The sequence below is a fragment of the Krasilnikovia cinnamomea genome, from assembly GCF_004217545.1.
Taxonomy (GTDB): Bacteria; Actinomycetota; Actinomycetes; order Mycobacteriales; family Micromonosporaceae; genus Actinoplanes; species Actinoplanes cinnamomeus.
Genome location: NZ_SHKY01000001.1, coordinates 6,775,844 through 7,006,529, shown reverse-complemented (window position 1 = coordinate 7,006,529; position 230,686 = coordinate 6,775,844). Strand labels below are relative to the sequence as shown.

Genomic DNA, 230,686 nt, shown 5'->3' with positions numbered 1-230,686 from the left:
GCGTGGACCATCGCATACGCCCGGCACCTCACTCGGGCCGTCATGACCCGCACCGGGATCACGCCCGACGACCGCGACGCCGTCGAAACCACCCGGGCGTACAGCCTACCCACCGACGCCGACCGCGAAGGCGCCATCAACAGCCTCATCACCGACCGCTGACCAGCGGATCCACCGTCCTATTGCCGGTCTCCGCCGTATTCCGGTCGCCCCCATGCAGTTCGTCGACCGCCCGGACACCGCCGGTGCGGCCGGGCCGGCGGTGTCCGGGGCGCGCTCTGCCGGCTGGGGCCCGACGGCTACTCACCGGGCGCGTGCGGCGGCCTGGACGCACCGGCGGTGCGGCGGGACGCCGACCCGCCGCACCGCTCAGGCGCCCACGTACGCCGCCAGGTGCTGACCGGTCAGCGTGGCCCGCTCGGCGATCAGGTCGGCGGGCGCGCCTTCGAAGACGACCCGGCCTCCGTCGTGGCCCGCGCCCGGCCCCAAGTCGATGATCCAGTCGGCGTGCGCCATGACGGCCTGGTGGTGCTCGATGACGATGACCGACTTGCCGGAGTCGACGAGGCGGTCGAGCAGTCCGAGTAGTTGTTCCACGTCGGCGAGGTGCAGGCCGGTGGTGGGCTCGTCGAGGACGTACACGCCGCCGCTCTCCCCCATGTGGGTGGCCAGCTTGAGGCGCTGGCGCTCGCCGCCGGACAGCGTGGTGAGCGGCTGGCCGAGGCTGAGGTAGCCGAGCCCGACGTCGGCGAGCCGGTCGAGGATCTTGTGCGCGGCGGGGATGCGTGCCTCCCCCGCGCCGAAGAATTCGACGGCCTCGGTTACCGGCATTGCCAGGACCTCGGTGATGTCCTTGCCGCCCAGGGTGTATGCCAGGACCGAGGCCTGGAACCGCTTGCCTTCGCATTCCTCGCAGGTGGACTCGACGGTGGCCATGACGCCGAGGTCGGTGTAGATGACGCCGGCACCGTTGCAGGCGGGGCAGGCGCCTTCGGAGTTGGAGCTGAACAGGGCCGGCTTGACGCCGTTGGCCTTGGCGAAGGCCTTGCGGATCGGTTCGAGCAGTCCGGTGTAGGTGGCGGGGTTGCTGCGGCGCGAGCCGCGTATGGCGCCCTGGTCGACGACCACCACGCCGTCGCGTCCGGCGACGGAGCCGTGGATGAGGGAGCTTTTGCCGGAGCCGGCGACGCCGGTGACGACGACGAGGACACCGAGCGGGATGTCGACCTTGACGTTGCGCAGGTTGTTGGTGGTGGCGCCGCGGACCTGCAGGGTGCCGGCGGGTGGCCGTACCTTTTCTTTGATGGTGGCGCGGTCGTCGAGGTGGCGGCCGGTGATGGTGTCGCTGTCGCGCAGGTCGTCGACGGTGCCTTCGAAGCAGATGGTGCCGCCGTGGGTGCCGGCGCCGGGGCCGAGGTCGACGACGTGGTCGGCGATGGCGATGGTTTCGGGTTTGTGTTCGACGACGAGCACGGTGTTGCCTTTGTCGCGTAGTTGCAGCAGGAGCTGGTTCATGCGTTCGATGTCGTGGGGGTGTAGGCCGATGGTGGGTTCGTCGAAGACGTAGGTGACGTCGGTGAGTGAGGATCCGAGGTGGCGGATCATTTTGGTGCGTTGGGCCTCTCCCCCGGACAGGGTGCCGGCGGGGCGGTCGAGGGCGAGGTAGCCGAGGCCGATCTGGTCGAACGAGTCGAGTAGGTGTTGCAGGCCTTTGAGGAGTGGGGCGACGGAGGGTTCGTTGAGGGCGCGGACCCAGTCGGCGAGGTCGCTGATCTGCATGGCGCAGACGTCGGCGATGCTCTTGCCTTTGATCTTGGAGGAGCGGGCTTCCTTGCTCAGGCGGGTGCCTTCGCAGTCCGGGCAGGTCGTGAAGGTCACGGCGCGGTCGACGAAGGCGCGGACGTGGGGTTGCAGGGCGTCGACGTCCTTGGCGAGGAAGGACTTCTGGATTTTGGGGATGAGTCCTTCGTACGTGAGGTTGATGCCCTCGATTTTGATCTTGGTGGGTTCTTTGTAGAGCAGGTCGTGCTGTTCGCGCTTGGTGTATTTGCGGATCGGCTTGTCGGGGTCGAAGAAGCCGCAGCCTCGGTAGATGCGGCCGTACCAGCCGTCCATGCTGTAGCCGGGGATGGTGAGGGCGCCCTGGTTGAGCGACAGGTTGTCGTCGTAGAGGGCGGTCAGGTCGAAGTCGGTGACGGCACCCATGCCCTCGCAGCGGGGGCACATGCCGCCGAGGCGGTTGAAGGTGGCCTTCTCGGTCTTGGTTTTGCCTTCGCCGCGTTCGACGGTGATGGCGCCGCTGGCGCGCACGGTGGGGACGTTGAACGAGTACGCCTGGGGTGAGCCGATGTGGGGTTTGCCGAGGCGGCTGAAGAGGATGCGCAGCATGGCGTTGGCGTCGGTGGCGGTGCCGACGGTGGAGCGGGGGTTGGCGCCCATGCGTTCCTGGTCGACGATGATGGCGGTGGTGAGGCCGTCGAGGACGTCGACGTCGGGCCGGGCGAGGGTGGGCATGAAGCCCTGCACGAAGGCGCTGTAGGTTTCGTTGATCAGTCGTTGGGATTCGGCGGCGATGGTGCCGAAGACCAGGGAGCTCTTGCCGGAGCCGGAGACGCCGGTGAACGCGGTGAGGCGGCGTTTCGGTATCTCGATGCTGACGTCCTTGAGGTTGTTCACGCGTGCGCCGTGGACGCGGATCAGGTCGTGGCTGTCGGCGGCGTGCGGCGTGGCCTGCGGCTTGGCTGTCCTGGTGGCCCTGCTCATCGTGTCTCCATCTGTCAGGCGGGCCGCCTGTGGGCGGTCTCCGTCGGTGTCGCCTGGCTTGATCTGATCAGCTTCGCGCCGCGCTCGGCGCGGAAATCGTCGCTGCCGCGTTCCTGCTGCCGCGCGCGGTGGGGTCAGCCCAGTTGCTGGATGCGGATCAGGTTGCCGGCGGCGTCGCGCACGGCGCAGTCGCGTACCCCGTAGGGCTGGTCGGTGGGTTCCTGGACGATGTCGGCGTCGCTGGCCTGGAGCCGTTCGAAGGTGGTGTCGAGGTCCTTGGTGGCCAGCAGGATGCCGGCGTAGGTGCCCTTGGCCATCATCTCGGTGATGGTGCGGCGTTCGTCGTCGGTGATGCCGGGGTCGACGGCGGGTGGGTGCAGGACGATGGAGATGCCGGGTTGGTCGGCGGGGCCGACGGTGATCCAGCGCAGGTCGCCGCGGCCGACGTCGTTGCGGACCTCGAAGCCGAGGGTGTCGCGGTAGAAGGCGAGGGCGGCGTCGGGGTCGTCGTGGGGCAGGAAGCTGGCGTGAATGGTGATGTCCATGCCGGTCACGCTAGTTGCGGCTCGGTGGCCCGTGCTTCTCGATTCCTGATCGGTCTGGTGACTTGTTTGGCGACGCAGGCGGGCAGGCCGGCGCCCGGGTGGGCGGCCTGGGTGCGGTAGGCGCTGGGTGGCATGCCGACCAGTTCGGTGAAGCGGGTGCTGAAGGTGCCCAGGGAGGCGCAGCCGACGGCGAAGCACACTTCGGTGACGCTGAGGTCGCCGCGGCGTAGCAGGGCCATGGCGCGTTCGATGCGGCGGGTCATGAGGTAGGAGTAGGGGGATTCGCCGTAGGCGCGGCGGAATTCGCGGCTGAGGTGTCCGGCGGACATGTGGGCGCCGCGGGCGAGGGCTTCGACGTCGAGGGGTTGGGCGTATTCGCGGTCGATGCGGTCGCGGACGCGGCGCAGCCGGGCGAGGTCGCGCAGGCGTTGCGCCTGCGGTGTGCTGGTCACGTGGCCGAGCGTGCCATGTCGGGGCGGTGGTTGCCCAGTACCGGCCCCGGGTCGGGTGCGTGGCGCGCGGGTGGGGTGCGTGGTTCTGTCGGGGTGGGCTGGTAGAAACGACGGCATTCAAACATGCGTACGAATGGTGGGGGTTGGCGATGGTGGCGGCTGCGGTGAGCGGGTTGAGTGAGCAGGATCTGCGGGTGATCCGGGAGGCGGTGGCGGCGGGCCGGCGGCCGCGGGTGGTGTTCACCGAGGCGGCGGGTCAGATGGCGGGTCAGCTGGGGCAGGTGGTGCGGCTGACCGATCCGGCGGAGTCGGAGGATTGGCTGGTGGTGCGGTTCGGCCGCGACGAGTTGCCGTTCTCCCCCGGTGATCTGCGGGTGGCGCCTCGGGGCGCGGGTCGTCGGGTGCCCGTCGCGCCGCCGGAGCCGCCGACGCCGGCGGAGCCGGAGTTTGTGATCGACAAGCCGGTGCGCTCCTCCCCTGCCCCGCAGGCGCCTGTCCCCGCGCCGGTGGTGCCGGCCGCGCGTAAGGGGGCGGGCAAGGCGGCCCGGCCCAAGGCCCCGGCGGGGTTGACGGTGACGTTGGCGTACGCCGAGGGCGAGTGGACGGTGGCGGCGCAGCAGGGCGCGAAGGCGCTGGCCAGGCCGTATGTGGTGCGTCCGGCGGAGGCGTTGCGGATGGTGGCGCTGGTGGATGTGCCGGGGGTGCGGGAGGCGGTGGAGCAGATCCTGGCGGCGGAGCGGGCCGAGGCGGAGCGGCAGGCGCTGCGGTTGCGGGAGCAGTTGGCCGAGGTGGAGGCGCGGCTGGCGGAGTTGCGGGACGCGGGGTGAGGTGCGCCCGGCGGCGTCATGCGATCATGGCGCTCTGATGGAGACGTCGTGGCGGGCGCCGTGGTTGTGGCGGGTGCTGTTGTGGGTGTCGCGTCCGCTGGCGGCGCTGGTGTGCCGGCTGCGGGTGTCCGGTGAGGTGCCGCCCGGGTTGCGGGGTGGCCCGCTGATCCTGGCGGCCAATCATGTGAGTCCGGTGGATCCGGTCGTGTTGGCGGCGGCGTGTCAGGTGGTGGGGCTGGCGCCGCGGATCATGGCGACGGGTGGGATCTTCCAGGCGCCGGTGGTGGGTGCGGTGATGCGCCGCTGCGGGCACATTCGGGTGGATCGGCGTACGGCGCGGGTGGCGCAGGCGCTGCCGGACGCGGCGGCGGCGCTGGCGGCGAATTCGACGGTGCTGGTGTATCCGGAGGGTCGCATCGGGCTGGATCCGTGGATGTGGCCGGAGCGCGGTAAGACGGGGGTGGCGCGGATGGCGGCGATGTCGGGGGCGCCGGTGGTGCCGGTGGCGCAGTGGGGGGCGCATGCGGTGCTGCCGTACACGTCGCCGACGGGGATCGTGGGTTCGGTGCTGCGGGCGATGTGGCGCCGGCCGGTGGTGTGGGTCCGGTTCGGGGAGCCGGTGGACCTGTCGGGGTTGACGGGGTCGGCGGGTGCGCGGGCGATGCGGGCCACGGATCGGATCATGGAGGGGATCACGGTGACGTTGGCGCCGTTGCGGGCCGATGAGCCGCGGGCGCCGCGGTTCGTGGATCCGACGCGGCCGGTGGATGTGTCGCGGGTGCGCCGGCGCGCCGACCGGCCGGGGTGAGTGGGGGCGGCGGCGCAATTCGGTGTACCGGTGGGGTTGCCGGCCGTAGGGTCGTGGATTCGTGACCGGAATTGTGGAGTCGTTCGTGCCGGCCCGGTTGGGTGCCGGCTTCCGGTGGCTGCTGGCGTCGGCGTGGGTGACGAACCTGGGTGACGGTGTGGCGGCCGCGGCGGGACCGTTGCTGGTGGCGTCGTTGACCCAGGACGCGTTCCTGGTGTCGTTGGCGGCGTTGCTGCGGTGGGCGCCGCCGCTGCTGTTCGGCCTGTGGGCGGGGGTGCTGTCGGATCGGCTGGACCGCCGGCGGATCGTGATGGTGGCCGACGGGGTGCGCGCGGTGGTGCTGGCCGTGCTGGTCGCGGCGTTGGCGGCCGGGGTGCTGTCGGTGGCGGGTGCGCTGGTGGGGTTGGGTCTGCTGGCCACCGCGGAGGTGTTCGCGGACAACACGGTGGCGACGCTGACGCCGACGCTGGTCGGCCGCGACGACCTGGTGGTGGCCAACGCCCGGCTGCAGACGGGTTTCATCACGCTGAACCAGTTGGTGGGTCCGCCGGTCGGGGCGGCGTTGTTCGCGGCGGGCCGGGTGTGGCCGTTCGTGGCGGAGACCGTGCTGGTGGTGGCGGGTGTGCTGCTGGTGTGGCGGATCGTGCTGCCGGCGCCGGGCCGGGTGGCGCGTTCCGGTGGGGTGGGCCGCGACATCGTGGAGGGTTTCCGCTGGACGGTGCGGCATGCGGCGGTGCGGACGCTGGCGTTGACGATCCTGGTGTTCAACGTGACGTTCGGGGCGGCGTGGTCGGTGCTGGTGTTGTACGCGGCGCGGCAGCTGGGGTTGGGCGCCGTGGGTTTCGGTCTGCTCACGACGGTGTCGGCGCTGGGCGGTCTGGTGGGCACGGGCATGTACGGGTGGCTGACCCGGCGGGTCAGTCTGGGCAATGTGATGCGGGCCGGTCTGGTGATCGAGACGTTGACCCATCTGGTGTTGGCGGTGACCCGGTCGGCGTGGGTGGCCTCGGCGGTGTTCTTCGTGTTCGGCGCGCACGCGTTCATCTGGGGTACGACGTCGGTCACGGTGCGGCAGCGGGCGGTGCCGGAGCATCTGCAGGGCCGGGTGGGCAGCGTGAACACGGTCTGCACGTTCGGTGGTCTGGTGGCGGGTTCGGTGCTGGGTGGTGTGCTGGCGGACCGGTTCGGGGTGGCGGCGCCGTTCTGGTTCGCGTTCGTGGGTTCGGCGGTGTTCGTCGTGGTGTTGTGGCGGGAGCTGACCCGCATCGCGCACGCCGACGAGGCGCTGGCCGCGGGTTAGCCGGTGTCGTCGCGGCGCTGGCGCAGGTAGGCGAGGACGGCTTCGCGGGTGGTGCGTACCCCGAACATCGCCCGCGCCTCGGCGATGCGCCGGTTCGCGGTGCGCAGGGACAGGTATTCGGCGGCGGCCGCGGCGGCGATGGTCTCCCCCGCGGCGAGCCGGTCGAGCAGGGCGCGCTGTTCGGGGACGAGTTCGGCGACGGTGCTGTCGGCGCCGGTGCCGTGCTGCAGGGGGCCGAGGCGGGCGAGGTCGTCGACCAGGGCCCGGCCGACCGGGCTGTCGGTGTCGCTGACCGCGACGATGCCGGCGCCGCGCGCGGCGGCCAGCACGGCCAGTTGCAGGGTGTCGTTGTCGGTGATGCGGCCGTGCAGCACCAGCCGGGCGGCGGTGACGTCCCAGGCGGGGTCGGGCAGCGCGAAACCCGGCCGGGCGGTCCAGCCGGCGCGGGTGAGGCGGCGCAGGACGGCGTCGGCGTCGGCGGCGGTGGCGACGATGTGCCGGGGGGCGTCTGGTTGTCGGGTCACCGGCGGTCCTCCCGCGGGGGTTGGGCGTCGGGGTGGGCGAAGGCGAGCGCCGCCGCTTCGGTCCGGGTGCGCGCGCCCAGTTTGCGCATGGCGGCGCGGATGTGGGTGTCGACGGTTTCGGCGGAGATGCCGAGTTGCCCGGCGATGCGGCGGGTGGGTTCGCCGGCCGCGACCAGCCGCAGCACGTCGGTTTCGCGGCCGGTGAGCTGGGTGCCGGAGCGGGGGCCGCGGGTGTCGCGGTGGACGTGGTGGCGGCGCAGGCCGCGGCGGGCCCGGCCGGCCAGCACGGTGAGCCCGGCGGTGTCGGCGAGTTGTTCGGCGGCCAGCAGGGCAGCCACGGCCCGGCCCGGGTCGGGTTCGTGGGCGCCGGCGGCCAGCAGGCAGCGGACCTGTTCGCGTACGGCGGTGCCGGCCCAGGTGTCGGCGGCGGCGGTGAAGCCGGTGCCGGTGGCCCACGCGGTGAGGGTGCGCCGGGCGGGGCCGGGCAGGCCGCGCGGGATGCCGGTGGGTGGGGCGGCGCCCCGGTCGTGGGCGGCCCACCGGGCGGTGATGTGGTCCAGGCCGGTGAGCAGTCCCCTGCCCTCGGCGGGTGGCTGCGCGGCGCGGTCGGGTTGCCCGTCGAGCCAGGCGGCTTCGCGGGCGACCCACGCGGCGGCGGGATGCTCGGTGTGTTCGGCGAGGCGGGCGCGGGCGGCGGCGAGCAGGCCGGTGTCGGCTTCGACGAGGGCGGTGGCGGCGGTGGCGTAGCCGCGCGCGTCGGGCGGCAGGCTCCGGTCGGTGAGGTCGGCGGCGCGGCGGTGGATGACGTCGGCCGGGTCGGCGCCCTCGGCGGTGCCCGGGTCCGCGCCGGCCGGGAACGCGAACGGGTCGGGTTCCTCGCCGAGCCCGGCCGGTGCCGGGGTGCCGCCGGGCACGGTCGGCGGGGCGGTGCCGCCGGGCACGGCCGCTGAGGCGGTGGCGCCGGGCACGGCCGGCGAGGCGGCGGCGCCGGCGAGCGCGTCGGCGAAGTCGGCGGCCGCCGCGAAGCGGGTCTGCCAGCTGTAGGCGAGCTCGGTGGCGCAGGCGGCCGCGGCGTCGCGGGCCACCGCCGCGGCGTCGGCGAGGCGGGCGTCGGCGGTGAGGTGTTCGACCAGTTGCCAGGCGCTCCACCGGGCGGTCAGCGGGTCACCGCCGGCGGCGTTGGACGCGAGGTCGTGCTCCCAGCCGGGGGTGCGGTGCGCGGCGCGGACCGCGGCAAGGGCGGCGGCGAGGCCGGGCGGCGGGTGCGGATGCCGGGCGGTGATCTTGTCGGCGGTGTCGGTGGCCAGGCCGGGGTCGGTGGCGAGGTCGGCCAGCAGCAGGATCCGGTCGCGGGCCGCGACCACGGACGCGGCGGCGGCATCGGGTACGGGCCGCGCGGCGCGCCGCGCGGCGGCGGGGTCACCGGCCTGCAGCAGGGCTTCGGCGCGCAGCACGTCCGCTTCGACGCCCAGCGGCGCGCCGGTGTCCAGGACGCGGGCGGCGGCGTGGGGGCGCCCGGCGGCCAGGGCGGCGTCGGCGGCGGCCAGCCGGACCCGGGGGTCGACGATGATGCCGGGCAGGTCGCAGGCGAACAGCAGCAGCGCGGCCCGTTCGGCGCCGGTGGCGCGGTCGGCGGCCTGCAGGGCGCGGCGGTGCGCGGCGGGCAGGTCACCGGCGGCGGCGAGGTGCTGGGCGGCTTCGGCGGGCGCGGTCAGTTCGGCCAGCCGCCGGTGCAGTTCGGTGCGGGCGGCGCCGTCGAGCAGCCCGGCGGCGGTCTCGGCGACGTACCCGGAGGTGGGTTGCAGCCCGGCCGCGGTGTCGGCGGCCAGCCCGGCGGCCAGCAGGTCCGCGGCGCCCGGGCCGAGCAGGGCGGCGGGGGCGGGCCGGCCGAGCAGGCCGAGCGCGGCCAGCGCGGTACGGGCGGGGCGGGGCAGGTCGGCCAGGGCCGCCGCGATCGCGTACGCGACCTGGTCGATGTCGGCGCCGGGGGCGCCGCGGCCGGTGCCCGCCTGGCGGGCCAGCGCGACGATGGCCAACGGGTTGCCGCCGGCGCGGGCCACGACCGCGTCGAGGGTGCCGGGGTCCAGGGTGGCGGTGCGCCGGGCCAGGTCGGCGGCGGCGGCGGGCTCCAGCGGCGGCACCGTCAGCCACGCCGCGGCGGCGGCGCGCAGGGCGGCGTCGGCGTCGGAGGTCAGCCGGTGCGGGGTACGCAGGCCCACCGCGACCCGGCAGTGCGCGGCCAGCAACGGCAGCGCGGCGAGGGTGGCCGCGTCGGCGTACTGCAGGTCGTCGAGGATCAGCAGGCCGCCGCGGACGCGGGAGCGGACCGCCTCGGCCAGCAGGGGGATGTCGTGGGCGGGCAGCCGGGCCCGCACCGCCCGTGACAGGGCCAGCGCGGGCACGGCGGTGAGCATCGCCAGCCCTCCCCCGGTGTGCACGGCACCCGGGGTGGCCTCGGCGAGGCGGCGCAGCACGGTGCTGCGTCCGGCGCCGGGTGGCCCGGCGACCACGACCAGGCCCGGGCGGCGCAGGTGGCCGGCGGCCACGGCGGCCAGGTCTTGCGGCACCGCGTCCTCCCCGATGCGTGGCCGGTGCCCGTGCCGGGGCTGGCACGAACACGGGATCCACGCTGTGCGTCCCGATCCGTAGTGTGGGTGCTGCGGCAGGCGTCCCGTCCTGCCCGGGCGGGAAGGACTTACCGGATCATGGTGGTGGACGACGGTCGCGGCCAGGACATTGTCGCTGACGGCCGGCTGCGCTGACGAGTCGTCATGACCGGTCCGCTCTGCACCAGAATGGCGGCACTGTGTGACGACATCGTCGCACGGGTCGGCCCGGACGTCGGTGGCCAGGTACAACAGATCCACGTCCGGCTCGGTGAGCCGCTGCGGGTGGCCATCGCGGGCCGCCTGAAAGCCGGAAAGTCGACACTCGTCAACGCGCTGATCGGCCGGCGGGTCGCGCCGACCGCGGCGGGCGAGTGCACCCGGGTGGTGACCCGGTTCCGGTACGGGCCCGCCGACCGCGTCGACGTGGTGACCCGCGACGGCAGCCGGCACACCCTGCCCCTGTCCGACACCGGGATGATCCCCCCACGGCTCGGCGTGAACGCCGACCGGATCGCGTACCTCGACGTGGCCCTGACCAGTGAGCGGCTGCGGGAACTGACCGTCGTCGACACGCCCGGCCTGGCGTCGGCCGACAGCCGGCTGCGCGAACGCGCCGAGTCCGTGGTGGCGGCCCCGTTCGACGACGGCATCGACGCGGGCAGCAGCGGCGAGGTCGCCGCCGCCGAGGCGGTCGTGTACGTGTTCACCCAGGCGGTCCGCGCCGACGACGTGCAGGCCCTCGACGCGTTCCGGGCGGCGACGGCGCGGCTGGCCAGCAGCCCGATCAACGCGCTGGGCGTGTTCGCGAAGGTCGACACGTTGACCGGCGGGGCCGCCGACCCGTGGCCGCTCGCGCAGCCGCTGGCCCGCCAGCAGGCGACGCTGCTGGCCCGTACCGTCGCCGACGTCGTCCCGGTGGTGGGGTTGCTGGCCGAGACCGCGCAGGCGGGCCGGCTCACCACCGCCGACTGCGCCGCCCTACGCGAACTCGCCGCCGTGCCGGCCGGGGAGCTGGCGGTGCTGCTGGCCTCGGTGGACCTGTTCCGTACCCGGCCCGGCCCGCTGGACGCGCCCCGCCGGGAACGGCTGCTGGGCCTGCTCGACCTGTACGGCATCGGGTACGCGGTGGCCCAGTTCGCGGCGCAGCCGCACCTGAGCACCGGCGAGCTGGTACGCCGCCTCGCCCAGATCTCCGGCTTCGCGCACCTGCAGAGCACTGTGGACCAGACCCTGCGCTGGCGCTCCGACGCGATCAAGGCGGGCTGGGCGCTGAGCCGGCTGGACCGCCTCGCCGGGCGCGCCGCCACCCGGGTCGAGCGCGACGCGCTGCGCGACGCCGTGGAGGTGCTGCTGCGCGACCCCGCCTACCACCGGTTGCGGCTGCTGGCCGCGGCGCAGCGCGTCGCGTCCGGGGTGGTGGCGCTGCCCCCGCCGTGGGAGCAGGAACTGATCGCCCTGGCCACCTCCGAGGACCCGCGGGTGATCCTGGGGCTGCCCGGCGCGGCCCCCGGCGAACTGGCCGACGCGGCGGTCCGCGCCGCGCACCGGTGGCGCACGTACGCGGTCGCCGGTGCGGGCCCCGCCCAGGCGCGGGTGGCGCAGGTCGCGCACCGCGGCTTCCACCTGCTCGCCCAGGCCGTGCAGGGGGCGGCCCGGTGACCGGGCGGGCGCTGGCCGCCGCGCTGGACACCGCGGTCCGCGACACCCTCGCCTTCGTGCGCGCCGCCGACCCGGACGCGGGCGCGGAGCTGGCCGAGCTGCACCGTACCCAGCTGACCCGCCCCGCCGTCGTGGTGGTCGGCGAGACGAAACGGGGCAAGAGTTCGCTGGTGAACGCGCTGCTCGGGGTGCCCGGCCTGTCGCCGGTGGACGCGGGCGTGGCGACCAGCGCCTACCTGCACATCGGGCCCGGCCCGTACGCGGCGCGGGCGTGGCCCGCCGGCGCGAGCGAACCGGTCGACGTGGACCCGGCGAACCTGACCGCGTGGGCGAGCGGTGACGGGCAGGCCCGCCGCGTCGAACTCACCCACCCCGCCCCGCTGCTGCAGTACCTGAGCCTGGTCGACACGCCGGGCGTCGGCGGCCTCGACCCCGCACACGCGACGGTCGCGCTCGACGCGGTGCAGCGGGCCACCGCGCTGCTGTTCGCCGCGGACGCGTCCGCCCCGCTGTCGCAGCCGGAACTCGCGTTCCTCGCCGAGGCCAGCGCCCGCGTCGACGCCGTCGTGTTCACCCTCACCAAGATCGACGCGTTCGCGGGGTGGCGGCGGGTCCTCGCGGACAACCGGGCGTTGCTGCGCACCCACGCCCCCCGCTTCGCCGACGCCGGCTGGTATCCGGTGTCGGCGCGGCTGGCCGAGGCGGCACTGGCCACCCCGGACGCGGCCGCCGCCCTGGTGGAGGCGTCCCGCATCGCCGAACTGCAGCACGCCCTCATCGACCTGGCCGGGCGCGGGCAGCACCTGCAGCAGGCCAACGTGCTGCGCGCCGCCCGCGGCGAACTCGCCCGCCTCGACCACGCCGCGCGGGACCGGTTGCAGGCCACCGAGGCCGACCCGGCGCAGCTGGCCGCCGTCCGCGCGCAACGCGCCGCGCTGGCCGCCCGCAAACGCACCGAGTCCCGGCAGTGGGCGCTGCTGCTGAACACCGAGACGCAGCGGGCCCGCATTGAGGTCGTCGGGTCGCTGCGCACCCAGATCGCCGACGTGCAGCAGCGGCTCGGCGAACGCGTCGACCGGCTCGGCCGCGATGGGCTGGCCGCGCTGCCGCAGACCGTCGACACCGAACTGCAGGCCGTCGCCGTACGGCTGTCGCAGGACCTGCACGACACGTTCCGGCAGGTCGGCGCGGTCGTGCTGGCGCAGGTGTTCGACGACGGGGAACTCGAACAGGTGCTGGCCCGGCTCAACGCCACCCTGCGACACACCCTGTCCGCCGGCCCGCCCCGCGAGGGCTCCGGCGACAACCTGCTCATCGCCCTGTCCGCCGGCGGGATCGCGTTCATGGCCGGGCGCGGCGCCATCCTGGGTGCCAGCGTGCTCGGCGCCGGCACCCTCGCCTCGGGCGGGCTGCTCATCCCGGTCGCCGGGATCGGGCTGGGCCTGGCCGCCGGCGGGTACGTGCTGTACCGGCGGCGGGTGCAGACCGACCGCCAGCAGGCCCGGGCGTGGCTGCGCGACGTGCTGACCGAGGCCCGCGCGGCGCTCACCGACGAGATCTCGTTCCGCTTCACCGACCTGCAGTACGCCCTCAGCGTCGCCGTCGACGAGGCGGTCGAACGGCGGCTGCGGGAACTGGACGCGCACATCGCGGACATCGACGCCGCCGCCGCGACCGACGCCGCGGGGCGGGCCCGCCGCCGCGCGGGCGCGCAGGCCGACCACGACGCGATCCGGGCCCGGCTGGCCGCGGTCGACGACGTGCTGGCCCGCGCCCGGGCCCTGACCCCCGCCCCGGCCGAGGCAGAGGAGACGACGCGCGCATGAGCGAGCGCACGCCAACCAAGGCACAGCAGGAAAGGGTGCACCGAGCGCCCGCGGACGGGAGCGCCTCATGAGTGACCACCTGTGGCCCGACTTCCCCGATGACCCCGGCCATTCCGACCCGGGTCCGCTGGGCGGCCACGACGACGACCTCGGCCTGCCGGACGTGTTCGACCCCGGCTTCGGCCACGACCACGGCTGGGACCCCGACGCGGCGCACGACGACCTGAGCCACGACGACCTGGGCCACGACGACCCCGGATACCACCACGACGCCGGCGGCCACGACCTGGGACACGACCCGGGACACGAACCTGGCGCGGGACACGCCGAAGACCCCCACCCCGACGTGCTGGGCCACGTCGGCGCCGACCCCGACGCGTGGGACGACACCGGCCACGAGGCGGTCAGCGTGTTCCCGCCCGTCCTCGACGTGGGGCCGCTACCCGAACCCGTCGACGGGTTCCCGTGGATCGACACCGGCAGCCTCGGCCTGGTCGACCCGGCCGCCGTGCACCTGCCCACCGAACAGCCCGACCCGGCGGAGCTCGCCGCGTACGCCGCCACCGACCTGCCGCCCGGCGCCGACCCGTGGGCGGCGCTGGCCGACTCCGACGACCCGGCCACCAGCGCCCTGGCGAAATGGTGGCGTCACGACACGTGAGAACCGGCGCCCCAGATGACATCATGAGCGCTCACCACCGCCCGCAGGAGCTGGAGCGCACGTCATGGCCGTCATCGACACCGCCGCGGCCCCGGCCGCCGGGCGCCGGGAACGCACCGGCTGGTACCTCTACGACTGGGCCAACTCGGCGTTCTCCACCACCGTCATCACGGTGTTCCTCGGGCCGTTCCTGACCACCGTCACCGAACAGGCGGCCGGCTGCCCGCTGGGCGCCGACGAATGCCACGGCCGGGTCCACCCCCTGGGCATCACGGTCGCCGCCGGCTCCTACTTCCCGTACCTGGTGTCGCTGTCGGTGCTGCTCACCGTCGTCGTCCTGCCGATCATGGGCGCGGTCGCCGACCGCAGCGCCCGCAAGAAGCCGCTGCTGGCCGCCGCCGCGTTCACCGGCGCCACCGCCACCGCCGGGTTCGCGTTCGTCACCGGAGAGCGCTACCTGCTCGGCGGCCTGCTGTTCCTGATCGCCAACATCGCCTTCGGCGCGTCCGTCGTGGTGTACAACTCGTTCCTGCCGCAACTGGCCGGCCCCGACGAACGCGACCGGGTGTCCAGCCGCGGCTGGGCCATCGGCTACCTCGGCGGTGGCCTGCTGCTGCTGGCCAACCTCGTCGTGGTGCAACTGTTCAGCCGCGACGGCGACCACCAGCGCACCCTCGACCTCGCCCGCTGGTGCATCGTGTCCGCCGGACTGTGGTGGGGCCTGTTCACCCTGCTGCCGCTGCGCTGGCTGCGCGAACATCCCCCCGCCGCGGCCCGCACCGCGCGCGGCAACGTCCTGCTGGACGGATTCCGCCAGCTCGGGCGCACCCTGCGCGGGCTGCGCGCGTACCCGCTGACACTGTTCTTCCTGCTGGCCTACCTCATCTACAACGACGGCATCCAGACCGTCATCGCCCTGGCCAGCCAGTACGGCACCGAGGAACTGCGGCTGCAGCAAGGCGACCTGATCATCACGATCCTGCTCGTGCAGTTCCTGGCGTTCGGCGGCGCCCTGCTGCTGGGCGCGCTGGCCGAACGCATCGGCGCCCGCAAGACCATCCTGATCAGCCTCGCGCTGTGGCTGGCGGTGATGCTGGCCGCGTACTGGCTGCCGGCCGGTGAGCCGGTGCCGTTCATGCTGCTGGGCGTCGCGATCGGGCTGGTGCTGGGCGGCAGCCAGGCGCTGAGCCGGTCACTGTTCAGCCAGCTCATCCCGGCGGGACGCGAAGGCGAGTACTACGGCTTCTACGAGATCAGTGACAAGGGCACCAGCTGGCTCGGCCCGCTGGCGTTCGGGGTGGTGTATCAGCTCACCAACAGCTACCGCATTGGCATCGTGTCGCTGATCGTCTTCTTCGTCGTCGGTGGGATCCTGCTGGCGATGGTGCCGATGCGCCGCGCCATCCAGGCCGCGGGCAACGTCGCGCCCCGGCTGATCTGAACACACCCGAGGGACGCGCCCATGGACATCGCCATCGACACGGCGTCACCGGTGCCACCGTACGAGCAGGTACGGACCCGCATCGCCGCGCTGGCCGCCGCCGGTGACCTGCCCGCCGGGACGCGCCTGCCCCCGGTACGGCAACTCGCCGCCGACCTGGGGCTGGCCACCAACACGGTGGCCCGCGCGTACCGGGAGCTGGAACAGGCCGGACTCGTGCAGACCCGGGGCCGGCTCGGCACCCTGGTCACGGCCCGCGCCGCCGGCGTACCCGAACAGGCGCACCGGCTCGCGCAACGCTACGCGGCGGACACCGCCGCGCTGGGGGTGGCGCCGCAGACCGCCCTGGACCTGGCCCGCGCCGCCCTGAACCTGCCGGCCTGAACCGCCACCGGGGCGCACATCCCGGACACCTGCACCCCCGCCGACCGGCGGACGGCGCGCCTCTTTACGCCAGCGGGGTCTAGGTTGAAGGTCATGGCGACGATAGTGCTGCGTGTCCGGCTCACCGGCGGTGAACGTATGGACATCACGTTCGAGGACGCCGACGCCGTCGACGACGACGATCTTGTTGAGCGTGCTGTCTCGACGCTGGCCCGGGATTCCGGAGTGCTTCGCTGCCGGCACGGTGATCGACTCGTGGTGCTGTTCGGCAGGGGGGTCGCCGCCATGGAGGTGGCGCCGCGCGGAGCGGTCCTGTAGCGCCCTGCGGATACTCCCCGGTGCAGGTCGCCGGCTCTGACCTGCGCGAACAGCCGGTGGTAACCGCTCGCTCCGCCCTGGGCGCTGCCTCCTCGGCGGCGCAGGCCCGCAGCGGCCCCCTTCCGGCCGGCGGAAAGTGGTACCCCGGGAAACCGTTTCGCAGCACCGAACAGGCGTACGGTGGGGTTATTCCGGAACCGACGACATCCCACCTTTGAGGTGACCGCCACACCGGCTCAATCACCAGGGGGACGCCGTGTTCAGTGATCTTCGCCGCGTGCGGACCGCTCCGACGGACACCGCCGCGGCCGCGCCGACCGGGAGGGCGAGCGCCAACCGGCTGCCTGCGACCCGTACGGGTGCCGCCTGTACCGCCACCCACGCCTGCGACGGCCGCCGCCCGTGGCATTTGTCGGGCACTCCTTGACCACCGCTCCCCCAACCCTGACCCGTCGCCGGAGTCGACTGCAGACACCGGCGACGGGCGGGAAGGACTCGCCATGCCCACGACCCCGTACGCCCGTAACCGCATGACGATCGTCTCGCTGTCAGCGCCATCGAATCCCCGACTGCGGATGGAACCCACCGGCTCGCCCCGTACCCTGCTGGACGGCGGCTGGTGGCCGCGCTCGACCGACCCCGTCGCCGAGCTGCCCGGTCTCGTCCTGGCCATCGACACCGTCCGGGGACCGATCACCCGACTGGTGCTGAGCGCGGCCGGCTGGGACACCCACCCCAGACGCCTCGGCGTAGCCGGACGAGTACTGCGCCTGGGCTACTTCGCCAGCCAACCCGCCAACCTGCTCACCGCGCTCTGCGCCAACGGCGACCGCGTCGACCTGCTGATCGTCCCCTCACACACCGCCGACGGCGCCGCGGACGCCGCGATGATCCTCGCCGCCACCACCGACAACCTCGTGCACGCCCAGCACATCCCGCGGACCGTCAGCACCCCGAACCCCCAGACAGCCGAGCACACCCGGGACGACGAGGGCGAGCTCGCGCCGCCCCGGCGGCAGGCCATCCGATGACCCCGGACACGCTGCGCCCGGCGCGTCCGGTGAGCTCAAGGATCTTGACCGAAGCCCTGTACCGTGCCGCCGTCGCCGCCGGACACGCGCCCTCGGCCCACAACACGCAACCGTGGCGATGGCGCCTGACCAGTGACGGCATGGACCTGTTCCTGGACCCCGCGCGCATGATCGGCGTAAACGACCCCACCGGGCACCTCGCGATGATCAGCTGCGGCGCCGCCCTGCACCACGCCCGCCTCACCCTGGCCGCCCGCGGCTGGCGGGTCACCGTCCACCGCCAACCTGAATCCGCACCCCCGGAACACGTGGCGCACCTGCACATCGACGAGTCCGCCCCGGTAAGCCCCGGCACCGCCCGGCTGGCACGGACCATCCGGCAGCGGCACACCGACCTGCGCCCGGTCACCGGCGACCCGATCGAGCCATCGGACCTGCGGACCATCAGCCAGGCATTTACCTCGCATGACATCAGCCTGCACACTATGCGCCCGGACGAGATTCTCGGGCTCGCGGTGGCGGCCGCCCACGCAGAGCACGTCGAACCCGCCGAGGCGCAATGGCACGAACAACTCGCACTGTGGACCGGCGATGGCCGGATCGCGGGCGCCGCCGACCAGATGCGCCTGCCCACCCGGCACGGAGAACACGACCGGGCGGCCACCTTCGCCGTACTGCACGGCCGCGGCGATCACGACATCGACTGGCTGCGCGCCGGCGAGGCGCTCTCCGCGGGCTGGCTGGTCGCCACCCAGCTCAGCGTGTCGGTACTGCCGTTCAGCGCACCGATCGAGCAGACCCGAGCCCGCGAGACCCTACGCCACGCCATGCCGGACCTCAACCACCCATACCTGATGATCCGCCTGGGCCGCCACACGGTCCACGGCCACCGCACCCCACCCCACGGCTGACCGCCGCCGAGATCATCGGGTCACTTCGCCTCGATCGCGCCCGTCGCCAACAGCACCATCAGCAGCGCCCCCAGCACCAGCCGGTACGCGATGAAAATGCTGTACGAATGCTTCGAGATGAACTTCAGCAGCCACGCCACCGCCGCGTAACCCACCACGAAACTCGTGAGAGTCGCGACGATCGTGGGCCCCCAGCCCACCCCGGCGGAGATGTTCCCCGCCTCCTTCACCGTCTGCAGCACCGTCGCCCCCAGCAACGCCGGAATCGACAGGAAGAACGACAACTTCGTCACCGTCACCCGGTCGAAGTCGCGCAGCAGACCCGCGCACATCGTCGCCCCCGACCGCGACACCCCCGGAACCAGCGCCAGACACTGCGTCACCCCGATGATCAGCGTGTCCTTCCAGGTCACGTCGTCCTCGTGGCGCACCTGCGTCGCCGCGCGATCCGCGAACGCCATCACCGCGCTGAACAGGATCAGTGACGCCGCCACGAACCACAGGCTGCGCAACGTCGTCTCGATCGTGTCCTTGAACGCGAAACCCACCAGGATGATCGGGATCGACCCCAGGATCACCGCCCACCCGAACCGGTAGTCCGCGTCGTCACGCCGATCCTTACTGAACACACCCCGAAACCACGCCGGCACGATCCGTGCGATGTCACGCCGCAGGAAGATCGTCGTCGCCAGCACCGCACCCGACTGGATGATCGCCGTGAACGCCACGATGTCCGGATCGTCCAGCTGGTAACCCAGCAACTTCTCCACGATCGTCAGGTGGCCCGTACTCGAGATGGGCAGGAACTCGGTGATGCCCTCGATCGCACCGAGCAGCACCGCTTCGAAGATGTTCAACCCAACCCCGTCCCCTGAACCGACCGGCAACCGGTCGAGAATAGGGGGTCGGTCAAAGCCCGGCGCGGCGGACCCGCGCGGCCGCCAACGTGTACGCCGGGTCCCGGTCCAGGTTGTGGCGGTCCCGGTCATACCGACGGGTGGTCCGCGGATCCGCGTGTCCCAGCGCGTCCTGCACATCCTCCAACGGCACCCCCTCCGCGCGCGCCGAGGTCGCGAACGCGTGCCGCAGCGAATGCGGCGACAACCGCTCCCACCCGTCCACACCCGCCGCCCGGGCCAGCCGCCGCACCAGCCGGAACACCGCATGCCGATCCACCCGCGCACCCGAGGCCGTCACGAACAGCGGCCCCTGCGCACCCGCCGGCCGCACGGCCAGATACGCGTCCAGCGCCGCCGCCGCACCCGGCGTCAACACCCGCCGCCGCGGCCGCCCACCCTTGCCGACGAACCGCACGGTGCGATGCCCCCGCTCGGCACCCACATCCCCCACGTCCAGGCCGACCAGCTCACCCACCCGCAGCCCCAGCTCCGCCAGCACCGTCACCATCGCCCGGTGCCGCACCGCCGCCGCGCCCTGCTCCGCCTCAGCCGCCGCCAGCACCGCGTCCACCTGCTCGGCCGACAACCCCACCGTCGCCGAATGGTCCCGCGACACGTACGGGCGATCCGCTCCCCCGACCGGGTTCGCCTGCACCGCCCCCACCTTCACCAGAAAGTCGTACCAGCTCGACACGCCGGACAACTTGCGGGCCACCGTGGCCGCCGACAACCGCCGCCCCGAACGCGGATCCACCCGCGACTCCACCTCCCGGGCGTACGCGTTCACCTCCAGAAAGGACGCCCGCAGCGGATCCAACTCCCGGGCCGCACACCACCCCAGCCACCCCGCCACATCCCGCCGGTACGCCGCCCGCGTGTGCTCCGACAACCGCCGGTTCGCCAGCCACGCCTCCGTGACCTGCTCCGCGCCGCCCCCCCGCGCGAGCCCACCCGCCTGCCGCGGTACCAGAGACATGCGCCCATGCTGCCAAAGCACCCGCCACCCGCCACCGCGGGACACGCCGGGCGCCCGCACCCGGAAACGACGGCGGCCGCCGCGCCCCCACCCCGGGACGCGACGGCCGCTACCGCCGAACTAACCGCCTCAGGCGGCCACCGCCACCTTCATGCCCTGCGCGTCGGTCACCGCCAGACGCGTCGCCATCGTGCTGCGCCCCGCGATCTGCGCCGCGTACGCCGCCCGGCGCCGCGCCACGCAACCGTCCTTGGCCGCCGCCACCTCCTGCTGCTCCATGTGCGTGGTCAGCCCGTCGCGCAGCAGCGCCAGCGCCTCGGTCCGCAGCTGCGAGACCCGCGACTCCGTCACGCCCAGCTCCGCGGCGACCTCCGACAGCGGCCGCTCCTGCAGGAACGACGACTCCACCACGAAACGCAGCCGCTCCGGCAGCACCGACACCGCGTCGTGCAGGTAACCCAGCCGCTCACGGTGCAGCAGCATCTCCTCCGGGGTCATCGCCGCGTCGGTCACCATGTCCTCGGCCGTACCCGCCGCGAACCCCTGCAGCGACAGCACCGCCGCCCGCTGCACGTCGTCCTCGATGTGCGCCAGCTCGTTCACGCCCACGCCCAGCAGCTCGGCCAGCTCCGTCGCGCTCGGCATACGGCCCAGCTGCGTCGTCAGCTCCTGCCGCGCCACGTCCGCGCGGCGCGCCCGCGCCCGCACCGACCGGCTCGCCCAGTCCATGCTCCGCAGCTCGTCCAGCAGCGCCCCCCGGACCCGCACCGCCGCGAACCGGCCGAACGGGATGCCGCGGCTCGCGTCGAAGGCCTGCGCGGCGGTGACCAGTGCCGCGTACCCGGCCGACGCCAGGTCGTCACGGTGTACGTGGGCCGGAACCTTGAAGAGCATCTCGCGGACCATGTGGCCGACCAGCGGCATGTTCTCGCGGATCAGGAGCTCCTGCTCGCGGGTGACGGTCTTCGTCGTGGAAGCTGCGGTCATCATGTTTCCCCTCAGGTCCGTCGCCGTGACGGCTCAGCGGCTGACAGGGGAGACTTTTCGGGACGCTGGGTGCAGCATCCGGTCGCTGTCGGTTGCGGCCCGGTTGCACAGGTCAAGCACAGCTCAAGCAAGCTCAAGCGCGGCTCAAGCGAGCCGATCGCGAGCCCTCCGCGCGGCCATCCCGCGCCGCACATCACCACGGTCGGCCCGCGCGCGCCGCCCATGAGGGTTCGGGACCGGACAACGTCCTCCCGACCATGTGGCGCGCGCCACATCCGGCGGAAACCAGCGCCCCCACGGCCCGTTCGCGCTATGCCACTGCCCCGTGCGAAACCAAGCCAGGAGGGGTGGTCGGCGCTTCCTTTTAAGGGTTTTGGTGTGCGCCGGGCGCTGTGGGCGGGCGTACACCCTGTAGAGCATCCTAGGAAATTCCCGAGGAGTGGACACCGGCCGGTGAACCTTCAGGGGCCGCCCGGCCCGGGTCGATCGACCGGTAACTCGCCGGACCCGGCGGGACGCGCCGACGCGAAAGGGCTCAGCTCCATGTCGTCCCCATCCCGCCACCGGGCACTGCGGCAAGCCACCATCAACAAGGCCGCCATCGGCACCCTGGCCGGGTTCACCGGCCTGCTGGTCCTCGCCGTCACGCTGGTCACCTCGGCCGTCGGCGCCGAGAAGCGGGCATTCGAGCGGCAGGCCCGGTTCAAGGCGCTCGGCCTGCAACTGCAGGCCGCCTCCGACTACCTCACCAACGAGGCCCGCCTGTACGCGGCCACCGGCGACCGCACCCACCTGAACAAGTACTGGACCGAGATCACGGTCACCAAGACCCGCGACAACGTCCTGGCGCAGCTCAAGGAGCTCGGCGCCACCAGCCAGGAGTTCGCCCTCATCGACCAGGCCAAGGCCAACTCCGACGCGCTGGTCAAGACCGAGTCCCGCTCCCAGCGGCTGGTCCTGGAGGCCGCCGGGACGGCCACGGCCGACATGCCGCCCGCGATCGCCGAGACCACCCTCAGCCCCGCCGACGCGGCCCTGAGCCCGGCCGCCCAGCGCGACACCGCCCGTACGATCATGTTCGACGCCACCTACGCCGCCAACAAGGCGGTCATCACCGGGCCGATCGAGCAGTTCCAGAAGATCCTCAACGAGCGGTCGGCGCGGGCCGTCGACGGGGCCACCACCAAGACCGGCCTGTCGGTCGGGCTGCTGATCGCCCTCGCCGTGCTGCTGCCCCTGGCCATGGGGGCCGTGCTGTACCTGCTGCAGTCCAAGGTCGGCCGCGTCATCGTCGCCTACACCGACGCGCTGCGCGCCCGCGACGCCGACGACCTGACCTTCCGGCTCACCCCGGCGGGGACCAGGGAACTGTCGGCCCTGGCCGAGACGCTCAACGACGAACTGGCCAGCAAGCTGGTACTCGTACAGGCGGTCGCCGACAGCGTCGACGCGCTGGCCTCCGCCTCCCAGGAGCTGTCGGCCACCGGCGAGCTGGTGGCCGACAACGCCGAGCAGGCCAGCGCCCAGGTCGGGGTGGTCAACCACGCCGCCGACGACGTGGCCGGTCACGTGCAGAGCGTCGCCGCCGCCTCGGAGCAGATGGGCATGTCCATCCGGGAGATCGCCGAGAACGCCAACGAGGCCGCCCAGGTCGGCACCAACGCGGTGCAACTGGCCGAGTCCACCAACCACAGCATCAGCCGGCTCGGCGAGTCGTCGCAGGAGATCGGCAACGTCATCAAGGTGATCACCTCGATCGCCGAACAGACCAACCTGCTGGCGCTGAACGCCACCATCGAGGCCGCCCGCGCCGGTGACGCCGGCAAGGGCTTCGCCGTGGTCGCCGGCGAGGTCAAGGACCTCGCCCAGGAGACCGCCAAGGCCACCGAGGACATCTCCGTGCGCATCACCGCCATCCAGAACGACACCCAGGGCGCGGTCTCGGCCATCGCGGAGATCACCCAGGTCATCGACAAGATCAACGAGTACCAGACGATCATCGCCAGCGCGGTCGAGGAGCAGACCGCCACCACCAGCGAGATCAACCGCAGCGTGTCCGACGCGGCGACCGGATCGGGCGAGATCGCCGCCAACCTCGCCGGGGTGTCGCAGGCCGCCCAGGGCGTCGCCGACGGCATCGCCGAGGCCAAACGCGCCACCGCGGACCTGGCCCGGATGGGCTCCGACCTGCAGGCAATGATCAAGCACTACCGGTACTGACCCCGCGCCCAGGGGTGCGCCGCGCGCGGCGCACCCCTGCCGGGAGAATGGGCGCGTGCCCCAGCCGACGAACCGGCCCACCGCCGACCCGGCGCGCACCCGCGACTCGCTCACCGCGCTGCGCCCCGACCTGCTCACCGCCTACGACGCGGCGCTGCCCGCCGCCCGCGCCGCCGTCCTGGCCCGGCTCGTCGGCGCCCTGCACCGCGAAACCCTGCCCGGCGTACGGCCCGCGCCCACCGGCGGCGGGGACCTGCGGTGGCACCTCGACGACGGTCGCGAGGTACGCGCCGCCGCCGCGCACGCGGCCCCGTTCGCCGAGGCGCCGGCCGGGCTCACCGTCCACGTCGGCCCCGAAGCCCACACCGACCCCGGTGACCTGCTGCGCACCCTGGACCTGCCCGGCGGCGACCGGCTCGCCGCCGAACTCGACGACAGCGTCGCCAACCTCGCCCTGGCCCGCGCCGACCAGCCCGCCCCGCACGGCGGCACCCCGGCGCTCAAGGCCGCCGCCGGCGACCCCGACGGGCTCGGCCGCCTCGAACAGTCCGTCACCGACGGGCACCCCCTGCACCCGTGCTGCCGCACCCGGGCCGGGCTGAGCACCGCCGAGGTCCTCGCGTACGCGCCGGAACACCGGCCGGTGGTGCGGCTGCGCCGCCTGCGGGTACCGCCCGACCGGTGGCACGGCAACGCCCCACCGATCCTGTACGCCCACCCGTGGCAGGCGCGGCGGCTGCTGACCGAACACCCGTGGCTGGCCGACGACGGCGACACCGCCCCCACCCGACCACTGATGTCGCTGCGCACCCTCGCCCCGATCGGCGGCGGCGACCACGTCAAGACCGCCGTCGACGTACAGATGACCTCCGCGGTCCGCACCGTCTCCCCCGCCGCCGTGCGCAACGGCCCGCCGCTGTCCACGCTGCTGGCGCAGCTCACCCGGGACCTGCCGCTGACCGTGCTGGCCGAAACCGCCGCCGGTGCCGCACTCGTCGACGGCGCACCGGACCGGCGCCTGAGCTACCTGCGCCGCCGCGCCCCGCACGTCGCGCCCGGCGAGACGGTCCTGCCGCTGGCCGCGCTGTCCGCGGCCTCACCCGCCGACGGCCGGCCACTGTTCACCGAGGCGGTCCGCGACCACGGCGCCGGCCCGTACGCGTGGCTGGCCGACCTGGCCGGCGTGCTCGTGGCGCCCCTGCTGACGGTGCTGCACCGCGGCGTCGCGCTGGAGGCGCACGGGCAGAACACCCTCGTCGTGCTGCACGCCGGGCGCCCGGCGCGGATCGTCTACCGCGACCTGGGCGGGATCCGGGTCAGCCCGCGCCGGGTCCGGGCCGCCGGGCACGACTGCCCGCCCCTGCACGGCGACCTGGGCACCGACGACGACGGCGTGCTGCGCACCAAGCTGGCCGCCGCGCTCGGCACGGCCCTCGGGGAACTGGTCGCGGGCCTGGCCCGCCACCACGGCGCCGAACCCGCCCGGCTGTGGGCGGTGCTGGGCGCCGCGTTCCGCGCCGCCGGCACCCCCGACGCCGCCCGGCTGCTGCAGGACCCGCTGCCGGTCAAGGCCACCACCGCGATGCGGCTGGCCACCGACCCGCTGACCGACCTGTGGGCCCACCTGCCGAACCCGCTGGCGGCCAGCGCATGACCCGCAGTCTGGCCGGGGCGCCGCTGGCGGCCGCGGCCGCGCACGCCGAGGCGGCCCTGGCCGTGCACGCCCCCGACCTGGTCGACGCGTTCCTCGCGGCGCTGCCCGGGGCCGCCGACACGGTCGGGCGGCGGCTGCGCGGCGCCCTCGTCCGCGAAGGGCTCGCCGCCGACGCGGGCGGCGGGCGCCACCACGCGTTCGGCCGCGTCGAGTACGACCGGGCGGGCGCCGCCGACCCGGCCGAACTGCTCCCCGCCGGGCTGCCCGGCAACGCCACCGGTTTCGCCGCCGAACTGCGCAACGCCGTCGTCAACCTCGCCATCGCGCAGGCCCGCGCCGCAACACACCCGGTGACCGGCGACGACCCGGACGCCGACGCGCTGCGCCTGGAACGGCTCGCCGTGGCGGGACACAACCTGCACCCGTGCGGCCGGACCCGGCTGGGCTGGGACACCACCGACGTGCTCGCCCACGACCTGGAGGCCGGGCACACCACGATCGGGTTCGTGGCCGTACGCGCCGACGCGCACTCCGGCGACGACCTCGGCGCCGCGCTCGCGGCCGCCTACCCCGAACTGCCGGCCGCGCCGCCGGGCTACCGGCTGCAGCCGGTGCACCCGTGGCAACGCGACACCGTGCTGCCCGAACGCCACGGCGACCTGCTGCGGGCGGGGACCGTACGCATCCTCGACGCGCGGCTGCCCGCGGCGCCCACCGCGGCGCTGCGCACCCTGCTGCTGCCGCCCGCCGCCGACGGGCGCCGCCACTACGCCAAGGTGTCGCTGGACATCCAGGTCACCTCGACACGGCGCAGCATCAGCGTCGCCAGCACCCGCAACGGGCCGGCCGTCGCCCGGCTGCTGGCCGCGATGCTGGCCGACGACCCGGACGGCCACCGGCTGCTGCTGATGGCCGAGACCGCGGGCGCGGCCGTACCGGCCGGCACCGGCCGCGACATGTCGGCGATCCTGCGCGACGGGCTCACCGGCCGGCTGCACCCGGGGGAACGGGCCGTGCCCGGCAGCGCCCTGCCCGAGCTGGCCGCCGGGCTGGTCACCGCGTCGGGGCTGGGGCCGCGCGGGTGGCTGTCGGCGTACGCGCGGCTGCTGCTGCCGCCGCTGCTGCGCCTGACCGCCCGCGGCGCCGCCCTGGAGGCGCACCTGCAGAACTGCCTGCCCACCTTCGTGGACGGTCGCCCGCACCGGCTGGCCGTACGGGACTTCGCCGGGTTGCGGCTGCACCCCGGGCGGCTCGCGGCGGCCGGGCACACCGTCGCCCTGTGGCCGGGCTCGGTGGTGGCCACCGGCGACGCCGACGTGCTGCGCGCCAAACTCGGCTACACCGCGCTGCAGGCCCACCTCGGCGAGCTGATCATCCGGCTGGGCGCGGCGCACGGCCTGGACGAGGCCGCCGCCTGGCGGGAGGTCCGCGCCGCCGTCGACGACACCTACGCCGGGCTCGACGACACCTACGCCGGTCTGGGCGGGGCGGCCCGCGCCGACCACGCCGCGTTCACCGCCCCCACGATGGCCCACAAGGCCCTGGTCCGGATGCGGCTGCACGGCGACGGCGACGCGTACGTGCCCGTACCGAATCCGCTGCATGCGCGCGCCTGAGCGGGTCGCCGCCGCGCTGCGGGCCCTGCCCCGGCCGGTGTGCGCGTACGTCTACGACACGGCGGCGGCGCGCGGGCGGGCCGCCGAGGTCCGCGCCGCCCTGCCCCCGACCGCGACCCTGCTGTACGCGGTGAAGGCCAACGGCCATCCCGCGCTCGTGCAGGCCCTGGCCACGGCCTGCGACGGCCTGGAGGTGGCCAGCGGCGGCGAACTCGCCCTGGCGGTGGCCGCGGGCGCCCGCCGGATCGTGTTCGGTGGCCCGGCCAAGACCGACGCCGAACTCGCCGCCGCCCTCGCGGCGGGCGCGCTGGTCAACGTCGAGAGCGGGCACGAACTGCGCCGCCTCGACGCGGCGGCGCGGGCCGCGGGCCGGGTCGCCGACATCACGGTACGGGTCAACCGGGCGGGCGCCGCGCTGCCGGGCAGCCACGCCATGACCGGCACGGCCACCCCGTTCGGCGTCGACGAACGCGACCTGCCGGACGTGCTCGCGCTGGCCGCCGCCCTGCCCGCGATCCGGGTCCACGGCTTCGGCCTGCACGCGGTCTCCAACAACCTGGACGCGGCCGCGCACGCCACCTTCGTCGCCGAGGCGCTGGACTGGTCCCGCGCCCGCGCCGCCGCGCACCGCGTCGACCTGCGCGTCGTCAACGTCGGCGGGGGGCTCGGAGTCGACTACACCGGTGCGGCCGTGATGGACCTCGCCGTTCTGCGCGCCGGGCTCGCCGGGCTCGACCTCACCGGCCTGGACCTGATCGTCGAACCGGGCCGGATCCTGGCCGCCGACGCGGGCTGGTACGCCGCCGAGGTGCTCGACCTCAAACACACCCACGGCCGGTGGTTCGCGGTGCTGCGCGGCGGCACCCACCACTTCCGGCTGCCCGCCGCGTGGGGCTACAGCCACCCGTTCACGGTGCTGCCCGTCGACGACTGGCCGTACGACTGGGCCCGCCCGCAGGTCAGCGGGGTCGCCGTGGACGCGGTCGGTGAACTGTGCACCCCCCGCGACGTGCTGGCCCGCGCCCACCCGGTGTCCCGGCTGCGGGTCGGCGACGTGCTGGTGTTCGCCCGCACCGGCGCGTACGGCTGGGACATCTCCCACCACGACTTCCTGCGCCACCCGCACCCGCGGATCGTCGTGCTCTGACCAGGGCGAGGGCCCGGGGTGGGGCTCAGGCGGGGGCCCCTGGCGGCCGATGGTGTCGCCGACCCCATTTGGTCGACGGGAAAGGGGAACCCGCCGTGATTCGCCGTTTTGTGCCGCTCTGCGCCGTTGTTCCGTTCGCGCTGGGCGGATGCGCTCAAGGCACGCCCAACGACGCCGGGCCGTCCCCGGCGGCCATGCCCACCGGGCAGAGCTGGATCGTCGTGGCGACCGGGGCCACACCAGCGGCGTCCCGGACCCCGACGGCGTCACCGACACCCACCGCGTCCCGCTCCCCCGCCCGGGCGACCTCCAGCTCCGCGTCCCCGACGGCCGCCGTGCAACCCGCGGCCTCACCCTGCGTCGGGGCACACCGGCCGGGCGTGATCTCCCTAGCCAACGTCCGGCCGGGCACCGCCACCGCGGTCGTCAGCTGGCACCACCCCGGCGACGACTCCGTCGTCGACTACCGGGTCACGGCGATCTCCCAGGACCTGCTGGACGGGCCCCAGCCGCAGGTGCCGTGGAGCATGGTCACGCCCGGGCGCGGCTGCCACACCGCCACCGCCACCGTCACCGGGCTGCGGCCGCGCACCCGGTACATCTTCCACGTCAACGCGGACCGGGTGCTGCACACCCAGGAGGGCACCCAGAGCCTCACCGTCGCCCGCTCCCACGTCGTCAGCACCACCTAGCGGCGGGCCGGAAACGTACGCCGCAGTTCACGCAGGGCCTGGCGGCGGGTGTCACCGGTCAGCGTGTCCAGATACAGCCGCCCGTCGAGGTGGTCGGTCTCGTGCTGCAGTGCCCGCGCCAGCAGGCCCGTACCGTGGATCGTCACCGGCTCGCCGTGCCGGTCGACGCCGCGCGCGGTCACCGTGGCCGCCCGGCGGGTCGCGAAGCCCAGCCCGGGCAGCGACAGGCAGCCCTCCTCCTCCTCGCTGACCCCGGACAGCTCCGACAGCACCGGGTTCACCAGGTGCCCCACCCGGCCCGCGACGTGGAACGAGAACACCCGCAGGCTCACCCCGATCTGCGGCGCGGCCACCCCGGCCCGGCCCGGCTCGCGCACCGTGTCCTCCAGGTCGGTGACCAGGGCGTCCAGCTCCCGGTCGAACACCGTCACCGGTGGCGCGGCCACCCGCAGCACCGGGTCGCCGTAGCGGCGGATGGGACGTACCGTCATGCGTCGCTCCTCGATGTTCCGGCCAGAGCCGCGCGGATCGGGGCGGCCTTCGCGGCGGCCTCGTCCACCTCGGCCACCGGGTCACTGCCCCAGGTGATGCCGCCCCCGGCCCAGGCGTGCACCCGCGCGCCGTCGACCGCCACCGTACGGATGCTCAGCCCCAGGTCCACGTGGCCGGGGCCGACCCAGCCGAGCGCGCCCATGCTCACGCCCCGCCCCACGGGCTCCCACCGGGCGATCTGCGCCAGCGCGGCCAGCTTCGGCGCCCCGGTCACCGAACCGCCCGGGCACACCGCCCGCAACAGCTGCGCCAGGCCGAGCTCACCGGTCAGCGGCGCCGACACCACGGACTCCGCCTGCCACAGCCCGCACCAGCGGCGCACCGCGAACAACTCGTCCACCCGCACCGGGCCGACGCCGGGCAGCCGGGCCAGGTCGTTGCGTTCCAGGTCGACGATCATCACGTGTTCGGCGCGTTCCTTCGCCGACGCCAGCAGCTCGCGCCGCCCCGCCGGGGTCGCCGGCCGGGTGCCCTTGATCGGGCGGGTGGTGACCCGGCCGTCGCGCACCTGCACCAGCGTCTCCGGCGACGCGCACGCGATCGCCCAGCCGTCACCCGCCAGCACCCCGCCGTAGCGGGCGCCCGGCAGCGCGGCCACCCGGGCCAGGGCCGCCGCCGGATCCCCCGTGTACGGGGCGCTGGCGTGCCCGACGACGTTCACCTGGTACACGTCGCCGCGGGCGATCGCCTCGCGTACGCCGGTCACGGCCGCGGCGTGGTCCGCCCGCGACCAGCTCTGCGCCCAGGCGCCCAGGGCGAACCCCGGGTCGGCGGGCGGCGGCGGGTCGGCGGCGCCGTGCGTGTACAGCACCGCGACCACGTCGGGAATGCCGGGAACCGGGGTGGGTGCCCCGGTCGGTCCCCCGGCCATCGCCGCGCCCGCGGCGGCGGACACGTACACGGCCGCGCCGCATGGGGTGCCCGTTGCGTCCGGATGCGCACTCCGCGCGGGCGCGTGAACGTCTCGCACGGGCAGTCCGTTATCCACCAGGAAGCCGGTAAGAAGCTCGGCAGGGTCACCACCGTCACCGAGAAACCACGCGAAAGAATGTGACGGACGGTGACAGCCCCGGCAACGCGCCGGAGCGCCCGGCGGCGACCAGACCGGAGGTGTCGGAAAGTGGTCGGGAAACTCACTTTCGCGGACCATGGGTACCGAGGACTCTGTCAATGAGACGCCGTCACTTCCTCGATCCGCCCTCGTTCGGATTGAGGTAATCTTCCTCACCGTCCTTGTGAATCATCACACAGCAGCGACCGGAGAACACTCGATGTGCCAGCACCAACCCCCCTGCCCGTCCGCTGACGCCGTCGATCGCGACGCCGCCCGGATCGTCGCCACCTTCTGCGAGCAAGGCTGGAGCCTGCTCTGCAACGGCGTGATCCTGTTCGAGGACACCGGCGAGATCCTGCCCGACGGCACCATGATCGAACCGCACCGGGGACCCGCCCGGCACGCCCTCGCCGCCTGACCGCGGCGACCCCCCGGCGCGCACCCGCGCCGTCACATTAAGTAATCGCCGAAACGGTTTCGGCGACCAACCCCGGGACGTGGCTACCACGCACCCCCGCGCCGACCACACGGCCACCGACCCCCCGCGAGCGCACCACCGACCCGCGCGGGGCCGGCGAGCCGACGGCCCGCCGCCCCCGGTCGGCCCTCAGTCCTCGAACGCCTCCGGCGGCGGACACGCGCACACCAGATTCCGGTCCCCGTACGCGCCGTCGATGCGCCGCACCGGCGACCAGTACTTCGCGGTGCGGTCCACCCCGTCCGGGTACGCCGCCACCGACCGCGGATACGCGTGCGACCACTCGTCCGCCGCCACCGACGACGCCGTGTGCGGCGCGTTCACCAGCGGATTGTCGTCGCGCGGCCACCGGCCCGCCGCCACCGCGTCGATCTCGGACCGGATCGCGATCATCGCCGCGCAGAACCGGTCCAGCTCCGCCAGATCCTCGCTCTCCGTCGGCTCCACCATCAACGTCCCCGCCACCGGGAACGACATCGTCGGCGCGTGGAACCCGTAGTCGATCAACCGCTTCGCCACATCGTCGACGCTGATGCCGGTCGCCTTCGTCAACGGCCGAAGATCCAGGATGCACTCGTGCGCCACCAGGCCGTCGTTGCCCGCGTACAGCACCGGGTAGTGCTCCCGCAGCCGCGCCGCCACATAGTTCGCCGACAACACCGCCACCGACGTCGCCGCGGCCAGCCCCTCCGGGCCCATCATCCGCAGATACGCCCACGAGATCGGCAGGATCCCCGCCGAACCGTGCGCCGCCGCCGACACCGCGTGCTCCCCCGACGCCGACAACGGATCCCCCGGCAGGAACTCCGCCAGATGCGCGCGCACCGCCACCGGACCCACCCCGGGACCGCCACCACCGTGCGGAATGCAGAACGTCTTGTGCAGATTCAGATGCGACACGTCCGCCCCGAACCGGCCCGGCTTGGCGAACCCGACGAGCGCGTTCAGGTTCGCCCCGTCCACATACACCTGACCACCCGCGTCGTGCACCTTCGCGCACAGATCCGCGATGCCGGTCTCGTACACCCCGTGCGTCGACGGGTACGTCACCATGATCGCCGCCAGGTCGTCGCGGTGCGCCTCGATCTTGCGGTCCAGGTCCGCGGCGTCCACATTGCCGTCCGCGTCACACGCCACCACCGCGACCCGCATGCCCGCCATCACCGCGCTCGCCGCGTTCGTGCCGTGCGCACTCGACGGGATCAGGCACACGTCCCGGTGCGCCTGCCCCCGCGCCCGGTGGTAGCCGCGGATCGCCAGCAACCCCGCCAACTCACCCTGCGAACCCGCGTTCGGCTGCACGCTCACCGCGTCGTAACCGGTCAGCTCCGCCAGCCAGGCCTCCAACTGCGCGACCAGCGCCTCATACCCCGCGGTCTGCGACGCGGGCGCGAACGGGTGAATGTCCGCGAACTCCGGCCACGTCACCGGCTCCATCTCGGTCGTCGCGTTCAGCTTCATCGTGCACGACCCCAGCGGGATCATGCCCCGGTCCAGCGCGTAGTCGCGGTCCGACAACCGGCGCAGATAACGCAGCATGCCCGTCTCCGAGTGATGCGTACGGAACACCGGATGCGTCAGGAAGTCACTCTCACGCCGCAACGACGCCGGAATCGCCGAGACCACCGACGCCACCGGCGCCACCCCGAACGCGGACAGCACCGCCGCCACGTGCGCCTCGGTCGTGGTCTCGTCACACGCCACCGACACCCGGTCCGCGTCCACCCGCCACAGATCCACACCCGCCGCCGCGGCCGCCGCCACCACCGCGTCCGCGCGGCCCGGCACCACCGCGGTCACCGTGTCGAAGAACTCCGCGTGCGCCACCCGCACCCCGGCCGCGTCCAGCCCGGCCGCGATCGCCGCCGCCCGCTCATGGGTACGCCGCGCGATCGCCCGCAACCCCTCCGGCCCGTGGTACACCGCGTACATGCTGGCCATCACCGCCAGCAGCACCTGCGCCGTACAGATGTTGCTGGTCGCCTTCTCCCGCCGGATGTGCTGCTCGCGGGTCTGCAACGCCAGCCGGTACGCGGGCGCGCCGTCCGCGTCCTTCGACACCCCGACCAGCCGGCCCGGCAGCGAGCGCTCCAGACCGGAACGCACCGCCAGATAACCCGCGTGCGGACCACCGAAGGCCAGCGGCACCCCGAAGCGCTGCGTCGTGCCCGCCGCGATGTCCGCACCGATCTCCCCCGGCGCCCGCAGCAGCGTCAACGCCAGCAGATCCGCCGCCACCGTCACCAGCGCGCCGCCCGCGTGCGCCGCCGCCACCAGCGCGGAATGGTCGCGCACCGCACCCGACGCACCCGGGTACTGCAGGTGCAGCCCGAAGAACTCCTCCGGCAGCGCCTGCCCGGCGTCCAGATCCACCAGCCGCACCTCGATACCCAGCGGCTCCGCCCGGGTCCGCAGCACCGACAGCGTCTGCGGCAACGTGTCCGCGTCCACCACGTACACCGAGCTCTTGCTCTTCGAGGCGCGCCGGGCCAGCGTCATCGCCTCCGCGGCCGCGGTGCCCTCGTCCAGCATCGACGCGTTCGCCGTGGTCAGCCCGGTCAGATCCGTGACCATCGTCTGGAAGTTCAGCAGCGCCTCCAACCGGCCCTGACTGATCTCCGGCTGATACGGCGTGTACGCCGTGTACCAGGCCGGGTTCTCCAGCACGTTGCGGCGGATCACCGCCGGGGTGAAGGTGCCGTAGTAACCCAGGCCGATCATCGAGGTGGCCACCGTGTTGCGGGCCGCGATCGCACGCAGCTCGGCGATCGTCTCCTCCTCGGACGCCGCCTCCGGCAGATCCAGCCGCCCGTGCCAGCGGATCACCTCGGGGATCGCGGCGTCCATCAGCTGCTCCATCGAGCCGTACCCGATGAGTTTGAGCATCTGGTCCTGCTCGTCCGGATCCGGACCGATGTGGCGGGCTGCGAACGTCATGGCGGGCTCCTGCTGCAGAGAAGGTCGACGAAGCAACCTCCCCCTCTGTCGCACCCATGGGGCACTCCAGAGCGCCTGCCCCCGCGGTCCTTTTGCCTGAGAGGTTCCGGGGAGGATTTGCCCCTTCGGCGCCGCTGGGACCGCGTGAACGGGCCCGGCGGTCTCTCCCGCGTGGGTGGTGCCGGCTGCGCACCAAACTACCAGCGCCGAGCGCGCCCGTGCCGTACCCGGGGGCGGGTGTGACCCAGCCGTCCAAGGCCCGGCTGAAGAACAGCTGAAGAACGGCTCAAAAACAGGTCAAGATCCGCACCCCCGCACCGATCAGTTCCGGAACCGAACCGGATCCGCCGGTTCCCACCCGGGGAGCACCATGCCGCGACGCGCGACCACACCGACCCGCATCCTGACCGGAGCCGCCGCCGGCCTGCTCGCCGCCGCGCTGCTGCCCGCCCTGCCGGCCGCCGCCGAACAGGCCTGGCCGGCCGACGCGTGGCCGGTGTGCGCCGACGACGCCGCCACCTACTGCATCGCCGCCGCCACCCTCACCCCCGTCGGTGGCCAACCGGCGCCGCTCGACGAATTCGGACTGACTGCCACCACCGAGACGGTCGGCGAAAGCCTGCGCTGGGCGGTGGACGGCTGGGCCGGCCAGCCCGACAACGTCACCGGCGGGCACCTCGCCCTCGTTCTGCGCACCGGGTCGTGGGTACCCCGATTCACCAACGCAGCCGCCGAGGACCTGCGCGTCACCACCACCACCGACGAGCAGGGCGACAACACGCTGCACATCACCGGCCGCGCGACCCACGTCGACTGGGCCAGCGGCGACGTCACGGGTGACCCCGACGAGATGGCCGACCCGGACGCCAGCGGACCACGGTTCTCCGGCACCACCTCCGACACAGACGCGCTCGCCAACGGCGGATACGTCGGCGACGGCGCATACCTCACCACCGACGCGCAGACCGCCCCGATGGGGTTCGAGTTCGCGGACTGGAGCGAGGTGCCCCATCTGGGATTCCACGGCTTCATGCGGAACCCGCACCTCGACGCCGACGGCCACCCCGTCCGGGGCTCGCTCACGGTGTGGCTGCCCGAGAGCTGGTTCACCACGCGCGACACCACCGCCCAGGAGGCCGTCGAGACCGGCTTCGACCTGGTCGACACCAACACCCAGACCAGCCTGCCGATCACCGTGACACCCCGCGACGGCGGCGTCGAGCTCAGCACGGACGCCCTCGACTACGGCTCGCCGTACCTGCGGATCTACCTGCAGCCCAGCGGCGCCGACGGGCAGAGCGCGCCGGAAGCCCCGCAGGACGTGCACGCCACCACCGGACCCGGCACGATCACCGCGTCCTGGACCGAGCCCGACGATGACGGCGGCTCCCCGCTGACCGGCTACACCGTGCGGGCCTTCACCGAACCGGAGGGCGGCACCGTCGCGGGGCGCTGCGCGGTCGTACCGGCCGACGACGACCCTGAGGGCAGCGACCCTGAGGGCGGCGACCCCGAGGGCGGCGACCCCGAGGGCGGCGACCCCGAGGGCGGCGACGCGAGCGAGGACGGCGACGACACCTCGTGCGCCATCGAAGGACTCACCGAGGACCAGACCTACTACCTCGCCGTCAGCGCCAGCAACGCCCTCGGTGAGAGCCCGGCCCAGGACGAACGGTACGAGGTCACCGCGTCGGCACCCACCGCACCGTCGGCACCGACCAACGTCCGCGTCGGCGCGGGCAAGGGCAGCCTGACCGCCGCCTGGAACGAGCCCGAGTCGGACCACGGCGCCCCGGTCACCGGCTACACCGCCCGCGCCTACCGGGCCGCGTCCGGCGGCGAGCCCGTCTCCACCTGCACGGCCGGGCCCGAGGCGCGCGCCTGCGTGCTGAAGAACCTGGCCAAGGGGGTGCCGTACTTCGTCGGCGTCGCCGCGACCAACAGCGCCGGGCAGGGCCCCGCGAACGCGGTCCGGGTCAAGGGCACGCCGTGGACGACACCGGGAACGCCCCGCAACGTCGGCGTCACACCGGGCCGGAAGAAGGTGCAGGTCAGCTGGGCGGTGTCGGCGTCCAGCGGCGGCACGCCGGTGACCGGCTACCGGGTGCGGGTGTACACCGCCCGCAGCGGCGGCTCGGTGGCGGAGCAGTGCACGACGAAGGCCACCGTACGCACCTGCACCCTGGCCGGGCTGGCGGGTGGCCGCAGCTACTGGGTGAGCACGGCGGCGCTCAACGCCGTCGGGCCCTCCACGGAAACCGCCCGGATCAAGGTGACGATCCGGCGCTGAGTGTCCGCCGTCCGGCGCCCGCCTCTCCCCCGGGGTGGCGCGCCGGACGGCGGCGCCCCTTCGGGACGAACCGTGAGCCCGCGCGCACCCTCTAAGGTGTCCTAGGATTCTAGGAATTGTCCTGCGGGCCGGGAGACGGTCTACCCTGGCCACATGCCCGCCGCCGCGCGCGATGCCCCCGTCGCCCATCTGGCCCGGCCCCACCGCCCGGTCCTCGTGGCCGGTACCCTGCGCGAACTCACCGGGCCCGAACACGGCCTGGTCGAACTGCCCCTGCGGCTGTGGTGGAACCCGCACCGCACCTTCGACCTCGACCAGCCCACCATGCGGCTGTGGCTGTACGAGAACGTGCTGCGCGAGGCCGTCCGCGTCGACGAGCTGCGCGCCCACCTGCACGGCCCCACCCTGGTGCGGCTGTGGCCCGAGCTCAACCTGCCCCGCGGCGTACGCGCCGCCTGGGAGGCCCGCCACCCGGTGCTGCGCCGCGCCGCCGCCCGCTGACGTGCCGGTCGACGGCTTCTACGCCCACGTCGCGCGGGTCGCGCTGGCGGTCGCGGACAAACACGGCTTCGTCCTCGGCGGCGGGGTGGCGTGGCTGCTCACCGGTCTGGTGCAGCGCCCCACCGAGGACATCGACCTGTTCACCGACACCGACGGCGGGGTCGCCGCCGCCGCCGGCGAGGTCACCGCCGCGCTCACCGCCGCCGGGTACACCGTGCACCGCGAGGCGACCGACGAACTGTTCGCCGGCATGGACGCCGACCTGCGCGAGTTCACGGTCACCGGGCGCGGCGGGGCGCTGCGGCTGACCCTGTGCCGGCTCGACCGCCGGTACGCCCCCGTGGTCATGGATCTCGGACCGGTCATGCACCTCGACGACCTCGTCGCCACCAAGGTCGCCGCGCTGGTCAACCGCCGCGAGGTACGCGACTACATCGACGTCGCCGCCGCCCTGGGCCGCTACCCGCTGGACCGGGTTCTCGCCCTGGCCCACGCCGCCGACCCGGCACTCGAACACCCCGACATCGCCGCCGCCGGCCGCTACCTCGACCGCCTCGACGACGCCCGGTTCGCCGTGTACGGGCTGACCCCGGACGACGTACGCACCGTACGGAACCGCCTCGCCGACTGGCCGCGATAGCGCGGTGTAATCGCCCGGTCGCGAAGGGTGGATGTTGACGGCGGCCCGGGGCCGGATCTGAGGCCTGCAACCGTTCCGCTGGGGTCTGCAACCGTTCCGCACCCGAGGCCGCACCGGTCCGCAACCCACCGCACCGAATCTGAAACCACAGCAAGGTCCCCCCGACACCCAAGGAGCTCCCCCCATGCGCGTGCGGATCGCGTCCACCCTCGCCGTCGTCGCGGCGACGATCGGCTTGGCGGCCACCGCCGCTGGCCCGGTCATCGCCGCGTTCGACAGCAAGCCCTCGTCCTCCTCCACCGAGACCGTCGAAGCCGGCCGCGGCCGGATCATGCGGGACACGCCGCCGTCGGCCACCCCGAGCCCGGCCGCGACCACGCCGGCCCCCGCGGCCACGACGCAGCCGGCCAAGGGCAAGAACGGGAAGTGACCCCTGCCGCTGTGGCCGGGACCGTCGGGTCCCGGCCACAGCGCTGTCCGGGTCGCTTCGCTCAGCCCGGTCCAGGTCAATGGGTCCCGGGCCGACCTCGATAGGCTGAGGCAATCATGACGCTGACCGACCGCCTGCCCGGCACCGCCGATCCCGACTCCGTCTTCACCGCCTTCGGCGACTGGGTGAACGGGCAGGGCCTGACGCTCTACCCGCATCAGGAGGAGGCGCTCATCGAGATCGCCACCGGCGCCAACGTCATCCTCAACACCCCCACCGGATCCGGCAAGAGCCTGGTCGCCACCGGCGCCCACTTCGCCGCGCTGGCCGACGGCCGCACCACCTTCTACACCGCGCCGATCAAGGCGCTGGTCAGCGAGAAGTTCTTCGCCCTCTGCGCGATCTTCGGCGCCAAGCACGTCGGCATGCTCACCGGCGACGCCAGCGTCAACGCCGACGCGCCGATCATCTGCTGCACCGCCGAGGTGCTGGCCAACCTGGCGCTGCGTGAGGGCTCCGGCGCCGACGTCGGCCAGGTCGTCATGGACGAGTTCCACTTCTACGCCGAGCCGGACCGTGGCTGGGCGTGGCAGGTGCCGCTCATCGAACTGCCGCAGGCCCAGTTCCTGCTGATGTCCGCCACCCTCGGCGACGTCACCCGCTTCGTCGACGACCTGACCCGGCGCACCGGCCGCGCCACCGCCGTGGTCAGCAACGCCGAGCGGCCGGTGCCGCTGCTGTTCTCGTACGCGATGACCCCGATGCACGAGACCATCGAGGAGCTGCTGAGCACCCGCCAGTCGCCCGTGTACATCGTGCACTTCACCCAGGCCGCCGCGCTGGAACGGGCCCAGTCCCTGATGAGCATCAACATGTGCACCCGCGCCGAGAAGGACGCCATCGCGGCGGCCATCGGCAACTTCCGGTTCACCGCCGGGTTCGGGCGTACGCTCAGCCGGCTCGTGCGCCACGGCATCGGCGTGCACCACGCCGGCATGCTGCCCAAGTACCGGCGGCTGGTGGAAACCCTCGCCCAGGCCGGACTACTCAAGGTCATCTGCGGCACGGACACCCTCGGCGTCGGCATCAACGTGCCCATCCGTACGGTGCTGTTCACCGGTCTGTCCAAATACGACGGGGTGAAGACGCGGCTGCTCAAGGCACGCGAGTTCCACCAGATCGCGGGGCGCGCCGGGCGGGCCGGGTTCGACACCGTCGGCACCGTGATCGTGCAGGCCCCCGAGCACGTCATCGACAACGAACGGGCCCTCGCCAAGGCCGGCGACGACCCGAAGAAGCGGCGCAAGGTGGTCCGCAAGAAGCCGCCCGAGGGCACCATCGGCTGGGGACAGCCCACCTTCGACCGGCTGGTCACCGCCGACCCGGAGCCGCTGACCTCGTCGTTCCACGTCAGCCACGCGATGCTGCTCAACGTGCTGGCGCGCGGCGGGGACCCGTTCGCGGCCATGCGGCACCTGCTCACGGACAACCACGAGGAGCCCGCCGCGCAGCGCCGCCACATCCGGCGCGCCGTCGCGATCGCCCGGGCCCTGCTGGCCGGTGGCGTCATCGAACGCGCCGACGGCACGTTCCGGCTCGTCGACGACCTGCAACTGGACTTCGCGCTCAACCAGGCGCTGTCGCCGTTCGCCCTGGCCAGCCTCGAACTGCTGGACCGCGAGTCGCCGGACTACCCGCTGGACGTGGTCAGCGTCATCGAGTCCACCCTGGAGGACCCCCGCCAGGTGATCTCCGCGCAGCGGCAGCGGGCCCGCGGCGAGGCCGTCAACGCGATGAAGGCCGACGGGATCGAGTACGAGCAGCGCATGGAACTGCTCGAGGAGGTCACCCACCCGCAGCCGCTGCGCGAACTGCTGGAGGCGGCGTACGAGACGTACCGGCGCGGGCACCCGTGGGTGGCCGACCACGAGCTGCGCCCCAAGAGCGTCGTGCGCGACATGTACGAGCGGGCCATGACCTTCACCGAGTACGTCGGCTTCTACGGGCTGTCCCGCTCCGAGGGCCTCGTGCTGCGCTACCTGGCCGACGCGTACCGGGCGCTGCGGCAGACCGTGCCCGAGGACGCCCGTACCGAGGAACTCACCGACCTCATCGAGTGGCTCGGCGAACTGGTCCGCCAGGTCGACTCCAGCCTGCTCGACGAGTGGGAGCGGCTGCGCAACCCCGGCGCCGAGCCGGTCGAGGCGCGGCTCGACGACAAGCCCCCCGCGGTCACCCGCAACACCCGCGCGTTCCGGGTGCTGGTGCGCAACGCCCTGTTCCGAAGGGTCGAGCTGGCCGCGCTGCGCCGCCACGCCGAGCTGGGCGAACTCGACGGGGAGGCGGGCTGGAGCGCGGAACGGTGGGCCGAGGCCCTCGACGACTACTTCGCCGAGTACGACGAGATCGGCACCGGACCGGCCGCGCGCGGCCCGGCGCTGCTGCACATCGACGCCGGGCCGCAGACCTGGCGCGTCCGGCAGGTCTTCGACGACCCCGACGGCGACCACGACTGGGGCATCGACGCCGAGGTGGACCTGGAGGCCAGCGACGCCGCCGGTGCCGCGGCCGTACGGGTCAGCGCCGTCGGCCCCCACTGACCACCCCGACGGTCAGGTCACACCCGGGCGAACGGTTCCGCGTACGCGAACGCCCCCCGCACTCCCGGGTCGTACGCGCTCAGCGTGCGCACCTGGAAGTACGGCCGCCAGTCGGCGACCGGCGGTTCGATGCCGTGCTCGGCGGCGGGTACGAACCCGAACCGCCCGTAGTACGCGGGGTCACCGAGCAGGACGACCAGCGGCTCGTCCAGGGCGTCCGCGGCGCCCAGTGCCGCGTGCATCAGTGCGCTGCCGACGCCGCGCCGCTGGTGGTCGGGGTGCACGCTCAGCGGGCCCAGACCCAGCGCCGGTGCCGGCCCCACGTGGGCGCGGGTCGCCACGACGTGCCCGACCACAACGCCGCCCGCGTCGACGGCGACCAGCGACAGGGCCGGCAGCCACGCCGGATCGCCCCGCAACTCGTCGAGCAGGACCGTCTCGACCGGGACCGGCCGGTCCGGCCGGGCGAACGCGCGGGACGTCACCTCGCGCACCGTTGCCGCGTCAGCGGGTGTTTCGCGTCGAATCAGCACGTCAGCACTATCGGCGACCCGGCCGCGTACCGGCAACCGGAATAGCGCGCTGGCCCTGGCCAGGCTCCGCCGCGACATCGACACCCCCCTCCGGTACGCGGGTGACGAGTACACCGTCCTCGCCGCCGGCACGAACCTGAACCGGGCCAAGCGCGCCGGGCGCGACCGCGTGGCGGCGTGACCGGCGAAGTAATCCGTGGAGGGTGATTTCCAGGCATCCGTCCGGGTCTAGCGTTGGCCGCACCAGCGAGGTGACCACGGGAAGGTGAGACAGTCATGCCGGATCAGGCCGCCATCGGGCCGATCGATTTCGTGCTGTTGGAGTTTCCCGGCGACGCCGACACCACGGCGTGTGCCGAGGCTCTGATGGACCTCATCGAACGGGACATCATCCATCTGTACGACCTCACGGTGATCCGCAAGGGACTCGACGGCTCGTACTCCGGGGTGGATCTGACGGATGTGACCTCGGCCGGCGCCGCGGGCTTCACCGCGTTCGCGGGCGCCCAGTCGGGCCTCATCGGCGACGACGACCTGGCGCAGGCGGTCGCGGTGATGCAGCCCGGCACGACGGCCGCGATGATCGTGTTCGAGAACACCTGGGCCGCCCCGTTCGTCAGCGCCGCGCTGGACGCCGGCGGCGAGGTGGTCGCCAGCCAGCGGATCCCCGCGACGGCCGTGGTGGATGCGCTCGAACAGCTGGAAGCTATCCGCTGACCCTGACGAGCACGGAGGAAACCATGCCAGGACTGTTGCGAGGGATCGCCCGCACGGCGGTGGTGGCCGGTACGGCCAGCGCGGTCGCCGGCCGGGTCCAGCGCCACCAGGCCGAGAAGTTCGCCGAGCGGGACGCCGGGATCTACGCCGACCGCACGGCGGCGTACCAACAGCAGATGGCGGCCCAACAGCCGTACCAGCAGCAGTACCAGCAGCAGGCCCCGCCGCCCGCGGCGAGCCCGCAGGTCGACGTGATCGAGCAGCTCAAGCAGCTGGGCCAGCTGCGGGATCAGGGTGTGCTCACCGAGGACGAGTTCAACGCCCAGAAGGCGAAGCTGCTCGGCTGAGGGCCATGTCGCGCGCCGGCGCGCCGCTCAGGTCAGCGGCGTGTCGGCGCGCAGCAGTGCGGGGGTGAGCGTCGCGGCGGCGAGTTCGCGGCTGCGTACGGCGGTCGCGCCGGCTCGTGACGCCTGGCGCAGGCACTCGGCCAGCGGCGCGCCGCCGAGGTGGGCGGCGAGGAATCCAGCGAAGAACGCGTCGCCGGCGCCGTTGGTGTCGACCACGTCGCCGGCCGGGGTGGCGGGCACCCGGACGATCGACCCGTCCCGCGTGCAGGCGATCGCGCCGTCGGCGCCCTGGGTGCAGACGACCACGGTCGCGCCGGCGGCGGCGCGGGCGCGCAGAAACGCCTCCGGGTCGTCCAGGCGTTCCCCGCTGAGGAACAGGTAGTCGGCGGCGTCGCGGAACTCGCGGTGGAACTCGCTGGTGCCGTCGTAGTCGTGCAGGTCGCACCAGATCGGCTTGCCCGCGCGGCGGGCCGCCCGCAGCACGGGACGGGCGTGGTCGGCGAGGTCGGCGACGACCGCGTCGGCGTCCTCGATCAGGCCGGGCGCCACCGTGACCTCGTGGGCGGGCCCGGGCAGGGTCAGGTACACCGAGAGCCGCCGGCCCAGCCGGTCCATCAGGTTGACGTGCCGCTCGGAGCCGTTGCCGCTCGGGACGGCCCGGACGTCGATGCCGTGTCCGCTCAGCTCGGCGGTGATGCGCCGGCCCTCGTCGTCGGCGCCGACGAGGGTCTGCAGGGTGACGTGCACCCCCAGCCGGGCGAGGTTGAGGGCCTTGCCGGCCGAGGTGCCGCCGAGCGTGTCGTGGTGCCACTCGGCGAACAGGGTGTGCGGCTGCGGGGCCGGCAGGTCCGCCACGTGGATGAGTACGTTCCACGAGGCCGGGCCCGCGACGAGGACGCGATGCATGGCGCCATCCTGCCGCACCGGCGAGGCATCCAACCGTCTCTGCAAGAAGTTTCATGGCCGGCGGTGATTAGTCACACAACCGCCGAGTCGCTGGTGGCTGGGGTTATCCGGCCCCACCTGCGGATGGATGGTTTACCTGGGCGGCCACGTCCATTGCATGGGATTGACCGGCATTGCAAGAACTTGCAGGCTGATGTCGTACCGAACGCTGTCGATCCGGAGAGGCCCGCCATGCCATCCACGTCCAGCCCCACCACCCGTCCGAGCCGGACCCGTACCCGCGCGGGCGTCAGCCTGCTGGCCGTGGCCGCGACGGTGCTGGTGCCCGCCGCGCCGGCGGCCGCCGCCCCGGACGGCCCCGTGGCCGCGACCGTCACCGCGCCGCTGGTCCGGTTCCTTCCCGACTGGATCACCACGGTCGAGGGCGCCATCGTCGCGAACAGCACCGTGCTGGTGGACTACGACCCGGCCCGCCTGCCCACCTGCCGCGCCCAGTACGCGGGCGGCGACGCGTGGAGCATCAACGTGGAGTACCGGGTCGACGGCGGAACGGTGCAGCGCCAGCCGGTCACCCAGCTCGACAGCAACCGCAAGCAGGCCAAGGTCCTGGCGTCCGTCCCGCTGGCCGCCGACGCGCACGAGGTCGAGCTGTGGTTCGTCTCCGGTGACCGCGCGGGCTGCCGGGAGTACGACTCCCGGTACGGCGCGAACTACCGGTTCCCGGTCGCGCGGTAATCCGCCGATGACACCGCTGCGCACCGTCGTGCGTACCCTGCTGGTCCTGGTCGTCGCCGCCGGCATCGGCGCGGTGGCCGGACCGGCCGCCGCCTCCCCGCCGCCGCCGCGCGAGCTCGGCGCTCCCGACCTGGGCGGCTACTGCCGCTCGCTGGGCTACGCCGACGCCATCGCCCTCGGCCGCTCCGCCTACGACTGGCACTGCCGCACCGCCGACCAGCGCTACGCCGACCTGACCCTGGACGGCGCCTGCCGCTGGACCTACGGCATCGGCGAGGCCGTGGACCGCATCGGCGACTTCTGGCGTGCGGGCAGCGTGCGGTGCTGGCGGGTCCGCGACGACATCGTCACCCCGGACTTCGACCGGTACTGCCGCACCACCGGGGCCGACGGCGCGGCGCTGGTCGGCGCCGACGCCTACAGCTGGCGCTGCGTCACCGGCGGGACCGACCCGGTCTACGCGGGCATCGACGTGCTGTCCGCCTGCCGGGAGACCACCTTCGGGTACGCGACGATCGACCGCTTCGCGAACTTCCTGGACCCGCACTCCTGGCAGTGCCGGGTCTGAGCCGGATCCGGCCGGGGCGGGCCGGTCAGCGTGGCGGCAGGATGCGCGCCAGGCGGCTGGCGGCGGTGGCCCGATCCGGGCCGCCGACCTTCTCGCAGATCTCCGTCACGTGGGTCCGCACCGTCCGGACACTGAGGAACAACTGGTTGGCGATCTCGACGTCGGAGCGGCCCGCGGCGATCAGCTCCGCGATCCGGGCCTCCTGAGCGGTCAGTTCGACGCCGGACGCGGAGTCGCCGTCCAGGCCGAGCTCGTGGCGCAGGGCCAACGCCTCGCGCCGCGGGCCGGCCGCCGCGTCGTCGGCGTAGATGGCCAGCGCCTGCTCGATGCCGCGGCGGGCGGTGGACAGGTCACCGGCCCGGCCGTGACAGGCGGCGGCCAGCATCCAGGCGCGGCCCGCCTCCATCAGCAGCTCGGCGTCCACCAGCACGGACGCCGCCGTGGCGGCCTGCTGGGCCGCGGCGGCGGGTTCCGCCGCGGCGCGCGCGTACGCCCGGGTCAGCGCGGCCAGGCCACGGCCCACGTCGCGACCCGGGTCGGCGACCTGCTCGGCCAGGTCGGCCCAGCGCGCCGCCTCGGCGGGAAGGCCCCGGGCGGCGGCGGACTCGGCCAGCACCGAACACGCCATGAGCCGGTTGTGCGGGTACAGGTCGGGCAACTGCGGCCCGCCTCCGGCCGTCACCATCGCGTCGCGCCCGCCCGCCACGTCACCCGCGGCGATCCGGGCGAACGCCAGCATCGCGCGGGCCGTGGCCAGCCAGACCCGGCTCGACGTCGCGGCGGCGACGGCCTGCTCGCCCACCGCGACCGCCTCCTCGTACGCCCCGGCGCACCGCAGCAGCCAGCACTCGGTGAGCAGCGCCAGCGCCAGCGGTTCGTCCGCGCCGAGCAGCCGGGCGATCGTGGTGGCCTCCTCCGCGGTGTGCCGGGCGGCACCGATCCGCGCGAGCCGCGCCTGCGCGAACGCCTGCGCCGAGAGCAGGTACGGCAGGACGTAGCCGTGCCCGGCGGCCACCGCGACCCGGCGGCACCGGTGTAGCCGGCGCAGCGACTCGTGCGGACCGTCGAGATAGAGGGCGCTCCAGCACAGCCACGCGAAGAGGTCGATGTGCCGGGCGATGTCCTCGTCGGCGAGGGTGTCGATGAGTTGCCCCGGCGCGGCGTCGCCGGGCGTGCCGTACCCGGTCATCTGTTGCAGGGCGGCGGCGATGCGTGCCGGGGCGGTGCCGGGGCCGTGCTCGATCACCCGGTGCAGCAGCTCCCCCGCCTCGCGCAGCCGGCCCCGCATGACGGCGTAGGTGGCGAGTTGCAGGCACAGGTGCAGCGCGTCGGGGGCACCGCGTTCGGGCAGCCGGGCCAGTTCGTCGGCCAGCAGCAGCCGCGCCTCGTCGGTCTGCCCGAGCAGCCGCAGCAGCGTGGCGGTCCAGGCCACGGCGTCCGCCCGCCGTGGGTGCCCGGCGGGCAACTGGTCCAGCACGGTGCCCATGGTGGCCCGCGCGTCGTCCAGCCGGCCGCCCGCGGCCTGCCGACCGGCGAGGTACATGAGCAGGTCGCCGTGCTCGGACGGCGCGGTGGCGGGCAGCAGCCGCAGGGCGGCGCGCAGCCACGCCACGGCCGTGGCCGGCGCCTGGGCGCCGACGGCGCGCGCGGCGGCCACCAGCGTGTCCGCCGCTTCGGTGTCGCCCGCCGACGCCGAGCGCGCCACGTGATGCGCCCGTACCCGTGGCGGCGCGCCCACCGACGCGAGGTACGCCGCGGCGCGGGCGTGCGCCCCGAGCCGCCAGCCGGCGGGGGTGGACGCGTACACGACCTGGCGCACCAGGGGGTGCCGGAACCGGAACTGGCCGGTGCCCGCAACCGGCTGCAGCACATCCCGGCTGGTCAGGGCGTCGATGCTGCGCAGGGTCGCGGGCGGGGGCAGTTGGGCGACGGCGGCCAGCAGGGCGGGCTCGATCTCGTACCCGCAGACGGCCGCGGCGGCGGCGACCGCGCGGTCCAGTTCGCCCACGGCCGCGAGGTCGGCCAGCAGGGCCGCGCGGACCTCGGGCGGCAGTTCGACGGTGTCCACCGCCGCGCTGGTTTCCGGCCCGTCCACCGGGACCGCGTCGACGCTGCCGGCCGGCGGTGTCGCGGCCGGTCCGGCGTCGGCCCGGCGCAGCGCCTCCAGGTACAGCGGGTTGCCGCCGCTGAGCCGGTGCAGCCGTCGCACCCGGGCCGCCCCCACGCCGCTGCCGAGCAGCATGGCGACGTCGGGTTCGCGCAGCGGCGCGAGCCGCAGCCGGTGCACGGTGGACTGCCCGGCCGCGAGGGCGGCGGCCAGCCGGGCCGGCACCTGCGCCGGACGGTACGCCACCGCCAGCAGGATCCGGGCGACCGGCGGGCGGCGCAGCAGGAACTCCAGCAGGTCGACCGACGACGGGTCGGCCCAGTGCACGTCGTCGAGCAGCAGCACCAGGCCGGACGGCGCGGCGAGTTCCTCCAGCGCCTGACGCAGGGCGCGCATGGAGCGGAACCGTTCGACCGCGCTGTCGTCCAGCCCGGGCCCGGCCAGCAGCACCCGCTCCAGGGGTCGCAGGTCGGCGGGCGCGGCGCCGGCGCGGTGGGCGTGGTCGTCGAGCGCCTCCACCAGCGGCGCGAACGGCACATCCTGCTCGAACTCGGTGGCCCGGCCCGTGACGGTCCGCCAGCCCTGCTGCCGGGCCTGCTCGGCAAGCTCGGCCATGAGCCGGGTCTTGCCGATGCCCGGTTCGCCCACCACCTCGACGACCTGGGCGGCGCTGCCGGTCAGGCGAAGGGCCTCCCGTAGCACCGCCGATTCGGCCTCGCGCCCCACCAGCGTCGAGAATCCGCTCGATACGGCCATCCCAGTGCCTCCCCTGCGCCGGCCGAACATTCTGCCAGGTCGATGGTTGCGCCGTGGTACCGCGCGGCGCTGTTTCGGGTCGCCGGGCGCCGCGTCTTGCTGTGCAACGAGTTGCATAGCAAGATGCGGGGCATGGCCCTCGAACACGCGATCCTGGTCTCGTTGCTGGAGCAGCCCGGCTCCGGCTACGAGCTGGCCAGGCGTTTCGAGCGGTCGATCGGCCGGTTCTGGACGGCCACCCACCAGCAGATCTACCGCGTGCTCAAGCGCATGGAGACCGACGGCTGGGTCACGGCCGAGCAGATCGGTCAGGAGGGCCGCCCCGACAAGCGCTCCTTCCGGGTGGCGCCCGCCGGGCGCAGCGCCCTCACCGCCTGGCTGCACGAGCCGGTCCAGCCCGAGGCCATCCGCCACGAGCTGGCCGTGAAGATCAGGGGTGCCGCGTTCGACGGCGCCGCCGGGCGGTCCGCGCTGATCACCGAGGTGGAGCGCTACCGCAAGACCCACCAGGACATCCTCGCCCGCTACCTCGCGGGCGAAGCCCGCGACTTCCCCGACCCGGCCGCGCTCGACGTCGGGCAGTCCCTGCAGCACGTCGTGCTGCGCGGCGGCATCGCGTACGAGCGGATGGTGCTCACCTGGCTGGACGACGTGCTGGCCACCCTGCGCGACCTGCACCACTGAACCGTCCACACCACCCTCACCGAAGGAAGGGGAACGCTGTCATGGCGGACTCTCCGCTGCTCAACCCGCGTACCTACGACCCGGTCCACCTCGACGACGAGAGCCGCCGCCTGCTGCGCGCCACCGTGGACTGGTTCGAGACGCGCGGCAAGCAGGCCCTCGTCGAGACGTACAACCAGCGGGCCTGGTACGGCGACTTCCTCGACTTCGCCGCCAAGGAGGGGCTGTTCGCGACGTTCCTCACCCCCGCGGCCGACGGCGACGGCAACCCCGCCAAGCGGTGGGACACCGCCCGCAACGCCGCCCTCAGCGAGATCCTCGGCTTCTACGGCCTCGGCTACTGGTACACCTGGCAGGTCACCGTGCTGGGGCTCGGCCCGGTGTGGCAGAGCGCCAACCCGGCGGCGCGGGCACACGCCGCGCGGCTGCTCGACGACGGGCACGTCATGGCGTTCGGGCTGTCCGAGCGCGGCCACGGCGCCGACATCTACTCGACCGACATGATCCTCACCCCGGACGGCATGACCGAGTGCACCGAGCGAAGCGAGGGCCGCGAGGGCATGCCCAGCCAGCCCGGCGAGGGCGGGTTCCGCGCCACCGGCGGCAAGTACTACATCGGCAACGGCAACGTCGCAGGCCTGGTCTCGGTCTTCGGTCGCCGCGCCGACGTCGAGGGCCCGGACGGGTACGTCTTCTTCGTCGCCGACAGCCGCCACCCCGCGTACCACCTCGTCAAGAACGTGGTGAACGCGCAGATGTACGTCAGCGAGTTCCGGCTGGAGGACTACCCGGTCCGGGCCGAGGACGTGCTGCACACCGGCAAGGCCGCGTTCGACGCCGCGCTCAACACGGTCAACGTCGGCAAGTTCAACCTCTGCACCGCGTCCATCGGCATCTGCGAGCACGCGATGTTCGAGGCGGTCACCCACGCCCACAACCGCGTCCTGTACGGCAAGCGGGTCACCGACTTCCCGCACGTCCGGCGGGAGCTGACCGACGCGTACGCCCGCCTGGTCGCGATGAAGCTGTTCAGCGACCGGGCCGTCGACTACTTCCGCAGCGCCGGGCCCGACGACCGCCGGTACCTGCTGTTCAACCCGATGACCAAGATGAAGGTCACCACCGAGGGCGAGAAGGTCATCGACCTGCTCTGGGACGTCATCGCCGCCAAGGGCTTCGAGGCGGACACCTACTTCGACAAGGCCGCCCGCGACATTCGCGGGCTGCCCAAGCTCGAGGGCACGGTGCACGTCAACCTCGCGCTGATCCTGAAGTTCATGGCGAACTACCTGTTCGCCCCGGCCGCCTACCCGCCGGTGCCCACCCGCCACGACGCCGCCGACGACGAGTTCCTGTTCCGGCAGGGCCCGGCCCGGGGCCTGGGCGCGATCCAGTTCCACGACTGGCGGGCGGCGTACGACGCGCACGCCGCGGTGCCGAACGTGGCCCGCTTCCGGGAACAGGCCGACGGATTCTGTGCGCTGCTGCTCGGCGATGCTCCGAGCCCGGCCCAGCAGGAGGACCTCGACTTCCTGCTGGCGGTCGGCCAGCTGTTCGCCCTGATCGTCTACGGCCAGCTGATCCTGGAACAGGCCGAGCTGACCGGCCTCGACGGCGACGTCCTCGACGAGATCTTCGACGTGCTGGTGCGGGACTTCTCGGCGGGCGCGACCGAACTGCACGGCAAGACCGCGACCACCGAGGCGCAGGCCGCCTGGGCGCTGGCGCACGTGCGCCGCCCGGTCCCAGACGCGGAGCGCACCGCCCGCGTGTGGGCCCAGGTGGAGGCGCTCAGCGGGGCGTACGAAATGCGGCCCTGACCGGGGCGGCCGTCGCGGGGCTGCCCCGCCGCCGCGACGGCCGCCCGAGCCGGCGGGCGTGTGGTCCGCACCTCAGCGCCGGGCTCCCGGGCGGCAACCCGGGGACACCGGCGGGGAAACGCACGCGCGTTGCAATGACACCGTGAAACGTCAGAACAATCGGCCCGACCGCGCGGCGGTGACCCCGACCCGGGCCCGATCCTGGGCGTGGATCGCCTGGTCGCTGGCGGCGGTGCCGCCGGCCATCGGCTACTTCGCGGCGCCGGAGACCGACGCCACCGCCCGGGCGGTCCTCTACTGCCTGGTCAGCGCAGGTTCGGCCGTCGCCCTGGCGGTGGGGGTCCGGCTGCACCGGCCCCGGGTGAGTTCGATCTGGTGGCTGCTCGCGCTCGGCCAGGTGATGTACAGCGGTGGTGACGTCGCGTACTTCCTGGCCGCCGCCCAGGGCGAGAGCAGCTACCCGCTGCTGGCGAACGTCCTCTATCTCGCGCAGTACGTCTTCGTCGGCGCGGCCCTGGTGGTGCTGAACCGGCGGCGCGCCCCGAAGCGCAACACGGCTGCCCTGATCGACACCGCGATCGTCGCGGTCGGCGCCGCCGTCCTGTGGTGGGTGCTGCTCGTCGCCCCCATGGTCACCGTCCCGGGCGTCTCCGCGCAGGACCGGCTCCTCGCGACCGTGTACCCCGTCATGGACGTGTGCGTGCTGGCCGCCGCCATCCGCCTGCTGCTCGGCGGCGGTGTGCGGCAGGCCGCGCAGCACCTGCTGCTGGGCTTCCTCGGCCTGACCCTGCTCGGCGACGCCGCGTACGGCGTGCTGACCCTGGCCGGGTCGTTCACCGACGGCGGCTGGCCCGACGCGGTGTGGCTGCTCGGCTACCTCGCACTCGGGGCGGCGGGCCTGCACCCCTCGATGCGCCGCCTGAGCGACCCGGTCGAGGAACGCTCGGGCGCGACGCTGTTCCGCGTCATGCTGCTCGGAGCCGCCACCGCGATCGCCCCGGCCATGCTGGTCGTGCAGAACCTGCGCCAGACGGACAGCTCGGATCTGGTGGTCGTGGTCGCCTCGGCGGTGCTGTTCCTGCTCGTCCTGGGCCGCATGGCGGGGCTCATCGCGGCGCAGCGCCGCATCGCCATCACCGACGGCCTCACCGGTCTCTACACCCGCCGATTCCTCTCCGAGACCATGCGCGTGGAGAGCGAGCGCGCCGTGCGGCACGGCAGTTCCTTCGCGCTGCTGCTGCTCGACGTGGACCATTTCAAAACCATCAACGACACGTACGGCCACCCGGCCGGTGACCGGGTCCTGGTCGAGATCGCCCGCCGGCTCAAGGACGCCTGCCGGGGCACCGACGTGGTCGCCCGCTACGGCGGGGAGGAGTTCGCCGTACTGGTGACCAGCACCGTGCCCGACGGCCTGGACTGCCTGGCCGAGCGCCTGCGGGACCGGATCGGCAGCACGCCCATCAGGGTGGACGGGCGCACGGCCGTCGGGGTCACCGTGTCCGTCGGCGCCGCCGCCCTGCCGCCGCACGCCGTCTCCCCCGACCAGGTCGTCAAGGCCGCCGACAACGCGCTGTACGGGGCCAAGCGCGCCGGGCGCAACCGCGTCGTGGTCGGCGACCCCACGCGCGACGGCGAGCCGACCGTCGCGGGCGACGGCGACGCGGCCGACCCGGACGAGCTGGAGCTGCGGATCCAGCGGTGGACGCACACCGTCATCGGGGCACTGCAGGGACGGGCCGCCGCACCGTCCGTGCCCGCCAGCATGGTGGCCGGGGTCTGCGCCGCCTGGGCGGTCATGCGCACGCCCCGGCTGGGACATCCGGGGCTGTCGCGCGAGCATGCCCGTACGGAACTGCGCCGCTGCCGTGGTGTGCAGTTCCACCCGGAGGCGGTCGACGCGTTCCTCAGCCTGGAGGCGGCCGACGCGGTCGGCTCCACACCCACCGCCGGCCCGGCGCCGTTGATCATGGCTCGCTGACCGGGTGCCCTGCCGCCTTCGGCCTGCCCTCGTGGCCCTCGGCGTGCTCGGTCATGCCAGGCGTGCTCGGTCATGCCAGGGGTCACGGGTTCGCGGCCAGGAACAGGTAACCGGAGCAGATGGTCAGGTGCACCGTGGCCTGCAGCACGGTGGCGCGGCCGGGCATCACGGTCAGCACCCCGGCGATGGCGGTGAGCGCCAGCAGCACGATCTCGGTGGGTCCGAGGCCGAGCAGCAGCGGGCCGTCCAGCCAGATGGAGGCCACGGCGATCGCCGGGATGGTCAGCCCGATGCTGGCCATGGCGGAGCCGAGGGCGAGGTTGAGGCTGATCTGGGCCCGGTCGCGGCGGGCGTTGCGGACCGCGGCGATGGTCTCCGGCAGCAGGATCAGCAGGGCGATGACCACGCCGACGACGGTGTGGGGCAGCCCGGCGCCGGCCACCACCTCCTCGATCGTCTTGGATTCCACCTTGGCCAGACCGACGACCGCCACCAGTGCGGTCAGCAGCAGCAGGAGGCTGGACAGGGCGGCGCGCGCGGTGGGGGTGGCGGCGTGCTCGTCCTCGACGGGCTCGGCCGCGTCGGTGGTGTGCCGGCCCGTGCTGGTGATCGGCAGGAAGTAGTCGCGGTGGCGGACGCTCTGCACGAAGACGAACAGCACGTACAGCACCAGGGAGCTCACGGCGGCGAAGACCAGCTGGGCGCCGCTGAACTGCGGACCCGGACTGCTCATGGTGAACGTGGGCAGCACCAGGCTGAGGGTGGCCAGGGTGATCACCGTCGTCAGGGCGGCGCCGGTGCCCTCGGGGTTGAACACGGCCACCCCGCGCCGCAGCGCGGTGACCAGCAGGGACAGGCCCGCTATGCCGTTGCAGGTGATCATGACGGCGGCGAAGACGGTGTCGCGCGCCAGCGACGCGGTGCCGGGACCGCCGGAGACCATCAACGTGATGATCAGGCCGACCTCGATCACCGTGACGGCCACGGCGAGGATCAGCGATCCGTACGGCTCACCGACCCGGTGCGCCACCACCTCGGCGTGATGCACCGCCGCCAGCACCGCTCCGGCCAGCAGTAGCACGACGACGACCTCGAGCGCCGGCGCCAGCTGGTGACCCCAGACCAGGACGAGGGCGACCAGCGCCGCCAGCGGCGCGATGGTCGACGGGCGGGTCAAGAACGTACCGGTGGCGGGAAGCTTCACTTGATCGCCGTCCCGCACATACCGGGCAGCGTATCCGAAACCGGCGCCCCGGTCAGGGCCGACGGGGGCGTCGGCCCTGACGGGGGGTTCAGGAGCAGCCGTGCTCCCAGTGCCAGCCGATATCGACGCGGCGGCGGTGACCAGCGCCGCCAAGCAGGGCGGCGCTGCCCGCGTACCGATCCCGTCAGCGGGCCGGATGCATGCCGTGCCGTGCCTTCGGCATCGACCGGGCCGCCGTCGCCCGCAGCGAGCCGTCGGGGAAGAAGCCGGTCCTGGTCATCGCCAGGGTGTAGACCGCGTGGGCGGCGGCGTCGGAGAGTTCGGCCAGGGCCTTGGGGTTCAGGTTGTTGATCGTGTCGCACGCCTGGTGGTAACACGCGTCGTACGCCGCACCGGCGGTTCCTCCGTACACTGTGGCCTGCGCCTCTGTCTTCTTGCCCTCGGCGCCGCTGAAGATGCCACCGGCCGGAATGCCCACCGCGATGAACGGGCCGTAGTCGGAGCGGCCGTTGAACTCCCGCGGCTCGGTGGCCAGCCCCTGCCCCGCGAAGTAGTCCGTGAAGACCCGCTCGATCTCCCCGGAGCCGGGCGGGCCCGACACCGGGGTCTGTGACCCGTCGCCGTCGTAGACGAACCGCACGTAGTTCGGCGAGCCGAGCATGTCGAAGTTCAGGTTCGCGAAGATCCGCGCCAGGTCGGCGCCGGGCAGCGTCGCGACGTAGTGTTCCGAGCCCAGCAGCCCGGCCTCCTCGGCACCCCAGAACGCGAAACGGATCTTCTGCCGGGGCCTGACCTTCAGCGCGGCGAGCTGTTCGGCGATCTCCAGGTTGGTGGCCACGCCGCTGCCGTTGTCGTTGATGCCCGGTCCCTCGATCACCGAGTCGAGGTGCGCGCCGACCACGAGAACCTTGTCCGGGTCCCCGCCGGGCGTCTCGGCGAACACGTTGCTGGTCTTGGCCGTCTCGTCGGCGAAGGTCGAGGTGGTGACCCGGGCCGTCACGGCGCCGGCCTGGGTGGCGGTGACCAGCGCCGCGCCGTCGGCGTAGCTCAGCCCCACGACCGGGATCCCGAACACCTTGCCGAGGTCACCGGAGAGCAGGTCGGTCCGGCCCGGCTGACCCTCGTTGAAGATCACCACCGCGTCGTATCCGGCCGCCACCGCGTTGCTCACCTTGGTCCCGAAGGTGCAACTGCCGCGCTGGATCAGCGCGACCGCCGGGGCGGCGCCCGCCGGGGTGAAGTCGGCCGCCTCGCAACCCGAGGTGACCCCCGGGGTGGCCGGTGCCGGGACCTGGACGTCCGTGGTGGGCACGACGGTGCCGGTGACGTCGCCGCTGCCGGAGAAGTCGAACGTCCGGGTCGCGTATCCGGCCGGGGCCGGGGCGAGCTGGGCCAGGGTCGGCGGGGCCAGTTCGCGGAAGAACGGGAAGGTGAACTCCTGCTCGCTCACCCGGTAGCCGGCCGCCGCGAGGGTGTCCCTGACGTAGGCGGCCGAGGCGGCGTACCCGGACGTGCCGGAGGCCCGGGTGCCGCCGTGCTGACCGGCGATGCGCTGCAGCACCCGCTCGTGGCCGAGGATGCCGTTGACCGTGACGGCGTCGCGCAGCCGCTTACTGTTGACCTTGTCCACGGCGTTCGCGGGTGCCGCTCCCAGCGCGACCAGCGATAGTGCCGCCGCCGCAATGACTGCCTTGCGCAAGAATCCTCCTCTGTCGACTGCCGACCCCCGCCGCAGCCTAGCGGGATGAGAAGGTTATCGATACCTCGTCAGGCCGGGTCGGCCACGACCCGGTTGCGGCCACTGCGTTTGGCCGCGTAGAGGTTGCGGTCCGCCCGGGCCAGCAAGGCCGACGGCGTGATGTCCGCATCCGCGACCGTGGTGACCCCGATGCTGGCGGTGACGGGCAGCGCCCCGGTGACCGGCTGCCACGGGTGGGCGGCGATCGCCTGGCGTACCTCCTCGCAGCGCCGCATCGCCGTGCCGGGGTCGGTGTCCGGCAGGACCAGCAGGAACTCCTCGCCGCCGAGGCGGGCGACCAGCCACGAGTCGGCGGCGCCGCCGGAGAGCAGCTCGGCGATCCGCTGGAGCACGGCGTCGCCGGCGGCATGCGACAGGTTGTCGTTGATCCGCTTGAAGTAGTCCAGGTCGATCAGCGCCGCCGACAGCGGGGCGGCACGGTTGGCGGCCTGCCGCAGCAGCAGCTCCAGTTGTTCGTCCACATAGCGCCGGTTGTGCAGCCCGGTCAGCGGGTCACGCTGGGCCATCTCGCGGAACCGCTCGCTCTCCCGGCGCGCCTCCTCGGCCTCGAAGACCGCCTGCAGGGTCCGGGCGCGCGCCTCGCTCTGGGCCGACTGCAGCGCCTGCGTCTCGGCGTGGAACAGCCGGTACTCCTCGTACGCCCGGTGGTAGTCGCCGGTCGCCGCGAACAGCTGGGCCTGCTCCTCGCGGATCCGGGCCCGCACGGACTGCAGGTCGCTGCCGGCACAGACCTCGCGCGCCCGGTCCAGGCCCTGCTGGGCGGTCGTGGTCGCACCGCGCAGGCGCCGCGCCTCCGCCACGGTCAGCAGGGACTCGGCCAGGGAGAGATCGTCGACCGGCCCGGCCCGGCCGTCCAGGATCGGGCCGAGGGTCGCCTCGACCTCGTCGTACTGGTGATGCACCAGCTCGACGCGGGCGATCGTGTCGAGGTACGCGGGGCTGAGCGGGGCGCCGCGCCGGGCGGAGATCGTCCGCATCTCGGCCACCAGGCGTTGCGCCTCCGTGGCGTCGCCGCTCTTGAGGACCGCGTACGCCAGATTGTTGAGCAGGCGGACGGACAGGTCGGCGTCGCCGATCGCGGTGGCGATGTCCAGGCCGTCGCGGAAGCGGCGCCGGGCCTCGTCCAGCGATCCGCTCTCGCACAGCGTCACCCCGAGATGGGACAGGTGTCGCGCCCGGACGGCGGCGGACACGTCCTCGCCGGTGTGGGTGACGCACTGCACCGCGTGGGCGAGCGCGTCCGGCAGGTCGCCGAGGTGCAGGCGGAAGCTGGACACCGCGAGGTGGCCGCGGGCCAGCACGTACTCGTGGCCGTGCCCGACGGCCCAGTCCAGGGCCTCGTGGGCGATCCGGCCCGAGGCCGGGGCGTCGCCCTCGGACAGCAGTGCCTCGGCGCGTACCAGGCGGGCCCGCATCCGCAGGTCGGCGCGGCCCAGGGCGGAGGCGATCCGCTCCGCCTGCGCGGCCACCTCGGCGATGACCCCGAAGTCGACCTTGGAATCCAGCTCCATCGCGTCCAGCGCGGCGGCGAGCAGGGCCTCGGCGTGCGGCGTCGCCGGGGAGAGCTGGGCCACCGTGCGGGCGATGTCCCGGATCGGTCCGACGATTGCCTCCGGGTGCGGCGCGGTACCGGCCATGTCGCGGTCCTCCTCGTCGAGGTTCAGCAGCACGCACCCTACGGCGCGGTGGTTGCGGTCCGCGCGACGGCGCAGTTGCCGATGTGGTGCGGCGGCGGTGCCCGGTGGTGATGGGGCTCACTGGTGGGCTACGCGGGCCGGGGAGTCACGACGGACTCGGCTGTTTCCAGATATTGACAGGCTTAACACGAGGGGGCACGCTCACACGGAGCATGTGGGAGCGCTCTCATGGCGTCCCCGCCGACCACAGAGGAGCGACACAGTGGCGCCGTCCCTCACCCGCCGCGGGCGCCGAGTGCGCGCCCTCGCCGCCGTCGCGGCCCTCGCGGCGGTCGTCCCGCTCACCGTCACGCCCGCGCACGCGGCGACTCCACCCGCCGCCGCGCGGGCCAACGTCCCGGACCGCACCCGGTTCTACGTCCCCGCGCCGAACCCGGGCGCGGTCGAACAGATCCACCAGCTCGTCGCGGACGGGCGGTGGGGGCTGGCACACAAGCTCCGCACGATGGTGACCACGCCGCAGGCGGTATGGGTGACCCGGTACTCCGGCGCCGAACTCACCCGGCTCGTCCGCGACCACGTCCGCAAGGCCGCCCGGACGCGCAGCGTCCCCGTCTTCGTGGCCTACCACATCCCCTTCCGCGACTGCGGCGCGTACTCCTCCGGCGGCGCCCGCACCGTCGCCGAGTACCAGGCGTGGATCGACGCCTTCGCCGCCGGGCTCGGCAACAGCCGGGCCCAGGTCATGCTCGAACCCGACAGCCTCGGCATCATCCCCTGGTACACCGACATCAACGGCAACCCGGAGTGGTGCAAGCCCGCCGAAGCCGACCCGGCCACCGCGCAGCGCGACCGGTTCACGATGCTCAACTACGCGGTCGACAGGTTCACCGCGCTCCCGCGCACCAGCGTCTACCTGGACGGCACCAACAGCAACTGGCTCAGCACCGGCGACGCCGCCGACCGGCTGGTCCGCGCCGGTGTGCTGCGCGCCGACGGCTTCTTCCTCAACGTGTCCAACTTCGAGGCCACCCCCCGGCTGCGGAAGTACGGCACCTGGATCGCCAAGTGCATCCACTACGGCACGCAGGCACCGACGCTGGGCCGGTACCGCGACTGCGCCAGCCAATACCACCCGGCCGACCCGAAGGACTTCAGCACCTGGACCCGCAGCGACCAGTGGTACGACGCGAACGTCGGCGACGTGCCCGCGGACCAGCTCACCCACTTCGTCGTCGACACCAGCCGCAACGGCCAGGGCTCCTGGACCCCGCCCGCGGGCAACACCTGGCCCGACCCGATGACCTGGTGCAACCCTCCGGACCGTGGCCTCGGCGCGCGACCGACCACCCGGACCGGCGACCCGCTCATCGACGCGTACCTGTGGATCAAGGTCCCGGGTGAGTCCGACGGCCAGTGCGACCGCGGCACCGGAACCGGAACGGACCCGGCCCGGGGCGACCAGGCCGACCCGGCCGCCGGGGCGTGGTTCCCGCAGCAGGCCATCGAGCTGGTACGGCTGGCCGACCCGCCGCTGCGCTGACGGCTCAGTCCGGGAAGCCGCCCTCCGCCAGGATCTTGCCGATCCGGGCGCGGTGGGCGGCCTCCCAGTCGTCCAGCGACTCGGCGGCCTCCTTGGCCAGCTTCCGCGCGGCGGCGTCGCGCACCTCGTCGGCCCGGGCACCCGGCACGACCACGACGCCCTCCTCGTCGGCGACCACGATGTCGCCCGGCGCGACCTCGACGCCGCCGCAGCGGACCCGGGTGTTCAGCGGCTCGACCGCCGCCTTGGTGCCGGGGATCGGGATCACTCCGCGGGCGAACACCGGAAAGCCCATCTCCCGGATCTCCGCCAGGTCGCGGGCCACCCCGTCCAGCACGAAGCCGGCGATCCCCCGCCGGTGGGCGACCGCACAGACGTTGCCGCCGGCCAGCGCGAAGTCCACGTCGCCGGACTCGACGACGATGACCGAGCCGGGCGCCGCCCGGTAGATGGCCGTGTGCAGCATCAGGTTGTCGCCGGGCGGGCACCGCACCGTGAACGCGGGCCCGGCCACCCGGGGCACCGGCGTCCACAGCGGACGGATCCCGATGTCCATGACCTGTGCGCGGCTCAGCACGTCCGCGAGGGTCGTCGGCGGGATGTCGGCGAATCCGGTGACCTCACCCATGGGTTCCTCCTACTGGTCGGGCCGGCGCTGCGGGGCGCACGGACATTCCACCACGGTGCCCGCGCGGGGGCGGCTCGATCCCCGGCCGATGTGACGCCCCGGGTGCGGTGTCATCCGGCGGCCTGGAACAGGTAGAGCACGGCCAGTCCGGTGGCGAGCACGCCGAGCAGCAGGCGCAGGCCCCGCTCGGGCAGGTGCGGCTGGAGGCGGGCGCCGAGGTAGCCGCCGATCAGGCCGCCGAGGCCGCAGGCCAGCCCGACACCCCAGTGCGGCGCCACCGCGCCCGGCGCGGCGAGGGCCAGCAGCCCGTAGGTGGCGACGCCCGCGACCGAGGTGACGAACGTCGCGGCCAGCGCGGCCGGCGCCACTCGGGTCACCGGCATCCCGCGACCCACCAGGATCGGGCCGATCAGCGAACCCCCGCCGATGCCGTAGATCCCGCCCACCACGCCGACGACGAGGGCGAGCCCGGTGATCGTACGGCCGGACGGCGCAGCGCCCCGGCCCTCGGGGCCGGGCGCCGGTGGTGGCCGCACCGCGCGGACGCACAGCCAGAGCCCGAGCGGGAGCAGCAGCACGGCGACGATGGCCCGGAACACCCGGGGCCCGGGCACGGCGAACACCCGGATGACCGCGCCGAGGACCACACCGGGCAGGGTCCCGGCCAGCAGCAGGCGGGTCAGCGGCCCGGCCAGGGTGCCGAGGCGGCGGTAGCGCCACAGCGCACCGGGCCCGGACACGACGTTGTACAGCAGGTTCGTGGGGGTGACCGCCGGGTTGGGTACGGCCAGCACCGACAGCTGCACCGGCAGCAGGAACACCGCCCCGGACACCCCGACCGGCGTGGTGACCGTGGAGATCAGCACCCCGGCGGCGACCGCCAGCGCAACCGCCGACCACGTCACGGTACGGCCCCCGCGGCGAGGCGCCGCGCGGCGCGGCGGCGCCGGGCCTGCGCCGGATCGGTGACCGGCACGGCCGCCAGCAGCTCCCGGGTGTACGGGTGGACGGGCCGCGCGTACACGTCGTCGACGTCGCCGAGTTCCACGACTGTTCCGTGCCGCAGCACGGCCACCCGGTCGGCGACCTGGCGGACGACGGCGAGATCGTGGGAGACGAACACGATCGTCAGCGCGTACTCCCGCTGGATCTCGGCCAGCAGCGCCAGCACCTGCGCCTGCGTGGTGACGTCGAGGGAGGAGACCGGTTCGTCGCAGACCAGCAGCGCGGGCCGGGGGGCCAGCGCCCGCGCGATGGCCACGCGCTGACGCATGCCGCCGGACAGCTCGTGCGGGTACCGGTCGTAGTCGGCGGCGGCGAGCCCGACGCGGGTCAGCAGGTCCACCACGCGGTCCCGGCGGTGGCGCCCGCCGCCGACGCTGTCGCCGACGGAACGGCGCGGGTTCAGCGACGACTGCGGGTCCTGGAACACCATCTGCGGTAGGCCCGGGCCGGTGAACTCGACCGTGCCGGAACTGGGCGCCAGCAGGCCCACCATCATCCGGGCCAGGGTGGACTTGCCGGTGCCGCTCTCCCCCACGATCCCGAGCGTCTCGCCGCGCCGCACGTCGAGGGTGACCGCGTCGACCGCCCGGACCTGCTGCCCACGCCGCCGCCCCGGAAAGTCGCGGCGCACGTCGACCAGGCGCAGCAGTGCGGCGCCGGCGGGCGCACCGGCGGTGCGCGGCGCCGCGTCCAGGCGCGGCACGGCGGCCAGCAGTTGTCTGGTGTACGGCGCCTGCGGGGCACCGAGCACCCGCTCGACCGGCCCGTGTTCGACGGCGCTGCCGCCCCGCATCACGACCACCTCGTCACAGGATCCCGCGATCACCCCCAGATCATGGCTGACCAGCAGCAGCGCCGTGCCGGTGGTGGCGCGAACCTCCTCGAGCAGGTCGAGGATCTGGGCCTGGACGGTCACGTCGAGGGCGGTGGTGGGCTCGTCGGCGACGATCAGCCGGGGCCCGCAGGCCAGGGCCATCGCGATGAGCGCCCGCTGCCGCATGCCGCCGGAGAACTGGTGGGGATACTGCGCGGCGCGCCGCACCGGATCGGCGATGTGCACCTGGTCGAGCACCTCGACCGCGCGCTGCCGGGCGGCCCGCCGGGTGGCGCCCGTGTGCAGCCGGTACACCTCGGCGATCTGGGCGCCGACGGTGTGGAACGGGCTGAGCGCGGACAACGGGTCCTGGAACACCATGGCGATCCCGGCGCCGCGGACCCGCCGCAGCACGTCCGGCCGCGCGGTGAGCAGCTCGGTTCCCTCGAACGTGACCCGTCCCTGGACCGTCGCGGTCGGGTGCAGCCCGAGCAGGGCCAGCGCGGTGGCGCTCTTGCCGGAGCCCGACTCGCCCACGATGCCGAGCGAGCGCCCGGGCCCGATCTCGAAGGAGAGCCCGTCCACGGCAACCCTCGCCCCGAACGCGATCCGCAGATCCCGCACGGACAACACCGGCCGGCCCGTCACCGCGCCTGCACCCGGGGATCGACCGCGGCGTAGAGCACGTCGGCGACGGCGTTGCCGAGCACCACGATGACGCCGGTCAGCAGCGTCACCCCGACGACGACCGGCAGGTCGATCTGGTTGACCGCCCCGACCAGCAGCTGGCCGACGCCGGGCAACCCGAACATGGTCTCGGTGAGCACCGCCCCAGTCATGATCGCGGCGACGTCGAGGGCGGTCAGCGTGACCACCGGGATCAGCGCCCCCCGCAGGGCCCGGCGGGTGCGGATCCGCCGCTCCGGCAGGCCGTACGCGCGGGCGGTGCGGATGTGGTCCTCGGCCAGGGCGTCCTGGACGCCGGCACGGGTGAGCCGGGCGTACGTGGCGGCTTGGATGATCGCCAGCGCGGTCCACGGCAGCAGCAGGTTCTGCGCCCAGCCGCGCGGGTCCTCGGTGAGCGGCACGTAGGTCGGGAACGGCAGCCACCGCAACTGCACGCTGAACACCAGCAGCAGCACGAGACCGACGAGGAAGACCGGGGTGGCGTATCCGATGAGGACCAGCGCGTCGACGAACCGGGACCGCAGCAGCCCCGCGCCGACGCCGACCACCAGTGACAGGATCTGCGCGCCCAGCGCCAGCGACGCGGACACCGGCAGCCGGTCGGCCAGCAGCGCGGTCACCGGCTGGTCGGTCTCGAAGGAGTACCCGAGGCACGGCGCGGGACAGTGCCGCACGTCCGGCCCCGCCGGATAGTCGCGGCCCACGACGATGCCGCGCAGGAAGTGGCCGTACTGGGTGGCGACGCTCTCGTCGAGGCCCATCGCGGCGCGGACCTCGGCGAGCCGTTGCGGCGTGCACCCCTTGCCGCAGGTGAGCACGGCCGGGTCGGCCGGGGCCAGGTAGAACAGCGCGTAGACGACGGCGGACAGGGCCAGCAGCACCAGCACGGCGCCGCCGAGGCGGCGCAGCAACAGCCGGATCACGGTACGGGCACCGTCTGCCGCGGGTCGAGCACGCGCCGCACCCCACCGGACACCAGCACGAACGCGATCAGGGTGGTGAGCAGCAGGACACCGGGAATCAGCACGTACGCCGGGTCGGCGCGGAACCAGGTGGTCGCGCTGGACAGCATCTGGCCCCAGGACGGGGTGGGCGGCCGGACCCCGACGCCCAGGAACGACAGCCCGGCCTCGCTGATCATGTTGGCGGGCAGCAGCAGCGCCGCGTACGTCAGCACCGGCGCGGCCAGGCCGGGCAGCAGCTCGCGGCGTGCGATCCGCGCCGGCCCGGCCCCGGAGAGCCGCGCGGCGGCCACGTAGTCGCGGGTGCGCAGCGACAGCGTCTCGCCCCGGGTCAGGCGCGCCGTGCCACCCCAGCCGAGGATCGCGATGACGCCGGTGAGCAGCACCGGGCGGGGCCAGGACTGCGGCACGATCGCCAGCAGGGCGATCGCTAGGACCAGGCTGGGGAACGCGAGGACGAGGTCGACCAGGCGGCTGATCGCCGCGTCGAGACGGCGGCCGCCCAGCCCGGCGGCGAGACCGACCGCGAGACCGATCGACACCTGGGCGAGGGTGGCGCCGACGGCCACGCCGAGCGACACCCGCGCGCCGTACACGACGCGGGCGAACAGGTCCCGGCCGGTGCCCGGCTCGACGCCGAACCAGTGGTCGGCGCTGAAGCCGACCACCGGCACCCCGCCCCGGGCGGAGTCGAGCAGCTCGGGGTGGAAGGTGGTCGGGTCCTGTCCCTCGATGGCGGTCAGCACGGGCGCGGCCAGCGCTACCAGGACCATGACCGTCACCACCGACGCCCCGGCGACCAGTCCGGAGTCCCGGGTCACTTGACGGAGATCCGGGCCAGGTCGTAGGTGCCGCGCCAGCCGTCGGGCACCGCGTTCTTGACGCCCGTGCCGTACAGGTAGACGTCCTTCTCGTGGGTCAGCGGGACGACCAGGGCGAGCTTGCCGATCCTCGCGTCGAGGGCGCCCCAGCGGGGGGCCGCCGCGGCCGGGTCGGTGAGCGCGTTGATCGCGTCGATCTCCGCGTTGACCTCGGGGTCGTTGTACTGGGCGAGGTTGAAGTTGCCGCCCGCCGTGACGATCTGCCGGCCGTCGAAGATCGGAATGAGGAACGGGCCGCCGGACGGCCAGTCGGCGCCCCAGTTCTGCAGCGACAGCGCGGGCTGGGTGGCGGGCTTGCCGGTGACGTCCCGGTACGTCGCGCCGTCGATGGCGACCAGGCGCACCGCGATGCCGGCCTGCTTGAACGCGTCCTGAATTGCGGCGGCCACCTTGGGCCCGAGGCCGTTCGCGTCGTCGTTCTCGTGGGCCAGCTCGATGCTGAGTCCACCGCCGTGTCCGGCGGCGGCCAGCAGCTCGCGGGCCTTGGCCGGGTCGCCGCCCGGACCGGCCGGGAAATGATCGTACGGCTGGTAGCCCAGTGCCGGCTGCGGCGGCAGGAAGGTGGTCGAGGGCCCGGCGACCGCGCTGCCGCCGAGGGCGTTGACGACCGAGGTGCGGTTGACCGCGTACGACAGGGCCTGGCGCACCCGCACGTCGTCGAAGGGTGCCTTCGTCGTGTTGAACGCGAGGTAGGTGGTCATCGGGAACTCGCCCCGGGCGACCCGCTTGTCCAGCGCGGAGCCGGGCGTGAGCTGGGCCAGTTGTTCGGGCCCGACCACGGCGTCGGTGGTGACGGCGTACGCGTCGCGCCCGGCGCCGGTGACCAGGCGCTGGTTGATGACGGCCGGGTCGAGCCCGGCGGTCACCTCGATCCGGTCCGGGCAGGCGTAGCGCAGGGTGTCGCTGCCCCAGTGGGTGTTGCGCACCAGGGTGAGCGTCTTCTTCTTCTCGTACCGTTCCACCTTGTACGGTCCGCTGGACAGCGGGTGGTTCTCGTACTCCGTGCCGGAGTCCTTCGCCCTGGGCACCGGGGCGAACTGGGTGGCGGTGGCCAGGAAGGGGAAGTCCCCCTCGGGTTTGCGCAGCTTGAAGACGATCGTCTTCGCGTCGGGCGTCTCGATCGCCGCGAGCCCGCCGGGCTGCTTGTACGGCCCCGGGTAGTCCGCCGCCCCCACCAGCCAGTCCCGCAGGTACGGCGCCCCGCCGGGCAGCTCCGGCGCGAACGAGCGTTCGATGCCGTACTTGACGTCGGCGGAGGTGATCGGCGTGCCGTCCTCGAAGAAGACGCCGTCGCGCAGCCGGTACGTCCAGGTCCTGGCGCCGTCGGAGGGGGTGCCGAGGTCGGTGGCGAGATCCGGCGCGGGCCTGGTGCCCGCCTCTCCGGGCAGCCGGTTGCGGGTGGTGAGCGTGCGGAACAGCAGGGACGGGATGTTGCCGCCGCCGGAGGTGTAGAGCCGGGCCGGGTCGAGGTGGCTGATGCCGCCCTGGTTGAGCACGGACAGCGTGCCGCCGCGGCAGGTCGCGGGGTCGAACGGCGTGGCGGCCGGGTTCTCGGCGCCCTGGCAGGCGGTGAGCGCGCCGGCGGCCAGGATGCCGGCGAGGATCGCGGGAACGGTTCGGCTGCGCATCGTCGCCCTTCGGTGGGCCGGACGGGATCTCCGCCGGTCGGGTCGGCGGACGAGGTGGGCGCCGGTCGAGGCGCCCGTCCATCCACCGGAATCAACGTAGGGCGGATGCCGCGGCCGGTCACCATGGATGTGACGCAGTTCACCGCAATTCCTATAGACTTAGCATGTTTCAACTCGCAGGCTGGTTACCCCGGTAGCTGACTGAGCACGTAGGGGGCGACCTGATCCAGCGGGCCGGTGGTGCGGTAGGCCCGGCACAGCACCGCCGCCCCTTCCAGGCTGGCCAGCATCAGGGTGGCCAGCCCCGAGGCGCGGCGGGCGGGCGCGCCGAAGGACACCAGGCCCTGGGTCACCGAGGCCAGCCAGGTGTCGTACGCCGCACGGCAGGCCCGGCTGAGCGCCGGTGAGGCGGGCACGGAGTCCAGGGTGATCGTGGTGACCGGCAGACCCTCGGTGAAGTCGGACTCGCGCAGGTCCTGGGCGAAGTGCTCGACCATCGAGATGGCCCAGCCCCGGGCGCTGGTGCTGTCGGCCAGCCGGTCGTGGATCAGCCGGTCCACCTCGACCGCCCAGTCCTCGACCGCCGCCACGGCGATCTCCTCCTTGCCTCCGGGAAACAGAAAGTAGACCGAGCCCCGCGGCGCTCCACTGTGCTCAATGATCTGGGTCAGTCCGGTGCCGTGGTAGCCGTGGCGGCGCAACAGCGTCCGGGCACTGGCGATGATTCGCGCCCGAGTGTCCGACTTCGGCCTCGGCATGACCCACCTCTCACTGACTTGCCTAGCACCCCCGACGACGAAACTATATCAATCGGTCTACTTAGATGTGTTGTCTGCGTGGCCGCCCCGGCCCGTCTCACCCCGGAGGTTCCGGTGACCCACACCCGGTTCGAGTCGATCGGTGCGTATCTGCCGTCGACCGTCGTCACCACGCGCGAGCTCGTCGCGCAGATGAGCTACCAGCCACCGTTCGACCTGGAGCAGATCACCGGGATCGCCGAGCGGCGCGTCCACGACAAGCGCCCGGACTCCCTGGAGGACTCGTTCGTCCTGGCCCGGCGCGCGGCGCAGGACTGCCTGTCCCGCTCCCGGTACGCCGCCGCCGACCTCGACGTCGTCATCTCGGCCTCGATCACCCGGTACCACGGCGACCGTGTCTTCCAGTTCGAGCCCTCGTTCGCCCATCAGCTCGCCCGGTCGCTGGGTGCCACCCGGGCGATCCACTTCGACGTCTCCAACGCCTGCGCCGGGATGCTCACCGGCGTCGCGGTGCTGGACCGGATGATCCGGGCGGGCGTGGTCCGCAACGGCCTGGTGGTCAGCGGCGAGCAGATCACCGCGATCGCGGAGACCGCGGTCAAGGAGATCAGCGAGCTGTACGACCCGCAGTTCGGCTCGCTGACCGTCGGCGACTCCGGCGCGGCGGTGATCCTCGACGAGTCCACCTCCGAGGCCGACCGGATCCACTACGTCGAACTGATGACCTGCTCTGAATATTCACACTTGTGCATAGGTAAGCCGAGCGATCGTAACCAAGGGATCGCGCTCTACACCGACAATCACCAGATGCACAAGGAGGACCGGTCCCGGTTGTGGAGCCGGTTCCAGACCGACTTCCTGGCCAAGCGCGGCACCACCTTCGCCGAGGAGGGCTACGACTACGTCGTGCACCACCAGGTCGGCAGCAAGTTCATCCGCAACGTCAACAACCACGGCGAGAAGGCCTTCGGTACGCCGATGCCCGAGTCGCTGTCCGTGGTCGAGAAGTACGGCAACACGTCGTCGACCTCCCACTTCGTGGTCCTGCACGACCACCTGCGCAGCGGCCGCGCCCGGCCCGGCGCGAAGTACCTGCTCGTACCGGCCGCCTCCGGCGTGGTCACCGGCTGCGTCTCCGCCACCATCAGCTCCCTGGAGGTCTGAACAATGCCCACCGCCATCACCTCCACCGCGGTGAGCACCGACCCGCACCTGTCCGGGTCGATCGCACGCGCCTCCGCCGCCGCCACCGCCTGCCTGAACCGGGCCGGGGTCCACCCCGACCAGGTCGACGTCCTCATCAACGTCGGCGTGTACCGCGACGAGAACATGGCCGAACCGGCCATGTCCGCGCTGATCCAGAAGAACGTCGGCACCAACCTGGACTACCTGCGCTCGGGCAGCCCCGCCTTCTCCTTCGACCTGATGAACGGCGCCTGCGGGCTGCTCAACGCGGTCCAGGTGGCGGGCGCGTTCCTGGCCGGCGACGCCGAGTACGCCCTGGTCGTCTCCGGCGACACCCACCCCTCCGGCCGGCCCGACCCCGACTTCGGGTACGCGCACGTCGGCGCCGCGATGCTGCTGTCGCGTTCCGCCGACGCGGGCACCGGCTTCGGCCCGGTCAGCACCGTGACCGCCCCCGACGACGCGCCCGGGGTGCGCGGCTACGCGGACCTCGGCGCGGTCGGCACCCACGGACGCGAGATGATCTGGGTGCGCCGCGACCCCGACTACGCGCGGCGGCTGGTGGAGCTCGCCGCCGCCGAGGCGAGCCGGTACGCCGCCGAGCAGGGCCTCGACCTGTCCCGGACGCTGCTGGTCGCCTCCCAGCCGACGCCGTCGTTCGCGGCCGAACTGGCGCAACGGCTGGGCGTCCCGGCCGACGCCGTGGTCACCGTGCACGGCGTCGACGGCGACCCGCACACCTCGGCGCTGACCCTCGCCTACCACCAGGCCGTCGAGGCGGGGCAGGCCGACGCGTACCCGGAGGCGCTATTCGTGGCCGCCGGGGCGGGACTGTCCGTGGCCTGCTCGGTCTACCACCGCGCCGGCTGATGGCGCTCGCGACGACGACCGGCGTGGCGGCCCGGCTGGCCGCCCACGCCGACTCCGCCCGCGACGCGGTCATCTGGCCCGGCCACGGCCGGCTCACCTTCCGCGAGCTGCACGAGCAGTCCGACGCGTACGCCGCCGGGCTGCGGGCGCTGGGCATCGGCAAGGGCACCAAGACGGTCCTGATGCTGCGGCCCGGGCTGGAGCTGTACCCGGTGCTGTTCGGGCTGCTCAAACTCGGCGCGGTGCCGGTCGTCGTCGACCCCGGCATGGGCGTACGCCGGATGCTGCACTGCTACCGCAGCGCCGGGGCGCAGGCGTTCATCGGCGTCGGGATCGCCCACGTGGTGCGGCTGTTCAACCGGCGGGCCTTCGCGGGGGTGCGGATCCTGGTCACCGCCGGGCGGCGCTGGTTCTGGGGCGGGGCGACGCTGCGTACGATCCTCGAAGGTCCGCACCCGGCGCCCACCGAACGGCCCGGCCCGGACGACCTGCTGACGATCGGGTTCACCACCGGCAGCACCGGCCCCGCCAAGGGCGTCGAGTCCACCCACGGCGCGCTGGAGGCCATGCTCCAGCAGGTCATCGCGGTACACGACCAGTCGAGCGACGACGTGGCGCTGGTGACCTCACCGATGTTCGGCGTGCTGCACCTGCTGATCGGCTCCACGTGCGTGCTCGCACCGGTCGACCCCACCCGGGTCGGTGCCGCCGACCCGGCGGCGCTCGCCGACACCATCGAACGCTTCGGGGTCACCGGGATGTTCGCCTCCCCGGCGCTGCTCGACCCGTTCGGCCGGTACCTGCGCGACACCGGCCGCCGGCTGCCGACGCTGCGCACCCTGGTCGCCGGCGGCGCCCCGGTCTCCGACGAGGTGGTCCAGACGCTGCACCGCGACGACCTGCGGTTGCACACCACGTACGGGGCGACCGAGGCGCTGCCGATCGCCTCCATCGAGTCCCGGGAGATGCTGCGCGACACCCACGAGGGCAGCCGGACCGGGGCGGGCACGTGCGTGGGCCGCCCGGTGGACGGAATGGACGTCCGCATCGTGCGCGTCACCGACGATCCGCTGCCGGTGTGGCGTGACGACCTGCTGGCGGCGCCCGGTGAGGTCGGCGAGATCACGATCGCCGGGCCGACCGTGAGCCCCCGCTACCACCGGCTGCCCGAGGCCGACGCCGCCGCCAAGATCATCGACGGGGAGCGGCGCTGGCACCGTACCGGCGACCTCGGCTGGATCGACGACGCCGGGCGGATCTGGTTCTGCGGCCGCAAGAGCCAGCGGGTCGGTGACCTGCACACCGTCCAGGTCGAGGGGGTGTTCAACGCCCACCCGCAGGTGTACCGCACCGCGCTGGTCGACGCGGGCGGGCGCCCGGTGGTGTGCGTCGAGCCGCGCCCCGGGGTCACCGACCACGACCGGCTGCGCCACGAGCTGCGCGAACTCGCGGCCAGCCAGCCGGTGACCAAGCCGCTCGACGAGTTCCTGTTCCACCCGGCGTTCCCGGTCGACATCCGGCACAATGCGAAGATCAACCGCGAGTACCTGTCGGCCTGGGCCGCGTGGCGGCTGCGGCCGCGCCGCCCGCGCGAGCTCGCGCCACGGCTGGTGCCGCTGGCCGGCTGGGCCTTCCTCGCGTACGGGCTGGTCGGGCCGATGCCCCATCCGGCACTGTGGGTGCTGTGGGGCATCGACCTCGTGCTCAGCTTCGTGGCGCACGGCCTGCAGATCCCGGTCGCGGTGCGCCGGGCCCGGTTCGCGGGCATCGCACCGGCCCGGGCGGCCGCCCTGACCATGGTGTTCGGTGCGACCTGGTGGAAGGGACTGCCATGGCGGTGACCAACAGGTCCGGCGCGACCGGCTGGAGGGGACCGCGATGAAAATCCTGGTGACCGGTGCCTCCGGGTTTCTCGGCGGGCACATCGCCGAGGCGGCCGTCGCGGCCGACCACGACGTCCGGGCGCTGCTGCGCCCCACGGCGGCGCTGTCGATGGACGCCGGCGCCGACCGGGTCGAGCCGGTCCGCGGCGACCTGACCGACCCGGCGTCGCTGGCCGTGGCCACGGCCGGGGTCGACGTGGTGATCCATTCGGCCGCCCGGGTGACCGACCACGGCAGCCCGGCGCAGTTCCACGACACCAACGTCGCCGGCACGCAACGGCTGCTGGCCGCGGCCCGCGCCAACGGGGTGTCCCGGTTCGTCTTCGTCAGCAGCCCCAGCGCGGTGATGGACGGCACCGATCAGGTGGGCATCGACGAGAGCACACCCTACCCGGCGAAGTACCTGAACCTGTACTCGGAGACCAAGGCGGCAGCGGAACGCCTCGTGCTGGCCGCGAACGAACCCGGGTTCACCACCAGTGCGCTGCGCCCGCGCGGCATCTGGGGGCCACGGGACTGGCACGGCTTCATGCCCCGGCTGATCGCGAAGCTGCGGGCGGGACGGCTGCCCGACCTGTCCGGCGGGCGCACCGTGCTGGCCTCGCTGTGCCACGCCACCAACGCGGCCCACGCCTGCCTGCTGGCCGCGGGCTCCGACCGGGTCGGCGGGCGCGCGTACTTCGTGGCCGACGCGGAGGTCAGCGACGTGTGGGCACTCATCGCCGAGGTGGGCGCGATGTTCGGCGCGGCACCGCCGACCCGCCGGGTGCCACCGGCGGTGCGCGACGCGCTGGTCGCCACGATCGAGACGGTGTGGCGCGTCCCGTACCTGCGCGACCGGTACTCGCCGCCGCTGTCGCGCTACTCGGTGGCGCTGCTGACCCGGTCGAGCACGTACGACACCAGCGCCGCCGCACGCGACTTCGGCTATGCCCCGCTGCTCGACCAGCCGACCGGGCTGCGGCAGCTGCGCGAGTGGGTCGACGGCATCGGCGGGGTCGACGCGTTCACCAGGTACGTCCGGTGAGCCGCTACCAGCGGCCCGTGTCGCCGACCGAATGGCTGTACCTGGCCGGTCAGCGCACCATGCCGCCCTTCGCGATCCAGCTCGTCGTCGAGGGCGAGGGCGACCTCGATCCCGCCGCGCTCACCCGGGCCGTCCGGGTGGCGTCGGCCGCGTGCCCCGGCGCCCGCCTGGCCCGGGACGGCCGGACCTGGGTGGACACCGGCGAGGCCCCGCCGGTCACCGCGGCCGGCTCCGTGGCGCTGTGGCCGGCGCTGGCGTCCAGCGCGCTGGAACGGACCTGCGAGGTCGTGGTCGCCGAGGGCGCCGTGATGTTCCGGGTGTCCCACGCGGTGATGGACGGCCGAGGCGTGCTGACCTGGGCGGCGGACGTGTTCCGGGCGCTGCGCGGTGAGCCGCCGCTGGGTGCGCCCGCGATCCTCACGGACTTCGGCCTCGCCGACCGGCTGGGCGCGCCCGGCCGGCGGCCCCGGATGAGTGCCGGCTGGCGCTCCCCCCTGACCGCACCACCCCACGCGGCCGGGCCGGCCACGGCCGGACTGGGCCCGGCCGGGCAGAGCTCGGCCAGGCAGGGGTGGGCGCGGCGCAGCGTCGACGGCAACCACCCTGGGCTGGTCGCGAAGCTCGCCACGGCGGTGGCCGGGTTCACCGGTGCCGGACGGTCCCGCTTCCTGGTGCCCGTCGACCTGCGCCGGCACGACCCGGCGTTGCGCAGCACCGCCAATCTCAGCCTGCCGGTGTTCCTCACCGCGGGCCCGGACGAGACGTGGCAGAGCCTGCACAAGCAGATCCTGCGCGCGCTCGTCGAGCGGCGCGAGGTCACCGGCGGAGCGGCGGAACGCGCCGCCTACCGGCTACCGCTGGGGCTGCTGGCCCGCTCCCTGCGGATGGCCGGTGACCGCCACCTGTGCACGGCGATCCTGTCCCACCTCGGCCGGATCGATCCGGCCGAGTTCAGCGCCGACGGATTCCGCGCCTCGACCGTCTACTCCCTGCCCACCCACGCGCCGCTGGCCCCGCTGTCCATCGTGGCGACCGCGCCGCCGGGCCGTACCGAGCTGACCGTGGCCCACCACGGCACACCCGAGCGGGCCGAGGCGCTGCTGGACGCGGTCGAGGCCGCGCTGTCGCCGCACCGGCACTGGGCGGGCAACGACACCCGGCGCGCGGTGCCCCGCGCGACCCTGACCGGCCTGTTCGCCCGGCAGGTCGCCGCCGCCCCGGGCGCCGTCGCGCTGACCGGGCCGTTCGGCGAGGTCAGCTACGCCGAACTGGACGCCCGCGCGGACGCGGTGGCGCACGCGCTGCGCGAGCGAGACGTGGGTCGCGGCGACGTCGTCGGGCTGCTGGCCGACCGTACGGTCGAGGCCGTCGCGGCGATCCTCGGCGTGCTCAAGGCAGGGGCGGCGTACCTGCCGCTGGACCCGCAGCACCCGGACGGCCGGATCGGCCACGTGCTGCGCGACGCGGGCGCGCCGCTGTGCCTGCTCGGGCGCCGCCACGCCGGACGCGTCGGCGTCGAACACCTGATCCTGGAGGACCTGCCGACCGGCGGCGCGCCCCCCGCCGACGACGCGGCCACGCCGGACGACCTCGCGTACGTCATCTACACCTCCGGCTCGACCGGGCGCCCCAAGGGTGTCCAGGTCGAACACCGCAGCCTCGTCAACTACGTCACCTGGGCCCGCGAGGAGTACCGGGTGGACACCGGCACCCGGTTCGCGCTGTTCACCTCGCTGGCGTTCGACCTGACCGGCACGGCGCTGCTGCTGCCGCTGCTGGCCGGGGGCAGCGTGGCGCTGGTACCCGACGAGCCGACCCACGTCAGCCTGCGGGAGATGCTGGAACGCTCCGGCGCCAACGCCCTCAAGCTCACCCCGGCGCACCTGGACCTGATCGGGCGGCTGGGGCTGACCCCGGCCGGGTTCAGGGTCCTGGTCGTCGGCGGCGAACAGCTGCGCCCGGCGGTCGCGGCGGCGGCGCTGCGCGCGTTCGGACCGCACTGCCGGATCGTCAACGAGTACGGGCCGACCGAGGCCACCATCGGCTGCGTCGTGCACGAGTTCGACCCCGACCGCGACACCGGCGCCGCCGTGCCGATCGGGCGGCCGGTGGCCAACACGTCGGTGTTCCTGCTCAACGCCGACGGGCGCTTCGTCGCTCCCGGTGAGACCGGCGAGCTCCACCTGGCCGGTGAGCAGCTCGCGCGCGGCTACCGGGGCCGCCCCGATCTCGACGGCGAGCGCTTCGTCCGGCTGGCCGACGGGACCCGGGTGTACCGGACCGGTGACCTGGCCCGGGTGGTGGACGGCGAATTGGAGTACCTGGGCCGCACCGACGACCAGCTCAAGATCCGGGGTTACCGGATCGAACCGGCCGAGATCGCGGCGGCGCTGGAGAGCTACCCGGGGATTGCTCGGGCGGTGGTGACCGGGCGGGCCGCCCGTCGCGGCACCGACCCCGTGCTGTGCGCGTACGTGGTCGGTGCGGTGGCGTCCGAGCAGGACGTCCGCGACCACCTGGCGCGGTGCCTGCCGCGCTACCTGGTGCCCGCCGTGATCGTCACCGTGGACGAGCTGCCGCGGACCACCAACGGGAAGATCGACGTCGGGGCGCTGCCCGACCCGTTCGCGCAGCGCGCCGTGACGCCCCCGTCCGGCGGGCCCGCCCCCGGGACGGTCGAGGAGCGGGTGTCGCAGATCTTCGCCCGGATTCTGCGGGTCGACCGGACCTTGATCGGGCCGGACACCGACTTCCACGCCCTCGGCGGCGACTCCCTGTCGATGATCGAGATGCTGGCGGCGGTCGCGGCGGAGCTGCCCGATCCGTCCACGCGTGACACGCTGGCGGGTTCGGTGATCCGCAACCCGACACCCGCGGCGGTCACGGCGGTCATCCGCGGCGGCGCACCGGCGCCCGGTGGTGCGCGGTGAACCCCCCACGGATCCGGGCGGCCACGGCCGCCGACGTCGACGCGGTGGTGCCGCTGATGCTCGACTCCTCCCCCGAGCTCATCGCGGCGACCTTCGGCGCCGGCGCGACCGCGGTGGTGCGCCGGGACTTCCTGCGCGGCAGGGGCATCTTCGGCCACGCGCACCAGCTCGTCGCGCTGGCCGACGACGGGCGGGTGGTGGCGACGCTCACCGCGTACCCGGGCCGCGACTACCGGCGGTTGAGCCTGCGCACCCTGCGGTCGGCGGCGGTGCTGGGGCCGCGCGCCCTGGCCCGCGCGGTGCGCCGGACGGCCGCGCTGGCGCACCTGTTCGCCCCGCCCGGGCGGGACAGCCTGTTCCTCGCCAACCTGTGCGTCGCCCCGGCCGTACGCAGCCGGGGCTACGGGTCGGCGCTGATGGCGCACGCCCGGACGCTGGCGCCCGCGCAGGGACTGGCCACGGTCGAGTTCGACGTGTCCTTCGCCAACCCCCGCGCCCAGCGGCTGTACGAGCGGCTCGGCTGGGAGGTCACCGGGGAACGCCCCGCGCCCGCGGGCAGCCCGCTGGACGGATTCCGGCGGATGCGCCGACCGGCCGCGCCGGGCCGATCCGGCGCCCGCCCCTGACCTGCTTCGCGCACGGGGAGTGCCCGGCCCCTCGGCGTCAGCGTGGCCGGACCAGACCCAGGTCGTACGCGACGATGGTGGCCTGGACGCGGTCCCGGACACCCAGTTTGGGCAGCAGCGCGTACACGTGGGCCTTCACCGTGCCGGTCGCGATGCCCAGCGTCGCGCCGATCTCGGCGTTCGACAGGCCCCGGGCGAGGCTGACCAGCACGTCGCGTTCGCGCGGCGTCAGCGCGTCCAGGCGCGGGTCGGTCTCCGGTGCCGCGGTCAGGGCGCCCGTGGCGAACGCGTCGATGAGGCGCCGGGTGACCACCGGGCTCAGCATCGCCTCCCCGGACGCCACCACCCGGATCGCCGCCACCAGCTCGCCGGGCTCCGCGTCCTTGAGCAGGAAACCCGAGGCCCCGGCCCGCAACGCCTGGAACACGTACGCGTCCTGGTGGAAGGTGGTCAGCACCAGCACCCGCGGCGGGCGCTCGCCGGCGGTGAGCCGGGCGGTCGTGGTCAACCCGTCCATCCCGGGCATCCGGATGTCCATCAGCACCACGTCCGGCAGGGCCGTGGCCGCCAGCGCGAGGGCCGACGCGCCGTCCCCGGCCTCCCCGACCACCGCCATGTCGTCCTGCGCGCCGACGATCGCGGCCAGCCCGGCCCGGACCATGACCTGATCGTCGACGACCATCACGCGGACCGCGATGACGCCACCTCCTCGTGCTGCTGCGCGGCGCCGGCGCGGCCCAGGCCGTCGAGCAGGCCCCGCATCGCGGTCAGCGCCTGGCGGGCCGATCCCACCACCGCGTCCAGGTCGGCGCGTTCCGCGGCCCGCGGCACCTCGGCCGCGTGCCGCAGCACGGCGTCGCGCAACCCGGCCGCGATCCGGGCCCGCTCGTCGTACGCCCGCATCTGTGCCTGCGCCATCGCGGCCGCCACCCCGCCCTCCTCCCGGGCGTGCCGCTGGGACCGGCGGCGCCGGGCCGCCCAGCCCGCCAGCCAGCACGCGCCCATGGGCAGCACGTACAGCGCCCCGAACAGCGCCGTGATCAGGATCTGCGACATGACCGCCGTGAACCCCACCGCCTGCTTCGGAATGTCCGGGTCCGCGGCGAGCTCCGGTGTGGAGCTCACGGCGGCCAGCACGCCCACCGCCAAGGCGAGCACCGCCGCACCGCCGATCGGGGCCAGCCAGGTCAGGCCGGGTCGCGCACCCCAGGCCGCCACCGCGTACACGGCGGCCAGTTCCGCTCCCCCGCCGAACAGCGACCACCAGGCGCCGTCGGCGGACATCACCCCGGTGACCGCCAGCAGCGGCCCCAGCCAGGTGGTGGCCGCGACCGCGCCGAGCACCCACCAGGGACGACTGCGCCGCCACAGCAGCGGCACCGAGTGGGCGAGCAGGGCCAGCAGGGCCAGCGTCGCCGCCGCCGGGGACAGGCCCTCCTCCTCGACCGTCGTGAGGAGCCCGGTCAGCGGCAATACCAGGACGAGCAGGACGATGCCCGCGTCGAGCACCGTCTGGCTGCGCAGCCGACGACCCACCCAGCTCCACACGCGCCGCCATCGCGCGCCGGACCGCGGCGTGCCGGCGGTCGCGGGCCCGGTCACGGCGAGCGGGAACACGGCCCGTACCCGCCATCCGCCGCCGTCGCGGGGCCCGGCGTCGAGGGTCCCGCCGAGGGCGCGCGCCCGCTCGCGCATCCCGTGTACGCCGCGCCCGCCACCGAGCCCGGCGGCGGCGCCGGTGCCGTGGCCGCCACCGCCGTCGTCGTCGACGACCAGCTCGGCCTGGCCGTCACCGTACGAAAAGGCGATCCGGACCGCGCCGCCCGGGGCGTAGCGCAGGGTGTTGGTGAGTGCCTCGCGGGTGATGCCGTGGACGGCCGCGGCCAGCGCGGGCGGCGGGTCGGTGGCCACCTCGACGCTCACGACCTGCCCGAGCTGGCGGAAGTCGTCGGCCAGATCCGCCAGGCGCCCCACGGCGGGGTCGGCCTCGCGCGGCGGCGCCGGCATGATCGCCACGAGCTGGCGCAGCGCGGTGAGGGTGTCGTGACCGGTCCGCGCCGCGAAGTCCAGCGCCTCGGCGCGCAGCTCCGGTCGTTGTTCCTCGAGCAACCGCGCGGCCGACGCGTTGACGACGATCGAGGTCAGATGGTGCGCGGTCACGTCGTGCAGTTCGCGCGCCAGCCGGCGGCGTTCGGCGTCGGCCGCGTCGCGGTGCGCCTGCCGGGCCTGCGCCAGCCGCCGCGCGGCCGCCGCCCGCTCGCCGCTCCAGCGGCCCCGGATGCGGCCGAACGCCGCCACCATGCCGTACACGACGATCAGGGTCACCAGTGCCAGCGGATAGTCGCCGGTCAAGCCGTCCTGCCAGGCGACAAGACCGGCCTGCCACACCAGCAGTCCGGACAGGACCAGCGCCGTGGTCCGCGCGTCGCGGCGGGCGGCGACGCTGAACAGTGCCACGAGGTCGGCCACGGAGATCACCAGCAGCGCGTCGCCCGGGACCAGCAGCTGCTGGTCCGCCGGTGCGACCCAGGTGGCCAGCGTCAGCCCGGCGGCCACCACCACCGCGGCCGTCACCGGCCGGGTACGCCGCAGGCCCAGCGCCGCCGCGACCAGCACCACGGTGGCGGTCACCGCGACGGCCGCCACCGAGCCGACGGCGCGGCCGGGCCACAGCGCGAGCTGGCCGACGCACAGCGCGGCGGGCAGCAGCCAGATCTTCGTCACGACAGGGAACCTATAACCTCGGGCACAGATCGATTTCCGGCCATGGGCGGATTCGGGCAGGGTACCCGCGCTGCCACACTGCCGGGATGCTGACTGTCGCGGAGCCGCTGAGCCCGTATCACCGCCTCGCCCGCACCCCCGCGCACCGCTGGTGGCGTACGGTGCTCGGCACCCTCTTCATCGTCGTCGGCACCACCGTGCTGGCCCTCGGCGGCTACGCCGTGGTTACCTCGGCGGCCGTCGTGGCGGGCCGCCCGGACGGCCCGGACGGGTTGCCGACGTTCGGCGCGCTGGCCGACCTCGCCGTGAGCTGCCTGATGATCGCGGCGCTGCTCCCGGCCATCCTGCTGGCGGCCCGCCTGATCCAGGAGCGTCCCGCCGGGACGCTGTCGTCGGTGACCGGGCGGCTGCGGCTGGACTGGCTGCTGACCTGCCTGGCGGTCGCGGGCGTCGCGATCGCCCTGTTCATCGGCACGATCATGGTCGTCGATTCGGTCACCGGCGCGGACACCGACCTGACCGGCGAGCTGGCGGGCTGGGGACCGTTCCTGGGGTCGGCGCTGGTGCTGCTGCTCGTGGTGCCGCCGCAGGTCGCCGCGGAGGAGTACCTCACCCGGGGCTGGCTGCTGCAGGCCGTCGGCGCGTGGTGCCGCCGCCCGTGGCTGCCGATCACCGTGCAGGCCGTCGTGTTCGCCGCGCTGCACGGCTGGGGCACCCCGTGGGGCTTCGCCGACCTGGTCCTGTTCGGCCTGGTCGCGGGGTGGCTGACGGTACGCACGGGCGGGCTGGAAGCGGCGATCGCCCTGCACCTGGCGAACAACCTGCTGGCCTTCCTGGTGTCGGCCGCCTTCGGCGAGTTCGGGGTGGACGAGACCGCCGCCGACATGCCCTGGCGCTACGTCGTGATCGACGTGCCGGTGCTGCTCGGCTACGCGGCCGTGATCGCGTGGCTGGCCCGGCGGCGTAACGTCCGTCACACCACGCCGGTCCCGCCCGTGCCCGCCGCGCTCCCGGCGACCTTCGGCCGGCTCCCGCATGCCGCCGGAACCGCCGCTCAGCGGTAGCGGCCGCCGCCGACCGGCCGGTGCCGCAGGTCGCCCTGGGCCGGCTCCACGCCGTGCGGGCCGACGCGGGCGCGGTCCGTCTTCGACAACTTCCACCGCGCCCACGCGGGGGCGGGCTGCACCGGTACGGGGCTCGGGCTGGCCATCTGCCACCGCATCGTCGCCCGCCACGGCGGCACCATCACCGCGGACGACAATCCCGGCGGCGGCTCCCGGTTCACCTTCACCCTCCCGGCGGCCGACCCGCCCGCGGAGGCCCGGAAGGCCGCCGAGCGGACGGCGCCGCCCCTCGGCCTGCCGGGGCTGCGGACGGCGGCGGGCCAGCGCCGGGCTCCCCTGGTCTCGGCCTGAGACTGGACGGCCACGGTGCCGGCGGGGAGGCGGACGGGTACGGTGCGCGCGGGCCCGTGTCCGGGATGTCGCGGGCCAGCCGGGCCGACAGCCAGTCGAAGGCCGGGCCCTGGACGCGACGCCAGAAGGCGTGATTGTGCCCGCCGTGGCGCAGCTCCACCGGCGTCACCGCCAGCGGGGCCCGCACCGACCGTACGATCTCGCGCGATCCGTCGCGCGACGCCCGGTCGTCCACGGACCACACCACATACCAGGACACCGGCGGCTGGGGCAGGTGCCGCAGGCGCCACACGACGTTGTTGGTGGTGTTCTCGCTGCCGTCACCGACCCTGATGCCGGGTCCCGCGTTGCCGGACAACGACGCCGCCGCCGCGTACCGGTCGGGATGGCGCAGCGACAGGTTCATCGCGCAGAATCCGCCGGCCGAGAAGCCGATCGCCCCCCACGCCGCGCGGTCGGTGCGGATCCGCAGGTGGGCCGATGCGTACGCGGGCACATCCGTGGTGAGAAACGTTTCGGACTGCGCGCTGCCGACCAGGTTCGTGCACTCGGTGTCCAGGAAGTGCCGTGGCGTCAGGTACGGGAACAGCACGACGGTCGGCGCCATCCGCCCCGAGGCCATCTCCTGATCCAGCCGGGACAGCACGTCCATCTTCTCGATCCAGGTGCCGGGCGAGCCGGGGTACCCGTGGAACGCCTCGATGACCGGATAGCGCCGCTTCGCCCCCGCCGCAGTGTCGTAGACGGCGGGCAGGTACACCGCCATCGGCATGGTCAGCCCGCTGGCCTTGCCGGGCACGGTGACGGTCAGCAGCCGGCCGCCGCCGGGCCGGGGCGCGGGCGGGGCGGGCAGGTCCTCGCTCTGCGAGGCGGTGCCGAACAGCGCATTCCACGTCGGGTACGTGGTGGTGAGCTGGTTGAGCTGCACCGCGCAGGTGGCGGCCATGGCCAGCACGATCACGCTCACCAGCGCGGCCCGGCCGAGGACGCGCCACCGGTCCCACAGGCAGGCCAGGCCCACGGTTGCCGCCAGCACCACGACCACGCACAGCGCGACGAGGACCGGATCGTCGATCCTCATGGCCGCAGCGGCGACGCTAGGGGATGGGGCAACTGCTCGGCCGCGGCGGCGAGGGCGGCCGCCCAGCCCTTGGCGCCGACGACGCCGAACGCCGTTCCGAAGTGGCGGTCCGCGCCGCGCATCTGCCCCGCGAGCGCCTGGTGCGGCGGGTCGGTGACCAGCGCCCAGCCCTGATCGGCGGCCCGGGCCGCCCGGCGCAGTTCGGCGGCGAGGTTGGCCAGCGCGGTGGCGGAGGTGAGCGCGGTCGGTACCAGCAGGACCGTCACCACGCCGGGCGTGCGCTGCGCCGCCGTTCGCGCCTCGGCCAGGTGCGCCGCGGCGGTGAGCACGACGATGACCGGGTAGGTGGTGCCGGGCCGCGCCGCGTACCCGGCCGGGGTGACGACCGTGGGCGGCTCGGCCAGGTGCCATCCGCGGACCGCCGGGCCGAACCGCCCGGTGACCGGCGGCGGTTCGGACGGGTGGGCGGCCGCCGGGGTGGCGTCCCCCGCCCCGCTGCCCCCCGCCAGCGCGTCCCAGCTGGGATAGAACGACTGGTCGCGGTTCACGCCCAGGAAGATCGTGGAGACCAGCAGGGCCTCCACCACGACGACACCGACCGTACGGGTCAGCACCCGCCGCAGGCGCCCGCCGCGCGGCCAGGCGTACACCGTGGCGGCGGCGGCGATCAGCGTGGCCGCCCCGGCGAGCACGAGCAGCGGTATCCCGGTCAGGCGCACGTGTCGGGCTCCGTGGCGCGCCGGGTGCCGGCCGAGGGCAGGAACGCCTCGGCGCTGAGTGCGGCGACCGCGATGCGGGGCAGGTCCCGTGCGGACGGGAAGCACAGGAAGCGGGGCTGCCAGTGCGGCTGGTACTTGGCGTTGGCCCGGTACAGCGATTCGATCTGCCAGAAGCCGGACATCGCCCGCAGCACCCGGGCCCACAGCCGGACGACCGGTCCCGCGCCGAGCTGCTCGGCGCGGGCGATGATGGAACGCAGCACCGCGAAGTTCAGCGAGATCTGCGTGACGCCGAGCCCGGCGGCGGCCTCCACCGCGCTGACGATCATCAGTTCGGTGAGCCCGTTCTCGGCGCTGCGGTCGCCGCGCATGAGGTCCAGCGACAGCCCCGACCGTCCCCAGGGGACGAACTGCAACAGCCCGAGCAGCCGCCCGTCGGCGTCGCGGCACAGCACGAGCAGGCAGTCGTCGTCGGCCGGGTCACCCAGCCGGGACAGCGCCATGGAGAAGCCGCGTTCGGTGCCACCGCAGCGGAACGCGACGGCGCAGCGCCGGACCTCGGCCAGCGCGGCGGCGTCCAGGTCCCGCTGGCGCACCACCTCGCAGACGTAGCCGGCGCGGCGGGCCCGGCCCACCGCCTGCCGGACCGTACGCATGGGCCGGCCCTGCAGGCTGAACGCCGGGACGTCGAGGATGGCCTCGTCGCCGAGTTCCAGCGCGTCCAGCCCGAACCGGCGGTACGCGCTGCCGCCCGCGGTGCCGCAGGCCAACACCGCCGGTGTCCAGCCGTTGGCGTCGCAGTCGGCCAGCCACGCGGCGATCGCCTCCGGCCAGGCCGACGGGACCCCCAGCGGGTCACCGGAGGCGAGGCTGACGCCGTTGACCACCCGGTACGCCACCACGGCCTGCCGCGAGGGCGCCCAGATGAACAGCTTGTCGCGGCGCAGCGCGAAGTAGCCCAGGGAGTCGCCGTCGCCGTAGCGGTCGAGCAGGGAACGGACCTGGTCCTCGTCACCGCTCGCCCAGCCGGCGCGCCTGGTGCCCGGGCGCAGCAGCACCAGCGCCGCGACGCCGAAGGCCAGCAGCCCGAACGCGCCGGTGGTGACGTCCACCATGGTGTTGGTCACCTCGTGCTGGAAGCGCAGCGGGCCGGTGATGCCGATCATCCCGAGGGCGGCGTGCTCCAGCCACCGCCCCGGTCCTGAGGGGACGGTCAGCTGACCGGCGCGCAACGCGATCTCGACGAAGCCGAGCGCGAGCCCGGCGCCGAGGAACCCGGCGCACACGCGCAGGGCACGCCGCCGGTTGCGCACGTCGCCGCGGGCGTAGAACCGGTCCCGTTCGACGATGAGGACGCCGAAGATGACCAGTGCGGGCAGCGCGGGGGCCGGGGTCGCCTTGGCGACGTGCAGCACCACGCTGAGCGCGCACAGGCCGGTGGCGAGCTGCCAGGCCCGGCGCTTGCCGCGCCGCAGCCCGCTGCCCAGGTAGACCAGGAGCAGGCCGATGACGCTGACCCCGGCGCGCGCGGTCACCATCCCGGCGGTCGGCATGAGGTCGGCCAGCGCGGCCATCCGCTGGTGCCAGGACGGCAGGATCGCCGTGAGCGCGCTGAAGGCACCCACGATCTGAACGCTGCGGGCCACCACCGTCCGCGACGGCGGCGGCCGCCACGGGCTTCGGCTCGTGGTTTTCCGGGGGTGCACCGCCGCCTCGCGTTGCGCGGGCACCGCCTCCTGGTCCACCGTCACGGTCCCACCCCGTTCATTCGCTGACATCGCTCCCGCCCATCCATGGCCCCGAACATCTTGGCCAAGTCCGCCGTGCCGTGACGTCGGCCGAGCGTAGGGACCTGAGGCAAGCAACTGCGACTTTCGGCCGAGGAGCGGACACGCACCGCAGTCACGCCGTCGCGTGGACGAACCGGGGCGGCGGCCGTTCGGTCCTTGTGGAATGACCATCGGCCCTGGTCACGATCGTGCCAGGGCGCGAGGCTCAGGGGCGAGGCCGAGGTAGTGGAGGAAGCCATGCACGCGGTGGTGGTGTACGAATCGATGTACGGCAACACGCACCGGGTGGCCGACGCGATCGGGGCCGGTCTGGACGGCGCCTACCGGGTCGACGTCGTGCCGGTGGAACGGGCCGACGCCCGCCTGCTCGCGGACGCGGACCTGATCGTGGTGGGTGGCCCGACGCACGCGCACGGCATCAGCCGGGCCGCTTCCCGGCAGGCCGCGGTGGCCCAGGCGGGCGAACCCGGCAGTGCGCTGACGCTCGACCCGGACGCCGAGGGCCCGGGCCTACGGGACTGGTTCGACGCGCTGCCGTCGCTGCACGCCCGGGCGGCCGCCTTCGACACCCGGGTCGACCTGCCGCCGCTGCTGACCGGGCGGGCGGCCAAGGGGATCGGACGGCGGCTGCGCCGGCACGGCCTGGACATGGTGACGGAGCCGGTGAGCTTCCTGGTCACCAAGGAGAACGAGCTCGTCCCGGAGGAGCTGGACCGGGCGCGGCAGTGGGGCCGGGAGCTGGCCGGCGTCTGAGACGACGGTCGCGCCCGGCCACGATCGGGCGCGGTCACGTACGGAAAGCGGCCGCGCCCGCGCCGGCTGAGGTCAGGACGTGCGCAGCGGCTCGGACAGGTGTCCGTCGCGCCACGCGTCCGCGCCCGCGTGGACGGCGCTCCTGGCCCGCCGCCAGTGGTGCAGCGCCAGCTCGGTCGGTGGAGTCTCCATCTGCCCCACCCGCCGCCGCACGGCCACCACGGCGGCCACGGCGGTCAGCGCCGCACCGGCGAGGCCGATCACTCCGCCGATCACGGTCAACGTGGCGCCGGTCAGCAGCACGGTGCCCGTGGGCACGTGTCGCGACTCCGTGATGCTCGCCATGGGTCCCCTCCCGATCATCAGAGGAGTCCACCGTGCCGCTCGGCGGGCCGGTCCGCCTCATCCGCGCCGGGCGAATCCCCAGCCTCGGCGGGGTGACCCCCGCCGGATCAAGGCTGGGGACGGGGCGGCGGGCCGCAGTCGAGGACGGCGCCGACGGCCGCGGCGAGCTGGGCGCGCGTGTGCGGCCGCACCCGCCCGGCACGGATCTCCGGGAACAGCATTGCCCCCGGCAGCCGCACCACGCAGGTGGTGACGGCGTCCACGGCGGCGCCGTCACCCCGGCCCCACACGGCGAGGGCCAGCAGGCGCAGCGTGTCGACCAGGGCGGCGTCGAGGGCGCGCAGCCGGTCGGCGACCGCCGGGGCGACCGCGTCGGTGAGCACGTCGTCGCGGCGCAGGGTGACCAGCAGCCGCGCCGCGCGCGGCTGCTGGTCGGCGAACCGCGCGGGTGCGTCGGCCGCGGCCAGCACCGCCCGCCGCCCACCCTCCGGCAGGCTCTGCCCGGCGGGCGCTCGCCGTGGGCCGGCGGCCAGGACCTCGTCGACCGCGCCGCGCTGCATGGCCAGGAACTCCCGGCCCCGGCGCTGCCACGCGGCGCCGACGACGGTCTCCAGGGAGCCGAACGTGTGGTAGATGCTGCCGTTGGACGCGCCGGCCCGTTCGGCCAGGGCGCGGACGGTGAGGCTGGCCCGCCCGCGTTCGACGATCAGCTCCTCGGCGGCGTCGAGGAGCGCGTCAGGCGCGTGGACCCGCGGCCGGGGCATCGACCACGGCCTCCCTCCGCCGCGGGGTGACCCACATGGTGATGTCCGCGTGCACCACCGTCGTGCCGCGGGTGTCGATCACGTCGACCGGGACGACGACCTCGCGCGACTCGTCGGCGGCCAGGCCGGTGAGGTCCTCGACGACCGCGACGGCGCGCAGGTCGGTCTCGGCCTTGGCGAGGTAGGACACGGTCATGCCCTTGGGGATCCACCGGTGACTGGCGGGGACGCTGACCTCGATCGTGGTGCCCGCGGCGAGCTCGGCGAGGTTGCAGCAGGCGATGGCGTGGAAGGTGCCGATGTGGTTGTGCACCCGCCAGCGGTTGCGCGCCGCGACCTCGCCCCGGCCGGGCGCCAGATCGACGAACACCGCCCCGATCGACCGGAAGTACGGCGCCTTCCAGGAGACCGCCAGGGAGAACAGGCGGCGCCCGAAGGGCCGGCGGGCCAGGCGCCGGTACAGGCTCAACACCGGGGGCTGCGGCTTCGTCGTCGCGCTCATCCGAGCGTCCTCTCGTTCGTCCCAGGCTGGTCCGGCCAATATTAGAGCACCTGCTCCAGAACTGTGGGTGACCGTCGCCACACAAGACATCCCGGGACGAAACGCGCCACGGCTTTCTTGACTGATTCCAGAAAAGGGGTGCACACTCAGACGGTGCACACGACGTTCGACGCAGACGCCCTGCTGCGCGGGGCCGCGCTGCGGGTGACCCGGCCCCGCCTCGCGGTGCTGACCGCGGTGCACGGGCATCCCCACGCCGACACGGACACGATCATCCGGGCCGTGCGCGGGGAGCTCGGCGACGTCTCCACCCAGGCGGTCTACGACGTCCTGCGGGCGTTGACCGCCGCGCGGCTCGTACGGCGCATCGAGCCGGCCGGCTCCGTGCCCCGCTACGAGTCGCGGGTCGGCGACAACCACCACCACGTCGTGTGCCGTTCGTGCGGCGAGATCGCCGACGTCGACTGCGCCGTCGGACAGACGCCCTGCCTGACCGCCTCCGACGACCACGGCTACGCCATCGACGAGGCCGAGGTCGTCTACTGGGGCGTCTGCCCCGCCTGCTCCACCTCAGCCGCCTGATCCACCGATCCGCCCGGTCCGCGCCAGACGACGGCGACCGGCTTTCGAGTCCCAAGGAGAGCAACGTGAGTGACAACAAGGGCCTCATCTCCGGCGAGGCGCCCGTTCGCCCGCCGACGGCCAGGTCGAACCAGGACTGGTGGCCGAACCAGCTGGATGTGAGCGTCCTGCACCAGAACCCCGCCGCGGGCGATCCGATGGGCGCCGACTTCGACTACGCCGAGGCGTTCCGCACCGTCGACCTCGATGCCCTGAAGGCCGACATCGAGGCCGTCATGACGACCTCGCAGGACTGGTGGCCAGCCGACTACGGCCACTACGGGCCGCTGTTCATCCGGATGGCGTGGCACAGCGCGGGCACGTACCGCATCAGCGACGGGCGTGGCGGCGCGGGCTCCGGCGACCAGCGCTTCGCACCGCTGAACAGCTGGCCGGACAACGCGAACCTGGACAAGGCCCGCCGCCTGCTGTGGCCGGTCAAGCAGAAGTACGGCCGGAAGGTGTCCTGGGCCGACCTGATGGTCTTCGCGGGCAACGTCGCCCTGGAGTCGATGGGCTTCCGGACGTTCGGCTTCGGCGGCGGGCGGCAGGACGTGTGGGAGCCGGAGGAGATCAACTGGGGCACCGAGGACACCTGGCTCGGCGACCAGCGCTACAGCGGCGACCGTGAGCTGGCCAAGCCGTACGGTGCCGTGCAGATGGGCCTGATCTACGTGAACCCGGAGGGCCCCAACGGCAACCCGGACGCCCTCGCCGCGGCCCGCGACATCCGGGAGACGTTCCGCCGGATGGCGATGAACGACGAGGAGACCGTGGCGCTGATCGCGGGCGGGCACACCTTCGGCAAGACGCACGGCGCGGCGAAGCCCGACACGCACGTCGGCCCCGAGCCCGAGGCCGCCGCCCTGCAGGAGATGGGTCTGGGCTGGAAGAACAGCCACGGCACCGGCAAGGGCGGCGACACCATCACCAGCGGCCTCGAGGGCGCCTGGACACCCACCCCGATCACCTGGGACAACACGTACTTCGAGACCCTGTTCAGCTTCGAGTGGGAGCAGACGACCAGCCCGGCCGGGGCCAAGCAGTGGAAGCCGACCGACCCGGCCGCCGCCGACCTGGTGCCCGACGCCCACGACCCGGCGAAGAAGCATGCGCCGATGATGCTCACCACCGACCTCGCGCTGCGGGTCGACCCGATCTACGAGCAGATCTCGCGCCGCTTCTACGAGAACCCGCAGGAGTTCGCGGACGCGTTCGCCAAGGCCTGGTTCAAGCTCACCCACCGCGACATGGGGCCGATCTGGCGCTACGTCGGCCCGCAGGTTCCGGCCGAGCCGCAGATCTGGCAGGACCCGGTGCCGCCGGTCACCCACGAGCTGATCGGGGCGGCGCAGATCGCCGCGCTCAAGGAGGACATCCTCGCCTCGGGCCTGTCGGTGCCCGAACTGGTCGCCACGGCCTGGGCGTCGGCGTCGACGTTCCGGGGCACCGACAAGCGCGGCGGCGCCAACGGGGCGCGTATCCGCCTCGCCCCGCAGAACAGCTGGGAGGTCAACGACCCGGCCCAGCTCACCCGGGTGCTGCGCACGCTGGAGTCGATCCAGCAGGAGTTCAACGCCGGTGCGGGCGCGGTGCGGGTCTCGCTGGCCGACCTGATCGTGCTCGGCGGCGGCGCGGCGATCGAGCGGGCCGCCCGCGACGCCGGGTACGACGTCACCGTCCCGTTCACCCCGGGGCGTACGGACGCGACGCAGGAGCAGACGGACGAGGAGTCCTTCGCCGTGCTGGAGCCCACCCACGACGGGTTCCGCAACTACCTCGGCAAGGGGCACCGGCGGCCCACGGAGCAACTGCTGGTCGACCGGGCGCAGCTGCTGACCCTGACCGCGCCCGAGCTGACCGTGCTGGTGGGCGGCCTGCGGGCGCTCAACGCGAACACCGGTCAGTCGCACCACGGCGTGCTGACGGGGCGGCCGGGAACGCTGACCAACGACTTCTTCGTCAACCTGCTCGACGTCGGCACGGCCTGGTCGGCGACCGCCGAGGGTGACGAGGAGACCTTCGAGGGCCGCGACCTGCGTACGGGCGAGGTGAAGTGGACCGCCACCCGCGCGGACCTGGTCTTCGGCTCGAACTCGGTGCTGCGCGCGCTCGCCGAGGTGTACGCCAGCGACGACGCGAAGGAGAAGTTCATCGCGGACTTCATCGCCGCCTGGGTGAAGGTCATGAACCTGGACCGGCCCGCGGCCTGATCCGCACGCGGGCACCGTGCGAGCCGCAGTCCGGGCTCGCACGGTGCCTCGCGCGTTCTGCGGGCGGGAGCGGTGTCGCCAGTCACCCGAAATCGGCCGTTAGGGTGCGTACCGAGGTCCGCCCGCGGGTCCCGCGCCGAAACGTCGGGAGGTTAGATTCGGCGTTTCGGACGACGACGTGACGAGCGGCGATGGGCGTGCATCGATGCGGATACTGCTGGTGGAGGACGATCTGCGGGTCGCCGGGGTGATGGCCTCGATGCTGCAGCGCCGCGGCTACGAGGTCGAGCACGCCGCGACGGCCACCGCGGCGCTGGCGGCGGCCCCCTGCGACCTGGTCCTGCTGGACCTGAACCTGCCCGACGGCGACGGGATCGACGTGTGCCGGGCCCTGCGCGCACGCAACGCACACCTGGGCATCATCGCCGTGACCGCCCGCGCCGAGGAACGCGACCGGGTCTCGGGGCTGCTGGTCGGCGCCGACGACTACGTGGTGAAGCCGTTCTCCATGGCGGAGTTGCAGGCACGCATCGTGGCCCTGCTGCGGCGTACCGACCGGCAGGGGCCGCCGCCCAGCGAGGTGGTCGAGGTGGGGCCGCTGCGCATCGACCACGCCGCCCGTACGGTGCAGGTCGACGCCGAACCGGTCACCCTGACCCGCAAGGAGTTCGACATCCTCGCCTCGCTGGCACGCCGTCCCGGCGTCGCGCTCACCCGGGAACGGATCATGCTGGACGTCTGGCAGACGACCTGGTCGGGCCGGCACACCCTGGAAGTGCACGTGGCCTCGCTGCGGGCCAAGCTGCGCCGTCCCGACCTGGTGCAGACCGTCCGGGGGGTCGGCTACCGTCTGTGCACCGGGTAGGCAGGGGGCGGCGTGCGCAGGCGACTGGTGATCACGTACCTCCTGCTGCTCTCGATGGTGCTGATCGCCCTCGAGGTGCCGCTGGCGGTGTCGCTGACGAACTCGGAGACGGACCGGGTCGTCGCTGACCGGCTGGCCGACGCGACCCGCTTCGCCTCCCTGGCGGCGCCCGCCATGCGCAGCGGCGACCTGGAGGCGGTCGTCGACGAGCTGCGCCGCTACCACGACCTGTACGACGTCGGCACGCTGCTGGCCGACCAGGACCAGCAGGTACTGAGCGTGTTCGGCTCGCCCCTGGCCGACGCCGAGGGCGCCGACACCGCCATGCGGGGCGCGCTGGCGGGACGCCAGGTCGGCACCCCCGAGACGCTGTGGCCGTGGCGCGACCGGGAGCTGGTGGTCGCGGTGCCGATCAGCGACGGCGGGGCGGTGCTCGGCATCGTGCTGACCGCCTCGCCGACCGGGCGCAACCGCGGCGCGATCGTCTCGACCTGGCTGGAGCTGTGGCTGGTCGGGCTGCTGGCGGTGGTGGCCTGCTTCATCGCCGCGCACCGGCTGGCCGGCTGGGTGCTGCGGCCGGTGACCCGGCTCGACGCGGCCGCCCACGACATCGCGGCGGGCGACAACGAGGCCCGGGTGCCACCGGGGGTCGGCCCGCCCGAGCTGCGCCGGTTGTCGGCCAGCTTCAACGAGATGGCCGACGCGGTCGCGGACGCGCTGGAACGCCAGCGTTCGTTCGTCGCCCACGCCAGCCACCAGCTGCGCAACCCCCTGACGGTGCTGCGGCTGCGCCTGGAGGACCTGGGCGACCACCTGACCGGCGAGCCGGCCCGCGCCGATCACGAGATCACCCTGGCCGAGACCGACCGGCTGGCCGACGTGCTGGACGGGCTGCTGGCCCTCGCGAGTGCCGAGCGCGGCCGGCAACGCGTCGAGGTGGTGGACGCCGTGGCGCTGACCCTGAACCGCTGGCTGGCGTGGCACCCGCTGACCGAGCGGCGCGGCATCGAGCTGGTCACCACGGTCCCGGACGAACCGCAGCACGCCCGGCTGGTGGCCACCGCCCTCGATCAGTGCCTGGACGCTCTGATCGACAACGCGCTGAAGTTCACCCCGGCCGGCGGCCGGGTCGAGATCGTGGTGGACGCCCGCGACGGCGGCGTGGAGGTGACGGTCCGCGACAACGGTCCGGGCATGACCGAGGAACAGTGCCGGCAGGCGACCGAGCGGTTCTGGCGGGCACCCGACAAGCAGAACGTCGACGGCGCGGGCCTCGGCCTGTCGATCGTCATGGTGCTGGTCGAGGCGTCGGGCGGACGGTTCACGCTGGCCCCGGCGTGGCCGCACGGCCTGGCGGCCCGGATCTGGTTCCCGGCGTCCGCCCCGACCCCGGAGACCGAACAGACCCCGGAGACCGAGCGGGCCCCGCAGACCGAACAGGCCCCGCATTCCGAACAGGCCCCGCAGACCGAACAGGCCCCGCAGACCGAACAGGCCCCGCAGACGGAGCGGGCCCCGCAGACGGAGCGGGTCGCGCTGGACCGGGCCCCAGCGGCCCGGCACGCCCGGGTCGACGACCCCGACGGGGCCGTTAAGGCTTGACCGACTGGTAGTAGCGCGCGGCGCCCGGGTGCAGCGGCACCGGCAGGGTCGCGATCGCCGACCGGGGGTCGAGCCGCTCCGCCGCCGGGTGCGCCGCCGCCAGCTCGTCGCGCCGCTCCATCAGCAGCCGGGCCAGGTCGAAGGCGAGATCGTCGGCCATCGACGCCGACACCACCAGCAGGTTGGGATTGGCGATGGTCGCCACGGGCAGGGTCTGATACGCCGACACGGGCACGTTGCGGACCACGTACACCTCGCTGTGGGTCCGGCGCAGGTCGCCGGCCCACCTGGACAGGTCGATGAGCCTGGCCCGGCCCCGGGTGCTGAGCTGCTTGATGCCCGCCACCGGCAGGCCGCCGGAGAAGAAGAACGCGTCGATCCCGTACGCCGCCAGCGCCCGCAGGGAGTCGTCGAGGTTGAGCTCCTGCCGGTCGACCATGGTGGGCGCGGACATCCCCGCGACGTCCAGCAGCCGTGCGACCGTGACGGCCGTGCCGGACCCGTGGGCGCCCACGGACACCGTCTTGCCCTTGAGATCCTCCAGCGTCTTGATCGGGCTGTCCGCACGGACGACCAGGTGCAGCAGGTCGTCGTAGACGCGGGCCAGGGCCACGATCCCCGGCGGGGATCCGCCGCCGGAGACCAGCACGTCGGCCTGGGTGAACCCCACGTCGGCCGCTCCCCCGAAGATCAGCTGTACGTTCTCGGCCGAGGCGGCGGTCGCCAGGACATCCGCGCCGGTTCCCGGCAATTCACGCCCGACCAGGCGGGCCAGGGCGGAACCGATGGCGTAGTAGGTGGCCGTGGGGCTGCCCGTCGCGATGCGAATCCGGCGACTCTCCGGAGTCTTTCCCACACAGGCGGTGAGTGCCATGGTCGCCATGCCGGTGAGCACCGTGCGGCGCGCCACGGCGCCGGGCCGCAGCGATCTGGTCTGGAGCGTCACCCGTATCCCTAAGGCAGGACATTCCGGTCTGCGCAAGTTTCCCTCAAGTCCCGGCCGCCGGTGTACCGGCCGAACGGTCTGATCGGCCACGGTATCCGGAGTCACGCGAAGGGAACTGTCGATGAATCACGATCGGGTACTCGCCGGCGCGGCGCCCCACGCCTTCGAGTCGGCGTGCCTCATCCAGTGCGCCGACACCTCGGGGCTGCCCGGGCGGCGCCGCCCGGAATGGCGTGACGCGCACGTACCGGCGCCCGCAGCCGACCCGGCGCTGGCCGAGTTCGACCAGCCCGACGCGGCCGTCCGGCTGGCGACGCTGCTCACCGGCCTGGGCTGCACCGTCGACGTCGAGCGGCACACCGGCGGCGGCCGACGGCGCTTCCAGGTACACCGGGTGGTCATGCCCGAACTGCAGCGCAGCGCGGCGAACCTGATGATGGCGGCCGCCTGGCGCCAGGGACGCCTGGCGCTGCTGCGCAACGAGACCCTCGGCTCCTCGGCCCGGGCGAACGCCCGCCGGGCCACCCTGGCCCAGGCCGCGTGGCGGGCCGCCCTGCTGGCCGCCGGGCGACGGCGCCGGGCGGGCCTGCTGGGCGTGCGCCTCGGCGACCCGGAGATGGCCGGAATCCTGGTCCGGGCCGCCCGCCTGATGGGGGTGACGGCGCAGATGACCAGCCGTCCGGGCTGCCTGCAGGTGACCGTGCCCGCCGGGATCACGCTCCTGCTGCCCACCGTCGCGGGCGCGGCGGCCGCGGCGCCCGCCGAGTGCGGGCAGAGCCACGCGCTGCAGTCCCTCATCAACCGGGCCGCGCCGGTGCGCCCCTCGTCGGCCCAGTTCGCCGACCGGCACCCGGCCCGCACCCGGGACATGGTCCTGCCACCCCACCGCTGACCCTTCCACCCGCAGATCTGGGCAGACACGGATGTCTTCCCACCCTCAGTCATGGAGTGACGCAAATGCAGAGAAGGCATGTCCTTGCGCTCGGCACCCTGGCGGCCACCGGCGCGGTGACCGCCACCGCGCGGCAGGCCGCCGCCGCCGACGAGACACCGGCCGCGGCGCCAACCGGCCACCAGCACGCCGCGGCGGCCGGCGCGGTCGTGGATCCCGGCGTCGAGCCGTTCACCGTACGGATGCCCGTCCCGCGCGTGCTGCGCCCGACCCGCGTGCACGGCGACCACGACTTCTTCGAGCACGTCATCCGCCCCGCGGAGGTGGGCATCCTGCCGGGCCGCAGAACGGCGGCGCTGACCTTCGGCGGCTCGTTCGTGGCGCCGACCATCCGGGTCAAGGCGGGGCGCCGCGCGAGGATCAAGTTCGTCAACCGGCTGGGTGAACCAGCCAACGTCCATCTGCACGGCGGGCACGTGGCGCCGGGCAGCGACGGGTATCCGACGGATCCGATCGCGCCCGGCGCGTCGCGGATCTACGACTACCCGAACCGGCAGGCGGCCACGACGCTGTGGTACCACGACCACACCCACCACCAGGAGGCCGAGCATGTGTATCGGGGGATGCACGGCTTCTATCTGATCGAGAGCGACGCCGAGAAGCGGATGGGCCTGCCGTCGGATGAGTTCGACGTGCCCCTGATGATTCGCGACGCCGCGTTCGACGGTGACGGTCAGCTCGTCTTCGACCTGACCGTGGACCCGGCGGCCAGCCGCCTGGTTCCGCTGGCCAATGGCAAGGTACGGCCGTTCTTCCCGGTCGCCGCCCGCCGGTATCGCTTCCGCATCCTCAACGCCTCCAACCACCGTACGTTCCACCTGACGCTGGGCGGCGCGCCGATGACCCAGATCGGCAGCGACGGCGGGCTGCTGCCGCGCCCGGTGCCGCTGACCGAGCTGGCGCTGTCCCCGGCCGAACGCGCCGACGTCGTCGTCGACTTCGGCGGCGCGCCGGCCGGGACGCGGTTCGTGCTCGACTCGACGGACCTCGGCCCGATCCTGCGCTTCGACGTGACCCGCCGGGCGCACGACACCAGCCGGGTACCGCCGGTGCTGCGCACGATGCCGCCGCTGGCCCCCGCCGTCCGGGAACGCGAGATCGTGCTGGACCTGGGCCCGGAGATGCGGACCTTCACCATCGACGGAAAGACCTTCGACCCGGACCGCGTCGACGCGGTCGTCAAGCGGGGCACCACGGAGATCTGGAAGATCCGGAACGCGACCACCGTGTTCGGCCCCGTCGACCACGTGTTCCACATGCACCTGGTGCAGTTCCGGGTGCTCGACCGCGACGGCGCGCCGCCGCCGCCCGGCGAGACCGGCTACAAGGACACCGTGCACATCCCCGGCGGCACCTCGGTGCGCGTCCAGGCCACCTTCACCGACTTCGTCGGGCGGTACGTGTACCACTGCCACATGATGGAACACGCCTCGATGCTCGGCATGATGGCGCAGATGGAGATCGTGCCCTGACACTAGGAGTTTTCCGGTCGTCCGTGCGCTTCGCTCACAGACGACCGGAACCAACCTAAGGACGGGCAGCGAACGTGAGCATCGCCGATGGCACCACGACGAGTTGGATCCGCCGGTTCCGTACCGGCCCGGATCAGGACCGGCGCCTCGTGTGCTTCCCCCACGCGGGCGGCGCGGCCACGTTCTTCCACCCCGTCGCGATGCGGTTCGGCCCGGCGGTCGACGTGGTGGCCCTGCAGTATCCGGGCCGCCAGGACCGCCGGTCGGAGCCGATGATCGAGGACATCGCGACGCTGGCCGACCGGATCGCCGACGAGCTGCTGCGGCTCAGCGACAAACCGTCGGTCTTCTTCGGCCACAGCATGGGCGCGGTGCTGGCCTTCGAGACCGCGTGGCGGCTGGAGCGGCGCGGCACGCACGCGCCCCGCGCCGTCATGGTCTCCGGCCGCCGGGCGCCGTCCGCGCACCGGCCGGACCATCAGGTGTACCTGCGCGACGACGAGGGGCTGCTGGCGGAGCTGAAGCTGCTCAACGGCACCGCCATGAACCTGATGGAGGACGAGGAGGTCCGCCGGATGACCCTGCCCGCGGTCCGCAACGACTACCGGGCGATCGAGACGTACCGGTGTGCGCCCGGCCGGGTGACGGCGGCGGCGATCACCACCCTGACCGGTACGGACGACCCGCAGACCACCGTGGCGGAGGCGGCGAAGTGGCGCGAGTTCACCACGGGCGAGTTCCGGCTGGCGACGTTCCCGGGCGGCCACTTCTTCCTGGCCGAGCAGCCCGGCCCGGTGCTGGACGAGGTGGAACGCGGGCTGGCGCAGCTGGACACCGTCCCGCGATAGCCTCAGCCGAGCCCGACGTCGACGGTCACCGGCCGGTGATCGGTGCCGACCGCCGCCAGCACGGCGGGGTTCGTGGCGGCGACACCGGGCCCGGCCAGCACGTGGTCGAGCTGCAGCAACGGCCGGTGCGCGGGATAGGTACGGCCGCGCACCACCGGCCGGTACGGCCGGGCCAGCAGCACCGTGGGCCGGAACATGTTCAGGTCACCGCCGATGACGGTCGGCGGACCGTCCGTGCCGAGCCCGGCCACGAGCCGGCGCAACTGCCGGGGCCCGTGCAGCACCCGGTGGGTCAGGTGCACATTGACCACCCGCAGCACCCCCGCGTCCAGCGGGATCTCGACGAGCTGCGCGGCGCGGTCGCCGACCACGTCGCCCGGGGCCGCGCCGAGGTCCACGGTGGCGTACCGGTGCACGGGCAGGCGGCTCAGCACCGCCAGCCCCCAGGCGCCGGTCTCCTCCGGGGCCGGACCGCTGACGATCTCCAGCTCGGCCATGGGCACGTCGCCGGTCATCGCCAGCTCCACGTACGTGGGGTACCCGCAGTCCGCGGCCGCCGTCCTGGCCAGACTCTCGGCGCCCTGCCGGCACCAGTTCTCCTGCACCAGCAGCACGTCCGCGTCGAGGGAGGCGACCGCCTCCTTGACGGAGAACGGCCGGCCCCGGTGGTCGAGTCCGCAGTGCAGGTTGATGCTCGCCAGCCTGAGTGTCACGGCGTCCGATCCTATCCGCGCGACCGGCGCCCTCATCGGTGAGGTCACGGTCCATCGCCTTCGGCAAAGGAGTCACGTGAGACACCTGATCGACGCCCTCGCCGCCGAGGACGTCCCCTCCGAGGACATCGCCGCGCTGCCGGTGCCGGACAGCTACCGGGCGGCCGTGGTGCTCGCCGGCGAGGCGGAGATGTTCGCCGGGATGGACACCCGCGACAAGGACCCGGCCAAGGCGCTGCACCTGCGCGAGGTGGCCACCCCCGAGGTCGGGCCGGACGAGGTGCTGGTGGCGGCGATGGCCAGCAGCGTCAACTACAACACCGTCTGGTCGGCGATCTTCGAGCCGATGCCCACCTTCGGATTCCTGCGGCGCTACGCCCGTGCGGTCGCCGGTGCGGCCAAGCACGACCAGCCGTTCCATGTGGTCGGTTCCGACCTGGCCGGGGTGGTGCTGCGCACCGGCGCCGCGGTCCGCAACGTCCGGCCCGGCGACCGCGTCGTGGCGCACTGCCTCAACGTGGAACTGACCGCCCCGGACGGTCACGACGACAGCATGCTCGACCCGGAGCAGCGGATCTGGGGCTTCGAGACCAACTACGGCGGCCTGGGTGAGCTGGCCCTGGTGAAGGCGAACCAGCTCATGCCCAAGCCGCGGCACCTGAGCTGGGAGGAGGCGGCCTGCTCCGGGCTGGTGCACTCGACCGCGTACCGGCAGCTGGTCTCCCCCAACGGCGCCCGGATGAAGCAGGGCGACGTGGTGCTGATCTGGGGTGCCGCCGGCGGCCTCGGCTCGTACGCGACGCAGCTGGTGCTCAACGGCGGCGGCATCCCGGTGTGCGTGGTGTCCAGCCCGCACAAGGCCGGGCTGGTCCGGGCGATGGGTGCGCAGCTGGTGATCGACCGCCGCGCCGAGGATTTCCGGTTCTGGTCCGATGAGCACACCCAGGATCAGCGGGAGTGGAAGCGGTTCGGCGCGTGCGTGCGGGAGCTGACCGGCGGGGAGGACCCGGACATCGTGTTCGAGCATCCCGGCCGGGAGACCTTCGGCGCCAGCGTCTACGTGGCCCGGCGCGGCGGGACGATCGTGACGTGCGCGTCGACCTCCGGCTACGAGCACGCCTACGACAACCGGCACCTGTGGATGCGGCTCAAGCGGGTCGTCGGCACCCATTTCGCGAACTACCGCGAGGCGTGGGCGGCGAACCGCCTGATCACCCGAGGCATGGTGCATCCCACCCTGTCCGCCGTGTACGAGCTCGCCGACACCGGCCGGGCGGTGAGCCGGGTGCACGCCAACCGGCACGACGGCAAGGTGGGGGTGCTCTGCCTGGCCCCGGCGGCCGGCCTCGGGGTCGAGGACCCCGAGCTGCGCGCACGCCACCTGCCGGAGATCAACCGGTTCCGCGCCTGACCGGGTCCGGTGCCCCGCGCGCGGGCGCGGGGCACCGGACGGATCAGGAGTAGAACTCGCGGACGCGGGCGATGATCGTGTCCTGGTCGGACTGCGTCAGATCCGTGTACGTCGGCAGGTACAGTCCCTGCTCGGCGAAGCGGTGCGCGTTCAGGCCGGGCCAGGCCGGGTCGAGGTACATCGGCTGGCGGCTCATCGGCTTGAAGAACAGCCGGGTCTCGATGCCGTGCCGGGCGAGGTGCTCGCGCAGGTCGTCGCGGCGCTGCACCAGCAGGTCGTACATCCACAGCACGTCGCGCCGCGGCAGCAGGGTGATCGCGTCGATCCCGGCGAGGCCCGCGTCGTAGTAGGACTCGACCTTGGCGCGCCGCGCCAGGATCTCGTTCAGGTTCTCCGTCTGCGCGAGCGCGACCCCGGCCTGCATGTTGGTCATCCGGAAGTTGTAGGCGACCTTCTTGTGCAGGAAGTTGTGCTCCTTGCTGAACGCCATGCCGCGCAGGTGCGCCATCTGCGCGGCCAGGTGCGCGTCGCCGGTCAGGCAGATCCCGCCCTCACCCGAGGTGATGATCTTGTTGGCGAACAGCGAGAAGCACGCGATGTCCCCCACCGGGCGCACCCCGTGCGCCTCGGCGGAGTCCTCGACCACCCGCAGGTTGTACTCGTACGCGATGTCCATGATCGCGTCCATCGCGCAGCGCCGGCCGTAGATGTGTACCGGCATGATCACCCGGGTGCGTGGGGTGATCTTCTCCTCGATGCGGCGCACGTCGATGTTCAGGTCGTCGCCGCAGTCGACGAACACCGGCGTCGCGCCCGTGTAGGTGACCGCCCACGCCGAGGCCACCATGGTGAACTCCGGCACGATGACCTCGTCGCCGGGCCCGACGTTCAGCGCCCGCAGCGCCAGCGTGAGCGCGGCGGTGCCCGACGAGCACGCCACCCCGAAGGCGCTGCCGTGGTACGCGGCGAACGCCTGCTCGAAGCGCGGCACGAACGGCCCCTGCGACGAGATCCAGCCGGTCGTGACGGCCTCGCTGACATACTCGAGTTCCCGCGCGGCGAGGAACGGCTTCGAAACCGGAATCGCGTACGTCATGGCAGTCCTTGCTGATCGGTGAGGGGATCACCGCGACCCTACGGCCGCCCGGGCTAGGCGAAATCCTGGAACCTCAGAGCCCCAGCTCCTCGTCGAGCATCGCGAACACCTCATCGTCGGAGGCGGTGTCGACATCCACCTCCGCCGCCGTGCCGGTGACCGCGTCGCCCCGGACCGCCGCCCACCGCGCACGGAGCACGTCGAGGCGGCCCGCCACCTTCTTGAACAGTTGTTCGTCCACGGTGGCCGCGCCGAGCAGCCCGTCCAGCCGGTCCAGCTCCGCCAGCAGCGAGCCCGCCCCCATGGGCTCGCCCAGCGCGAGCTGGTCGAGCAGGTGGGCGGCCAGCTCGGTGGCCGTCGGATAGTCGAACACCACCGTCGCGGCCAGTTGCAGGCCGGTGGCGGCGCCGAGCCGGTTGCGCAGTTCGACGGCGGTCAGCGAGTCGAAGCCGAGCTCCTTGAACGCCCGGTCCGGTTCCACCGTCTCCGGTCCCGCGTGATCGAGGACCACCGCGACCTGGTGCCGGACCAGATCGAGCACCGCGTCCGCCCGCTCGGCGCCGCCCAGGGCGGCCAGCCGGTCGACCAGGGCCGCCGACGCTTCCGGCGCCGTGCCGGTGCGCCGTGCGCGGCCCCGGACCAGGCCGCGCAGCTGCGGCGCGACCGGCCCCGCACCGCCGAGCACGGCCAGGTTCAGCCGCATCGGCAACACTGTCGCCTGCTGGGCACCCAGCGCCGCGTCGAACAGGGCCAGCCCGTCCGGCACCGACAGCGGCGGCATCCCGGCCCGCCGCATCCGGGCCAGGTCCCGCTCCGACAGCATGCCGGGCTGATCCCACGCCCCCCACGCCATCGACACCGCGTGCCGCCCGGCCGCCCGCCGGTGGGCCGCCAGCGCGTCCAGGAACGCGTTGGCCGCCGCGTAGTTGCCCTGGCCGGCGTTGCCCAGGGTCCCCGACGCCGACGAGAAGACCGCGAACATCGCCACGTCCGGCAGCAGCTCGTGCAGGTGCCACGCGGCGTCCACCTTGGGCCGCAGCACGGTGTCCAGCCGTTGCGGGGTCAGCGAGCCGATCACCCCGTCGTCGAGGACGCCCGCGGCATGCACCACCCCGGCGATCTCGTGGCCGGCCAGCAGCCCGGCCAGCGCCGTACGATCTGCCACGTCGCAGGCCGCGACCGTGACCTGCGCGCCCTGTGCGGTCAGCTCGGCGACCAGGTCGTCGCCGCCGCCGCTGCGGCTGACCAGCAGCAGGCTGCGCACCCCCCGCGCCACCAGGTGCCGGGCCACGGCGCGGCCGAGGCCACCGGTGCCTCCGGTGATCAGTACGGTGCCGTCCACGGCCGGTGGCTGTTGCGGCGCGGCGGCCCGCGCCAGCCGTGCGGCGAGAACCTGGCCGTCGCGCAGCACCAGTTGCGGTTCGTCGACGGCCAGCGCCTGCGGCAGCAGTCGCGCGTCCCCGTCGGCCAGGTCTACCAGGGTGAACCGGCCCGGGTGCTCCGACTGCGCGGAACGCACCAGGCCCCACACCGCCGCCGCGGCGAGGTCCTCGCCGGTGGTGGCGCCCCGGGTGACGAAGACCAGTCTCGTGGACTCCGGCCGCTCCTGCCGCAGCAGGGCGAGCACCTCGGCGGTGAGCGCGTGCGTGTCGTCCACGACGTGCGCACCGCCGGCGATCGGCACCAGCACGATGTCGTCGCCGGGTTCGATGTGTTCCGCCAGTCCGTGCCGGTCCGGGCCGAGGACCGTCGCCGCCGCGACCCGGGCGCCGGCCCGCACCGGGGTCCACGTCAGCTCGAACAGTGCGTCCCGCGGGGAATCCGCGAACTGCTCCGGCGACACCGCCCGCACGGCGAGCGCGTCGATCGAGGCGACCGGCAGGCCCGTCCGGTCGGCCACGGCGATCGCCATCGTGTCGCCGCCCCCGCGCAGCCGGACCCGGACATCGCTCGCGCCCACCGCGTGCAGGGACACACCGGTCCAGGAGAACGGCAGCCCGCCGCCGCCCTCGCCCCGCGCGGCGAGCATCCAGGCGTGCAGGGCGGCGTCCAGCAGGGCCGGGTGCAGCCCGAACGGGCTCGCGTCGACGTCCTCGGGGAGGCTGATGTCCGCGAAGACGTCGTCGCCGTCGCGCCACACCGACCGCAGGCCCTGGAACACCGGGCCGTAGGCGAAACCGATCTCCGCCAGCCGGTCGTAGCCGCCCGCCACGGGCACCGGTTCGGCGCCCGGGGGCGGCCAGGTGGTCGCGTCGAAGTCGGCCGTCTCACCGCCGGTGGCCAGGAACCCGGACGCGTGCTGCGTCCACGCCACCTCGGCGGCGCCTTCGGGCCGCGAGTGGACACCGATCGTACGGCGGCCGGCCTCGTCGGCGACCCCGACGGCCACCTGCACCTGCACCGCGCCGTCGTCGGGCAGCACCAGCGGCGCGGCGAGGGTGAGTTCCTCGACGCGGTCGCAGCCCACCTCGTCACCGGCGCGGGTGGCGAGTTCGACGAAGGCGGTGCCGGGCAGCAGGACCCGCCCGCCGACGGCGTGGTCCGCCAGCCACGGGTGGGTACGCAGCGACAGCCTGCTGGTGAACAGGTACCCGTCCGAGCCGGCCAGTTCCACGCCCGCGCCGAGCAGCGGGTGGGCGGTGTCGACCAGCCCGAGCCCGGCCGCGTCACCGGTCTTCGGGACCGCGACCGGCCAGTAGACGTCGCGCTGGAAGGCGTAGGTGGGCAGGTCGACGCGGCGCCCGCCGGCGACGAGTGGCGCCCAGTCCACCGCGACCCCAGCCACGTGCAGCCGGGCCAAGGCGGTCAGGACAGCGGTCTCCTCGGGGCGGTCACGGCGCAACAGCGGCACCGCATCCCCGACCAGCGCTGACAACACCCCGTCCGGGCCGATCTCCAGGAACCTGGCCACTCCTCGCCCGGTCAACGCCGTCAGGTTGTCGGCGAACCGGACCGTGTCCCGCACATGCGACACCCAGTACCCGGGATCGGTCACATCCCCGCAGGCCTGGATCGGAATCCGCGGCTGATGGAACCTCAGCGTTTCGATCACCTGCCGGAAGTCGTCCAACATCGGCTCCATCAACACCGAATGGAACGCATGCGACACACTCAACCGCTTGTGCTCCCAGCGCGCCGCCAGCGTCAGAACCTCATCCTCGACCCCGGACAGCACCACCGCCTCCGGGCCGTTCACCGCCGCGATCGACACCCCGCTCGTGAGCAGCGGCAGCACGTCGGCCTCCGCCGCCCGGACCGCCACCATCGCCCCACCCGCCGGCAGCGCCTGCATCAACCGAGCCCGCGCCGCGATCAACGCACACGCATCGTCGAGGGACAGCACCCCGCCGACATGCGCCGCCGCGACCTCACCGATCGAATGCCCGGCCAGCACGTCGGGGCGCACACCCCACGACTCCACCAGCCGGAACAGAGCCACCTCAAGCGCGAACAGCGCCGGCTGCGCCGTTCCAGTCTGATCCAGCGCCGCCGCGTCCTGGCCCCAGACCACGTCCTCCAACGGCAGATCCAGGTACAGGTTCAGCTCCGCCGCCACCGCGTCGAACGCCTCCGCGAACACCCGGAACCGGGCATACAACTCCCGACCCATCCCCAGGCGCTGCGAACCCTGGCCCGTGAACAGGAACGCCACCCGACCGTCGGTGACGCTGCCCCGGGCCACCTCGCGGACGCCGTCGGGCGTGGACAACAGCACCGCCCGGTGCGCGAACCTCGACCGTGCCAGCAGCGAGAAGCCGATATCGACCGGCCGCTCATCGACCCCCGCCAGCCGGGCGATCTGCTCGTCGAGCGACGTCGCGGACCGCGCGGACAGCACCCACGGCACGACCGTCGCGGGTCGCTGCGTCGCGGGATCCGGCTCCGGTCCGGTGGCGGCCTGCTCCAGCAGGAGGTGCACGTTGGTGCCGCTGATCCCGAACGACGACACACCGGCCCGGCGGGCCCGGCCTGTCTGCGGCCACGGGCGCGCCTTCGTCAACAGCTCGACCGCGCCCGACTCCCAGTCGACGTGCGACGACGGCGAGTCCACGTGCAGCGTGGAGGGCAGCACGCCGTGCCGCATCGCCAGCACCATCTTGATCACACCGGCGACACCCGCGGCCGCCTGGGTGTGCCCGATGTTCGACTTGACGGAACCCAACTGCAGCGGGATCTCCCGATCCTGCCCGTACGTGGCCAGCAACGCCTGCGCCTCGATCGGATCACCCAGCGTGGTGCCGGTGCCGTGCGCCTCCACCACGTCCACGTCCGCCGGGCGCAGCCCCGCCGAGGCGAGCGCCTGCCTGATCACCCGCTGCTGCGACGGACCGTTCGGCGCGGTCAGGCCGTTCGACGCGCCGTCCTGGTTCACCGCCGAACCGCGCACGACGGCCAGGATCCGGTGCCCGTTGCGGATCGCGTCGGACTCCCGCTCCAACAGCACCAGGCCGACGCCCTCCGACCAGCCGACGCCGTCCGCCGCGTCGGAGAACGCCTTGGACCGGCCGTCCGGGGCCAGGCCGCGCTGGCGGGAGAAGCCCACCAGCGCGTTCGGCGAGGACATCACGGTGACGCCGCCCGCCAGGGCGAGGGTGCACTCCCCCGCCCGCAGGGCCTGCATGGCCCAGTGCATCGCGACCAGCGACGACGAGCATGCCGTGTCGATGGTGACCGACGGGCCCTCGAAGCCGAAGGTGTACGAGACGCGGCCGGAGGCGACGCTCGGTGACGTACCCGTGATCTGCCCGCCGCCGATGCGCGCGCCGTCCAGCAGCGCCGAATAGTCGTTGTACATCAGGCCGGTGAAGAACCCGGTCCGGCTGCCGCGCAGGGTCGCCGGATCGATACCGGCGTGCTCGATCGCCTCCCACGTGGTCTGCAGCAGCAGGCGTTGCTGCGAGTCGGTCTCCAGCGCCTCGCGCGGCGACATGCCGAAGAAGGCGGGGTCGAACTCGGCCGCCTGGTGCAGGAAGCCACCTTCCCGCGAGTACGACGTGCCGGGGTGGTCGGGGTCCGGGTGGTACAGATTGGCGGTGTCCCACCCGCGGTTGGTCGGGAACTCGGTGATCGCGTCGGTGCCGTCGGCCACCAGCCGCCACAGGTCCTCCGGCGAACTCACCCCGCCCGGGTACCGGCACGCCATGCCCACGATCACGATCGGGTCGTCGGCCGTGGAGACCGGCGCGGGCAGTGACGCGGACGGCTCGGGGTCCGCGCCGAACAGCTCGTCGTGCAGGTAGCCCGCCAGTGATTGCGCCGTCGGATAGTCGAACACCAGCGTCGCGGGCAGCCGCAGGCCCGCGGCCGCGCCGAGCCGGTTGCGCAACTCCACCGCGGTCAGCGAGTCGAAGCCCAGCTCCTGGAACGCCCGGCCCGGGTCCACCGTGCCCGGGCCCGCGTGTCCCAGCACCGCGGCGATCTCGACCCGCACCAGCTCGAGCAGCGACTCGCGCCGCCCGGCCGCCGGCAGCGACGACAGCCGCCGCACCAGATCGACGGCCGGCCCCGACCCCACCGCCGCGCGCCGCGAGCGCCGCTTCACCAGGCCCCGCAGCAACGGCGCGACCTCGGGCAGGCCGCGCAGCCGCGCGAGATCGAGGTGCAGCGGCAGCACGGTGGGCCGTTCGGCGCCGAGGGCGGCGTCGAACAACGTCAGGCCCTGCTCGGCCGTCAGCGGCGGCATGCCGGACCGCTCGATCCGCGCCAGATCCGCCTCGGCCAGGCCGACGGTCCACGCACCCCAGGCCAGCGACACCGCGTGCCGTCCACCGGCGCGGCGGTGGGCCGCCAGCGCGTCCAGGAACGCGTTGCCCGCGGCGTAACTGCCCTGGCCGGGGTTGCCGAACGTGCCCGCCGCCGAGGAGAACACCACGAACGCCTTCAAGTCAGGCAGCAGCTCGTGCAGATGCCACGCCGCGTCCACCTTCGGCCGCAGCACCCCCGCCAACCGCTCCGGCGTCAACGACCCGATCACACCATCGTCCAGCACCGCCGCCGCGTGCACCACCGCCGTGAACCGGTACCGGCCCACAAGCTCCGCCAGCGCCGCGCGGTCCGTCACGTCACACGCCTCCACCACCACCGAGGCACCCACCTCGGCGGCCAGCTCCACCCCGCCGCCACTGCGGCTCGCCAGCACCAGCGTCCCGACACCCTGACCGGCGAGATGCCGCGCGACCAACCGGCCGAGACCCCCGCCACCCCCGGTGATCAACACCGTGTCGTCGGCGTCCCACACCACCGGCGCGGCCGCCGGGACCCGGACCAGCCGCGCCCCGAGCACCTCGCCGCCACGCAGCCAGAGCTGCGGCTCGTCACACGCGAGGGCCCGCGGGATCAACCCGTCCGCGTCGCCGTCCACATCCACCAGCACGAACCGGCCCGGATTCTCCGCCTGCGCCGACCGCACCAGGCCCCACACGGCAGCGGCGGCCACGTCGCGCCCGGACAGCGCGCCGCGCGTCACGAACGCCAGTCGCGCGTCGTCGAACCGGCGATCCGTCAACCACCGCTGGACGGCCTCCAGAACCTGGGCGGTGGCGGTGTGCGCCGCACTGACGACGTCGGCGCCGCCGCTGACCTCGTACCGGACCGCGGCCGGAACCGTTGCGCCCAGCTCGGCCCACGGCACCGCCTCGACACCGGCGGCCGGCGGCTGGACGGCCGTCCAGTCCACCCCGAACAGTGCGTCGCGGGCGGTCTCGGCGATCCGCTCGGCCGGGACGGAAGCGCGGGTCGCGAGCGAGTCGATGGTGGCGACCGGGCGGCCGGCGGGGTCGGCGACGGCGATCGACATCGTGGCGTCGCCGATGAACGACATCCGAACCCGTACCGCCGTCGCTCCGGTCGCGTGCAGGCTGACGCCTTCCCACGCGAACGGCAGGCCCGCCCGGGAGTCCTCCCCGAAGCCGGCGGTGTGCAGGACGGCGTCCAGCAGGGCGGGATGCACGCCGTAACCGGACACGTCCGTGCCCTCGGGCAGGCCGATCTCGGCGAACAGCTCCGCACCCCGGCGCCACACCGCGCGTAGGCCACGGAACGCCGGGCCGTACTCGAAGCCCGCGGCCGCGAACCGTTCGTAGCATCCGGTGAGATCCACCGCGTCGGCGCCGGCCGGCGGCCACACCACGGCGTCGAACACCGCCGGTTCGCCGCCGGTGGCCAGTACGCCGGTCGCGTGCTGTACCCAGGTCTGGTCGCGGTGGGAGTGGATGCCGATCGAGCGGCGGCCGTCCGGTCCCGGTCCGCCGAGTCGCAACTGGAGCTGCACGGCCTCCCGCTCGGGCAGGACGAGCGGCGCGGTCAGGGTCAGCTCGTCGATGCGGTCGCAGCCCACCTCATCGCCGGCGCGCAAGGCCAGTTCGACGAAGGCGGCGCCGGGCAGCAGGACCTGGCCGTTGACGGCGTGGTCGGCGAGCCACGGCTGGGAACGCAGGGACAGTGCGCTGGTGAACAGGTAGCCGTCGTCGCCGGTGAGTTCGACCATGGCGCCGAGCAGTGGATGACCGGTGGTCTGCAGCCCGGCGGAGGTGAGGTCGGCCGCGCCGGTGCCGCCGGACGGCCAGTAGACGTCGCGCTGGAAGGCGTAGGTGGGCAGGTCGACGCGGCGCCCGCCGGCGAGCAGTGGCGCCCAGTCCACCGCGACCCCGGCCACGTGCAGCCGGGCCAGCGCGGTCAGGACGGTGATCTCCTCGGGGCGGTCACGGCGCAACAGCGGCACCGCATCCCCGACCAGCGCGGACAACACCCCATCCGGGCCGATCTCCAAGAACCTGGCCACACCCCGCCCGGTCAACGCCGCCAGGTTGTCCGCGAACCGGACCGTGTCCCGCACATGCGACACCCAGTACCCGGGATCGGTCACATCCCCGCAGGCCTGGATCGGAATCCGCGGCTGATGGAACGTCAGCGTCTGCACCACCTGCCGGAAGTCGTCCAGCATCGGCTCCATCAACACCGAATGGAACGCATGCGACACCGACAGCCGCCTCGACCGCTCGAACCGAGCCGCCACGGCCAGGACCTCATCCTCGACCCCGGACAGCACCACCGCCTCCGGGCCGTTCACCGCCGCGATCGACACCCCGCCAGTGAGCAACGGAAGCACCTCGGCCTCCGACCCCTGGACCGCCACCATCGCCCCACCCGCCGGCAGCGCCTGCATCAACCGAGCCCGCGCCGCGATCAACGCACACGCATCCTCCAGGGACAGCACCCCGCCGACATGCGCCGCCGCGACCTCACCAATCGAATGCCCCGCCAGCACATCGGGGCGCACACCCCACGACTCCACCAACCGGAACAACGCCACCTCAAGCGCGAACAACGCCGGCTGCGCCATCCCCGTCTCATCCAGCGCGCCGGAGTCGTCACCCCAGACGACATCCTCCAAGGGAAGGTCCAGATACAGGTTCAGCTCCGCCGCCACCGCGTCGAACGCCTCCGCGAACACCCGGAACCGGGCATACAACTCCCGACCCATCCCCAGGCGCTGCGAACCCTGGCCCGTGAACAGGAAGGCCAGCGGACCGTCTACGGCCGCGCCCCGGGCCACCTCGGTGACCCCGGTCGCGCTGGCCAGCAACACCGCCCGGTGCGTGAACCGCGACCGGTTCAGCAGCGAGAACCCGACGTCGACCGGTCGGGCGCCGGTCCCGTCCAGCGCGGCGATCTGGGCGTCCAGGGCGGTGGCTGACTTGGCCGACACCACGAGCGGCACCACGCCGGGCGCGTCGGCCGGGTCGGGCTCCGCGACGGCCGGGCCTTGCTCGATCACCACGTGCGCGTTCGTGCCGCTGAGCCCGAACGAGGACACACCGGCCCGCCGTGCCCGGCCGGTTTCCGGCCAGGCTCGGGCCTCGGTCAGCAGTTCGACGGCACCGGCTTCCCAGTCGACGTGCGACGACGGCGCGTTCACATGCAGCGTGGAGGGCAGCACGCCGTGCCGCATCGCCAGCACCATCTTGATCACACCGGCGACACCCGCGGCCGCCTGGGTGTGCCCGATGTTCGACTTGACGGAACCCAACTGCAGCGGGATCTCCCGATCCTGACCGTACGTGGCCAGCAGCGCCTGCGCCTCGATCGGGTCACCCAGCGTGGTGCCGGTGCCGTGCGCCTCCACCACGTCCACGTCGGCGGTGGACAGGCCGCCGCTGGCCAACGCCTGCCGGATCACCCGCTGCTGCGACGGACCGTTCGGCGCGGTCAGGCCGTTCGACGCGCCGTCCTGATTCACGGCGCTGCCCCGCACGACGGCGAGGATCTCGTGGCCGTTGCGGACCGCGTCGGACAGCCGTTCCAGGAGCAACAGGCCGACGCCCTCGGACCAGCCGACCCCGTCCGCCGCGTCGGAGAACGCCTTGGACCGGCCGTCCGGGGCCAGCCCCCGCTGGCGGGAGAAGCCGACGAACGCCTGCGGCGACGACATCACGGTCACACCACCGGCCACCGCGAGGGTGCACTCGCCCGCCCGCAGCGCCTGCGCCGCGAGGTGCATCGCCACCAGCGACGACGAACAGGCCGTGTCGACCGTCACCGCCGGGCCCTCGAACCCGAACGCGTACGCCACCCGGCCGGACGCGACGCTTCCCGAGCTGCCCTGGCTCTGGTAGCCCTCGGCGCTCTCACCGCCGGCCAGCAGCATGCCGTAGTCGTTGTACATGACACCGGCGAACACGCCGGTGCGGCTGCCCCGCAGCGACGCCGGGTCGATCCCGGCGCGTTCGAGCGCCTCCCAGGTGGTCTCCAGCAGCAGGCGTTGCTGGGAGTCGGTGGCCAGCGCCTCCCGTGGTGACATTCCGAAGAACTCGGGGTCGAACTCACCCGCGTCGTGCAGGAAACCACCGGAACGGGTGTAGGTCGTACCCGGGTGATCCGGGTCCGGGTGGTAGAGGCCGTCGGTGTCCCAGCCCCGGTTGGTGGGAAACTCGGTGATCGCGTCGGTGCCGTCGGCCACCAGCCGCCACAGGTCCTCCGGCGAACTCACCCCGCCCGGGTACCGGCACGCCATGCCCACGATCACGATCGGGTCGTCGGTGGTGGACACCAGGGCGGGCAGTGGGGTGTCCGCCTCGGGCGTGGCCTCGAACAGCTCACCCAGCAGGTACCCGGCCAGCACCTCGGAGGTGGGGTAGTCGAAGACGAGGGTGGCGGGCAGGCGCAGGCCCGTGGCCGCGCCGAGCCGGTTGCGCAGCTCCACCGCCGTGAGCGAGTCGAACCCGAGTTCGCGGAACGCCCGGACCGGGTCCACCGCGCCGGGGCCCGCATGCCCGAGCACCGCGGCCACCTCGGCGCGTACCAGCTCCAGCAGTGCCTCCCGCCGGCCTTCCCGCGGTAGCGGCGACAACCGCGCCACCAGGCCGGACGCGGCCGCCGACTGCGTGGCCGGCCGGCGGGTACGGACGCGGATCAGTCCCCGCAGCAGCGGGGGGATCTCGTCGCGGGCGCGCAGGACGGCAAGGTCGAGGCGGAACGGCAGTACGGTCGCGGGCTCGGCGCCGAGGGCGGCGTCGAACAGGGCGAGTCCCTGCTCGGCCGTCAGCGGCGGCATGCCGGATCGCGCGATCCGGGTCACTTCCGCTTCGGACAGTGTCTCGGCCAGGCCGACGGTCCACGCGCCCCAGGCCAGCGACACGGCGGGGCGGCCGCTCGCCCGGCGCTGCGCGGCCAGCGCGTCCAGGAACGCGTTGGCAGCCGCGTAGTTGCCTTGACCGGCGTTGCCGAAGGTTCCGGCGGCCGAGGAGAACATCACGAACGCCTTCAGCTCAGGCAGCAGCTCGTGCAGATGCCACGCCGCGTCCACCTTCGGCCGCAGCACCCCCGCCAACCGGTCCGGCGTCAACGACCCGATCACACCATCGTCCAGCACCGCCGCCGCGTGCACCACCGCCGTGAACCGGTACCGGCCCACAAGCTCCGCCAGCGCCGCGCGGTCCGTCACGTCACACGCCTCCACCACCACCGAGGCACCCACCTCGGCGGCCAGCCCCACCCCGCCGCCACTGCGGCTCGCCAGCACCAGCGTCCCGACACCCTGACCGGCGAGATGCCGCGCGACCAACCGGCCGAGACCCCCGCCACCCCCGGTGATCAACACCGTGTCGTCGGCGTCCCACACCACCGGCGCGGCCGCCGGGACCCGGACCAGCCGCGCCCCGAGCACCTCGCCGCCACGCAGCCAGAGCTGCGGCTCGTCACACGCGAGGGCCCGCGGGATCAACCCGTCCGCGTCGCCGTCCACATCCACCAGCACGAACCGGCCCGGATTCTCCGCCTGCGCCGACCGCACCAGGCCCCACACCGCAGCCCCGGCCAGGTCCGCACCGGTCGTGGCACCCCGGGTCACAAACACCAGACGGGCACCGTCCCAACGCGGCTCGGCCAGCCACCGCTGAACCACCTCCAACACCGACGCGGTCAACGCATGCACCGACTCCACCACGTCACCACCACCGGCGACCTCATACGTCACCACGGACGGAGCGGAGGCGCCGACCTCGTCCCAGGGCACGACCTCGACCGGCTCGGCGGGCAGGGTCAACTGCTTCCAGTCGAGCCCGAACAGCGAGTCCCGTCCGTCGGCGTTCTGCTCCGAGACGGGAACGCGGGTCGTCAGCGAGTCGACCGATACGACGGGGCGGCCCGCAGGGTCGGCGACCTGGATCGACATCGTGGCGTCGCCGATGAACGACATCCGGACCCGTACCGCCGTCGCTCCGGTCGCGTGCAGGCTGACGCCTTCCCAGGCGAACGGCAGGGCGCTGCGGGAGTCGTCGCCGAAGCCGGCGGTGTGCAGGACGGCGTCCAGCAGGGCGGGATGCAGCCCGTACCCGGAGGTGTCCGTGCCGTCGGGCAGGCCGATCTCGGCGTACAGATCATCGCCGTGCCGCCAGACGGCGCGAAGTCCCTGGAAGGCGGGGCCGTATTCGAAGCCGGCCGCCGCGAACCGGTCGTAGCAGCCGGTGATGTCCACCGGTTCGGCACCGGCCGGCGGCCACACCGTGGCGTCGAACGCCGCCGGTGCGCCACCGCTGGTCAGGAAGCCTGTCGCATGCCGCACCCAGGTGTCGTCCTGCCAGGAGTGCACCGCCACCGCGCACCGACGTGACTCGTCGGCGCCGTCCACGGACACCTGGACCTGAACCGATCCGTCGTCGGGCAGCACCAGCGGCGCCGCCAGGGTCAGCTCGTCGATGCGGTCGCAGCCGACCTCGTCGCCGGCGCGCAGGGCCAGTTCGACGAAGGCGGTGCCGGGCAGCAGGATCTGGCCGTTGATGACGTGGTCGGCCAGCCACGGCTGGGATGACAGTGACAGTCTGCTGGTGAACAGGTGGCCGGCTGTCCCGGCCAGCTCGACTTCCGCGCCGAGCAGGGGGTGGTCGGCGCTGTGCAGACCGGCGGCGGCGAGGTCGGTGGCGATGGCACCACCGGCGGGCCAGAACCGCAGCCGTTGGAAGGCGTAGGTGGGCAGGTCGACGCGGCGCCCGCCGGCGACGAGTGGCGCCCAGTCCACCGCGACGCCAGCCACGTGCAGCCGGGCCAAGGCGGTCAGGACAGCGGTCTCCTCATCACGGTCACGGCGCAACAGCGGCACCGCATCCCCGACCAGCGCGGACAACACCCCATCCGGGCCGATCTCCAGGAACCTGGCCACTCCTCGCCCGGTCAACGCCGTCAGGTTGTCGGCGAACCGGACCGTGTCCCGCACATGCGACACCCAGTACCCGGGATCGGTCACATCCCCGCAGGCCTGGATCGGAATCCGCGGCTGACGGAACGTCAGCGTTTCGATCACCTGCCGGAAGTCGTCCAGCATCGGCTCCATCAACACCGAATGGAACGCATGCGACACACTCAACCGCTTGTGCTCCCAGCGCGCCGCCAGCGTCAGAACCTCATCCTCGACTCCGGACAGCACCACCGCCTCCGGGCCGTTCACCGCCGCGATCGACACCCCGCTCGTGAGCAGCGGCAGCACGTCGGCCTCCGCCGCCCGGACCGCCACCATCGCCCCACCCGCCGGCAGCGCCTGCATCAACCGAGCCCGCGCCGCGATCAACGCACACGCATCGTCGAGGGACAACACCCCGCCGACATGCGCCGCCGCGACCTCACCGATCGAATGCCCGGCCAGCACGTCGGGGCGCACACCCCACGACTCCACCAGCCGGAACAGAGCCACCTCAAGCGCGAACAGCGCCGGCTGCGCCGTTCCAGTCTGATCCAGCGCCGCCGCGTCCTGGCCCCAGACCACGTCCTCCAACGGCAGATCCAGGTACAGGTTCAGCTCCGCCGCCACCGCGTCGAACGCCTCCGCGAACACCGGGAACCGGCCATACAACTCCCGACCCATCCCCAAGCGCTGCGAACCCTGGCCCGTGAACAGGAACGCCAGCAGACCAGCGCCGGCGCTGCCCCGCGCGACCTCCACCGCGCCGTCCGCGCCGGACAGCAACACGGCCCGGTGCGGTAGCTGGGACCTGGTGGTGACCAGCGAGAACGCCACGTCCAGGGCCGGCTTGTCAGCGCCGATGATCTGGGCGATCTGCTCGTCGAGAGCGGTCGCCGACTTCGCGGACACCACGAACGGCACGACCCCGGGCGCGTCGACCGGATCAGACTCGGCAACGACCGGGCCCTGCTCGATCACCACGTGCGCGTTCGTGCCACTGATCCCGAACGACGACACACCCGCCCGCCGCACCCGACCCGACTCCGGCCACAACCGCGCCTCAGTCAACAACTCGACCGCACCAGACTCCCAGTCCACGTGCGACGACGGCGCATCCACATGCAACGTACGCGGCACCATCCCATGCCGCATCGCCATCACCATCTTGATCACACCCGCGACCCCGGCAGCCGCCTGCGCATGACCGATGTTCGACTTCACCGACCCCAGCAACAACGGGAACTCCCGACCCTGCCCGTACGTCGCCAGCAACGCCTGCGCCTCAATCGGATCACCCAACGTCGTACCCGTACCGTGCGCCTCCACCACATCCACATCCGCCGTCGACAAGCCACCACTAGCCAACGCCTGCCGGATCACCCGCTGCTGCGACGGACCATTCGGCGCCGTCAGACCATTCGACGCGCCATCCTGATTCACCGCACTACCCCGCACGACCGCCAGGACCCGGTGACCGTTGCGGACCGCATCGGACAGCCGTTCCAGGACGAGCAGGCCGACGCCTTCGCCCCAGCCGACACCGTCGGCGCTGTCGGCGAACGCCTTGGATCGGCCGTCCGGGGAGAGGCCGCGCTGGCGGGAGAACTCGATGAAGGTGCCGGGCGAGGACATGACCGTGACACCGCCGGCCAGGGCGAGGGTGCACTCCCCCGCCCGCAGCGCCTGCATGGCCCAGTGCATCGCCACCAGCGACGACGAGCAGGCCGTATCGACGGTGATGGCGGGACCCTCGAAACCGAACGTGTACGCGACCCGCCCGGAGGCGAGGCTGCCGGAGCTGCCCATGCCGCGCTGGCCGTCGAAGTCCTTGGGGTCGAGCATGTGGGCGTAGTCGTTGTACATCACGCCGGCGAAGAAGCCGGTGCGGCTGCCGCGTAGCGACGCCGGGTCGATCCCGGCGCGTTCGAGCGCCTCCCAGGTGGTCTGGAGCAGCAGGCGCTGCTGGGAGTCGGTGGCCAGCGCCTCCCGTGGTGACATCCCGAAGAACTCGGGGTCGAACTGGTCGGCGTCGTGCAGGAAGCCACCCTGCCGGGTGTACGAGGTGCCGGGGTTGTCGGGGCTCGGGTGGTACAGCAGCTCGGTGTGCCAGCCCCGGTTGGTGGGGAACGGGGTGACGGCGTCGGTGCCGTCGGCCACCAGCCGCCACAGGTCCTCCGGCGAGCTCACCCCGCCCGGGAACCGGCACGCCATGCCCACGATCACGACCGGGTCGTCGGCGGTGGACACCAGTGCCGGTAGCGCCGACACCGGTTCGGCGGTGTCGTCGAACAGCTCGCCGAGCACGTACGTGGCCAGCAGTTCGGTGGTCGGGTAGTCGAAGACGAGGGTGGCGGGCAGGCGCAGGCCGGTGGCCGCGCCGAGGCGGTTGCGCAACTCGACGGCGGTCAGCGAGTCGAAACCCAGGTCGCGGAACGCCCGCTCGGGATCGACGGCGGCCGCAGCCGCATGCCCGAGTACGCCGGCCACTTCGGCTCGTACCAGTTCGAGCAGTGCGTCCCGCCGGCCTTCCTGCGGCAACGGTGACAACCGGGCCACCAGGTCCGCCGCAGGGCGCGAGCCGGCGGCCGCACGCCGCACGCGGCGCTTGACCAGGCCCCGCCACAACGGCGCGACCTCGGGCAGGCTCCGCAGCACCGGCAGGTCGACGCGCAGCGGCAGTACGGTCGCGGGCTCGGCGCCGAGGGCGGTGTCGAACAGCGCGAGTCCCTGCTCGGCCGTCAGCGGCGGCATGCCGGAGCGCGCGATCCGCGCCTGGTCCGCCTCGGCCAGATCACCGGCCAGGCCGACGGTCCATGCGCCCCAGGCCAGCGACACCGCCGCCGCGCCGGACGCCCGCCGATGCCGCGCCAGCGCGTCCAGGAAAGCGTTACCCGCCGCGTAGCTACCCTGCCCCGGGTTCCCGAACGTTCCGGCGGCCGAGGAGAACATCACGAACGCCTTGGCCTCAGGCAGCAGCTCGTGCAGATGCCACGCCGCGTCCACCTTCGGCCGCAGCACCCCCGCCAACCGGTCCGGCGTCAACGACCCGATCACACCGTCGTCCAGCACCGCCGCCGCGTGCACCACCGCCGTGAACCGGTACCGGCCCACAAGCTCCGCCAGCGCCGCGCGGTCCGTCACGTCACACGCCTCCACCACCACCGAGGCACCCACCTCGGCGGCCAGCTCCACCCCGCCGCCACTGCGGCTCGCCAGCACCAGCGTCCCGACACCCTGACCGGCGAGATGCCGCGCGACCAACCGGCCGAGACCCCCGCCACCCCCGGTGATCAGCACAGTGTCCCCGGCACCCCACCGCACAGCCGGCCGGGTGGCAACCCGCACCAACCTCGCCGCGAACACCTCCGTCCCACGCACCAGCAACTGCGGCTCGTCGGACGCCAACGCCCGCGCCACCACACCCGCCTCCACGACACCGTCCACATCCAACAGCCCGAAACGGCCCGGATTCTCCGACTGCGCCGACCGCACCAGCCCCCACACCGCAGCCCCGGCCAGATCCACACCCGTCGTGGCGCCCCGGGTCACAAACACCAGACGGGCACCGTCCCAGCGCGGCTCGGCCAGCCACCGCTGAACCACCTCCAACACCGACGCGGTCAACGCATGCACCGACTCCACCACGTCACCACCACCGGCGACGTCATATGTCACCACGGGCGGGACAACGGCGCCCAGTTCCGCCCAGGATGTCGTGTCCACTCCGGAGGCCGGGACCTGAACCGGCGCCCAGTCGATCGTGAACATGGAGTCCTGGACGCTGCCGGCGGTGTCGGCCGGGTCGGTGGTGCCGGCCGGGCGTACGGCCAGGGCGCCGATACCGGCCACGGGCAGGCCGGTGGGGTCGGCGATCGCGATGCTCATCGTCGCGTCGCCGAGGGGCGACACCCGGGCCCGGACCGCGGTCGCGCCGGTGGCGTACAGCGTCACGCCCTCCCAGGAGAAGGGCAGACCGCTCGCGTCGAGCATGCCGAACCCGGCGGCGTGCAGCACCGCGTCAAGCAGGGCCGGGTGGAGTCCGAACGCCTCGGCGCCGGTCCCGTCTGGTACGGCGACGTCGGCGTACAGGTCCTCGCCCTGCCGCCACACCGCGCGCAAGCCCTGGAACGCCGGACCGTACGCGAAGCCGGCCGCCGCGAAGTTCTCGTAGCAGCCGGTGATGTCCACGGGCTGCGCACCCGGCGGCGGCCACGCGGCGGCGTCGAATGTCGCGGGCGCGGCACCGGTGCTCAGCAGCCCGGTCGCGTGCCGTGTCCACGCCGTGTCGGGCGATCCTTCGGGCCGCGCGTGGATGTTGATGGTGCGGCGGCCGTCCTCGTCGGGGGCGGCGACGGCCACCTGCAGGTGCACCGCGCCGTCGTCGGGCAGCACCAGCGGCGCCGCCAGGGTCAGCTCGTCGATGCGGTCGCAGCCGACCTCGTCGCCGGCGCGCAGGGCCAGTTCGACGAAGGCGGTGCCGGGCAGCAGGACCTGGCCGTTGATGACGTGGTCGGCCAGCCACGGCTGGGCGCTCAGCGACAGCCTGCTGGTGAACAGGTATCCGTCCGTACCGGCCAGGGCCACGCTCGCGCCCAGCAACGGATGTCCGGCGTCGGCCAGGCCCAGCCCGGCCGGGTCACCGGTGTGGTGGCCTGCGGCGGGCCAGAAGATTTCCCGTTGGAAGGCGTAGGTGGGCAGGTCGACGCGGCGCCCGCCGGCGAGCAGTGGCGCCCAGTCCACCGCGACCCCGGCCACGTGCAGCCGGGCCAACGCGGTCACGGCGGTGATCTCCTCGGGGCGGTCACGGCGCAACAGCGGCACCGCATCCCCGACCAGCGCGGACAACACCCCATCCGGGCCGATCTCCAGGAACCTGGTCACTCCTCGCCCGGTCAACGCCGTCAGGTTGTCCGCGAACCGGACCGTGTCCCGCACATGCGACACCCAGTACCCGGGATCGGTCACATCCCCGCAGGCCTGGATCGGAATCCGCGGCTGATGGAACGTCAGCGTTTCGATCACCTGCCGGAAGTCGTCCAGCATCGGCTCCATCAACACCGAATGGAACGCATGCGACACCGACAGCCGCCTCGACCGCTCGAACCGAGCCGCCACGGCCAGAACCTCATCCTCGACCCCGGACAGCACCACCGCCTCCGGGCCGTTCACCGCCGCGATCGACACCCCGCCAGTGAGCAACGGAAGCACCTCGGCCTCCGACCCCTGGACCGCCACCATCGCCCCACCCGCCGGCAGCGCCTGCATCAACCGAGCCCGCGCCGCGATCAACGCACACGCATCCTCCAGCGACAACACCCCGCCGACATGCGCCGCCGCGACCTCACCAATCGAATGCCCCGCCAGCACATCGGGGCGCACACCCCACGACTCCACCAACCGGAACAACGCCACCTCAAGGGCGAACAGCGCGGGCTGCGCCATACCCGTGTCATCGAGTGCTGCCGCGTCGTCACCCCAGACCACGTCCTTGAGGGGAAGGTCCAGCTCGGCTGTCACCGCGTCGAACGCCTCGGCGAACACCGGGAACCGGGCATACAACTCCCGGCCCATCCCGAGGCGCTGCGAACCCTGGCCCGTGAACAGGAACGCCAGCGAGCCCTCGCCGGCCGTGCCCCGGGCCACCTCGCGGACACCATCGGGAGTCGCCAGGAGCACGGCTCGCCGGTCCAGGGTCGCCCGGGTGGTCACCAGCGAGAACGCGACGTCGATCGGTGCCTCGTCGACGGTCCCCAGGCGGGCGATCTGCTCGTCCAGCGCGGCAGACGACTTGGCCGACACCACGAACGGCACGACCCCGGGCGCGTCGACCGGATCAGACTCGGCAACGACCGGGCCTTGCTCGATCACCACGTGCGCGTTCGTGCCACTGATCCCGAACGACGACACACCCGCCCGCCGCACCCGACCCGACTCCGGCCACAACCGCGCCTCAGTCAACAACTCGACCGCACCAGACTCCCAGTCCACGTGCGACGACGGCGCATCCACATGCAACGTACGCGGCACCATCCCATGCCGCATCGCCATCACCATCTTGATCACACCAGCCACACCAGCAGCCGCCTGCGCATGACCGATGTTCGACTTCACCGACCCCAGCAACAACGGGAACTCCCGACCCTGCCCGTACGTCGCCAGCAGCGCCTGCGCCTCGATCGGGTCACCCAGCGTGGTGCCGGTACCGTGCGCCTCCACCACATCCACATCCGCCGTCGACAAGCCACCACTAGCCAACGCCTGCCGGATCACCCGCTGCTGCGACGGACCATTCGGCGCCGTCAGACCATTCGACGCGCCATCCTGATTCACCGCACTGCCCCGCACGACGGCCAGGACCCGGTGACCGTTGCGGACCGCATCGGACTGGCGTTCCAGGAGCAGCAGGCCGACGCCTTCCGACCAGCCGACCCCGTCCGCGCCCTCGGCGAACGCCTTAGATCGGCCGTCGATCGAGAGCCCGCGCTGGCGGGAGAAGCCGACGAACGCCTGCGGCGACGACATCACGGTCACACCACCGGCCACCGCGAGGGTGCACTCGCCCGCCCGCAGCGCCTGCGCCGCGAGGTGCATCGCCACCAGCGACGACGAACAGGCCGTGTCGACCGTCACCGCCGGCCCTTCGAACCCGAACGTGTACGCGACCCGGCCCGACGCGATGCTGCCGGAACTTCCCTGACCCTGGTAGCCCTCGGCGCCTTCACCGCCGGCCAGCAGCAGGCCGTAGTCGTTGTACATCACACCGGCGAACACACCGGTGCGGCTGCCCCGCAGCGACACCGGGTCGATCCCCGCCCGCTCCAGAACCTCCCACGAGGTCTCCAGCAGCAGCCGCTGCTGGGAGTCGGTGGCCAGCGCCTCACGCGGCGACATCCCGAAGAACTCCGGGTCGAACTCGCCCGCGTCGTGCAGGAAACCACCGTGGCGCGTGTAGGTCGTACCCGGGTGATCCGGATCCGGGTGGTAGAGGCCGTCGGTGTCCCAGCCGCGATTGGTGGGGAACTCGGTGATCGCGTCGACGCCCTCGGAGACCAGCCGCCACAACGCTTCCGGCGAACTCACCCCGCCCGGGAACCGGCACGCCATCCCCACGATCACGACCGGGTCGTCGGCGGTGGACACCGACGCGGGCGCCACCGGGCCCGTCTCGGGCGTGGCCTCGAACAACTCACCCAGCAGATACCCGGCCAGCACCTCGGAGGTGGGGTAGTCGAACACCAGCGTCGCGGGCAGGCGCAGACCCGTCGCCGCACCGAGCCGGTTGCGCAACTCCACCGCGGTCAGCGAATCGAAGCCCAGGTCGCGGAAGGCCCGGCGGGGGTCGACGGTGGCCGCTCCGGCACGGCCGAGCACCGCGGCGACCTCGGCGCGCACCAGCTCGCTCAGGGCGGACGCGCGCTCGGTGCCGTCGAGGGCGGACAGCCGTCGGGTCAGGCTCGTCGCGGCCGCACCGCTGACCTGCCGGCGGGCGCGTACGCGGACCAGGCCGCGCAGCAGCGGAGCCACCTCGGTGGCGCGCAGGGCGTTGAGGTCGAGCCGGAACGGCAGCACGGTGGCCTGCTCGGCGTTCAGGGCGGCGTCGAACAGGGTAAGGCCCTGCTCGACCGTCAGTGCGGGCATGCCGGAGCGGGCCAGCCGGGCCCGGTCCGTCTCGGCCAGGCCACCGGCCAGGCCGACGGTCCACGCTCCCCACGCCAGCGACACCGCCGGTGCGCCCGTGGCACGCCGGTGCTGCGCCAGCGCGTCCAGGAAGGCGTTCCCGGCCGCGTAGCTGCCCTGGCCGGGCGCGCCGATCGTGGCGGCGGCCGAGGAGAACAGCACGAAGGCCTTCAGGTCGGGCAGCATCTCGTGCAGGTGCCACGCCGCGTCCACCTTCGGGCGCAGCACCGCGGACATCCGCTGCGGGTTCAACGACCCGAGCACGCCGTCGTCGAGCACCGCGGCCGCGTGGACGACCGCCGACACCTCGTGCGTGTCCAACAGCGCGGCCAGTGCCGCCCGGTCGGCGAGGTCACATGCCGCGACGGTCACCTCGGCGCCCGCCGGGGACAGCTCGGCGGCCAGGTCCGCTCCGCCGCCACTGCGGCTGACCAGCAGCAGCTTCCGCACGCCCTGACCCACCAGGTGACGGGCGACCACGCCGCCGAGGGCTCCCCCACCACCGGTGATCATCACGGTGTCGTCGGCGTCCCACACCACCGGTGGTTGCGCCGCCGCCCGCACCAGCCGGGCCGCGCGGACCTCACCGGCGCGTACCCGCAGCTGCGGCTCGTCGAGCGCCAGCACCCGCGAGAACGCCTCCACCGGGACGTCGCCGTCCACGTCCACCAACGCGAAACGGCCCGGGTGCTCCGACTGCGCCGACCGCACCAGCCCCCACACGGCGGCCCCGGCCAGGTCCGCACCCGTCGTGGCACCCCGGGTCACGAACGCCAGGCGGGCGTCGGCGAACCGCTCGTCCGCGACCCATTCCTGGATGACCGCCAGCGCCTGCGCCGTCACCGTGTGCACCGACGCCACGACGTCGGCGCCGCCGGCGACCTCGTACGTCACCACGGCCGGAACCGAGGCGCCCAGCTCCCGCCACGACGCCGATTCCACGCCGCCCGCCGGAACTGCGACGGGCGCCCAGTCGACGGCGAACAGGGAGTCGCGGCCGACGGCGGTGACGGCGGCCGGCGCGGCGGCGTCCACCGGGCGCACCGTCAGGGAACTCACGGTCGCGACCGGGGCACCGGTCTCGTCGGCGATCGCGATGGCCATCGCCCGGTCGCCGACCGGGGACATCCGGACCCGCACCGCCTCGGCGCCCGCCGCGTGCAGCGACACGTCTTCCCAGCTGAACGGCAGGCCACCTGCGTCGAGCACGCCGAAGCCGGCCGTGTGCAGCACCGCGTCGAGCAGTGCGGGGTGCAGCGCGAACCCGCCGGCGGGCACGTCCTGCGGCAGGGCCACGTCGGCGAAGACGTCGTCGCCGCGCCGCCACACCGCCCGCAGGCCCTGGAACGCCGGACCGTACGCGAAGCCGTTCGCGGCGAACCGCTCGTAGCAACCGGCGATGTCGACCGGTTCGGCGCCGGCCGGTGGCCACGCCGCCGCATCGAACGCCGCCGCATCGAACGCCGCCGGATCGGTGCCGGTGCCGAGCAGTCCGGTCGCGTGCTGCGTCCATCCCGTGTCCGCCGCGTCCTCGCGGTGCGAGTAGACGCCGACCGTACGGCGGCCCGACTCGTCGGCGGGACCGAGCGACACCTGCAGGCGCACCCCGCCGTCGTCGGGCAACACCAACGGCGCGGCGAGCGTGAGGTCGTCGATCCGGTCGCTGCCGGTCTCCTCGCCCGCGCGCAGGGCCAGTTCGACGAACGCGGTGCCGGGCAGCAGGACCCGGCCGTCGATGACGTGATCGGCCAGCCAGGGGTGCGTACGCAGCGACAGTCTGCTGGTGAACAGGTACCCGTCCGAGCCGGCCAGCTCGACGGCGGCGCCCAGCAGTGGATGGCCCGCCTCGGAGAGGCCGAGCTGGGTCGTGTCCGCCGCGCGGGTGACCGGCGGCGCCCAGAACCACTCGTTCTGGAAGGGATAGGTCGGCAGGTCGATCCGGCGGCCGCCCGCGACCAGCGGCGCCCAGTCCACAGCGACCCCGGCGACATGCAGCTTCGCCAGCGCCGTCACCGCAGCGGCCTCCTCCGACCGGTCCCGCCGCAGCACCGGCACCACCACAGCCCCGTCCGGCACCACACCGGCAACCATCCCGGACAACACCCCGTCCGGACCCACCTCCAGGAACCGCGACACCCCGCGTTGGGCGAGCTCCGCCAGGTTGTCGGCGAACCGGACCGTGTCCCGCACATGCGACACCCAGAACTCCGGATCGGTCACATCCCCAGCAGCCTGCACCGCAATCCGCGGCGGCTGGAAGGTCAACCCGCCAACCACCGCCCGGAACTCGTCCAACATCGGATCCATCAACACCGAATGGAACGCATGCGACACCGACAACCGCTTCGACCGCTCAAACCCGGCCGCGACCGCGAGAACTTCAGCCTCCACCCCGGACAACACCACCGCGTCCGGGCCGTTCACCGCCGCGACCGACACCCCGCCGGTGAGCAGCGGCAACACCTCCGCCTCCGACGCCGCCACCGCGACCATCGCCCCACCAGACGGCAGCTGCTGCATCAACCGGGCCCGCGCCCCGACCAACACACACGCATCCGCCAACGACAACACCCCGGCCACATGCGCCGCCGCGATCTCACCGATCGAATGCCCCGCCACAACATCAGGGCGCACACCCCACGACTCCACCAACCGGAACAACGCCACCTCAAGCGCGAACAACGCCGGCTGCGCCATCCCCGTCCGGCTCAGCGCGACGGAATCCTCACCCCACACCACGTCCACGAGCGGAAGACCAAGCTGCGCGGTGACCGCGTCGAAAGCCTCCGCGAACACCGGGAACCGGGCATACAACTCCCGACCCATACCGAGACGCTGCGAACCCTGACCCGCGAACAGCAACGCCACCAGACCGTCGCCCGCCGCACCACGGGCCACCTCGACGGTTTCCCGCGCGGAGGCGAGCAGGACCGCCCGGTGACCGAACGACGCCCGGGACTCCACCAGCGAGAATCCGAGGTCGCGCGGCGACACCCCCACGGGCAACCGGGCGATCTGCGCGTCCAGAGCCGGCGCCGACTTGCCGGAGACGACCAGCGGCACCAGCCCGAGGCTCGGGGTCTGCGCAACCGGGACCTCGACGGCAGGGGCCTGCTCGATCACCACGTGGGCGTTCGTGCCGCTGACGCCGAACGACGACACCGCCGCCCGGCGCGGCCGGCCGGCGGCGGCGGGCCAGCCGACCGGTGCGGTCACCAGCTCGACGGCGCCCGCGGACCAGTCGACGTGCGACGACGGCGCGTCGACGTGCAGTGTCCGGGGCACCACACCATGCCGCATCGCCATGATCATCTTGATGATGCCGGCCACACCCGCGGCCGCCTGCGCATGACCGATGTTCGACTTGATCGACCCGAGCAGCAGCGGAACGTCCCGATCCTGACCGTACGTCGCGAGCAGCGCCTGCGCCTCGATCGGGTCGCCCAGGGTGGTGCCGGTGCCGTGCGCCTCCACCACGTCGACGTCCGCGGTGCGGAGTCCACCGCTGGCCAGCGCCTGGCGGATCACCCGCTGCTGCGACGGGCCGTTGGGTGCGGTGAGACCGTTCGACGCGCCGTCGGAGTTGACGGCGGAACCCCGCAGCACACCCAGCACCTCGTGCCCGTTGCGGCGGGCGTCGGAGAGCCGTTCCAGGACGAGCATGCCGGCGCCCTCGGACCAGGCGACGCCGTCGGCCGCGTCGGCGAACGACTTCGACCGGCCGTCGGCGGCCAGGCCGCGCTGCCGGGAGAACACCACGAACGGTGCCGGGGTCGACATCACGGTCACGCCGCCGGCCAGGGCCAGGTCGCACTCGCCCTGCCGCAGCGCGTGCGCCGCCATGTGCAGACCCACCAGCGACGACGAACAGGCCGTGTCGACCGTCACCGCCGGACCCTCCAGGCCCAGCGTGTACGCGACCCGCCCGCTCACCACGCTCATCGAGCTGGCGGTGCCCCGGAAGTTCTCGAACTCGTCACCCTCCAGCAGGAATCCGTAGTCGTTGGACATCACACCGGCGAACACCCCGGTGCGGCTGCCGCGCAGCGACGCCGGGTCGATGCCGGCCCGTTCGACGGCCTCCCAGGACACCGTCAGCAGCAGGCGCTGCTGGGGGTCCGTGGCCAGCGCCTCGCGGGGGGACATGCCGAAGAAGTCGGGGTCGAAGTCGCCCGCGCCGTGCAGGAAGCCACCCTCGACGACATGGGTGTGGCCGGGCACGTCGGGGTCGGGGTCGTACAGGCCGTCGAGGTCCCAGCCGCGGTTGACCGGGAAGCCGGTGATGGCGTCGGCGCCGTCCAGCACCAGCTGCCACAGTTCCTCGGGTGTCGTCACCCCACCCGGGTAGCGGCACGCCATGCCCACCACCACGATGGGGTCGTCGGTCACCGAGGTGAGTTGCGGCGGCTGCGGGACGGCCGCTTCGCCCGTACCGAAAAGCTCCTGCCGCAGGTGATCGGCGAGCGCGGCCGAGCTCGGGTAGTCGAAGACGAGGGTGGCGGGCAGCCGCAGGCCGGTCTCGGTGGCGAGCTGGTTGCGCAGTTCGACCGCGGTGAGCGAGTCGAACCCGAGATCCTGAAAGGCGCGTGCCGGGTCGACGGCTTCGGCGCCCGGATAGCTGAGGACCGCGGCGACCTGCGCGCGCACCAGGGCCAGTAGCGCGTCGGCGCGGGCGGTGTCGTCGAGTCCGGCGAGGCGCTGGGCGAGGCCGCCGGCGGTGGTGGCGCGGCGCGACCGGCCGCGGATCAGGCCGCGCAGCAGCGGCGGCAGGTCGCTCTGGGTACGCAGGACAGCCAGGTCCAGCCGGATCGGCAGGACCACGGCGTCGTCGCCGGCCACCGCCGCGTCGAACAGGGCGAGTCCCTGCGCGGCGGTCAGCGGCGGCAGGCCGGTACGCGCCATCCTGGCCATGTCGGCGCCGCTCAGCGCGCTGGTCATGCCGCCCGTCTCGGGGTCCCACGCCCCCCACGCCAGCGACAGTCCCGGCCGGCCCTGCGCGCGGCGGTGGCGGACCAGGGCGTCCAGGAAGGCGTTCCCGGCGGCGTAGTTGCCCTGCCCGGGTACGCCGAAACTGGCCGCGGCGGAGGAGAAGACCGCGAAGACCCGTACGTCGGGAAGCAGTTCGTGCAGGTGCCAGGCGGCGTCCACCTTGGGCCGCAGCACGGTGTCCATTCGTTGCGGGGTGAGCGCGTCGATGACGCCGTCGTCGAGCACCGCCGCGGTGTGCACGACGGCGGTGATGTCGTGGCGGGCGACGAGGTCGGCGAGGGCGTCGCGGTCGGTGACGTCGCAGGCGGCCACGGTCACGTCGGCACCCAGCGCGGCCAGCTCGTCGACGAGTCGGGCCGGCTCCGGCCCGGCGGCTCCGGAGGCCGGGCCGGGCCCGGCTGCGGGCGGCGACGTGCGGGCCTCGCCGGTGCGGCTGACCAGCAGCAGGCGGCGCACCCCGTGTGCGGTGACCAGGTGGCGGGCCAGCAGCCGGCCGAGGCCGCCGGTGCCGCCGGTGATCAACACCGTGCCGCCGGTGGGCCACGCGGGTGTGGCCGGCTCACCCGGCGCGGTCACCCGGGTGAGGCGGGGCGCGAGCAGGCCACCGTCGCGGGCGGCCAGGCGCGGCTCGTCGAGGGTGAGGGCGCCCGCGAACTCGGCGAATCCGGTGCCCGCCGCGAGGTCGATGTGCGCGAACCGGCCCGGGTGTTCCGCGGCCGCGGACCCGACCAGCCCGGCCACCGCCGCCACCGCCAGCCCGCCCGGGGAAACCGTCAGCTCGCCCGAGGAAACGGACGAGCTGCCGCTGGCCGGGTCGCCGCCTCGGGTCAGGAACACCAGGCGGGAGTGGGCGAACCGGTCGTCCGTCAGCCAGCACCGCATCGCGGCCAGCACGTCGGCCGTGGCGGCGTGGGCGGCCGTGACCGGGTCACCGTCCGTGTCGACCTGGTGCAGCACGACGCGGGCGGTGCCGGTGGCCGTCAGCGGGGCGACGCCGAGGCCGAAGCGGTCCACACCGGACAGGGCGACATCGGCCTCCGGGGCGCCCGGAGCGACCGGCGTCCAGGCGACCCGGAACAGCGAGTCCCGGCCGACACCGGCCGCGTCGTCGAGCCCGTCGGCGGTGATGGCCCGGACCACCAGCGACTCGACGGAGGCCACGGGCGCGCCGGTGGTGTCGGCGACGGCCACGCTGATCGCGTCCCCGGCCCGCCGCAGCCGGACGCGGACGTGCGCGGCGCCCCCGGCGTGCAGGGTGACCCCGCGCCAGGCGAACGGCAGCCCGCCGCGGCTGATCGCGCCGAAGTCGGCGAGCCCGGCGGCGTGCAGGCACGCGTCGAGCAGCCCGGGGTGCAGGCCGAACGTCTCCGCGCCGGACTCCACAGCCACCTCGGCGAACACCTCGTCACCGGCGGCCCACACCGCGCGCAGGCCGCGGTAGCTCGGTCCGTACGCGAATCCGCCCGCCGCGAACCGCTCGTAGGCGCCGTCGATGTCGACCGGTTCGGCACCGGCCGGGGGCCACACCGTCGCGTCGAACGGCGCCGTGGTGGCGCCGGTGGCGCCGGCGCTGAGGACCCCGGTGGCGTGCAGGAGCCAGGCGCCGTCCTGCCGCGAGTGCACGGTCACGGCCCGCCGCCCCGCCTCGTCGGCGGGCTCCACAGACACCTGGACCTGCACCGAGCCGTCCGGTGCAAGCACCAGCGGCGCGGTGAGGGTCAGTTCCTCGATCCGGTCGCAGCCGACCTCGTCACCGGCGCGGATCGCCAGTTCCACGAACGCGGTGCCGGACAGCAGCACCTTGCCGCGCACGACATGGTCGGCCAGCCACGGGTGGGAGCTGACCGAGAGCCGGCTGGTGAACAGGTGTCCGGCGGAACCGGCGAGTTCGACCCCCGCGCCGAGCAGCGGGTGGCCGAGCGCGCCGAGACCGGCCGCGCGCAGGTCACCGACGCCGCTGTGCACCGCGGGCCAGTAGCGCTCCCGCTGCCACGCGTACGTGGGCAGGTCGACGCGCCGGGCACCGGCGCCGTCGAACAGCCGCTCCCACCGCACCGGCACACCCGCGACGTGCAGGCGGGCGAGCGCGGTCAGCGCGGTGGTCTCCTCGTCGCGGTCGCGGCGCAGGATCGGCACCACCACGGCGTCGTCGCCGAGCAGCTCGGCCGCCATCGCGGACAGCACGCCGTCCGGGCCCAGCTCCAGGAACCGGGACACGCCGCGTTCGGCCAGCGCGGCGACGTTGTCGGCGAACCGGACCGTGTCGCGCACGTGCGACACCCAGTACTCCGGGTCGGTGACGTCGCCGGACGCGACGACCGGGATCCGCGGCTGGTGGAACGTCAGGGTTTCCACCACCTGCCGGAAGTCGTCCAGCATCGGCTCCATCAGCACCGAGTGGAAGGCGTGCGACACCGCCAGCCGCTTGGTCTTGGCGAACCGGGCCGCGATCGCGAGGACCTCGTCCTCGGCGCCGGAGAGCACGATCGCCTGGGGGCCGTTGACCGCCGCGATCGACACCCCGGCGGTGAGCAGGGGTTGCACGTCGGCCTCGGACGCCTGCACCGCCACCATGGCCCCGCCCGGGGGCAGCGCCTGCATCAGCTCGGCCCGCGCCCGCACGAGGCGCAGCGCGTCGTCCTGGGACAGCACCCCGGCCACGTGCGCCGCCGCGATCTCGCCGATCGAGTGCCCCGCCAGGAAGTCCGGCCGCACCCCCCACGACTCGACCAGCCGGAACAGCGCCACCTCCAGCGCGAACAGGGCGGGCTGCGCCGCGCCGGTCTGCTCCAGCTCGTCCGGGATCTCCACGCCCAGGTCGGCGAGCGCCCGCGCGTACACCGGGAAGCGGGCGGCCAGCTCGCGGCCCATCCCGGCGCGCTGGGCGCCCTGACCGGTGAACAGGAACGCCAGCGGGCCCTCGCCCGCCACCCCGCGCGCGACCTCGACCGTGTCGTCGCCGGTGCGCAGCCGTACCGCGCGGTGCTCGAAGCTGGACCGCGACGCCGCGAGGGAGTACGCGACGTCCAGCGGGCGCAGCCCGGGGTTCGCGGCGAGGAACTCGTCGAGGCGGGCGGCCTGGGCGTCGAACGCGGCGGCGCTGCGCCCGGAGACCAGCCACGGCACGGCACCCATCCGCACCACCGGTTCGTCCGCCTCGACGGGCGCCACCGTGGGCGCCTGTTCGAGGATGACGTGGGCGTTGGTGCCGCTGACGCCGAACGCGGAGACACCGGCCCGGCGCGGGCGCCCGGTGGCCGGCCACGAACGCCGCTCGGTGAGCAGCTCGACGGAGCCCGCGCTCCAGTCGACGTGCGGGGTGCGCTCGTCCACGTGCAGCGTCGCGGGCAGCACGCCGTGGCGCAGCGCCTGCACCATCTTGATCACACCGGCGACTCCGGCGGCGCCCTGCGGGTGCCCCAGGTTCGACTTGACCGACCCGAGCAGCAGCGGGTCCTCCCGGTCCTGCCCGTACGTGGCCAGCAGCGCCTGCGCCTCGATCGGGTCGCCGAGCCGGGTGCCGGTGCCGTGCGCCTCGACCGCGTCCACGTCGGCGGGCCGCAGCCCCGCGTTGTCCAGGGCGGCCCGGATGACCCGGCGCTGGGAGGGGCCGTTGGGTGCGGTCAGGCCGTTGGAGGCGCCGTCGGAGTTGACCGCGGTCCCCCGGATCACGGCCAGGATCGGGTGGCCGTGGCGCTGGGCGTCGGAGAGTCGTTCCAGGACGAGCAGGCCGACACCCTCGGCCCAGCCCGTGCCGTCGGCGGCCGCGGCGAAGGACTTGCACCGCCCGTCCGGGGCGAGGCCGCCCTGCGCGGTGAACGCCTCGAACGCGGTCGGGGTGGTCATCACGGCCACACCACCGGCCAGCGCGAGCGTGCACTCGCCGTGGCGCAGCGCCTGCACGGCCAGGTGGGTCGCCACGAGCGACGACGAGCACGCCGTGTCGACCGTGACCGCGGGGCCCTCGAAACCGGCGGTGTACGACACCCGGCCGGACAGCACGCTGGCCACGGCCGCGGTCGTCGCGTACACGGTGTTGTCGTCGCCGGTGCGGGCCAGCAGGCTGGCGTAGTCCTGCCCGGTGGTGCCGACGAACACGCCGGTCTGGCTGCCGCGCAGCGACATCGGGTCGATGCCGGCGCGTTCCAGCGCCTCCCACGAGGTCTCCAGCACGAGCCGCTGCTGCGGGTCCATCGCCACCGCCTCGCGCGGGGAGATGCCGAAGAACCCCGCGTCGAAGTCGGCGACGCCGGCCAGGAAGCCACCCTCGGACGTGGCGCTGTGCAGCGACGCCAGATCCCAGCCGCGGTCCGTGGGGAACCCGCCGATCGCGTCGCGGCCCTCGCCGACGAGCTCCCACAGCTCCTCCGGGGAGCCGACGCCGCCCGGGTAGCGGCAGCCGATGCCCACGATGGCGATCGGCTCGACGGCCGCGGAGATCAGCTGCGCGTTCTGGCGGCGCAGCCGTTCGTTCTCCTTGAGGGTGGACCGCAGCGCCTCGACGTACTGCTGGGCGGAGTCAGTCATCAAGCGTCCTTGTCTCGGGTCAGTTCGAGGTGCCGTCGATGGCGAGCCGCAGCAGGCTGGCGGCGTCCATGTCGTCGATCGAGGTGGCGGCCGGTTCGTCGGGCCGCTCGGGCGTGGGTGCGTCGTCGTCGGCCAGCCGGAGCACCATCTCCAGCAGCCCCGCCTGGCGCAGGCGGCTGATCGGGATCGCCGCCAGCGCCGCGCGGATCCCGGCGTCCGGGTCGTCGGGCGCGTCGACGCTGTCGGGCAGCAGTTCGGCCCGCAGGTAGTCGGCCAGCGCGTTCGGGGTCGGGTAGTCGAACACCAGGGCGGCCGGCAGCGTACGGCGGCCCGTCAGGGTCCGCAGCCGGTTACGCAGCTCCACCGCGGTCACCGAGTCGAAGCCCAGGTCGCGGAACGCCCGGCCGCCGGTCAGCTCGTCGGTGCCGGCGAAGCCGAGCGTGGCGGCCGCCTCCGTACGGATGGCGTCCAGCAGCACCCGGGTGGCCTCGGCCGGGGCCAGCCCGGCCAGGCGGCGCACCAGGGCGGTCTCGCCGTCGTCCGGCTCCGCCCCGGGGGTGTCGCGCAGGGCGTCGCGGACCTCCGGCAGGTCGGCCAGCAGCGGGCTGGGCCGGGCCGCGGTGAACGCCGGGGCGAACCGGGCCCAGTCGGTGTTGGTGACCGTCAGGCCGACCGCACCGTCCTCGATGGCCCGTTGCAGCACGGCGATCGCCAGCGCCGGATCCATCACGTTCACGCCGCGCTTGAGCAGGTGGGCGAGGATCCGCTGGTCGGTGGCCATGCCCGCGCCGCCCCAGGTGCCCCAGGCGATCGAGGTGGCGGGCAGGCCGCGGGCCCGCCGGTACCGGGCGAGGCCGTCCACGAAGGCGTTGCCCGCCGCGTAGCCGCCCTGGCCGCCGCTGCCCCAGCTGGCCGCACCGGACGAGAACACGACGAACGCGTCCAGCTCCCGGTCCGCGGTGAGCTCGTGCAGGTTCCAGCCGCCGACGAGCTTGGCGCGCAGCAACGCTTCCAGCTGCTCACCGGTGATCGACTCGACCGGGGCGTCGCCCGTGCCGACGCCCGCCGCGTGCACCACCGCGGTCAGTGGACGCTCGGCCGGGATCGAGTCGAGCAGGTCGGCCAGCGCCGCACGGTCGGCGACGTCGACCGCGGCGACGGTGACGCCGACGCCGAGTTCCGCCAGTTCGGCGGCGAGCTCGGCGGCGCCGGGGCTGTCCGCGCCGCGACGGCTGGTGAGCAGCAGGTGCTGGGCGCCGCGCGCGGCGGCCCAGCGGGCCAGGTAGCCGCCGATGCCACCGGTGCCGCCGGTGATCAGTACGGTGCCCCGCGCCCGGAAACCACCGGCGTGCTCGCCCGCGACGGCGGGGGCGGGCACGAGGCGGCGGCCGTACGTGCCGGTGGCGCGAACGGCGAGCTGGTCCTCGGGGCCGCCCAGCGCGCCGGCCAGCCGCGCGGCGGCGGTGTCGTCGACGCCGCCGGGCAGATCGACCAGGCCGCCCCACCGCTGCGGCACCTCCAGCGCGGCGACCCGGCCCCAGCCCCACAGCGCGCTCTGTTCCGGCGCGGTGACCGGGTCGGCGTCGCCGGTGCCGACCGCGCCGGCGGTCGCCACCCACAGCGGCGCGGTGAGGCCCGCGTCGCCGAGGGCCTGCAGCAGCAGCACGGTCGCGGCGAGCCCCCGGGGTACCGCGCCGTCGCGCCCGCCGGCGAGACCGGCCAGGCTGAGCACCCCGGCGAACGGCGGGTTGGCGGGATCGTTCGCCGCGTCGGCGATCCGCCGCGCGAGAGCGGCCCGGTCGGTGTCGGCGGGAATCTCCAACCGGACGGTGTCGGGTCCCAGCGCGGCCAGGACCGCACCGGTCCAACACTCCACACCCGACGATCCGGCCGCGCCCGCCGAGCGGCGCCGCGCGTCGACCGGGTCGCTCCCGGTCGCGGGGACGACCACCAGCCACCGGCCCTGCGGCGCGCCGGCACCGGGAGCCACCGGCACCCAGGCGTCCCGGTAGCGCCACCGATCCGTGACGGCGTCGCCGCGTTTGCGGTCCCGCCACGTGGCCAGGGCGGGCAGCAGCGTGGTGGCGGTGTCGGCGTCCAGGTCGAGTTCGGTCGCGAGCGCACCGCTGTCGACCAGCTCCCAGAACGCGGCGTCCGCCGGATCACCGGCATGCGGGGCCGCCGCTCGCGGCCAGAAGCGCTGCTGCTGGAAGGCGTACGTGGGCAGGTCCACCCGCCGCCCGGCGGGCACCACGGCGGTCCAGTCGACCGGCAGTCCGCGGACGAATCCCTCGGCGGCGGCGGCCAGCAGCCTCGGCAGTCCACCCTCGTCGCGGCGTAGCGTGCCGAGCACGACACCGTCGGCGCCCACGGCCTCCAGGGTCTGCTCGACCGCGCCGGTCAGCACCGGGTGGGCGCTGGGCTCGATGAACACCCGGTGGCCCGCCTCGACGAGCAGGCGGGTGACCGACTCGAACTCGACGGTCTTCCGCAGGTTGCGGTACCAGTAGTCGGCGGTGAGCCCCGCCGTGTCGAGCAGCCCGGCGGTCACGGTCGAGTAGAACGGGATCCGCGAACTGCGGGGCCGCACCGGCGCGAACGCGGCCAGCACCCGGTCGCGGATGACCTCCACCGCCGGGGAGTGCGAGGCGAACGCCGCCGGGATGCGCCGGTGCCGGATGTCGTCGGCGGCGAGTGTCGCCTGCAGTTCCGCCAGCTCGGCGACCGGGCCGGAGACCACCGCGGCGGACGGGCCGTTGAACGCGGCGACCTGCAGGGCGGGCCACGCGGCGACCCGGGCCGCGATGTCGGCGGCGGGCAGCGACACCGAGACCAGGCCGCCGACGCCGTCCAGCGAGTCGAGCGCGATGCGGCTGCGCAACGCGATGATCATGGCGCCGTCCGCGACGGTGAGGCCGCCCGCGACGGTCGCCGCGGCGATCTCGCCCTGGGAGTGGCCGACGACCGCGTCCGGTTCGACGCCGAGCGAACGCCACACCTCGGCCACCGCGACCAGTACGGCCCACAGGGCGGGCTGCACGACGTCGACCCGGTCGAGCGACGGCGCCCCGTCGCCCCCGGACAGCACCTCGCGCAGCGACCAGTCCACGTACGGCGCGAGCGCCGCCGCACACTCGTCGATCTTGTCCGCGAACACCGGCGAGGTGGCCAGCAGGTCGCGGCCCATGCCGATCCACTGCGAACCCTGGCCGGGGAAGACGAACACCACCTTGCCGGCGGCCCCCGCCGCGCCGGTGATCACGGCCGGGGACGGCCGGTCCCCGGCGAGGGCCAGCAGGTCGTCGCGGCCGCCGTCGAGCAGGACCGCGCGGTGCTCGAACAGCGCCCGGGTGGTCAGCAGCGCGTGGGCGACGTCCACCGCGGCGGCGGAGGCTGGGGCCCCAGCCTCCGCCGCCCGCGCGCCCGGGGCCCGGCCGTCCGTGGCCTGACCATCCGTGGCTTGCCCCACCGTGGCCTGGCCGTCCGTGGCCTGACCGTCCGGGTGGGTGGGTACCTGCAGCATCGCGGCGAGGCGGGCGGCCTGGTCGCGCACCGCCGCCGCGGAGCGGCCCGACAGCACCCACGGCACGACCGGCGGCGCGACGACCACCGGGGCCGGGGTCCGCGCCGGGGCCGCCTGTTCCAGTACGACGTGCGCGTTGGTGCCGCTGAGCCCGAACGACGACACCCCGGCCCGGCGGGCCCGGCCGGTCGCGGGCCACGGCGTCGTCTCGGTGAGCAGCCGCAGGTCGCCGCTGCCCCAGTCCACATGTGACGTGGGACGCTGCGCGTGGAGCGTCCTAGGAAGAATGCCGTGCCGCAGCGCCAGCACCATCTTGATCACCCCGGCGACGCCCGCGGCGGCCTGGGTGTGCCCGATGTTGGACTTGACCGAACCCAGCAGCAGCGGCGCCGCCCGCTCCCCGCCGTACGTCGCCAGCAGCGCCCCCGCCTCGATCGGGTCGCCGAGCCGGGTGCCGGTGCCGTGCGCCTCGACCGCGTCCACATCGGCCGGGGCCAGTCCCGCGTTCGCGAGGGCCTGCCGGATCACCCGCTGCTGCGCGGGGCCGCTCGGCGCGGTCAGGCCGTTCGAGGCACCATCCTGGTTGACCGCCGAACCGCGGATCACCGCCAGCACCTGGTGGCCGTGGCGTTCGGCGTCGGAGAGGCGTTCCAGCACGATCATGCCGACGCCCTCACCCCAGCCGGTGCCGTCGGCGGCGTCGGAGAAGGCCTTGGTCCGCCCGTCGGCGGGCAGCGCCCCCTGCTGGGTGAGCAGGTAGAACGAGCGCGGACTGGCCAGGACCGTGGCGCCACCGGCCAGCGCCAGCGAGCATTCGCCCTGCCGCAGGGCCTGCGCGGCCAGGTGCAGCGCCACCAGCGAGGCGGAACAGGCCGTGTCGACCGTCATCGCGGGCCCTTCGAGCCCGAACGTGTACGACAGCCGCCCCGAGATCACGCTGGCGGCCAGCCCGGTCAGGACGTGACTCTCGTTGTCCTGTCCCGCGTCCAGCAGCACGCTCGCGTAGTCCTGGCCGTTGGTGCCGACCCACACCCCGGTCCGGCTGCCCCGCAGGCTCGCCGGGTCGATGCCGGCCCGTTCGAACGCCTCCCACGAGGTCTGCAGCAGCAACCGCTGCTGCGGGTCCATGAGCAGCGCCTCGCGCGGGCTGATGCCGAAGAAGCCGGGGTCGAAGCCGGCCGGGTCGGCGAGGAACCCACCCTCGGAGGTGGCGCTGCCCGCGATGAGCCGGTCCAGGTCCCACCCACGATCGGTGGGGAACGGCCCGATCGCGTCCCCGCCGTCCAGCAGCAGCTGCCACAGGTCCTCGGGCGAGCGCACGCCGCCCGGGAACTGGCAGGCCATGCCCACGATGGCCACCGGCTCGTCGACCGGGGCGCCCGCCACGGGTCGCGCGTCGGGCGCCGCGCCGGCCAGGAATCCGGCCAGCGCCCGCGGCGTCGGATAGTCGAAGACGACCCCGGCGGGCAGCACCCGCCCGGTGGTCGCGCCGAGCCGGTTGCGCAGCTCCACCCCGGTCAGCGAGTCGAACCCGAGGTCGCGGAACGCCCGGTCCGCGCCGACCGCGGCCGCGTCGGCGTAGCCGAGCACCGCCGCCACCTCCGCGCGGACCGCCTCCAGCAGCACCGCGGCCCGCTCGGCCGGGGAGCGCCCGGCCAGGCGCCGGTCCAGCTCCGCGGCGCCCGCACCGTGCGCGGCCCGCACGGACTCCAGCACGGTACGGGCCTCCGGCAGCTCGGCCAGCAGCCGGCTGGGCCGGGTCGTCAGCAGGGCGGTCAGCAGCTCGGGCCGGCGCAGGTCGGCGACGACGACGGTCGGGTCCGGCTCCGTCACCACCTGGCGCAGTACGGCCAGGCCGTGCTCGGGCCGCATCGCGGGGATGCCGGTGCCGGACGCCATGCCCTCGCCCGCCCAGGCACCCCAGGCGATCGAGGTGGCGGGCAGGCCGAGGGCGTGCCGCCGCTGCGCGATGCCGTCCAGCATGGCGTTGGCCGCCGCGTAGTTGCCCTGGCCCGGGTTGCCGACCGCGCCCGCCACCGAGGAGAACAGCACGAACGCGCTCAGCTCGCGCCCGCGCGTCAGCTCGTCGAGCAGCAGCGCCGAGTCCACCTTGGCCCGCTGTACCGCCGCGAACCGTTGCGGGGTCAGGCTTTCCAGCATGCCGTCGTCGAGGATCCCGGCGGTGTGCACGACCGCGTCGACCGGGTGCGCGGCCAGCAGCGCCGTCACCGCGGCGCGGTCGGCCACGTCGCAGGCCACGATGTGCACCCGCGCGCCGAGCCCGGTCAGTTCCGCGAACAGCTCACCGGCGCCGGGCGCCTGCGGGCCGCTACGGCTGGCCAGCACCAGCGTCGCGGCCCCCCGGGCGGCCAGGTCACGCGCCACGGCAGCGCCCAGCGCGCCGGTGCCACCGGTGATCAGTACGGTCCCGGCCGGCGACCATTGCGGCCCGACGACGCCCGGGGCGGGCACGAGCCGGCGCGCGTACGTCCCGTCCGGGCGGACGGCCACCTGGTCCTCGTCGCCGGTGAGCGCGGCGGCCAGGCGCGCGGCCGGCGTCTCGTCCAGCACCTGCGGCAGGTCGACCAGGCCACCCCAGCGCTGGGGGGTCTCCAGCGCGGCGACCCGGCCGACACCCCAGACGCCGGTCTGCGCCGGGTCGGTGACCGGGTCGGCCGGGGACACGGACACGGCGCCCCGGGTGACCGCCCACAGTGGCGCGGTGATCCCGGCGCCGCCGAGCGCCTGGATCAGCGTCGTGGTGCCGGCGGCGTCGAGCAGCGACACCACCCCGGCGACGGGCCCGGTGCCGGTCAGGCGCTCGGTCAGCCCGTCCCGGTCGTCGGCACCGGCGTGCAGGGACACCGTGTCGCCGCCCAGCGCCGCCAGCACGAACGCCGCCCGCTCGTCGGCGTCGTCGCCGGTGACCACCAGCCACGGCAGCACCGAGGCGCGTGGGACGGCGTCCGGAACGGGACGCCAGAGCTCCCGGTAGCGCAGCGCGGTGGTCACGGACCGCTCGCGGCGGCGGTGCCGCCAGGCCGACAGGGCGGGCAGCACGGCGCCCAGCGCGTCCCGGTCGGCGTCCAGTTCGGCCGCGACCGACCCCAGGTCGTCGCGCTCGACCAGCGCCCAGAACGCGTCGTCGGAGCCGGACGCGGACGGCTGCGGCCAGTACCGCCGCCGTTGGAACGCGTACGTGGGCAGGTCCACCGCGCGGGCGCCGGTGCCCGCGAAGACCCGCACCCAGTCGACCGGCACGCCCCGCACGTGCAGCCGGGCGAGCGCGGTGAGCAGCGTCGCCTCCTCGTCGCGGCCCTTGCGCAGGGCGGGCACGCAGCCCTCGGCGAGCGCCGACAGCACCCCGTCGGGCCCGAGTTCCAGCAGGGCCGTGGCGCGCAGGCCGGTCAGGGTGGCGATCCCGTCGGCGAAGCGGACGGTCTCCCGCACGTGCCGCACCCAGTAGTCGGGCGAGGTGAGCTGCGCGTCCGTGGCGATGTCGCCGGTCAGGTTGGACACGACGGGGATCCGGGGCGGGGACAGCGTCACGCTCGCCACCACCGCCCGGAAGTCGTCCAGCATCGGATCCATCAGCGGAGAGTGAAACGCATGGCTGACCCGCAAACGGCTAGTCTTGCGGCCCCGGGCGGCGAAAGCCGCGGCGATCCGTTCGGCCTCGTCGGCCCGCCCGGACACCACCACGGCCCCCGGCCCGTTGCAGGCGGCGACGCCGACCCCGCCGGTCAGCAGCGGCAGCACCTCCCGCTCGTCGGCCTGCACCGCGATCATCGCGCCGCCCTCGGAGGGCAGCGCCTGCATGAGCCGGGCGCGCGCGGCGACGACGGCGCACGCGTCGGTCAGGGTGAGCACCCCGGCCACGTGCGCCGCGGTGATCTCGCCGATGGAGTGCCCGCCGACGAAGCCGGGGCGCACCCCCCACGACTCGATCAGCCGGTACAGCGCCACCTCGACGGCGAACAGGGCGGGCTGGGTCCATTCCGTACGGTCCAGCAGGTCCGGGTCCTCGCCCCACATCACCTCGCGCAGCGGCAGGTCGAGCCGGGCCAGCACCTCGTCCAGCGCGTCGGCGAAGACGTCGAAGCGGGCGTACAGGTCGCGGCCCATGCCGAGGCGCTGGCTGCCCTGGCCGGAGAAGAGCACCGCCAGCTCCCCCGGCGCCGCCACGCCCCGGGCCACCTCGGTGACGCCGTCGGCCGTGGCCAGCAGCACGGCGCGGTGCTCGTAGGCGGACCGGGTCGCGGCCAGCGCGTAGCCGACGTCGGCCGGGTCGTGACCGGTGGCGGCGTCCCGGATCCGGGCCAGTTGCGCGTCCAGCGCCGCCTCGGACCTGCCGGAGACCAGCCACGGGAGCGCCGCGGCCCGGACCCGGGCGGGCGGCGGCGCGGCACCCGCGTCCCCGGCCTGCTCCAGGATGAGGTGGGCGTTGGTGCCGCTGACCCCGAACGAGGACACGGCCGCCCGCCGGGCCCGCCCGGTCTCGGGCCACGGCGCGGCCTCGGCCAGCAGCCGGATCGACCCGGAATCCCAGTCCACGGTGGTGGTGGGCGCGCTCACGTGCAGGGTCTTCGGCGCGGTGCCGTGCGACAACGCCAGCACCATCTTGATCACACCGGCGACCCCGGCGGCGGCCTGGGCGTGGCCGATGTTCGACTTCAGCGAGCCCAGCAGCAGCGGCTCGGCCCGGTCCTGTCCGTACGTGGCCAGCAGCGCCTGCGCCTCGATCGGGTCGCCGAGCCGGGTGCCGGTGCCGTGCGCCTCCACGACGTCCACATCGGCCGGGGCCAGGCCCGCGTTCGCGAGGGCCTGCCGGATCACCCGCTGCTGCGCGGGGCCGCTCGGCGCGGTCAGGCCGTTCGACGCGCCGTCCTGATTGACCGCCGAGCCCCTCAGTACGGCGAGGATCCGGTGGCCGTTGCGCTCCGCGTCGGACTGCCGTTCCAGGACGAGCACGCCGGCGCCCTCGGCCCAGCCGGTGCCGTCCGCGTCGTCGGAGAACGACCTGCACCGCCCATCCGCCGCGAGGCCGCCCTGCGCCGTGAACGCCGCGAACGCCCCCGGCGTCGACATGGCCGACACGCCACCGGCCAGGGCCAGGTCACATTCGCCGCCGCGCAGCGACTGCGCGGCCAGGTGGATCGCCACCAGCGACGACGAGCACGCCGTGTCCACTGCCATCGCGGGGCCCTCCAGCCCAGCCAGGTAGGAGATCCGCCCCGCCAGCACGCTGGCGATCGTCGAGGTCAGCGCGTACGCGTCGGCGCCGGACCCGGCGTTGACCTTCAGGTCGGAGTAGTCCTGGCCGTTGGTGCCCACGAACACGCCGGTACGGCTGCCCCGCAGCGACGTCGGTGCGATCCGGGCCCGCTCGATGGCGTCCCAGGTGGTTTCCATCAGCAGCCGGTGCTGCGGGTCCATGGACACCGCCTCGCGCGGCGAGACGCCGAAGAACTCCGCGTCGAAGTCGGCCAGGTCGGTGAGGAAGCCGCCCTGGCGGGTCGCCGTGGTGACGGTGTCGAGGTCCCAGCCCCGGTCCGTGGGGAAGTCGGTGACCGCGTCCCGGCCCTCGGCCACCAGCTGCCACAGCTGTTCGGGGGTGGACACCCCGCCCGGGTAGCGGCAGGCCATGCCGACGATGACGATCGGGTCGGCGGCGGCGGGTGCGGCGGCGACGACCGGGGCGGTGGCCGGTGCGGTGCCGAACAGTTCGGCGCGCAGGTGCGCGGCGAGCTTCTCCGGTTCCGGGTGGTCGAACACCAGCGTCGCGGGCAGGGCCAGGCCGGTGCGGCGGCGCAGCCGGTTGCGCATGTCGACGGCGCCGGCCGAGTCGAAGCCCAGGTCGCGGAACGTCACCCCGCTGGGCAGGGTGTCGGCGTCGGCGTACCCGAGGCAGCGGGCCGCCTCGGCGCGGACCAGGCTCAGCAGCGTACGGTCCCGCTCGGTTTCGGTCATCGCGGCGAGCCGCCGCGTGAACTCCGGCTCGTCGCCGCCGGCCGGGGTCTCGGTCAGCGCGGCGGCGGCCTCCGGCAGGTCGGCCAGCAGGTTGCTGCGCCGGGTGGCGGCGAACGCCGGGGCGAAGACGGACCAGTCCGTGTCGGTGATGGTCACCGTGGCGAGGTCGTCGTCGAGGGCGGCGCCTGCCGCGGCCAGCATCATGGTGGGCTCCAGCGGCCGCACCCCGTCGCGCCGGGCGGCGGCCGGCAGGCCGGTGTCGGCCTCGGGGGCGGACGGCCCGGCGTCGTCCGGCGCTGCCGGGCCGGTCGAGGGGCTCGTCCGGCGCAGGCCGCCGCTCACCGTGACGGACGTGGCGGGTAGTCCCTGGCCGCGACGCCAGCGGGCCAGCCCGTCGTGCCAGGCGGCCACGGCGGCGCCGTCGGCGCCACCGGCGGAGAACAGCACGAACCCTTCGGCGTCGCCGGCCAGCTCGTGCAGGTTGCGCCCGGCCGTCCGCAGCGTGTCGAGGTCGCCGCCGGTCAGAGCGGTGCCGTGCACGATCAGGGTGGGGCGGTGCCGGGCGATCAGTTCGGCGAGCGCCGCCCGGTCGGTGGGATCGGCGGTCACGACCCGCTCGGCGCCCCGGCCCAGCAGCCAGTCGGCGAGGGCCCCGTCGGCGTCGCCGGTGACCAGGGCGGTGCCGTGCACCGGCCGGGTGCCGTCCCGCCGGCCGGGCGGCGAACCGGCCGGCACCGGGGTGGCCGGGTCGGTGGCGGAGCGGGGCGCATGCACGAGGCGGCGCGCGAACACCCCGGCGGGCCGGATCGCGACCTGGTCCTCGTCACCCCCGAGCACCGCGGCGAGGCGCTGCCCGGCCCGCTCGTCGACCTGTTCGGGCACGTCGACGAGGCCCGCCCAGGCGAAACCCCACAGTGCGGCCTGCTCGGGCGCGGTGACCCGATCGGTGCGGCCCACCGCGACGGCGCCCCGGGTCAGGCACCAGACCGGCACCTCCAGGCCGCTGCCGGCCAGGGTCGCGGCCTGCGGCGGGTCCAGCAGGGACACCACGCCGGTCAGGCCGGCGGTGTCGAACGCGGCACCGGCGGGCACCCCGTCCACGCCGAGCGCGGCCAGTACGGAACGCACCCACGCGTCGGGTTCGGCGGGGACGACGGCCAGCCAGCGCCCGCCGAGCCCACCGGCCACGGTCACCGGCTTCCAGGTGTCGGTGTAGCGCAGCGCGTCGGCGGTGGACCGCAGGCGGCGCCGTGCCCGCCAGGCCGCCAGGGCGGGCGTCAGCGACGCCGCCGCGGCCGGGTCGAGCTCCAGCGCGCTGCCCAGGCCACCCCCGTCGACCAGGTGCCAGAACTCGGCGTCGACCGGGTCGGCGGCGGACGGAGTCGCGGCGGCGGGCCGCGGCCAGAAACGCTGCCGCTGGAACGGGTAGGTGGGCAGCCCGACCCGTCGCCCACCGGAGTACAGCGCGGCCCAGTCGACCGGCACGCCCCGCACGAACGCCGTCGCGACGGAGCTCAGCAGCCGGCGCGGGCCGCCCTCGTCCCGGCGCAGGGTGCCGACGACGACGCCGTCGATGCCGGTGTCCTCCAGGGTCTGTTCGATGCCGACGGTCTGCGTCGGGTGTGCGCTGGGCTCGATGAACGCGCGGTGGCCGTCGTCGAGCAGCACCCGGATCGTCTCCGCGAACCGCACGGTGTTGCGCAGGTTGGCGTACCAGTAGTCGGCGTCGAGACCGGCGGTGTCGATCGGCTGCGCGGTGACCGTGGAATAGAACGGCACCTCGGCGCTGTGGGGGGTGAGCGGGGCCAGTTCGGCGCGGACCCGGTCGCGGATCAGCTCGACCTGGGGCGAGTGGGAGGCGTAGTCCACCGGGATCCGGCGGACCCGTACGCCCTCGGCCTCCAGCACCGCGGTCAGCTCGTCCAGGGCCTCGGGTGCGCCGGACACGACGGTGGACCGGGGGCCGTTGATCCCGGCGACGCCGGTCCGCTCGTCGATGCGCGAGCGTAGGTCGTCGGCGGGCAGCGCCACCGACATCATCCCGCCGAGCCCGGCGAGGGTGTCGGCCACGGCGATGCTGCGCAGGGCCACGACCCGGGCGCCGTCGTCGAGGCTGAGGGCGCCCGCGACCGTCGCGGCGGCGATCTCGCCCTGCGAGTGGCCGACGACCGCGGCGGGCCGTACGCCCAGCGAGCGCCACACCTCGGTCAGCGAGACCATCACCGCCCACAGCGCGGGCTGCACCACGTCGACCCGGTCCAGGGTCGGCGCGCCGCCGGTGCCGCGCAGGACGTCGATCAGCGACCAGTCGACGTACGGGGCCAGGGCGTCGGCGCACTCCCGCAGCCGCTGGGCGAACACCGGCGAGGTGTCCATGAGTTCCCGGCCCATCCCGGCCCACTGCGAGCCCTGCCCGGGGTAGACGAACACCGTCCTGCCGAGCGGCGCGGCGACCCCGGTGACCACGTCGGCGTCGTCGTCGAGCAGGGCGCGCAGCCCGTCGGCGTCGAAGACCACGGCCCGGTGTTCGAACACGGCCCGGCCGGTGGCCAGCGACCAGCCCACGTCGGCGGCGCCGTCCACGGACTCGCCGTCGGCCGCGACGACGGCGAGCAGGCGGGCGGCCTGGTCCCGCAGTGCGTCCGCCGAGCGGGCGGAGAGCACCCACGGGGTGACGCCCCCCGTCGCGGAACCCGGTGTCGCGGGAACGGGTTCTGGCTGCTCCAGGATCACGTGGGCGTTGGTGCCGCTGACCCCGAAGGAGGAGACCCCGGCCCGGCGCGGCCGGCCGGTCTCGGGCCAGTCCCGCCGCCGCGTCAGCAGGTCCACCGAGCCCGCCGACCAGTCCACGTGCGAGGACGGGGTGTCGGCGTGCAGCGTCGCCGGGAGGACCGCGTGGCGCAACGCCAGGACCATCTTGATGATCCCGGCGACCCCGGCGGCGGCCTGGGTGTGGCCGATGTTCGACTTGATCGACCCGAGCAGCAGCGGGCTCTCCCGCTCCTGCCCGTACGTGGCCAGCAGCGCCTGCGCCTCGATGGGGTCACCGAGGGTGGTGCCCGTGCCGTGCGCCTCGACCGCGTCGACCTCGGCGGGGCGGAGACCGGCGTTGGCGAGCGCCTGCCGGATCACCCGCTGCTGCGACGGGCCGTTCGGCGCGGTCAGGCCGTTCGAGGCGCCGTCGGAGTTGACGGCGGAGCCGCGTACCACGGCCAGGACGTCGTGGCCGTTGCGGCGCGCGTCGGAGAGGCGTTCCAGGACGAGCAGACCGGCGCCTTCCGACCAGCCGGTGCCGTCGGCGCCGTCCGAGAACGCCTTGCACCGGCCGTCGGGGGACAGCGCCCGCTGCCGGGAGAACTCCACGAAGGTGCGCGGCGTGGACATGACGCTGACCCCGCCGGCCACGGCGAGGTCACATTCGCCGTCGCGCAGCGACTGGGCGGCGAGGTGCAGGGTGACCAGCGACGACGAGCAGGCGGTGTCGACGGTCAGGGCGGGGCCTTCCAGCCCGTACACGTAGGACAGCCGTCCCGAGGCGACGCTGGGTGAGCTGCCGGCGATGTTGGCGCCTTCGAAGTCGTCGCCGAGCAGCAGGTGGTAGTCGTTGTACATGACGCCGGTGAACACGCCGGTGCGGCTGCCGCGCAGCGACCGCGGGTCGATCCCGGCCCGTTCGAGCGCCTCCCACGTGGTCTCCAGCAGCAGCCGCTGCTGGGTGTCGGTGGCCAGCGCCTCGCGCGGCGACATGCCGAAGAAGGCGGGGTCGAAGTCGGCGGCGCCGTGCAGGAACCCGCCGGAGCGGGTGTAGGAGGTGCCGGCGCGGTCGGGGTCCGGGTCGTACAGGTCGTCGAGGTTCCAGCCGCGGTCGGTGGGGAACCCGGTGATCGCGTCGGTGCCGTCGAGCAGCAGCTGCCACAGCTGCTCGGGGGTGCTGACGCCGCCGGGGAACCGGCAGGCCATGCCGACGATGACGACCGGGTCGTCGCTGACCGGCGACGACACCGTGCCGGTGGCGCCGCGCCCGTCGGCGCCGAGCGGGTCGGCCGCCAGGTACGCGGCCAGCACCGTCGCGGTCGGGTAGTCGAAGACCAGGGTCGCGGGCAGCGTGCGGCCGGTCTCGGCGGCGAGCTGGTTACGCAGTTCGACCGCGGCCAGCGAGTCGAAGCCCAGCTCCCGGAACGCCTTGTCGGGATCGATGTCGGCGGCGCCGCGGTGGCCGAGCACGTGCGCGACCCGGCCGCGGACCAGTTCCAGCATCGCGTCCACCCGGTCGGCCGGGGCGAGTGCGGTGAGCCGGTGGGCGAGCCCGGTGGCGGGCGCGGCGGCCGCGGCCGCGCGGCGGGCCTGCCGCGGCGCGAGATCACGCAGCAGGGCCGGGATCACATCGGTACGGGCCCGCAACGCCGCCGCGTCGACCCGGACGGGCACCACGGTCGCTACCGGCGAGTCCAGCGCCGCCGCGAACATCCGCAGCCCGTCCTCGGCCGGGATCACGGGCAGGCCCTGCACCTGCATCCGCCGCCGGTCCACCTGCGACAGCTGCTGCCCGAACCCGGCGCCGACATCCCACAGCGAGAAGGCGACGGCCGTGGCCGGCAACCCCAGCGACCGCCGGTGCGCGGCCAGCCCGTCCAGGAACACGTTCGCCGCCGCGTAGTTGGCCTGGCCCCCCGCGAGGACCAGGCCCCCCGCCGACGAGAACATCACGAACGCCGCCAGGTCCCGGTCGGCGGTCAGCTCGTGCAGCCACCAGGCACCGTCCGCCTTCGGCGCCAGCACCGCGTCCAACCGCTGCGGCGTCATCGCCTCCACCAGGCCGTTGTCGCCGACCCCGGCCGCGTGGAACACCGCCGTCAGGTCCTCGATGCCCGCCAGCAGTTGCGCGACGGCGGCGCGATCGGAGACGTCGCAGGCCACCACCCGCGCACCCAGCTCCGCCGCCAGCTCGGCGGCGCCCGGCGCCTGCGGGCCGCTGCGGGAGGTCAGCACCAGCTTGCGCACCCCGCGCTCGGCGACCAGGTAGCGGGCCACCACCGCGCCGATCCCACCGGTACCACCGGTGATCAGCACGGTCCCGTCGGGGTCGAACACCACCGGCACACCCGCGTCGCGGACCGGACTCAGGCGCGGCACCCACACCTCGCCGTCGCGGACGGCGGCTTCCGGCTCCCCCGACGCCGCGATCGCCGCCAGGGTTCCGTCGCCGACCTCGGCGCCGGCCTCGATGAGCGTGAACCGGCCGGGGAACTCCACCTGCGCCGCGCGCACGAGACCCCACACCGGCGCCTGTACCACGTCGTCCGGCCGGGTCACCACCACCAGCGGCGACCCCGACGCGGCCGCCGACCGCACCGCCGCTAACACCCGCGACGCCACCACGCGAACGGCCGACGGCACCGCGAGGTCCGGCGTCTCGCACCGCAGCACATCGACACCCGCCGCGTCGCCGTGCGGCACCCGCGTGCGGCGCCAGACCACCTCGAACAACGGGTTCGTGGTCAACTGGTCGCGGGTCACCGGCCGGCCGGTCATCGAGGCGGCGCTCAGCACGGGCTGACCGGCCGGGTCGGTCACGGTCAGCGACAGCCGCAGGTCGCCGTCGCGAACCAGGCGGACGAGGACGGCGGTGGCGCCGACCGCGTGCAGGGCCACGCCGGTCCAGGCGAACGGGACCGCCGTGTCCGTGCCGGTGTCGCGCAGGATCGTGGCGTGCAGGGCGGCGTCCAGCAACGCCGGATGGATGCCGTACCCGTCGGCGGAGACGTCGTCCGGCAGCGCCACCTCGGCGAACACCTCGTCGCCGCGTACCCATGCCGCCCGCAGACCCTGGAACGCCGGGCCGTAGCCGAAGCCCCGCGCGGCGAACGCCGCGTAGGCGTCGCCGACGTCGACGGGTTCCGCGTCGGCGGGCGGCCACGTGGCCGGCTCGGCCCCGGCCGCGACCGTGGCCGGGCTCAGCAGGCCCGCGGCGTGCCGCACCCAGGCCGGGGCGCCGCCCGAGTACACGGCGACGGTGCGCCGCCCCGACTCGTCGGGTGCGCCGATGACGACCTGGATCGGCACCGGCCCGTCGGCCACCACCAGCGGCGCCGCGAGGGTCAGCTCGTCGAGCACGCCGCAGCCCACCTCGGCACCCGCCCGCAGCGCCAGCTCCACGAAACCGGTGCCCGGCAGCAACACCGAACCCAGCACCGCGTGGTCCGCCAGCCACGGCTGCGCGGACACCGACAACCGTCCCGTGAACGCCGCGCCGCCGTCCGGCGACCACACCACGGCACCCAGCAGCGGGTGGTCGAGCGGGGTCACGCCGAGCGTGGCCGGGTCACCGCCGGCCGCGACGGCGTCCAGCCAGTACGACTGGCGCTGGAACGCGTACGTCGGCAGGTCGACCGCGCGGGCGCCGGTCCCGGCGAACCAGGCGGCCCAGTCGACGGCCACGCCGTCGACGTGCAGCCGGGACAGCGCCGCGAGGACGGCGGCCAGCTCACCGCGGTCACCGCGCAGCAGCGGGACGAGTACGGCGCCGTCGAGGCTGTCCTGGGCCATGGCGGTCAGCACGGCGTCCGGCCCCAGCTCCAGGAACCGGGTCGCGCCGCGGTCCCGCAGCGCCGCGAGGTTGTCCGCGAAGCGGACGGTGTCGCGGACGTGATCCACCCAGTACCCGGGGTCGGTCACGTCCCCGGACGCCTGGACGGCGATCCGTGGCTGGTGGAACGTCAGAGCGCCGACCACGGCGCGGAAGTCGTCCAGCATCGGCTCCATCAGCACCGAATGGAACGCGTGCGACACCCGCAGCCGCTTGTGCTCCCAGCGCGCGGCCAGGGCCAGCACCTCGTCCTCGACGCCGGAGAGCACCACCGCGCGCGGGCCGTTCACCGCCGCGATCGACACCCCGGCGGTGAGCAGCGGCAGCACCTCTGCCTCGGCGGCGCGTACGGCGACCATGGCGCCACCGGGCGGCAGCGCCCGCATCAGGCGGGCCCGGGCGGTGATCAGCGTGCACGCGTCGGCCAGCGACAGCACCCCGGCCACGTGCGCCGCGGCGACCTCTCCGATCGAATGGCCGGCCAGCAGGTCCGGCCGTACACCCCACGACTCGACCAGGCGGAACAGCGCCACCTCGAGGGCGAACAGCGCGGGTTGCGCCATCCCCGTGTCGTCGAGCGCCGCCGGGTCAACACCCCAGGCCACGTCGGCGAGCGGGAGGCCGAGCTGCGCCACCACCGCGTCGAATGCTTCGGCGAATACCGGGAACCGGGCGTGCAACTCCCGGCCCATGCCGAGGCGCTGCGAGCCCTGACCGGTGAACAGCACCGCCGTCGCGCCGGTCGGGCGGGCCCGGCCGGTGATCACGTCCGGGGTGGACTCACCGGCCGCGTACGCGGGCAGGCTCTCCGGGTCGACGACGGCCCGGTGTTCGAGGGCCGCGCGGGTGGTGGCCAGCGAGTACGCGACGTCGAGCGGGTGCTCTCGTACGGTGAGCAGCCGCCGCGCCTGCGCGCGCAGGCCGTCGGGGGTGGCCGCCGACAGCAGCCACGGGGTGGGCCTGTCGGTGCTGTCCCGCTCGGGGTGGGCGGGCGTCGCGGGGCCCTGCTCCAGGATGAGGTGGGCGTTGGTGCCGCTGATGCCGAAGGAGGAGACGGCGGCGCGGCGGGCCCGGCCGGTGTCCGGCCACGCGCGTTGCGCGGTGAGCAGTTCGACCTCGCCGCCCGTCCAGTCCACGTGCGGGGAGGGGGTGTCGGCGTGCAGGGTGCGCGGTGCCACGCCGTGCCGCAGCGCCAGCACCATTTTGATCACTCCGGCCACGCCGGCGGCGGCCTGGGTGTGCCCGATGTTCGACTTGACCGACCCGAGCAGCAGCGGGGTCTGGCGGCCCTGCCCGTACGTGGCCAGCAGCGCCTGCGCCTCGATCGGGTCGCCGAGGGTGGTGCCGGTGCCGTGCGCCTCGACCACGTCGATGTCGGCGGCGCTCAGACCCGAGTTCGCCAGCGCCTGACGGATGAGCCGCTGCTGCGCGGTGCCGTTGGGTGCGGTGAAGCCGTTGGACGCGCCGTCGGAGTTGACGGCGGTGCCGCGGATGACGGCGAGGATCCGGTGGCCGTGGCGCCGGGCGTCGGAGAGCCGTTCGACCAGCAGCACACCGGCGCCCTCGGCCCAGCCGACGCCGTCCGCGTCCGCGCCGAACGCCTTGCACCGGCCGTCGACCGACAGGCCGCGCTGCTTGCTGAAGTCGATGAGCATCCCGGGGGTCGCCATCACCGTGGCGCCGCCGGCCAGGGCGAGGTCGCACTCCCCCTGGCGCAGCGCCTGGGCGGCGAGGTGGATCGCGACCAGCGACGAGGAGCAGGCGGTGTCGACCGTGACGGCCGGACCCTCCAGCCCGAACGTGTACGCGACGCGCCCGGAGACGACGCTGCCGCCCGCGGTGGCGGCGGGGTTCACGTTGAGTGCGTAGTCGTGGTACATGACGCCGGTGAACACGCCGGTCCGGCTGCCGCGCAGCGATCCCGGGTCGATGCCGGCGCGTTCCATCGCCTCCCACGAGGTTTCCAGCAGCAGCCGCTGCTGGGGGTCCATCAGCTGGGCGTCGCGCGGCGAGATGCCGAAGAAGGCGGGGTCGAACCGGTCCGCGTCGTGCAGGAAGCTGCCGTGCCGGGTGTAGCTCTTGCCGTCCTTGCCCGGCTCCGGGTCGTACAGGTCGTCGAGGTTCCAGCCACGGTTGGTGGGCAGCTCGCCGACGGTGTCCACGCCGTCGAGGACGAGCTGCCACAGCTCTTCGGGGGTGGTGACGTCGCCGGGCAGGCGGCAGGCCATGCCGACGATGGCGATGGGTTCGTCGCCGCCGGTCCGGACCTTTTCGGGTACGGCAACGCCGGTGCCGGTGCCGGTGCCGCCGAGGCTGGCGTCGAGGTGCCCGGCGACGGCTTCGGCGGACGGGTGGTCGAAGACGAGGGTGGCGGGCAGCGTCAGGCCGGTGCTCGCGTTGAGCTGGTTGCGCAGTTCGATGGCGGTCAGCGAGTCGAAGCCGAGTTCCTGGAACGCGCGGCCGGGTTCGATCGCGTCCGCCGAGGCGTGCCCCAGCACCGCAGCGACGTGGGCGCGCACGAGGTCCAGCAGGGTGCGGCGGCGCTCCCCCGCGCCCAGCCCGGCGAGCCGTTGCGCCAGCCCGGTCGTCGGCGCCACCGCCGTGCTCGCGCGGCGGGCGGGTGGGACCAGATCGCGCAGCAGGGCCGGCACCACATCGGTACGCGCCCGCAACGCGCGCCCGTCCACCCGGACCGGCACCACCGTGGACAGCGGCGAGTCGAGGGCGGCCGCGAACATGCGCAGCCCGTCGTCGGCGGAGATGACGGGCAGGCCCTGCGCCGCCATCCGGCGCCGGTCGGTCTGCGTCGACTCCTGACCCAGCCCGGCCCCGACGTCCCACAACGAGAACGCCACCGCCGTGCCGGGCAGCCCCAGCGACTGCCGGTGCGCGGCCAGCCCGTCGAGGAAGACGTTCGCGGCCGCGTAGTTCGCCTGACCCCCGGTGAGCACCAGCCCACCGGCCGAGGAGAACATGACGAACGCGGAAAGGTCCCGCTCCAGCGTCAGCTCGTGCAGCCACCAGGCGGCGTCCGCCTTCGGCGCGAGCACCGCGTCGAAGCGTTCCGGGGTCATCGCCTCGATGAGACCGTTGTCGCCCACACCGGCGGCGTGGAACACCGCGGTCAGGTCGTCGATCCCGGCCAGCAGCTCCGCCACCGCCGCCCGGTCCGAGACGTCGCAGGCCACGACGCGGGCACCCAACTCCGCGGCCAGTTCGGCGGCGCCCGGCGCGGCCAGGCCCCGGCGGGACGTCAGGACCAGCTTGCGCACGCCACGCTCGGCGACCAGGTACCGGGCCACGACCGCCCCGATGCCGCCGGTGCCGCCGGTGATCAGCACGGTCCCGTCGGGGTCGAACGCCACCGGCACGCCCGCGTCGCGGACCGGCCGCAACCGTGGCACCCACACCTCGCCGTCGCGGACGGCGGCCTCCGGCTCCGCCGACGCGACGATCCCGGCCAGCACGTCTTCGCCGACCTCGCCGGCCTCCACCAGCGTGAACAACCCGGGAAACTCCACCTGGGCCGCCCGCACCAGGCCCCACACGGGTGCCTGCGCCACCTCACCGGGCCGGGTCACCACCACCAACCGCGACCCCGCCCGGGCCGCCGCCTGCACCGCCGCCAGCACCTGCGCGGTCACCGCGCGCAGCGCGGACGGCACCGTACCCTCCGGCGTCTCGCACCGCAGCACCCGCACGTCCGACAGTTCGCCGCGCGTCACGGGCGCCCGCCGCCACGCGACCTCGAACAGTGGGCCGGCCGCGCCGAGCCGGGTGGCGGAGGTGGCGCGGCCGACCATGGAGCCGACGGTGAGGACGGGCCGCCCGGCCGTGTCCGCGACGGTCAGCGACACCTCGGTGTCGCCGGCCCGGACGAGGTGGACGCGGACGGTCGAGGCGCCGGACCCGTGCAGGGACACGCCGTTCCAGGCGAACGGGATCACCGTGGTGTCGCCGCTGTTGCGCAGGATCGCGGCGTGCAGGGCGGCGTCCAGCAGTGCCGGGTGGATCCCGAACCCGTCGGCCGGGACGCTGTCCGGCAGCGCCACCTCCGCGAACACGGCGTCCCCGCGTACCCATGCCGCCCGCAGACCCTGGAAGGCCGGGCCGTAGCCGAAACCGCGCGCGGCGAGCTCGTCGTAGGCGCCGCTCAGGTCGAGCGGCTCGGCGCCGGCAGGTGGCCACGGCGTCGTGGGTGCCGCGACGGGCGCGGCGGTGGGGACGAGCCGCCCCGACGCGTGCTGGACCCAGCCGCCGTCCGGCCCGGAGTGGATCTGTACGGCGCGGGCGCCGTCGTCGTCCGGGGCGCTCACGGCGACGTGGATCTGCGCGGGTTCGTCGGCCAGGACCAGCGGGGCCGCGAGGGTCAGCTCGTCGAGGGTGCCGCAGCCGAGCTCGGCGCCCGCCCGCAGCGCCAGCTCCACGAAGCCGGTGCCGGGCAGCAACACGGAACCGAGGACCGCGTGGTCCGCCAGCCATGGCTGCGCCGATACCGACAACCGCCCGGTGAACACGGCACCGCCGTCCGGCGACCGCACCACCGCGGCGAGCAGTGGGTGTCCGGTGCTCTGCAGCCCGGCCGCCGTGACGTCACCCACCTTCGGTGTGGGCCAGTACCGCTCCCGCTGGAACGGATAGGTCGGCAGGTCGATCCGGCGGCCGCCCGCGACCAGCGGCGCCCAGTCCACAGCGACCCCGGCGACGTGCAGCTTCGCCAGCGCCGTCACCGCAGCGGCCTCCTCCGACCGGTCCCGCCGCAGCACCGGCACCACCACAGCCCCGTCCGGCACCACACCGGCAACCATCCCGGACAACACCCCGTCCGGACCCACCTCCAGGAACCGCGACACCCCACGCTCCGCCAACGCCGCGAGATTGTCGGCGAACCGGACCGTGTCCCGCACATGCGACACCCAAAACTCCGAGTCGGTCACATCCCCAGCAGCCTGCACCGCAATCCGCGGCGGCTGGAAGGTCAACCCGCCAACCACCGCACGGAACTCGTCCAACATCGGATCCATCAACACCGAATGGAACGCATGCGACACCGACAACCGCTTCGACCGCTCAAACCCGGCAGCGACCGCGAGAACTTCAGCCTCCACCCCGGACAACACCACCGCGTCCGGGCCGTTCACCGCCGCGACCGACACCCCGCCGGTAAGCAGCGGCAACACCTCCGCCTCCGACGCCGCCACCGCGACCATCGCCCCACCAGACGGCAGCCGCTGCATCAACCGGGCCCGCGCCCCGACCAACACACACGCATCCGCCAACGACAACACCCCAGCCACATGCGCCGCCGCGATCTCACCGATCGAATGCCCCGCCACAACATCAGGGCGCACACCCCACGACTCCACCAACCGGAACAACGCCACCTCAAGCGCGAACAACGCCGGCTGCGCCATCCCCGTCCGGCTCAGCGCAACGGCGTCGTCACCCCAGACGACGTCCCTGAGGGGAAGGTCCAGCCGCGCCACCACCGCATCAAAAGCCTCGGCGAACACCGGGAACCGGGCATACAACTCCCGACCCATACCGAGACGCTGCGAACCCTGACCCGTAAACAGGAACGCCAGCGAACCCTCCACGGCCTGACCCCGCGCGACCTCCACCGGGCCGTCGGCACCCGGCAACAGCACCGCCCGATGGGCGAAGGCCGACCGCGAAGCCACCAAGGAGTACGCCACGTCCAACGGCGCATCCGTCAGGGCGGTCAGCCGCCGCGCCTGCGCATCCAAGGCCTGCGGCGTCCGCGCGGACACCACCAGCGGCACCACCGCCCGCGTCTCGACCGTCGGCGTGTCGTCCGCCTGCGTCCCGATCGGCGACGTGGCGGGCGCCTGCTCCAACACCACATGCGCGTTGGTGCCGCTCACCCCGAACGACGACACACCGGCCCGGCGCACCCGGCCGGTCTGCGGCCACGCCGTCTGGGACGTCAACAGCTCGACCGCACCCGACTCCCACTCCACATGCGACGAGGGGGTATCCACGTGCAGGGTCCGGGGCGCGACGCCGTGCCGCATCGCCAGCAGCATCTTGATCACTCCGGCGACACCGGCGGCGGCCTGGGTGTGCCCGATGTTCGACTTCACCGACCCCAGCAGCAGCGGAGTCTCCCGCTCCTGCCCGTACGTGGCCAGCAGCGCCTGCGCCTCGATCGGATCACCCAGCGTCGTGCCGGTGCCGTGCGCCTCCACCACGTCCACATCAGCCGGGGAGAGGCCGCCGCTGGCCAGCGCCTGCCGGATCACCCGCTGCTGCGACGGGCCGTTCGGGGCGGTCAGGCCGTTCGAGGCGCCGTCGGAGTTCACCGCGCTGCCGCGCAGTACGCCGAGCACGGGGTGACCGTGGCGGCGGGCGTCGGAGAGCCGTTCCAGGACGAGCATCCCGGCGCCCTCGGCCCAGCCGACCCCGTCGGCCGCGTCGGCGAACGACTTGCACCGCCCGTCGGCCGACAGGCCGCGCTGCCGGGAGAAGGCGACGAACGTTCCGGGGGTGGACATGACGGTCACCCCACCAGCCAGCGCGAGGCTGCACTCCCCCTGCCGCAGCGCCTGCGCCGCCAGGTGCAACGCGACCAGCGACGACGAGCATGCCGTGTCGACCGTGACCGCGGGACCCTCGAACCCGAAGGTGTATGCGACGCGCCCCGACGCGATGCTGGGTGAGCTGGCGGTGCCCTGGTAGCCCTCGTACTCCTCGCCGAGCAGGGTGCCGTAGTCGTTGTACATCACACCGGCGAACACGCCGGTGCGGCTGCCCCGCAGCGACACCGGGTCGACGCCGGTACGTTCCAGCGCCTCCCAGGAGATCTCCAGCAGCAGCCGCTGCTGCGCGTCGGTGGCGGTGGCCTCGCGCGGCGACATGCCGAAGAAGTCGGGATCGAACTGGTCGGCGTCGTGCAGGAAGCCACCGGAGCGGGTGTACGAGGTGCCCGGCCGTTCCGGGTCGGGGTCGTACAGGCCGTCGAGGTCCCAGCCGCGGTTGACCGGGAAGCCGGTGATGGCGTCGGCGCCGTCCAGCACCAGCTGCCACAGTTCCTCGGGTGTCGTCACCCCACCCGGGTAGCGGCACGCCATGCCCACCACCACGATCGGGTCGTCGGTCGTGGACACCAGGGCCGGCAGCCGCCCGGCGGGTTCGGTCGCCGTACCGAAAAGCTCGTGGTCGAGGTATTCGGCCAGGGTGGTGACGCTGGGGTAGTCGAACACCACGGTCGCGGGCAGGCGCAGGCCGGTCAGGGCGCTGATGGTGTTGCGCAACTCGACCGCCGTGAGCGAGTCGAAGCCCAGGTCGCGGAAGGCCCGGCCGGGGTCGATCGCGGACGCGCTGACGTGCCCGAGGACGTCGGCGACCCGGCCCCGGACGAGGTCCAGCAGGGCGTCGGCCCGCTCGTCCGCGCCGAGGGACGCGAGCCGACGCAGCGGCCCGGCGTCGCCGGAGGCGGGACCGGCCACCGCGCGGCGGGCAGGGCCACGGATCAGGCCGCGCAGCACCGCGGGCACCTCGCCGCGGGCGCGGATCGCGGCCAGGTCGAGGCGGATCGGTACGAGGACCTCCGCGCCCGTGGCCAGGGCCCGGTCGAAGAGGGCGATGCCCTGCGCGGCGGTGAGCGGCGGCGTGCCGGAGCGTGCCATGCGGGCCAGGTCCGCGTCCGACAGTGTCCCGGTCAGGCCGGCGGTGGACTCCCACGGCCCCCACGCGAGGGAGACGGCGGGCAGGCCGAGGGCCCGGCGGTGCCGGACGAGGGCGTCGAGGAAGGCGTTGCCGGCGGCGTAGTTGCCCTGGCCGGGCATGCCGAGGGTGGCGGCCGCCGAGGAGAACACGACGAAGGCGTTGAGCGTCGGCAGCAGTTCGTGCAGGTGCCAGGCCGCGTCGGCCTTCGGCCGCAGCACGGCGTCCATCCGGTCCGGCGTCAGCGATTCGAGCACGCCGTCGTCGAGGACGCCCGCCGCGTGCACCACCGCCGAGATGTCGTGCTCGGCGACCAGCGCCGCCACGGCCGCCCGGTCGGCGACGTCGCAGGCGGCGACGGCCGCGTCCGCGCCCAGCGCGGCCAGCTCGGCGACCAGGTCGGCGCCGCCGCCGCTGCGGCTGGCCAGCAGCAGTCTACGTACGCCCTGAGCGGCCAGGTGCCGGGCCAGCAGACCGCCGAGGCCACCGGTGCCGCCGGTGATCAGGACGGTGCCGGTCCCCCAGTCCACGGGCGCGTCCGCCGCGCGTTGGGCGACCCGGGTCAGCCGGGCGGCCAGGAGGGCGCCGTCGCGGATGACCAGCTGCGGTTCGTCGACTGCCAGGGCGTGCGGCACCTGGGTCACGTCGTCGGCGTCGATGAGGGCGAAGCGGCCGGGGTGTTCCGATGCCGCCGTACGGATCAGCCCGTGGACGGCGGCGGCGGCCGGGTCGGCGCCGGTGGTGGCGCCGCGCGTGACGAAGACCAGCCGGGATCCGTCGAACCGGGTGTCGGCCAGCCACCGCTGCGCCAGGCCCAACGCGTGCGTGGCGAGGTCGTGGGCCGAACCGACGACCTCGTCGCCGCCGGTGATCGGCACGACGACCGCCGTGCCGCCGGGCACCGAATCCAGGTCGGTGACGTGTTCGCCGTCGAGACCCCACGGGTCGGGTCCGACCACGGTCATCGGCTGCGGGACGGCGGGCTGGGCGGCGGGCACCCAGCTCAGCTCGAACACCGCGTCGGCGAGATCGTCGCCGTCCTTGGGCAGCGCCCGGGTGGCCAGCGCGTCGATCGTGGCGACGGGTGCGCCGGACGCGTCGGCCACGGCGATCGCGGCCGTGCCGTCGGCGCTGCGGCTCAGGCGCACGCGGATGGTGGTGGCGCCGGAGGCGTGCAGCCGCACGCCCTGCCAGGAGAACGGGACGCCGCCGCCGTCGGGGTCGAACCGGGCGGCATGCAGCGCGCTGTCCAGCAGGGCAGGGTGCAGGGTGTAGCCGGAGACGTCGGTGCCGTGGGGCAGGGTGGCTTCGGCGTACAGGTCGGCGCCGTGCCGCCACACCGCCCGAAGGCCCTGGAAGGACGGGCCGTAGCCGAACCCGTCGTCGGCGAAGCGTGCGTAGAAGCCGGTCAGGTCGACCGGTTCGGCGCCGGGCGGCGGCCACGGGGCGGCGTCGGCGGCGGGCGTCGCGGTGCCGGGGGCGAGCGCACCGGTCGCGCACTGGTGCCAGGCCGCGTCCACGTCGTCGGGCCGGGAGTGGACGGTGACCGTACGGCGTCCGGCCGGGTCGGGCGGCGCGACGAGCACCTGGAGCTGGACGGCGTCGCGGGTGGGCACGGCGACGGGGGCGGTCAGGGTCAGCTCGTCGATGCGGCCGCAGGCGACCTCGTCACCGGCGCGGACCAGCAGCTCCACGAACGCGGTGCCGGGCACCAGCACCCGGCCGCCGACGACGTGGTCGGCCAGCCAGGGGTGGGTGCGTACGGAAAGCTTGCTGGTGAACAGGAAGCCGTCGCCACCCGCGAGTTCCACGGCCGCGCCGAGCAGTGGGTGTCCGGTGCTCTGCAGCCCGGCCGCCGTGACGTCACCCACCTTCGGTGTGGGCCAGTACCGCTCCCGCTGAAACGGATAGGTCGGCAGGTCGATCCGCCGCCCACCGGCGACCAGCGGCGCCCAGTCCACGGCGACCCCGGCGACGTGCAACCGGGCGAGGGCGGTCAGCGCGGTGGCCTCTTCCGACCGGTCCCGCCGCAACAGCGGCACCGCCAACAGGTCTGCGACCAGCGCGGACAGCACCCCGTCCGGACCCACCTCCAGGAACCGGGACACCCCGCGTGCGGTCAACGCCGCGAGATTGTCGGCGAACCGGACCGTGTCCCGCACATGCGACACCCAATACTCCGGATCAGTCACATCCCCCGAGGCCTGCACCGGAGTCTGCGGCTGGTGGAACGTCAGGGTTTCGACCACCTGCCGGAAGTCGTCCAGCATCGGGTCCATCAACACCGAATGGAACGCATGCGACACCGACAACCGCTTCGACCGCTCAAACCGGGCCGCCAGCGCAAGAACCTCATCCTCGACACCAGACAACACCACCGCGTCGGGGCCGTTGACCGCCGCGACCGACACCCCGCCGGTGAGCAGCGGCAACACCTCCGCCTCCGACGCCCGGACCGCGACCATCGCCCCACCAGCGGGAAGCCGCTGCATCAACCGGGCCCGCGCCCCGACCAACACACACGCATCCGCCAACGACAACACCCCGGCCACATGCGCCGCCGCGATCTCACCGATCGAATGCCCCGCCACAACATCAGGGCGCACACCCCACGACTCCACCAACCGGAACAACGCCACCTCAAGCGCGAACAACGCCGGCTGCGCCATCCCCGTCTGGCTCAGCGCGGCGGAGTCGTCACCCCAGACGACGTCCCTGAGGGGAAGATCCAGCTCCGCCACCACCGCATCAAAAGCCTCGGCGAACACCGGGAACCGGGCATACAACTCCCGACCCATACCGAGACGCTGCGAACCCTGACCCGCGAACAGCAACGCCAGCGAACCCTCCACGGCCTGACCCCGCGCAACCTCGGTCACGCCATCGGCACCGGCCAGCAACACCGCCCGGTGCTCGAAGGCGGCCCGGGACGTCACCAACGTGAAGCCCAGGTCCCGTGGCGGCGCGTCCTGTGGCAACCGGGCGATCTGCGCGTCCACCGCCGGTGCGGACTTCGCGGAGACCAGCAGCGGGACCAGTGCGTCCGCGTCCACATCGGAGGGCGCGGAAACCGGCTCCGGGTCGGGGGCCTGCTCGATCACCACGTGGGCGTTGGTGCCGCTGACGCCGAACGACGACACGCCCGCGCGGCGGGCCCGGCCCGTCTCGGGCCACGCGGTCGCCTCGGCGAGGAGCCGGACGGCCCCGGCCGACCAGTTCACATGGGAGGTCGGCTCGGCGGCGTGCAGTGTCCGGGGCGCGATGCCGTGCCGCATCGCCATGACCATCTTGATCACACCGGCGACACCGGCGGCGGCCTGGGTGTGCCCGATGTTCGACTTCACCGACCCCAGCAGCAGCGGAGTCTCCCGCTCCAGCCCGTACGTCGCCAGCAGCGCCTGCGCCTCGATCGGATCACCCAGCGTCGTACCGGTGCCGTGCGCCTCCACGACATCCACGTCGGCGGGCATCAGTTCGGCGACGGCCAGCGCCTGGCGGATGACCCGCTGCTGCGACGGACCGTTCGGGGCGGTCAGGCCGTTCGAGGCACCGTCCTGATTCACCGCGCTGCCGCGCAGCACCGCGAGGACGTCGTGACCGTTGCGGCGGGCGTCGGAGAGCCGCTCCAGCACCAGCTGACCGGCGCCCTCGGCCCAGCCGACCCCGTCCGCGGACTCGGCGAACGCCTTGCACCGCCCGTCCGCGGACAGGCCGCGCTGGCGGGCGAACTCGACGAAGGCGTGCGGGGTGGACATCACCGTGATGCCGCCGGCCAGGGCCAGGTCGCATTCGCCCTGCCGCAGCGCCTGCGCCGCCAGGTGCAACGCGACCAGCGACGACGAGCACGCCGTGTCGACCGTGACGGCGGGGCCCTCGAAGCCGAACGTGTACGACAGGCGGCCGGACAGCACGCTGGCGACCAGGCCGGTGTCCGCGTGCGCCTCGGATCCGCGCAGCAGTTCGGCGTAGTCCTGCCCGTTGGTGCCCGCGAAGACACCGGTACGGCTGCCGCGCAACGCGTACGGATCGATCCCGGCCCGTTCCAGCGCCTCCCAGGTGATCTCCAGTAGCAGCCGCTGCTGGGGGTCCATGCCGAGGGCCTCGCGCGGTGAGATGCCGAAGAAGGCGGCGTCGAAGTCGGCCGGCCCGCTGAGGAATCCGCCGCGCGGGGGCAGGCCCTGCGCGGCCAGTGCGGCGAGGTCCCAACCACGGTCGGCGGGGAAGTCGGCAACGGCGTCGCGCCCGTCCGCGACCAGCTCCCACAGCTGCTCGGGCGAGCTCACCCCGCCCGGGAAGCGGCAGGCCATGCCGATGACGGCGATGGGCTCGTTCTGGCGGGACTTCAGTTCCCGCACCCGTTCGCGGGCGCGGCGCAGGTCGGTGGTGACGCGCCGCAGGTAGTCGACGGCCTTGTCGCGCTGCTCGTCCTGCACTGCCGCGTCCCCATTTCCTGACGAGTTCTCTGCCGGGCGGTGAATCGGGTTGGTCACGAGAAGTCCTGCAGCTCTTCGTCGATGATCGCGAACAGGTCGTCGACCGACGCGGTCGTGATGTCGGCTCCGGTGGTGCGCGGCTCGCCGTGCGCCAGGCCGGCCATGATCCGTTCGAGCCGGGTCTGCAGGCCGGTCCGGTCGGGGCTGGTGGCGGCGGACAGGGACCGTTCGAAGCGGTCCAGTTCGGCGTCGGGGGTGCCGAGCCCGGCCGGGCGCGCGGCGACCAGGTGCGCCAGCAGGTGAGCGGCCACCTCGCGGGGCGTCGGATGGTCGTACACCAGCGCGGAGGGCAGGTCCAGGCCGGTCGCCGTACCCAATCGGGTGCGCAGTTGCACCGCGGTCATGGAGTCGAAGCCCTGGTCGCGGAAGGACTTGTCGGCGCCGATCGCGGCGCCGTCGGGGTGCCCGAGGACGCTGGCCGTCTCGGCGCGCACGAGCTCCAGCAGAGTGCGTTCGCGGTCCGGGTCGGCGAGTCCGGCCAGCCGTTCGGCGAGCCCGGTGCCCGGCGTGGGCGGCGGTGCGGCCGACGCGGCGCGCGCCTCGTCGATCCCGGTGAGCAGTGTGCTGGGCCGCTGCGCGGTGAATCCGGGGATGAACCGGGACCAGTCGGTATCGGCGATGGTGAGGGTGACCGGATTCTCGGCGAGGGCTCCTTGGAGCGCGAGCAGCGCGACGTCGGGGTCCATCGGCAGCACGCCGCGTCGGCGCATCCGTTGCTCGACGGCCGGGTCGGCGGCCAGCCCGGCCCCTGCCCAGGCGCCCCACGCAAGGGACGTGGCGGGCAGGCCCGCGGACCTGCGGTGGTGCGCCAGCCCGTCGAGGAACGCGTTGGCCGCCGCGTATCCGGCCTGGCCGCCGCCGCCCCAGGTGGCGGCGGCGGAGGAGAACAGGACGAAGGCGCTGAGGTCGTGGGTGAGCTCGTGCAGGTTCCAGGCGGCGGCCACCTTGGCCCGCAAGAGCGCGGCCAGCCGCGGCTCGGTCAGCTCGGCGACCGGCCCGTCGCCGGTGTCGACGCCCGCCGCGTGGAAGACCGCGCCGATCGGGGTGCGGGCCAGCACCGCGGCGAGCGCGTCGCGGTCGGCGGCGTCGCAGGCCTCGATGGTGACCGTGGCGCCGCGGGCTTCCAGTTCCGTACGCAGCTCGCCGGCGCCGTCCGCGTCGGGGCCGCGCCGGCTGAGCAGCACCAGGTGCCGGGTTCCGTGCGCGGCCAGCCACCGGGCCACCCGGCCGCCGAGGCCGCCCGTGCCGCCGGTGACCAGCACGGTGCCCTCGGCGCGCCACGGCCGTGCCGGGTCGCCGGGGGCGGCGGCACGGACCAGCCGGCGGCCGTACGCGCCGGTGGCCCGCAGCGCCACCTGGTCCTCGTCCGCGAAGCCGCCCGCGAACACGTGCGCCAGGGCGGCGGCGCCCTCGTCGAGGTCGGCGGGCAGGTCGAGCAGGCCGCCCCACTGGTGCGGCAGTTCCAGGGCGGCGACGCGGCCGAGTCCCCACAGCGCGGACTGTTCGGGGGCGTCGACCGCGTCGTCGGGGCCGGTGGACACCGCAGCGCGGGTGGCGCACCACAGCGGCGCGGCGATGCCGGTGTCCGCCAGCGCCTGGATCAGGGCGACGGTCCGGGTCAGCCCGGCGGGCACCGCCGCACCGGCGCGCGGCGCCGGCACGGCCAGCAGCGACAGCACCCCGGCGACGGTGACGTCGCGCAGCGGCGACAGGGCGTGGGCCAGCCCGGCGCGGTCGTGGTCCGCGACGTCCACCCGCAGCGCGTGGGTGCCGTGGGCGGACGCGAGCCGGTGCAGCCAGTCCTCGTCGAGTTCGCCGTCCGGCACGACGATCAGCCACTGCCCGGGCGGGCCGCCGGGTCGCGGCCGCAGCCGCTGCCAGCTCTCCCGGTAGCGCCAGGAGTTCACCACGGCGCGCGTGCGGTGCCGGTCCCGCCAGGCGGTCAGCGCGGGCAGCAGCGCCTTCTCGGTCCAGGTGTCCAGGTTCAGCGCGGCGCCCAGGTCGCCCCGGTCGACGAGACGCCACCACTCGTCGTCGGTGCGGCTGTCCGGGGTGGACGCCGGGCGCCGGGGCCAGAACCGCTGCCGCTGGAAGGGGTAGGTGGGCACGTCGACGCGGCGGGCGCCGGCGAAGAACGCGGCCCAGTCGACGCCAACCCCGGCGACGTGCAGCCGGGCCAGCGCGGACACCGCGGTCGTCTCCTCCGGCTCGTCGCGGCGCAGCATCGGGACGGCCGTGCACCGCGCCGGGGCCAGCCCGGCGACCATGGCGGTGAGTACGGCGTGCGGGCCCAGCTCCAGGAACGCGTCGACCCCGTGGTCGACGAGCGAGCGCACCGAGTCGGCGAAACGTACGGTGTCACGGACGTGGTTGATCCAGAACTCCGGTGCGGTCACGTCGCCCGCCGTGGCGAGCGGAACCGTGGGCGGCGCGAACGTGAGGCCCCGCACCACCGCGCCGAACTCGGCCAGCATCGGGGCCATCAGCGGGGAGTGGAACGCGTGGGAGACGGCCAGCCGGGTGGCGTGGCGGCCCAGCCGGGCGACGACCGCCTCGACCTCGTCCTCGGCGCCCGAGATGACCACGGCGGTGGGGCCGTTGACCGCGGCGACGGACACGTTGGCGCTCAGCAGCGGCAGCACCTCGTCCTCGGCGGCCTGCACCGCGACCATCGCCCCGCCGGCCGGCAGGGCCTGCATCAGCCGGGCCCGGGCGGACACCAGCGTGCACGCGTCGGGCAGCGACAGCACGCCCGCCACGTGGGCGGCGGCGATCTCGCCGACGGAGTGCCCGGCGAGGTGGTCGGGCCGCACCCCCCAGGACTCCAGCAGCCGGTACAGCGCGACTTCGAGCGCGAACAGGGCGGGCTGCGCGGCACCGGTCTCGTTCAGCGTGTCCTGGTCGTCCGGCGGCGGCGCGCCGCCCTCGCGGTCGGCCACGGCGAGTTGCGCGAGCACCGCGTCGTACGCGCGGGCGAAGGCGGGGAACCGGGCGTGCAGTTCGCGGCCCATGCCGGCGCGCTGCGCGCCCTGGCCGGTGAACAGCAGGGCGAGCCGTCCGCGCCCGGCGGCGCCCCGGGCGATTTCCGCGACACCGTCCTCGGTGGCCAGCAGCGCGGCCCGGTGTTCCAGGTGGGCGCGGCCGGTGACCAGCGAGAACCCGACGTCGGCCGGGGAGTCGCCCGGCAGGATCGCCCGGACGCGGGCGACCTGGTCGGCGAGGGCGGCCGCCGAGGCTCCGGAGACGAGCACCGGCACGGCCGGTGGCCGCGCCGCCGGGGACGCCGGCTCGGGCGTCGGGTCGACGGCGGGCGCCTGTTCGAGGATGACGTGGGCGTTGGTGCCGCTGATGCCGAACGCGGAGACGCCGCAGCGGCGCGGCCCGTCGGTACGCGGCCAGGTGACCTGCTCGGTCAGCAGGCGTACGGCGCCCGCGGTCCAGTCGACGTGCGGGGACGGCTCGGTGACGTGCAGGGTGCGCGGTGCGACGCCGTGCCGCAGCGCCTGCACCATCTTGATGACCCCGGCGGCGCCCGCGGCGGCCTGGGTGTGCCCCAGGTTCGACTTGACCGAGCCGAGCAGCAGCGGGTTCGTCCGGTGCTGCCCGTACGCGGCCAGCAGGGCCTGGGCCTCGATCGGGTCGCCCAGGGTGGTGCCGGTGCCGTGCGCCTCGACGACGTCGACGTCGCCCGGTGTCAGCCCCGCCGACGCGAGGGCCTGCCGGATCACCCGCTGCTGCGACGGACCGTTCGGGGCGGTGAGGCCGTTGGAGGCGCCGTCGGAGTTGACCGCGCTGCCGCGCAGCACCGCGAGCACCTCGTGCCCGTTGCGGCGGGCGTCGGACAGCCGTTCCAGCAGCAGCAGACCGGCCCCTTCGGACCAGCCGGTGCCGTCGGCCGACGCGGAGAACGCCTTGCACCGGCCGTCGGGGGCCAGCCCGCCCTGCTGGGTGAACTCGATGAAGGTGCGGGGGGTGGACATGACCGTGACGCCGCCCGCGACGGCGAGGTCGCATTCGCCGCGGTGCAGGGCCTGCGCCGCCAGGTGGACCGCGACCAGCGACGACGAGCAGGCGGTGTCGACCGTGACGGCCGGGCCTTCCAGGCCGAGGGCGTACGCCACCCGGCCCGAGACGACACTGCCGGCGGTGCCGGTGCCCCAGTGGGCCTCGGTCCCTTCCGGCGGGCCGGGCAGGTCCGCGCCGTAGTCGTGGTACATGACGCCCGCGAACACCCCGGTGCGGGTGCCGCGCAGCGCGCTCGGGGCGATCCCGGCGCGCTCCACCAGCTCCCACGACGTTTCCAGCATCAGCCGCTGCTGGGGGTCCATGGCCAGGGCCTCACGCGGGGCGATCGTGAACAGTTCGGCGTCGAAGTCGGCCGCGTCGGTGAGGAAGCCGCCGGTGCGGGTGGCGCTGGCCCCGCCGTACAGGTGGGCGAGGTCCCAGTCGCGGTCGGCGGGGAAGTCGCCGATCGCCTCGGCGCCGTCGGCGACGAGGCGCCACAGCTGTTCGGGGGTGCGCACGCCGCCGGGATAGCGGCAGGCCATGGCGACGATCGCGATCGGCTCGTCCGGCCCGGTGGCCGGTCGCGCCGGGGCCGCGGTTTCCGGCTCGCCCAGCAGGACGCGGCGCAGGTGTTCGGCGAGGGCCTCGACGGTCGGGTAGTCGAAGATCAGGGCGGCGGGCAGGGTGAGCCCGGTGGCCGCGACCAGCCGGTTGCGCAGCTGGACGGCGGCGACCGAGGTGAACCCCAGCTCGCGGAACGTACGGGCGGACCCGCCGTCGACCGGTGCGCCCAGCACGTCGGCGGCGGCGCCGCGTACCAGGTCGAGGGTGGCGGTGCGCTGCTCGGCCGGTGACAGGCCGGCCAGCCGGGTACGCAGTTCGGAGCTCTCCCGCTCGTCCGGGACGGGGCGGGGTGCCAGGTCGATGAGGCCGCGCAGCAGCACCGGCACGGTCCGCTGCGCGCCGAGGCCGAGCCGGGACAGGCGCAGCACGACGGCGGCGGCCAGGTCCATCCGGGCGACCAGGTCGAACATCGCCAGGCTCTCGGGTACGGGCAGTTCGGCGTCGTCGGCGCTGCTCCAGGCCAGCCACGTGGCGGGCAGGCCCCGGTCGCGCCGGTGCCGGGCCAGCGCTTCGAGGAACGCGTCCGTGGCCGCCCCCTCGCCGGGGCCGGGGCCGCCCAGGGCGCCCGCCACCGAGCCCAGCAGGACGAACGCGCCGGGCTCGGCGTCGCCGGTCAGGTCGTGCAGGTTCACCGCCCCGGCCGCGGTCGAAGCGAAGGACTGTCCACGCTCGGCATCCGGTTCGGCGGCGCCGTAGAGCACCGCGGTGACCGGGCGGCGTACCCTGTCGAGCACCGCCGCCAGCGCCGCCCGGTCGGCGACGTCGCAGGCGGCGACCGCGGTTTTCGCGCCCAGCGCCGTGAGCTCGCGTTCCAGCCGGGCGGTCCGGTCGTCGGCGCGCCCGCCGGGGCTGACCAGCAGCAGGTGCCGCGCCTGGTAGGCGCCCACGAGATGGCTGACCAGGGCGGCGCCCCGGGCGCCGGTGACCCCGGCGACCAGGACGGTGCCGCGCGGGTCCAGGCGCAGCCCGGCGCCGCCGTCGGTGGCGGTCCAGACCCGGGCCAGCCGGGGCACGAGCGCGACGCCGCCGCGCACCGCGACCTGCGCCTCCCCGGTGTTCAGGACGGCGGGCAGCAGGTCGAGGGAGCCGTCGGTGTCGACCGCGACGACCCGGTCCGGGAACTCGGCCTGCGCCCAGCGCAGCAGGCCCCACGCGGCCGCGTGGCCGAGGTCGCCGACCCGCTCGCCGTCACCGGCCGCCACGGCCGCGCGGGTCACGACGGCCAGGCGGGTGCCGGCCAGCGGCCCGTCGGCGGCCCAGGACCCCAGCGTGTCCGTCAGGTCCCGGACGACGGCCGGGGCGGCCCCCGGCTCGTCGGAGAGCGGGTCGCCCTGCTGGCCGGTGGTGGGCGGGAGCCGCAGCACCGCCACCGCCGGTGCGCGGTGTCCGGCGCGCACCGCCGCGCTCAGCGCCGCGACGTCCGGGTACGCCGTGACGGTGCCCCCGGCGGCGCGCACCGCGTCGGTGAGCTCGCCGGCTTCCGCGCCGAGCACCGCCCAGTCCGGCCCGCCCGTCGGCTCGACGGCGCGGATGGACGGCAGCGGGGACCACACCGTACGCAGCAGGGACTCGGAGGTCCCGTTGCCCGCCGCGCGCAGCCGGGCCGGACGGTCGAGCAGCACGTGCCGGGTGATCTTGCCGGAGGAGGTGCGCGGGATCCGGTCGATCTCGTACACCTCCTCGGGCACCTTGAAGGTGGACAGTTCGTCGCGGCAGGCGGCGAAGAGCCGTTCGGCGTCGAAGCCGCCCGGCCCGGGCACCACGAACGCGACCGGCACCTCGCCCAGAACCTCGTGCGGGCGGCCGACCACGGCCGCGTCGGCGACGCCGGGCACCCGCAGCAGCACGTCCTCGATCTCCGCGGGGTGGACGTTCTCCCCACTGCGGATGATCAGCTCGCGGCTGCGCCCGGTGATGGTCACGTAGCCGAGGTCGTCGCACCGTGCCAGGTCGCCGGTGTGGTACCAGCCGCCCGCCAGCACCTGCGCGGTGGCGTCCGGCTGGTTGTGGTAGCCGCGCATCAGGTTCGGGCCGCGGACCCACACCTCGCCCTCGGCGCCGGTGGGCACGTCCAGCCCGGTGTCGGAGTCGACCAGGCGCAGCGCGAGCCCCGGCACGGGCAGGCCGCAGGAGCCGTCGACGCGGGCGCCGTGCGGCCAGTTGACGGTCATCAGCCCGCAGGTCTCGGTGCTGCCGTACCCGTCGAGCAGCGGTACCCCGAAGGTCTGCTCGAACGTGTCGCGCAGCGCGGCCGGGCAGATCGATCCGGCGGTCAGGGCCAGCCGCAGCGCGCTGCGGTGCGCGCCGTGCTCGCGCGCCTCGGCCAGCAGGTAGTGGTACATGGCCGGGACACCGGCCAGGAACGTGTACCGCTCGTCGCGCAGCGCGCCGAGCACGTCCTCGGGGGCGAACCCGTCGAGCAGGGTGGCGCTCGCCCCGACCACGGTGACGCCGAGCACGCACAGCACGTGCGCGAGGCTGTGGTGCAGCGGCATCGGCCACAGCACCTCGTCGGTGTCGCTGAGCCCGAGGATCGGGGCGTAGCAGGCGGCGATGGACCACTGGCAGCTGCGCTGGGTGGAGACCACGCCCTTGGGGTTGCCGGTGGTGCCGGACGTGTAGAGCATCCACGCCGGGTCGTCGAGGCCCTGGTCGTCGCGCGGCGGCGTGGCCGGTTCCGTCCCGGCCAGTTCCTCGAAACGCACCAGCGGGCGCGGCGGTGGCTGCTCGCCGGTGACCACCACGCGCAGGTACGCGCGCCCCGGCAGCAGCCGACGTACCTGTTCCAGGTGGCCGGGGTCGGTGATGACGACCCGGGCGCCGCTGTCGTCGAGCGCGTACGCGAGTTCCGCCGCGCTGGCCGCCGGGTTGAACGGCACCGCCACCCCGCCCGCCCGGGAGACGGCCAGGTAGCTCTCGATGACCTCCACCGCGTTGCCGAGGAAGATCATGGCGCGGTCGCCGGGCTGCAACCACAGCCCGGACAGGTGACCGGCCAGCCGCCGGGTACGCCGTTCCAGCTCGGCGTAGCCGACCGCGCGGCGCCGGTCACGGAAGGCGACCTTGTCCGGTCGGACCGCGGCGTGCTCCCGCAGGATCTCGGGCAGCGGCCGGATCAGGTCTGCACGCAACATGCGACGTCACTCCCTGGTTATCCGAAACGACGCGGCGTTGCACGACCACCCGCGCGACTCGTCACCGGGACGCTAGCCGGGCGGGGGCAGAGGAAATATCAGGAATCCCGGCGGCACCCCCTTACCCACCCCCTACGACCCCCCTATGTTGACCGTCTCACCTCCACCGGCCGCACCGGAAACAAATTCCCTAGTACCGCGCTGCTAGCCTTCGCCACGCAAGCGGCACCGGCACCACCACAATGGACATTCCATACCGTCTTTCCTTTCTGGAATGGAACGGAATTCAACATGACGCAAACACGGTTCGCCGACTCCGGACCGAGTCTGGAATACGCGCCGCGCACCACCTTGTCGGATTTCGGGACCGTCGCCGACCCGGCCGCCGGCGGCTACCTGCTCGGGCAGATCAACTACACCACCGCCGCGGCCGACCCGACCGTGTCGGGCACGGGATCCCCCGTGCTGGACCTGCACATGACCGCCGATCCCGGCGACGCGTTCAGCGAACTGTGGATCACCCGCGACCCGGTGCACTCGGGCACGCACGACGGGGTGGTCTTCGCGCACGACGGCGAGTACCTGCTGTGCGCGGGCCGGGTGCCGCAGGCCCGCACGTACGCCGCCGCGACCGAGCACGCCTACCTCGCCGCGCTGAACGTCATGCGCGACCTGGGCTACCGGCACTGCTACCGGATGTGGAACTTCGTCAACCAGATCAACGCCCCCAACGCCGAGGGGCTGGAGACCTACCGGGACTTCTGCCTGGGCCGGGCGAACGCCTTCGAGAAGACCGGCTTCGGCGAGGACGTCATGCCCGCCGCCACCGGCATCGGCTCGCTCGGCGGCGGCATCGGGTTCTACTTCCTGAGCGGCCGGTCCGCCCGGCCGACCATGATCGAGAACCCGGAGCAGATGTCGGCGTACCACTACCCCCGGCGCTACGGCCCGAAGGCGCCGAAGTTCGCCCGCGCCGCCCACCTCGCCACCGCCGGCAGCGGCCACGTGTACGTCTCCGGCACCGCCAGCATCACCGGGCACAAGACCCGGTACGCCGGCGACATCGTGCGTCAGACCCACGTCTCGCTGCAGAACATCGCCCGGGTGATCGGCGCCACCAACCTGTGGGAGCACGGGATCCCCGACGGTCATTTCCTGTCCAACCTGGACCACGTCAAGGTCTACGTCCGGCACGCCGAGCACATCCCGGTGGTCCGGCAGATCTGCACCCGGGCATTCTCCACGGCCGCCGAGATCCGTTATCTCAACGTGGACATCTGCCGTTCCGATCTGCTGGTCGAGATCGAGGGAATCGCGTACTGACATGCGTCCCGCAATCGCCCCGGCGACCGTCGACGGCAGTCCGTGGGAGTCGCTGCCGGCCCGGGAACAACCCGATTGGCACGGCCATCCGGATCGTCGGCGGAACCTCGCCGAATTGCGTGCGAGTCCGCCATTGGTGGCGGAATGGGAAATCGCGGCCGCACACCGGGCGATCGCCACCGTAGCGGCCGGGGACGCCCGACTGCTGCAGGCTGGTGACTGCGCGGAAAGCCTGGCGGAATCCGGCCCGGCCGCCACCGCGGCGAAGGTGGCGGTGCTGGCGGACCTGGGTGACCTGGTCACCCGGCGCACCGGCGACGCGGTGGTGCTGTTCGGCCGCCTCGCCGGACAGTACGCCAAACCCCGGTCGCAGCCCACGGAGACCGTGCACGGGGTGGAGCTGCCGGTCTTCCGCGGGCACCTGGTCAACGCGCCCGAGCCGGACCCGCACGCCCGGGCCGCCGACCCGCGGCGCCTGATCGAGGCGTACCGGGCCAGCGCGCGGGTGCTGGCGGGACTGCGCACGCACCGGCAACGCGGCGACGCCGGGCCGTGGGCCAGCCACGAGGCGCTGGTGCTGGACTACGAGAGCCCGCAGGTCCGGCGCGGCGAGTGGAGCGGCGAACGCTACCTGGCCTCCACCCACCTGCCGTGGATCGGCGAACGCACCCGGCAGCTCGACCACGCCCACGTGCGCCTGCTGGCCTCGGTGACCAACCCGGTCGCCTGCAAGGTCGGGCCCGGCGCGACCCCGGACGACGTGGTCGCCCTGTGCGCGGCACTGGACCCCGGCCGCACTCCCGGGCGGCTGACCCTGATCGCCCGGATGGGCGCGGAGCGGGTCGGCGCGCTGGCACCGATCGCGCGGGCGGTGCGCCGGGCCGGGCATCCGGTGGTGTGGCTGTGCGACCCCATGCACGGCAACACCGTGCGCACCAGATCCGGGAAAAAGACCAGACAGCTGGCCACTATGATCCGGGAGGCGTCGCGGTTTCGCGCCACAGTGGAGGGTCTCGGACTGCACCCGGGCGGCCTGCACCTGGAGGTGGCCACGACCGAGGTCACCGAGTGCGTAGGCGGCCCGGTGCCCGACGAGGACGCGGTCGGCGGGCGCTACGAGTCGCTGTGCGATCCACGGCTGAACCCCGCGCAGGCCCGCGAACTGATCCGCTGCGTCTTCTGACATACGCTGCGTCTTCTGACATCCCAGGAGGAGACATGACCGACACCGACGTCGACGTCGATGTCGCGATCGTCGGCTGCGGCCCGGTCGGTCTGGTCCTCGGCATCGTCGTCGCCCAGCGCGGGTGGCGGGTCGCGATCCTGGAACGGTACGCCGGCCAGTACCCGTTCCCCCGGGTCGTGGCGTTCGACGGCGAGACCGCCCGCAACTTCGCCACGGCCGGACTGAACGACAACCTGTACGAGCTGGGCGAACCCGTCGACGAGTACGACTTCCAGAACGCCGACGGCAAGACCCTGCTGCACCTGCACTCGCCGTACGAGCCGGACCGCGACGGCTGGCCCAAGGCGATCGTGATGCACCAGCCGACCTTCGAGGCCGCGCTGCGCGAGCACGCCCGGACACTGCCGACACTGCGGCTGCTCACCGGGCACACGGTCGAGCGGATCACCGAACACGACGACCGGGTGGAGGTCGACGGCGACGGCTTCGCCGCAGGGTTGACCGCCCGGTGGGTGGTCGGCTGCGACGGGGCGAACAGCTTCGTCCGCGACCACGTCGGCACCCCCGTCATCGACCTGGAGTTCGCCCACGACTGGCTGCTGTGCGACGTGGTGTTCCACGAGCCGCGCACCTTCGTGCCCAACGACGTGCAGATCTGCGATCCGCGCCGCCCCACCACGATCGTCTCCAGCGGCCGGGGGCACCGCCGCTGGGAGTTCATGCGGCTGCCCGGCGAGAGCGTCGAGGAACTCAGCCGGGCGGAGACGATGTGGCGGCTGCTGGAGCCGCACGGCGTCACCCCGGACAACGCGGAACTGACCCGGCACATCGTGTACACGTTCCGGGCGAACATCGTGCGGGACTGGCGGCGGGGCCGGCTGCTGCTGGCCGGGGACGCGGCGCACCTGATGCCGCCGTTCATCGGGCAGGGCATGTGCTCCGGCGTCCGCGACGCCGTGAACCTGGCCTGGAAACTGGACCTGGTGCTGCGCGGCGTCGCACCGCAGACCCTGCTGGACGCGTACCCGAAGGAACGCGACCCGCACGTGCGGCGGACCACGGACCTGGCCATCGAGGTCGGCAGGATGATCTCCGAGCTGGACCCGGTCGCCGCCGCCCGCCGCGACGAGGCGATGTTCGCCCTGCAGCGCGACCCGCAGCGGGCCGCCGCCGCGACGCCGCAGTACTTCGCGCTGGAGGACGGCATCATCCGGCGCGACCCGGCGGGCGCGCCCACCGGGCTCGCCGGTGACCTGGTGCCGCAGGGCCGGGTCCGCCGGGGCGAGCACACCGCGATGTTCGACGACGTCGTGGGCCGCGGGTTCGTGCTGTTCGCGGCGTTCGACCCGTACCTGGTGCTGGACGAGGACGACGTGGCGTTCCTCAAGCGAATCGACGCGCACGTGGTCCGGGTGCTGCCGTCCCGGATGCCCGGCAAGAGTCTCAAGGACCACGAGGTCGTCGACGCCGACAACGTCTACCTGCCGTACCTGACCGGGGCCCGGCAGGTCGGCGCGCTGGTGCGGCCCGACTTCTACCTCTTCGGCAGCGCGGCGTCCCGGCCGGACCTGTCCACACTGGTCAAGGATCTGCGGGACCGCCTCACCGGGTGAGACGCGGCCCGGTCACGCCGTGGCCGCCAGGTGGGTCTGCAGTTCGCTGGGCAGCTCCCGCCGGTACCTGATCCGCAGCTTGCGGTAGACCCGCGTCAGGTGCTGCTCGATGGTGCTGGCGGTGATGAACAACTTGGCCGCGATCTCCCGGTTGGTCAGGCCCGCCGCGGCCAGCGCGGCCACCCGCAGCTCCGACTCGGTCAGCAGGACCAGCCGGTCGCGGGGATGCTGCCCGCCGCCGTCCAGCCCGGTCCGCAGCGGCAGCACCCCGTCGGTCAGCACGGCCGCGCCGCAGTCCTGCGCCACCTGCGCCGCCAGCCGGGCCATCGGCGCGGCCCGGCGCAACTGGCCCACCGCGCGGTAGGCGGTGCTGAGGTCGGCCATGGCGCGGGCCAGCTCGTACCGGTCACCGCAGCCCTGCAGGATCGACACCGCCTCGGCCAGCAGCTGCGGGCGGCTGTGGACCGGGCTGGTCGCGGCCAGCAGCCGCAACGCCACCCCCCGGGTACGCGAACCCGCCGGCCCCACCTTGGCCAGCTGCTCGTTGAGCAGGCGGCGCACCTCGGCCAGGTTCTCGTTCTTGCGCAGCCAGGCATCCGCGGCGCTGGTCCGCCACGGCACCAGGCCGGGCACGTCCATCCCCCACGCCGCGGTCAGCTCGCCACACGACAGGAAGTCCGCCAGCGCGGCGTAGTCGCGGCCGGTCGCCAGGTAGTGCTCGCCGCGGGCGTGCAGGTAGTGCAGCCCGTACCGGCTCTGCAGCATGGTGTCCGGCACCGGTTCGGCCAGCAGCCGGGTCGCCTCGTCGCGGCGCCCCAACCGGGTCGCGGCCGTGATCGCACACCCCAGCGGCAGGCCCACGGCCACGCCCCAGCCGGTGGGCGGCAGGACACTCAGGGCGGTGGTGGCGTCGCGCAGGGCGGACGCGAGGTCACCGCGGCGCAACGCCACCTCGGCGCGGACGGCAGTGGCGAACGCGACGCCGAGCGGGGTGGCCGCATCGCGGTCCACGAGGCCGAGCTCGGCGTCGGCGTCAGGGGGCGCGAGCTGGGCGGTCGCGGTGACGTGGGGCGTCGACAGCTCCGCCAGCAGGTGGTCGCACCAGGAGCGGGCCGCGTCGAGGCGCTCCGCGTACAGCAGCACGAGCAGCGACTGCAGGGCCGTCTGCACGCCCCAGACGTATCCGTCGCTGGGCCGGACGGACTGCAGCAGCAACTCGGCGTCGGCCACGGCCTGCTCGCGGGCGCCCCTGCCCAGCACGGCGACCAGCGCCGCCGTCGATCGCCGCCACGCCTCGGCCGCCTGCCCGGCGCCGCGCGGCGCCCGGGCGACGTCCGCCGGCCCCCGGTGGGCCAGCGTCGGGAAGGTGCCCGCCAGCCACAACTCCAACGCCTGACGCTCCGCGTCCGCCGGCGGCTGCGGGCGCGTTTCGGTGGGGTGGGCCGCGACATCGTGGACGGACCGCACCCGGGCGAGGACGCCGGCCGCCTCCGCGAACCGGCCGTACCAGGCCAGTTGCCCGGCGAGGGCGACGGCGTCGCGGCCGTCCAGGCCACCCGCCTGCGCGGCCCGGACCAGCTCCGGCAGATGCCGCGCGGCGGTCGCGGGCCGCAGCCGCCACTCGATGCGGGCCAGCTCCGCGACGACCTCGGCGTCACCGTCCACGGCGGCCCGGGCCAGATCCAGATACCGTACGGCGTCATTGAGCCGTTCGCGCCGCACCGCGTGCCGCGCCGCCGCCCGGAGCACCCCTGCCGCCCACATCGGGTCGGCCGTCGCGCTGCCGTGCGCGGCCGCCCGCGCGAGGTCGGCGGCCGTCGCATCGCCGTATGCGGCCGCCCGCGCCAGCAGGGGGGCCACCTCGTCGGGCGGTGCACCACGCTCGTGGCGCAGGCGGGCGGCCCGCTCGTACAGTGCCGCTCGTTCGGCCGCGGTCAGCTCCGCCAGCACGGCCGCGCGGGTGGCCGGATGCCGCAGCCGCCCGCCGGACAGCAGACCCGCCGCCGACAGCAGGCCGACCGCGTCGGCCACGGACTGGGCGCGTAACCCCGGCAGCTCCCCCGGCGTGTCGAGCACGGCCAGGGCGCGGGCGAGGTCTCGCGCGTCCGGACCGCAGCGGTGCAGGCAGCTCAGCAGCGCCTGACGGTAGCCCGCACCGGGCCGCCCGCCGTCCTCGCGCAGCGCGCTGACCAGCAACGGGTTCCCGCCGGTCAGCGGGTAGGCGTCCGGGTCACCGTCGAACATCGCGCGTACGGTGCGTTCGGCCAGCGGGGCGACCGAGAGCCGGGCGCAGTGCCGGTGGCGCAGCAGTTCGGTGTGCAGGGACGAGGTCCGGGGTCGCGGCCCGGTGGTCTCGGTGAGCACGATGAGCACGGCCGCCGTGGCGGTGCGCCGGACGCAGGCCAGCAGCCAGTCCAGCGACGGCGCGTCGGCGTGCGGCACGTCGTCGACCGTGATCAGGACGGGCCGCCGCCGCGCGAGCTCCACCACGGCACGGCAGAGGTCCTGGACTCCGCCGGAGCCGGTGCCCGGCGCGGGCAGGCGCTCCGGGCCCAGCAGCTGCCCCACCACGCCGAACGGCAGCGTGCGCTCCCGCTCCGCGCACGTGGCCCGCAACCACGTCCACCCGTGGGCCGTCGCGTCCTCACCGAACAGGTGCACCAGGGCGGTCTTGCCCGCTGCCACCGGCCCGCTGACCAGCGCGACCCGGCCGTGTCCCGCACGGGCCGACGCGGCCAGCTCGCCCAGCGCGGCCCACTGCTGCTCCCGCTCGGCCAACTCCGGCGGCACGGCCAGCTCGCGCTGGGCCAAGGCGGAAGCCATGCTCGCGTACCCCTTCGGACGGTGGTCGGAGGTGAACGCAGCCTACGAGCGGCAAGACTAGGAAACTTCCGGAGTTCCGGTCGCCAGGATGCACCCATGACTGCGCGCCCGGGCCCGATCCTGTTCGTGAGCATGCCCGAGAGCGGGCTGCTGAACCCCATGCTGGTACTGGCCGAGGAGCTGTCCCGACGGGGGACGCCCGAGCTCTGGTTCGCCACCGACGACAACCGGCGCGCCGACGTCGAGGCGGCCGGGGTGGGCTCACCCGTACGGTTCGTCTCGCTCGGCGCGGTGCTCTCCGAGCTGTCGTCGGTGACCTGGGACGACCAGACGTACCGGGCGGTGACCCAGCGTTCGCGGTTCAAGGCGCGCCGGGCCGTCATCGAGAAGACGTTCGTGCCCCGGTTGCAGGCGGCCAAGTACCGGCTGCTGGAGCGGGCGGTCGACGAGATCGAGCCGGCGCTGATGGTGGTGGAGAGCATGTGCCAGTACGGCTTCCAGCTGGCCATCACCAAGAAGATCCCGTACGTGCTGAGCAACCCGTTCGTCGCCAGCAACGCGGTCAGCTCGCTGGTGCCGATCGGCAGGTCGTACACGCCGAAGGACTTCCCCGTGCCGCACTCGGGCTACCCGGCGCGGATGAGCCTGGCCCAGCGGCTGAACAACCGGCTGTTCCGGTGGCGGATGCTCACCCTGTTCCTGTCCAAGACGATGAAGGAACGCAACGCCGAGGACGCCAAGGTCCGCGCGGAACTCGGCATCGACGCGAGCGCGGTCGGCCAGATGACCCGGGTGGAGAAGGCCGAGTTCGTGCTGAACTACTCGCTGCCCGAACTGGACTACCCGTTCGACATCCCGCCGATGTTCCGTACGGTCGGCGCCCTGGTGCCGCCGCTGCCGCAGGCCGAGCCGGGTGAGCTGGCCGAGTGGCTGGACGCCCGGCCGTCGGTGATCTACCTGGGGTTCGGGACGATCACCCGGCTCACCGAGCCGGAGGTGGCCGCGCTGGTGGAGGTGGCCCGGCGGATGCCCGCGCACCACTTCCTCTGGAAGCTGCCCACCGAACAGCAGAGGTTCCTGCCGCCACCGGACCGGCTGCCCGCCAACCTGCGCATCGAGAACTGGGTGCCGTCACAGCTCGACGTCCTGGCGCACCCGAACGTCAAGGTGTTCTTCACCCACGGCGGCGGCAACGCGTACCACGAGAGCCTCTACTTCGGTAAGCCGATGGTGATGCGCCCGCTCTGGGTCGACTGCTACGACCAGGCCATCCGCGGGCGGGACTTCGGGGTGAGCCTGACCCTGGACACGCCGCGCACGTTCCGCCCCGACGACGTGGTCGACAAGCTCACCCGGGTGCTGTCCGACGACTCGTTCCGGGTCAACGCGGAACGCTTCGCGCGGCTGCAGCGCGAGGCGGGCGGCCGGGTCCGCGCCGCTGACCTGGTCACCGCACTGCTGCCCGCACGGGAGGCCACCCGCGATGTCTGACACCGACGCCGTCCCGTTCCTGCTGCGCGGGCCGGGCAAGCCGTTCCCCCCGCCCGAGTACGCGCAGATGCGCCGCCGCGACGGTCTGGCCCGCGCGGTGCTGCCGTCCGGCACGCCGGTCTGGCTGGTGACCCGCCACGAGGACGTACGGGCGGCGCTGACCGACCCGCGGATCAGCTCCGACCCGACGCACGACGGTTTCCCCCGGCCCGCCAAGACCGTCGGGGTGCCCTCGGCGCAGGAGGTGCCCGGCTGGTTCGTGGCGCTGGACCCGCCCGAGCACGACCGGTTCCGCAAGGCGCTGATCCCGGAGTTCACGGTGCGCCGCATCCGGGAGCTGCGGCCCGCCATCCAGGCGATCGTGGACGCCAGCGTGGACGCGATGCTGGCCAAGGGGAACTCCGCCGATCTGGTCGAGGACTTCGCTCTGTCCGTACCGTCGCTGGTGATCTCGATGTTGTTGGGTGTTCCCGCGGTCGACCGGGACTTCTTCGAGGCCAAGACGAAGGTGCTGGTGACCATCAGCGCCTCCGACGAGGAGCGCGCCAAGGCCAGTGAGCACCTGCTGCGCTACGTCAACCGGCTGATCATGCTGCGCACCAAGCGGCCCGGCGACGACCTGCTCAGCCGCCTGATCGCCAACGGGGTGCTCAGTGTCGAGGAGCTGTCCGGGGTGGCGATGCTGCTGCTCATCGCCGGGCACGAGACGACCGCCAACAACATCGCGCTGGGCGCGGTGACCCTGCTGACCAATCCGGAGTGGATCGGCGACGACCGGGTGGTGGAGGAGCTGCTGCGGCTGCACTCGGTGGCCGACATCGTCGCGTTGCGGGTCGCCGTCGAGGACGTCGAGATCGGCGGGCAGCTGATCAAGGCCGGGGAGGGCATCGTGCCGCTGGTGGCGGCGGCCAACCACGACGAGAACCAGTTCGGCTGCCCGGCGCACTTCGATCCGAGCCGGTCGGCGCGCCAGCATGTCGCGTTCGGGTACGGCGTGCACCAGTGCCTCGGGCAGAACCTGGTGCGGGTGGAGATGGAGCTGGCGTACAAGACGCTGTTCGCGCGGGTGCCCGGTCTGCGCCTGGGTGTGCCGGTCGAGGAACTGCCGTTCAAGTACGACGGCGTGCTGTACGGACTGCACGCCCTGCCGGTCCGCTGGTAATGGAGAGGAACCCATGGCCCACATCGAGATCGCGCGGGGGCGCTGCATCGGGGCGGCGCAGTGCGTGCTGTCCGCGCCGGAACTGTTCGACCAGGACGAGGACGGGATCGTGGTGGTGCTCGACGACGCGCCCGGGGGTGAGCTGGTCGAGTTCGCCCACACGGCCGCGATGGTCTGCCCGTCGCAGTCCATCAGCGTCGCCGCGGACTAGGGATTCAACGCTGCTGACCGGCCGGGGCGGCGAGGTCGGGGGCGGCGAGGACGCCTCGTCGCGGCCGGTCCGGTGCACGGTCCAGCGGGCAGCGGCGGCCGCGAGCTCCCCACGGTGCGGCGCCGGTGACTGCTCGTGCCGTAACCGGGTGAGTCCGGCGATCGCCTGGGCGAACGCGTCGAGTGCCTGCGGCCGCGCGGCCGCCCAGGCTGGGATCACGCCGGCCCACGCCTCGGCCTGGCTCGGGGTGTGGCCGGCGCGGATCAGCCGGACGACCATGAGCGCGGTGTCGATCCACGCCGCGCCACGACACGGCATCGACCAGTCGACGACGGCGACACCGTCGCGGCGGAGGAGGAAATTTCGCGGGGTTACGTCGGTATGAGCCAGCGTCGTCCCATCGACCAGTTCGGGTTCGATCCAGCCCGCCCATCGCTTGGTTGCGCCCTGAATGGGGATCGGCGGGCCTGGCGTGAGTTCGTCCGCGAGGGCAATCAACGTCGTGGAAACCACGTCGAGGTCTGGCGAGCCGACTCGCAGATCGGGATGCCGACCGGGAACGTGCTCGAAGCCGAGCAGCAGCCAGCCATCCTGCTCGATCCGCCAGCGCAACCGCGGAACCCGGTCGGGCAGGCAGGGGTTCAGGCGGGCCTCGTTGCGGTGCATCCACCCGAGCGGGTTGCCGGCGTCGACGGCCTTGCAGAAGTACCGGCCGGTGCCCGTCTCCAAGACCGCGACGAGATCGGAGACCGCACCCGTCGCCACCGGGCGAACCCTCATGACGCCGCCGACGCGGTGCTCGGTCGCGGCGCGCACCGCAGATGGAAGCTCATGCCAGTGGCGACGGGTCACGGCCACATCTTCCTCGCCGGCCGCAGATGAACGTCCGTTGGGCGCCGCCTCCCGCCGCTACCCGGTGGTGCGGCGGCGCGGGCGCGACGCCAGCAGCAGTCCGCCGCCGGCCAGGATCGCCGCGGTGGCCAGCAGGAGCAGGGTCGCGACGCCGGGGCCGGTGACGGGCAGACCCTGGACCGTGATGTCCAGCGCCATCGCCCGCGCCGTGCCGTCCGGTGCGACACCCTGGGCGACCGCGGTGTGCGCCCCCGCGGCGAGGTTCGCCGGCACCAGGATCGACTTGCGGAAGGCGCCCGACGCGTCGGTGACCACCGTGCCGAGCACGGTCGGGTCGGAGTAGAACGTGAGAACCACGGTCGAGAAGGCCGCGAAGCCGTCGCCGAGGAAGGTGATCGCCTGCCCCGGCTCCGCCGTCGTGATCCTTCCGTCAGTGGTGGTCAGGATGAGGTTGGTGGGTGGCGGGCTCGACGGAATCCGCGGTGCGGAAGCGGTCACCGTACCGGCGCCGGTGGTCACCCGGGAACTGCCGTTCGGTCCGCGCGACACCACGCTCAGGGTGTACGCCTGCCCCGCCACCGCGCCCAGCACGCAGGTCAGTGCGGTGGACTCGCAGGAGGACACGATGTCGCCGCTGCGTGCCGTGGCCTGGTAGTCGTCGATGGCGCTGGTGTCGTCCGGCGCCGTCCAGGTCACCGTGATGGAGGACTGCCCGGCGACGCCGGAGACGGTCGGGGGCGCCGGTGGCCGGGGCAGGATCTCGATCGTCCGGTCCTCCGACTCCGCCTCCGCGTAGACGCCGTTGCCGACCTGCACGGCCGCGACCGTGCAGACGCCCTCGGTCTTCACGGTCAGGGTGGTGCCCTTCGTCGTGCAGACACCGGTCGTGCGGGAGCGGAACGTGACGGGCAGCCCGGACGATGCGGTGCCGCTCAGGGTGCTGTCACCCACCTTGCGGGGGCCGGGCTGCGGGAAGGTGACCGTCTGGGTGAGCTTGTCGACCTGCAGTTGCGGGAAGCAGGCCGCGGACTGGCCGGAGCCGCCGCCCGGAGTGGAGCCGATGCAGACGCCGAACGCCGCCTCGACATGGTTGAGCTGGGTCAGCGTGTCGGCGTGCAGTTCGTACAGGGCGCCGGCGTTACCGCGTACCTGTACCGCAGCCTGGCAGTTGAAGTCCCCCGCGCCGATCACCCCGCCGGTGAGTGTGAAGGTGCGGCTGCCCGCCGTCGCGGTTACCGTGCCGCCGCAGGTGTTGCCGCTGGACGCGACGACGGCGAGTCCCGCAGGCAGGCTCAGTTTCCAGGCGATGCCGGAGGTCACCGCGGTCGGATTCTGGTCGGCGCGGTACAGGTAGAACGTCAGCGTCGACGTGTCGCCGACGGTGATGTCGCCGGGTTGGAAGTAGCCGGACAGCGTCGGCGGGGCGGTCGTGACCACGAGGGTGTCGGGGGTGATCCCCGCGCCGATCTGCCCGGCGGTGCTCGTGACCGCCGAGTTGTCGATCGTGTACGAGCCGGAGTGGGCCGAGGTCACGGCGATGCCGACGGTGCACTGGGGATCCGCGGCGGCGAGGTCGATGCCGGACACGACGAGTTGTGCGTCCCCGGGGTTCGGGTTGACGGTGCCGGCGCAGTCGTTCGCGACGTCGCTGGACGCGACCACCAGGTGTTCGGGCAGGTCGATGGTGAACCCGATGCCGGTGAGGTCGCTGGCGGTCACGTTCGGGTCGCGCTGCACCGTCAGGGTCAGGCCGGACGAGGCGTGGTCGCGGATTGTGGACTCGGCGAACGCGGCGCGCAGGTGGGTCTGGAAGCCGTTGAGGATGGTGACGGCGGCCGCCTGATGCCGGCTGGCCTTGTCGTGCGACGCCGGTGCTGCCGCCGCGGCGGGACCGCCGCCGCCCGCGCCGAGAGTCGCCGCCACGGCCACGGCGGTCACTGCACCGAGTGCCGCGGCCCGCCTGCGCTGGGACCAGTCCATGTGCGTACGCCTTCCGTCCACCGCCGATGCCAGGTGGACGATATGCGCCTAGGACGGTGATATTCGCCTTTCACGTTATTGATCAGCTTTCGGATGACGCTGCGACGGGGTGTGCCCGGCGGTCAGGTCCGTCAGCCACTCGTCGATCAGCTGGGCGGTCAGCGCCGAGTCCTCCATCACCATGGACATGTGGTCGGTCTTGATCTCCCGGACCTCGTCGGCGGGCACCGCGACCGCGATCCCCGACGAGGTCTCGAAGTCCGTGCCGTCGACCTCCCGGGTGCAGCGGATCATCAGCTTCGGCACGGTCGGCTCGTCACCGATGCCGGTCATCTTCACGAACCAGTGGGCCATCGCCGACAGCCGGGCGCTGTTCATGCTGACCGCGGGCGAATCCATGCTGGAGAAGTAGTTCGTCGAGGTCGCGTCGAAGTTGATGTTCTCGCTGTCGTCGTAGCGCAGGCTCAACGTGTCGAGCATGATGACCGCCTCCGGCCGTACCCCCCAGGTCTGTTCCAGGATGCCCGCGGCGAAGTACGCGAGGGTGCCGCCCGACGAGTGTCCGAGAAGGACGAACGGGTCGCCCTCCGAGGCGTGCAGCACGCTCTCGGCGACGACCCGGCCGGCCGCCTCGGTGGTGGCGGGCAGCGGCTCCCCCGGCGCGAAGCCGACCAGCGGCAGGGCGGACACGTGCCGCTTGCCGCGCAGGTGGGCCGCCACCCGCGCGTACAGGTGCACCCCGGCGCTGGCGCCGGGCGAGCTGACGCAGATCAGCCGCGGCTGCCGGGAGCCCTCGGCGAGGGTGACCGCGGCGGGTAGGTCCTCCAGTTCGGCCGGGGAGTCGAAGCTGGGGCGCAGCGCCGCGACCGCCGACAGCAGGCGCAGCCCGGCGAGGGCCCGGCCGTCGCGGACCGCCTGTTGGAACAGCTCGTGCACGGTCTCCCCGGCGGCCACCGTCCGGGTGGCGCCCGGCGCGGCGGCGCCGCCCGGTGCCGCACCGGCCAGCTCGCCCAGCAGCCACTCGGCGAACCCGGCCGGGGTGCGGCTGTCGAACACGATCGACGTCGGCAGCCGCAGGCTCAGCGCGTCGGACAGCTGGTTGCGCAGCTCCACCGCGATCAGCGAGTCGAACCCGAGCTCCAGGAAGTCACGCTCCGCGTCGATCGCGGTGGGGTCGGCGTGGCCGAGCAGCTTCGCGGCGTACTCGGCGATCAGGTTCCGCAGGAACGTCCGCTTCGCCGTACCGTCCATGGTGTCCAGCCGGTCGCGGACCGTGGCCGCGGCGCGGCCGGTGCGCACCAGCGGCCGCGCGCCGCCCGCGACCAGGTTGCGCAGCAGCGGCGGCACCTGGCCCTGCGCGGAGCGCGCCCCGGCGGCGCTGAGGTTCAGCGCGGCGATGGTGGGGCGGTCGGCGGCCACCGCCGCGTCGAACGCCGCGTGGCCCTGTGCCGCGCTCATCGGCGGGAAGCCGGAGCGGGCGATGCGTTCCCGCGCGGCGGCGCTGAGCTCGGCGGTCATCCCCGCCACCGGCTCCCACGGCCCCCACGCGATCGACGTGCCCGGCAGCCCGTGCGCCCGGCGCAGCTCGGCCAGCGCGTCGAGGAACGCGTTGGCGGCCGCGTAGTTGCCCTGCCCGGCGCCGCCCATGATGCCCGCCACCGACGAGTACAGGGCGAAGACCTCCAGGTCGAGGCCGCGGGTGGCCTCGTGCAGGTGCCACGCGCCGTCCGCCTTGGCGGCCAGCACGGTGTCCACCCGCTGCGGGGTCAGCGACGTCACGAGGCCGTCGTCGAGCACCCCGGCGGCGTGGATCACCGCGGTCAGCGGGTGCGCGGCCGGGACCGCGGCGATCAGCTCGTCGACCTGCGCGCGCGACGACACGTCGCAGGACGCGAACGTCACCTGGGCCCCCGCGTCGCCCAGCCGGGCCCGCAGCGCGGCCGCGCCGGGCGCGTCCGCGCCGCGGCGACCGGCCAGCAGCAGGTGCCGCACCCCTTGGGCGGCGAGGTGGTGGGCCAGCTCGGCGCCGAGACCGCCGGTGCCGCCGGTGATCAGTACGGTGCCGTCCGCGGGCCAGGTGCGCGGCTGCGGCGCTTCGCCGGTGATCGGTACGAGGCGCGGCACGTAGGCGACGCCGTCGCGGATCGTGACCTGTGGCTCGTCGCCGGTGATGAGGGCGGGCAGCAGTCCGGGCGACACCTCGGCCCGGTCGATGTCGACCAGCAGGAACCGGCCCGGGTGCTCGGACTGCGCCGAGCGGACCAGCCCGGCCGCCGCGGCGGCGGCGGGATCCACCTCGGTCTCGCCGGGCAGGGTGACCGCGCGGCTGGTGACGAAGACGACGCGCGTGTCCGCGAACCGGTCGTCCGCGACGGCCTCCCGCACCACGGCCAGCGCGTACGCGGTCAGGGTGTGCGCCGCCACGGCCGGGCCGGCGGTGGGGTCGGCGGCCAGCGGCACGAGGAACACCTCCGGTGCGCCGACCCCGTCGACCAGCGCCCCGGCCAGCGAGTCGCCGTACGCGGTGACGGTCTGCCCGGCCGAGTGGACCGCGAAGCCCAGGTCGAACTCGTCGACGCCGACCACACCCCACCGGCCGTGGAACGGCTCGGCGGCGAGCTGGGCGGGCGAGAAGTCCACCCGGAACGCGGCGGGCAGCGGCCGCGCCGCCCGCGCCGAGGTGGTCCGCAGCTCCAGCGACTCGACCGATAGCACCGGCACCCCGACCGGGTCCACGGCGGTCACCGCGACGGCGCCGCCGGGCAGCGGGGACAGCCGGACCCGCAGCGCGGACACCCCGGTGGTGTGCAACGACACCCCGCCGAACGCGAAGGGCAGCCCCTTGCTCTGCTCGCCGAGGAACACGATGGGGTGCAGCGCGGCGTCCAGCAGCGCCGGGTGCAGCCCGAACGACGCGGCACCGGCGACCCGGTCGGGCAGGGCGACCTCGGCGAACACCTCCCCGTCGCGCCGCCACACCGCCCGTACCCCCTGGAACGCGGGGCCGTAGGCGAGTCGCGCGTGCTCGGCGAGCTGGTCGTAGAAGCCGTCCAGCGGTACGGGCTCCGCGCCGGGCGGGGGCCAGGCGGTCACGTCGAACGCCGCGACCCGCTCGCCGGTGGTCAGCTCGCCCGTGGCGTGCGGCACCCACTCGCCGGCCGCCTGCGCGTACACCCCGACCCTGCCGTCGCTGACCCGGACCTGCACGGTGACCGGCTCGTCGGCGGGCAGCACCAGCGGCGCGGCCAGGGTCAGGTGTTCGATCCGGTCGTGGCCGGCCAGGTCGGCGGCCCGTACCGCCAGCTCCAGGAAGCCCGTGCCGGGGAACAGCACCGCGCCGCCCACCACGTGCTCGGCCAGCCACGGGTGGGTACGCAGCGACAGCTGCCCGGTCAGCACCAGGTCGCCGGACCCGGCGACGGTCACCGCCGCGCCCAGCAGCGGATGCCCGGCCGAGGCGACGCCGAGGCCCGCCGCGCCGACGCCGAACGCGGCCGTGCCGGACGGCCAGTAGCGCCGGTGGTCGAAGCGGTACGTGGGCAGTTCCACGACGCGGGCGCCGGTGCCCGCGAAGAACGCCGCGAGCTCGACCCCGGCCCCGGCGACGTGCAGGGTCGCGAGGGCGGCGACCACCGCCTCGGATTCGGGGCGGTCCTTGCGCAGCAGCGGGGTGACGACCGTGCCGTCGGGTACGAGGTGCGCGGCGAGCGCCGCGAGGGTGCTGTCGGGGCCGACCTCGACCAGCGCGGTCGCACCCCCCGCGACCAGGGCGGCGACGCCGTCGGCGAACCGTACGGGATCGCGTACCTGCCGGACCCAGTAGCCGGGTTCGGTGACGTCGCCCGTGGACACCATCGGGATCGTGGGCTCGTGGTAGGTCAGCCCGGCCGCCACCGACCGCAGGTCGTCGAGCATCGGGTCCATCAGGGGCGAGTGGAAGGCGTGCGAGACGGCCAGCCGCTTGGTCCGCTCGAAGCGGGCCGCGACGGCCAGCACCGCGTCCTCGCGGCCGGAGATCACCACCGCGTCGGGGCCGTTGACCGCGGCGACGGCGACGTCGCCGGTCAGCAGCGGGCGGATCTCGGCCTCGGTGGCCTGGACGGCCACCATGGTTCCCTCCCGGGGCAGCGCCTGCATGAGGCGGGCCCGCGCCGCGACCAGCCGGCACGCGTCGGGCAGCGACAGCACGCCCGCGACGTGGGCGGCCGCGATCTCCCCGACGGAGTGGCCGAGCACGTGCGCGACGGTGACGCCCCACGACTCGGCCAGCCGGAACAGCGCCACCTCGACCGCGAACAGCGCGGGCTGCGCCCAGCCCGTCTCGTCGAGCTCCGCCTGGCTGTCACCCCACATCACCTCGCGCAGCGGGCGCGGCAGCAGCGGGTCGAGGTGCGCGCAGACCTGCTCCAGCGCGGCGGCGAACACGCCGAAACGTCCGGCCAGTTCCCGGCCCATGCCGAGCCGCTGCGCGCCCTGCCCGGAGAACAGCGCGCCGACCGGCCGCTTCGCGGCCACGCCCCGCGCCAGCTCGACGACGCCGTCCGGCCCGGCGCCGAGCACGGCCCGGTGCGGGAAGAGGGTACGGGTCGTGGCCAGCGAGTATCCGACGTCGAGCGGGTCGGTCGTCCGTTCACCACCATCGAAGGCGGTTCGCAGCGCGTCGAGCTGCGCGTCCAGGGACGCCGCGGAGCGCGCCGACACCGCCCACGGCACGAACCGGGGCGCACCCGCCCCGGGCCCGGCCATGGCTTCCGGCGCGGGCGCCTCCTCCAGGATCACGTGCGCGTTGGTGCCGCTGACCCCGAACGCGGAGACCCCGGCCCGGCGGGGACGGTCGGTGGCGGGCCACGGCTCCGCCTCGGTGAGCAGCCGCACCGCGCCCGCCGACCAGTCCACGTGCGACGACGGCCGGCTGACGTGCAGGGTGCGCGGCAGCACCTCGTGGCGCAACGCCTGCACCATCTTGATCACCCCGGCCACCCCGGCGGCGGCCTGGGTGTGCCCGAGGTGGCTCTTGACCGCGCCCACCCGCAGCGGCACCGTGCGCTCCTGCCCGTACGCGGTCAGCAGCGCCTGGGCCTCGATCGGGTCGCCGAGCACCGTGCCGGTACCGTGCGCCTCCACGGCGTCCACCTCGGACGCGGTGAGCCCGGCCCGCGCCAGCGCCGCCTTGATCACCTGGATCTGGGCGGGGCCGTTGGGGGCGGTCAGGCCGTTGGACGCGCCGTCCTGGTTGGTGGCGGAGCCCTTGACCACGGCCAGGACCCGGTGGCCGAGCCGCCGCGCGTCGGACAGCTTCTCCAGCACCAGCACCCCGACGCCCTCGGACCAGCCGGTGCCGTCCGCGTCGTCGGAGAACGCCTTGCACCGGCCGTCGGGGGCGAGGCCGCCCTGCCGGGTGAACCCGGCGAACCCGGCGGCGGTGCTCATCACGGTGACCCCACCGGCCAGGGCCAGGGTGCACTCGCCGCCGCGCAGCGCCTGCCCGGCCAGGTGCAGGGCCACCAGCGACGACGAGCAGGCGGTGTCGATCGTGACGGCGGGACCGCGCAGCCCGAGAGCGTAGGCGACCCGGCCCGACATGACGCTGGCCGCCGTGCCCATGCCCGCGTGGCCCTCGACGTCCTCGCCGGACATCATCAGCACGTGGCCGTAGTCCTGCCCGTTGGTGCCCACGAACACGCCGGTGCGGCTGCCGCGCAGCGACCTCGGGTCGAGGCCCACCCGTTCCAGGGCCTCCCACGAGGTCTCCAGCAGCAGCCGCTGCTGCGGGTCCATCGCGAGGGCCTCGCGCGGGGAGACGCCGAAGAACTCGGCGTCGAAGTCCGCGGCGTCGAAGAGGAAGCCGCCCTGCAGGGTGGCGCTGCGCCCCGCGTCGTCACCGGCCAGGGCGCCGAGGTCCCAGCCCCGGTCGCCGGGGAACGACGTGATCGCGTCGCGGTCGCCGCTGACCAGCCGCCACAGGTCCTCCGGCGACTGGACCCCGCCGGGCAGGCGGCAGGCCATGCCCACGATCGCGATCGGCTCGTGCGCGGACGCCTCGGCCCGTTCCAGCCGCTGCCTGGTCTCGTGCAGGTCCGCGGTGACCCACTTGAGGTACTCGACGAGCTTCTCTTCGTCCGACACGTCCGTTGCCCTTCTTGTCGCGGTCAACGCTGGTTACCGCGGCCGAGTTCGTTGTCGATGAAAGCGAGGATGTCGGCGGTGCTGGCCGCCTGGATGCGGTCGGCCACCGTCGCGGAGTCGTCGGTGGCCTGCTCGCCGGTCCCCGCGTACCGGGTGATCAGCTCGCGCAGCCGGGCCGCCACCCCGGCCGAGTCCAGGTCCTGCCGGGAGCTGGCGGACAGCGCCGCCTCCAGCCGGTCGAGCTCGTCCAGGATGGCCGGGCCGCGCTCGGCGGCCCCGAACAGCTCGGCCGCGAGGTGACCCGCCAGCACGGTCGCGGTCGGGTAGTCGAAGACCAGGGTGGCGGGCAGCCGCAGCCCGGTGGCCGCGCTGAGGCTGTTGCGCAGCTCCACCGCGCTCAGCGAGTCGAAGCCGAGCTGGCGGAACTCGCGGTCGGCGTCGACCCCGTCGGGCGTGGCGTGGCCCAGCACCCCGGCCGCGTGCGCGCGGACCAGCTCGACCAGGAAACCGGCCCGCTCCCCCGCGTCCATCGCCGCCAGCCGCCGCAGCAGCCCGTCACCGGAGGTCTGGCCGCCCGCCGCGCGCCGCCGCGCCCGGACCAGACCGCGCAGCAGCGCCGGGACGGCCAGGCCGGGCGCGGCCGTCGCGGCGAGCCGGGTGGCGACCAGCAGCGGCTCGGTGCGGGCGCGCGCCGCGTCGAACAGGGCCAGGCCGCCCGGCACGCTCAGCGGCGGCAGATCCGTGCGCCCGCCCAGCCCGGCGGCCATGCCGGTGGTGTCCCACGGACCCCACGCCAGCGACGTCGCGGGCAGCCCCCGCGAGGCCCGGTACCCGGCCAGGGCGTCCAGGAACGCGTTGGCGGCGGCGTAGTTGCCCTGGCCCCCGGCGCCCAGCACCCCGGCGACCGACGAGTACAGCACGAACCCGGCCAGGTCCAGGTCCTCGGTGGCCTCGTGCAGGTGCCAGGCGCCGTCCACCTTGGGCCGCAGCACCGCGGTCAGCCGCGCCGCGGTGAGCGAGCCGATCGTGGCGTCGTCGAGCACACCGGCGGTGTGCACCACCGCGGTCAGCGGGTGCTCCGCCGGTACGGCCTTCACCAGGGCGACGACCGCCTCCCGGTCGGCGACGTCGCAGGCCGCGACCGTGACCGTGGCGCCGTGGGCGGCGAGTTCGGCCCGCAGCTGCGTGGCCCCGTCCGCGTCGAGTCCCCGGCGCGACACCAGCAGCAGGTGGCGGACGCCGCGCCCGGTCAGGTGCCGGGCCAGTTCGGCGCCCAGGCCACCGGTGCCGCCGGTGATCAGTACGGTGCCGTCCGGGTTCCAGTCCCGGGCGGCCGGGGTCGGGTCCACGTGGTCGTCGCCGCCCGGCGAGGCTGCGGCGTCCACCGGGACCAGGCGGGCCACGTGGACGACGCCGTCGCGGACCGCGACCTGGGGTTCGTCGGTCAGCCCGGGCACCGCCCGCAACGCCCGCACGGACTCGGCAGCGTCGTCCACATCGGCCAGCAGGACCGCGCCGGGCTGCTCCGACTGGGCGCTGCGCACCAGGCCGAGCACGGGCGCGGCGGCCAGGTCCCGGTCCAGGCCGCGCCGGGTCACGACGATCAGGCGGGAGTCGTGGAACCGGTCCTGGGTCAGCCACTGCCGCAGCACGTCCAGGGTGCGGGCGGTCAGCTCGTGCGCGGCCCCGGCGACGTCGGCGCCCGGCTCACCGAGCACCGGCAGCAGCACGAAGTCGGGCACGTCGGTGAGGTCGGCAAGCGACGCCACGCTCGGCGCGCCGAAGCCGACAGTGTCCGGTCCGAGGACGGTCCAGGTGCCCGGCACCGGTTCGCCGACCGTGGCGGGGGCCCAGTCCAGGCGCAGCAGCGGATCGGTGCGGTGCGGGTCGGTGGCGTCCCGCGGCGCCACGGGCGGGCGCAGGGACACCGAGGCTACCGAGAGGACCGGGGCGCCGTCCGGGTCGACCGCCGAGATGGACACCGCCTCCGGCGGCGCCTCCGCCGCCCCGATGCTGTCCGGGGCCGCCGGGGACACCTGGACCCGCAGCACCCGGGCGCCGGAGGCGTGCAGGCTCACCTCATGCCAGTCGACGGGCAGGCCGTCGCGGCCCGCCGCCTGGACGGCCGCGCTGAGCAGGGCCGGGTGCAGGCCGTACCGGTCGGCGTCGGTGACGTCGTCGGGCAGGGCGACCTCGGCGAACGTCTCGTCGCCGCGCCGCCACAGCTCCCGCACCCCACGGAACGCCGGCCCGTAGTCCAGGCCCTCGGGGTGGAGGTCGTCCAGCGGCACCGCCTCGGCGCCGGCGGGCGGCCACGCCACGGTGGCACCGGCGGACGTGCCCGGGGCGAGTTCGCCGGTGGCGTGGGCGGTCCAGTCCTGGTCGGAGCCGGCGGGCCGGGCGTGCATCGTGACCGTGCGGGTGCCCTCGGGTGTCGGGGCGCCCACCCAGACCTGAAGGTCGGCCGCCGCGCCCGTACCGAAGATCAGGGGTGTGGTGACGGTCAGGCGGGTGATGCGGTCGCAGCCGGTGCGGTCGGCGGCGTGCAGCGCCAGCTCCACGAAGCCGGTCTCCGGGAAGGTGATCCGGTCGTGCACCACGTGGTCGGCCAGCCAGGGCTGGGCCGCGACCGACAGCCGGGCGGTCAGGGCGAGCCCGTCCCCGCCCGGCACCGGCAGCGCCGCGCCCAGCAGCGGATGCCCGGCGGCGGCCAGGCCCAGACCGGAGACGTCACCGCGGGCGGCGCCCGGGGTGGGCCAGAACCGCTCCCGCTGGAACGGGTACGTGGGCAGCTCCACCCGGCGCGCCCCGGTGCCGGTGAACACGGGCGCCCAGTCCACGCCGACCCCGGCCACGTGCAGGCGGGCCAGCGCGGTCAGGGCCGAGGCCTGCTCCGGCCGGTCCTTGCGCAGCAGCGGCACGACGACCGAACCGTCCGGCACCAGCGCGGCGGCCAGCGCCGCGAGCACCCCGTCCGGGCCGAGCTCCAGGTACGCGGTGACCCCGTCGGCGGCCAGCGCCCGCACCGAGTCGGCGAACCGGACCGTGTCGCGCACGTGCCGCACCCAGTACTCGGGGTCGGTGACGTCGCCCGTGGCGGCGATCGGCACGGCCGGCGGCGCGAACGACAGGCCGCTCACCACGGCGCGGAACGGCGCCAGCATCGGCTCCATCAGCGGCGAGTGGAACGCGTGGCTGACCCGCAACCGGCTGGTCCGGCGGTCGCGGGACCGGAAGTACGCGGCGAGGTCCAGGACGGGCTGCTCGGCACCGGCGATCACGACCGAGTCCGGGCCGTTGACCGCGGCGAGGGAGACGGCGTCGGTGAGCAGCGGGCGTACCTCGTCCTCGGTGGCCCGCAGCGCCACCATGGCTCCGCCGGCCGGCAGCGCCTGCATGAGGCGGGCCCGGGCCGCCACCAGGGTGCACGCGTCGTCCAGGGACAGCACCCCGGCCACGTGCGCGGCGGCGATCTCGCCGACGGAGTGCCCGGCCAGCCGGTCGGGGACGACCCCGAACGACTCGACGAGCCGGTACAGGGCGACCTCCAGCGCGAAGATGGCGGGCTGGGCGTGGCCCGTGCCGTCCAGCTTGCCGGGGTCGTCGGTCAGGGCCGTGCCGAGCCGGGCGGCGACCTCGTCGTAGGCGCGGGCGTACGCGGGGAACCGGGCGTACAGTTCCCGGCCCATGCCCGCGCGCTGGGCGCCCTGGCCGGTGAACAGGACCGCCAGCGGACGGTCGGCGGCCACGCCCCGCGCGGCCTCGCTCAGCCCGTCCGCGGTGGACAGCAGCACCGCCCGGTGGTCGAACACCGAGCGGCCCGCGACCAGCGAGTGGCCGAGGTGCAGCGGCGGCGTGTCGGCGGCGAGCGCGCGGATCTGATCGACCTGGGCGGTGAGGGCGGCCTCGGTGCGGGCCGACACGGGCAGCACGACCACCGCGGGCTCGGCGACCGGGGCGGGGGGCGGCGCCGGTGGCGCCTCCTCGAGGATGAGGTGGGCGTTGGTGCCGCTGATGCCGAACGAGGAGACACCGGCGCGGCGGGGGCGCCCGGCGCTCGGCCAGTCCCGCCGCCCGGTCAGCAACTCGACCTTGCCGGCACTCCAGTCGACGTGTGAGGTCGGCTCGGTGACGTTCAGGGTCGCGGGCAGCACGCCGTGCCGCAGCGCCTGCACCATCTTGATGACGCCGACCACCCCGGCGGCGGCCTGGGTGTGGCCGAGGTTCGACTTGGCCGAGCCGAGCAGCAGCGGCGCGTCGCGGTCCTGGCCGTACGTGGCCAGCAGCGCCTGGGCCTCGATCGGGTCGCCGAGCACGGTGCCCGTGCCGTGCGCCTCGACCGCGTCCACGTCGGACGGCCGCAGCCCGGCGCCCGCCAGGGCCTGCCGGATGAGCCGCTGCTGGGACGGCCCGTTGGGGGCGGTGAGCCCGTTGGACGCGCCGTCCTGATTGACAGCCGAGCCCTTGAGCACGGCGAGGATCTCGTGGCCGTGGCGCTGCGCATCGGAGAGCCGTTCCAGCACGACCACGCCAACGCCCTCGGACCAGGCCGTACCGTCGGCGCTGTCGGAGAACGGCTTGCACCGGCCGTCGGGGGCCAGCCCGCCCTGCTGGGTGAACTCCATGAACGCACCCGGGCCCGACATCAGCTGCACGCCGCCGGCCAGCGCCAGGGAGCATTCGCCGCCGCGCAGCGCGTTCGCGGCCAGGTGCATCGCCACCAGCGCCGACGAGCACGCGGTGTCGATCGTCATGGCCGGTCCCTCCAGCCCCAGGGTGTACGACAGCCGCCCCGACGTGACGCTCGGCGAGGTTCCGGTGCCGGTGTAGCCCTCCATGCTCTGCAGCGAGTTCAGCAGCAGGTGCGCGTAGTCGGCGCCGCCGGCCCCGACGAACACCCCGGTACGGCTGCCGCGCAGCGCCGCCGGGTCGATGCCGGTGCGCTCGATGGCCTCCCACGCGGTCTCCAGCAGCAGCCGCTGCTGCGGGTCCATGGACAGCGCCTCGCGCGGCGAGATGCCGAAGAATCCGGGGTCGAAGTCGGCGATGCCGTCGACGAAGCCGCCGTGCCGGGTGACGCTGCGGCCCGCGCCGTCGCCGCCGAGCATCGCCAGGTCCCAGCCCCGGTCGGTGGGGAACGGCCCGATCGCGCTGCGCCCGTCGGCCAGCAACTGCCACAGGTCGTCGGCGGAGTGGACGCCGCCGGGGAAATGGCAGGCCATGCCGACGATCGCCACGGGATCGTCGAGGACCGGGACCGCGTCGCCCTCGTCGGCGTGCCGGCCGCCGAACAGTTCGGCGTTCAGGTGCTCGGCGAGCCCGCGCGGGGTCGGGTAGTCGAAGACCAGGGTGGCGGGCAGGGTCAGCCCGAACGCGGTGCTGAGCCGGTTGCGCAGCTCGACCGCGGTGAGGGAGTCGAAGCCGAGCTGGCGGAACTCCTGCTCCGGGTCGACGGCCTGCCCGGAGGCGTGGCCGAGCACGGCGGCCGCCTCGGCGCGGACCTGCCGCAGCACGGCCCGGGCCTGTTCGGCCGGGTTGAGCTGCCGCAGCTTGCCGGTGATCCGGTCGCCGGCGGCCGCGGTGCGGCGGGTGCGGACCAGGCCGCGCAGCATCGGGGGGACGGCGCCCGCGAACGGGGCCGGGCCGGCTCCGGTGACCAGCCGGGTCGGCACCACGAGGGCCGCGTCGACGGTGACGGCCGCGTCGAACAGGGCCAGGCCGAGGGCGGGTGGCAGCGGCGGCATCCCGGAGCGTTCCATGCGCTCGAGCGACGCGGCGTCCAGGGCGGCGGTCATGCCCGCGCCGGGCGCCCAGGCGCCCCAGGCCAGCGACACCGCCGGCAACCCCAGACCACGACGGTACGCGGCCAACCCGTCCAGGAAACTGTTCGCCGCCGCGTAGTTACCCTGACCCGCCGCACCCATCACCCCGGACACCGACGAATACACCACAAACGCCGACAACGGCTGATCCCTGGTGAGCTCATGCAGATGCCACGCCGCGTCCACCTTCGGCGCCAACACCGCACCCAACCGCTCCGGCGTCAACGACGACACCACACCGTCGTCCAACACACCCGCCGTGTGCACCACCGCCGCCAACCGGCGCCCACCGATCACCCCGGCGAGCCGATCCCGATCGGCCACGTCACACGCCACCACATCCACCGTGGCACCCGCATCCACCAACTCCGCCCGCAGCTCACCCACGCCCGGCGCCGCCGCACCACGACGGCTCACCAGCAACAGGTTCCGCACCCCGCGTTCGGCGACCAGATGCCGGGCCAGCAACGCACCCAGGCCACCGGTGCCTCCCGTGATCAGCACCGTGCCGTCCGGGTCCCAGGCGGGCGGGACGGTCAGCACGACCTTGCCGACGTGCCGGGCCATGCTCATGTGCCGGAACGCCTCGCGGGCGCGCCGCACGTCCCACGTACGGGTGGGCAGCGGCCGCAGGGCGCCCGCCTGGAACAGCTCCACCAGCGCGAGGAGCATCTGCTGGATCCGGTCCGGGTCCACCTGCCCCAGGTCGAACGGCCGGTACGCGATGCCGGGCAGGCTCGCCGGGTCCCGCAGGTCGGTCTTGCCCATCTCCAGGAACCGGCCGCCCGGACCGAGCAGCCGCAGCGAGGCGTCGACGAACTCGCCGGTCAGCGCGTTCAGCACCACGTCCACGCCGGGGGTGAACCGGTCCGCGAAGCCGGTGTCGCGCGAGGACGCGAGGTGGTCGTCGGCGATCCCCAGCTCGCGCAGCACGTCCCACTTGCCTTCGCTGGCGGTGGCGTACACCTCGGCGCCCAGGTGCCGGGCCAGCTGGATCGCCGCCATGCCCACACCGCCCGCACCGGCGTGCACCAGAACCCTCTCCCCGGGCCGCAGGCCGGCCAGGTCGACCAGCGCGTGGTAGGCGGTGAGGAACACCAGCGGCACGGACGCCGCCTGCTCCCAGCTCCAGCCGTCGGGGATCCGGGTCACCTGGCGCTGCTCGGCGACCACGGTCGGGCCGAAGCCGCCGAACATCATGCCCATCACCCGGTCGCCCGGGGCCAGGCCGGTCACGTCGGGGCCGGTCGCGGTGACCACCCCGGCCGCCTCGGCGCCGAACATCCCGGCGTCGCCCGGGTACATGCCCAGGGCGTTGAGGACGTCGCGGAAGTTCAGCCCGGCGGCGTGCACCGCCACCCGGATCTGGGTGCCGGTCAGCGGTTCCAGAACCTCGGGGCAGGGTGCCAGGGTCAGCGCGTCCAGGCTGCCCTTGGCGGTGGTGGCCAGCCGCCACGGCACACCGGGCGGCGGCACCAGGCCGGGCGCCGAACCGATGCGGGCCAGCCGCGCCGCGTAGACGGCGCCGTCGCGGACGGCGAGCTGCTGCTCGTCACCGGCGGCGGCGAGGGCGGGTGCGAGGCCCGCCGGGTCGTCCACGTCCACCAGCAGGAAGCGGCCGGGGTTCTCCGCCTGCGCGGAGCGGACGAGGCCCCACGCGGCGGCGGCCGCCAGGTCGGTGACGGCCTCGTCGCCGACCGCGGCCGCGCCCCGGGTGACGAACACGGTCCGCGCGGTGCCCGCCAGCGCTTCCTGGAGGACGGCCAGCACCTCGCCGGTAAGCCGGTGAACGGCTTCCGGGCCGCCCGCCCGGCCTCCGCCGGTGAGCTCGTCGGCGCCGGAGACCGGGACGAGCACGAGCTGCGGCTCGCCGTCCGCGTGCGGCAGGTGCGCGGCCAGGCCGAACACGTCGGCGCCGCGGATCGTCCACGGCTGCGCGGCGGCGGCGGCCGGTTCGAGGGGTGACCACTCGACGTGGAACAGCGATTCGAGTACGGCCAGGTCCGCACCGCCGGGCGGCGGCGCCGACGGGGTACGGATCACCAGCGAGTCGGCGGCCAGCACCGGCTGACCGTCCACATCGGCCACCGACACCGCCACCGAGTCGTCGCCGGTACGGCGCAGCCGCACCCGCAACGCCGACGCGCCCGTGGCGTACAGGCTGACGCCGCCCCACTCGAACGGCAGGCCCTGCCCGGCGTCGGGCAGCAGGCCGATGCCGTGCAGCGCGGCGTCCAGCAGCGCCGGGTGCACGCCGTACATCGCCGCGTCCGGCGCCTGCTCGTCCAGCTCGACCTCGGCGTACACGTCGTCGCCGCGGCGCCAGGCGGACCGCAGGCCGCGGAACACCGGCCCGTACGCGAGTCCGCCCCGGGCGGCGAGCTGCTCGTAGAAGCCGTCCAGGTCGAGCGGCTGCGCCTGCGCGGGCGGCCACGGACCGGCGTCGGACTCAGCGGTGTCGGTGGCCGGGGCCAGGACACCGGCGGCGTGTTCGGTCCACTCCCGGGCCGGCTCGTCGGCGGGCTGGGACCAGATGCCGACGGGGCGGCGGCCGGATTCGTCGCGCTCGCCGACCCGTACCTGAATGGCGACGGCCTGGTGCGCGGCCAGCGTGAGCGGCACGGTGAGGGTGAGCGACGCGACCCGCTCGCAGCCGACCAGATCCCCGGAGCGCAACGCCAGCTCCAGGAAGCCGGTGCCGGGGAACAGCACCGCGCCGCCGACGACGTGGTCGGCCAGCCACGGCTGGGCGGCCAGCGACAGGCGGCCGGTGAGCACCACCTCGTCGGAGCCCGCGACCGCGACGGTCGCGCCGAGCAGCGGGTGTCCGGGCGAGGACAGCCCGAAGCCGGACAGGTCGCCGGGGCGCATCCCCGGCCCGGCGGACGGCCAGAACCGCTGCCGGTCGAACGGGTACGTGGGCAGCGGCACGGTGTGCGCGCCCGTGCCGTCGAACCAGGCCCGCCAGTCGACCGGCAGCCCGGCCACGAACAGCCGGGCCAGCGCGGTCACGGCGGCCAGTTCCTCGGGCTGGTCCTTGCGCAGCAGCGGGACGAGTTCCGCGCCGGGCGGCACGGACTCGGCGGCCATGCCGGTGAGCACGCCGTCGGGGCCCAGTTCGACGAACGCGGTGACCCCGAGTTCGGCGAGGGTGGTGACGGCGGCGCCGAACCGGACGGCCTCGCGGACGTGCGCGACCCAGTAGCCGGGGCGGCGCAGTTCCTCGTCGATCCGCGCACCGGTCAGGGTGGACACGATCGGGATCCGCGGCTCGCCGAACGTCAGCCCGGCGACGACCTCCTGGAAGTCCGCCAGCATCGGATCCATCAGCGGGGAGTGGAAGCCGTGGCTGACCGCGAGCCGGGTGGTCGTGCCGAACCGGGCGGCGAGCTCCAGCACCGGCTCCCGCTCCCCCGAGACCACCACCGAGGTGGGGCCGTTGACCGCGGCGATGGACACCCCGGCGCTCAGGTGCGGGGTCACCTCGGCCTCGGTGGCGCGTACCGCGACCATCGCGCCGCCGGGCGGCAGGGCCTGCATCAGATTGGCCCGGGCGGCGACCAGACGGCACGCGTCGGGCAGGGAGAACACCCCGGACACGTACGCGGCGGCCACCTCGCCGATGGAATGCCCGGCCAGGTAGCGGGGCCGCAGCCCGAACGAGGCGGCCAGCCGGAACAGCGCCACCTCGACGGCGAACAGCGCGGGCTGGGCGAACCCGGTCTCGTTGAGCTCCCGCTGGTCCTCGCCCCACATCACCTCGCGCAGCGGCCGCCGCAGGTACGGGTCGAGTTCCGCGATCACCTCGTCCAGGGCGTCGGCGAACACGTCGAAACGCCGGTGCAGGTCGCGGCCCATGCCGAGGCGCTGGCTGCCCTGCCCGGAGAACAGGAACGCGGGCACGTGGTCGGCCGCGGCGCCCCGGGCGATCTCGGCGCCGTCCACGAGCACCGCCCGGTGCGGCAGCGTCGCCCGCGTGGTGGCGAGCGCGAACCCGGTGTCCAGCGGGTCCACGGCGACGGCCGGTTCGGTGCCATCCGGTTCGACGGTCTGGGCGAGGCGCGCGGCCAGGGCGGTCGCGGTCCGGGCCGACACCGGCCACGGCACGTACGGCGGCGCCGGGCGGGTCCGTGGCGCGGGCGCCTCGACGGCGGGCGGCTCCTCGATGATCACGTGGGCGTTGGTGCCGCTGATGCCGAACGAGGACACCCCGGCCCGGCGCGGGCGGGCGCCGCGCGGCCACGGGGACGGCTCGGTCACCAGCCGGACCGCGCCGGCGCTCCAGTCGACGTGCGGGGACGGCTCGGTGACGTGCAGGGTGCGCGGCAGTGTGTCGTGCTGGAAGGCGAGGATCATCTTCATCAGCCCGGCGGCACCGGCCGCGGCCTGGGTGTGTCCCAGGTTCGACTTGACGGAGCCGAGCCGCACCGGCTCGGCGCGGTCCTGCCCGTACGTGGCCAGCAGCGCCTGCGCCTCGATCGGGTCGCCCAGCCGGGTGCCCGTGCCGTGGGCCTCCACCGCGTCCACGTCGGACGGGTGGAGACCGGCGTCGGCGAGGGCGGCGCGGATGACCCGCTGCTGGGCGGGACCGTTCGGGGCGGTCAGGCCGTTGGAGGCGCCGTCGGAGTTCACGGCCGAACCCTTGACCACGGCCAGGATCGGATGCCCGTGGCGGCGCGCGTCGGACAGCCGTTCCACCAGCAGCAGACCGGCGCCCTCGGACCAGCTGGTGCCGTCGGCGTCGCCGGAGAACGCCTTGCACCGCCCGTCGGCGGCCAGCCCGCCCTGCCGGTCGAAGCCGCCGAAGCTGGTCGGGGTGGCCATCACGGTCACGCCGCCGACCAGCGCCAGCGAACACTCGCCCGCGCGCAGCGCCCGCGCGGCCAGGTGCAGCGCCACCAGGGCGGACGAGCAGGCGGTGTCGACGGTGACGGCCGGGCCTTCCAGCCCGAACGCGTACGACAGCCGCCCGGAGATGACGCTGGCGGCCAGGCCGGTGCCGGCGTGGCCTTCCATGTCCTCGCGCGCGGCGAGGACCAGCCGCTGGTAGTCCTGCCCGTTGGTGCCGACGAACACCCCGGTGCGGCTGCCGCGCAGCGACTGCGGGTCGAGGCCCGCGCGTTCCATCGCCTCCCACGCGGTCTCCAGCAACAGCCGCTGCTGCGGGTCCATCGCGAGGGCCTCGCGGGGGGAGATCTCGAAGAACGCCGGGTCGAAGTCGGCCACCGCGTCGAGGAACCCGCCGTGGAAGTCGGCGTACGCCGCGAGGTCCCAGCCGCGGTCGGCGGGCATCGGGCCGATCACGTCCCGCCCGTCGGCCAGGGCCTGCCACAGCTGCTCGGGTGAGGTGATGCCGCCGGGGAACCGGCACGCCATGGCCACCACGGCGAGCTCGTCGCCGGAGGCGGCGGCGGGCGTGTCGGCACCGGTGTCGGGGCCGGTGTCGCTGACCAGCTCGGCGAGGAGGTGCTCGGCGAGGGCCTGCGGGGTCGGGTAGTCGAACACCAGACCGGCGGGCAGCGGCAGCCCCGTCGCGGTGGCCAGCTGGTTGCGCAGCTCCATCGCGGTCAGCGAGTCGACGCCGAGGTCGCGGAACACCTTGCCGGGGCCGACCGCCTCCTTGCCGGGATGGCCGAGCACCGCCGCGGCGGCGGCGCGGACCAGGTCGAGCACGGGTTCCAGCCGGTCCTGCGGGGACCGGGCGGCCAGCCGGTCGCGCAGGTCGGAACCGGCGGCGGCGGTCTGCCGGCGGGCCGCCTCGACCGCCTCGGCGGCCTCGCGGGCACCGGGCAGCCCGGACAGCAGCGGGCTCGGCCGCAGGCTGAACAGGGACGTCAGCAGCTGGGGTTGCCGCAGGTCGGCGATGACCGGGGTGGCAGTGGACTCCACGGCGGCCGGGGTGGCGCCGGGGGCCGCGGTGACCCGCCACAGTGCGGTCAGGGCCAGGTCGGGGTCGAGGGCGGTGGCCCCGACCCGGCTCAGGGCGGTGCCGACCTCGGCGCGGGCGGCCATGCCGTCGCCGGCCCAGGCGCCCCACGCGATCGAGACGGCGGGTAGTCCGGCGGCGCGGCGGCGCTGGGCGAGGGCGTCCAGCACAGCGTTGGCGGCCGCGTAGTTGGCCTGGCCGGGGTTGCCCACCGCCCCCGCCGACGACGAGAACAGGACGAACAGTTCGAGGTCGCGGGTCAGCTCGTCCAGCAGCAGGGCGGAGGACACCTTGGCCCGGAACACGTCGGTGAACCGTTGCGGGGTGAGGCTGTCGATGGTGCCGTCGTCGAGCACCCCGGCGGTGTGGATGACCCCGGTGACGGGGTGGTCGGCCAGCAGGGCGGCCAGGCTGTCCCGGTCGGCGGCGTCGCAGGCGGCGATGACCGTGTCGGTGCCGGTCGCGGTCAGGTCCCGCTGGAGTTCGGCCGCGCCGGGCGCCTCGGGTCCACGCCGGCTGATCAGCACCAGTTTGGCGGCACCCCGGGCGGCGAGGTCGCGGGCGACCCGGGCCCCGAGGGCGCCCGTTCCGCCGGTGATCAGGATGGCGCCGGACGGCTGGAGCGGCTCGGCGGCCGACGCGCGCGGGGCGGCGACGAGCCGGCGCCCGAAGACGCCGGTGGCGCGCACGGCGACCTGGTCCTCGCCGGACCCGCCCGTGAGCACCGCGGTCAGCCGGCGCAGCGCCCGGTCGTCGAGCGTGTCGGGCAGGTCGATCAGGCCGCCCCACCGGCCGGGGTGTTCCAGCGCGGCGACCCGGCCCAGGCCCCAGACGGCGGCGTGGCGCGGATCGGTCACGGCGTCGCCGTGGCCGGTGGCGATCGCGCCCCGGGTGAGCACCCACACCGGCGCGGTCGCCCGCTGGACCAGCCGCAGGGTACGGGCCAGCCCCACCGGGACGGTGCCGTCGCCGGGCGCGCCGGGCAGCAGCACGATGCCGTCGAGCGGGGTGTCGGGCAGTTCGGCGGGGTCGTCCGCGTCGAGGAGGCGGGCGCCGAGGGCGGCCGCGATGGCGGGGGCGTCGGGATCCGCGTCGGCCGCGAGGACCAGCCACGTTCCGGTGGGCGCGGTGCCGTGCAGGCCGGTCAGCGGCGGCCAGGTCTCGTGGTGGATCCAGGAGTCCAGTGTGGCGTCGCTGCGGCGGCGGATCCGCCAGGCGGCCAGCGCGGGCAGCACCGCGGACACGGCGTCGCCGTCGAGGTCGAGTTCGGCGGCCACCGAGGCGAGGTCGGCGCGTTCGACGGCCTGCCAGAACGCGGCGTCGGCCGGGTCGCCGTCACCGGCGGGGATCGCGGCGGGTTCGAGCCAGTACCGTTCGTGCTGGAACGGGTAGGTGGGCAGGTCGACCCGGCGGGCGCCGGTGCCGGCGAAGAACCGTCCCCAGTCGATCCCCACGCCGGCCACGTGCAGCCGCGACAGCGCCGCGACGAACCCCGGCTCCTCGTCTCGGTCGCGGCGCACCGCCGGGATCACGCCTTCGGCCATCGCCGACAGCGCGCCGTCGGGGCCCAGTTCCAGCAGCGTGGACGCGCCGCGCTGGGTCAGCGTGCGTACGGTGTCGTCGAAGCGCACCGTGTCCCGCACATGCCGCACCCAGAACTCCGGCGACGCCACCTCCCCCACCATCGCCACCGGCAACGACGGCTCCCGAAACGTCAAACCCTCAATCGCCGCCCGGAACCCCGCCAACATCGGCTCCATCAACGGCGAATGAAACGCATGCGACACCCGCAACCGCTTCGACCGCCCGAAACGACCCGCCACCGCCAAGACCTCAGCCTCAACACCGGAGATCACCACCGAGGCCGGTCCGTTGACCGCGGCGATCGAGACCCCGCCGGTCAGAAACGGCACCACCTCCGCCTCCGACGCCGCCACCGCCACCATCGCCCCACCAGCAGGCAACGCCTCCATCAACCGCGCCCGCGCAGACACCAACGAGCAGGCGTCCTCCAGCGACAACACCCCCGCCACATGCGCCGCCGCCACCTCACCCACCGAATGCCCGCCCACCACATCAACCCGGACACCCAACGACTCCACCAACCGGAACAACGCCACCTGAAACGCGAACAACACCGGCTGCGCCACCCCGGTCCGCTCCAACACCCCCGCATCCACCGGAACCGCCACACCCAACCGCCCCAGCACATCCGCGAACACCTCCGCGAACACCGGGAACCGCGCCGCCAACCCACCACCCATCCCCACCCGCTGCGAACCCTGCCCCGAGAACAGCACCGCCAGGGACGGTTCGGCCGCGACGCCGCGGGCCACCTCGCGACCGTCGAGCAGCACCGCGCGGTGCTCGAACGCGCCGCGCCCGGTGGCCAGCGAGAAGCCGATGTCCAGCGTGCTGCCGGTCATCCGGCCGATCCGGTCGAGCTGCGCGTCGAGCGCGGCCTCGGTCCGGGCCGACAGCAGCCACGGCACGGCCACGGGCGGGTGGGCCGGGGCCGCCGGGGCTTCCGAGGTCGCGGGCTGTTCGAGGATGACGTGCGCGTTGGTGCCGCTGAGGCCGAACGAGGAGACCCCGGCGCGGCGGGGGTGCCCGGTGGCGGGCCACGGGGTCTGTTCGGTCAGCAGGCGCACCGCGCCCGCCGACCAGTCGACGTGCGAGGTCGGTTCGCTGACGTGCAACGTCCGGGGCAGGGTGGCGTGCTGGATCGCCAGGACCGCCTTGATGACCCCGGCGACACCGGCGGCGGCCTGGGTGTGCCCGAGGTTCGACTTGATCGTGCCGAGCAGCAGCGGCTCGGCGCGCTCCTGCCCGTACGTGGCCAGCAGGGCCTGTGCCTCGATCGGATCGCCCAGCCGGGTGCCCGTGCCGTGGGCCTCCACCGCGTCCACCTCGGACGGGTGCAGGCCGGCTTCGGCGAGGGCCTGCCGGATCACGCGCTGTTGCGCCGGGCCGTTGGGGGCGGTGAGCCCGTTGGAGGCGCCGTCGGAGTTGACCGCGGAACCCTTGACCACGGCCAGGATCGGGTGGCCGTGCCGCCGGGCGTCGGAGAGCCGCTCGACCACGAGCACGCCGACCCCCTCGGACCAGCCGGTGCCGTCCGCGTCGTCGGAGAAGGCGCGGCAGCGGCCGTCGGCGGCCAGGCCGCCCTGGGCGGTGAAGCCGACGAAGTTCATCGGCGTGGACATCACCGTCACGCCGCCCACCAGGGCCAGCGTGGACTCCCCGCTGCGCAGCGAGGCGGCGGCCAGGTGCAGCGCGACCAGCGACGACGAGCAGGCGGTGTCGACGGTCAGCGCCGGGCCCTCGAAGCCGAAGGTGTAGGACAACCGGCCGGAGATGACCGCGGCGGCCAGCCCGGTGCTGGCGTGGCCCTCGACGTCCCGGCTGGACCGCATGACCAGGTGGGCGTAGTCCTGACCGTTGGTGCCGACGAACACGCCGGTGCGGGTGCCGCGCAGCGTCGCGGCGTCGATGCCGGCCCGCTCGACCGCCTCCCAGGCCACTTCGAGCAGCTGCCGCTGCTGCGGGTCCATCGCGGTGGCCTCGCGCGGTGAGATGCCGAAGAAGCCGGGGTCGAAGCCGGTGGCGGTGTCGAGGAAGCCGCCCTGCCCGGTGACGTCGGCCAGCGGGCCGTCGGCCCAGCCACGGTCGGTGGGGAAGCCCGACATGGCGTCGGTGCCGTCGGTGAGCAGCTGCCACAGCGCTTCGGGTGACCGTACGCCGCCGGGGAACCGGCAACCCATGCCGACGATGACGATCTCGTCGTCGCCGGTCGTGGTGGTGGCGATCGCCTGTGGTCCGCCCGTCGCGGCGCCGGAGAGCTCGGCCAGCAGATGCGCGGCCAGCACGCGGGGGGTGGGGTGGTCGAAGACCAGGGTGGCGGGCAGGCTCAGACCGGTGGCGGCGCCGAGCTGGTTACGCAGTTCCAGCGCGGTCAGGGAGTCGACGCCGAGTTGGCGGAATTCGCGTTCGGCGCCGATCGCGGCGGGTGACTCGTGGCCGAGCACGGACGCGGCCTCGGCGCGGACGAGGTCGAGCAGGAACCGTTCCCGGTCGGCCTCGCGCAGTTCGGACAGGTGGTGGGCGAGGCCGGTGCTGGTGGCGGTGCGCCCGCTGGCGGCGCGCCGCCGCCCCGTGCGGGCGAGGCCGCGCAGCAGGGCGGGAACGGCGCCGCGCGGGGCGCCGGTGGCGCCGGGAGCCAGCGGGATGACGAGCGCCTCGTCCAGCGTGATCGCGGTGTCGAAGGCGGCGAGGCCCTGGTCGACGGTGAGCAGTGGGGTCCCGGCGGCGGTGATCCGGCGGGTCTGCCGGTCGGCGAGGCCCGCGGTCATGCCGCTGTCCTGCGCCCAGGCGCCCCAGGCCAGCGACACCGCCGGCAACCCCAGACCACGACGGTACGCGGCCAACCCGTCCAGGAAACTGTTCGCCGCCGCGTAGTTACCCTGACCCGCCGCACCCATCACCCCGGACACCGACGAATACACCACAAACGCCGACAACGGCTGATCCCTGGTGAGCTCATGCAGATGCCACGCCGCGTCCACCTTCGGCGCCAACACCGCACCCAACCGCTCCGGCGTCAACGACGACACCACACCGTCGTCCAACACACCCGCCGTGTGCACCACCGCCGCCAACCGGCGCCCACCGATCACCCCGGCGAGCCGATCCCGATCGGCCACGTCACACGCCACCACATCCACCGTGGCGCCCGCATCCACCAACTCCGCCCGCAGCTCACCCGCGCCCGGCGCCGCCGCACCGCGACGGCTCACCAGCAGCAGGTTCCGTACGCCGTGCCGGGTGACCAGGTGGCGGGCCAGGGCCGCGCCCAGGCCACCGGTGCCTCCCGTGATCAGCACCGTGCCGTCCGGGTCCCCGATCCCCGGCGGCGTCGCGGCGTGCCCGGTCCCGGGCGTACCGTCCGCGCCGGTGACGGGCAGCCGGGCCAGGCGGGCGGCGCGGACCTCGCCGTCGCGGACCAGGAGCTGGGTCTCGCCGTCGGCCAGCAGCGCGGGCAGCGTCGGCAGGACGGCCGCCGACGCGGCGGTGTCGTCGGTGTCGACGAGCAGGAACCGGCCCGGATTCTCCGTCTGGGCAGAGCGTACGAGACCCCAGGCGGCCGCGGCGGGGAGGTCGTCGCCGCTGACCGCGCCCCGGCTCACGAACATCAGCCGGGTCTCGGTGCTCAGCTGCCGCTGAACGGCGGCGAGGGTGTCGGCGAGCAGCCGGTGCACCTCGTCGGCGCCGGTGTGGCCCGGGCGGCCGCCGAGGGGCATCGTCAGGACCTCCGGAACGGGCCGCGCCGGATCGAGGGGCACCGGCGTCCAGTCGAGGCGGAACAGTCCGTCGTGGCCCGCGACGGCCGGCGGCGCGGGCGCCGGGCCCAGGGTCACGGCGGCCGCCGACAGCACCGGCTGACCTTCGACGTCGGCGGCGGCCAGCACCACCGTGTCGGCCGTCCGGGTCAGGCGGGTCCGCAGGACCGAGGCGCCGGTCGCGTGCAGGGTGACGCCGTGCCAGTCGACGGCCACGCCGGGGTCCCCGGCCAGGGCGCCGGCCTGCGCGGCCGCGTCGAGCAGGGCGGGGTGGACGCCGAAGGTGGCGCCGTCACCGGCCTGCGGGGGCAGCGCCACCTCGGCGAAGATCTCCGCGCCCCGGCGCCACGCCGCGCGGACACCACGGAAGGCCGGGCCGGGGCTGAGGCCGGCTTCGGCCAGGTCGTCGTAGAACCCGTCGAGGTCGACGACCGCGGCACCGGCGGGTGGCCAGGCGGTGGCGTCGAACGGCGCGGCGGGCGCGGCACCCGGATACAACCGGCCGGACGCGTGCGCGGTCCACTCCGTGTCGTCGCGCCGGGAGTGGAAGCGGATCTCCCGCGCGCCGTGTTCGTCGGGGCCACCGACCCACAGCTGGATCTGGACGGCGGCCGGCCCGGCAAGGACCAGCGGGGCGGTCGTGGTGAGGTCGACGGCGCCGTGACCGAGCTGGTCGGCGGCGCGCAGGGCCATGTCGAGGATGGCCGTGCCGGGCAGCGTCACCGCGCCGCCGGTGACGTGGTCGGCCAGCCACGGGTGGGTGAGGGTGGACAGCCGTCCGGTAAGGACCAGCTCGCCGGAGGTGGCGACGGTGGTCGCGGCGCCGAGCAGCGGGTGGTCGGCGCTGGCCAGGCCGAGGCCGGTGGCGTCGCCGGTGCCGCCGGCGGGGCGGGGCCAGTACCGTTCGTGCTGGAACGGGTAGGTGGGCAGGTCGACCCGGCGGGCGCCGGTGCCGGCGAAGAACCGTCCCCAGTCCACGGCCACACCGGCCACGTGCAGCCGCGACAGCGCCGCGACGAACCCCGGCTGTTCGTCCCGGTCCGGGCGTACGGCGGGGATCACGGTGACGCCCTCGGCGAGGCCCGCGAGCACGCCGTCCGGGCCGAGTTCGACGAAGACCGAGGTGCCGCGGTCGGTCAAGGTCCGCATCGTGTCGTCGAAGCGCACCGTGTCCCGCACATGCCGCACCCAGTACTCCGGCGACGCCACCTCCCCCACCATCGCCACCGGCAACGACGGCTCCCGAAACGTCAAACCCTCAATCGCCGCCCGGAACCCCGCCAACATCGGCTCCATCAACGGCGAATGAAACGCATGCGACACCCGCAACCGCTTCGACCGCCCGAAACGACCCGCCACCGCCAAGACCTCAGCCTCAACACCCGACACCACCACCGAAGCCGGACCATTCACCGCGGCGATCGACACACCCTCCGTCAGAAACGGCACCACCTCCGCCTCCGACGCCGCCACCGCCACCATCGCCCCACCAACAGGCAACGCCTCCATCAACCGCGCCCGCGCAGACACCAACGAGCAGGCGTCCTCCAGCGACAACACCCCCGCCACATGCGCCGCCGCCACCTCACCCACCGAATGCCCGCCCACCACATCAACCCGGACACCCAACGACTCCACCAACCGGAACAACGCCACCTGAAACGCGAACAACACCGGCTGCGCCACACCGGTCCGCTCCAACACCCCCGCATCCCCCGGAACCGTCACACCCAACCGCCCCAGAACATCCGCGAACACCTCCGCGAACACCGGGAACCGCGCCGCCAACCCACCACCCATCCCCACCCGCTGCGAACCCTGACCCGAGAACAGCACCGCCAGCTTCGGGCGGCCCGACGCGGTACCGGCGAACACGCCGGGGGCGCTGCCGTGCTCCAGCCACGTCGACAGGGCCGCGAGATCGGGTGCCGCCAACCGCTCCTCGAAGGCGGTACGGGTGGTGGCGAGCGAGAACGCGAGATCCACCGCCCGGCCGGAATCGGCGCGCGAGACCAGGTGCCGGACCTGCTCGCGCAGCGCCCCGGGCGTCCTGGCGGACACGAGCCACGGCAGCGCGGCCGGCGGCGTCCCGGGCGTCGGCTCGGCGTGCGGCCGCGTCGCGGCCTGTTCCAGGATGACGTGGGCGTTGGTGCCGCTGACGCCGAACGACGACACGGCGCTGCGGCGCGGGCGGTCGCCGCCCGGCCAGTCCACCTGATCGGTGGCGAGCCGCACGGCGCCACGGGACCAGTCGACCTGGGTGGACGGCTGGCTGACGTGCAGGGTGCGGGGTACCACGCCGTGCCGCATCGCCATGATCATCTTGATGACCCCGGCGACACCGGCGGCGGCCTGGGTGTGCCCCAGGTTCGACTTGACCGAACCGAGCAGCAGCGGCTCGGCGCGCTCCTGCCCGTACGTGGCCAGCAGGGCCTGCGCCTCGATCGGATCACCCAGCCGGGTCCCCGTGCCGTGGGCCTCCACCACGTCCACGTCGGACGGGCGGAGACCGGACTTGGTGAGGGCCTGCCGGATCACCTTCTGCTGGGCGCGGCCGTTCGGGGCGGTGAAGCCGTTGGAGGCGCCGTCGGAGTTGACCGCCGAGCCCCGCACGACCGCCAGCACCTGGTGGCCGAGCCGTTCGGCGTCGGACAGCCGCTCCAGCACCAGCATCCCGACGCCCTCGGACCAGCCGGTGCCGTCCGCGTCGTCGGAGAACGACTTGCACCGACCGTCGCGGGCCAGGCCGCCCTGGCGGCTGAACTCCACCAGCGAACCCGGGGTCGACATGACGTTCACGCCACCGGCCAGCGCCAGCGCGCATTCGCCGTTGCGCAGCGCGTGCGCGGCCAGGTGCAGCGCGACCAGCGACGACGAGCACGCGGTGTCCACGGTGACGGTCGGGCCTTCCAGCCCCAGCTCGTACGAGAGCCGCCCGGAGGTGGCGCTGGCCGCGATGCCCGTACCGATGTCGCCGGTGGCGTCGGCCACCGAGCGGATGAGCAGGTGCGCGTAGTCCTGGCCGTTGGTGCCGACGAACACGCCCGTGCGGGTGCCGCGCAGCGTGTCGGGGTCGACGCCGGCGCGTTCGATCGCCTCCCACGCGGTCTCCAGCAGCAGCCGCTGCTGCGGGTCCATGGTGAGCGCCTCGCGCGGCGAGATGCCGAAGAAGCCGGGGTCGAAGTCGGCGGCGCCGGGCAGGAATCCGCCCTGCAGGCTGATGCTGGTGCCGCGCTCGTCCACGGACGCCTCGGTCAGCGCCTCGACGTCCCAGCCCCGGTCGGCGGGGAAGTCCCCGATCGCGTCGCCGCCGGCCAGCACGAGCCGCCACAGGTCCTCGGGCGAGTCCACCCCGCCCGGGTACCGGCAGCTCATGCCGACGATCGCGATGGGCTCGGTGACGGCGGCGAGAAGTTCCCGGTTCTGCCGGCGCAGCCGCTCGGTCTCCTTCATCGAGGCGCGCAGCGCCTCCACGACCTTGTCAGAGGGGGTGCTCATTCGGTTCGTCTCCGTCATTGTTCGCCGGCACCGTCGAGTGCCGCCCGCACCAGGTCGTCCACGGACATCGCGTCGATCGATTCGTGCGCCGCGTCGCCGGGCTCGGCGCGGCCGGTCATCTCCAGCAGGGGCTGGAGCACGCCCAGTTCCCGCAGCCGGTCGAGGGGCACCGTGGCCAGCAGCCGCCGGATGTCGGCTTCCTCGTCGTCGGGCCCGGCGGTCGCGCCGGGCAGCATCTCGGCCAGCAGGTACTCGGCCAGGGCCTGCGGTGCCGGGTGGTCGAACACCAGCGTGGCGGGCAGGTCCAGGCCGGTCGCCGCGGTCAGCCGGTTGCGCAGTTCCACGGTGGCCAGGGAGTCGAAGCCGAGGTCGCGGAACGGCCGCTCGGCGGTGACCGCCGCGCCGGAGGTCCCGAGGACCTCGGCGGCCTGCTCCCGGACGACGTCGAGGACCGCCTCCAGCCGCCCCGGCGCGGGCAGCGCGGCCAGCCGGTCCCGCAGCTCACCCGAGGTGACCTCCGGTGGCCCGGCGGCGGCGGGCAGCTCGGCGAAGCCCGGCATGTCGCGCAGCAGGTTGCCGCGCATGCCACGGGCGGCGCCGCTCCGGTCGACCGCGACGACCACGGCGGTGGCCAGGTCCTCGCGGACGAGCTGGCGCAGCACCGTACAGGCGGCGTCGGGGTTCAGCGCGGCGATGCCCGCACGGCGGGCGTGGGCTTCGGCGTCGGCGCCCTCGGCCATGCCGCCGCCGCCCCAGGCGCCCCACGCGATGGAGGTGGCGGCCCGGCCGCGCGCGCGGCGCTGTTCGGCGAGGGCGTCCAGTACCGCGTTGGCGGCCGCGTAGTTGGCCTGGCCGGGGTTGCCGACGGCGGACGACGCCGAGGAGAACAGGACGAACGCGGCGAGGTCGCGGTCGGCGGTCAGCTCGTCGAGCAGCAGGGCCGGGTCCACCTTGGCCCGGAAGACCCCGGTGAAGCGGTCCGGGGTGAGCCGGTCGAGGACACCGTCGTCGAGCACCCCGGCGGTGTGCACGACGCCGGTGAGGTCGTCGAGGCCGGCCAGCAGCGCGGTCATGGCGGCCCGGTCGGCCGCGTCCGCCCGGACCAGGCGGACGTCGGCGCCGAGCCCGGTCAGTTCGTCGCGCAGCTCGGCGGCCCCGGGGGCGTCCGGGCCCCGGCGGCTGACCAGGACGAGCCGCCCGGCGCCGTGGCGGGCGAGGGTCCGGGCCACGTGGGCGCCGAGGGCACCGGTGCCGCCGGTGATCAGGACCGTGCCGGTCGGCTGCCACAGCGCCTGCGGGTCCGGTGCGGGCGCGGGCAGCAGGCGGCGGCCGGACACTCCGGCGGCGCGGATCGCGACCTGGTCCTCGCCGTCCAGCCCGGCCAGGATCGCGGCCAGCGCCCGCGCGGTCTGCGGGCCGGGGGTGTCGGGCAGGTCGATCAGGCCGCCCCAGCGGTCCGGGTATTCCATGGCGGCCACCCGTCCCAGCCCCCAGACGGCGGCCTGATCGGGGCGCTGCACCGGGTCGCCGGGTCCGGTGGAGACGGCGGCGCGGGTGACGTTCCACAGTGGCGCCCTGACTCCCGCGTCGCCGAGCGCCTGCACCACCGTGGCGGTCAGCACCGCGTCCTGGACCAGGCTGACCACACCGCTCAACGCGCCGGTGCCGGTGAGGGCGGCGGCCAGGGCGGCCCGGTCGGGCCCGGTGACCGTGACCCGGACCAGGTCCGCGCCGAGGCCGTCGAGCACCTGGGTCTCCCACGCCCCGGCGTGCGGCGGCAGCAGCGCGAGCCAGGTGCCGGTCAGGGCGGTGCCGGGCGGGGCGGTCAGGGGCCGCCAGCCGATCCGGTGGCGCACCTCGTCGAGGGCGGCCTGGTCCTGCGCCCGGCGCCGCCAGTCGAGCAGGGCCGGCACCACCTGGGCCAGCGCCGTCCCGTCGACGTGCAGCAACCGTTCCAGCGCGGGGATGTCGTGGCGTTCCACCGCCGCCCAGATCGGCGCGTCGCCGGGCGGCAGCGCGGACCCGCTGGCCGGGCGCGGCGGGTCGGCCCAGAACCGCTGGTGCTGGAACGCGTACGTCGGCAGGTCCACCCGGGTGGCGTCGAGCCCGGCGAAGAAGGCCCGCCAGTCGACGCGTACCCCGTGGGTGTGCAGCCGGGCCAGCGCGGTGACCAGGTCGGTCTCCTCGTCGCGGTCCTTGCGCAGCGCGGGCACGACCAGGACCGGCGCGGTGACCGCCTCGGCGGTCAGCGCGGACAGCGCCGCGTCCGGGCCGACCTCCAGGAACGTACGCACGCCCCGCTCGGCCAGAGCGCCGAGCGCGTCGGCGAAGCGGACGGTGTCGCGGACGTGGTTCACCCAGTACTCCGGGGTGGCCGGGTCGCCGGTGGTGGCGATCGGGATGCGGGCCGGGCCGAAGGTGAGCCCGGAGACCACCTCGCGGAACTCGGCCAGCATCGGTTCCATCAGCGGCGAGTGGAAGGCGTGCGAGACCGGCAGCCGGGTGGCCTTGTCGAAGCGGGCGGCGACGGCCGACACCTCGTCCTCGGCGCCGGCGATGACGACCGAGGTGGGGCCGTTCACGGCGGCGATGGACACGAGGCCGGTCAGGTGCGGCACGACCTGCGCCTCGGTGGCCCGCAGCGCCACCATGGCACCGCCGGGCGGCAGGGCGCGCATCAGCCGGGCCCGCGCCGACACCAGCGTGCAGGCGTCCGGCAGGGACAGCACCCCGGCCACGTGCGCGGCCGCGATCTCACCCACGGAGTGCCCGGCCAGGTGGTCGGGGCGCAGCCCCCAGGATTCGAGGAGGCGGTACAGGGCGATCTCGACCGCGAACAGGGCGGGCTGGGCGTAACCGGTGTCGTTGAGGGCCTGCTGGTCGTCGCCCCACAGCACGTCGCGCACGTCGGGGTCGAGCCCGGCGAGGACCTCGTCGAGCGCGGCGGCGAACGCCGGGAACCGGGCATACAGGGCGCGGCCCATGCCGATGCGCTGGCTGCCCTGCCCGGCGAACAGGAACGCGAGCTTGCCGGGGCGGGCCTCGCCGCGCAGTACGGTGCCCGCGGCTCCGTCCTGTGCCAGGGCGGCCAGGCCGGCGCTGAGGTCGCCGGGGTCGCGGGCCAGCACGACGGCCCGGTGCGCGAACACCGACCGGCCGGTGGCCAGCGAGTACGCCAGATCCCCGACCGGGGCGGGCGGATCCGCCGGGTACGCCAGCAGCGCGGCCGCCTGGGCGCGCAACGCCTCCGGGGTACGGCCGGACACCAGCACCGGCAGCACCGCCGGGTCCGGGTCCGTGGCGCCGGGGCCGGGCGCCGGGGCAGCCTCGGGGTGTTCGAGGATCACGTGGGCGTTGGTGCCGCTGGCGCCGAACGAGGAGACCGCCGCGCGGCGCGCCCGCCCGGTCGACGGCCACGGCACCGACTCGGTGAGCAGCTCGATCGCGCCCGCCGACCAGTCGACGTGCGAGGTGGGCCGGTTCACGTGCAGCGTGCGGGGCAGCACGCCGTGCCGCATCGCCTGCACCATCTTGATCACCCCGGCGACCCCGGAGGCGGCCTGGGTGTGGCCGATGTTGGACTTCACCGCGCCCAGCCGCAGCGGGACGGCGCGGCCCTGCCCGTACGTGGCCAGCAGCGCCTGCGCCTCGATCGGGTCGCCGAGCCGGGTCCCGGTGCCGTGCGCCTCGACCGCGTCCACGTCGGACGGGGCGAGGCGGGCGGCGGCCAGCGCGCTGCGGATCACCCGCTGCTGGGCCGGGCCGCTCGGCGCGGTCAGGCCGTTGGAGGCCCCGTCGGAGTTGATCGCGGAGCCCCGGACGACCGCGAGGACCTGGTGGCCGTTGCGGCGGGCGTCGGCGAGCCGTTCCAGCACGAGCACGCCGACCCCCTCGGACCAGCCGGTGCCGTCCGCGTCGTCGGAGAACGCCTTGCACCGGCCGTCGGCGGACAGCGCGCCCTGGGCGCTGAACTCCTCGAAGCCCACCGGGGTGGACATGACCGTGACGCCGCCCGCGAGGGCCAGCGAGCACTCCCCCGCCCGCAGCGCCTGCGCGGCCAGGTGCAGCGCCACCAGCGACGACGAGCACGCCGTGTCCACGGTGACCGTCGGGCCCTGCAGGCCGAACGTGTAGGCGAGGCGGCCCGACAGCAGGCTCGCCGACTGGGCGGTCTGCCACTGCTGGCCGAACGTATCGGCGTCCACCCGGTACTCGCCGCTGCCGCCGCCCACGAACACCCCGGCGTCGCTGCCGCGCAGCCCGGCCGGATCGATGGCGGCCCGCTCCAGGGCCTCCCACGCGGTCTCCAGCACGAGGCGCTGCTGCGGGTCCATCACCAGGGCCTCGCGCGGGGAGATCGCGAAGAAGTCCGGGTCGAAGTCGGCGGCGTCGTACAGGAAGCCACCCTGCCGGGTCACGCTGCGCATGCCGTCGAGGTCCCAGCCCCGGTCGGTGGGCATGGCGCCGACCGCGTCCACCCCGGCGTCGATCAGCCGCCACAGGTCTTCCGGCGAGCGGACCCCGCCGGGATACCGGCAGGCCATGCCGACGATCGCGACGGCGTCGGTGGCCGTCGCGGCGGCGGACACCACGGGTACGGCGGTGTGTGGGCGGGCGCCGAGCAGCGCGTCGCGCAGGTGGTCGGCGAGTTCCCGTGGGGTCGGATGGTCGAACACCAGCGTCGCGGGCAGGCTGAGCCCGGTCCCGGCGGCCAGCCGGTTGCGCAGGTCCACCGCGGTCAGCGAGTCGAAGCCGAGATCCCGGAACGGCAGGTCGGCCTCGACCGGGTCGGTGCCGGTGTGTCCCAGCACCCCGGCGGCCGCGCCGCGCACCAGGTTCAGCAGCTCGTCCGGCCAGGCGGTCTCGGGCAGTTCCAGCAGGTGCTGCCGGAACTCCGGGTCGGCGACCGCCGCCTGGGCCGCCTCGGGCAGCTCGGCGATCAGCGACGCGGCGCACGAGGGCGCGAACCGTTCCCACACCACGTCGGCGACGACGGCCTCGGTGTGGTCGGCGGCGACGGCCTGCGCCATCGCGTCGAGCGCGTACCGGGTGGGTAGCACCGGCAGGCCGTTGCGGGCCAGGTGCGCGGCCATGCCCGCCTCGGTGGTCTCGGCCAGCGGCCCGAACGCGACGGCGGTGGCCCGCAGGCCCCGTTCGCGGCGGGTCCGCGCGTAGGCGATCAGCTCGGCGCTGGTGGCCGACTCCGCCGCCTGGCCGCGGAAGCCCCACACCCCGGCGACCGAGGCCAGCACCACGAAGGCGTCCAGCGCCCGGTCGCCGACCGCGGCGTCCACCTCGGCCAGCCCGGCGAGGTCACCGGCGGCGTAGATGACCGCGTCCGCGTCGGCGGGGTCCTCGACGGCCCGCGCCCCGGCGGCGGTCACCCACTCGGTGAGCTGGGGCGTGCCGCCGATCACCGCGACCGTGCCGCGCGGGCGCCACGCGTCGGCCGTGGCCTCGGCGCGCAGCAGGCGGCGGGCGTGCACACCGTCGGGACGTACGGAAATCTGCGTGGCCGGACCGGTCAGGGCCGCCCGCAGGCCGTCGGGGTCGAATCCGTCGGCCAGGTCGATGATGCCGCCCCAGGCGTCCGGGGCCTCCAGCGCGGCCACGGACGCGTCGCCCCACGCGGCCGGTGCCGAGCTCACGCACCACAGCGGTCCGGTGATGCCGTGCCCGGCCAGCAGCGCCAGCACGGCACCGGGCAGGTCGGGCAGCAGCGAGACGACACCGTCGAAGCGGGCGCCGGACGGCTCCGGCGCGGACCCGAGTTCTGGCAGGTCCGCGGGCTGGGCCGGGATCGCGGCAGAGCCGAGCGCCGCCACGACCGCCTCGTCGCGGGGGCCGGGCTCGGCGGGCAGCAGCACGAGCCAGCGGCCGTCCAGCGTGGTGGGTGCCACCGGCACCGGCCGCCACGCGATCCGGTAGCGCCAGCGGCCCACGTCGACCGGGGCGGGCGCCGCCGCCGCGACCTCGGGCCAGAACCGCTGCCGCTGGAACCGGTACGTCGGCAGGTCGATCATGCGGGCGCCGGTGCCCGCGAAGAACGCCCGCCAGTCGACGCTCGCCCCGGCGACGAACAGCCGGGCCACCGCGCCCGCGAACGTCTCCTGCTCGGCGCGGCCCTGGCGCAGCACCGAGATGACGTCCAGGTCACCGGCCATCGCGGCCAGCGCACCGTCCGGTCCGATCTCGACGAACGTGCCCACCCCCGCCTCGGTGAGCACGCGCAGGTGATCGGCGTGGCGCACGGTGTCCCGCACGTGCCGCACCCAGTACTCCGGCGACGTGACGTCGCCCGAGGCCACGAGGGGGATGCGCGGCTCGGCGAAGGTCAGCCGGGCCACCACGGCCCGGAACCCGGCCAGCATCGGCTCCATCAGCGGCGAGTGGAACGCGTGGCTGACCCGCAGCCGTCTGGTCCGCTCGAAGCGGGCGGCGACCGCCAGCACGGCCTGCTCGGCGCCGGAGAGCACCACCGCGTCCGGGCCGTTGACCGCGGCCAGGGCGACGTCGCCGCTCAGGTACGGCAGGACCTGCTCCTCGCCGGCCCGCACGGCGACCATGGCGCCGCCGGCCGGCAGCGCCTGCATCAGCCGGCCCCGCTCGGCGACCAGGGTGGCCGCGTCGGCCAGCGACAGCACCCCCGCCGCGTGCGCGGCGGCGATCTCACCGATCGAGTGCCCGGCGAGGAAGTCCGGGCGCAGACCGAGCGACTCGGCCAGCCGGAACAGCGCCACCTCGACCGCGAACAGCGCGGGCTGCGCCCAGCCGGTCTGTTCGAGCAGGGCCGCGTCGTCGCCCCACACCACCTCGCGCAGCGGGCGGTCCAGCAGCACGTCCAGGTGCGCGGCCGCCTCGTCGAACGCCCGCGCGAACGCCGGGAACCGGGCGTACAGGTCGCGGCCCATGCCGAGGCGCTGGGCGCCCTGCCCGGTGAACAGGAACGCCAGCGGCCCGGCCGCGCGGCTCACGCCGCGGGCCACCTCGGTGCGTTCGCCGCCGGTGGCCAGCAGCGCGGCCCGGTGCGGGTGCGCGGCCCGGCCCACGGCCAGGGTGTACGCGACGTCCAGCGGGTCGCCGTCCACGGCGGTGACCGCCGCCAGTTGCGCCCGCAGCGCGTCGCGGGAGCGACCCGACACCAGCCACGGCACCGCCGTGGGCACGATCACGCCGGGATCGCCGGGCCCGGCCGCGACGGCCTGGGGTGCCTGTTCCAGCACGACGTGCGCGTTGGTCCCGCTCAGGCCGAACGCGGACACCCCGGCCCGGCGCGGGCGGCCGGTCGACGGCCACGCGGTCGGCGACGTGAGCAGCTCGACCGCGCCGCCCGACCAGTCCACGTGCGACGACGGGGCGTCGACGTGCAGGGTCTTGGGCAGCTCGCCGTGCCGCATCGCCAGCAGCATCTTGATCACACCGGCCATCCCGGCGGCGGCCTGGGTGTGGCCGATGTTCGACTTCACCGAGCCCAGCAGCAGCGGGTGCGCGCGGTCGCGGCCGAACGTCGCCAGCAGCGCCTGCGCCTCGATCGGGTCGCCCAGGCTGGTGCCGGTGCCGTGCGCCTCGACCGCGTCCACCTCGGACGGGGTGAGGCGGGCGTCGGTGAGGGCGGCGCGGATGACCCGCTGCTGGGCGGGACCGTTCGGGGCGGTCAGGCCGTTCGAGGCGCCGTCGGAGTTGACCGCGGAGCCGCGGACGACCCCCCACACCTCATGGCCGTGGCGGATCGCGTCGGAGAGCCGTTCCAGCACCAGCACGCCGACCCCCTCGGACCAGGAGGTGCCGTCGGCCGCCTCGGCGAACGCCTTGCACCGCCCGTCCGGGGCCAGGCCGCCCTGGCTGGTGAACTCGATGAACGAGTCGGGGGTGGACATCACCGACACGCCGCCCGCGAGGGCCAGCGCGCAGTCGCCCGCGCGCAGCGCCCGCGCCGCGAGGTGGATCGCCACCAGCGACGACGAGCAGGCGGTGTCGACGGTCACCGTGGGGCCCTCCAGGCCCAGCGCGTACGCGAGACGGCCGGACAGGACGCTGGCCGTGGTGCCGGTGGCGAGATACCCGAGGACCTCCGGGTCGCCCGCCCGGCGCAGCATCTCGCCGTAGTCCTGGCCGTTGGTGCCCACGTACACGCCGGTCTGGCTGCCGCGCAGGGTGCCCGCGTCGATGCCGGCGCGTTCGAGGGCCTCCCACGCGGTCTCCAGGACCAGGCGCTGCTGCGGGTCCATGGCCAGGGCCTCGCGCGGGGAGATGCCGAAGAACGCGGCGTCGAAGTCGGCGACCCCGGTCAGGAAACCCGCCTCGCGGGTCGCCGAGTGGCCCTCGGCCAGCATCGCCAGGTCCCAGCCGCGGTCGGCGGGGAATCCGGTGATGCCGTCGCGGCCCTCGGCCAGCAGCCGCCAGAACTGTTCGGGGGATCCGGCCCCGCCCGGCATCCGGCAGCCGATGCCGACCACGGCGATCAGGTCGTCGTCGGTGGCCACGGTGGCGGTGCCGCGCGGGGTGGCGTCCGCCTCGGCGCGCGCGCCGTGCAGCTCGCCGAAGAGGTGCTCGGCCAGCTCCGCCGGGGTCGGGTAGTCGAAGACCAGCGAGGCGGGCAGGGTCAGCCCGGTCGCCACCTGCAGCCGGTTGCGCAGCTCCAGCGTGGTCAGCGAGTCGAACCCGAGGTCCTTGAACGCCTTGTCCGGCTCGACCTGGCCGGTGCCGGTGTGCCCGAGCACGGCGGCGACCTGCCCGCGCAGCATCCCCAGCACGGCGGCCCGGTCGGCCAGCCGCGGCGCCGCACCCGGCCCGGTCTCTTCGGGTACGGCCTGCCGCACCGGCGCCAGGTCGGCGATCAGCGGCAGCGGCCGGGCCATCGTGAACGCCGGCCCGAAGCGCGACCAGTCGACGTCGGCCACCGTCACGGCCGTCTCGCCCAGGTCGATCGCCTGGCGCAGCGCGGCGAGCGCCGGTGCCGTGTCCATGGGCCGGATCCCGCCGCGGCGCATCCGCCGCGCCGCACCGTCGGCGACCATGCCGCCGTCGGCCCACGCCCCCCACGCCACCGAGGTGGCGGGCAGGCCGAGCGACCGGCGGTGCTCGGCCAGGGCGTCCAGGTAGGCGTTCGCCGCGGCGTAGTTGCCCTGGCCGGGGCCGCCGATCACCCCGGCCGTGGAGGAGAACAGCACGAACGCGGACAGCTCCCGGTCGCGGGTCAGCTCGTGCAGGTACCGGGCCGCGTCGGCCTTGGGTCCGAGTACGCCGGCCAGCGCCGCCGGGGTCAGCTCGTCGAGCAGGCCGTCCGCGACGACCCCGGCCGCGTGGAACACCGCGGTCACGGGGTGGGCGGCCAGGACGGCGGCCAAGGCGGCACGGTCGGCGACGTCGCAGGCGACGATGTCCACCCGGGCGCCGAGGCCGGTCAGCTCGGCGCGCAGGTCGGCCGCGCCCGGGGCGTCCGGGCCACGGCGCCCGGCCAGCAGCAGGTGCTCGGCGCCGGCGTGGGCCAGCCAGCGGGCCACGTGCGCGCCGATGCCGCCGGTGCCGCCGGTGACCAGCACGGTCCCGGCGGGCCGGAACTCGGTGCGGGGGCCCTCCGGCCGGGCCGGATCGGGGGTGAGGCGGCGGGCGTACACCCCGGCGGGTCGCAGCGCGACCTGGTCCTCGGCGCCGGTGAGGACGCCGGGCAGCCGCCGTACCGTGGCGGGGTCCGGGGTGGCGGGCAGGTCGATCAGGCCGCCCCAGCGGTGCGGCAGTTCCAGCGCGGCGACCCGGCCCAGGCCCCACAGCGTGGCCTGGCCGGGGTTGGTGAGGCGGTCGGAGCGGCCGACGCTGACCGCGCCCCGGGTGAGCACCCAGAGCTTGGCGTCCAGCCCGGTGTCACCGAGGGCCTGGATTACCGCGAGCGTCGTGGACAGTCCGGTGGCCAGCGACAGCACCCCGCCGAAGCGGTCGCCGCCGGCGGTGACCTCGCGCAACCGCGCCGCGATCGCGGCGCGGTCGCCGTCGGCGGGCACCCGCACGGTCGCCAGTCCCAGCCCGTCGAGCACCGTTCGGGTCCAGTCGTCACCGGCCTCGGCGGCCGCGTCGACCAGGGCGATCCACGGACCGGTGGGCGCCACGGCGGGGCCGGTGACCGGCTTCCAGGTGATCGCGTACCGCCAGCCGTCCACCAGGGCCTGTTCCCGGCCGGTGCGCCGCCACGCGGCCAGCGCGGGCACCACCTGGGCGACCGCGACCCCGTCCAGCCGCAGGGCGGCGGCGACGGCGTCCAGGTCGGCGCGTTCGACGGCGGCCCAGAACTCGGCGTCGGCGCCGGTGGTGTCCCCGGCGGCGGGCGCGGCGGCGGCCATCGGGTTCTCCGGCCAGAACCGCTGCCGCCGGAACGGGTAGGTGGGCAGATCGATCACCCGGCCGCCGGTGCCGCCCAGCACGGCGGCCCAGTCCACCGGGACACCGTGGACGTGCAGGCCCGCCACGGCCGCCAGCAGCGTCGCGACCTCGGGCCGCTCGGCGCGCATGACGGGCAGCAGCGCGTGGTTCCCGTCGTGCCCGGACAGGGATTCCTGAGCCATGCCGCAGAGCACTCCGGCCGGGCCGAGTTCCAGGAAGGTGCGCACGCCGTCGGCGGCCAGCCAGGCGATGCCGTCGGCGAAGCGGACCGTGGCGCGGACCTGCTCCACCCAGTAGTCCGGTGTGCTCAGCTGCTCGGCGGTGGCCGGCGCCCCGGTCACCGTGGACACGATCGGCACCTCCGGCGCCCGGTAGGCCACCCCGGCCGCCACCGCGCGGAACTCGGCCAGCATCGGCTCCATCAGCGGCGAGTGGAACGCGTGGCTGACCCGCAGCCGCGAGGTCCGCTCGAAGTTGGCGGCGACCGCCAGCACGGCGTCCTCGGCCCCCGAGAGCACCACGGAGGTCGGGCCGTTGACCGCCGCGACGGCCACGCCCGGGGTCAGCAGCGCGCGGACCTGCTCCTCGGCGGCCTGGACGGCGACCATCGCGCCGCCGGTGGGCAGCGCCTGCATGAGCCGCCCCCGGGCCGCGACCAGCGCGGCCGCGTCGGCCAGCGAGAACACCCCGGCCACGTGCGCGGCCGCCAGCTCACCGACCGAGTGCCCGATCAGGTACGCCGGTTGCAGCCCCCACGATTCGAGCAGCCGGAAGAGGGCGACCTCCAGCGCGAACAGGGCGGGCTGGGCGGCGCCGGTGGCGTCGAGCGCGGCGGCGTCCGCCCCGAACATCAGCTCCCGCACCGGCCGGTCCAGTTGGGCGTCCAGGTGCGCGGTGACCTCGTCGAACGCGTCGGCGAACGCCGGGAAGCGCTGGTACAGCTCGCGGCCCATGCCGAGCCGCTGCGAGCCCTGCCCGGTGAACAGCAGCGCCGGGCGGCTGCGGGTGGTCGCCGCGGCCCGGAGCAGGCCCGCGTCGGGCTGGCCGTCGCGCAGCGCGGTGAGCGCGCGGACCAGGTCGTCGCGGTCGGCCGCGACCACGGCGGCCCGCCGCTCGAAGCTCGTCCGGGTGGTGGCCTGCGACACGGCGAGATCGGCCAGCCGCACGTCGTCGCGGCGCAGCAGCTCGAGCAGGCGGTCGGCCTGGGCGTGCAGGGCGTCGTCGGTACGCCCCGACAGCACCACCGGCAGCGGCCCCGGCGCGTCGGCCACGTCGCTCGGCGCGTCGGCGGAGCCCGCGACGGCCGGGTCGGCGGCGGCCGGGGCCGCTTCGAGGATGGCGTGGGCGTTGGTGCCGCTGAGCCCGAACGACGACACCGCGCTGCGGCGGACCCGGCCGGTATCGGGCCACGGCACCCCGTCGGTGAGCAGCGCGATGCTGCCCGGCGACCAGTCCACGTGCGTGGACGGCTGGTCGATGTGCAGCGACTTCGGGACGTACCCGTGCCGCATGGCCAGCACCAGCTTGATCACGCTGGCGACGCCGGAGGCCATCTGCGTGTGGCCGATGTTGGACTTCACCGAGCCGAGCAGCAGCGGCCGCTCGCCCCGCTCCCGCCCGTACGTGGCGAACAGGGCCTGGGCCTCGATCGGGTCGCCGAGCGCCGTGCCGGTGCCGTGCCCTTCGAGCACGTCCACGTCGGACGGTGTGACGGCGGCGGCCGCGAGGGCGCGCTGGATGACCCGCTGCTGGGCGGGGCCGCTGGGGGCGGTCAGCCCGTTCGAGGCGCCGTCCTGGTTGATGGCGGTGCCCTTGACCACGGCGAGGATGCGGTGGCCGTGGCGCTTGGCGTCGGACATGCGCTCCAGCAGCACCAGGCCGACCCCTTCGGCGAGGGTCATGCCGTCGGCGGCCTCGGCGTACGCCTTGCACCGGCCGTCGACCGCGAGGGCGCGCTGCCGGCTGAACCCGACGAACGCGCCCGGGGTGGCCATGACGCTGACGCCGCCCGCCAGGGCGAGGCTGCTCTCGCCGTCGCGCAGCGACCGGCAGGCCAGGTGCAGCGCGACCAGCGACGACGAGCACGCGGTGTCGAGGGTGACCGCCGGGCCTTCGAGGCCGAGCAGGTAGTTGACCCGGCCGGACAGGATGCTGGAGAGCGAGCCGGTGATCATGTAGCCCTCGGCGCCGTCGGTGTTCTCGGCGGCGCCCGCCTGGGCGTTGGTGTAGTCCTGGTAGCTGGCGCCGATGAACGCACCCGTCAGGCTGCCGCGCAACGACCTCGGGTCGATACCGGCGCGTTCGATGGTCTCCCACGCGGTCTCCAGCAGCAGCCGCTGCTGGGGGTCCATGGCCAGCGCCTCGCGGGGGCTGATGCCGAAGAAGCCGGGGTCGAAGTCGGCCACGTCGCGCAGGAAGCCGCCCTGCACCGAGTACGTGGCCCCGGCCCGGTCCGGGTCGGCGTCGAACAGCGTGTCGGCGTCCCAGCCCCGGTCGGCGGGGAACGGCGAGATCGCGTCGCCCCCGGCGACGACCAGGTCCCACAGCTCGTCCGGCGAGGTGACCCCGCCGGGGTAGCGGCAGCCCATGCCGATGATGACGATCGGGTCGTCGTCGGTGGGCGCGGCCACCACGGGGCCCGCGACGCCCGAGTCGGCGCCCTCGATCTGGCCGCGCAGGAAGTCGGCCAGGGCGAGGGGGTTCGGGTGGTCGAAGACCATGGTGGTGGGCAGCGTGAGGCCGGTCGCGGCGACGAGGCGGTTGCGCAGGTCGACGGCGGTCAGCGAGTCGAACCCGACGTCGCGGAACGCCTGATGTTCGGCGACGGCGTCACCGGCGGCGTGGCCGAGGACCGTGGCGGCCGTGGTGCGTACCAGGTCGAGCAGGGCCCGTTCCCGTTCGGGCCGGGACATGGCGCGCAGCGACGCGGCGAAGCCGTCGTCCGCGACGCGGACGGGTGCCGCCTCGGCGAGCCGGGCGACCTCGGGGAGTTCGTCGAAGAGGCGGCTGGGCCGGGCCGCGGTGAAGACCGGGTGGTAGCGGTCCCAGTCGATGGCGGCGACGGTCAGCTCGGTGTCGTCGCCCTCGACGGCCTTGCGCATGGCCTCCAGCGACAGCCGGGCGTCCATGAACACCAGGCCGCTGCCGCGGATCTGCTCCGGGTCGACCCGGCCGAGGCCCAGGTCGTCGGCCCAGATGCCCCACGCCACGGCGGTGGCATGCAGGCCGCGCGCCCGCCGCTGCTGGGCCAGGGCATTCAGGTACGCGTTGGCCGCCACGTACGCGGCGTGGTGGCCGCTGCCCCAGGTGCCGGAGATCGAGGAGAACATCAGGAACGTCTCGACCCGCTCGCCGAGCAGTTCGTCGAGGTGCCGGGCGCCGACCGTCTTGGCGTGCAGCACCCGGTCGACCTGGTCGAGGTCGGTGTCGGCCAGCGCCGCCAGCTCGATCACGGCGGCCGTGTGCACCACGGTGCGTACGTCGTCGAGGGTGGACAGGAGCTCGGCCAGCGCCGCCCGGTCGGTGATGTCGCAGGAGCGGATCTCGATCCGGGTGCCCAGCGCGGACACCGTCTCGATGATCTTCTCGGCGCCCGGTGCCGCCATGCCGCTGCGGCTGACCAGCACGACGTGTTCGGCGCCGTGGTGGGCGGCCCAGCCCGCGATGTGCGGGCCGAGCGTGCCGGTGCCGCCGGTGATCAGGGTGGTGCCGCCGAACGACCACGCCCGTTCGGGCCGGGGCCGGGCGGGTGCGCGCAGCAGGCGGCGGGCCAGCGCCCCGGAGGCGCGGATCGCCAGCTGGTCCTCGCCGGTGGCACCGGTGAGCACGGCGGCCAGGCGCTGCCCGGCGCGGGCGTCGAGCACCTCCGGCAGGTCGATGGTGCCGCCCCAGCGGTGCGGGGCTTCCAGCGCCGCAGACCAGGTCAGGCCCATCACCTGCGCCTGTTCGGGGTGGGTGATCCGGTCGGAGCGGCCGGTGGCCACGGCACCGCGGGTCAGCGTCCACACCGGGGCGGTGAGGTCGAGGTCGGTCACGGCCTGCGCCAGCGCGAGGGTCAGCGCGAGCCCGAGCGACGTGGCCGAAAGGTGCGGCACCGGGCGGTCGTCGGCGGCCAGCACGGACACGATGCCGGTGATGCCGTCGGCGTCGAGCCGGCCGGCCAGCACGGCGCGGTCGGCGCAGGACTCGTCCAGCACCAGGTGGCGTACCTCGGCGCCGTGGCCGCGCAGGGCCGCGGCGACGTCGTCGGCGTCGACCCGTTCCGTGGTGACCAGCAGCCAGGTGCCGGACAGCGCGGCCAGCGGCAGCCCGCTCAGCGGCTGCCAGCCCGTCCGGTAGCGCCACGAGTCCGTGGTGGACTCGTCGCGCCGCTGCCGGCGCCAGGTCGACAGGGCGGGCAGCAGCGGCGCCAGCGAGGCGCCGTCGACGTCGAGGGTGGCGCTGAGGGCGTCCAGGTCGGCGCCGTCGACGGCCGCCCAGAACTCGGCGTCGGCCGGGTCGGCGGCGGCCGGGCCGTCGAGCGCCGGGGGCATCGACCAGAAACGCTCGTGCTGGAACGCGTACGTGGGCAGCGCGACGCGGCGGCCACCGGGGAAACAGGAGCTCCAGTCGACGCCGAACCCCCGGACGAACAGCTCCGCGACCGAGGTGAGCAGGCGCGGCATCCCGCCGAGGTCACGGCGCAGCGTGCCCACGACGGCGGCCCGGACGCCCGCGTCCGCGACGGTGTCCTCCAGCCCCACCGCGAGCACGGGGTGGGAGCTGACCTCGACGAACCCGCGGTGTCCCGCCGCCAGCAGGGTCCGCACGGCGTCCTGCAGCCGCACGGTCTGCCGCAGGTTGCGGTACCAGTAGTCGGGGCCGGTCACCGGCTCGGTGACCCACTCGCCGCTGACCGTGGACAGGAACGGCACGTCGGGCACCCGCGCCTCGACGCCGTCGAGCGCGGCCAGCAGCTCGTCGTGCAGCTGTTCGACCATCGCGGAGTGCGACGCGTAGTCCACCGGGATCCGCTTGACCCGGACCCCTTCGGCGATCAGCCGCTCGCACAGCTCGTCCAGCGCCCCGGTCTCGCCGGACACGGCGACGGAACGGGGCCCGTTGTCGGCGGCCAGCGACACCCGGCCGCCGTATCCGGCGATGCGCTCGCGTACCTCGTCGGCGGGCAGCGGCACGGAGGCGATGCCGCCGTGGCCCGACATGACCCGGCCGATCACCTGGCTGCGCCGCGCGACGACCCGGGCGGCGTCCTCCAGCGACAGCGCGCCGCTGACGCACGCCGCGGCGATCTCGCCCTGCGAGTGGCCGATCACCGCATCGGGGACGACCCCGAACGCGCGCCACAGCTCGGCCAGCGACACCATCACGGCCCACGAGGCGGGCTGCACGACGTCCACCCGGTCCAGCGACGGCGCCCCGGGGGCCTGCCGGAGCACGTCCAGCAGCGCGAAGTCCACGTACGGGGCCAGCGCGGCCGCGCACTCGGCCATCCGCGCGGCGAAGACCGGCGACTCCTCCAGCAGCCGGGCGCCCATGCCCACCCACTGGGTGCCCTGCCCGGGGAAGACGAACGTGACCTTGCCGGTCAGGTCGGCCACCCCGGTAACGGTCTCCGCGCCGAGGATCACGGACCGCTGGTCGAAGAGGGTGCGGGTGGTGGCCAGCGAGTACCCGACGTCCACCGGCCGCTGCCCGGCGACGGCGTCCAGCGTCCTCGCGGTCTGCGCGGCGAGCGCGGCCGGGGTCCGGGCGGTGATGATCCACGGCACGATCCCGGCCGGGGCCTCGGCGAGGGCGTCGGCCGACGCGGCCGGATCAGCGGCGGGCGGTCCGGCCGGGGGCGCCTCCTCCAGCAGGGTGTGCGCGTTGGTGCCGCTGATGCCGAACGCGGAGACGCCGCACCGGCGGGGACGGTCGCCCGTGGTCCACTCGCGCGGCTCGGCCAGCAGCGCGACCGTGCCGGAACTCCAGTCCACGTGCGTGGACGGCGTCTCGACGTGCAGGGTACGCGGCAGCACCTGGTGGCGCAGCGCCAGCACCATCTTGATGACGCCGGCCACGCCCGCCGCGGACTGCGTGTGCCCGATGTTCGACTTCACCGAGCCCAGCCACAGGGGACGGTCGGGGTCGCGGTCGCGCCCGTACGTGGCCAGCAGCGCCTGCGCCTCGATCGGGTCGCCCAGCGCGGTGCCGGTGCCGTGCGCCTCGACCACGTCCACGTCGGCCGGGGCGAGACCGGCGTTGGCCAGGGCCTGCATGATGACCCGCTGCTGCGACGGCCCGTTCGGGGCGGTCAGCCCGTTGGAGGCGCCGTCGGAGTTGACGGCCGAGCCGCGCACCACGGCGAGGATGTCGCGGCCGTTGCGCTGGGCGTCGGAGAGCCGTTCGAGGACGAGCACGCCGATGCCCTCGGAGACGGTCATGCCGTCGGCGGAGTCGGCGAACGCCTTGCAGCGCCCGTCGGAGGCCAGGGCCCGCTGCCGGCTGAACGCGATCAGCGCCTTGGGGTTGGGCATGATGGTGGCCCCGCCCGCCAGGGCCAGGGTGCTCTCCCCGGCGCGCAGGGACTGGCAGGCCAGGTGCAGGGAGACCAGCGAGGATGAGCAGGCGGTGTCGACCGTCAGCGCGGGACCCTCCAGGCCCAGCACGTACGACAGGCGGCCGGACAGCACGCTCGGAATGGTGCCGGTGACCGCGTACCCCTCGGCGCCCTGCTCGTTGCCGCCGTACTCGGCGTAGCTGGAGCCGATGAACGACCCGGTGCGGCTGCCCCGCAGCGCGGCCGGGTCGATGCCGGCGCGTTCGATCGCCTCCCACGAGGTCTCCAGCAGCAGCCGCTGCTGCGGGTCCATGCCCAGGGCCTCGCGCGGCGAGATGCCGAAGAAGCCCGGGTCGAAGTCGCCCGCCTCGGCCAGGAACCCACCGGCCAGGGTGTACGTGGCCCCGGACCGGTCGGGGTCGGCGTCGTAGAGGGCGGCGACGTTGAACCCCCGGTCGGCGGGGAACTCGGTGATCGCGTCAACCCCGTCGCCGACCAGCGCGAAGAACTCCTCCGGCGTGGTCGCGCCGCCCGGGAAGCGGCAGCTCATGCCGATGATGGCGATCGGCTCGTCGGCCGGGCCACCGGACGGTACGGCGGCGACGACCGCGCCGCCCGCGCCGGACAGTTCGGCGGCCAGGTGCTCGGCCAGCACCTGCGGGTTCGGGTAGTCGAAGACCAGGGTGGCGCTCAGTTCGAGGCCGGTGGCCGTACTCAACGCCTTGCGCAGCTCGACGGCGGTGAGCGAGTCGAACCCGAGGTCCCGGAAGGCGCGCTGGTCGCCGACCTCGTCGGCGGAGCTGTGCCCGAGCACCGCGGCCGCCTGGGTGCGGACCAGGTCGAGCAGGCGGCGCCGCCGGTCCCCGGCGGTCAGGCCGCGCAGTTGCCGGGCGAACTCGGAGCCCTGTTCGGTGACCGCCTTCGCGGCGTCGGCCAGCGCCTTGACCTCGGGCAGGTCGCAGAAGAGCGGGCTGGGCCGCACCGAGGTGAAGATCGGGTGGTAGCGGGCCCAGTCCACGTCGGCGACCGTCACGGTGACGTCGCGCTGCACGAGGGCGCGGTGCAGCTCGGTGAGGGCGGCGTCGGGGTCCAGCAGGGACAGTCCGCGCCGGGTGAACCCCTCGGACATCGTTTCGTGGGTGGCCATGCCGACCTCGGCCCACGGTCCCCACGCCACCGCGGTGGCGGCCAGGCCCCGCGCCCGCCGCTGTTCGGCGAGGCCGTCCAGGTAGGCGTTGCCCGCCGCGTACGCGCACTGCCCGCCGCCGCCCCACTGCCCGGCGATCGAGCTGAACAGCACGAACAGGTCGAGGTCGGTGTCGCCGAGCAGCTCGTCCAGGTGCGCCGCGCCGCGCACCTTCGCGGCGAGCACCTCGGCGAACTCGTCCAGGCTGGTCTGTGCCAGCGGCGAGTTCTGGGCCGCGCCCGCCGCGTGCACGACGCCGGTGAGGTCGGTACCGGCGGCGTCGATGACGGCGGCCAGCGCGGCCCGGTCGGCGACGTCGCAGGCGACGATCTCGGTCTCGGCGCCCAGGGCGGCCAGCTCGTCGCGCAGCTGCGCCGCGCCGGGCGCGTCCGGGCCACGGCGGCTGGTCAGGACGAGTTTGCGGGCGCCGTGCCGGGCCAGCCAGCGGGCCGCGGCGGCGCCGAGCCCACCGGTGCCGCCGGTCACCAGGACGGTGCCGCGCGCGGTGAAGTCGCCGTCGGCGGGCAGGGTCTCGACGCGGCGCCGCAGCACCCGCCGGGCGTACAGTCCGGAGCCGCGCACCGCGACCTGGTCCTCGCCCGCGATCCCGGCCAGCGCCGCGACCAGCTTGTCGACGATCGCGACGTCGACGGCACCGGGCCCATCGGCGGATTCGGGCGCGTCGACGGCACCGGGCCCATCGGCGGATTCGGGCGCGTCTGCGGATCCGGTCGCGTCTGCGGGCAGGTCGATCAGGCCCGCCCAGCGGCGCGGGTACTCCAGGGCGGCCACCCGGCCCAGGCCCCAGACCGCGGATTGCGTGGGCGCGGCGGCCTGGTCGTGCCCGCCGGTCCCGACGGCCCCGCGGGTGACGGTCCACAGCGGCGCGTCCAGTGTCCGCACGAGGGTGGCGGTGAGCGCGAGGCCGAGGGTCAGCGCCGGGTGGGGCCGGTCGTCCAGCGCGGCCAGCGACACCGCGACGGTGACGTCGGCGGGCAACCGCTCGGCCAGCGCCACCGGGTCGGTGCAGGAGTCGTCGAGCTCGACCCGCTCCACCCGGGCACCGTGGGCGGACAGTGCGTCGCGCAGGCGCCCGGCGAGCCCGGCCTGCGCGGCGGTGCTCAGCAGCAGCCAGGTGCCGTCGAGCACGGGGCTGGCGGTGACCCGCAGCGGCACCCACGCCGTGCGGTAACGCCACCCGTCGAGCCGGGAGCGGCGCTGGTTGCCCCGGCGCCACGACGACAGCGCGGGCAGCAGGCCGTCCAGTCCGGCCCCGGTCGAGTCGTCGACGTGCAGCAGCCGGGCGAGTTCGCGGGCGTCGCCGCGTTCGACCGCGGCCCACAGCTGCTCGTCGCCGCTGGCGCTGTCGCCGCCCGGTGTCTGGTCGGCGACCGGCCAGAAGAACGAGTGCTGGAACGCGTACGTGGGCAGGTCGACGCGGCGCGCCCCGGTCCCGGCGAAGTAGGCGGTCCAGTCGGGCGCGGCGCCGCGCGCCCACAGCCGGGCGAGGGCGGTCGCGACGGACTGCGGCCCGGTCCGCTTCGCGCGCAGCAACGGTACGGCGTAGGCGCCGTCGCCGAGCACGTCGGACACCATGGCGGCCAGCACGCCGTCCGGCCCCAGCTCGACGTACGTGCCGGCGCCCGCGTCGTGCAGCGCCCGTACGGTGTCGGCGAACCGCACCGTGTCCCGCACGTGCCGCACCCAGTACTCGGGATCCGTGACGTCGCCCTCGGCCACGACCGGGATGCCCGGCCGGTGGAAGCTCAGCCCCGCGACCACGGCCCGCAGCTCGTCCAGGACGGGTTCCATCAGCGGCGAGTGGAACGCGTGGCTGACCCGCAGCCGCCGCGTCGTGTCGAACCGCGCGGCCACGGCCAGCACGGCTTCCTCGGCGCCGGCGACCACCACCGAGGTGGGGCCGTTGACCGCGGCGATGGACACGTCCGGGCCGAGCAGCGGCAGCACGTCCTGCTCGGTGGCCCGCACCGAGACCATCGCGCCACCGGCGGGCAGCGCCTGCATGAGCCGACCACGGGCGGCGATCAGGGTGGCGGCGTCGGCCAGCGACAGCACCCCGGCGACGTGCGCGGCGGTGATCTCGCCGATGGAGTGGCCCGCGAGCTGCGCCGGACGCAGCCCGAACGACTCGATCAGCCGGTACAGCGCGACCTCGACCGCGAAGATCGCCGGTTGCGCCCAGCCGGTCTGTTCCAGCAGTTCACCGTCGGTGTCGAAGATGACCTCGCGCAGCGGCCGGGTCAGGTGCCGGTCCAGTTCGGCCGTCACGGCGTCGAGGGCCTTCGCGAACACGTCGAAGCGTTCGTAGAGGTCCCTGCCCATGCCGGCCCGCTGGCTGCCCTGCCCGGTGAACAGCACCGCGATCCGGCCGGCCCGGGCCTCGTCCTCGACGACGCCGGCGTCGGGGGCACCGGTGGCCAGGGCGGTCAGCGACCGCAGCAGCTCGTCCCGGTCGTCGCCGACGACCGCGGCCCGCTGCTCGAAGGCGGACCGGCTGACGGCCAGCGACCAGGCGACGTCGGCGGCGTCCAGGCCCGGCCGGCTTTCCACGTACGCCTTCAGCCGGGCGGCCTGGGCGCGGACCGCCGCGCGGGTCCGGCCGGAGACCAGCCACGGCAGGGAACCGGCGGGTCGCCGGGGTGCCGGGGCCGGTGCGGCGGGCGGCTGCTCGATGATGACGTGCGCGTTGGTGCCGCTGATGCCGAACGAGGACACCCCGGCCCGGCGCGGGCGCTCCACCGCCGGCCACGCGGCCGCCTCGGTGGCCAGCTCGATCGCTCCGCTGGCCCAGTCCACGTGGGACGACGGCCGGTCGATGTGCAGGGACCGGGGCACGGTGCCGTGCCGCATCGCCAGCACCATCTTGATCACCCCGGCCACACCGGCGGCGGCCTGGGTGTGCCCGACGTTCGACTTCACCGACCCCAGCAGCAGCGGAGTCTGGCGGTCCTGCCCGTACGTGGCCAGCAGCGCCTGCGCCTCGATCGGGTCACCCAGTGCGGTGCCGGTGCCGTGCGCCTCGACGACGTCGACGTCGGTGGTGGACAGTCCCGCCGTGGCCAGCGCCCGCCGGATCACCCGCTGCTGCGCCGGGCCGTTGGGGGCCATGAGCCCGTTGGACGCGCCGTCCTGATTGACCGCGGAGCCGCGCAGCACCGCGAGGATCTCGTGGCCGTGGCGCCGGGCGTCGGACATGCGTTCCAGCACGAGCACGCCGACACCCTCGGCCCAGCTCACCCCGTCGGCGGAGTCGGAGAACGCCTTGCACCGGCCGTCCGGGGCCAGGCCGCGCTGCCGGGAGAACTCGATCAGCGCCAGCGGGGTCGACATCACGGTGACCCCACCGGCCAGGGCCAGCGAGCACTCCCCCGCCCGCAGCGCCTGCGCGGCCAGATGCATCGCGACCAGCGACGACGAGCAGGCCGTGTCGATGGTGACGGCGGGCCCTTCGAGCCCGAGGGTGTACGAGACGCGCCCGGAGACGATGCTCGGCGAGGTGCCGCTGCCCTGCATGCCCTCGGAGTCCGCGCCGCCCCCGCCGGAACCGTAGTCGCTGTACATCACGCCCGCGAACACGCCGGTCTGGCTGCCGCGCAACGTGACCGGGTCGATGCCGGCGTGCTCCACGGCCTCCCACACGGTCTCCAGCAGCAGGCGCTGCTGCGAGTCCGTGGCGATCGCCTCGCGCGGCGACATCCCGAAGAAGCCCGGGTCGAACTCCCCGGCGTCGTGCAGGTAACCACCGGAGCGCACATACGCGGTGCCGGGATGGTCGGGATCGGGGTGGTAGAGCTTCTCCAGGTCCCAGCCCCGGTTGACGGGCAGACCGGAGATGGCGTCGCGGCCCTCGGCGACCAGCTGCCACAGCTCGTCGGGTGAGCCGACCCCGCCCGGGTAGCGGCAGCCCATGCCGACGATGACGATCGGGTCGTCGGTCACCGGGCCGGTGACCACGGGGACGGCGGCGTCGGCGCCCGCGTCGAACAGCTCGGAGAGCACGAACCCGGCCAGCGCCCGCGGCGTGGGGTGGTCGAAGACCAGCGTGGCGGGCAGCCGCAGCCCGGTCGCCGCCGCCAGCCCGTTGCGCAGCTCGACCGAGGTGAGCGAGTCGAAACCGAGATCCTTGAACGGGCGCCCCGGGTCGACCTCGGCCGCGCCGGTGTGTCCGAGCACCGCCGCCACCTGGGCGCGGACCAGTTCCACCACGGCGTCGCCGCGCTCGTCCACGCCCAGGGCGGCGAGCTCTCGGGTCAGCGCGGCGGCCTGGCCGGAACCGCCCCCGGCGCGCCGCTGCCGCCGGCGGATCAGGCCGCGCAGCAGCGGCGGGACGTCGGCGTGCGCGCGCAGCACCGGCAGGTCGAGCCGGATCGGCAGCACCACCGGTTCGGCGCTGGTCAGGGCGGCGTCGAACAGGGCGAGACCCTGCGCCGCGCTCAGCGGCGGCATCCCGGAACGCCGCATCCGCTCCGCGACCTCCCCGGAGAGCATGCCGTCCTGCTCCCAGGCGCCCCAGGCCAGCGACACCGCGGGCAGACCGAGCTCGCGCCGGTGCCGGGCGAGCGCGTCCAGGAAGGCGTTGCCCGCCGCGTAGCTGCCCTGGCCGGGGTTGCCGAACGTGCCCGCGGCGGAGGAGAACAGCGCGAAGACCCGCACGTCGCGGGCCAGCTCGTGCAGGTGCCACGCCGCGTCGACCTTCGGTTTCAGTACGGCGTCCAGCCGCTGCTCGGTGAGCGCGGACAGCACGCCGTCGTCGAGCACCCCGGCCGCGTGCACGACCGCGGTGAACCGGTGCCGGGCGAAGACGGCGGCCAGGGCGTCGGCGTCGGCGGCGTCGCAGGCCACCACGCGCACGTCGGCGCCGTACCCGGCCAGGTCGGCCAGCAGCGTCTCGTCGGCCACCCCACGCCGGCTCAGCAGCACGAGGGTACCGACGCCCTGCGCGGCGAGGTGCCGGGCCAGCACCGCGCCGAGCCCCCCGGTGCCGCCGGTGATCAGTACGACGTCGTCGGCGTCCCAGGCCGGTGGCGTGTCACCGGGCGGGGTGCGGGTCAGCCGCGGGGCGTGGATCTCGCCGTCGCGGATGCGCAGCTTGGGCTCGTCCACCGCGAGCGCGGCCGCAACCAGGGCCGGATCGTCGGTGTCGAGCAGCCCGAAGCGGCCCGGGTGTTCGGCCTGCGCCGAACCGATGAGACCCCAGACCGCGGCGGCGGCGAGGCCGCCGGAGGTCTGGAAGACCAGGCGGGACCCGGCGTACCGGTCCTCGGCCAGCCAGCGCTGCGCCGCACCCAGGACCTCGGCGCTCGCCTCGTGGACCGCGCGGACGACGTCGTCGCCGCCGGCGGCGACCGGGTAGAGCACCACCGGCGGCACCGGCTCACCCGGGGCCGGGGCAGTCGCCACCGCGCCGCCGGGGATCGCGTCGGGCGGCGCCGGGCGGGTCAGCGACGCGAACTCGGCGTGGCGCGGCGGCTCACCGGACGGGGTGACCGGCGTCCAGGTCAGGCCGAACAGCGCGTCGCGCACCACGGCCGCGTCGCCGATCTGCTGCCCGGTGGCCGCGCGCAGGGTCAGCGCGTCGACCGACAGGACCGGTGCGCCGTCGGGGTCGGACACCCGCAGCGCCATCGCGGTCTCGCCGACCGGCGTCGCCTTGACCCGGACCGTCGATGCCCCGGTGGCGTGCAGCGACACCCCGTCGAAGGAGAACGGCAGGCCACCGGCGAACCCCGGCCCGAAGTCGACGAGCGCGGCGGTGTGCAGGACCGCGTCCAGCAGGGCCGGGTGGATGCCGAATCCCGCCGGGTCGACGCCGTCGGGCAGCGCCACCTCGGCGTACACGTCGGCGCCGAGGCGCCACGCGGCCCGCAGGCCGCGGAAGGCGGGACCGTAGCCGAATCCGGCGTCGGCCAGCGTGTCGTAGAAGCCGCCGAGCTCGATCGGGGTCGCCGCGGTGGGCGGCCACGGTCCGGTGTCGGAGCCGGTCCCCGGAGTGCCGGCGGCGACGAAGCCGGACGCATTGGTCAGCCAGGGCTGGTCGTCGTCAGTGTCGGGTCGTGAGTAGACGGTCAGCGGGCGGCGTCCGGCGGCGTCGGGCCGCCCGATGGAGAGCTGCACCTGCATCCCGCCCCGGGCCGGCAGCACCAGCGGGGCCGACAGGGTCAGTTCGTCGACGCGGTCCGCGCCGACCTCCTCGGCCGCCCGCATCGCCAGTTCCAGCAGGGCGGTGCCGGGCACCGGCCGCGCGCCGAACACGGTGTGGTCGGCCAGCCACGGGTGGGTCCGCAGGGACAGCAGCCCCGTGAGCAGGATGCCGTCGGAGTCGGCGAGGGAGACGACCGCGCCCAGCAGCGGATGGTTGGTCCGGCCGAGTCCCGCCGCGCGGGGGTCACCGGCGGGAACGGATCCGGCCCTCGGCCAGAACCGGCGGTGCTGGAACGCGTACGTGGGCAGGTCGGCGCGCCGCGCGCCGGTGCCCCCGAAGAACTGCTCCCACCGCACGCCGACGCCGAGCACGTGCAGCCGGGCCAGTGCGGTCGCGACGCTGCCCAGCTCACCGGACGCGGCGGTTCCGGCGGGCTCGGCGCGCACCAGCGCGGTTCCAGCCGGCTCGGCGGGCACCAGCGCGGTTCCAGCCGGCTCGGCGGGCACCAGCGCGGTTCCGGCCGGCTCGGCGCGCACCAGCGCCACCACGGCGGCGTCCGGGGCGCAGGCGGCGGCCATCGCCGTCAGGGCGGCGTCCGGTCCGAGCTCGATGAGGATCCCGGCGCCGTGGGCGCGCAGCCAGCCGACGGCGTCGGCGAACCGGACCGGCTGCCGGATCTGCCCGGCCCAGTAGTCGGCGGAGCCGAGCTGCTCGATCGTGGCCTGTGCGCCGCTGACCGAGGAGACGAGGGGCAGTAGCGGCGGCTGCGGGGACAGGCCCGAGATCACGGCACGGAACTCGTCGAGCATCGGGTCCATGTGCGGCGAGTGGAAGGCGTGCGACACCCGCAGGACGATGGTGCGCCGGTCCTGGGCGGTGAAGTGGTCGGCCACGGCGGTGACGGCGTCCGCGTCGCCGGAGACGACGACGGCGTCGGGACCGTTGATCGCGGCGATCGCGACCCGGTCCGTGAGCAGCGGCCGGACCTCGTCCTCGGAGGCCCGCACGGCGACCATGGCGCCGCCGGTGGGCAGCGCCTGCATGAGCCGCCCCCGCGCGGCGACCAGGGTGGCGGCGTCGGCCAGGCTGAACACGCCCGCGACGTGGGCGGCGGCCAGCTCGCCGACGGAGTGGCCGGTGACGAAGTCGGGGGTGAGGCCCCACGACTCGGCCAGCCGGAACAGCGCGACCTCAAAGGCGAAGATCGCGGGCTGGGCGTACCCGGTCTGCCGCAGCAGGTCCTCGTCCTCGCCCCAGATCACCTCGCGCAGCGGGCGGTCGAGGTGGCGGTCGAGTTCGGCCAGCACGGTGTCGAACGCGTCGGCGAAGGTCGGGAAGCGGCCGGCCAGTTCGCGGCCCATCCCGAGCCGCTGGGCGCCCTGACCGGTGAAGAGGAACGCCTGCCGGGTCTTCGGGACGGTCGTGCCGCTGACCAGGCCCGCGCCGGGGGTGTCCTCGGCCAGCGCGGCGAGCCCGGCGCGGAGCTGGTCGAGGTCGGCCGCGACGACGGCGGCCCGGTGTTCGAAGCCCGCCCGCGTGGTGGCCAGGGAGTATGCGGTGTCCAGCAGCGAGTCGGGGCCCAGCGCGGACCGCAGCGCCCCGGCCTGGGCGCGCAGCGCGTCGCGGGTCTTCCCGGACAGCAGCACCGGCAGCGCGGCGGGCACCGGCGCGGCGGCGGGTGCGGCCGCCCCGGGTTCGGGGGCCTCGGGTTCGGCGGCGTCGGGTTCGGGGGCCTGCTCGATGATGGTGTGCGCGTTGGTGCCGCTGATGCCGAACGAGGAGACGGCGGCGCGGCGCGGCTGCCCCGTCTCGGGCCACGCCTGGTTCTCCTGCAGCAGCCGGACCGCGCCCGCGGACCAGTCGATGCGGGTGGACGGGCGCTCGGCGTGCAGGGTCCGGGGTGCCACCCCGGCACGGATGGCCATGACCATCTTGATGACCCCGGCGACCCCGGCGGCCGACTGGGTGTGGCCGAGGTTCGACTTGACGGAGCCGAGCAGCAACGGCCGATCGTCGGGCCGGTGCCGCCCGTACGCCGCGATCAGGGCCTGGGCCTCGATCGGGTCGCCGAGGGTGGTGCCGGTGCCGTGCGCATCGACCACGTCGACCTGGTCGGCGGAGAGCCGGGAGTTGATCAGGGCCTGCTGGATGACCCGCTGCTGGGACGGCCCGTTGGGGGCGGTCAGCCCGTTCGAGGCGCCGTCGGAGTTGATCGCGCTGCCCCGGATCACGGCCAGCACCGGGTGGCCGTTGCGCCGCGCGTCGGACAGCCGTTCCAGCACCAGCATGCCGGCGCCCTCGGACCAGCCCGTACCGTCGGCGTCGTCGGCGAAGGAGCGGCAGAAGCCGTCGGCGGCGAGACCGCCCTGGCGGCCCATCTCCGCGAAGGTGACCGGGCTCGACATGATCGTCACGCCGCCGGCCAGCGCCAGCGTGCACTCGCCGGTACGCAGCGAGTGCGCGGCCAGGTGCAGCGTGACCAGCGACGACGAGCAGGCAGTGTCGACGGTGATCGCCGGGCCGACCAGCCCGAGGGTGTACGACAGGCGTCCCGACAGGACACTGTTGGCGTTGCCGGTGAGTTGGAAGCCCTCGGCCTCCTCCGCGCCGACCTGGTACTGCTGGGACATGGCCCCGGCGAACACGCCGGTGTCGCTGCCCTTGACCGAGTGCGGGTCGATGCCGGCGCGTTCGAGGGCCTCCCAGCTCACCTCCAACAGCACCCGCTGCTGCGGGTCCATCGCGGTGGCCTCGCGCGGGGAGATGCCGAAGAAGTCCGCGTCGAAGTCAGGCGCCTGGTAGAGGAAGCCCCCGGCGGTGCCGTCGGGGTCCGCGCCGAGGGCGGCCAGGTCCCAGCCGCGATCGTCCGGGAACGGCCCGATCCCGTGGTCGCCGGCCGCGACCAGCCGCCACAGGTCCTCGGGGCTGCGCACCCCGCCGGGGTAACGGCAGGCCATGCCGACGATGGCGATCGGCTCGGCGGCCGCCGACTCGACCTCCTGCAGCCGCCGCTTGGTGCGCCGCAGGTCGGTGGTGGCGCGCTTGAGATAGTCGCGGAGCTTGTCTTCGGTGTCCATGCTCAGCCCGTCACCAGCTCGCGGCGGTCAGCAGATCGCCGTACTCGTGTTCGCGGGCGACCTGGCGCAGGTCGGATTCGACCATCATCCGCATCAGGTCACCGAACGCGACGGTCGGTTTCCAGTTCAGCGCGGCGCTGGCGCGGCTGATGTCCGCGCACAGGATCTCCACCTCCGCCGGTCGCACCAGCTCCGGGTCGATGACCACGTGGTCGTTCCAGTCGAGGCCGACATGGTCGAACGCGATCTGCACCGCGTCGCGCACGGTGTGCATCTGCCCCGTGCCGATGACCCAGTCGCCGGGGTCCTCCTGCTGCAGCATGGCGTGCATGGCGCGTACGTAGTCGCCCGCGAAGCCCCAGTCCCGTACGGCGTCGAGGTTGCCGAGGCTGAGCTTGTCCTGCAGGCCGAGCTTGATCCGCGCGACCGCCAGGGAGATCTTGCGGGTGACGAACTCGGCTCCGCGCCGGGGCGACTCGTGGTTGAACAGCATCCCGGAGACCGCGTACATGCCGAAGGACTCGCGGTAGTTGCGGGTGATGAAGTGGCCGTACACCTTGGCGACGCCGTAGGGGCTGCGCGGGTGGAAGCCGGTGGTCTCCGACTGCGGCGTCTCGATGGCCTTGCCGAACATCTCGGAGGAGGACGCCTGGTAGAACCGGATCTGCGAGCCGCGGTCGCGGTGCGGCGCGGTCAGCCCGCTGACCATGCGGATGGCCTCCAGCATGCGCAGCACACCCATGCCGTTGACCTCGGTGACCAGTTCCGGCTGTTCCCACGACATCGGGACGAACGAGATGGCGCCCAGGTTGTAGACCTCGTGCGGCTGCACCTTGTCCACGGCGGACACGAGGCTGGCCTGGTCCATCAGGTCGCCGTTGATGAAGTTGAGGTCGGCGGCCAGCCGGCTGATCCGGGACTTGCGCGGGTTGGCCTGGCCGCGCACCAGCCCCCACACCTCGTACCCGAGCGACAGCAGGTACTCGCCGAGGTAGGAACCGTCCTGGCCGGTGATTCCGGTGATCAGCGCGCGTTTGGGCATCGGGTCCGTCTCCCTGCTGACTCGCTTGTTGGAGTAGCTCTCCGCGAGGCCGGGCCGTCCCGCCGCCGCGCTTCGAGGGGACAGTAGGTCACCAGCCACTAGGGAATCCTCAGAAGTTGCGATGCCGGTTCCTAGTGATCTACGTGCTGCGTCCGGGGTCTACTCCGGGGGTAGTTCGACGCCGACGCGAGGCCCCCGGAGTGTCGCCTGTGCTGACCGGTTTTCTGCGCGCGTACCTGGGGCCGTACCGGTCGAAGATCGCGCTGATCGCGGTGCTGCAGCTCGTCCAGACCGCCTGCGTCCTGCTGCTGCCCACACTGAACGCGTTGGTCGTCGACCGCGGGGTGCTGCATGGCGCGCTGGACTACATCGTGGGGATCGGGCTCGGCATGGCGGCGGTCACCGGCGTCCAGGTGGGCGTGACGATCGCCGCCGGGCGGATCGGGGCGGCCGTCGCCGCCGGGCTGGGCCGCGACGTACGTTCCGCGGTGTTCCGCGCGGTCCTGCGCCTCTCGGCGCGGGAGGTGAACCAGTTCGGGACGCCGTCGCTGATCACACGTACGGTCAACGATGTCGCCCAGGCCCAGACGCTGGCCCTGAATCTGTTCGACGTCGCGCTGTCGGCGACGGTCCTGTCGCTGGGCGGCCTGGTGCTGGCGCTCACCCAGGACATGTGGCTCGGTCTGCTGCTGGTCCTGGCGTTCCTGGCGATCTGCGGGTGCATCGCGGTCATGCTGGTGACGATGTCCGGCGTGTACGACCGGTTGCAGCACGGCCTGGATCTGGTCGGCCGGATCCTGCGCGAGCAGATCCTCGGGGTGCGCGTGGTGCGGGCCTTCGGTCAGCAGCAGCGCGAACGGGACCGATTCGCCGCGGCCAACCTGCGGGTGTTCGAGCCGTCGCTGCGGGTGGGCCGGTTGCTGACGTCGTTCGCCGCGCTGGTGACGCTGGTGACCAACGTGGGCATGGCCGCCCTGATCTGGTTCGGTGGGCGGCGGGTGGACGCGGGCACGCTGCGGCTGGGCACGCTCACCGCCCTGGTGGGTTACCTGTCGCTGATCGTGCTGGCGATGGTGATGACCCTCGTGGTGCTCACCAGCCTGTCCCGGGCGGTCGCCTCGGTGCGCCGCATCACCGAGGTCCTGCACACCGAGCCCACCGTACGGGAGCCCGCCGGTCCCGTGCCGCCGGTGGGCCGCGGCGGGCGGCTGGAGCTGCGCGACGTCGCGTACGCCCACCCGGGCTGTGCCCGCCCGGTGCTGCACGGGGTGAGTCTGGTCGCCGATCCCGGCCAGACCGTCGCGATCGTCGGCGGCACCGGC

General features: G+C 74.3%; 97 protein-coding genes, 4 pseudogenes and 1 riboswitch (2 of these 102 cut by a window edge). Of the genes and pseudogenes, 56 read left to right on the top strand and 45 right to left on the bottom strand.

Going from position 1 to position 230,686, the window contains the following annotated elements:
* Nucleotides 1-162 carry the 3' end of a hypothetical protein gene (locus EV385_RS30940; RefSeq protein WP_130512653.1) on the top strand. 372 nt of this gene lie to the left of the window's left edge, so the window shows 162 of its 534 coding nt (coding positions 373-534); its start codon lies off the left edge, out of view; the stop codon is at nt 160-162.
* A gap of 207 nt (nt 163-369) precedes the next feature.
* On the opposite strand, the gene EV385_RS30935 is transcribed toward EV385_RS30940, so the two are convergent.
* The 3 genes from EV385_RS30935 to EV385_RS30925 all read right to left on the bottom strand — a co-directional run bounded on the left by EV385_RS30935 (nt 370) and on the right by EV385_RS30925 (nt 3,760).
* Nucleotides 370-2,763 carry an ATP-binding cassette domain-containing protein gene (locus EV385_RS30935; RefSeq protein WP_130512652.1) on the bottom strand — a complete coding sequence of 798 codons (2,394 nt, stop codon included), beginning with the start codon at nt 2,761-2,763 and terminating at the stop codon, nt 370-372.
* 134 nt (nt 2,764-2,897) lie between these two features.
* On the bottom strand, nt 2,898-3,308 hold the full coding sequence (locus tag EV385_RS30930) for a VOC family protein (protein ID WP_130512651.1): 411 nt from the start codon (nt 3,306-3,308) through the stop codon (nt 2,898-2,900).
* Nucleotides 3,309-3,313: 5 nt separating this feature from the next.
* Complete coding sequence (locus EV385_RS30925; RefSeq protein ID WP_242625170.1) at nt 3,314-3,760, bottom strand: helix-turn-helix transcriptional regulator; 447 nt, start codon at nt 3,758-3,760, stop codon at nt 3,314-3,316.
* Nucleotides 3,761-3,909: 149 nt separating this feature from the next.
* Between EV385_RS30925 and EV385_RS30920 the strand changes: the two genes are divergently transcribed.
* The 3 genes from EV385_RS30920 (at nt 3,910) to EV385_RS30910 (ending at nt 6,695) form a co-directional block, all read left to right on the top strand.
* Nucleotides 3,910-4,587: a hypothetical protein gene (locus tag EV385_RS30920; RefSeq protein ID WP_130512649.1), complete on the top strand. Its 678-nt coding sequence runs from the start codon at nt 3,910-3,912 to the stop codon at nt 4,585-4,587.
* Nucleotides 4,588-4,624: 37 nt separating this feature from the next.
* On the top strand, nt 4,625-5,395 hold the full coding sequence (locus EV385_RS30915) for a lysophospholipid acyltransferase family protein (protein ID WP_130512648.1): 771 nt from the start codon (nt 4,625-4,627) through the stop codon (nt 5,393-5,395).
* Between the two features lie 61 nt (nt 5,396-5,456).
* Nucleotides 5,457-6,695 (top strand): MFS transporter, encoded by a 1,239-nt coding sequence (locus EV385_RS30910; RefSeq protein WP_130512647.1) that lies wholly within the window; start codon nt 5,457-5,459, stop codon nt 6,693-6,695.
* Here EV385_RS30910 and EV385_RS30905 read toward each other — a convergent pair.
* Nucleotides 6,692-7,219, bottom strand: a complete 528-nt coding sequence (locus EV385_RS30905; protein ID WP_130512646.1) for a LuxR family transcriptional regulator — start codon at nt 7,217-7,219, stop codon at nt 6,692-6,694. The two genes, EV385_RS30910 and EV385_RS30905, sit on opposite strands and share 4 nt — an antisense overlap.
* A complete protein-coding gene (locus tag EV385_RS30900; protein ID WP_130512645.1) occupies nt 7,216-9,786 on the bottom strand; it encodes a LuxR C-terminal-related transcriptional regulator in 2,571 nt (856 codons plus the stop codon). Before EV385_RS30900 ends, EV385_RS30905 begins: the two co-directional genes overlap by 4 nt.
* Before the next feature lie 204 nt (nt 9,787-9,990).
* Here EV385_RS30900 and EV385_RS30895 point away from each other — a divergent pair, with 204 nt between their 5' ends.
* The 8 genes from EV385_RS30895 (at nt 9,991) to EV385_RS30860 (ending at nt 18,059) form a co-directional block, all read left to right on the top strand.
* Nucleotides 9,991-11,487 carry a dynamin family protein gene (locus EV385_RS30895; protein WP_130512644.1) on the top strand — a complete coding sequence of 499 codons (1,497 nt, stop codon included), beginning with the start codon at nt 9,991-9,993 and terminating at the stop codon, nt 11,485-11,487.
* Nucleotides 11,484-13,313 (top strand): dynamin family protein, encoded by a 1,830-nt coding sequence (locus EV385_RS30890; RefSeq protein WP_130512643.1) that lies wholly within the window; start codon nt 11,484-11,486, stop codon nt 13,311-13,313. The genes EV385_RS30895 and EV385_RS30890 overlap by 4 nt, the downstream gene beginning before the upstream one ends.
* 67 nt (nt 13,314-13,380) lie before the next feature.
* Nucleotides 13,381-13,974, top strand: a complete 594-nt coding sequence (locus EV385_RS30885; protein ID WP_130512642.1) for a hypothetical protein — start codon at nt 13,381-13,383, stop codon at nt 13,972-13,974.
* A 64-nt stretch (nt 13,975-14,038) separates the two neighbouring features.
* Complete coding sequence (locus tag EV385_RS30880; protein WP_130512641.1) at nt 14,039-15,415, top strand: MFS transporter; 1,377 nt, start codon at nt 14,039-14,041, stop codon at nt 15,413-15,415.
* A 21-nt stretch (nt 15,416-15,436) separates the two neighbouring features.
* Entirely contained in the window at nt 15,437-15,799 is a 363-nt protein-coding gene (locus EV385_RS30875; RefSeq protein WP_130512640.1) for a GntR family transcriptional regulator, read from the top strand.
* Nucleotides 15,800-15,892: 93 nt separating this feature from the next.
* Nucleotides 15,893-16,117 carry a hypothetical protein gene (locus EV385_RS30870; RefSeq protein WP_130512639.1) on the top strand — a complete coding sequence of 75 codons (225 nt, stop codon included), beginning with the start codon at nt 15,893-15,895 and terminating at the stop codon, nt 16,115-16,117.
* A gap of 500 nt (nt 16,118-16,617) precedes the next feature.
* Complete coding sequence (locus tag EV385_RS30865) at nt 16,618-17,148, top strand: DUF5994 family protein (RefSeq protein ID WP_130512638.1); 531 nt, start codon at nt 16,618-16,620, stop codon at nt 17,146-17,148.
* Between the two features lie 44 nt (nt 17,149-17,192).
* Entirely contained in the window at nt 17,193-18,059 is an 867-nt protein-coding gene (locus EV385_RS30860; RefSeq protein ID WP_130512637.1) for a nitroreductase family protein, read from the top strand.
* Between the two features lie 20 nt (nt 18,060-18,079).
* On the opposite strand, the gene EV385_RS30855 is transcribed toward EV385_RS30860, so the two are convergent.
* The 3 genes from EV385_RS30855 to EV385_RS30845 all read right to left on the bottom strand — a co-directional run bounded on the left by EV385_RS30855 (nt 18,080) and on the right by EV385_RS30845 (nt 20,921).
* Nucleotides 18,080-19,048: an undecaprenyl-diphosphate phosphatase gene (locus tag EV385_RS30855; protein ID WP_341273982.1), complete on the bottom strand. Its 969-nt coding sequence runs from the start codon at nt 19,046-19,048 to the stop codon at nt 18,080-18,082.
* Complete coding sequence (locus EV385_RS30850) at nt 18,969-19,934, bottom strand: tyrosine-type recombinase/integrase (protein WP_130512636.1); 966 nt, start codon at nt 19,932-19,934, stop codon at nt 18,969-18,971. Before EV385_RS30850 ends, EV385_RS30855 begins: the two co-directional genes overlap by 80 nt.
* A 129-nt stretch (nt 19,935-20,063) precedes the next feature.
* Complete coding sequence (locus EV385_RS30845; protein WP_130512635.1) at nt 20,064-20,921, bottom strand: sigma-70 family RNA polymerase sigma factor; 858 nt, start codon at nt 20,919-20,921, stop codon at nt 20,064-20,066.
* A 543-nt stretch (nt 20,922-21,464) separates the two neighbouring features.
* Between EV385_RS30845 and EV385_RS30840 the strand changes: the two genes are divergently transcribed.
* The 5 genes from EV385_RS30840 to EV385_RS30820 all read left to right on the top strand — a co-directional run bounded on the left by EV385_RS30840 (nt 21,465) and on the right by EV385_RS30820 (nt 28,250).
* A complete protein-coding gene (locus EV385_RS30840) occupies nt 21,465-23,141 on the top strand; it encodes a methyl-accepting chemotaxis protein (RefSeq protein WP_242625169.1) in 1,677 nt (558 codons plus the stop codon).
* 55 nt (nt 23,142-23,196) lie between these two features.
* Nucleotides 23,197-24,795, top strand: coding sequence for an IucA/IucC family protein (locus EV385_RS30835; protein ID WP_207230021.1), 1,599 nt, complete (start codon nt 23,197-23,199; stop codon nt 24,793-24,795).
* A complete protein-coding gene (locus EV385_RS30830) occupies nt 24,792-26,411 on the top strand; it encodes an IucA/IucC family protein (protein WP_130512634.1) in 1,620 nt (539 codons plus the stop codon). Before EV385_RS30835 ends, EV385_RS30830 begins: the two co-directional genes overlap by 4 nt.
* The gene (locus EV385_RS30825) at nt 26,398-27,558 is read left to right on the top strand and encodes an alanine racemase (protein WP_130512633.1); all 1,161 of its coding nucleotides are present in this window, start codon (nt 26,398-26,400) and stop codon (nt 27,556-27,558) included. The genes EV385_RS30830 and EV385_RS30825 overlap by 14 nt, the downstream gene beginning before the upstream one ends.
* 95 nt (nt 27,559-27,653) lie before the next feature.
* The gene (locus tag EV385_RS30820; protein WP_130512632.1) at nt 27,654-28,250 is read left to right on the top strand and encodes a fibronectin type III domain-containing protein; all 597 of its coding nucleotides are present in this window, start codon (nt 27,654-27,656) and stop codon (nt 28,248-28,250) included.
* On the opposite strand, the gene def is transcribed toward EV385_RS30820, so the two are convergent.
* Nucleotides 28,247-28,741, bottom strand: coding sequence for a peptide deformylase (def, locus tag EV385_RS30815; protein WP_130512631.1), 495 nt, complete (start codon nt 28,739-28,741; stop codon nt 28,247-28,249). The two genes, EV385_RS30820 and def, sit on opposite strands and share 4 nt — an antisense overlap.
* Complete coding sequence (locus EV385_RS30810) at nt 28,738-29,952, bottom strand: chorismate-binding protein (RefSeq protein ID WP_130512630.1); 1,215 nt, start codon at nt 29,950-29,952, stop codon at nt 28,738-28,740. The genes def and EV385_RS30810 overlap by 4 nt, the downstream gene beginning before the upstream one ends.
* 121 nt (nt 29,953-30,073) lie before the next feature.
* Here EV385_RS30810 and EV385_RS30805 point away from each other — a divergent pair, with 121 nt between their 5' ends.
* Complete coding sequence (locus EV385_RS30805; RefSeq protein ID WP_130512629.1) at nt 30,074-30,274, top strand: DUF5999 family protein; 201 nt, start codon at nt 30,074-30,076, stop codon at nt 30,272-30,274.
* A 189-nt stretch (nt 30,275-30,463) separates the two neighbouring features.
* Here EV385_RS30805 and gcvP read toward each other — a convergent pair whose 3' ends face one another.
* Complete coding sequence (gene gcvP / locus EV385_RS30800) at nt 30,464-33,271, bottom strand: aminomethyl-transferring glycine dehydrogenase (protein ID WP_130512628.1); 2,808 nt, start codon at nt 33,269-33,271, stop codon at nt 30,464-30,466.
* Nucleotides 33,272-33,345: 74 nt separating this feature from the next.
* Nucleotides 33,346-33,451, bottom strand: a riboswitch (glycine riboswitch).
* Nucleotides 33,452-33,641: 190 nt separating this feature from the next.
* Here gcvP and EV385_RS30795 point away from each other — a divergent pair.
* From EV385_RS30795 to EV385_RS30775, 5 genes are all read left to right on the top strand, one after another.
* The gene (locus tag EV385_RS30795; protein WP_130512627.1) at nt 33,642-35,561 is read left to right on the top strand and encodes a fibronectin type III domain-containing protein; all 1,920 of its coding nucleotides are present in this window, start codon (nt 33,642-33,644) and stop codon (nt 35,559-35,561) included.
* A gap of 153 nt (nt 35,562-35,714) precedes the next feature.
* Nucleotides 35,715-36,062 (top strand): hypothetical protein, encoded by a 348-nt coding sequence (locus EV385_RS30790; protein WP_130512626.1) that lies wholly within the window; start codon nt 35,715-35,717, stop codon nt 36,060-36,062.
* A gap of 1 nt (nt 36,063) precedes the next feature.
* A complete protein-coding gene (locus tag EV385_RS30785) occupies nt 36,064-36,702 on the top strand; it encodes a nucleotidyl transferase AbiEii/AbiGii toxin family protein (protein ID WP_130512625.1) in 639 nt (212 codons plus the stop codon).
* 184 nt (nt 36,703-36,886) lie between these two features.
* Nucleotides 36,887-37,132 (top strand): hypothetical protein, encoded by a 246-nt coding sequence (locus EV385_RS30780; protein WP_130512624.1) that lies wholly within the window; start codon nt 36,887-36,889, stop codon nt 37,130-37,132.
* Nucleotides 37,133-37,248: 116 nt separating this feature from the next.
* A complete protein-coding gene (locus EV385_RS30775) occupies nt 37,249-39,732 on the top strand; it encodes a DEAD/DEAH box helicase (RefSeq protein WP_130512623.1) in 2,484 nt (827 codons plus the stop codon).
* A gap of 17 nt (nt 39,733-39,749) precedes the next feature.
* Here EV385_RS30775 and EV385_RS30770 read toward each other — a convergent pair whose 3' ends face one another.
* Nucleotides 39,750-40,265: a GNAT family N-acetyltransferase gene (locus EV385_RS30770; RefSeq protein WP_130512622.1), complete on the bottom strand. Its 516-nt coding sequence runs from the start codon at nt 40,263-40,265 to the stop codon at nt 39,750-39,752.
* A 276-nt stretch (nt 40,266-40,541) separates the two neighbouring features.
* Between EV385_RS30770 and EV385_RS30765 the strand changes: the two genes are divergently transcribed.
* Together EV385_RS30765 and EV385_RS30760 are read left to right on the top strand one after the other, a co-directional pair.
* Nucleotides 40,542-40,982: a DUF6325 family protein gene (locus EV385_RS30765; RefSeq protein WP_130512621.1), complete on the top strand. Its 441-nt coding sequence runs from the start codon at nt 40,542-40,544 to the stop codon at nt 40,980-40,982.
* Between the two features lie 23 nt (nt 40,983-41,005).
* Nucleotides 41,006-41,329 carry an SHOCT domain-containing protein gene (locus tag EV385_RS30760; RefSeq protein WP_130512620.1) on the top strand — a complete coding sequence of 108 codons (324 nt, stop codon included), beginning with the start codon at nt 41,006-41,008 and terminating at the stop codon, nt 41,327-41,329.
* 27 nt (nt 41,330-41,356) lie between these two features.
* Here the strand turns inward: EV385_RS30760 and EV385_RS30755 are convergent, their stop codons facing one another.
* Nucleotides 41,357-42,235, bottom strand: a complete 879-nt coding sequence (locus EV385_RS30755) for a carbohydrate kinase family protein (protein WP_130512619.1) — start codon at nt 42,233-42,235, stop codon at nt 41,357-41,359.
* 231 nt (nt 42,236-42,466) lie between these two features.
* On the opposite strand from EV385_RS30755, the gene EV385_RS30750 reads away from it, so the two are divergent.
* Nucleotides 42,467-42,970 (top strand): DUF6209 family protein, encoded by a 504-nt coding sequence (locus tag EV385_RS30750; RefSeq protein ID WP_130512618.1) that lies wholly within the window; start codon nt 42,467-42,469, stop codon nt 42,968-42,970.
* A gap of 7 nt (nt 42,971-42,977) precedes the next feature.
* Complete coding sequence (locus tag EV385_RS30745) at nt 42,978-43,538, top strand: hypothetical protein (protein WP_130512617.1); 561 nt, start codon at nt 42,978-42,980, stop codon at nt 43,536-43,538.
* Nucleotides 43,539-43,563: 25 nt separating this feature from the next.
* Here EV385_RS30745 and EV385_RS30740 read toward each other — a convergent pair whose 3' ends face one another.
* Complete coding sequence (locus tag EV385_RS30740; RefSeq protein WP_165449664.1) at nt 43,564-46,401, bottom strand: ATP-binding protein; 2,838 nt, start codon at nt 46,399-46,401, stop codon at nt 43,564-43,566.
* A 132-nt stretch (nt 46,402-46,533) separates the two neighbouring features.
* On the opposite strand from EV385_RS30740, the gene EV385_RS30735 reads away from it, so the two are divergent.
* From EV385_RS30735 to EV385_RS30725, 3 genes are all read left to right on the top strand, one after another.
* Complete coding sequence (locus EV385_RS30735; RefSeq protein WP_130512615.1) at nt 46,534-47,085, top strand: PadR family transcriptional regulator; 552 nt, start codon at nt 46,534-46,536, stop codon at nt 47,083-47,085.
* A gap of 41 nt (nt 47,086-47,126) precedes the next feature.
* Nucleotides 47,127-48,905 carry an acyl-CoA dehydrogenase family protein gene (locus EV385_RS30730; protein WP_130512614.1) on the top strand — a complete coding sequence of 593 codons (1,779 nt, stop codon included), beginning with the start codon at nt 47,127-47,129 and terminating at the stop codon, nt 48,903-48,905.
* A gap of 142 nt (nt 48,906-49,047) precedes the next feature.
* The gene (locus tag EV385_RS30725) at nt 49,048-50,886 is read left to right on the top strand and encodes a GGDEF domain-containing protein (protein WP_130512613.1); all 1,839 of its coding nucleotides are present in this window, start codon (nt 49,048-49,050) and stop codon (nt 50,884-50,886) included.
* An 82-nt stretch (nt 50,887-50,968) separates the two neighbouring features.
* Here EV385_RS30725 and EV385_RS30720 read toward each other — a convergent pair whose 3' ends face one another.
* The 3 genes from EV385_RS30720 to EV385_RS30710 form a co-directional block, all read right to left on the bottom strand.
* The gene (locus tag EV385_RS30720; RefSeq protein ID WP_207230020.1) at nt 50,969-52,090 is read right to left on the bottom strand and encodes a calcium:cation antiporter; all 1,122 of its coding nucleotides are present in this window, start codon (nt 52,088-52,090) and stop codon (nt 50,969-50,971) included.
* A gap of 184 nt (nt 52,091-52,274) precedes the next feature.
* Nucleotides 52,275-53,789, bottom strand: coding sequence for a M28 family metallopeptidase (locus tag EV385_RS30715; protein WP_130512612.1), 1,515 nt, complete (start codon nt 53,787-53,789; stop codon nt 52,275-52,277).
* Nucleotides 53,790-53,857: 68 nt separating this feature from the next.
* Complete coding sequence (locus EV385_RS30710; RefSeq protein ID WP_130512611.1) at nt 53,858-55,519, bottom strand: GGDEF domain-containing protein; 1,662 nt, start codon at nt 55,517-55,519, stop codon at nt 53,858-53,860.
* A gap of 229 nt (nt 55,520-55,748) precedes the next feature.
* On the opposite strand from EV385_RS30710, the gene EV385_RS30705 reads away from it, so the two are divergent.
* Nucleotides 55,749-57,029 carry a glycoside hydrolase family 6 protein gene (locus tag EV385_RS30705; protein WP_242625168.1) on the top strand — a complete coding sequence of 427 codons (1,281 nt, stop codon included), beginning with the start codon at nt 55,749-55,751 and terminating at the stop codon, nt 57,027-57,029.
* A gap of 4 nt (nt 57,030-57,033) precedes the next feature.
* On the opposite strand, the gene EV385_RS30700 is transcribed toward EV385_RS30705, so the two are convergent.
* The 7 genes from EV385_RS30700 to EV385_RS30670 form a co-directional block, all read right to left on the bottom strand.
* Nucleotides 57,034-57,657, bottom strand: coding sequence for an RraA family protein (locus EV385_RS30700; RefSeq protein WP_130512609.1), 624 nt, complete (start codon nt 57,655-57,657; stop codon nt 57,034-57,036).
* Between the two features lie 110 nt (nt 57,658-57,767).
* On the bottom strand, nt 57,768-58,562 hold the full coding sequence (locus EV385_RS30695; RefSeq protein WP_130512608.1) for a sulfite exporter TauE/SafE family protein: 795 nt from the start codon (nt 58,560-58,562) through the stop codon (nt 57,768-57,770).
* Nucleotides 58,559-60,100, bottom strand: a complete 1,542-nt coding sequence (locus tag EV385_RS30690; protein WP_242625167.1) for a dipeptide ABC transporter ATP-binding protein — start codon at nt 60,098-60,100, stop codon at nt 58,559-58,561. The genes EV385_RS30695 and EV385_RS30690 overlap by 4 nt, the downstream gene beginning before the upstream one ends.
* A gap of 20 nt (nt 60,101-60,120) precedes the next feature.
* Nucleotides 60,121-61,086: an ABC transporter permease gene (locus EV385_RS30685; protein WP_130512607.1), complete on the bottom strand. Its 966-nt coding sequence runs from the start codon at nt 61,084-61,086 to the stop codon at nt 60,121-60,123.
* Nucleotides 61,083-61,946 (bottom strand): ABC transporter permease, encoded by an 864-nt coding sequence (locus tag EV385_RS30680; RefSeq protein WP_242625166.1) that lies wholly within the window; start codon nt 61,944-61,946, stop codon nt 61,083-61,085. Before EV385_RS30680 ends, EV385_RS30685 begins: the two co-directional genes overlap by 4 nt.
* The gene (locus EV385_RS30675) at nt 61,943-63,634 is read right to left on the bottom strand and encodes an ABC transporter substrate-binding protein (RefSeq protein WP_130512606.1); all 1,692 of its coding nucleotides are present in this window, start codon (nt 63,632-63,634) and stop codon (nt 61,943-61,945) included. The genes EV385_RS30680 and EV385_RS30675 overlap by 4 nt, the downstream gene beginning before the upstream one ends.
* Before the next feature lie 185 nt (nt 63,635-63,819).
* Nucleotides 63,820-64,392: a TetR/AcrR family transcriptional regulator gene (locus EV385_RS30670; protein WP_130512605.1), complete on the bottom strand. Its 573-nt coding sequence runs from the start codon at nt 64,390-64,392 to the stop codon at nt 63,820-63,822.
* 114 nt (nt 64,393-64,506) lie between these two features.
* Between EV385_RS30670 and EV385_RS30665 the strand changes: the two genes are divergently transcribed.
* The 6 genes from EV385_RS30665 to EV385_RS30640 are packed head-to-tail and all read left to right on the top strand — an operon-like array spanning nt 64,507 to nt 72,913.
* Entirely contained in the window at nt 64,507-65,556 is a 1,050-nt protein-coding gene (locus EV385_RS30665) for a 3-oxoacyl-ACP synthase III family protein (protein WP_242625165.1), read from the top strand.
* 3 nt (nt 65,557-65,559) lie between these two features.
* Nucleotides 65,560-66,447, top strand: a complete 888-nt coding sequence (locus tag EV385_RS30660) for a 3-oxoacyl-[acyl-carrier-protein] synthase III C-terminal domain-containing protein (protein ID WP_130512604.1) — start codon at nt 65,560-65,562, stop codon at nt 66,445-66,447.
* Complete coding sequence (locus EV385_RS30655; protein WP_130512603.1) at nt 66,447-68,288, top strand: fatty acid CoA ligase family protein; 1,842 nt, start codon at nt 66,447-66,449, stop codon at nt 68,286-68,288. The genes EV385_RS30660 and EV385_RS30655 overlap by 1 nt, the downstream gene beginning before the upstream one ends.
* Nucleotides 68,289-68,325: 37 nt before the next feature.
* Nucleotides 68,326-69,357 carry an NAD-dependent epimerase/dehydratase family protein gene (locus EV385_RS30650; RefSeq protein WP_130512602.1) on the top strand — a complete coding sequence of 344 codons (1,032 nt, stop codon included), beginning with the start codon at nt 68,326-68,328 and terminating at the stop codon, nt 69,355-69,357.
* Complete coding sequence (locus EV385_RS30645; protein WP_130512601.1) at nt 69,354-72,287, top strand: non-ribosomal peptide synthetase; 2,934 nt, start codon at nt 69,354-69,356, stop codon at nt 72,285-72,287. Before EV385_RS30650 ends, EV385_RS30645 begins: the two co-directional genes overlap by 4 nt.
* Nucleotides 72,284-72,913 (top strand): GNAT family N-acetyltransferase, encoded by a 630-nt coding sequence (locus tag EV385_RS30640; protein ID WP_130512600.1) that lies wholly within the window; start codon nt 72,284-72,286, stop codon nt 72,911-72,913. The genes EV385_RS30645 and EV385_RS30640 overlap by 4 nt, the downstream gene beginning before the upstream one ends.
* 37 nt (nt 72,914-72,950) lie before the next feature.
* Here the strand turns inward: EV385_RS30640 and EV385_RS30635 are convergent, their stop codons facing one another.
* The gene (locus EV385_RS30635; RefSeq protein ID WP_130512599.1) at nt 72,951-73,595 is read right to left on the bottom strand and encodes a response regulator; all 645 of its coding nucleotides are present in this window, start codon (nt 73,593-73,595) and stop codon (nt 72,951-72,953) included.
* Nucleotides 73,595-75,637, bottom strand: a complete 2,043-nt coding sequence (locus tag EV385_RS30630; RefSeq protein ID WP_130512598.1) for a sensor histidine kinase — start codon at nt 75,635-75,637, stop codon at nt 73,595-73,597. The genes EV385_RS30635 and EV385_RS30630 overlap by 1 nt, the downstream gene beginning before the upstream one ends.
* 86 nt (nt 75,638-75,723) lie before the next feature.
* On the opposite strand from EV385_RS30630, the gene EV385_RS30625 reads away from it, so the two are divergent.
* Nucleotides 75,724-76,701, top strand: a complete 978-nt coding sequence (locus EV385_RS30625) for a CPBP family intramembrane glutamic endopeptidase (RefSeq protein WP_130512597.1) — start codon at nt 75,724-75,726, stop codon at nt 76,699-76,701.
* A 75-nt stretch (nt 76,702-76,776) separates the two neighbouring features.
* Nucleotides 76,777-76,950, top strand: a pseudogene (locus EV385_RS36210) (sensor histidine kinase); the annotation flags it as partial.
* Here the strand turns inward: EV385_RS36210 and EV385_RS30615 are convergent.
* From EV385_RS30615 to EV385_RS30605, 3 genes are all read right to left on the bottom strand, one after another.
* The gene (locus EV385_RS30615; protein WP_423203140.1) at nt 76,925-77,818 is read right to left on the bottom strand and encodes an alpha/beta hydrolase; all 894 of its coding nucleotides are present in this window, start codon (nt 77,816-77,818) and stop codon (nt 76,925-76,927) included. The pseudogene EV385_RS36210 and the gene EV385_RS30615 overlap by 26 nt on opposite strands.
* 311 nt (nt 77,819-78,129) lie before the next feature.
* On the bottom strand, nt 78,130-78,852 hold the full coding sequence (locus EV385_RS30610) for a hypothetical protein (protein WP_130512595.1): 723 nt from the start codon (nt 78,850-78,852) through the stop codon (nt 78,130-78,132).
* The gene (locus EV385_RS30605) at nt 78,843-80,603 is read right to left on the bottom strand and encodes a phosphatidylglycerol lysyltransferase domain-containing protein (protein ID WP_242625164.1); all 1,761 of its coding nucleotides are present in this window, start codon (nt 80,601-80,603) and stop codon (nt 78,843-78,845) included. The genes EV385_RS30610 and EV385_RS30605 overlap by 10 nt, the downstream gene beginning before the upstream one ends.
* A gap of 276 nt (nt 80,604-80,879) precedes the next feature.
* On the opposite strand from EV385_RS30605, the gene EV385_RS30600 reads away from it, so the two are divergent.
* Nucleotides 80,880-81,395, top strand: coding sequence for a flavodoxin family protein (locus EV385_RS30600; RefSeq protein ID WP_130512593.1), 516 nt, complete (start codon nt 80,880-80,882; stop codon nt 81,393-81,395).
* A 72-nt stretch (nt 81,396-81,467) separates the two neighbouring features.
* On the opposite strand, the gene EV385_RS30595 is transcribed toward EV385_RS30600, so the two are convergent.
* From EV385_RS30595 to EV385_RS30585, 3 genes are all read right to left on the bottom strand, one after another.
* Nucleotides 81,468-81,740, bottom strand: a complete 273-nt coding sequence (locus EV385_RS30595) for a hypothetical protein (RefSeq protein WP_130512592.1) — start codon at nt 81,738-81,740, stop codon at nt 81,468-81,470.
* A 107-nt stretch (nt 81,741-81,847) separates the two neighbouring features.
* A complete protein-coding gene (locus tag EV385_RS30590) occupies nt 81,848-82,504 on the bottom strand; it encodes a TetR/AcrR family transcriptional regulator (RefSeq protein WP_130512591.1) in 657 nt (218 codons plus the stop codon).
* Nucleotides 82,476-83,006 (bottom strand): hotdog fold domain-containing protein, encoded by a 531-nt coding sequence (locus tag EV385_RS30585; RefSeq protein ID WP_130512590.1) that lies wholly within the window; start codon nt 83,004-83,006, stop codon nt 82,476-82,478. Before EV385_RS30585 ends, EV385_RS30590 begins: the two co-directional genes overlap by 29 nt.
* A gap of 153 nt (nt 83,007-83,159) precedes the next feature.
* On the opposite strand from EV385_RS30585, the gene EV385_RS30580 reads away from it, so the two are divergent.
* The 4 genes from EV385_RS30580 (at nt 83,160) to EV385_RS30565 (ending at nt 88,307) form a co-directional block, all read left to right on the top strand.
* The gene (locus EV385_RS30580; RefSeq protein ID WP_130512589.1) at nt 83,160-83,588 is read left to right on the top strand and encodes a Fur family transcriptional regulator; all 429 of its coding nucleotides are present in this window, start codon (nt 83,160-83,162) and stop codon (nt 83,586-83,588) included.
* A gap of 65 nt (nt 83,589-83,653) precedes the next feature.
* Nucleotides 83,654-85,840 (top strand): catalase/peroxidase HPI, encoded by a 2,187-nt coding sequence (katG, locus tag EV385_RS30575; RefSeq protein ID WP_130512588.1) that lies wholly within the window; start codon nt 83,654-83,656, stop codon nt 85,838-85,840.
* A 205-nt stretch (nt 85,841-86,045) separates the two neighbouring features.
* Nucleotides 86,046-86,705, top strand: coding sequence for a response regulator transcription factor (locus EV385_RS30570; RefSeq protein ID WP_130512587.1), 660 nt, complete (start codon nt 86,046-86,048; stop codon nt 86,703-86,705).
* 12 nt (nt 86,706-86,717) lie between these two features.
* Nucleotides 86,718-88,307, top strand: a complete 1,590-nt coding sequence (locus EV385_RS30565) for a sensor histidine kinase (protein ID WP_130512586.1) — start codon at nt 86,718-86,720, stop codon at nt 88,305-88,307.
* Here EV385_RS30565 and EV385_RS30560 read toward each other — a convergent pair.
* A complete protein-coding gene (locus EV385_RS30560; protein WP_130513666.1) occupies nt 88,297-89,190 on the bottom strand; it encodes a TAXI family TRAP transporter solute-binding subunit in 894 nt (297 codons plus the stop codon). The two genes, EV385_RS30565 and EV385_RS30560, sit on opposite strands and share 11 nt — an antisense overlap.
* 184 nt (nt 89,191-89,374) lie before the next feature.
* Here EV385_RS30560 and EV385_RS30555 point away from each other — a divergent pair, with 184 nt between their 5' ends.
* The 3 genes from EV385_RS30555 (at nt 89,375) to EV385_RS30545 (ending at nt 92,525) form a co-directional block, all read left to right on the top strand.
* The gene (locus EV385_RS30555) at nt 89,375-90,145 is read left to right on the top strand and encodes a hypothetical protein (RefSeq protein ID WP_130512585.1); all 771 of its coding nucleotides are present in this window, start codon (nt 89,375-89,377) and stop codon (nt 90,143-90,145) included.
* Nucleotides 90,146-90,210: 65 nt separating this feature from the next.
* Complete coding sequence (locus tag EV385_RS30550; protein ID WP_130512584.1) at nt 90,211-91,677, top strand: multicopper oxidase family protein; 1,467 nt, start codon at nt 90,211-90,213, stop codon at nt 91,675-91,677.
* 74 nt (nt 91,678-91,751) lie between these two features.
* Nucleotides 91,752-92,525 carry a thioesterase II family protein gene (locus tag EV385_RS30545; RefSeq protein ID WP_207230017.1) on the top strand — a complete coding sequence of 258 codons (774 nt, stop codon included), beginning with the start codon at nt 91,752-91,754 and terminating at the stop codon, nt 92,523-92,525.
* A gap of 2 nt (nt 92,526-92,527) precedes the next feature.
* On the opposite strand, the gene EV385_RS30540 is transcribed toward EV385_RS30545, so the two are convergent.
* Nucleotides 92,528-93,238, bottom strand: coding sequence for an endonuclease/exonuclease/phosphatase family protein (locus tag EV385_RS30540; protein WP_165449663.1), 711 nt, complete (start codon nt 93,236-93,238; stop codon nt 92,528-92,530).
* Nucleotides 93,239-93,314: 76 nt separating this feature from the next.
* On the opposite strand from EV385_RS30540, the gene ccrA reads away from it, so the two are divergent.
* Nucleotides 93,315-94,649 carry a crotonyl-CoA carboxylase/reductase gene (ccrA, locus tag EV385_RS30535; RefSeq protein ID WP_130512582.1) on the top strand — a complete coding sequence of 445 codons (1,335 nt, stop codon included), beginning with the start codon at nt 93,315-93,317 and terminating at the stop codon, nt 94,647-94,649.
* Nucleotides 94,650-94,692: 43 nt separating this feature from the next.
* Here the strand turns inward: ccrA and EV385_RS30530 are convergent, their stop codons facing one another.
* From EV385_RS30530 to EV385_RS30450, 4 genes are all read right to left on the bottom strand, one after another.
* Nucleotides 94,693-95,745, bottom strand: coding sequence for a DegT/DnrJ/EryC1/StrS family aminotransferase (locus EV385_RS30530; RefSeq protein ID WP_130512581.1), 1,053 nt, complete (start codon nt 95,743-95,745; stop codon nt 94,693-94,695).
* 73 nt (nt 95,746-95,818) lie between these two features.
* Nucleotides 95,819-125,611, bottom strand: coding sequence for a type I polyketide synthase (locus EV385_RS35455; protein ID WP_130512580.1), 29,793 nt, complete (start codon nt 125,609-125,611; stop codon nt 95,819-95,821).
* A gap of 19 nt (nt 125,612-125,630) precedes the next feature.
* A complete protein-coding gene (locus tag EV385_RS35450; RefSeq protein ID WP_242625162.1) occupies nt 125,631-153,809 on the bottom strand; it encodes a type I polyketide synthase in 28,179 nt (9,392 codons plus the stop codon).
* Nucleotides 153,810-153,862: 53 nt separating this feature from the next.
* Nucleotides 153,863-161,632: a type I polyketide synthase gene (locus EV385_RS30450; RefSeq protein WP_130512579.1), complete on the bottom strand. Its 7,770-nt coding sequence runs from the start codon at nt 161,630-161,632 to the stop codon at nt 153,863-153,865.
* 291 nt (nt 161,633-161,923) lie between these two features.
* Between EV385_RS30450 and EV385_RS30445 the strand changes: the two genes are divergently transcribed.
* The 4 genes and pseudogenes from EV385_RS30445 to mhpA all read left to right on the top strand — a co-directional run bounded on the left by EV385_RS30445 (nt 161,924) and on the right by mhpA (nt 165,754).
* Complete coding sequence (locus EV385_RS30445; protein ID WP_130512578.1) at nt 161,924-162,955, top strand: FkbO/Hyg5 family chorismatase; 1,032 nt, start codon at nt 161,924-161,926, stop codon at nt 162,953-162,955.
* A 13-nt stretch (nt 162,956-162,968) separates the two neighbouring features.
* A pseudogene (locus EV385_RS36240) lies at nt 162,969-163,484 on the top strand (3-deoxy-7-phosphoheptulonate synthase); the annotation flags it as partial.
* A complete protein-coding gene (locus EV385_RS36235) occupies nt 163,461-164,138 on the top strand; it encodes a 3-deoxy-7-phosphoheptulonate synthase (RefSeq protein ID WP_479723882.1) in 678 nt (225 codons plus the stop codon). The pseudogene EV385_RS36240 and the gene EV385_RS36235, both read left to right, overlap by 24 nt.
* A 35-nt stretch (nt 164,139-164,173) precedes the next feature.
* Nucleotides 164,174-165,754, top strand: coding sequence for a bifunctional 3-(3-hydroxy-phenyl)propionate/3-hydroxycinnamic acid hydroxylase MhpA (mhpA, locus tag EV385_RS30435; protein ID WP_130512576.1), 1,581 nt, complete (start codon nt 164,174-164,176; stop codon nt 165,752-165,754).
* A 12-nt stretch (nt 165,755-165,766) separates the two neighbouring features.
* Here mhpA and EV385_RS30430 read toward each other — a convergent pair whose 3' ends face one another.
* Nucleotides 165,767-168,577, bottom strand: coding sequence for a helix-turn-helix transcriptional regulator (locus EV385_RS30430; RefSeq protein ID WP_130512575.1), 2,811 nt, complete (start codon nt 168,575-168,577; stop codon nt 165,767-165,769).
* Nucleotides 168,578-168,673: 96 nt separating this feature from the next.
* Between EV385_RS30430 and EV385_RS30425 the strand changes: the two genes are divergently transcribed.
* The 3 genes from EV385_RS30425 to EV385_RS30415 are packed head-to-tail and all read left to right on the top strand — an operon-like array spanning nt 168,674 to nt 171,441.
* Entirely contained in the window at nt 168,674-170,068 is a 1,395-nt protein-coding gene (locus EV385_RS30425) for a glycosyltransferase (RefSeq protein WP_130512574.1), read from the top strand.
* On the top strand, nt 170,061-171,230 hold the full coding sequence (locus EV385_RS30420; protein WP_130512573.1) for a cytochrome P450: 1,170 nt from the start codon (nt 170,061-170,063) through the stop codon (nt 171,228-171,230). The genes EV385_RS30425 and EV385_RS30420 overlap by 8 nt, the downstream gene beginning before the upstream one ends.
* Nucleotides 171,231-171,243: 13 nt before the next feature.
* Nucleotides 171,244-171,441, top strand: a complete 198-nt coding sequence (locus EV385_RS30415; protein ID WP_130513663.1) for a ferredoxin — start codon at nt 171,244-171,246, stop codon at nt 171,439-171,441.
* A gap of 204 nt (nt 171,442-171,645) precedes the next feature.
* Here the strand turns inward: EV385_RS30415 and EV385_RS35445 are convergent.
* From EV385_RS35445 to EV385_RS30385, 6 genes and pseudogenes are all read right to left on the bottom strand, one after another.
* Nucleotides 171,646-172,107 (bottom strand): annotated as a pseudogene (locus EV385_RS35445) (phosphotransferase); the annotation flags it as partial.
* A gap of 243 nt (nt 172,108-172,350) precedes the next feature.
* Entirely contained in the window at nt 172,351-174,273 is a 1,923-nt protein-coding gene (locus tag EV385_RS30405; RefSeq protein WP_130512572.1) for a fibronectin type III domain-containing protein, read from the bottom strand.
* Nucleotides 174,274-174,348: 75 nt separating this feature from the next.
* Nucleotides 174,349-180,399 (bottom strand): annotated as a pseudogene (locus EV385_RS30400) (SDR family NAD(P)-dependent oxidoreductase); the annotation flags it as partial.
* A gap of 23 nt (nt 180,400-180,422) precedes the next feature.
* Nucleotides 180,423-200,984: a type I polyketide synthase gene (locus EV385_RS35440; protein ID WP_130512570.1), complete on the bottom strand. Its 20,562-nt coding sequence runs from the start codon at nt 200,982-200,984 to the stop codon at nt 180,423-180,425.
* Nucleotides 200,985-200,998: 14 nt separating this feature from the next.
* Nucleotides 200,999-228,322, bottom strand: coding sequence for a type I polyketide synthase (locus tag EV385_RS30390; RefSeq protein ID WP_130512569.1), 27,324 nt, complete (start codon nt 228,320-228,322; stop codon nt 200,999-201,001).
* A gap of 10 nt (nt 228,323-228,332) precedes the next feature.
* A complete protein-coding gene (locus EV385_RS30385; RefSeq protein ID WP_130512568.1) occupies nt 228,333-229,364 on the bottom strand; it encodes a GDP-mannose 4,6-dehydratase in 1,032 nt (343 codons plus the stop codon).
* A 209-nt stretch (nt 229,365-229,573) separates the two neighbouring features.
* On the opposite strand from EV385_RS30385, the gene EV385_RS30380 reads away from it, so the two are divergent.
* A protein-coding gene (locus EV385_RS30380) for an ABC transporter ATP-binding protein (RefSeq protein WP_130512567.1) crosses the window boundary here: on the top strand, nt 229,574-230,686 show its 5' portion. The gene runs 666 nt beyond the window's last position; only the first 1,113 of its 1,779 coding nucleotides appear in the window; it begins with the start codon at nt 229,574-229,576; its stop codon lies beyond the right edge, outside the window.

What these genes read in the sequence shown, in the direction of transcription:
- EV385_RS30935 (WP_130512652.1), bottom strand. Translation starts at nt 2,763, where the DNA reads ATGAGCAGGGCCACCAGGACAGCCAAGCCGCAGGCCACGCCGCACGCC.
- EV385_RS30930 (WP_130512651.1), bottom strand. Translation starts at nt 3,308, where the DNA reads ATGGACATCACCATTCACGCCAGCTTCCTGCCCCACGACGACCCCGAC.
- EV385_RS30920 (WP_130512649.1), top strand. Translation starts at nt 3,910, where the DNA reads ATGGTGGCGGCTGCGGTGAGCGGGTTGAGTGAGCAGGATCTGCGGGTG.
- EV385_RS30915 (WP_130512648.1), top strand. Translation starts at nt 4,625, where the DNA reads ATGGAGACGTCGTGGCGGGCGCCGTGGTTGTGGCGGGTGCTGTTGTGG.
- EV385_RS30895 (WP_130512644.1), top strand. Translation starts at nt 9,991, where the DNA reads ATGACCGGTCCGCTCTGCACCAGAATGGCGGCACTGTGTGACGACATC.
- EV385_RS30885 (WP_130512642.1), top strand. Translation starts at nt 13,381, where the DNA reads ATGAGTGACCACCTGTGGCCCGACTTCCCCGATGACCCCGGCCATTCC.
- EV385_RS30880 (WP_130512641.1), top strand. Translation starts at nt 14,039, where the DNA reads ATGGCCGTCATCGACACCGCCGCGGCCCCGGCCGCCGGGCGCCGGGAA.
- EV385_RS30875 (WP_130512640.1), top strand. Translation starts at nt 15,437, where the DNA reads ATGGACATCGCCATCGACACGGCGTCACCGGTGCCACCGTACGAGCAG.
- EV385_RS30870 (WP_130512639.1), top strand. Translation starts at nt 15,893, where the DNA reads ATGGCGACGATAGTGCTGCGTGTCCGGCTCACCGGCGGTGAACGTATG.
- EV385_RS30865 (WP_130512638.1), top strand. Translation starts at nt 16,618, where the DNA reads ATGCCCACGACCCCGTACGCCCGTAACCGCATGACGATCGTCTCGCTG.
- EV385_RS30855 (WP_341273982.1), bottom strand. Translation starts at nt 19,048, where the DNA reads ATGACCGGGACCGCCACAACCTGGACCGGGACCCGGCGTACACGTTGG.
- EV385_RS30850 (WP_130512636.1), bottom strand. Translation starts at nt 19,934, where the DNA reads ATGTCTCTGGTACCGCGGCAGGCGGGTGGGCTCGCGCGGGGGGGCGGC.
- EV385_RS30845 (WP_130512635.1), bottom strand. Translation starts at nt 20,921, where the DNA reads ATGACCGCAGCTTCCACGACGAAGACCGTCACCCGCGAGCAGGAGCTC.
- EV385_RS30840 (WP_242625169.1), top strand. Translation starts at nt 21,465, where the DNA reads ATGTCGTCCCCATCCCGCCACCGGGCACTGCGGCAAGCCACCATCAAC.
- EV385_RS30830 (WP_130512634.1), top strand. Translation starts at nt 24,792, where the DNA reads ATGACCCGCAGTCTGGCCGGGGCGCCGCTGGCGGCCGCGGCCGCGCAC.
- EV385_RS30825 (WP_130512633.1), top strand. Translation starts at nt 26,398, where the DNA reads ATGCGCGCGCCTGAGCGGGTCGCCGCCGCGCTGCGGGCCCTGCCCCGG.
- def (WP_130512631.1), bottom strand. Translation starts at nt 28,741, where the DNA reads ATGACGGTACGTCCCATCCGCCGCTACGGCGACCCGGTGCTGCGGGTG.
- EV385_RS30810 (WP_130512630.1), bottom strand. Translation starts at nt 29,952, where the DNA reads ATGGTCCGCGAAAGTGAGTTTCCCGACCACTTTCCGACACCTCCGGTC.
- EV385_RS30805 (WP_130512629.1), top strand. Translation starts at nt 30,074, where the DNA reads ATGTGCCAGCACCAACCCCCCTGCCCGTCCGCTGACGCCGTCGATCGC.
- gcvP (WP_130512628.1), bottom strand. Translation starts at nt 33,271, where the DNA reads ATGACGTTCGCAGCCCGCCACATCGGTCCGGATCCGGACGAGCAGGAC.
- EV385_RS30795 (WP_130512627.1), top strand. Translation starts at nt 33,642, where the DNA reads ATGCCGCGACGCGCGACCACACCGACCCGCATCCTGACCGGAGCCGCC.
- EV385_RS30790 (WP_130512626.1), top strand. Translation starts at nt 35,715, where the DNA reads ATGCCCGCCGCCGCGCGCGATGCCCCCGTCGCCCATCTGGCCCGGCCC.
- EV385_RS30780 (WP_130512624.1), top strand. Translation starts at nt 36,887, where the DNA reads ATGCGCGTGCGGATCGCGTCCACCCTCGCCGTCGTCGCGGCGACGATC.
- EV385_RS30775 (WP_130512623.1), top strand. Translation starts at nt 37,249, where the DNA reads ATGACGCTGACCGACCGCCTGCCCGGCACCGCCGATCCCGACTCCGTC.
- EV385_RS30765 (WP_130512621.1), top strand. Translation starts at nt 40,542, where the DNA reads ATGCCGGATCAGGCCGCCATCGGGCCGATCGATTTCGTGCTGTTGGAG.
- EV385_RS30760 (WP_130512620.1), top strand. Translation starts at nt 41,006, where the DNA reads ATGCCAGGACTGTTGCGAGGGATCGCCCGCACGGCGGTGGTGGCCGGT.
- EV385_RS30755 (WP_130512619.1), bottom strand. Translation starts at nt 42,235, where the DNA reads ATGCATCGCGTCCTCGTCGCGGGCCCGGCCTCGTGGAACGTACTCATC.
- EV385_RS30750 (WP_130512618.1), top strand. Translation starts at nt 42,467, where the DNA reads ATGCCATCCACGTCCAGCCCCACCACCCGTCCGAGCCGGACCCGTACC.
- EV385_RS30745 (WP_130512617.1), top strand. Translation starts at nt 42,978, where the DNA reads ATGACACCGCTGCGCACCGTCGTGCGTACCCTGCTGGTCCTGGTCGTC.
- EV385_RS30740 (WP_165449664.1), bottom strand. Translation starts at nt 46,401, where the DNA reads ATGGCCGTATCGAGCGGATTCTCGACGCTGGTGGGGCGCGAGGCCGAA.
- EV385_RS30735 (WP_130512615.1), top strand. Translation starts at nt 46,534, where the DNA reads ATGGCCCTCGAACACGCGATCCTGGTCTCGTTGCTGGAGCAGCCCGGC.
- EV385_RS30730 (WP_130512614.1), top strand. Translation starts at nt 47,127, where the DNA reads ATGGCGGACTCTCCGCTGCTCAACCCGCGTACCTACGACCCGGTCCAC.
- EV385_RS30700 (WP_130512609.1), bottom strand. Translation starts at nt 57,657, where the DNA reads ATGGGTGAGGTCACCGGATTCGCCGACATCCCGCCGACGACCCTCGCG.
- EV385_RS30675 (WP_130512606.1), bottom strand. Translation starts at nt 63,634, where the DNA reads ATGCGCAGCCGAACCGTTCCCGCGATCCTCGCCGGCATCCTGGCCGCC.
- EV385_RS30670 (WP_130512605.1), bottom strand. Translation starts at nt 64,392, where the DNA reads ATGCCGAGGCCGAAGTCGGACACTCGGGCGCGAATCATCGCCAGTGCC.
- EV385_RS30660 (WP_130512604.1), top strand. Translation starts at nt 65,560, where the DNA reads ATGCCCACCGCCATCACCTCCACCGCGGTGAGCACCGACCCGCACCTG.
- EV385_RS30655 (WP_130512603.1), top strand. Translation starts at nt 66,447, where the DNA reads ATGGCGCTCGCGACGACGACCGGCGTGGCGGCCCGGCTGGCCGCCCAC.
- EV385_RS30650 (WP_130512602.1), top strand. Translation starts at nt 68,326, where the DNA reads ATGAAAATCCTGGTGACCGGTGCCTCCGGGTTTCTCGGCGGGCACATC.
- EV385_RS30635 (WP_130512599.1), bottom strand. Translation starts at nt 73,595, where the DNA reads ATGGTCGTCGACGATCAGGTCATGGTCCGGGCCGGGCTGGCCGCGATC.
- EV385_RS30625 (WP_130512597.1), top strand. Translation starts at nt 75,724, where the DNA reads ATGCTGACTGTCGCGGAGCCGCTGAGCCCGTATCACCGCCTCGCCCGC.
- EV385_RS30615 (WP_423203140.1), bottom strand. Translation starts at nt 77,818, where the DNA reads ATGGCGGTGTACCTGCCCGCCGTCTACGACACTGCGGCGGGGGCGAAG.
- EV385_RS30600 (WP_130512593.1), top strand. Translation starts at nt 80,880, where the DNA reads ATGCACGCGGTGGTGGTGTACGAATCGATGTACGGCAACACGCACCGG.
- EV385_RS30595 (WP_130512592.1), bottom strand. Translation starts at nt 81,740, where the DNA reads ATGGCGAGCATCACGGAGTCGCGACACGTGCCCACGGGCACCGTGCTG.
- EV385_RS30590 (WP_130512591.1), bottom strand. Translation starts at nt 82,504, where the DNA reads ATGCCCCGGCCGCGGGTCCACGCGCCTGACGCGCTCCTCGACGCCGCC.
- EV385_RS30585 (WP_130512590.1), bottom strand. Translation starts at nt 83,006, where the DNA reads ATGAGCGCGACGACGAAGCCGCAGCCCCCGGTGTTGAGCCTGTACCGG.
- EV385_RS30570 (WP_130512587.1), top strand. Translation starts at nt 86,046, where the DNA reads ATGCGGATACTGCTGGTGGAGGACGATCTGCGGGTCGCCGGGGTGATG.
- EV385_RS30560 (WP_130513666.1), bottom strand. Translation starts at nt 89,190, where the DNA reads ATGGCGACCATGGCACTCACCGCCTGTGTGGGAAAGACTCCGGAGAGT.
- EV385_RS30555 (WP_130512585.1), top strand. Translation starts at nt 89,375, where the DNA reads ATGAATCACGATCGGGTACTCGCCGGCGCGGCGCCCCACGCCTTCGAG.
- EV385_RS30550 (WP_130512584.1), top strand. Translation starts at nt 90,211, where the DNA reads ATGCAGAGAAGGCATGTCCTTGCGCTCGGCACCCTGGCGGCCACCGGC.
- EV385_RS30530 (WP_130512581.1), bottom strand. Translation starts at nt 95,745, where the DNA reads ATGACGTACGCGATTCCGGTTTCGAAGCCGTTCCTCGCCGCGCGGGAA.
- EV385_RS35455 (WP_130512580.1), bottom strand. Translation starts at nt 125,611, where the DNA reads ATGACTGACTCCGCCCAGCAGTACGTCGAGGCGCTGCGGTCCACCCTC.
- EV385_RS30450 (WP_130512579.1), bottom strand. Translation starts at nt 161,632, where the DNA reads ATGTTGCGTGCAGACCTGATCCGGCCGCTGCCCGAGATCCTGCGGGAG.
- EV385_RS30445 (WP_130512578.1), top strand. Translation starts at nt 161,924, where the DNA reads ATGACGCAAACACGGTTCGCCGACTCCGGACCGAGTCTGGAATACGCG.
- mhpA (WP_130512576.1), top strand. Translation starts at nt 164,174, where the DNA reads ATGACCGACACCGACGTCGACGTCGATGTCGCGATCGTCGGCTGCGGC.
- EV385_RS30430 (WP_130512575.1), bottom strand. Translation starts at nt 168,577, where the DNA reads ATGGCTTCCGCCTTGGCCCAGCGCGAGCTGGCCGTGCCGCCGGAGTTG.
- EV385_RS30425 (WP_130512574.1), top strand. Translation starts at nt 168,674, where the DNA reads ATGACTGCGCGCCCGGGCCCGATCCTGTTCGTGAGCATGCCCGAGAGC.
- EV385_RS30420 (WP_130512573.1), top strand. Translation starts at nt 170,061, where the DNA reads ATGTCTGACACCGACGCCGTCCCGTTCCTGCTGCGCGGGCCGGGCAAG.
- EV385_RS30415 (WP_130513663.1), top strand. Translation starts at nt 171,244, where the DNA reads ATGGCCCACATCGAGATCGCGCGGGGGCGCTGCATCGGGGCGGCGCAG.
- EV385_RS30405 (WP_130512572.1), bottom strand. Translation starts at nt 174,273, where the DNA reads ATGGACTGGTCCCAGCGCAGGCGGGCCGCGGCACTCGGTGCAGTGACC.
- EV385_RS35440 (WP_130512570.1), bottom strand. Translation starts at nt 200,984, where the DNA reads ATGAGCACCCCCTCTGACAAGGTCGTGGAGGCGCTGCGCGCCTCGATG.
- EV385_RS30390 (WP_130512569.1), bottom strand. Translation starts at nt 228,322, where the DNA reads ATGGACACCGAAGACAAGCTCCGCGACTATCTCAAGCGCGCCACCACC.
- EV385_RS30385 (WP_130512568.1), bottom strand. Translation starts at nt 229,364, where the DNA reads ATGCCCAAACGCGCGCTGATCACCGGAATCACCGGCCAGGACGGTTCC.